The sequence below is a fragment of the Azospirillum brasilense genome, from assembly GCF_007827815.1.
Taxonomy (GTDB): Bacteria; Pseudomonadota; Alphaproteobacteria; order Azospirillales; family Azospirillaceae; genus Azospirillum; species Azospirillum brasilense_C.
On record NZ_VITH01000012.1, the window covers coordinates 1 to 191762 of the forward strand.

Consider the following 191762-nt stretch of genomic DNA (forward strand, 5'->3'; position numbering starts at 1 on the left):
CCCGCAGGCGGATTCGCAACGGCGCGTCGTCCATACGCCGGGAGCGGTAGCGGACCGATGAGCGGTCCACGCCGAGAATGGCGCACGCCCGCCGCGGGCTGATCCCATGCACCGCCTGCGCATGGGCCACAGCCGCTCGTCGAGCCGCGGGCGTCACCATTTTTTTGCGGCCAGATCCTTGAGCACCGCGTTGTCGAGCATCGCTTCGGCGAGCAGACGCTTCAGGCGGACGTTCTCGTCCTCCTGCGTTTTCAGCCGCTTGGCTTCCGACACCTCCAACCCGCCGTACTTCGCTTTCCACCGGAAGAACGTCGCCTCGCTGACGCCGTGCTAGCGACAGACCTCCGCCGTCGGCCTGCCGGCCTCCTGCTCGCGCAGGATCCCGATGATCTGTTCCTCGCTGAACCGGCTCTTCTGCATGTCCGTCTCCTTGCTCGACGGACTCTAACTCAGCGTGGAGGAGTTTCTGGGGAGCAGGTCACCGGGTCAGTCTTATTGTGGTTTCAGGGTCAATTCGTGTGTGGTTCAGGGTCAGTCTATCTGTGGTCCGACAATTCACCGGCGGCCGAACAGCCGTTCGATGTCAGACAGCTTCAGCTCCACATAGGTTGGGCGTCCGTGGTTGCACTGACCGCTGTGGGGGGTGGCCTCCATCTGGCGGAGCAGGGCGTTCATCTCCTCCACGCTCAGGCTCCGCCCGGCGCGGACGGAGCCGTGGCAGGCCATGGTGCCGCACACATGCTCCAGCCGCTCCTTCAGCGACAGCGCGTCGCCCAGCTCCGCCAGCTCCTCGGCAAGGTCGCGGACGAGGCTCTTGACGTCGCTCTGTCCCAGCAGCGCCGGCACCTCGCGCACCAGAACGCAGCCGGGGCCGAAGCCCTCCACCGCCAGACCCAGCTCCGCCAGCTCGGCGGCGCGGCCCAACAGGCGGTTGGCCGACGGCTCGTCCAGTTCCACCAGCTCCGGGATCAGCAGGGCCTGCCGCTTCACGCCGCCCTCCAGAAGCGCGGTCTTCATCCGTTCATAGACCAGCCGCTCATGGGCGGCGTGCTGGTCGACGATGACGATGCCCTCGGTGGTCTGGGCGACGATGTAGGTGTTGTGGACCTGGGCGCGGGCCGCCCCCAGCGGGTGGCTGTCCAGCGGCGGAGCGGCGGCGGCCTGCGCCGCGTAATCCGGCGGGCGGGCGGCGGGCGCGGCCTGCCAGCCGGCGAGGCGGCCCTGCAAGGGCGGAAGCGGCGCCTGATGGGGCGCCTGGAAGGCGGTCGCCCGGTCGGCCAGCCCGCGCGGCACGACGGAGCCGTAGCTGCCGCCCCAGGACTGCGCCGGCTGCGGTCCCGGGCTGCGGTAGGGCAGGGGGGAGGGCGACAGGATGGTTCCGTCCGCGTCCACCCCGCTCTCCGGGCGCAGCGCGCCCAGCGTCGCCAGCCCCACGGTGGTCGAGGCGCGGTGCCCGGCCTCGGCCAGCGCGTGCTTCAGGGCGCCGACGATCAGCCCGCGCACCAGGCCCTGGTCACGGAAGCGCACCTCCGCCTTGGCGGGGTGGACGTTCACGTCCACCTCCTGCGGGTCGAGGTCGAGGAACAGCGCCAGCATGGGGTGGCGGTCGCGCGGCAGGAAATCGGCGTAGGCCGCCCGCACCGCGCCGACCATCAGCTTGTCCCGCACCGGACGGCCGTTGACGAACAGGTGCTGGTGGCGGGCGGTGGGGCGGTGCAGGGTGGGCAGGCCGATCCAGCCGGCGAGCGTCACTCCCTCGCGCGCCGCCTGCACCGGCACGGCGTTGTCCTGGAAATCGCGGCCCATCAGGGCGCCCAGCCGGGTCAGCCGGGCGTCGAGCAGGTCGCCCTGCGCCGCCGACAGGCGCAGCGGGGAGCGGTTGTCGCCATCCAGCGTGAAGGCCACGCCGGGATGGGCCATGGCCAGCCGTTCGATGCAGTCGCCGATGTGGTCAAACTCGGTCCGGGAGGCCTTCAGGAACTTCAGGCGGGCGGGCACGGCGGCGAACAGGTCGCGCACCTCCACGCGGGTGCCCTGGGCCAGCGCGGCGGGCTGCGGAGTCCCCTTCAGGCCGGCGTCCACGGTCAGCGCCCAGGCGCTGTCGGCGCCGCGCGGGCGGCTGGTCAGGGTCAAGCGGCTGACCGCCCCGATGGAGGGCAGTGCTTCCCCCCGGAAGCCCAGTGAGCGGATGTCCAGCAGGTCGTCGGACGGCAGCTTGGAGGTGGCGTGCCGCTCGACGGCAAGGGCCAGCTCGTCCGGCGCCATGCCGCAGCCGTCGTCGGTGATGGTGATGAGCGATTTGCCGCCGTCGCGCACCACCACGTCGATGCGGGTGGCCCCGGCGTCGATGGCGTTCTCCACCAGTTCCTTGACGGCGGCGGCGGGCCGCTCGATCACCTCGCCGGCGGCGATTCGGTTGACGAGCGTGTCGGGCAGCATACGGATCGGCATGCGCCAAATATAGTAGGGCCACGCATGGAATGCCACCATGAGCGGGGGCTTGTGCGGGGAGGGACGGTGGCGGCCCTCAGGCCCCGGCGAACAGCCCCTTCAGCCCTTTCAGCAGGCCGGTGGCCATGCCGGTGGCGACGTCGTCCATGCCGACCGAACGGACCGAGGCGAGGACGCGGGCATTCGGACCCTGGGCCCCGTCGGTGACCGCCCACAGGCTGGCGCCCTGGCCGGGCCGGGTGTCGGTGAGGCGTCCCAGCGCTCCCCCCTTGATGGCGCCGAGCAGCGGGCCGCTGCGGTCGTCCCCGTCCTTCAGCGGGATCATGCGCACCGGGGTGTCCTTCCTGCCGGACAAGGCGTCGAGGCCGAGCCGGTCGAAGGCGACCTGCATTTCCTTGCCGCTGTTGGGCATGCCGATGCCGATCACGCCGGCTTCCTCCTTGGCGCTTTCCTCGAATGGGTCTTTCACCCCGGCGGCGCGCAGCGCGTCCGGCATCTCGGGTCTGCTGAGGCCGTTCTTCGCCGCCAGCCTGTCCAGCAGGCCATGCGCGGCGCCGCCCAGGACGATCGGCTGGTCCTCGGGCAGGTTGAGCGTCTGGCGCAGCATGCCCATCGCCTCCCGCATGTAGTCGGCCTGCTTGAGGTCATAGTCGCGGCGGGCGAGCATGGTCTCCATGCGCGCCGCCACCGGGTCCTTGGCCGCCGAGTCGTCGGCCTTCGGGACGGTGAAGGCGATGACTCCGGTCGTCATGGCCCGGAGCGCGTCGGGCGACAGGCTGACCGTGTCCACCGTGCCGTTGCGGCCGGTCGTTGGGGCGGCGGTTCCCGAAGCGGGGGCGTCGGGGCCCTTGGCCGGGGCCGGCTTGGCGGCCATGCCGAAGCTGGCGGGCGTTCCGCCGGTGACGTCGGTGACGGACATGCGCGCTTTCCCCCGCTTTTCGATGGAAGGGGCTTCGAACTGCATCCCCAGGTGGTTGTCGATAATGCCGTGTGCGGTCGAGGTTGTCCATGCGGCGGAACGGTCCGGCCGGGCTGCGGGCGCCCGGCCCGCTTCGTTCCCTCGGGCAATGAGTCGAGGGACGGCGCGTCGCCGTGTTCAGTGAAAAAATAAAGACGGAAATTTCGCTGTCATCTCCAGGAGAGTTTCATAAACATGCCAATGCATGTGGATGAATGAGACGTTTGAATATTGTTTCTTGCTGAGTAAATCTGCCGCTTCATCCAATTTATTTTGGGAGAAGTCCATGTCTGATACCTCCGTCACCTACGCCGCGCCGGTCGATGTTCCAGTGGCCCGGCAGCCCTTCGGCTTGGAGGGCTACAGCAACTCCCTCAACGTCACCATCGGCACGCCGAGCGGTCTGCTGCATGAGGTGCAGGTGGACACCGGATCGACCGGCGTCGTCATTCCCGCAACGCTGCTGATGGTCGACGGCGACACGTCGAAGGGGCTGGTCGCGGGCGTGGTGTCGCTCGGGCCGGCGCAGATCACCTATCACCCGTCGGGGAACACCCTGGCCGGTTGCCTCTATCTGGTGCCCAGCCTGTCGATCGGCGCGTCGCAGGACGATGCGAAGCAGGTCGCCTCGGTCTGCGAGGCCGGGCCGCTGGTGGTCTTCGGCGCGCAGTATGCCGGCAACACCGCCACACCCGATGTCCAGAACCCGGTCGATCCGGGCATGGGCATGATGGGCGTCGGCTTCGGCCGTCCGGCGTTGAGCTACACCGCGAACGCCGGCCAGTCCGATCAGGTCGTCTACACGCTGAGCAATCCGTTCCTGTCGGCGTCGGTGAACGGCCAGCCGCTCTACCCGTCCTATCTGCTGTCCTCGGCGGGGAGCGGGGCGAGCGGCTACATCACGCTGGGCGTGACGACCGCGGCGTTCACGGCCAGCCCCTTCAACGGCCAGACCGTCGCGCTGACCTCGGCCAAACCGCCGGTCACCGCCAACGTCACCAACGGCTGCAACTGCGCCCCGGCGTCGGGCACGCCCTGGCCGGCGGCGCCGACCCAGCCCTATTGGCTGACCGGCCCGGCGACCATCACCATCAGCACGGTCAACGACGCGCGGCCGCTCAAGGCCACCCTGCTGCTCGACAGCGGGGTCACCGGGGCGATGATGAGCGTTCCACAGGCGAAGGCCTGGACGGCCAATCTCGGCGGGGCGGAGATCACCGTCGCCGTGCCGAACGGGTCCAGCCCCGACGCGGAGCCGGTGATGACCTACAGCTTCGCCATGTCCAGCGCGGCCCCGGTCAAGGGCATCTTCGCCATCGACACCACGCTGTCCACCGCGGCGGCCCCGGCGTCGCTGGAGCCGGTCCTGCCGGACGCCGACATCGCCTTCGTCAACACGGGAATCAACCCGCTGCTGGCCTACAATTACTTCTTCGACGCGCAGCTGGGCCAAGTTGGCTTCGCCACCACAGCGGCGGTCACGCTGCCGTAAGCGGCAGCCGGTTCTGTCCGTGGAGCGCCCCGCCATCCCGTCTCGCCGTTGCGGGCCGGGACGGGCGGGGCGGTTCCAGGCACGGGGCGGTCACGCCGGGCCGGTCTTGTCGGCGGGGTGGCCGTCCTCCGGCGTTTCCGGTTCGCTGGGGGTGGCGGGGCAGCTGGCGCGGGACGGGCCGGTGACGACGTCGAAATCGAAATCAGACATGTTGGGACCTCCGGTTTGTCAGGGAGGCCGCCGTGACCGTCAGGGGGATTTTGCGTGCACCGCGTGCTGAAAACACAAAAGCCGCCTCGGGTCGGGCGGCTTTGGGTGCATCGTGGGTGTGCGATACCTATGCCGCCGGAATGTACCAGCGGTACCAAAATCGCCCCAGGAGGGCGGGAGAGGTGAGGCGCACGGGGTTCATGGCCTGCACCCTACGCCGGATCGCCGTGCCGCACAAGAGCTTCCTGCGGCCGGCGCCCGGCGCCTCGGTCATGCCGACGTGCGGCGCTCAGCGGTGCTTGCGGTACCAGCCGATCAGCCCGTTGGTCGAACTGTCGTGCCCCAGCGCGGCGGTCGGGCCGGTCTGGAGTTCGGGCAGGATCTTGCCGGCCAACTGCTTGCCCAGCTCCACGCCCCACTGGTCGAAGCTGTTGATGCTCCACACGATGCCCTGGACGAACACCTTGTGCTCGTACAGCGCGATCAGGGCGCCCAGCGTGCGCGGGTCCAGCTTTTTGAACAGGATGCTGTTGGACGGCTTGTTGCCCTCGAACACGCGGTGAGGGACCAGCGGCTCCACGGCCTCGGCCGGCTTGCCGGACTTGGCCATCTCGGCGCGCACCTCGTCGGCGGTCTTGCCGCGCATCAGGGCTTCCGGCTGGGCGAAGAAGTTCGACAGCAGGATGCGGTGATGGTCGCCGATCGGGTTGTGGGTTTCCGCCGGGGCCAGGAAGTCGGCGGGGACCAGCTCCGTCCCCTGGTGGATCAGCTGGTAGAAGGCGTGCTGGCCGTTGGTGCCCGGCTCGCCGAAGACCACCGGGCCGGTGGCGTAATCCACCCGCGCGCCCTGGCGGTCCACCGTCTTGCCGTTGCTCTCCATGTCCAACTGCTGGAGATAGGCGGGGAAGCGGTGCATGTACTGGTCATAGGGCAGCACGGCGTGGGACTTGGCGCCCCAGAAATTGACGTACCAGACGCCGAGCATCGCCATCAGCACCGGCATGTTGCGCTCCAGCGGCGCGGTGCGGAAATGCTCGTCCATGGCGTGGGCGCCGTCCAGCAACTCATAGAAGCGGTCCATGCCGATGCCGAGCGCGATGGACAGCCCGATCGCCGACCACAGCGAATAGCGCCCGCCGACCCAGTCCCAGAAGCCGAACATGTTGGCCGGGTCGATGCCGAACTTGCGCACCTCCGCCTCGTTGGTGGAGACGGCGACGAAATGCTTGGCGACATGGGCGGGGTCGCCGGCGCTCTCCAGGAACCAGCGCCGCGCGGTGTGGGCGTTGGTCAGCGTCTCCTGGGTGGTGAAGGTCTTGGACGCGATGACGAACAGCGTCGTCTCCGGGTCCAGCCATTCCAGCGTCTCGCTGATGTGGGTGCCGTCCACGTTGGAGACGAAATGCACGCCGATCTGCGGGTGCAGGTAGGGGGTCAGCGCCTCCGTCACCATCACCGGGCCGAGGTCGGACCCGCCGATGCCGATGTTGACGATGTCGGTGATCGGGTGGCCGGTGTAGCCGGTCCAGGCGCCGTCGCGGACCTGCCGGACGAAGCGCTCCATGCGGTGCAGGACGGCGTTCACCTCCGGCATCACGTCCTGGCCGTCCACCATGACCGGGCGGTTGGAGCGGTTGCGCAGCGCGGTGTGCAGGACGGCGCGGTCCTCGGTGATGTTGATCCGCTCCCCGGCGAACATGCGGTCGCGCCAGCCCTCCACGTCCTGCTGGCGGGCGAGGTCGAGCAGAAGGGTGCGAGTCTCCTCGGTGATCCGATTCTTCGAATAATCGAACAGCAGGCCGCAGGCTTCCAGGGAGAAGCGGTTGAAGCGGTCGGCGTCGGCGGCGAACAGGTCGCGCATATGGAGGGTCGAAACGTCCTGGCGGTGACGGGCCAGGGCTTCCCAGGCGGGCGAACGGGTGAGCGCTGACATTGGGATTTTGCCTCCTTCTCGCGTGCGCGGAGCCTAGCACCGATCCGTGCGCGCCGGGTACGCGCCAAAGCGGCGCATCCAACGTGCACAAAGGTCTAGGTGAAGCGGACTATGCGGGGCGGTGGATGAAACCGGCAACCGCTGCCCTGTGTTCTTTTCGGGACAGGAGGTGACCATGACCGATCCCAGCAAACCCGAACAGAATCCGCCGGTTCCGGTGGCCCCGGTTCCAGAGGATGAGGAACGCCGTGAGGACGGGCGGCCCGATCAGGTGGGCATCATCCCCGGCAAGGTGCCGGGCCGCCCCATTGACCCCGGTGATCCGCGCTTTCCGGGGAGCCAGCCGGATCTGGCGTGAGGGGGGTGGTCGCGTTGGGCCCCCACCCAACCCTCCCCCGCTTCGCAGGGGAGGGCTTTTCTCCTCCCCCTGCCAAGCGGGGGGAGGTCGGGAGGGGGCTCGTCGAAACACCGTTCCTCAACTTCCCCCGTCGATCGTCCGCGTCGCGGTCACCCCTTCCGGACGGCCGACCAGCACGGTCAGCAGCCGGTTGGGGTCGAGCAGCCGCTTGGCGACGCGCTGCACGTCCGCCTGGGTGACGCCGTTGATGAAGGCGTCGCGGCGGTCAAGATAGTCGATGCCCAAGTTGTCGCGCTTGACCTGGAGCAGGATGCGCGCGATGGCCTGGGTGCTGCCGAGCTGCAGCGGGAAACTGCCGGTGAGGTAGGTCTTGGCGTCGGCCAGCTCCTCCTCCGTCACGCCCTCGTCGGCCATGCGCTTCCATTCCTGGCGCATGATGTCCAGCGCCTGCCCGGCCTTGGCGTTCACCGTGTTGCCGCCGGCCATCACCAGCGCGGAATGGTCCATCGGGATCAGGTAGCTGTAAACGCCGTAGCTGAGGCCGCGCTTCTCCCGCACCTCCTCCATCAGGCGGGAGCCGAAGCCGCCGCCGCCCAGCACGTAGTTCATCACGGTCGCCGCGTACCAGTCGGGATCGGCGCGCTTCAGCCCGGTCTGGCCCATCAGCATGACCGTCTGCGCGGTCGGCCGGGTGGCGACCAGCGTCTCGCCCAGCCCCTTCGGCTCGACGTCGGGGATGGCGGCATTCGCGGAGGTGGCCGGCAGGCCGCCGAACACGTGGTCGAGCGCGCGGCCCAGATCCTCCGGGCTGATGTCGCCCGCCGCGGCGACGACCAGCCGGTCGCGCCCGAAGCCGGTCTTCACGAAGCCGCGCAGGTCGTCCGGGGTGATCGTCGGCAGCGACTCCAGCGTGCCGCGGATCTCGTCGCCGTAGGGATGGCCGGGGTAGGCCGTGGAGTAGAACAGCCGCCGTCCGACGTAGTTGGGGTCGGCCTGATCGCGGCGCAGGCTGGACAGCACGGCGGCGCGCATGCGCTCCACCGCCTCCGCGTCGAAGCGCGGCTCGGCCAGCGACAGGCGGGTCAGCTCGAACGCCTCGTCGCGGCGGTCGCTCAGCGTGCGTAGGCTGCCGCCGAAGCCGTCGCGCCCGGCGTCGTAGCCCAGCGCGATGGCGTTGTCCTGAAGCCGCGCGGCGAAGGCCTGGCTGTCGTAGGGGCCGGCGCCCTCGTCCAGCGTGCGCGCGGCGAGGTTGGCGAGGCCCTCCTTGCCCTTGGGGTCGGACGCCCCGGCCCCCTCGAAGGCCCATTCCAGGGCGATGATGGGGACCTTGTGGTCCTCGACCAGCCACGCCTCGATCCCGCCGGGGCTGACCACCCGCTTGATCTCGATGGCGGCGGCGGGGGTGGCGAAGGCGAAGGCGGTCAGGAGCAGGGTGAGGACCGTGACGATGACCCCCTCCCTAACCCTCCCCCTCTTCGAGGTGGAGGGGATCGGTTCGGCGCTCAGGCCCTCCACCGCGGAGCGGGGGAGGGAGGGACCCGCGGAGCGGGAGGGAGGGGGCACGATGCGTGCAATCATCTCAGCTTCCCTTGTCCTGGAGCGGCAGCAGAAGGCCGGTGACGTGGTTGGTCTGGCCGAGAACGGCGCGGGCGGCGGCGTTGACCTGATCGGCGGTCACCGCGTCGATGCGCACCGGCCAGTTCTCCACGTCGTCGATGCTCTGGCCGGTGGCGATGGCCGCACCCAGCGTCTGGGCCGGGCCGGTCAGGCTGTCGCGGGCGTAGGCGGCCTCGGCCAGCATGCGCTTCTTGGCGGTGGCCACCTCCTCCTCGGTCACGCCCTTCTCCACGACCTTCTGGATCTCGGCTTCCAGGGCCGCCTCCAGCTTGTCCATCGCGACGCCGGCCGCCGGCGAGGCGCCGGCCGCCAGCGAGGTCATGTCCCAGGACGACGGGCTGTAGCCCAGCCAGGCCGAGGTGGCGATGCGCTGGTCGACGACGAGGCTGCGGTAGAGACGGGAGGTCGGGCCGCCGCTCATGATCTCCGACAGAACCTGGAGCGGGTAGGCGTAGCCCTCCTTGTCGGTGCGGTAGGAGGGTGCGAGCCAGTTCCGCCGGATCGAGGGCTGGCGCACCTCGTCGTCGCGCAGGATGACCCGGCGGGCGGCGCTGATCGGCGGCTCCTGCACGCGGACGCGCTCCGGCACCGTGCGGGCGGGAATGCTGCCGTAGTATTTCTCGGCGAGCGGCTTCAGCTCCTCGGCCGTCACGTCGCCGGACACCACCAGCACGGCGTTGTTGGGCGCGTACCAGCTCTTGTAGAAGGACTCCGCCTCCTCCCGCGTCAGGGTGGCCATTTCCTGCGGCCAGCCGATGATCGGCGTGCCGTAGGGGTGGTGGACGTAGAGGGTGGCGTTGACCTGCTCGCCGATGCGGTCCGCGGGCTCGTTCTCGATGCGCTGGCGGCGCTCCTCGATGATGACGTCGCGCTCCGGATAGACCACCTGATCGGTGAGGCGGAGGTTCGACATGCGGTCGGCCTCCATCTTCATCACCAGCTCCAGCCGGTCGCGCGCCACGTTCTGGAAGTAGGCCGTGTAGTCCCAGGAGGTGAAGGCGTTGTCACGCCCGCCGTTCTTGGCGACGATTCGGGAGAAGGCGCCGGGCGGCACCTCCTCCGTCCCCTTGAACATCAGGTGCTCCAGGAAATGGGCGATTCCCGACACGCCGCGCGGCTCGTCCGCCGCGCCCACCTTGTACCAGACCATGTGGGTGACCACCGGCACGCGCTGGTTGGTCACCAGCACGACCTGCATGCCGTTGGACAGGGTGAAGGTCTCCGGGAAGAAGACGCCCTTTTCGGCGGCGAAGGCCGGCGTGGCGGCGGGGGCGCCGCCGGCCAGGGCGAAGGCCAGCAAGCCGGCGGCGGCGAGCCGGCGCCAGGGCCGTTTCCAGGGAGGGGGAGCGGTGGGGCCGTTGGGGAGCATGGGCCTCTCGTTGGCAGCGGAGGGAACGGGGCGGAGGGAACGGGAATGCAAAGGGGGCGTCCCCGTCCGGGAACGCCCCCTAGATACTGGTGCGGCGAGCCGCCCGGAACAATGCCCTGGAATCGGGCCCCTGAACGGAGCCCCGGAAGCGGCTTAGAACAGCCCTTCCAGCGGCGCCCGGCGCTTGCGCTCGATGGTCGGGACGGTGCCGTCGTTCAGCGCCTTGCCGGTGGCCTGGGCCTCGCGCAGGCGCTGGTTTTCCTTCTTCGGATCGACGATCTCGTAGGGCTGCTCCTGCGTCTGCCAGAACAGCAGGGAGTCGATCCAGCTCTTGTCGGCGACGACGAGCTGGGTCGTCTCCTGGTCGACCTTGTTGCGGATGCCCGGCTCGATGCCGCCCTTGGCGCCGGCCTGGGCGATCAGGGCCGACTCGCCGGCGGTGCCGGCGGTCGCCGTCCGGCCGCCCGCGGCGGTGGCACGCGACGAACCGCCGAAGACCGAGGCGGCGGCCACCGCGGACGACGTGGCGTCCTGCGGCCGCGCCGCGCCGGGGCGCGGCTCCGGCAGGCGGGTCAGGCTGGGCGGCATGGTCAGCGGCGCGCGGGACACGACGGTGAACTCGTCCGGGCTCGTGCGGTCGAGGCCGATGGAACGGCGGACGTCGGTGCATCCGGTGAGCGCCAGCGCGACGAGCGCCAAGCCCAGCAGCGGACCCCGCCCCAGGGCCCGCCCGAGGGAGCGAGTGGAGCGCCGCGCGATGGAGGAGGCGAAGGAAAGCATGGTCACGTTCGAGTCCCGTCGTCTAGTCGTCAGGCCGCTTGTCGTCGGGCCGCGTCCCTTATAGCGGCTCCGTCGCGTGAACTATTACGACTTTTCGCGGCCGGCGAACAGCCCATCCAGCACGAGAAGCGCCACGCCGACGCTGATTCCGCTGTCCGCCACGTTGAAGGCCCAGAAATGCCACCCTCCGATGTGGAAATCGAGGAAATCGGCGACGGCCCCGTAGAGGAAGCGGTCGATCACGTTGCCGATGGCTCCGCCGATGACCATGCCCAGGGCGAGCGCGAGGTAGCGCCGGTCGGCCTGCCGCAGCCAGAGCAGCAGCGCCACCACGATGGCGAAGGCCACCGCGGCCAGCACGTAGGGCATCCAGGCGTGGGAGCTGCCGAAGGTGCCGAAGCTGACCCCGGTGTTCCAGGCCAGCACGAGGTTGAAGAAGGGCGTGACCTCGATGACCCGTGGATAGGGCTGCATGACCACGTCGAGGATCCACCATTTGGTGAGCTGGTCGAGGACCACCACCAGCGCGGCAACGGACAGGCCGAAGACCGTGTAGCCGCGGCTGCCGGACGTGGAGAGGCTGCTCATGGAGTGCTCCGAAGAGTGAAAGGCGTCCAGGCCCCCTCCCTAACCCTCCCCCGCCTTCGGCGAGGGAGGGGATCAAACTCCCTCTCCCGCGAAGCGGGGGAGGGATGGGGAGGGGGCCCGCTGCGAATCAGAACGCCGGTTCCGCGTCCACGGCTTCGGCGCAACGGAGGCACAGCGTCGGGTGTGCGGCGTTCGTGCCGACCTCCGGAAGGATCTTCCAGCAGCGCTCGCACTTGCCCCCTTCGGCGAGGCCGGGCACCACCGCGATGCCGGCCACGTCGGGCAGGACGAACGCCCCCTCAGGGGCCGTGCCCTCCGCCACGGTGATCTGCGAGGTGATGCAGATCTCGGCGAAGTCCACGCCGTCGAGCAGCGCCTTGGTCGCCGCGTCCACGAAGACGGTCGGGTTGGCCTGCAGGGACGAGCCGATCCTCTTGTTGGCCCGCTCCAGCTCCAGCGCGCCGGTGACGGTGCGGCGGACGGTGCGGATGGACTCCCACTTGGCGGCGAGATCGTCGTTGCGCCACTCCGCCGGGATGGCCGGGAAGACGCGCAGATGGACGCTCTCCTCGCTCCAGCCCTCGACGCCGGTCAGGCCCTCGGGACGGGCGAGCCACGCCTCCTCCGCGGTGAAGCAGAGGATCGGGGCCAGCCACGCGGTCAGGGTGGAGAGCAGATGCTCCATCACCGTGCGGACCGAGCGGCGGCGGACCGAGCCCGGCGCGTCGCAGTACAGGCTGTCCTTGCGGACGTCGAAGTAGAAGGCCGACAGCTCCACCGCGCAGAAATTGTGGATCGCCACCGACAGATCGTGGAAGTCGTAGGCCTCGATCTTGGCGCGGACCAGCGCGTCCAGCTCCGACAGGCGGTGCAGGACCCAGCGCTCCAGCTCCGGCATCTCGGCGACGGCGATGCGCTCCGCCGGGGTGTAGTCGGCCAGCGCGCCGAGGATGTAGCGCAGCGTGTTGCGCAGGCGGCGGTAATGGTCGGCCTGGTACTTGATGATCTCCGGGCCGATGCGCTGGTCCTCGGTGTAGTCGGTGCTGACCACCCAGAGGCGCAGGATGTCGGCGCCGTACTTGTCGCAGACCTCCTGCGGGGCGACCACGTTGCCCAGCGACTTGGACATCTTGCGGCCCTGCTCGTCGAGCGTGAAGCCGTGCGTCAGCACCGCGTCGTAGGGGGCCCGGCCGCGCGTGCCGCAGCTTTCCAGCAGCGAGGAATGGAACCAGCCGCGGTGCTGGTCGGAACCTTCGAGGTACAGCGAGGCCGGCCACTTCAACTCCGGCCGCTGCTCCAGCACGAAGGCGTGGGTCGAGCCGGACTCGAACCACACATCCACGATGTCCCTGACCTGCTCGTAATCGTCGGCGCGGTAGGCGTTGCCGAGGAAGTCCTGCGCCGGGCGGGCGAACCACGCGTCGGAGCCTTCCTTCTCGAAGATGTCGGCGATGCGGTTGAACACCTCGGCGTCGCGCAGGATCGCGCCGTTGTCCTTGCGGACGAACAGGGCGATCGGCACACCCCAGGCGCGCTGGCGGCTGATGCACCAGTCCGGGCGCTGCTCGATCATCGCGCGGATGCGGTTCTCGCCCTGGGCCGGGAACCACGTCGTGTCGGAGATCGCTTGCAACGCCGTCTTGCGCAGGTCGTTCGTCTCCATGGAGATGAACCACTGCGGCGTGGTGCGGAAGATCAGCGGGGCCTTCGACCGCCAGGAATGCGGGTAGCTGTGCTTGATCTTGCCCTTGGCGAGCAGCGCCCCGACCTCCTGGAAGGCCTTCAGCACGGCGCCGTTGGCCTCGCCCGGCTTGCCTTCGGCGGTGTAGACGCGCAGGCCGGCGAACAGCGGGACGTGGTCGTAGTAGCGCCCGTCCTCGCCGACCGTCTGCGGCACCTCGATGCCGTTGGCCTGACCGAGATGGAAGTCGTCCTCGCCGTGGCCGGGGGCGATGTGGACGAAGCCGGTGCCGGCGTCGGTGGTGACGAAGTCGCCGGCCAGCAGCGGCACCTTGAAGTCGTAGCCGCTGCGGGTCAGCGGGTGGTGGCAGTAGCCGCCGGCCAGACGCGAGCCGGGGAAGCGGTGCAGCAGCCGCGCGTCGGTGATCTTGGTTTCCTTGAAGACGCTCTCGGCCAGCGCGGTGGCGACGACCAGCCGCTCGCCGACCTCGGCGAGGCTGCCCTCCTCGACCGCCAGCACCTTGTAGGTCGCGTATTCGATCTCGTCGCCGAAGGCGATGGCGCGGTTGCCCGGCAGGGTCCAGGGGGTGGTCGTCCAGATGACGATGTTGGCGTCGTCGACCTCCGGCGCCGGCGAGCCCCAGATGGCGAAGCGCGCGAAGACGGTGGTCGAGGTGTGGTCGTGGTACTCGATCTCCGCCTCGGCCAGCGCGGTCTTCTCCACCACCGACCACATGACCGGCTTGGCGCCCTTGTAGAGGCCGCCGTTCATGGCGAACTTGTGGATCTCGCGGACGATCTGCGCCTCGGCGGGCAGCGTCATGGTCAGGTACGGGTCGGCCCAGTTGCCCTCGACGCCCAGGCGGCGGAACTCACCGGCCTGGATGTCCACCCATTTCTGGGCGAACTGGCGGCACTCGGCGCGGAACTGGTTGAGCGGAACCTCGTCCTTGTCCTTGCCCTCGGCGCGGTACTTCTCCTCGATCTTCCACTCGATGGGCAGGCCGTGGCAGTCCCAGCCGGGGACGTAGTTGGAGTCGAAGCCCTGCATCTGGCGCGAGCGGACGATGACGTCCTTCAGCACCTTGTTGACGGCGTGGCCGATGTGGATGTTGCCGTTGGCGTAGGGCGGGCCGTCGTGCAGGACGAACTTCTCGCGGCCCTTCGCCGTCTCGCGCAGCCGCTGGAAGAGGCCCATGTCCTCCCAGCGCTTCAGCAGCTCCGGCTCCTTGGTGGGCAGGCCGCCGCGCATGGGGAAGTCGGTGCGGGGCAGGAAGACGGTGGACTTGTAGTCGCGGGTCATGTCGGGGATATCCTGAACCTGAAGCAGAACCGTCGGGCGGCAGCGGTCAGGCCCCCGACGCACGCACAAACGAGGCGGTCCCGGCCCCCCTCAGGAGGCCGGGTTGGTAATTCGCGCCATACGCGCCATGACCCACGCCGGATGCAGCATCGCGCGGGATATTAGCGGTGTGGGCGGTGCGGTCAAGGCGCGGCGCCTCCGGGTGCGTCAGTCGAAGCTGGCCTTGCCGCCGTGGGCGGCGGACCAGCCGACCGGGTCGTTCAGGAACTTCTCGACCTCCGACAGGGTGTTCTCGTCGAAGTACTGGTTCTCGCGGGCGACCTTCAGCACGTCCCACCAGGTGCACAGCTCGTGCAGGCGGACGCCGATGCGGTCCATGTTGGTCTTCGACTGCGGGAAAATGCCGTAGTGGAAGATCACGAAGCTGTCGGTCACGGTGGCCCCGCCGTTGCGCAGCGCCGTGACGAAGTTCTCCTTGCTCTTGCCGTCGGTGGCGAGGTCCTCGACCAGGATGACCCGCTGCCCCTCGGTCAGCACGCCCTCGATCTGGGCGTTGCGGCCGAAGCCCTTGGGCTTCTTGCGGACATACTGCATGGGCAGCTCCAGCCGCTCGGCGATCCAGGCGGCGAAGGGGATGCCCGCCGTCTCGCCGCCGGCCACCGCGTCGATGCTCTCGTAGCCGATTTCGCGCTCGATGGTCTGGACGGCGAAGTCCATCAGAGCCTTGCGGGCGCGCGGGAAGGACACGATGCGCCGGCAGTCGGTGTAGACCGGGCTCGCCCAGCCGGAGGTGAAGATGAAGGGCGTCTCGGCGTTGAAATGCAGCGCCTTGATTTCCAGCAGGATCTTCGCGGCGGTGGCGGCGATGGTAGCCCGGTCACCATTGGCAGGGGCGGGCAAAGCGGCGGTGGTCATGGCCTAACGGCTCCCAGGGAGGCTCAAACTGCCCCGTGTGTAGCCCCCCGGCGTGCGAATCGCAATGGGGCGGGCTTGCCCTGCGCCGTCACTTTCCCGGCAGCGCCAGCGTGATGCAGCGGGTCAGCACCGGGTTGCCGGTCATCTCGCGGTAGGCTTGGACGATGGCGGGCTCGGCGGTCTTGCACTGCTCCATCGTCTGGAACTCGATGGTGGTCGGGCCGCCCTGATTCAGGATGAACAGCAGAAGGATCACGCGGTCCATCGCTCAACCCTCCGTCCGCGGTTCCTTGGCCAGCACGGCGCGGGCGGCGTCGGCGTCCTGGACGATCTGGTCCTTCAGCTCGTTGAAGCTGCCGAACTTGCGCTCCGGCCGCAGGAACTCGATGAGCTGCACGCGCAGATGCTGGCCGTAGAGGTCGCCGTCGAAGTCGAGGATGTGGGTCTCCAGCCGTTCCACCGTTCCGCCCACGGTCGGGCGGCGGCCCAGGTTGGCGACGCCGTTGCGCCAGACCGTGCCGGCCCCCTGGTCCACTCCGGTGCGCACCGCGTAGACGCCGAAAGCGGGGCGCAGATAGTCGGCCAGCTCGACGTTGGCGGTCGGGAAGCCGATGGTGCGACCCTTGTGGTCGCCATGCTCCACGCGCCCCTCGATCTCCCAGGGGGCGCCGAGCAGCCGGGCGGCCTCGCGCGGGTCGCCGGCGATCAGGGCGTCGCGCACGCGGGTGGAGGAGTAGACGCCGTCCGCATCGTCGGCCACCGGCCCGACCTCGGTCACGCCGAAGCCGTGGGCCGCGCCGGCCTGCCGCAGCAGGGCGGGGTCGCCGCCGCGGCCGTGGCCGAACAGGAAGTCGTAGCCGCAGACGACGTGCCGGACGCCGAGCCCGGCCACCAGATCCTCCTGGATGAAGGCGTCGGCGGTCTTGTGCAGGAAGCTCTCGTCGAAATGGCAGACGAACAGCAGGTCGACCCCCAGCGCCTCGATGTGGCGGGCCTTGACGCGGAAGGGCGACAGGCGGAAGGGGGCGTCGTCCGGGCGGAAGACGGAGCGGGGGTGCGGCTCGAAGGTCATCACCGCCGACGGTGCGCCGAGATCGCGGGCGATCCGCTGGGCGGTGGCGATCACCGCCTGATGGCCGCGGTGCACCCCGTCGAAGTTGCCAAGGGCGACGACGGCCCCGCGGGCGTCCTCCGGCAGGTCGGCGGTGTGTCGGAACAATCGCATGCGTCACGCCCTGATGGTCTGCGGGCCGCGGACGGCCCCCGGAAACGATGGCGGCCCGCCGGGGCGGGCCATGCCATGGGCGTCTTATATAGACCGGTGCCGGCGCGTGGTCTACGCACCGGCGACCGGCACATCGTTTCGATCTGTACAGGCTTGCCCGCCTTGAGGGTTTGGCGGGGTCAGCCGCGCGACGGAACCATCAGCAGGGCCTCGCCCTCGATCACCACCGTCTCGCCGACGGTACAGACCGTGCGGACGACGACGCGGCGCTTCTCCGGGATCACCTCGGTGACGGTGGCGCGGGCGGTCACCGTGTCGCCGGCGCGGACCGGCGCCTTGAAGCGGACGGTCTGGCTCATGTAGATGGCGCCCGGACCCGGCAGCTTGGTGCCGAGAACGGCGGAGATGAAGCTGACGCTCAGCATGCCGTGGGCGATGCGGCCCTGGAACATGGTGCCGCTGGCGTATTCCTGGTTCAGGTGGACCGGGTTGGTGTCGCCGGAGATGCCGGCGAACAGCACGATGTCCGCCTCGGTAACCGTCTTCGCGAAGGACGCCGTCATGCCGACGGTCAAATCCTCGATGCAGTGGCCCTCGTTGTCCTTCAGGACTTGGCGAACATCATCCATACCGCGGTTCCTTTTCATCAAGCACCGGCCGGAAGCGCCGGCCGTGCGGTGCGACAACACGTATGGTGCAATGCGATATATGCACTGCAACCACGTGATGGCAACACGACTCGCCTGAAAAAGTGAAAAAACCGCTAACCTCTTTCGAAAGAGGAGGCAGTCGACGCGCTCCGCCTATTTCCCACCTATTTCCTGGGTCTCGGCGATTTCAGTTCCGTGACAGTAAAAGTACGGGGCGGGCAGTTAATATGTGTACTGACAATTCGTCTTGCTGCGCCGCGGAATGCGCGGCGGCTCGGGGGCTGACGGCTTGACTTCGCGCCGCGGCGGCCAACCGTCACCTTTCATCCCCCCGAACCGCGATGGAACCCGACCCATGCCCCACCGCTTCGCGCTGGTCACCGGCGGCACCTCCGGCATCGGCGCCGGCTTCGCCCGCGCCTTGCCCACCGACACCGGCCTTCTGCTGGCCGCCCGAAACGCCGAGGCCCTCAACACCGCGAAGACGGAGCTGGAGTCCGCCGGGCGCCGGGTCGAGGTGCTGGCCACCGACCTGACCACCGACGCGGGGCGGGACGCGCTGATCCAGAAGGCCGAGACGCTGGAGATCGACCTGCTCATCAACAACGCCGGGTCCGGCGCCTTCGGACCGGTGCTCGACAACAGCCCGGAGGCGGAGCGGACGACGGTGGAGCTGAATGTGGTGGCGACCACGGTGCTGACCCGTGCGCTGCTGCCCGGCATGATCGAACGGGCGGCCCGCGACGGGCGGCGGGCCGGTCTGATCCTGCTGTCGAGCACGGCGGCCTTCCAGCCGATCCCGTTCCTTGGGACCTACTGCGCCAGCAAGAGCTTCGTCCTGGCCTATGGCGAGGCGTTGGCGACGGAGCTGAAGCGCAAGCCGGTGGATGTGCTGGTGCTGTGCCCCGGCGCCACCCGCACCGCCTTCGGCAAGCGGGCGGGCTTCGCCCTGAACGCGCTGCCGGGGGCCGCCGATCCGCTGGACGTGGCGCGGGAAGGGTTGCAGGCGCTGGGGCGCCGCACGGTGCATGTGCATGGCTTCGGCACCCGCAACATGCTGCGCCCCTTCCTGTGGTCGCGCCACGCGGCGTCGGACGGGCTGGGCGCGCTGCTGGCCGCCTTCGACCGGGGGCAGCGCGCCAGTCGGTCCGTCCGCACACCGCGAGAGGGGGCTTAGCGGTCGGAGCCCGAACCGCTCTGCCGGTCGGCGGCGGACGAACCCGAGAGGGCGGCGCCGCTGCCCTTCTTCTGCGAGCCGGGCTGTTCCGCCACCTGCGTCTGGTCGGCCTTCTCGGCCTTGGCCTCGACCTTCTCCTTCACGGCCTCGGTCGGCTGTTCGGACGGCTTGGCCTCGACACGGACCGGGGCCACGCCGTCCTCGATCATGTCGAGCTGCTTGGCGGCCTTCTTCGACAGGTCGATGACCCGACCGTCCACATAGGGGCCGCGGTCGTTGATGATGACGTCGATGCTCTTGCCGTTGTCCTGGTTGGTCACGGTGACCTTGCTGCCCAGCGGCAGCTCGCGCGAGGCGGCGGTCGGCTTGTTCTGGTCGAAGCGCTCGCCGCTGGCCGTCTTCTTGCCATGGAACGAGCCGCCGTAGAAGGACGCCTCGCCCTCGTGGACGAGCACCGGCTCGCCTTCGTCCGTGCGCTCCACGGCGATCGGCGGCACCGACGCGTCCTTGGGGCTTTGCGCTTTTGAGGAAGGCTGGGCCTGGGCGGCGGCCATGGGGGACAGGGTCAGGGACAGGGCGCAAAGCGCCATGGACAGTGTACGCACCATGTGCATTCGAATGTACCTCCCAATGGACCTCGACAACACCTGGGGGAGGACGGGGGTTCCACTGGATGGCCGGCGGATGGCCGCCGGACGCTGGACCCGCGCCGTGCGTTGATGCTTCAATCGTCCCGTCAGCGAGGGAGAGCGCAGGAATGGCCGTGAGCGTGGCGGATCTGGGTGTGGAGCCACGGTTCGGCTGGGTGACAATGGCGGACGGGACGCGGCTGCGCACCGCCCATTGGACGGCCACAAAAGTCCCGCCGCGCGGCGCCGCGCTGCTGCTGACCGGCCGGGCGGAGTTCATCGAGAAATACGCCGAGACGGCGGGGGAGATGCTGGCGCGTGGCTTCGAGGTCTTCGCCTTCGACTGGCGCAACCAGGGCCTGTCCGACCGGCCTCTGCCCAACCGGCAGATCCATCACCTGGACAGCTTCGACACGCTGGCCGGCGATCTCCACGAGGTGGTGGAGCAGCTGGTGAGGCCGCGGCAGCGCGGGCCGCTGCTGCTGGTCGCCCACAGCATGGGCGGGCTGGTCGCCCTGATGGCCCTGCTGCGCGACCCGGCCCTGTGCGACGCGGCGGTGCTGACCGCGCCGATGTTCGACATCTTCACCGGCCCGGTGCCGCGCCGCATGGCGGTCTGGCTGGCCGAGCGCCTCTGCGCCCGCGGGCGGGCCGCCGAATACGCCTTCGGCCAGCACGACTACGATCCGGTGGAGGGGCTGTTCACCCCGGTCAACCCGATCACCTCTGACCCCCGCCGCTACGCCACCTACCACGACGCCTTCCGTGACCGGCCCGAGCTGCGGGTGGGCGGGGTCAGCTTCGGCTGGGTGCGGGCGGCCCTGCGCGCCTCCGACCACATCCGCTTCACCGCCCCGCTGGAGCGGGTGACGACTCCCATCCTGCTGCTCAGCGCCCCCGCCGACGCCGTGGTCCGCTCGGAGGCGCACCGGCTGGCCGCCGCCCGGCTGGGCAACGCCGTGCTCAAGGAGCATCCCGACGCCAAGCACGAGCTGCTGATGGAGCGCGACGACGTCCGAGACCGGGTGTGGGCGGATATCGACGCCTTCCTGGCGGCCCTCCATCTGTAAGTCGGGCATCCGTAAGCCGGGCTGTGCTAGGTCCTTGGTATGGGCGCCTGGGTATGGGCGTCCGCGCGCCCACATGAGGGACGCTTTGCGACCGCTTTTCTGTTCAAGGGTCTGCCTTCCATGTCCGATTTCTGGAAAGAGTCCGGTTTCCATCTGCTGACGCGCGACGCCGACGGTTGGCTGACGGTCACGCCGGACTTCCTGCGCGCCTATCTGATGCGGCCGGAGATGCGCCCGCCCGAGGACGCCTGCGAGACCGAGCACACGCTGTTCGCCGGCCTGCTCGACGATCCCGCCCGCCCCGTCCCGCCGGGCATGGTCGAGGCGCTGGCCGACGCGGACGCGCGGGAGAACTGGGCGGTCTGGCTGGGCTTCCGCGACCGGCTGCTCGCCGCCGGCACGGTCGAGGGCTGCTACCTCCGCCTGTTCCGCGAGGGCGCGCGGGGCGTGCCGGGGCTGTTCATCGACCAGATGGCCCACGTGATCCTGCGCAACCTGCTGGACGGCACGCCGTCGGGCCTGCGCGCGCGGGCGGGGGAACTGTTCTTCCGGCCCCAGACGGTGTCGGTGGACGATGGGCGCGTCCGGCTGGCCGACAGCGAGACGGTGGAGATGCTGGCCGCGACCGGCGGCTTCGGCAGCCTGGGGCGGCTGGTGGTGGAGGCCGGGACCGCCCCGCGCTCCGTCGATCTCGACATCCTCGACGAGACCAACCACCCCCACTATTGGGCGCGCGACTCGCGGCACGACACCGTGCTCGATGTGACCTTCGCCGCGGCCGGGCTGGACGCGCTGTGCCGCGTCCTGGAGGGCTGGGTGGCGCATTTCCTGGGGGTGGCGGTGTCGATCCATCCCGTGCAGCGGATCAGCGACGAGCGCTGGGTTTGGCATGTCGGGCTGGACGGGGAGGCCACGGCGATCCTCAACGACCTCTACAACGGAGCGGAGGTGGGGGAGGACCGGCTCGCCCGCATCCTGTCGCTGTTCCGGCTGGAGTTCGCCGATCCCGCGGCCATGCGCGCCGACATCGCCGGACGGCCCGTCTATCTGGCCCTGGCGATGACCGCCGACCGCAAGCTGCGCCTGAAGCCGCAGAACCTGCTGGTCAATCTGCCTCTGGCGCAGATGAACTGACCGATAATCCTATAACCGTACTTTCGGTGTGACTATCTGCCGCCCCGGCTGCGGGTGGGCGACGGCTTATAAGGATGTTTCCTGAAGGGGGAAACGTCATGCAATTAAACACAACGCAGCCGAAGACGATGAAGCCGAACCTTGCCGACCCGCGCTGGCAGACGATGGAGTGGCAGAACGGCTTCGGCGTCGGGAACGCCGTGATCGACGCCGACCACAAGCGTCTGTTCGAATTGTTCAACGAATTCGTCACCGCGGTGAACGAGTTCCGCGCCGACAGCGAAATCCAGGATGTGCTGGGGGACCTGCTCGACTACACCGACACGCATTTCGACCGGGAAGAGACGCTGATGCGCGAGCACGGCTATCCCGATTACGCCGTCCACAAGGCGCTGCACGACAGCTTCGTCCGCCAGCTGCACGACGTGAACAGCGCTCTGGACGCGGGTGGGGAGAAGGGCGCCTTCGTGCTGGGCTTCCTCGCCAAGTGGCTGTCGGGCCACATCCTGGGCGTCGACATGAAGCTGGGCGCCTACCTGCGCGAGCGCGGCGTGGAGGCGTAAAAGGCAAAGCCCCTCCCCCGGGGTGGGAGAGGGGCTTTGCAGCCTGATGGTTACTGCTTGTTCGACTCGCCGCTGTGCTTCGGGCCGCGGTTCAGCGAAGTCATGCTGTCGTTGTACTGGAACTCCGGCATGTCGCGCACGCTCGCCTGGGTGACGTCGCGCAGCGTGATCGGGCCGTTGCCCGGCAGCACGTCGGCCAGCGCGATGTCGGCCGCGATCTCCTTGCCGCCGATGCCGAGGAAGCCGCCGCTCTGGATCACCAGGAGCTGCGCGTTGCCGTCCGGGCCGAGAATGACGTCGGTCACCTTGCCGACCTTCTCGCCGTCCGCCCCGATCACCGTGCGGCTCATCAGATGCTCGACGCTGGCGCCGCCCGTGGCGTTGCCTGTGGGGCCGGCCGGCCGGGCGCTCTGGCCCTGGTCCATGATGACCGAGTTGGGGGCCTGGGAGCTCGGGGCCTGGGTGGAGCCGCCGGTGCCGGTCTGGGCCGCGGCGGCGCCGGTCATCAGCGCCAGGGCGGACAGGGTCGCGATCACCGTCTTGTGCATGGAAGCTCTCCTCGTTGCACGAAACCGACCCTTCCAACCGGGGAAGGCGGGAAAGGTCACGCGGGGAGCCCTGTGACATCCTGCGGCTGATATCGTGCGGCGACTCGGGACGCGCTTTGAGAGGCCTCGCCACGGGGCCGGTCCAGCGGGCAAAAGTGGGTCTGCGGGTGTGGGAGCCGGAGAAGGGCGTACCGCCGATTCGCCCCCCGTGGCTCCTGCGGTCGGAGGGGGCCGGCGACCCCGCGAAAGTGACGGATTCCTTACAGAAATCGGGCGCCGGAGGCGTTCGGCGCGGGACTAGATGTGGGGGTGGGGTGATTTTTCCCGGGAACCGCCGGCGGCTTGGTCCGTTGACCTGACGCGCCATATCTAGGAGGTGGCTCCGCGTCAAGCACACAATATCTTGGGCCGGGCCTTGCTTGGTCCAAAGCTTGAGGCTAGGATGCGCACCAACATACAGGGTGTTGCGTTCGTCAGCCAGCGCGAGCTGCGCCGCACGGAGCGCGACACCTTTGTTCGCCAGCCAGAGGGAGCACGAGTCACATGCGGGTCCAGCGTCGTTTCACGAAAGAGGGTCAGGATGCTTACGCCGCTCTCGGCTTCCGCCGCACGACGAGCGAGATCCGCAACCCTGACGGCTCTGTGGTCTTCCAGCAGACGGACATCGAGGTTCCCGAGAATTACAGCCAAGTCGCCAGCGACATCCTGGCCCAGAAGTACTTCCGCAAGGCCGGCGTTCCGGTCGCCCTGAAGGCGGTCGAGGAGAACACCGTCCCGTCCTGGCTGTGGCGCAAGACCGCCGATGAATCGGCTCTGGCGGCGCTGCCGAAGGAGAAGCGCTATTCCGGCGAGAAGTCGGCCAAGCAGGTCTTCGACCGTCTGGCCGGCACCTGGACCTACTGGGGCTGGAAGGGCGGCTATTTCGACACCGAGGCCGACGCCCGCGCCTTCTTCGACGAGATGCGCTTCATGCTGGCCGCCCAGATGGCGGCCCCGAACAGCCCGCAGTGGTTCAACACCGGCCTGCACTGGGCCTACGGCATCGACGGCCCGAGCCAGGGCCACTTCTACGTCGATTTCAAGACCGGCCTGCTGACCTCGTCTGCCTCGGCCTACGAGCACCCGCAACCGCACGCCTGCTTCATCCAGTCCGTCGCCGACGATCTGGTGAACGAGGGCGGCATCATGGACCTGTGGGTCCGCGAGGCGCGCCTGTTCAAGTATGGCTCGGGCACCGGCTCCAACTTCTCCCGCCTGCGCGGCGAGGGTGAGAAGCTGGCTGGCGGCGGCAAGTCGTCGGGCCTGATGAGCTTCCTGAAGATCGGCGACCGCGCGGCGGGCGCCATCAAGTCGGGCGGCACCACCCGTCGTGCCGCCAAGATGGTCACGGTGGACATGGACCACCCGGACATCGAGGCCTACATCGACTGGAAGGTGACCGAGGAGCAGAAGGTCGCCGCGCTCGTCACCGGCTCGAAGATCTGCCAGCAGCACCTGACCGCCATCATGGCCGCCGCCCAGGACGGCCAGGACCCGAAGGTCAACAAGGAGCTGAAGAAGGCCATCGTCGCCGCCCGCAAGGCGCAGGTGCCGGAGAACTACGTCCAGCGCGTGATCCAGTTCGCCGGCCAGGGCTTCACCAGCCTCGAGTTCAAGACCTACAACACCGATTGGGATTCGGACGCCTACCTGACGGTGGCCGGCCAGAACTCCAACAACTCGGTGCGCATCTCCGACGACTTCATCCAGGCCGTCCTGAACGACGACGAGTGGAAGCTGATCCGCCGCACCGACGGCACGGTCCACCGCACGCTGCGCGCCCGCGACCTGTGGGACAAGGTCGGCTACGCCGCCTGGGCCTGCGCCGATCCGGGCGTGCAGTTCGACACCACGATCAACGACTGGCACACCTGCCCGGCCTCGGGGCGCATCAACGCCTCGAATCCGTGCTCGGAGTACATGTTCCTCGACGACACGGCCTGCAACCTCGCCTCGCTGAACCTGATGTCGTTCCGTCTGAAGGACGGTTCCTTCGACGTCGAGGCGTTCGAGCACGCCTGCCGCCTGTGGACCATGGTGCTGGAAATCTCCGTGCTGATGGCGCAGTTCCCGTCCAAGGAGATCGCCCAACTGTCCTACGAGTTCCGCACGCTGGGCCTGGGCTTCGCCAACCTCGGCGGCCTGCTGATGTCCTCCGGCCTGCCCTACGACTCGGCGGAAGGCCGCGCCTACTGCGCCGCCATCTCCGCGGTGATGACCGGCGTCGCCTACGCCACCTCCGCCGAGATGGCGCAGGAGCTGGGCGCCTTCCCGGCCTATGAGCAGAACCGCGACCACATGCTGCGGGTCATCCGCAACCACCGCCGCGCCGCCTGCGGCGAGATGGAGGGCTACGAGGGCCTGTCGGTCAAGCCGGTGCCCTTCGTCGCCGACGAGTGCCCGGAGCAGGAACTGGCGATGGCCGCCGTCCGCGCCTGGGACATGGCGCTGGAACTGGGCGAGCAGCACGGCTTCCGCAACGCCCAGGCCACGGTGGTCGCCCCGACCGGCACCATCGGTCTGGTCATGGATTGCGACACCACGGGCATCGAGCCGGACTTCGCGCTGGTGAAGTTCAAGAAGCTGGCCGGCGGCGGTTATTTCAAGATCGTCAACCGTCTGGTGCCGGAGGCCCTGCGCACGCTGGGCTACACCGCCGACGAGATCGCCGCGATCGAGCGCTACGCGGTCGGCCACGGCACGCTGAAGGGCGCCCCCGGCGTCAACCACGAGACCCTGGCCGCCAAGGGCTTCCCGGCCGAGGTGCTGGAGAAGCTGGAGGGCAACCTCGCCACCGCCTTCGACATCAAGTTCGCCTTCAACCGCTGGACGGTCGGCGCCGACGTCATCGTCGACACGCTGGGCATCCCCGCCGAGCAGATGGACGCCCCGGGCTTCGACCTGCTGACCGCTCTCGGCTTCACCAAGGCCGAGCTCGAGGCGGCGAACACCTTCTGCTGCGGCGCCATGACGCTGGAAGGCGCGCCCTTCCTGAAGGACGAGCATCTGCCGGTGTTCGACTGCGCCAACCCTTGCGGCCGCATCGGCAAGCGCTTCCTGTCCTGGGAATCGCACATCACCATGATGGCCGCCTCGCAGCCCTTCATCTCCGGCGCCATCTCCAAGACCATCAACATGCCGAACACGGCGACGGTCGAGGAGTGCAAGGACGCCTACCTTCTGTCCTGGCGCCTGGGCATCAAGGCCAACGCGCTGTACCGCGACGGCTCCAAGCTGAGCCAGCCGCTCTCCGCCGCCCTGCTGGACGACGAGGAGGACGCGGTCGAGGAGATCGTCGAGGCGGCGAACGCCACCCGCACCCAGATGGTCTCCGAGCGTATCGTCGAGAAGGTCGTGGAGCGGATCATCGAGCGCAAGCGCACCGAGCGCGAGCGCCTGCCGCACCGCCGCAAGGGCTACACCCAGAAGGCGACCGTCGGCGGCCACAAGATCTACCTGCGCACCGGCGAGTATGAGGACGGCCGCATCGGCGAGATCTTCATCGACATGCACAAGGAGGGCGCCGCCTTCCGCTCGCTGATGAACAACTTCGCCATCGCGGTGTCGATCGGCCTGCAGTACGGCGTGCCGCTGGAAGAGTTCGTGGAGGCCTTCACCTTCACCCGCTTCGAGCCGTCGGGCATGGTGACCGGCAACGACACCATCAAGATGGCGACCTCGGTCATCGACTACATCTTCCGCGAGATCGCCATCTCCTACCTGGGCCGCACCGATCTGGCGCACGCCACGCCGGAGGATCTGGTGCCCTTCACGGTCGGCAGCGGCGACAAGCAGGGCGACCTGCCGGAGACCGGCGCGGTCCAGCCGTCGGACATCGTCCGCAAGGTCGCGTCCACCGGCTATGTCCGCAACAACCTGCGCGTCCTGAACGGCGGGCAGACCCAGCGGGTCTCGGCCGCGGCGGCCCTGGCCGCCACCGGCACCGCGGCCCAGGCCACGGCGTCCGCCGCCCACGCGGCGGTGGCCTCCAGCCCGGCGGTCGGCGCCGCGGTGGTCCATGCCGGCGGCACGGCCCCGGTCGGCGGCACCACCGGCACGGCCTACGGCGGCAGCAACAGCGACCAGCGCTACGACCGCATCCGCGAGGCCCGCGCCCGCGGCTACGAGGGGGATCAGTGCGGGGAGTGCGGCAACATGACGCTTGTCCGCAACGGCACCTGCCTGAAGTGCGACACCTGCGGCTCCACCACGGGCTGCAGCTGAGGCCAGCCGGTTCCATCCCCGGCATGGCGTGGAAAAGGGGAGGTCCTCGGACCTCCCCTTTTTTCATGCGCACTTCTATGCGGCCTTCTATGCGGGCTCCGGTGAGAGCGCGCTCCGGCGGGGTCAGACCGGGATGTTGGGGAAGACGCGGCCGGACAGTTGGGCGTCGGCCAGTTCCGCCGGGACGGCGTCGCGCTCCTTCAGCCAGCGGGCGAACTGGCGGTCGGCGGAGTTGATGTGCAGCATCAGCCATTGCGGCAGGAAGCTCGCCAGATACTCGGCGATGTTCTCCTCCGGCACGTTGCCGGTGGTGAAGGCGTGCAGCTGCTCCCAGGCCAGGGAATGCTGGACGAGATGGTCGGCCAGGAAGGGATAGCCGGCCTCCTCCATCACCTTCTGCTCGCTGGCGAAGTGAATCTCCGTATAGACCACCGCGTCGGCCAGTGTCCGATAGACTTCCTTGCGGGAGCGGCCCTCGGCGACGGCGGTGTGGAAGGCCTGGACCAGTTCGATCCACTGCTTGTGCTGCTCGTCGATGTCCTCGATGCCCAGCGCAAGATCCTCGCTCCAGACGAGATCCTGAAAATTCTCGGTGGGCATGTCCATGATCGAAATGACTCGGCTTAAGGTGGTGGGAGTTTGGGCATCATAGTCCGGGTCGTATGTGCATCAATGGATTGAATTGAGATAAATTGTCGCGGTTTCGGCGGTGACCCGCGACGCGCGCCGAGGTTCCGCGTCCTTGCCGGAGGCCCGTTGCGGGTCAATATGCGGGCCAGTGACGACACAGCCGACGGGATGCGCCATGCGCCGTGCCATGAACCGCCGCCTCCGCCTTTTGCCGCTGCTCGCCGCGCTGGCGCTGCCGCCGCTCCACGCCGCGACGGCCCAGGACGCGGGGTCCCAGACCGCGCCCGCCCAGAATACGCCCGCCCAGAATGCCCCAGCCCAGAATGCCCCAGCCCAGAATGCCCCAGCCCAGAATGCGCCAGTCCAGAATGCGCCGAAGCCGGCGGAGCGGCCCGGCGGGTTCGACGCCCAGCGCAGCGAGACCAGGCACCAGCTGCCCCTGCCGTCCGGTCCGCTCGCCTACACGGCGGTGGCGGAGTTCCTGCCCCTGCGCGACGGCCAGCGCGACGAGGCGGCGGCCCGTGTCTTCACGGTCACCTACACACTGGACGGGGACGCACGGGAGGATGCGCCCCGCGGCCGGCGGCCGGTCGCCTTCGTGTTCAACGGCGGGCCGGGGGCGTCCTCGGCCTATCTGCATCTGGGCGCCCTGGGGCCGAAGGTGGTCGGCTTCAACGAGGACGGGTCGCTGACCCGCCCGCCGGCCCCGCTGCTCGACAACCCGGACAGCTGGCTGGCCTTCACCGATCTGGTCTTCGTCGATCCGGTCGGCACCGGCTACAGCCGGGGCATCCGGCGTGACGGTGGCAAGGAGGAGGGCGCGCGGCGGGAGGAGGATCCCGGCAAGCGTTTCTGGTCGGTCGACGCCGACAGCCGGGCCATGGCCGAGATTGTCCGCCTCTGGCTGACCCGCAACGGCCGTTGGGAGTCGCCGAAGTTCCTGGTGGGGGAAAGCTACGGCGGCTTCCGCATCGCCAAGATGGCCAACCGCCTGATCGGCGACACCGGCATTGCGGTCAACGGGCTCATCATGGTGTCGCCGGTGGTCGATTTCGCCACCATCCGCGGCGGCGGCGGGCTTCTGGTGCCGGCGCTGCGGCTGCCCTCCTACGCCGCCTCGGCTGCCGCCAACGGTCTGGTGTCCGGCACCCCGGAGCAGGCGGCGGCGGCGGCGGAGCGCTACGCGCTCGGCGGTTATCTCACCGGGCTGGCCGGGCTTGACTACCGCCGGGCCGGCGCGGCGCAGGGCTTCTTCGCCGAGGTGGCGCGGACCACCGGCCTGCCGGAGGAACTGGTGACCCGCTTCCGCGGCGAGATCCCCACCGATGTCTTCGCCCGCGAGCTGCTGCGCGGGAAGGGGCAGGTGACCAGCGTCTATGACGGCACCTTCACCGCCGCGGACCCCGACCCGTCGGCGGCGCGCCTTCCCTTCGATCCCTTCCTGAAGGGCACGGTGCCGACCTACACCACCGCCTTCGCAGCCTATGCCCACACGTGGCTGGGCGTGCGGACGGAGGTGCCGTTCGACCTGCTCAGCGACCGGGTGAACCGGGGCTGGGAGTGGCCACGCTCCGGCCAGCCCAGCGCGGTGGACGACCTCCAATCCGCCCTGACTCTGCAGCCGGCGCTGCGGGTGCTGATCGCCCATGGGCGCACCGACCTCATCACCCCCTACATGGCGTCGCGCTGGGTGGCGTCTCGCCTGGAGCTGCCGGAGGAGCAGGCCGACCGGGTCGCCGTGACGGTCTATGAGGGCGGGCACATGATGTACACCCGCGCGCCCGAGCGCGCGAAGCTGGCCGCCGACGCGCGGGCCCTGGTCGAGGCGGCGCTGCGGTAAGGTCGGCGGGCAGCCAATGGAATGTGACCAAAAGAAACAGGCGCCCCGGTCGGGGCGCCTGCTGCGCAATGCCTTTGCCTTGGCCTGTGGTCGCCGGCTGGACCTTGCCGGTTAGAACAGACGCAGGATCGACTGCTGCGACTGGTTGGCCAGCGAGAGGGCGATGGTGCCGAGCTGCTGACGGGTCTGCAGCATCAGCAGGCTCGCGCCTTCCTCGTTCTGGTCGGCCAGCGTCAGCTTGTTGGCGCCTTCGACCAGCACGTCGCTGAACTCCTTGGTGAAGGTCTCGCGGGTCGTGATGATGTTCAGGTTGGTCGACAGCGTCTGCGAGGCCGACCGCAGGGTCTGCTTCGCGTAGTCGATGCTGGAGACCGCCTTGTCGATGTCGGCGCGGTCGGTCCAATCGTTCTGCGCGTAGTCCAGACGCAGGCCCTGGCCGCTGGTGGTCAGGTTCTGGGACTGCACCGTGATCGCGTTGGTGTTGCGCTCGTTGAGCTGCACCGTCAGATCGTTCGAGGTGTTGGCGTCGGTCACCTGCACCGAGACCAGGTTGGCCGCGGAGTTGGCCGCCGCCGCCTGCTTGATGCTCTTCTGATCGACGTTGAAGCGCACCGTGCCGGTGTCGAACGCAAAGGAGTTCTCGCCTTCCGACAGCTTGCCCTCGCCGCGCTTGGACATGCCGTCGCGGGTCACCGTGGCGCCGTTCAGGTTGCTGACCTGGATCTGGATGTCGACCTTCTTCTCGATGACCGAGATGCCGTTGCCGTTGTTGGCGGCCTGCTCCAGAAGGTTGCGGTCCACCGTGAAGGACACGATGGTGCCCGACGCGAAGCTCTCGGAGATGCGCTTGGTCAGGGCGTTCTCGGCCGTCGCCTTGACGGTCATCTCGCGAGCGGCGTTGGTCGTCGTCGCGCCCGACAGCGTGATCGTGCCGGTCGAGCTGGTCGTGACGGTCTGGACGTCCTTGCCGCTGAGGCGGCCGTTGGCGCCCAGCGCGTTGTTGATCGACGCCTTCAGCTGGTTGGCGATGTTGATGCGGGCGGTCTGCCCGATCGACACGTCGCCGGCGGTGGCGGTGTAGGTGAAGGTCTGGTCTTCGACGGTGATGGTGAAGCTGTCGCCGGCCTCGATCGTCCCACCCATCGACACCTGGGTGATCTGCGCGGTGCCCGACTTGGCCGCGGTCGTCGTGTTGGCAGCCATGGTCTGGCTGTTGTCGAAGTAGGTGATCGTGCGCGACTCGTTGCCGTCCGTGATGATGAACGACCGCTCGCGGCCCTTGGCGCCGCGGACCTCGATCTGCACGTCGGAGAAGCTGCCGAGCGAGGTCGCCATCGTGCCGGAGAGCTTCAGGCCGACCAGGCCGTGGGCCATCTCAGCGCTGTTGATCTCGCCGGCCGCGCCCTCGATCGAGCCGTCGCCCTTGACGCGCACCGTGTAGGTGTCGGTCGACACGACGTTGGTGACGCGGGCGTTCTCGATGCCCTGGATGGTGTTGACGGCGCGGCGCGATTCGCTGGTGGAGTCCAGACGCAGGCCGTTGCCGGCCAGCAGGTTCTTGCCGGCATAGCCGCTGTCGCCGGCCAGCTTGTCGATCTGCTCCTTCAGCGCGTTGAACTGGGCGGACAGCGTCTTGCGGGTGGCGACGGAGCCGGCGTCGGTGCCGAGCGCGGAATAGGCGGCGGTGGTCAGGCCGCGCGCCTGCTCGATCATGCTTTCGATCGCGGTCACGCCCTTGTCGGCGGCCTTGATGGTGCTGATCGACTGACCCATGGCGTCCTTCAACGACGACAGGTCACCGGCGCGCTGGGTCAGGCTCTTCGCTGCGAAGAACGAAGTCGGGCCGTCGAGCGCCGAGTTGATCTTGTTGCCGGTCGAGAGGATGTTCTGCTTGACACCGATCTTGTCGTTCACGCTCTGCAGCTGCAGCAGATTCGTGCGCATTGACGCGGTGAGGGTGACGTCGTTGATGGCCATGGTTCCAAGTCTCCTTCTGAGGCTCGCCCCGCGGCTGGTGCTTGAAACCGAAGCGAGGCAACGTGCATTTGCGCGTTCCTCCCCTATCAAGACCCGTGCCAGTTCCTGAAAAACTCAATAAGCCATTGTTTTTGCGTCGGTTAATTGGGGGTTGCGCGATGCCTCGGCGATGATCGGCCGGACATCCCTTCCCATGCCGGTGGAAAGTTTTGCCGGGCAGAAAGGGTGTTGCGCCCCGGAGTCCGGGACAAAACTACCCAGTTGGGGGAGGTGCCGCGGGCGCCGGTAAGCTCTTGGTGCCGGCCGGGGAGGGGGCTATCGTCGGGGTATGGCGCCCAGCGGGCGCACCGATTGGGCCGCCAAGCACCGGAGTGTTCCCGGCGCCCGCAACAAAGACGGAGGGATGAAGCATGGCCGGACGCATCGAGGCGCGGCTTCAGGAGTTGGGGATCGAGCTGCCGCAGGCGGCGGCCCCGGTGGCGGCCTATGTGCCCTTCACCCTGTCGGGCAACACGCTCTACGTGTCGGGGCAGGTCACCGTGTGGAACGGCGAGCGCCGCTTCATCGGCAAGCTGGGCCAGGACTTCACGGTGGAGCAGGGCCAACAGGCGGCGCGGCTGTGCGCGCTGAACATCATCGCCCAGGCGAAGGCGGCCTGCGGCGGCGACCTCGACCGGGTGGCGCGCGTGCTGCGTCTGGGCGGCTTCGTGAACGGCACCCCGGACTTCCACGACCAGCCGCTGGTGATCAACGGCGCGTCGGAGCTGATGATGCAGGTCTTCGGCGACGCCGGGAAGCACGCCCGCGCCGCGGTCGGCGCCCCGTCGCTGCCCGGCAACGTGGCCGTCGAGGTGGACGCCATCCTCGAACTGGCCTGATCCAACCTTCGGATCGGGGGGAGGGGCGGGCCTCTTGCCGCGGCGCGGCGAAGCGCCCACCTCCCTCGGCGTATCCGCGAAGGAGAGAGCATGCCCGACGGCAAGGACACCGGCCCCGGCGCCGACCCGGAGGCCGGGGGGACGATCACCGTCAAGGTCCTGACCGGCATCGGCCAGGCCGATCCCCAGGAATGGGACGCCTGCGCCGGGCCGGACAACCCGTTCCTCAGCCACGCCTTCCTGCTGGCGCTGGAGGAATCGGGGTCGGCCATCGGCCGCACCGGCTGGCAGCCCAGCCACCTCGCCGCCCTCGACGGGGCGGGGCGGATCATCGGCGCGGTGCCGCTCTATCTGAAGAACCATTCCTACGGCGAGTATGTCTTCGACCACGCCTGGGCGCACGCCTATGAGCGGGCGGGCGGGCAGTATTACCCGAAGCTGCAATGCGCCGTGCCCTTCACCCCGGTTCCGGGGCCGCGCCTGCTCGTCCGGCAAGGGGCGGGGGAGGCGGTCGCCGGCGCCTTGATCCAGGGGATGGAGGAGGTGGCGCGGCGCTACGGCGTCTCCTCCGTCCATGTCACCTTTCCGGAGGAGGCCGACTGGCGCCGTCTCGGCGCGGCCGGCTGGCTGCTGCGGGAAGGCGTGCAGTATCATTGGGAGAACCGCGGCTACGCCAGCTTCGACGATTTCCTGGGAACGCTGAACAGCCGCAAGCGCAAGGCCATCCGCAAGGAGCGGCGCGAGGTGGCGGAGAGCAGCGTCCGGCTTCACAGCCTGACCGGCGCCGACCTGAAGCCGGAGCATTGGGACGCCTTCCACCGCTTCTATCTGGAGACCGCCGACCGGAAATGGGGCGGCGGCTATCTGAACCGTGCCTTCTTCCGGCTTCTGGGCGAGACCATGGCCGACCGGGTCATGCTGGTGATGTGCGAGGACAACGGGGAATGGGTGGCCGGCGCCCTGAACCTGATCGGGGCCGACGCCCTCTATGGCCGCAACTGGGGCTCCGACGGCAGCTACCGTTTCCTGCATTTCGAGGCGTGCTACTACCGCGCGCTGGACTTCGCCATCGAGCGCGGCCTCGGCCGGGTCGAGGCCGGCGCCCAGGGGGAGCACAAGATCCAGCGCGGCTATCTGCCGGTGCCGACCTACAGCGCCCACTGGGTGGCCGACCCCGGCTTCCACCGCGCCATCGCTGACTACCTGCGCCGCGAGCGGCCCGGCGTCGCGGCGGAGCGGGAGGCGCTGATGGAGCTGTCCCCCTACCGCCAGGATGGCGCATCGGAATGATTGCGGCGGATCAGTAGGGAACGCGGTCGGGCCGGGCGGCCCATTCGTCGAAGACCGCGCGCGCCTCGTCGGCCAGCAAACGCTGCATGGGGACCGCCCGCTGTTCCAGCGGCAGGGCGATTTCGGTGTAGAGGAAGGCGTCGTCGAAGCCGATGGCCGCCGCGTCGTCGCGTCCGTTGGCGTAGACGATGCGCCCGATCCGCGCCCAGTAGATGGCCGACAGGCACATCGGGCAGGGCTCGCAGCTCGTGTAGACGGTGGCGCCGGCGAGGCTGAAGCTGCCGAGGTCGCGGCAGGCGTTGCGGATGGCGACGACCTCGGCGTGCGCCGTCGGGTCGTTGCTGGAGGTCACGCAGTTCCAGCCCTCGCCGATGATCCGGCCGTCCCGCGCGATGACCGCGCCGAAGGGGCCGCCGGCGTTGCCCTGCATGTGTGTGCGGCTGAGCGCGATGGCGCGGCGCAGGCAATCGGTATCGAAACTCGTCATGATTTCCCTCTCCCAAGCCCCAACCGCGTTGTGGTTCAATCGTTTAGTGACTGTTCGACAGCCTCGGCCCGGCATGCGCACGGGGCATTGCAGGGGCGGCGGACGATTGGGGATTTCCCCTTTACTGCCCCTGCGCAAGGCGTAGTGTGGGCGGGACCAGCCGACCGACGGACCCGCCCGATGACCGACCGCACCATGGATTTCCTGAAGCAGGTGCGGGACCATCTATTCTATCTCAAACTGAAGCCGGGCGGGGTGCGCCTTCAGGCGAAGGGCGTCGATCTGTCGAGGCTGCGCCTGAAGGGCTTCAATCTGCAAACGGCCATCCTCACCCAGGGCAATTTCTCCGACGCCCAGCTCGAGGAGGTCAGCTTCGCCATGTCCGACCTGTTCGGGGCGAATTTCAGCCGGGCGAAGCTGGTGGGCTCCTCCTTCGCGCGGGCGGACCTGCGCGGGGCGAACTTTCTGAAGGCCGACCTGACCCGCACCGACTTCGAGGGGGCTGACCTGCGCCCCGGCCAGATCATGGTGCACCGCGCCGGGCGCGACGAGGATGAGGAGGAGCGGCGGCCGGCCAACCTGAAGGACGCGCGGCTGGACGGCGTCAGCTTCAAGGGCGCCGACCTCAGCCACGCCGAGTTGGCCAACGCCTCGACGGCCGGCGGTGACTTCAGCAACGCCAACCTGTTCGCCGCCAATCTGGCCGGTGCCGACCTGACCGAGGCGAATTTCAGCGGGGCCAAGATGAAGCGCGCCGTGCTGAACGGCGCCAACCTGACCCGCGCCGTCCTGCGCAACGCCGACCTGCGCGAGGCGACCCTGCGCAACGTCGATCTGACCGTGGCGGACACCCACGGCGCCAACCTGAGCGGCGCCGTCTACATGCGCAACGCCGACGCCCTGCCGACGCCGGTGCGCGGCGTGCTGGACGCCCACATCCTGTGGATCAACAGCGGCGGCGGGGCCGGGCTGCGGGCGGATTTCACCGGGATGGACCTGCGCGGGCTGGACCTGACCGCCTGCGACCTGTCGGGCGGGGTGTTCCGCGACGCCAACCTGGACGAGGCCCGGCTGTCCAACGCCTCGCTCTCGCTGGCCGATTTCGGCGGGGCCAGCCTGCGCCGGGCGCGGCTCGACCAGGCGGTCATGACCGGGGCGAACCTGAGCGGCGCCGACCTGACCGGGGCGGACCTCCACGGCGCCGACCTCGGCATGGTGGACCTGCGCAACCCGGACGGCACGCCGACCGGGCGGAGCTGGCCGGCCAACCTGACCGGCGCCACCCTGACCGCCGCCGACCTGCGCGGCGCCCGGCTGACCGGAGCGAAGCTGGCCGGCGCCAGTTTCGAGATGGCCAACCTCGCCTCCGCCGACCTGCGCGGCTGCGACGATGCGGCGGCGAACCTGTCGAAGGCCAGCCTGATGGGCGCCCGCAGGGGCCCGCTGGAGACGCGGCCGCCGCGCGACGGCGGCGGCCCCCTCATCGCCCTGTAACCGTTACTTCCAGGCGGCGAGCACCGCGGCGGCGGTGGAATCGCGCAAGGGCGCGCGTTCGGGCGGGGTGCCGCCGTCGACGCGCAGGCCCATCAGGGTCTCCACCAACGGCTCCGGCCCCGGCGTGACGCGGATCTGGCCGCGGGCGGCGATGTGCGGGTGGTCCGGCATCTCCGCCAGCGTCGGCAGCGCCTCGAAGCAGCAGTCCACGGGGTCGAGCAACCCCTTCCAATCGGCGAGACTGCGGCTGGCGAACAGGGCGTCTAGCTCCGCGATCAGGTCACTCTGGGGCAACGGGTCGCCCTGCCGGGCGGTCCAGTCGGGCCGTCCCACCGCCTCGCAGAAGCCTTGCCAGAACTTGGCCTCCAGCGCCGACAGGGTGGCGAAGCGGCCGTCGGCGGTGCGGTAGATGCGGTAGCAGGCGGCCCCGCCGGACAGCAGCGCCTCGCCGCGCCCCGGCACCTCGCCGCGGGCGTCGGCGGTCAGGTTGAAACCCTGCCAGCCCAGCACCGTCTCCATGATCGACAGGTCGAGGAAGCAGCCTTCGCCGCTGCGCTGGCGCCCGAACAGGGCGGCGACCACCGCCAGCGCCGCCTGCTGGGCCGAGGCGAAGTCGGCGACCGGCGGGTGGCTGATCGAGGGGCGGTCGGGCGTGCCCGAGGAGTCCAGGCCGCCGCCGACCGCCATGTAGTTCAGGTCATGGCCGGCCCGCCGGGCGTAAGGACCGCCGCTGCCCCAGCCGGACAGGCTGGCGTGGACCAGCCCTGGGTTCAGCGCGCGCAGCCGGGCGTGGCCCACCCCCAGCTTGTCCAGCACGCCGGGGCGGTAGCTTTCCACCAGGGCGTCGGCCCCGACGATCAAGGTCTCGAAGGCGGCGCGGTCGCCCTCGTCCTTCAGGTTCAGGCGGATGACCGTCTTGCCGGCGTTCAGCAGCTTGTAGGCGGCGGTCGTGCCGTCGGCGTCGGTGGGACCCATCCGGCGCAGCGGGTCGCCGCTCGGCGGCTCCACCTTCACCACTTCGGCGCCGAGGTCGGCCAGCATCTGGGCGGCGTAGGGCCCCGGCAGATACTGGCCGAGGTCGATGACGCGCAGTCCGCTCAGGAAGGGCAGGGGCATGGTGCGTTTCCTTGTTCTTCGTTTTTGGGGGTCTGTCTGGTGGCGCCGCCGGGACGAGTGTCCGCGATGGGGCGTCAGGAATGCAACCGTCCGCCCTTCACATTCGTGCCGCCTCCACCGTCGATATCAGACCGATGGTGAGGAGGAAAACATGTCCACGGCCAAGGCTTCCAAGTACAAGGTCTACAAGGATCACCGCAACGAATGGCGCTGGACCTTCCACGCCGCCAACGGCGAAGTCATCGCCGTCAGCAGCGAGGGCTACACGGCCGAGCGCGATTGCCTGCACGGCATCGTCCTGATGAAGGCGTCCAACGACGCGGTCGTCGTGGTCGAGGAATGATGGTCGAGGAATAACCGCCCGGCGGCCCGCCGACCGGACAAAAAGAAAGGGGGCCTTGCGGCCCCCTTTTTCGCGTTCCGTGCGAGCCGGCGTCATTCCGCCAGTTCGTGCACGACCTCGTCCTCGTCCTCGTCGCCGGAGCGCCGCTTGCGCGACCCCTCGGTGTACTCGAAGGCGGGCTTGTCGTCCTTCACGGTGACCTTGACCAGACCGCCCTTGGCGAGCTTGCCGAACAGCAGCTCCTCCGCCAGCGGCTTCTTCAGGTGCTCCTGGATCACGCGGCCCAGCGGACGCGCGCCGTAGAGCGGGTCGTAGCCCTTCTTGCCCAGCCACTCGCGGGCCTGATCGTCGAGTTCGATCGTGACGCCGCGGTCCTCGAGCTGCGCCTCCATCTGCATGATGAACTTGTCCACCACGCGGTTGATGACCTCCTGGGTCAGCGGCGCGAAGGGGATGATCGCATCCAGACGGTTGCGGAACTCCGGCGTGAACAGCTTCTCGACCGCTTCCATGTCCTCGCCGACCCGACGCTCGCGCTCGAAGCCGATGGCCGGCTTGGCCATGTCCGAGGCGCCCGCGTTGGAGGTCATGATGAGGATGACGTTGCGGAAGTCCACCGTCTTGCCGTTGTGGTCGGTCAGCTTGCCGTGATCCATGATCTGCAACAGGATGTTGAACAGATCCGGATGGGCTTTCTCGATCTCGTCGAGCAGCAGCACGCAATGCGGATGCTGGTCGATGGCGTCGGTCAGCAGGCCGCCCTGGTCGAACCCGACATAGCCCGGAGGGGCGCCGATCAGGCGGGAGACCGTGTGCCGCTCCATGTACTCCGACATGTCGAAGCGGGTCAGCTCGATGCCCAGCGTGAGGGAGAGCTGGCGGGCCACCTCGGTCTTGCCGACGCCGGTCGGGCCGGTGAACAGGTAGTTGCCGATCGGCTTCTCCGGTTCGCGCAGGCCGGCGCGGGCCAGCTTGATGGCGGAGACCAGCGCGTCGATGGCCTTGTTCTGGCCGAAGACCATGGTCTTCAGGTCGCGCTCCAGGTTGAGGAGCGTCTCCTTGTCGTCGCGGCTGACCGACTTCGGCGGGATGCGGGCGATCTTGGCGACCACCGCCTCCACGTCCTTGACGGAGATCTTCTTCTTCCGCTTGTTCTCCGGCAGCAGCATCTGCGCGGCGCCGACCTCGTCGATGATGTCGATGGCCTTGTCCGGCAGCTTGCGGTCGCCGATGTACTTCGCGGACAGCTCCACCGCCGAACGGATCGCGTCGTTGGTGTAGCTCACCCGGTGATGCTTTTCGTAGTAGGTCTTGATCCCCTGGAGGATCTTGATCGCATCCTCGACCGTCGGCTCGTTGACGTCGATCTTCTGGAAGCGCCGGACGAGCGCCCGGTCCTTCTCGAAATAGTTCCGGTATTCCTTGTAGGTCGTCGAACCGATGCAACGCAGCGAGCCGGAGGCGAGGGCCGGCTTCAGCAGGTTCGAGGCGTCCATCGCACCGCCCGAGGTCGCACCGGCGCCGATGACCGTGTGGATCTCGTCGATGAAGAGGACGGCACCTTCCGTGGCCTCCAGTTCGGAGACGACGGCCTTGAGGCGCTCTTCGAAGTCGCCGCGGTACCGCGTACCGGCGAGCAGGGAGCCCATGTCGAGCGCGAAGATGGTGGCGCCCTTCAGCACCTCCGGAACCTCGCCATGGACGATGCGGCGGGCCAGCCCCTCGGCGATGGCGGTCTTGCCGACACCGGGGTCACCGACATACAGCGGGTTGTTCTTCGACCGCCGGCACAGGATCTGGATGGTCCGTTCGACCTCCTGCTCCCGTCCGATCAGCGGATCGATCTTCCCGCTGGCCGCCTTCTTGTTCAGGTTGACGCAATAAGCCTCTAGGGCTTCGCTGCCTTTCTTCACGACCTTCTCCGCCGCCGCGTCCTCGTCGGCTCCGGTAACGCGCTTCGCTTCCGAGCGGCCCGGGGCCTTCGCGATTCCGTGAGAGATGTAGTTCACCGCGTCGAAACGGGTCATCTCCTGCTCCTGCAGGAAATAGACCGCGTGGCTTTCGCGTTCAGAGAACAGGGCGACGAGCACATTTGCTCCCGTCACCTCTTCACGCCCCGACGACTGGACGTGGATGGCCGCGCGTTGCAGCACCCGCTGGAAGCCAGCCGTCGGCTTGGCATCATCGGGCCTGTTCGTGATCAGGTTCGCAAGCTCGTTGTCGAGGTAATCCGAGAGTTCGGCGCGCAGTCGGTCCAGATCGACCCCACAAGCGCGCAAGACGGCCATGGCATCGGCATCCTCGGTCAATGCGAGCAGCAAGTGTTCGAGCGTCGCGTATTCGTGCCTGCGCTCGTTCGCATGGGCCAGGGCTCGGTGCAGCGTCTGTTCCAAGTTACGCGACAGCATCTGTGGCCTTAATCCTTTTCTAGCGTACATTGCAGCGGGTGCTGGTTCTGGCGCGCAAAGTCCATCACCTGCGTGACTTTCGTCTCCGCCACTTCGTAGGTGAACACGCCGCACAAGCCCACACCCCGCCGGTGCACATGCAGCATGATCCGCGTAGCCTCCTCGCGCGACTTGGCAAAGAAGCGCTCCAAGACATGAACGACGAATTCCATAGGTGTGTAGTCGTCGTTCAACATCAAGACCTTATACATCGAGGGCTTTTTAGTCTTAGGCTTGGTTTTGATAACCACGCCCGTGGTGGTGCCCTCGTCGCCGTGCTTGTCGTTTTCGGCCATGGTCTCAACAGGTCAACATCGCGATGTACGTCGCATGAATGATATGAGAACTCCGGGCGCGGTGGGAAGGGGCCGTTTTCGGTGAGTCCCCATTTGGGAGAGGCCCATTCGGAACAAGACCTGCCCGGCTACCCCGGAATTGGTGGATAAACCCGTGCGCTGCGGCGGAATGGCCGCACCGTCGTGCCATAAATGGCACGGCCGGCATCCTGTACATGTCCACCGCACCCAAAACAAACAAGCCCGGCGGTCGAAACCGCCGGGCTTACCCGGAACTTCACAATGCCGTGAGGCGGCAGGATTTAAAGCGGTACCGCCTTGCGCCGTCCGCACCCCCGGACGGTAGCGTCCCGGGGGCGACGGAGGTGGGAGCCGCCCCGGCCTCGCGGCCGGGTCTATGGAATTGCTGGCTCCGGGACATTTTGTCTCAGGCTGACGTCTGGGACCGGCCGGGATCAGGCGGCCTTCGCCGCGACCGGCTTGGACAGCGTCTCGACCGTGACCTGGAGGCGGTCGTTGATCGGCGCGAAGGCGTCCTTGGCGGTCTTCAGCGACAGCTCCTGCAGCTTGGCGCTCTCCTTGACGAAGGTCTCGAAGCTCGCCTTGGCGAAGCTGCTCTGCAGCTCGACCAGCTCCTGGACGGTCTTGACGGCCAGCAGGGCCTTGCCGGTGGCGGCGCTCTTTTCCAGCGAGGACTGGGTGAAGGAGGCGACCTGCTTGCCGGCTTCCTCGGCGCCCTTGGCGACGATGGTGCCCGACTTCACGACGGCGTCGACGTTGCCCTTGGTCAGGGCGGTCAGCTCGTCGAAGCCCTTGAGGAGCTGGGCGGAGGCCTTCTCGAACTGCTCCTGCTGGGCCTTGACCAGGCCGTCCACGTTCTGCTTGGCGGCGGAGACGGCGTCTTCGAAGGTCTTGGTGGCGGCGGCGAACTTGTCGGTCATGGAACGGCTCCTCGAATTTCATCGGGTTGACCCGCGCCGGACCCACCGATTGGCGACCGCGCGGATGATCCGACCAGCGACCCCGTGGTTTCGGGCGTCGGGTCGATGCTGCAATGCAACATGACTAAACTTAGGGCAGGCGCTTGCGCTTGTCAACGGGATTTTGTGCGGTGCACAAAAACTTTGACGCGTCCCGGAGGCCCCTTTGCGCGCGGAGCCCGGCCGTCGGGGGACGGCCGGGCTCCGTGGTGTCGCCGTGCCGGCGGATCAGGCCGCGATCGGCTTGGACAGCGTGCTGACGGTGACCGACACGCGGTCCTTCAGCGGGGTCAGGGCCGCCGTGGCGACGCGGGTGCCGATGCCCTGGAGGCGGGAGGACTCCGCGACGAAGGCGTCGAAGCTGGCCTTCACATACTCGCTCTGGAGATCGACGACCTCCTTCAGTGACTTGGCGGTCAACAGGGCCTTGCCGGTGGTGACCGACTTGTCGAAGGAGGCCTGGGCGTAGGCGGTCACCTCGCGGGTCAGCTCCTCCGCGCCCTGGGTGGCGATGCTGCCGCTCTGGATCAGCGCCTCGACGTTGGCCTTGTTCAGGGCCTGCAGCTCGGAGGAGATCTTCAGGAGCTGCGCGGACAGCTTCTCGACCTGCTCCTTGGTGGCGGAGGCGGTCTGCTCGAACGTCTTCGCGGCCTGCTCCTGGCCGGCCTTGACGAAGCCCTCGACCTGCTCCTTGGCCTGGGCGGCGGCGTTCTCGAACGCCTGGGTGGGGGCGGGGGCCGGCTTGGCCTTCGTCACGGTCGTCATGCCTTGCGTTCCTTCCTTCGTCGAAGCCCGGCGCGCAATACCCGGACCGGCGGACCGTCCGCCAGCGGGGCGCAGACCGGCTGCGTTGGGTGTGGTCCGGAGCGATGCCGGACCGGAAAAATGCTGCACTGCAGCAATGGCTAAACTATGGGCAGATGTCCGTGGAGTCAACAAAGAATCTTGTGCGTCGCACAATATATCAGTTGAGCCCGGTCCCTTTGCTTGGGCGGTACGGCGCAAGCCCACCGTTCCGCCCCATGGGAAATCCGATCCACTTCGGCTCGACTGGGCGGAGCCTTTACGAAAGCTTTACCGCCGATCCTGCCCAATCCTACCCTGCCCGCCGAAGGGACGCGCTTCGGCCAAAGGTCAGACCAACCGCGGCGGAACGTCGCAGCTTTCAGTTCGGGAACGTTCTTTCATGACCTATTGCCTCGGCATCAAGACCCGCGACGGCCTGATCGGCCTGTCCGACGGGCGCATCACCAGCGGCTCGCAGCTCTCGTCCGCGCGCAAGGTGACCATGGTGGGCAGCGGCGGCGACCGCTTCTTCATCCTGAATTCGGGCCTGCGCAGCGTGCGCGACAAGACGCTGGCCTACCTGCGTCGCGACATGTCCCGCCGCCGCGGCGAGACCTACCCGACCATGCTGGACGCGCTGTCGGCCTTCACCGCCTGCCTGCGCCAGGTGGCGGCGGAGGACAAGGAGGCGCTGGAGGCGTCCAAGCTGGCCTTCAACCTGCACGCCATCATCGGCGGACAGCTCGCCGAGGACCGCGAGCCCTACATGTTCCTGGTCTATCCGGAAGGCAACTGGATCGAGGTGGACGAGCGCACGCCCTACCTGTCGATCGGCGCCACCGCCTACGGCAAGCCGATCCTGGACCGCGCGCTGTCCTACAGCACGGACATGCAGACGGCGCTGAAGATCGCCTACCTGTCGTTCGACAGCACGCGCTTCTCGTCCAACGATGTCGGCTTCCCCATCGACATGGTGACCTTCAACGCCCAGGAGCGGCTGTGGCGCCAGTCGAACTTCGACTACGACGATCTGGTCGAGCAGCGCCTGTGGTGGAACCGCAACATCACCGAGTTGGCCCGGCGCATGCCGGACGGTCCGTGGGTGGACACGCTGCTGGCCGCCGGCGCGCGTGCGGATGTCGCTGAGGAAGAGGTGGTCTGAGGTGTGAAGCCTTGCCCCCTCCCTAACCCTCCCCCGCTATCGCAGGGGAGGGGACTGATCTCCCTCTCCCACGCAGCGGGGGAGGGCCGGGGAGGGGGCGATGTCAGCCCTGCCCGCTACTTCCCGGCGAACAGCCACGTCCCGAAGGGAGCGGTCGGCCCGATCAGCCCGTCGCGGCCCACCTGCACTTCGAACACCACGCCGGCGCTGTCCACCTGCCCGCCGGTCGGCAGGGTTCGCGGCGCGTCCTGCGGGCGCGGCAGGGCGGGGTAGGGCACGCCGGTCCCCTGCGCGCTGCCGTCCAGCTCCTTCAGCGGCCCGTCGAAGCGGATGTCGGAGAAGCGGTCGGACGGGTAAGGGTAGGCGTTGAAGAACCAGCTTCCCCGCCGGCAGCCGTTGATCAGCCAATAGACGCCGTTGGACGGCAGGCGCACCCCGCTCGGCGCCGGCTCGAAGGCGCCGCTCTCGTAGAGGCGCAGGACGAACAGGGCGAACTGGCGCGGCGAGAGCTGGGCCTTGGCGACCGGGCCGCGGGCGACCGCCGCCGGGTCGTCCAGGTCGATGCGGGCGAGGTCGGTGGCCTCCAGGACACGCGCCTCGACCAGCGCGCCGCCGGTGCCGCGGTCGCCGACGATGTCGTAGGTCCGCACATGCTTCTGGTAATCGGCGTTGAAGACCAGCCGGTAGCGGTCGGTCTCCCCCTTGGTGCAGGCGGCGCGCAGGTCGTCGCCGTTGAGGTAGCTGACCCAGGTGAGCTTGCGCGCCACCGGGTTGTCGGTCGGCCCGACCGAGGCGCAGCCGGCGAGAAGAACCGCAGCGGCCACCCCCAGCCCCATCACCGTCGCAATCCGTCCTCTACGTCCGTCCCGTGGGGCAGCGCGCGGAGTCGTCGGGCGTCGCTCGGGCGGGCGGGTCATGAGGTGCCTCGCGTCCAGTCGGGAGGGGGAAAAGGTCCTGCGCTTCCGGGAAGATGGATCGGCGGTCGCGCTCCTTCAACGCGGTTCGCCCCCGACGGGTCCACGCCTCATCCAATTTCGTCACAGCGCCACCGAAGAAATCAAAGCGGCAAATTAACGAATTGTCGCTAGACACTGATTTCCATGGAATTTACCATTGCGCCAAACAGCAAGTATTAGCCTTTGGCGGGGGCATCATGAACGTAACGGGCCAGACCGTTCGAAGCCTGCTTTTGGCGTTCGCTTGGAGCGGGCGCGAAACGGAGGGGGAACAGGCCACAGAACGTTTGGCGAATGGACGTTCGACTCTGAGAAGTGCCTTCAGCATTACCCCTTTCGTTCGGGGTCTGTGCGGCCGGGGGCTGTGCGGTGCCCTGGCGGTGCTGGCGGTGTCCGTCCTGGCGCCGCTGCCGGCGCTGGCCGCGAAATACGCGGCGATCGTCGTCGACGCGCGCACGGGTGAGGTGCTGCACGAGGAGAACGCCGACACCCTGACCTATCCGGCGTCGCTGACCAAGATGATGACGCTGTACCTGACCTTCGACGCGCTCGACGAGGGGCGGCTGCGGCTGGATCAGGCGCTGCCGGTCTCGGCCTGGGCGGAGGCGCAGTCGCCGACCAAGCTCGGGCTGCGCGCCGGCAAGACGCTGCGGGTGGAGCAGGCGATCCTCGGGCTGGTCACCAAATCGGCCAACGACGCCTCGGTCGTGCTGGCGGAGGCGCTGGGCGGCAGCGAGGCGAAGTTCGCCGAGATGATGACCCGCAAGGCCCGCGAACTGGGGATGCGCAACACCGTGTTCCGCAACTCCAACGGCCTGCCGAACATGCAGCAGGTGACCACCGCGCGCGACTTTTCGATCCTGTCGCGGGCCATGCTGTCCGACCACTCCCGCTACTATCCCTATTTCAGCCGGCGCGCTTTCGTCTATGGCGGGCGCAGCCTGAACAACCACAACCGGCTGATGTCGCGCTACGAGGGCATGGACGGCATCAAGACCGGCTACACGGTGGCCAGCGGCTTCAACCTCGCGGCGTCGGCGGTGCGCGACGGGCGCCGGCTGGTCGCCGTGGTGCTGGGCGGCAAGTCGGCGGCCTCGCGCGACGCCCGCATGGAGGCAATCCTCGACAAGGCGTTCGACAAGCCGAGTCGCGGCTCCGAGGCGCCGGTCGTCGCCCGCGCCGGGGACGAGGACGCGCCGCGCGCCACCGCCAAGGGCAGGCCGTCGGCCAAGCCGGAGACCATCGCGCAGCTCGCCTCCACCGTCTCGACCCCCGCCGCCGTCCGTCCGCCGGCCCGCGCCCGCGACGAGGACGCCGACACGAAGGTCGACGGGTCGAAGTGGGGCGTGCAGGTCGGCGCCTTCTCGACGCGGGAGGCCAGCAAGCGGGCGCTCTCCCAGGCGACCAAGCAGGCGCCCTTCCTGCTGCGCGCCGCCAAGCCGGCGGTGACCCCGGTGAAGGCGAACGGCGCCACCGTCTACCGCGCCCGCATGGTCGGGCTGGACGAGGGGACCGCCCGCAAGGTCTGCTCGGAACTGACCCGCAGCGGCCACCGCTGCGTCCCGGTGTCGCCGAACGAGAAGCTGTAAGCCGTCTCTTTTCCGCCACACGAAAAAAGGCGCAGCCGTGAGGCTGCGCCTTTTTTCGTGTCCGTGGAGTGGAGGCCGGTCAGGCGCCCGGCTCGTTGGCGTTCGGGAAGAACAGCGAATTGCCGTTGATCTTGTAGTCCGCGATGGCCTGCTGGCCCTCGGCGGAGACCAGCCAATCGACGAAGGCCTGCCCGTCGGCGGCCTTGACGTGGCTGAACTTGGCCGGGTTCACCAGCATCACGCCATACTGGTTGAACAGGCGCTTGTCGCCCTCCACCAGGATGTCGAGGTCGCCGCGATTCTTGAAGCTGAGCCAGGTGGCGCGGTCGGTCATGGCGTAGCCGCTCACCGCGGCGGCGGTGTTCAGCGTGGCGCCCATGCCCTGACCGATGGCGCGGTACCAGCCGTCACCCGTTGTGGGATCGACGCCGGCGGTCTTCCACAGCGCCTGCTCCGACTTGTGGGTGCCGCTGTCGTCGCCGCGCGACACGAAGGGGGCCTTGGCGGCGGCGATGCTCTTCAGCGCGGCGGACACGTCCTTGCTGCCGCCGACCTTGGCCGGGTCGGCCTTCGGCCCGACGATCACGAAGTCGTTGTACATGACCGGCTTGCGCTCGGTGCTGAAGCCCTCGGCGACGAACTTGTCCTCCGACGGCTTGTGATGGACGAACAGCACGTCGGCGTCGCCGCGCTTGGCGATGTCGATGGCCTGGCCGGTGCCCTTGGCGACCACGCGGACCTCGATCCCGGTCTTCTCAGTAAACTTCGGCAGGATCGACTTGAACAGCCCCGAATCCTCGGTTGAGGTGGTCGAGGCCACGGTGATGAAGCGGTCGGCGGCGGTGGTCGGCTGAACGGAGCCGAGCAGCAGAGCCGCCGCGGCGGCGCATCCCAGCACGAAAGAACGGCGCAGCATCGGACTATCCCTCTCCAGATTCTCGCCCGCCTTGGTTGCGGGCTGTGGCGGCGACTATGGGAAAGTTCGAAGGGCTTTGCAAATTTTCCAGAATCGTGGCGGTGGCTCAGGCCCGCCGCGTCTCCCGCACCATGGCGGCGGCGAAATTCACCGACAGCGACAGCGTCATCAGTATGACCCCGAGGCCGAGCGCCAGCGGCAGGTCGCCCTTGCTGGTCTCCAGCGCGATGGAGGTGGTCATGACGCGGGTCACCCGGTCGATGTTGCCGCCGACGATCATCACCGCTCCGACCTCGGCCGAGGCCCGGCCGAAGCCGGCCAGCACGATGGTCAGCAGGCTCCAGCGCGCCTCCGACAGCAGGGTGAACAGGGTGGTCACCGGCCCGGTCCCCATCACCCTCAGCAGGTCGCCATACTCCACCAGCAGATCCTCGACGATCTGGCGGGTCAGGGCGGCGACGATGGGGACGATCAGCAGGGTCTGGGCAACGATCATCGCGGTCGGGGTGAACAGCAGCCCCAGCACGCCCAGCGGGCCGGAGCGCGACAGGATCAGATAGACGATCAGCCCCACCACCACCGGCGGCAGCCCCATCGCCGTGTTCAGGAACAGGGTCACCGCGCGCCGTCCGGGAAAGCGGAAGGCGGCGACGGCGGCGCCCAGCGGCAGGCCGATCAGGGCCGACAGCAGAACGGCGGTCAGGCTGACGCGCAGCGACAGGCCGACGATCCCCACCAGACCGGGGTCGAAATCGGCGATCAGGTGGAAGGCGGTGACGAAGGCCAGACCGAACTCATGCATAAGGATACTCGTGCATACCAAGCGCTCGCGCGTCAAATCGGGGCCGCATCGCTTCCGTCTTGCGGGAGGCGATCATCCGCCGCTTGCCCCGGCGCGCAATCTTCCCCACTCTTCCGGTCATGGACCTCTCGGAATTCACCATAAGGCCGGACCCGGCGAATCCCAAGCTGACGGAGCGCGTTTCCGGGCTGGATCAGGACGGGCGCCCGGTGGAGGCGTCGGTCACCGTGGAACGGCCGCTGACGCTGTACCTGAACGGGCAGGAGATCGTCACCATGATGACGATCGCCGACTACCCTGATTATCTGGCGGTGGGCTATCTGCTCAACCAGAACATGCTGAAGCGCGACGACCGGATCACCGGCATCGACTACGACGAGGAGATTGACACCGTCGTCGTCCGCACCGAGCGCGCCACGAACTACGAGCAGAAGCTCAAGAAGAAGACGCTGACCTCCGGTTGCGCCCAGGGCACCGCCTTCGGCGACGTGATGGAGACCTTCGAGTCGGTGAAGCTGAACCCCGACGCGCGGCTGAAGACCTCTTGGATCTACGCCCTGTCGAAGAAGATCAACCTGACCCCCAGCCTGTATCTGGAGGCCGGCGCCATCCACGGCTGCGTGCTCTGCCAGGACGACCGCCCCCTCGTCTACATGGAGGACGTCGGGCGGCACAACGCGGTGGACAAGGTGGCGGGATACATGCACCTGCACGGCGTGCCGGCGCACGACAAGATCTTCTACACGACCGGGCGCCTGACTTCGGAGATGGTCATCAAGACGGTGCAGATGGGCATCCCGATCCTGATCTCCCGCTCCGGCTTCACCGCCTGGGGCGTGGAGCTTGGGCGGCAGGCCAACCTGACCATGGTCGGGCGGGCCAAGGGCAAGCGCTTCCTCGCCCTGGCCGGCACCGACCGGCTGGACTTCGACGCCGACCCGGCGTCGGTCGGCGACGAGGGCGGGCGCCACCAGCGCAAGGGGAGCCGCGATGACGAGTGAGGGCATTGCCGGCGTGCTGCTGGCCGGCGGCCTGTCGCGGCGCATGGGCGGCGGCGACAAGAGCCTGCGCACGCTCGGCGGGCGCAGCATCCTGGAGCGCATCGTCGCCACCGTACGCCCGCAGGTCGGGCCGCTGGTGCTGAACGCCAACGGCGACCCGGCGCGCTTCGCCGCCTTTGGCCTGCCGGTGGCGGCGGACGTGGTGGAGGGCTTCGCCGGGCCGCTGGCCGGTGTGCTGACCGGGATGGAATGGGCGCGGGCCAACGCGCCGGACTGCCGCTGGCTGGCCAGCTTCGCCACGGATGCGCCTTTCATCCCCAACGATTTGGTCGCGCGTCTGGCGGCGGCGGTGGAGCGCGAGGGCGCCGACCTCGCCTGCGCCCGCTCCGACGGGCGGGAGCATCCGGTCTTCGGGCTGTGGCGGGTGGACCTCGCCGACGACCTTCGCCGCGCCATGGTGGAGGAGGACATGCGCAAGGTGGACGCCTGGACCGCCCGATACCGTCTGGCGGTTGCCGACTTCGCCACCGATCCGGTAGACCCCTTCTTCAACACCAACCGTCCCGACGATCTGGCAGAGGCGGAACGGCTGATGGCGGCGGGACTGGTCCGATGAGTGAAGCGCTGAACAGAACCGAGACGATGGCCCTGGGCATCGTGCTGGAGCGCCGCAAGGGCACCAGCGCCTGGGCGGAGTGGGCGTGGCGCCCAGTCTCGGTGATCCCCGGCGCCCCGCCGGTCGACGGTCCCTGGCGGTTGCTGCGCGAGGGGGAGGGCTGGGCGCACTTCCACGCCGCGACCCTGCCGCTAGAGCTGTTCCGCAGCGACACCGAAGGCTACAAGCTGAACCTGTCGCAGGAGCCGCCGCGCCTGTGGGTCGTGCTGCGCCCGGACGAGACGGGCGAGCCGGGGGGCGTCGTGCCCTTCGTCGTCACCGCCTCCGCCCACGAATGCGAGGCCTATCAGGTCAGCGGCGTGGAGATGGTGGAAACGGTGCCGATGCCGCCGGAGGTCACGGCCCTGGTCCGCGACTTCACCGAGCAGCACCATGTGGATGTCCCCTTCGTGAAGCGCGAGCGCAAGCGGCACTTCCCGAAGCAGGGGTGATGAATTCTTGATGGGGCTCCGGCGCCGCGCCCCCCTCCCAACCTCCCCCCGCTGACGCAGGGGGAGGAGCTGATTCCCTCCCCTGCGGAGCGGGGGAGGGCTAGGGTGGGGGCAATGTCCGGCGATCCCCGAGACACACCGACATGACCGACGAATCCTTCCTCTCCCGCTGGTCCCGCCTGAAGCGGCAGCCCGCCGCCCCCGCCCTGGAGCCGGTAAAGCCTCTTCCTGAGGAACCGCCCGCGCAACTTCCGGTGGACGCAGAGGCCGAGCCGGCCGAGACCGCACCGGATTCCGATGACCCGCTGAAGGACCTCCCGCCCGTCGAAGAGCTGACGCTGGAGTCCGACTTCACCCCCTTCCTGCGGGCGGAGGTCCCGGACGACCTGCACCGGCAGGCGCTGCGAAAGCTGTGGACTTCCGACCCGGTTTTCGCCAACGACGACGGGCTGAAGGACTACGCCGACGACTACGCCAGCCTGTTCACCGGGTCCTCGCCGGTGAAGACGCTCTACCGCGTCGGCAAGGGTTTCCTCGACGCCGCCGAGGAAGCGGCGGAGAAGGCGGAGCAGGCGACCGGCGAGATGGGCGACGTCGATGAAGACGGGAAAGAAATCGTGGCGCTTCCCGAAGGTTCGGAGCCCGAGCAGACCCCCTCTGCTTCTCAGGAACCGGGTATCGATATGATAAAAAGAGCATAACGGTAGTCCAGCCCAAGTCGCGGTAAGCACACTTCTGAGTCAACCTTTGTTGACAAACACCGCGAATCTGCCCTTTAATATACCAATCCTGAATGTTAAGCCCCTGATATGGCGAGGCTTTTCGCGGGTGCAATATGAGGTTGTCGGTCCAGGGCGTCTCGGGCGCCGGCCCATGACGCCGTGAGACTGCAGCGGGCGAGCCAATGCGCCGCCGTTGTCGCGACGGGTGGGGCCGGGTGCCGGAGTTTTGCCGATCTGGTCCTTTCGTCGTGTCGGGAGGGATGAACGCCGTGTCCGTGGCCGGTGAACACGATCCGTCGGCCTTGCCGCCGGAGGAGATGCAGCGGGCGCAGCTCTACGCGCTGCTGGCGCGTCTGCTTGCCCGCCCGCCCGGCGGGGAGTTCCTGGCCGCCCTGTCGGCGCTGGACGGGTCGGCGCTGGACGGCGACGCGAGCCCCCTCGGGCAGGCGCTGCGCGGTCTGGCCGAGGCCGCCCGCGGCACGGACGCCGCCGCGGTGGAGGAGGAGTTCAACACCCTCTTCATCGGCGTCGGCGGCGGCATCCTGTCCCCCTACGGGTCCTACTATCTCACGGGTTTCCTTCACGAGAAGCCGCTGGCCGAGCTGCGCGGCGACATGGCGCTGCTGGGCATCGCCCGTGCCGACGACGTGAAGGAACCCGAAGACCACATCGCCGCCCTGGCCGAGATGATGGCGGGTCTGATCACCGGAGCCTTCGACGCCCCGGCCGATCTGGAGGCGCAGCGCCGCTTCTTCGACCGCCACATCGGCTCCTGGGCCGGCCGGTTCTTCACCGATCTGGAATCCACGCCGTCCGCCGCCTTCTACCGCGCGGTGGGCACGCTGGGTCACCGGTATCTGGAGGTCGAGGGCAAGGCCTTCGACATGGCGGCATGATCGGGCGGCGTGACGGGGCGGCCTGACCGCACACCGGCACCGCCGCCGAACAGACAGCCAAACAACGAGACCGGTCCACGACAAGGCCGGTCCGGAAACGCTCAAAACAAGGCCCGGAAACCGGGCGTCCCATCGGTCTTCAGTCTCGGGGAAGCCGCGAAGAATAGGGTGAAGCTATGACGGACAAGAAGGAAAAGACCACGCTGGCGCGGCGCGACCTGTTCCGCGCGGCTGGATTGGGCGTCGGCGCGCTGGGCGCCGCCGCCGTGGGCGCCGTGGCGGGTGCCGAGCCGGTGCAGGCCGCCGAGCCCGCCCCCGCCCAGGGCTACCGCGAGACCGACCATGTCCGGACGGTCTACGAACTGAGCCGCTTCTAAGAAGGACCGCCGCACATGCTGACAAAGAAGAAGGCGGCTGCTTCCGGCGGCCGTTCGCTGGCGAAGATGGTTTCCGGCTTGACCGGTAACACCGTCGACCGTCGTTCGTTCCTCCGCACCTCGGGCATCGCCGCCGGTGGCGCCGCCATCGCCGCCACCATGCCCTTCGGCATGGTGAAGAAGGCCGAGGCGGTGACCGCCACCCCCGCCGCGGGCGCGCCGGTCAAGCTGGTCAAGAACGTCTGCACCCACTGCTCGGTCGGCTGCACGGTCACCGCCGAGGTGCAGAACGGCGTGTGGATCGGCCAGGAGCCGAGCTTCGACAGCCCGATCAACCTGGGCGCCCATTGCGCCAAGGGTGCGGCTGTGCGCGAGCACGCCCACGGCGACCGCCGCCTGCGCTACCCGATGAAGATGGTGGACGGCAAGTGGACCCGGATCTCCTGGGACCAGGCCATCCAGGAGGTCGGCGACAAGCTGCTGGCGATCCGCGAGAAGTCCGGCCCGGATTCGGTCTTCTGGCTCGGCTCGGCCAAGCACAGCAACGAGCAGGCCTATCTGATCCGCAAGTTCGCCGCCTTCTGGGGCACGAACAACGTCGACCATCAGGCCCGCATCTGCCATTCCACCACCGTCGCCGGCGTGGCGAACGTGTGGGGCTATGGCGCCATGACGAACTCGTACAACGACATCCAGAAGTCGCGCGCGATGTTCTTCATCGGCTCCAACGCCGCGGAGGCCCACCCGGTCTCCATGCTCCACGTCCTGAAGGGCAAGGAGCAGAACAACGCCCCGCTGATCGTCGCCGATCCGCGCTTCACCCGCACCGCGGCCAAGGCCGACGAGTACATCCGCTTCCGCCCCGGCACCGACGTCGGCCTGATCTGGGGCATCCTCTGGCACATCTTCGAGAATGGCTGGGAGGACAAGGAGTACATCGCCAAGCGCGTCTACGGCATGGACGAGATCCGCGCCGAGGTCGCCAAGTGGACTCCGGAAGAGGTCGAGAAGGTCACCGGCGTTCCGGGCTCGCAGCTGAAGCGCGTCGCCCGCACGCTGGCCTCCAACCGTCCGGGCACGCTCGTCTGGTGCATGGGCGGCACGCAGCACCACATCGGCAACAACAACACCCGCGCCTACTGCGTGCTCCAGCTGGCGCTGGGCAACGTCGGCGTGACGGGCGGCGGCACCAACATCTTCCGCGGCCACGACAACGTGCAGGGCGCCACCGACTTCGGCGTCACCTCGGACTCGCTGCCCGGCTACTACGGTCTGGCGGAGGGCGCGTGGCGCCACTGGGCGCGCGTCTGGGACGTCTCCTATGACGAGGTCCTGGCCCGCTTCAAGGACAAGAAGCTGATGGAGGCCACCGGCATCCCGGTGTCCCGCTGGTTCGACGGCGTCCTGGAAGCCAAGGAGAACATGGACCAGCCCGAGAGCATCAAGGGCATGGTCTTCTGGGGTCACGCGCCGAACAGCCAGGTTCGCCTTCCGGACATGAAGAAGGCGATGGAGAAGCTGGAGCTGCTCGTCGTCGTCGATCCGTTCCCGACGATGACCGCCGTCCTGTCCGACCGCAAGGACAACTTCTACCTGCTGCCCGCCGCCACCCAGTTCGAGACCGTCGGGTCGCGCACCGCGTCCAACCGCTCGGTCCAGTGGTGCGACAAGATCATGGAGCCGCTCTTCGAGGCGAAGACGGACCATGAGATCATGTATCTGTTCGCCAAGAAGTTCGGCTTCGCCGAGCCGATGTTCAAGAACATCAAGCTCCACGGCAACGAGCCGGACATCGAGGACACCACGCGGGAGTGGAACCGCGGCATGTGGTCGGTCGGCTACACCGGCCAGTCGCCGGAGCGGCTGAAGCTGCACATGCAGCATCAGGCGACCTTCGACAAGACCACGCTGCGCGCCAACGGCGGCCCGTGCGACGGCGACTATTACGGCCTGCCGTGGCCCTGCTGGGGCACGCCGGAGATGAAGCATCCGGGCACGGCCAACCTCTACGACACCTCCCTGCCGGTCGCCGAGGGCGGCGGCGCCTTCCGCGCGCGCTTCGGCGTCGAGCGCAACGGCGTGACGCTGCTCGCCGAGGGCTCCTACCCGGTCGGGTCGGAGATCAAGGACGGCTACCCGGAAGTCACCTACGCCATGCTCGACAAGCTGGGCTGGACCGGGGAGCTGACCGAGGCCGAGATGGCCGTCATCAAGAAGATCGGCGGAGAGAAGATCGGCGCGGTGTCCTGGACCACCGACCTGTCGGGCGGCATCCAGCGCGTGGCGATCAAGCACGGCCTGAACCCGCCGGGCAACGCCAAGGCCCGCTGCGTCGCCTGGAACTTCCCGGACCCGGTGCCGGTGCACCGCGAGCCGCTCTACACGCCGCGCCGCGATCTGGTCGCCGAATACCCGACCTACAAGGACACCAAGTCCTGGCGTCTGCCGACGCTCTACAAGTCCATCCAGGACCGCGACGTGTCGAAGGAGTACCCGATCATCCTCACCTCCGGCCGTCTGGTCGAGTATGAGGGCGGCGGCGACGAGACCCGGTCGAACCCCTGGCTGGCCGAGCTTCAGCAGGACATGTTCGTCGAGATCAACCCGTTCGATGCCAACAACGCCGGCATCAAGGACGGCCAGATGGTCTGGGTCGAGGGTGCGGAGCAGGGCAAGGTGAAGGTCAAGGCCATGCTGACCGAGCGTGTCGGCCGCGGCGTCGCCTTCATGCCCTTCCACTTCGGCGGCCATTACCAGGGCCAGGATCTGCGCGCCAAGTACCCGCAGGGCGCCGACCCGATCGTGCTGGGCGAGGCGGCGAACACCGCCACGACCTACGGTTACGACTCGGTCACGCAGATGCAGGAAACCAAGACCACCCTCTGCCGGATCTCGGCGGCCTGAGACGCTAGGAGTTCATCACCATGGCCCGCATGAAATTCCTCTGCGACGCGGACCGCTGCATCGAATGCAACGCCTGCGTCACCGCCTGCAAGAACGAGCACGAGGTGCCCTGGGGCATCAACCGCCGCCGCGTCGTCACCATCAACGACGGCAAGCCGGGTGAGCGGTCGATCTCGGTCGCCTGCATGCATTGCTCCGACGCGCCCTGCAAGGCCGTCTGCCCGGTCGACTGCTTCTATCAGACCGAGCAGGGCGTGGTCCTGCACAACAAGGACCTGTGCATCGGCTGCGGCTACTGCTTCTACGCCTGCCCGTTCGGCGCCCCGCAGTACCCGCAGGCCGGCAACTTCGGCACCCGCGGCAAGATGGACAAGTGCACCTTCTGCGCCGGCGGCCCGGAGGCCGACAACACGGACGCGGAGTACAGGAAGTACGGCCGCAACCGTCTGGCCGAAGGCAAGCTGCCGCTCTGTGCCGAGATGTGCTCGACCAAGGCCCTGCTGGCCGGCGACGGCGACAAGGTGTCGGACATTTACCGCGAGCGCGTGGTCGCCCGCGGCTTCGGGTCCGGCGCCTGGGGCTGGGGCACCGCCTATCAGATGAAGGCGGGGTCGTGACCGTGATCCGCCGCACCGTTTGTGCGATGGCGCTTCTCCTCGTCACCCCGCTTCTGGCGGGGTGCAACGAGGAGGAGCAGGCGCGCCCGATCCATCTGGAGAAGGGCGTCTACCGCGGCGCCGCGGACAGTTCTCTGTCCGCGGATCAGGTCCAGGCGCTCCAGCAGCGCTCGGCCGGCCAGCGTTTCTGATTGGCGCGGTTCTCAAGGGAAGGGCTGACGCAATGACGTCGAATCATTCCAAGGGCGGGGTCGGCAGGACGCTGCACATCGTCCTGCTGGGCGTCGCCATGCTGGCGCTGACGCTGGTCATGGCCAACGTATCGGCCGCGTCGGCGGCGGAGGCGTTCCCGCCGGTCGCCAGCCAGCCGGCCGACGGCACCTCCAAGACCGACATGTGGCGGGGAATCCGCTCCGGCGAGCAGGGCTATGTCTCCATCCCCAACAAGAGCGCCGGCGTGCTGGTGCAGTCGGAAGGGGAACTGTGGCGCTCGGTCCGCAACGGCCCGCTGTCCACCTACGGCGGCTGGGCGCTGGGCGGCATGATCGGGCTGCTCGTCCTGTTCTTCCTGGTGCGCGGGCGCATCCGGATCGACGGCCAGAAGACCGGCCGGACCATCCAGCGCTTCAACGCCTTCGAGCGGGGTGTGCACTGGCTGACCGCCGGCAGCTTCGTCATCCTGGCCTTCACCGGGCTGAACGTGCTGTACGGGCGCTATACCGTGCTGCCGCTGCTGGGGCCGGAGGCGTTCGCCACGATGACCCAGTACGGCAAGTTCGCCCACAACTACCTGGGCTTCGCCTTCATGCTGGGCATCCTCCTCATCTTCGTGATGTGGGTGAAGCACAACATCCCGGAGCGCAACGACATCACCTGGGCGCTGAAGGCCGGCGGCCTGTTCAGCAAGGGCGTGCATCCGGCGGCGAAGAAGTTCAACGCCGGCCAGAAGGTGATCTTCTGGGCGACGGTGCTGGGCGGCGCGGCGCTGGGCTTCACGGGCGTGCAACTCCTGTGGCCCTTCTCCTTTGCCTCGCTGGCCGACCTGCAGCTCTATCAGCTGATCCACGCCGCGGTGGCGGTGGTGCTGACCGCGGTCATCATCGCGCACATCTACATCGGCTCGGTCGGCATGGAAGGCGCCTTCGACGCCATGGGCACGGGCGACGTCGAACTCCAGTGGGCGCGCGAGCACCACTCGCTGTGGGTTCAGGAGGTGACGGGAGAGACTCCGCGTTCGCACCACGGCCGCCACCGCGCGCCCGCCGAGTGAGGACACCAACCATGCGTTCCTTCCTGATCGGCCTGCTGCTGGCCGGGGCGCTCGCCGCTCCGGCCGCCGCCCAGACCTCCGACCAGACCTCTCCGGCGGCCAAGCCGGCGGACGAGGTGAAGCGGATCGTCGAGCAGACCTACAACGTGCAGGTCCTGCGCGTGACCGAGGCGGCGCTGGAGGACGGCACCGCCGTCTACAAGGTCGCCGCCATGATGCCGGGGACCGCCGGCAACGCGGCCTTCATGGTCAACACCCTGACCGTCGATGCGGCAACCGGTCTCGCGCTTCCGCCCTTCCGCCATCATGCGGCGGGTTACAGCCTGCCCCAGGGCGGCAGCTACGAGCCGAACCGGACCTCCAACAACCCCGCGGTCGCCCGCGGACACACCTGGCGCTGAGATTGCCGGGCGCCGAGAACGTCCCGCGTTGACACCTGTTACCCCCTGACCGGTGGCTGCGAGGCCGCCGGTCTTTTCCTTTTCGGGAGGCGGTTTGGGCATGGTGAGAGGGCGTCATCCGGGGAATCCACCGTGCCGCACCCGCCGCCGGCTGCTCGCGCTGGCCGCGGTCGCGCCCATCCTTGCCACCCCTCTGCTGTCCCGCGCCGCCGACCTGATCGGCCACGGCGCCATGGTCAACGCCGTCGCCGTGTCGCCCGACGGAACCCGCGTCCTGACGGGAAGCTGGGACTATTCGGCCATCCTCTGGGACCTCGCCTCCGGTACCCAGATCGCCTCCTTCCACGAGCACGCCGCTGGCGTCACCGCCGTGGCCTTCCTGCCGGACGGCACGCGCGCCCTGACCGGCAGCCGCGACGCCGCCATCATCCTTTGGGACCTGAAGAGCGAGCGGCCGCTGCGCCGCTTCGAGGGGCACACCGGCACCGTGGCCGGTCTGGCGGTAGCGCCGGACGGCCGCAGCTTCGCCTCCGCGGGCTGGGACTTCGCCATCCGCGTCTGGGATCCGGAGAGCGGTGCCGCGCTGCGGGTGCTGGAGGGGCATGGCGCCAATGTGAACGCCGTGGCCTACACCCCGGACGGCGGCCGGCTGGTCTCCGCCGGCTACGACTTCCAGATCCGCGTTTGGGACGCCGCGACCGGTCAGGAGAAAGCGGTTCTGGAAGGGCATGAGGGCAGCGTGAACGGTCTGGCCCTGTCCCCAGACGGACGGCTGGCGGTCACGGCGTCCAGCGACGAGACGGTGCGGCTGTGGGACCTTGAGGCCGGCATCCTCCTGCGCACGCTCTATGGGCACAGCGGCTTCGTCACCTCCGTCGCGGTCTCGCCCGATGGCAGGACCCTGCTGTCCGGCGGTGGAGGCGACCGGCGCGTCCGGTTGTGGGACACCGCCACCGGGCGGCAGCTCGCTTCCTTCCACGGCCATGAGAAACCGGTCCTGGCGGTCGCCTTCACCCCGGACGGGCAGGGCGCCCTGTCCGCCGGCTACGACGCGGTGGTCCGCCATTGGAGCCTGGTGAGCAAGGCCGACGCCGAGCGCCCATGATCCTCTTTCGGATGGCATGATTAGCCCTCTCCCCGGAGGGGAGAGGGGAATTGGAACATGCCTCAGTTCCCCCACCGAGCGTCCTTGACAGGCACCGTTCACCCATGGCCCGTTCGGCACTCCGTCGTTCCGGAATCGAGACCGCAGCCCATGACCAGCCTGTCCCACCCGGCGCAGCGCCGCGCCATCATCGACACCTGCCTCGCCATGAACGGGGCGGGCATCAACCAGGGCTCATCGGGCAACCTGTCGGTGCGGGTGGAGGGCGGCTTCCTCATCACGCCGAGCAGCCTGCCCTATGACGAGACGGCGCCAGAGGACATCGTGGAGATGGGCTTCGACGGCACCTATGTCGGCCGGCGGCGGCCCTCGTCGGAATGGCGCTTTCACCGCGACATCCTGAAGGCGCGGCCCGACGTGGATGTGGTGCTGCACGCCCATTCGACCTTCGCGACGGCGCTGGCCGTCCATGGCCGGGGCATCCCCAGCTTCCATTACATGGTGGCTCTGGCCGGCGGCGATTCGATCCGCTGCGCGCCCTACGCCACCTTCGGGACGCAGGAGCTGTCCGACCACGTCGTCGCGGCGCTGGAGGGGCGGCTGGCCTGCCTGCTGGCCAACCATGGCATGATCGTGCTGGGCAAGACGGTGAAAGGCGCGCTGGCGCTGGCGGTGGAGGTGGAGACTCTGGCCCGCCAGTATCTCCACGCCCACCTGCTGGGCGAGCCGGTCATACTACCGCCCGAGGAGATCGCGCGCGTCGCCGAGAAGATGCGCCGCATGAAGTATGGCCTGCCGCCCGACGAGGGTGCAGCGCTGGAGGACACCGCCCGCCCGCGCGAGGCCTGACGGCTGACGGCTGACGGCTCCCGGCGTCAGGAGGCCAGTTGGGCGACGGGGCGCAAGGGGCCGACGGTGACCAGCGGGCGCTTGGCCGCCCCGGCGGTGCCGACCTGGAGCGGGCGTTCCTCCGCCGGGGGCTGGTAGTAGGCGGGCAGGGCCACCGTGACGCGTGTGCCCTGACCGGGCTCGCTCGCCACCTCGATGTCGCCGCCGAGCATGGCGGCGTAATGGCCGACCAGCGTCAGGCCGAGCCCGGCGCCGCGCCGCCTGGGGCCGCTGCCGCCCTGGCCAGTTCCGCCCTGGACGAAGGGCTGGAACAGCCGGGCGGTCTGGCTGGTGGCGAAGCCGCTGCCGCTGTCGCTCACGGTGAAGCGCAGCCAGGGCTCGCCGTCGCGCTCGACCCGCTCGGCGGCCAGCCGGACGGCGCCGCCCTGGGTGAACTTGCAGGCGTTGTCCAGCAGGTTGAGAAGCGTTTGCCGGACCTTGCCGAAATCCGAATACATCTGGCCGAGCGCCGCAACCTCGGCCTGGAGCGTCACGTCGTTGCCGTTGAGGTCGGCGGCGGGCAGCGTGCGCTCCCGCGCCTCGATCAGCAGCCGGTGCACGTCGAAATCCTGAAGCACGACGTCCATGTTGCCGGCCTCGATGCGGGCGTAATCGAGAATCGCGTCGACCAGGGTGAGCATCTGCTCGCCGGTCCACTGGATCTGCTCGATGTCGGTCGCCAGTTCCCCGGCGCCCAGCCGGTGCAACTCGCCCATCAGCGACTGGCTGGAGGCGACGATCGCGTTGAGCGGGGCGTGAAGCTCCTGACCGATGTTGACCAGGAAATGGGTCTTCGCCTCGTTGGCGGCGTCGGCGCGCTCCTTGTCGCGCAGCAGCTGGCCGTGCCGGTCGGCGGCCTCCTGGCGCTGACGCTCCATCTCCGCCGTGTTGTCGCGCAGGATGCGGACGGCGCGGGCCATGACGGCCACCTCGTCCGCTCCGTCGTCCGGCGGCAGGGCGACGTCGGTCCGCCCGGCGGCGAGCGAGGTCACCGCGGCGGCCATGCCGGCGACCGGACGGGCGACCCGGCGGTTGACGAACCAAACCATCGCCAGCCCCGCCAGCGTCACCGCCAGCGCCGCCCACAGGGCGATGCGCAGCGTGCGCCAGGACTGGTCGGCCAGACCGCCGCGCAGTTCCGCCGCGACGGCGTCGTTGCGCTGGCGGATCTCCGCCGCGTGGGCGGCGACGGCGGCGGCGTTGGGCGTCAGCCGCTCGGCGCGCAGCCCGTCCTCGTCGGCCAGGGAGGCCTCGATGCTGTCCAGCACCCCGTCGATGCCGGCCAGCGCCGCCTCCACCTCGTCGATGGTCTGGCGGGTGCCGGGGACCCAGAGGTAACGGTTCATCTCCGCCAGCTTGGCGCGGGCGTTGCCCAGCTCGGCGCGCATGCGCAGCGAGTCGCGGTCGTCGCGCCGCGCGACGTAACGGCCGAGATGGTCCTGCATCATCAGGATGGCGACGGTCGCGTCGCCGGCCAGCGCCGCCGAATCGACGCCGCCCGCGTCCTTCAGCCGGCCCAGCCCGGCGCGGATCTGGGAAATCTGCGGCTCCAGCACCGACTCGGTCAGGCGGGCGCGCTCGCCGCGCAGGGCGACCAGCGCCTCGAAACCGCTCCAATAGGCGTCCAACGCCGCGCGCGCGCCCTCTACCGAACGGCGGTCGGCAGCGTCCTGCGCCATCCCGGCCAAGGCGCTCAGCCGTTCCAGAAGGCCGTCGCGGCGCAGCCCGGCGTCGAGCAGGCTCTGCTGCTCGCCCTCGGCCAGATGGTCGCGGACCGAGACCTCCAGGTCGCGCAGGCCGATGTCCAGGTCGGCGGCGGTCTGGGAGGCGTCGGCGTAGCCGGAGAAGGTGCCGACCTCGCGGCTGACTCCGTAGAGCGAGGCCACACCGATCAGCGCCAGCAGAAGGACCAGGGCCAGGACCACGCCGAAGCCCAGCCCGACGCGCGCGGCGAGCGTCAGCTCGTCCAGGCGGCGCAGGAGGCCGACCCCCGGAAGGGAGCGCGCGAGGCGGGCCGGGGCACCGGGGGAGGAGGGGGCGTCGCCGGACCGGGGCAGGGTTCCGTTCCGCGTCACGCCACGTCCCGTACGCGCTGTCGTTGGTAAGCCACGAGATCCGGCCGAAGGTTGCGGGCGGGAAAAGCCCGGCGTTGTCAGAAACCCCTCCGTGTGCACGGACGGGTGGCGCGGATTGTAGCTTGGCGCGGCAACGGCGCAAACAGACAAGTGCGTAAGGTTCAGCCCCCTTTAAACATCTCCCGCAGGGCTTCAGGCCGCGCCGTGGAAGGCGTAGGCTTGCATGCCGATGCTGCCATGCTCGAACCCGGCGTGAAGCCGCTCCGTTCGCACCGCGTCCCCGGCGGCCCCGAAGGCCACGGGCAGCGGCAGGAAATGCTCGTCGGTGGGATGCGCCGCCTTGGCCTGCGGGCAGAGCGTCTTCCAGCCGGCCAGCGACGCCTCGTCGCCCGCCGTCAGCACCCCGTCGAGCCAGCCGGCGAACTCCTCCGCCCAATCGGCCACGTCACTCTGGCCGAAGCGGAAGTCGCCGAGATTGTGGACGGCGCCGCCGCTGCCGAGAATCAGAACGCCCTCTTTCCGCAGGGGCGCCAGGGCGCGGCCGAGCGCGATGTGGTCGCCCGCGGTGGCGCCGGGCTGGACGGAGAGCTGGGCGACCGGGATGTCGGCCTCCGGGTACATCAGCATCATCGGGACCCAGGCGCCGTGGTCGAGCCCCTGGTCCGGGTCCACGGTGGCGCCGGTCAGCGCCCGCACGCGGTCGGCCAGCGCCGGGGCGCCGGGTGCCGCGTAGCGCATGGCGTAGAGGGCGCGGGGGAAGCCGTAGAAATCGTGGATGGTGTCCGGCTGCGTGGCGCCGCTGATTGCCGGGCTGCGGGTCGTCCAGTGCGCCGACACCGCGATCACCGCGCTCGGGCGGCCCAGCCGCTTGCCCAGACCGGCCAGGAAATGGCGGCCCGGCGAATCCTCAATGATCAGGGTGGGGGCACCGTGCGAGACGAAGACGCTGGGGAAGGCGGACGAGGGCAGGGCGGTGGCCGGCTGGGTCGTGGTCATGAAAGGGGCTCCGGGTTGCCGGACCATTCGACCAAAGAAAAACCCCGGCGCCTAGGCCGGGGTTTTTCGAAAGACTGTTGCCGGTGGGGCAACGATCTCAGTGCAGGTGCTTCGGCAGCTCGGCGATCGACTGTTCGATCAGCTTGTCCGCCTGGGCCGGCTGGATGCCGGTTTCCAGGATGCGGCGGCTGGCGTCCATGGCGATGTCGACGGTCAGGTTGCGGACCTCGGCCAGCGCCCCGGCTTCCGCCTGGGCGATGCGGTCCATGGCCTGGGCCTCGCGGCGCTTCAGCGACGCTTCGAGGTCGGCGCCGGCCTGCGAGCGGAGACGGTCGGCCTCCTCGCGGGCGTGGGCGATGATGGCCTCGGCCTCCTTCAGCGCGTCGCGCTGACGGCGCTGGTAGTTGGCGAGCAGCGCCTGGGCGTCTTCACGCAGGCGCTGGGCCTCGTCCAGCTCCGCACGGATCTTCTCGGCGCGGGCGTCGAGAAGGCCGGTGATCGCGCCGGACGCCTTCTTCCACACCAGGGCGGCGAAGATGATGAAGGCGATGGCGACCCACATTTCAGGCGTGTTCATGACCGGCGCTCCTCGATCACGGCGGCGACCGCCGCATCGGCCTGGGCCGCGTCGACGTTCAGCCCGGCCAGACGGCCGGCGACGTCGCGGGCGATGTCGGCGGAGATGGCGCGGACGTTGGCGACCGCCTGCTCCTTGGCAGTGGCGATGTTCGCCTCGGCGCTGCGCAGACGCTCGGCGTTCTCGGCGTTCAACTGGGCCTGGCGGGCGTGGTTGTTCGCGTCGATCTCGGCGGCCACCTGGGCGATCAGGGCCTGGGCTTCGGAACGGGCCCCGGCGAGGGACTGATCGACCTGGGCCATGGCGGCCTCGGCCTCTTCCTTGAGCGAAGCGGCCTTGCTCAGGTCGCGCGAAATGCGCTCCTGGCGCTCCTCCAGAACCTCGGCCACGCGCGGCAGCGCTTTCTTGGACAGGAGGTAGTAGAGGGTGATGAAGGTCAGCGCCAGCCAGAAGATCTGGGTGGGGAAGGTGGCGGGATTGAGCTGCGGCAGGCCGCCGGCGGCGTGCTCGCCGCCATGGGCGGCTTCCGGCGCGTGCTCCGCCGCCGCCGCCAGGACGTTACCGGCAAGCACGGTCAGAGTGGCGAGCGAGGCGCCCGCAGCACCCGACCAGCGGACCAGCCGTCGCTTGGCCAACAGGTTCGGCATGGATCGGTCCCCCTAGGCAAGAATGCGGCGCCGAAACTTCGAGAGCCCGGCGCCGCGTCAGAGCGAAATTAAAAGTTCGCTCCGGCCTTAGGCGAACAGGATCAGGAAGGCGATCAGCAGGGCGAACAGCGCGACGGCTTCCGTCAGCGCGAAGCCCAGAATGCCGATCGGGAAGACCTTCGGCTGGACGGCCGGGTTGCGGGCGATCGAACCGATCAGGGTCGAGAAGATGTTGCCGATACCCAGGCCGACGCCGGCGAGGGCGATAACGGCCAGACCGGCACCGACGTACTTGGCGGCTTCAGCTTCCATGGTACTCATTCCTCTAGGTAAGGGTGAACTGTGGTGGAAAAGGTAACGAGGTGATCCGGGTTGGCGCTGGTGCTCAGTGCAGTTCCAGCGCGTCGCGGATGTAGAGGCAGGTCAGGATCGAGAAGACGTAGGCTTGCAGGAACGCGACCAGGAACTCGAAGCCGGTCAGCGCGATGTTGATGGCCAGCGGGACGAGGCCGGCGAGGAAGCCGACGGCGCCCAGGCCGCTGATCATCATAACCGTGAAACCCGCGAACACCTTCAGCATGGTGTGACCGGCCATCATGTTGGCGAACAGTCGGATCGACAGGCTGACGGGGCGCATCAGGTAGGAGATCACCTCGATCGGGATCAGGATCGGGGCGAGCGCCAGCGGCGCGCCGTGCGGCATGAAGAAGCTGAAGAAATGCAGGCCGTGCTTCATCAGGGCCAGGACGGTCACGAACACGAACACCGTCGCCGCCAGCGTGAAGGTCACGATGATGTGGCTGGTGAAGGTGAAGGTGAACGGGATCATGCCGACGAGGTTGCCGAACAGCACGAACATGAAGATCGCGAAGACGAACGGGAAGTAGGGGCGGGCGTCATGCCCGGCGTTGTCCCGAACCATGTTCGCGACGAATTCGTAGAAGATCTCGGCCAGCGACTGCAGGCGGCCCGGAACCAGGGCGCGGCCAGACATGCCGAAGACGAGCAGCGCGTAGATCAGCGCGACCGCCACGACCATGAAGAAAGCCGAGTTCGTGAAGGACACGTCATACCCGGCGATCACGATCTGGAGGATCGGGTTGATCTGGAACTGGTGCAGCGGATCCAAGGTCGTCCTCACTCAGTGTGCGTCGCCGTTGGGGCGCTCGTTGTCATCCTCACGGGCCCGGCGGTAGCCGGGGGCTAATCCGAGCCCGGTGATGGCCCGGTAGACATTCAGAATTCCGGCCGCCGCGCCGAGGAAGAACATGACGATCAATCCCCAGGGCGCCGTTCCGAGCCAGCGGTCGAGCAGAAGCCCGCCACCGACGCCAACGATCATGGCTGCGACCAGCTCGGTTCCGATTCGAAAGGCGATGCCGAGAGGACTCTGCGGCAGCCGGTGATATTTCCCCGGACCGCTCTGCGATTCCTTCCCTTCACGCGCCTTCTTCAGTCGGGCGTCAAGCTCTGCCAGAGACGGCGGGGGCTTTTCGTCGCTCATGTCGCTTCGTTGTCCCCGTTGTCTCGCAGCCACGCGAAAGCGGCGAGACCATACGGACAGGGCACAACCCTGTCAAGTCGCAAAACCCTTAATACAAGTGCTTGAAAACCCAACAAAACCGCGCCGAAACCTTGGTATTACCGGGTCAAAGGGCGCGGCTCCGCTCATGTTTTCCGTCAGCCGGCAATGCGGGTGCCCAGATCCTGGGCCACGCGGTCGGCGGTGGTGCCGGCCGGATACACCCCGAGGAAGCGCCCGTCGGGGCCCATCAGGTAAAGAAAACTGGAGTGATCCATCAAGTAATCCTCCGGCTTTCCGCCTTCCTGAGGCGCCTTGGCGTAATAGACCCGGTAGGCCTTGGCCGCCGCCTTCACCTGCTCCGGCGTGCCGGTCAGCCCGACCAGATTGGGGTGGAACAGGCCGACATAGTCCTTCAGATGCGCCACCGTGTCGCGCTCCGGGTCGACCGAGATGAACATCGGCTGCACCTTGTCCGCCTGCACGCCCAGCAGGTCCATGGCGCGGGCCATCGTGCCCAGCTCCGTCGGGCAGACGTCGGGGCAGTAGGTGTAGCCGAAATAGATCAGCAGATATTTGCCGCGATAGTCGGCGTCGGTGACCGTCTTGCCGTCCTGGTCGGTCAGGGTGAAGGGGCCGCCGATGGGCACGCTGCTCTGCACCGTGCTGGAGGCGTTGTCGACCTGCCACCAGGCGATGCCGGCGGCGATCACGAGCCCCACGACGGAGGCGGCGGCGATGCGGATGAGTCGGGCTTTCATGACCGACTGGAATGGGGCGGCGCACGGTTCAGGTCAAGAGGACAATCTGCCCAAGGAGCGAGCGCCGCGCGCTCACCAGAGGCGCCGCGCGGCCCAGCGCAGCGCCAGCGCCGCGGGGGCCGCCGCCAGCGCGATCGGCGCTAGGGTGGTCACGGTCAAGGTGCCGGTGGCGGCATAGACCGCGGCGGCAGCGATGCCGCCCGGCAGCAAAGCGAGGAGCAGCCAGGCCAGGCGGGGTTTCCAGACGGCGAAGTCGACCGTGCCCTTGGCCATCAGCCAGGCGACTCCCTCGAGAAGAGCATCGATGATCATGTCCATCGGGACTGCGGCCTCGTGTCCGGTTGCTCACGCCGCCTTGCGCGCCGGTTCGCCCGGGTGGGCCAGATGATGTCCGATCCGCTTGTCGAAGCGCTGGATGTGGCCGGTCAGCCAGTCGCGGAAGAGGGCCAGCAGGTCGTCGCCGACCCGCGGCTCCCCGGCCTCGAAGCGCTGCTTCAGCTCGGCCACGCGCTTGCGCAGGGCGTCGTGCTGCGCCTTGTGCTGAACGAAGTCGGGATAGCCCGACCGCTGCATCACCCGCTCCTCCTCCTCGAAATGCAGGACGGTGTAGGCGACGAGCTGGTCGATGGCCGAGCCGATGGCCTGCGGCACTTCGCCACCCCGGATGCGCCGGGCCGCCCGGTTGATCAGCGCCACCAGGATCATGTGGTCGTTGTCGATGTCCTCCTGCCCGACGGCCAGCGTGTCGTTCCAGGGCATGAAGACCTCCTCGCCGGCGGGGGCGAAGAGGGTGGCCAACTCCGCGCTGTTGATCGCCTCCACATTGACCAGGAAGGCGTCCACCAGGGCGCGCAGGGCACCGGCCTGCTGCGCCAGGCTCTCGGCGGCGTCGAGCAGGCCGTTGGCCGCTTTCTCCGTTTCCAGCGCGGAGACCGAGACCTCGTCGATGCTGGTGGAGACCTGCCGCGTGCCCTGCGCCGCCTCTCCCGCGCTGCGGGCGATCTCGCCGGTCGCCGCGCCCTGCTGCTGGACCGCGGCGGCGATGGAGGTGCCGATCTCGTCGCTGCGGGCGATGATCCCGGCGATCTCGCGGATGGCGGTGACGGCGCCCTGCGAGGCGTGCTGGACCTCGCTGATCTGGGCGGCGATCTCCTCGGTCGCCTTGGCGGTCTGGCCGGCGAGGTTCTTCACCTCGCCCGCCACCACGGCGAAGCCCTTGCCCATCTCGCCGGCCCGCGCGGCTTCGATGGTGGCGTTCAGCGCCAGCAGGTTGGTCTGGCTGGCGATGCTGGTGATGAGGTCGGCGACCTCGTTGATCTTCTGCGCGGCGTGGCCCAGCCCGTCGATGCGCTCGCTCGCCTGGCGGGAGGCGGTCACCGCCTGCATGGAGATGTGCGATGAGGTGGCGACCTGGGTGCCGATCTCGGCGATGGCGCTGCTCAGCTCCTCGGCGGCGGCGGCGACGGTCTGCACGTTCACCGAGGCCTGCTGCGACGCCCCGGCGACCGACGCCGCCTCGCGCATGTTGCGGTCGGCGGTGTCGGACAGCGAGCGCGCCGTGTTCTCCAGCGCCTGCACCGCCAGTCCGACCGCCCCGACCATGGCGGAAACCGTGGCGTCGAACCGCTCGGTCAGCCGCTCCAGGGCGCGGGCGCGCTGCCCGGTCACCCGGTGCTCCACCTGCTGACGCTCCCAATGGCGCCGCAGGTCGATCTGGTTGTTGCGGAAGACCTCCAGGGTGCGGGCCATCACGCCGATCTCGTCGCCGCGCCGCGTGCCGGACACCGTCACCGCGGTGTCGCCGCCGGCCAGCGTCTGCATCACCCCGGTCATCGCGTGCAGCGGGCGGACGATGGCCCGGCTGACCAGCAGGGCGATGCCCGTCGCCGCCAGGGCGATCAGCAGCCCCAGCCCGCCGAGGAACAGGGCGGCCTCGCGGAAGGCGGCGGCCACGTCGTCCACATAGATGCCGGACCCGATCAGCCAGCCCCAGGGTTCGAACCCGCGCACGTAGGAGATCTTCGGCACCGGCTCCGCCTGACCGGGTTTCGGCCACAGATAGTCGACGAAGCCGCCCTCCGCCGCGACACCGACGCGGGTCATCTCGACGAACAGCAGCTTGCCGTTCGGGTCGGCGGTGCGCGACTGGTCCTGCCCGTCCATCTCCGGGCGGATCGGGTGCATGATCATGCGCTGCGCACGGTCGACGACGAAGAAATACTCCGAGCCGGCGTAGCGCAGCCGGCGCAGCGCGTCCTTGGCCGCCGCCTGGGCGGCGTCGCGGGTCAGCGCGCCCTTGCGCTCCATCGCCTCGTAATGGGCGACGAGGCTGTGGGCGACCTCCACCACGCTGCGCGTCTTGTCCTGGCGGTCCTTCATCATCTCGGCCCGCAGGCCGAACAGGCTGACGGCGGCGATCAGGGCGAGCCCGACGGCCGCGACGCCCAGGATGACGGAGATCTTACCCTTGATGCTGATGCGCTCGAACACCTGACGATCCTCCGGAATTTTCTTGTTTCGGCGCGCGCGCCGGGTCCGGACGGGGCGGAAACCGTCCGGTAATTCTGCTAAATTTTTTGTTACTTTTGCTCCGGGGTCCTGATCGTCGTCAAGACGCATCAACCCAGGGTGAGAAAAGGTCGCGGCCATCCCGTCAAACGTTCGAAAAGACAGGCATTCTGCGCCGCAAAAATGGAAAGGGAGGCCCGCAGGCCTCCCTCAGTTGTGCGCGGCACACCGATGGCGATGCATCGGGGGCCTTCGTTTGCCGGCGTCTTCAGAGCACGGTCAGCATGCTGGCGACCAGGGGATGGCGGACGATGTCGGTGTCGCTCAGCCGGACGACGGCGATGCCCTCCACCGCCTCCAGCCGGCGCGCGATGTCGGCCAGACCCGACAGGTTGTCCAGAAGGTCCGTCTGGTCGGGGTCGCCGGTCAGGACCATGGTGGAGTGCCAGCCCAGCCGGGTCAGCAGCATCTTGATCTGGGCGTAGGTGCAATTCTGCGCCTCGTCGATCACCACGAAGGCGTTGTTCAGGGTGCGTCCGCGCATGAAGCCGACCGGCGCGATCTCGATGGTGCCGTCGGCCATCAGCGCGCGCAGGCGCTTGGCGCCCAGCCGCTCGCTCAGCGCGTCGTAGAGCGGGCGCAGGAAGGGAGCCATCTTCTCGTGCATGTCGCCCGGCAGATAGCCGATGCTCTCGCCCGCCTCGATGGCCGGGCGGGAGAGCACGATGCGGTCGACCTTGCCCTCCTCCAGCGCCTCCACCGCGGAGGAGATCGCCAGATAGGTCTTGCCGGTGCCGGCGGGGCCGAGCGCCACAACGAGGTTATGGTCCTTGATCGCCTCCATCAGCCTCTTCTGGTTGGGGCTCTGGGGCTTGACCTTGCGGAGATAGCTCTGGTCGCGGCGGTCGTCGCCGCCCACGGGGTCCCAGCCGGCGGCGGGGAACAGTGGGTGGACCGTCGACTCGGACGCTGAAACGGCGCTGCCTTTGGTCTGGCGTTTGGCCATATCGCTCTCCTAACGTCACGTTGGTGGGCGGCGGCTCCGGGCACAAAAAAACCTCCCGCGAGCGGGAGGTCGTCGATGCTGCTGTGCAGCAGGGTGGCCGGAGTCTGGCTTGCCGGTGCGAGGCGTGCGTCCCGTCGGCTGCGCCCGTCATGGGGTGCCGGCGACAATCGGACGCTCGGGAACGAAGCAGGATGCAAGCGGACCTCTTCGTCTGAATAGGAACCTCACATCACAAACATAGGTCGCGCGGCGGCGAAGGTCAGTCGAAATTGCGGGCATCGCAAAAGATTCACACAAGATGTTGTGGATGAGCCTCAGAGAGCGGCGGGGCGGCGACGGGCTACCGCCAGAGGCCGAGGGAACCCGGAGCGGCCGCGACGAAGGGATGTGCTGGTCGATCGCAAACCATCTCTGCGGGTGTCGCGGCGAGGGAAAGATGCCGCAGCGCGAAAAGGGCATAGTTCCGCAAAACCCTTTGCCCGGCGAATCGAGTTCCATTACCATACTTTGTGGTGAGACCTTTCGCTGACGCAACACATGGACCTCCAGCCCGGACGGGGATGCCCTGTTCCGGCCCGTGGCGCGTGTGTCCGGCGGTTGTCACTCCATCGGCGCCGGGAAAGGCTTGAACGGATGGGGTCCGCGCCGCTAGAACCCGGGTGGTTGACCCTTCCGCCCTGGTGCCTGGCCGATGGCCCCAGACATGCGGACGACACGGATTCGGCAGGAACACAAGCAGGATGGCAGCGGTGAGCAGCGCCAGGCAGGGTGCCGATCGGGACGGTCCGTTCCAGTTGCGGGGCAATTCCTTCACCATGATGGTGCTGAAGGTGAATGATCCGGCGTCGCCGGACTTCTTCACCCAGCTCGCCGTCAAGGTCCGACAGGCGCCCAATTTCTTCCGCAACGCCCCCGTCGTCCTCGATTTCGAGGAGCTGACGGAGGACACCCCGCGCTTCGACATCGCCGCCCTGGTGACCAACCTGCGCGCGCTGTACCTGCTGCCGGTCGGCTTCCGGGGCGGCCCGCGCGCGGTCCACGAGGGGGCGCTCGCCGCCGGGCTGACCCCGATGCCCGCCGGGCGCGCCGCCAAGCTGGAGTCCGCCGCGCCCCCCGCCGCCGACCCGCAGGCCGGCGCCGCCGCGATCCCGGCCCCGCCGCCCGAACCGATCTACCGCCCGGCGCTGCTGGTGACCGAGCCGGTGCGCTCCGGCCAGCAGATCTATGCCGAGAAGACGGATCTGGTCATCACCGCCCCGGTCTCCCCCGGCGCGGAGGTGGTGGCCGACGGCAACATCCATGTCTACGGCGCGCTGCGCGGGCGGGCGCTGGCCGGCGTGTCCGGCGACACCAACGCACGCATCTTCTGTCACAGCCTGGAGGCCGAGGTCGTCTCGGTGGCCGGGCTGTACCGCGTCAGCGAGGATTTTGGGAACGACGTGCTGAAGAAGCCGGTGCAGATCTTCCTGCGCGACGGCTATCTTCACATGGAGCCCCAGTGATGACGCTTTTGAGCGCTTTCGGTCGAACGGCCCTCTGTGCGAGGACGGTGTCACGCAAAGCGTGCCCGGCACAGACCCCGATCTGCGTAACCCGGTAACCGGACCTTGGCGGCAACATTTAGGAACGTGGGAGAAGCTCCGTTGGGCAAGATCATCGTCATGACTTCCGGCAAGGGCGGCGTCGGCAAGACGACCTCCTCCGCCGCTTTCGCGACCGGACTCGCCTTGCGCGGCTTCAAGACGGTCGTCATCGATTTCGACGTCGGGCTGCGCAACCTCGACCTCATCATGGGCTGCGAGCGGCGCGTGGTGTTCGACTTCATCAACGTCATCAACGGCGAAGCGAAGCTGAGCCAGGCGCTGATCAAGGACAAGCGCATCGACAACCTGTCGATCCTGCCGACCTCGCAGACCCGCGACAAGGACGCCCTGACCCGCGAAGGCGTGGAAAAGGTCCTGAACGAACTGTCCAAGGACTTCGACTACATCGTCTGCGACAGCCCGGCGGGCATCGAGCGGGGCGCCTTGATGGCGCTGTACTTCGCCGACCACGCGGTGATCGTGACCAACCCGGAAGTCTCGTCGGTGCGCGACAGCGACCGCATCCTCGGCGTGCTGGCTTCGCGCTCGCGCCGGGCGGAGCAGGGGCTGGAGCCGGTGACCCAGCAGCTCCTCCTCACCCGCTACGACCCGGAGCGGGTGGAGCGCGGCGAGATGCTGAAGGTCGACGACGTTCTGGAGATCCTGGCGATCCAGCTGCTCGGCGTGATCCCGGAGAGCCAGGCCGTGCTGCGCGCCTCCAACGTCGGCATGCCGGTCATCCTCGACGAGGCGTCCAACGCCGGCCAGGCCTACCTGGACGCGGTTTCCCGCTTCCTGGGCGAGGATGTCGAGCACCGCTTCGTCACGCCGCAGAAGAAGGGCCTGTTCAGCCGCCTCCTCCGGAGGTCCGCATGAGCATCTTCAGCTTTTTCCGGTCAGCCCCGCGCGCGTCGGCCGTCCAGGCCAAGGAGCGTCTCCAGATCGTCATGGCGCACGAGCGCGCCGGGCGGACGGGGCCGGACTATCTGCCGATGCTCCAGCAGGAGCTGCTGGCGGTCATCGCCAAGTACATCGACATCGACCAGAACAAGGTCGAGGTGAAGCTGGACCGCGGCGGCGACTGCTCGACCCTGGAGCTGAACATCGAGCTGCCGGCCCGCGAGGCCGCCGCCAAGGCGCTGAAGGAAAGCGCCAAGCTGGCGGTGGCCGGCAACCGCCCGGCGGCCAAGGACGGCGACGAGTCCGACGCGGTCAAGCTGGCCGCCGGTGGCTCCCTGACCAACGGCGGCGTCAAGAAGCGCCGCTGAACGTCCCGTGTGTCCGGTGAATCGATCCCGCCGCAGCCGGCCCGCTGCGGCGGGATTTTTCATGCCCTCCGGGAGGGGCGCCGCGCGGTCATAGGCCGCAGCTCCCGGCCGGGCTGGACTTCCGTGCGGGTTTACCTCCGCCGTTCGAAGAGGTATCAACGGATGAGAGCCCGTCAGGGACCGGCCCTCACCGGCCAAACCCTCACCGGGCAGCGTTGCGGCAGTGAGGGAGTGGCGGCCGATGTTCTTCGAATGCTCGCGGCTGATCGACGGCAACCAGCCGCGCCTGTCCAACGGCATCACCGTGACCGACGTCGACGGTGACGGGGCATTCGAGCTGGTGGTCACGGGCTACGCCACCAACAACCTCATTCTCAAATGGGACGGCTCCCGGCTGGTCGACATTGCCGGGCCGCTGCTGGCCGACCCGTCGGGCTGCGCGGTGGCCATCGCCGCCGCCGACGTGGACGGCGACGGGCGGGAGGAGCTGTATGTCCTGAACTCCGACCGGGCGAGCGGCCCGAAGGAGATGGGCGACCGGCTGTTCGCCTGCTTCGGCAAGCACTGGCTCGACCTGCTGGCCCAGCCGGAGAACGCCGGCATGGCGAACCGCGTCGCCGGACGCTCGGTGATCGCCATGGACCGGCACGGCCATGGCCGCTACGGATTCGTCGTGGCGGCCGACGGCGGTCCCTTCCGCCTGTTCGAACTGAGCCGCCGCGGGCGGCTGGAGGATGCGGCGGAAGACGCGGGCATCGACCTGATCGGCGCCGGGCGCGGGCTGCTCGCCCTGCCGTTCCTGTCCGACCGCGTCGACCTGTTCGCCTGCAACGAGGGTGGGCCGAACTTCCTGTTCCGCAATCTCGGCGACGGCACCTACGAGGAGATCGCCGAGGAGCGCGGCGTCGCCGATTCGCGTTTTGCCGGGCGGGCGGTGACCGCGGTGGACGGTCCGGGCTATGGCGGGTTCGGGCTTCTGGTCGGCGCCTGGGAAGGGCCGCAGCGCCTGTTCGTCCAGCGCTCCGGCGGTGGCTTCGTCGACGAGGCCGATCCCGAGATGTCCTTCCCGGGCCGGGTGTCCAGCGTGATCGCCGCCGATTTCGACAACGACGGCTACGAGGAGCTGTTCTTCAACCTGCACGGCGAGCCCAACCGCCTGTTCGCGTGGCGCGACGACCGCTGGCAGTCCATCGACCTCGGCGACGCGGCGGAGCCCAAGGGGCTGGGCACCGGGGCGGCGGTGGCCGACATCGACGGCGACGGGCGGCTGGAACTGCTCGTGGCCCACGGCAACGGGATCGGCGCCGGGCACGGTGGGGGGCATGGCGGCGGGCATGGCGGCGGATCGCCGCAGCCCCTGTCGCTCTACCGCACGGCGGCGAACCACAACGGGTGGCTGCGCGTGCTGCCCCTGACCCCCTACGGCGCGCCGGCGCGCGGCGCCGTGGTCACCTGCACGGCCAACGGGCGGCGGCAGGTGCGCTCCGTCTGCGCCGGGTCGGGCTATCTCTGCCAGATGGAGCCGGTGGCCCATTTCGGGCTGGGCAGCGCCCGCGGGGTGGAGCGGCTGGAGGTGCGCTGGCCCGACGGCATGACGGCCATCGTCGAGAATCCGCCCATCGGCCGGCTGCTGACCGTTCCCTATCCGCCGGAGTGAGCGGGCGGCGCCGATGGTGCGTCCGGGAAGCGGTTGAGCTGAATCATATTTCCGTCCGGCAATAAATTTAATCTTTTGTATAACTCGTCGGGTCTTTACTTTGCGGCGTCCGCCAGGGCCCGACGGGAACGCGCGGACGGGGAGATGTACGCCCTGTAACCGACCGCGAACCAATAAGGGGGCGCCGGGCTCTCGGCCCGCGACCGCAGGCACATGGCACACAGCGACGTTCTCAGCCCCGGCCCCCGCGACCGGACGCTGACCGGGGTCGAGCGGTTCTTCGACGCCGACGAGGTCATCGTTTCCAAGACCGACCTGAAGGGCCGGATCACCTACGCCAACCGGGTGTTCCAGCGCGTCGCCGGCTACAGCGAGGCGGAGCTGATGGGGGCGCCGCATTCCATCGTCCGCCATCCGGACATGCCGCGCTGCGTGTTCAAGCTGCTGTGGGACACGCTGGGGGCGGGGCAGGAGATCTTCGCCTATGTCGTGAACCGGGCGCGCAACGGCGACCATTACTGGGTCTTCGCCCACGTCACCCCCAGCTGCGACGTCAACGGCCGGCTCGTCGGCTACCACTCGTCGCGCCGGGTGCCGGACCGCAGCGCCATCGACAAGGTGGTGCCGCTCTACCGCACGCTTCTGGACATCGAAAACCGCCACGAAGACCGCAAGCAGGGCATGAACGAGGCCTTCGCCACCGTTGTCGGGCTGCTGACGGAGAAGGGGATCGGGTATGACGAATTCGTCTTCTCTCTCTAAGGCGTTCGGTCTGGGGGCGGTCGCCGCGCTGTTCGTCGCAGCGCTGTTGGTGACCGATGCGCTGGACTTCGGCGGCGCGCCGCTGCGCCTCGCGATCGGGGCCGCGGCGCTGGCCGCGCTGGTCGGCGTCATGCTGTGCATGGTGCGCGCCCGCGCCGCGGTGGGGCAGGCGGTGGCCGTCTGCCAGGCGGTGTCGCGCGGCGACTTCGAGGCGCGGGTCGTCAATGTCCGGGAGAAGGGCGACCTCGGCGAGCTGATGCACGCCCTGAACGACTCGATCGACCGCACCGACGCCTTCATCCGCGAGGCCACCGCCTCGATGAGCTACGTGTCGGCCAACAAGTATTTCCGGCGGATCGTGCTGAAGGGCATGCAGGGCAACTTCCTGCACGCCTCGCGCACCATCAACACCGCCACCGACGCCATCGCCGCCAAGGTGAAGGGCTTCGCCGGGGTGACCGACCGCTTCGAGACGCAGATCCGCGCGGTGTGCGAGCAGGTGTCCGGCACCGCCCACCAGCTGGAGATGTCGGCCCGCACCATGGAGACCGACGCCCAGACCGCCACCGGCAAGGCGTCCTCGGTCGCCGCCGCCGCGTCGCAGACCGGTTCCTCGGTCGGCAGCGTTGCCGCCGCGACGGAGGAGCTGTCCGCCTCCATCCGCGAGATCGCCCGCCAGGTCGAGGAGGTCGCCAAGGTCGCCGCCAACGCGGCGGGCGAGGCCGAGCGTTCCAACGCCCTGATCGCCGATCTGTCGGGCGCCGCCAAGACGGTGGGCGAGGTGGTCACCCTGATCAACGACATCGCCAGCCAGACCAACCTCCTGGCGCTCAACGCGACCATCGAGGCGGCCCGCGCCGGCGAGGCGGGCAAGGGCTTCGCCGTGGTGGCGCAGGAGGTCAAGCGGTTGGCCGACCAGACCGCCAAGGCCACCGGCGACATCGCCGGCCAGATCGCCGGCATCCAGTCCTCCACCGACGTGGCGGTCGCCTCCATCGTCGGCATCGGCCACACCATCCAGGACATCAACCAGATCGCCGGCGGCATCGCCGCGGGCATCGGGCAGCAGGGCTCGGCGATCCAGTCGATCGTCAGCAACATGGATCAGGCCGCCGCCGGCACCCGCGCCGTCACCGAGGACATCCAGGACGTCACCACCGCCGCCGAACGGACCAGCGGCACCGCCCACGAGGTGTTCGCCGCGTCGGAGCGGATGACCGTCCAGGCCGACCGCTTGACCCGCGAGGTGCAGCTTTTCCTGGACGAGATGCACAAGGTCGCGTGACGCTTTTTTGTGCAATGTCCCATTGTTTGTCCGAAAAATTGCACTTGCTTATAAGGTAGGCATTGATTAGCGACCCGGCATTTGCTTGTATGCTAAGCAGTGTCGGGGCGGCGCAATGGGTCCATGCGACCTTTTGCCTCATTTTTTAGGAGAAACCGGTGTTTTTGTTGCGGCGCACGCGGTGCGCGGGGTGCGGTGCGGCAGGGCCGCTGCCGCATGTGATTGTTCGGACTCCATTATGACGCCGAATTCATCACAATTTCGAAACTGACATCTCGAAAACGTTGAGGCCAATCCCGGGAGTTTGCGTGAAAACGCAGGCTTTCCAGGGCTTTGCGCGTCCTGATGGTTTCAGAAGGGCGGTTGGCACAGCGTTTGATGGTTAGACGTCTAAAAAAGATATCCCACCCAAACTCACAGAGGTGCTCGGGATGAGTGTGGCCGGAAACGAACTGTTCGAGCTTTCCCGGGGCGTCCTGGATGTCGCCTCCCGGAAGGTGTCTTTGATCGAAGACATCACCCGCCGCACCAAGATGCTGGCGATGAACGCCCTGATCGAAGCGTCGCGGGCGGGCGACGCCGGGCGGGGCTTCGCGGTGGTGGCGAACGAAGTCTCCGAGATTTCCAAGCAGGTGAACACCATCACCAAGGAGCTGCGGTCGGAGATCGTCTCCCGCGTCGATCACCTGACCACCACGGGCAGCGCCATGGTGCAGGAGATGCACGGGCGGCGTCTGGCCGACCTGTCGCTGAACATGATCGAGATCATCGACCGGAATCTGTACGAGCGGTCCTGCGACGTGCGCTGGTGGGCGACCGACAGCGCCGTGGTGGACTGCGCCGCCGACCCGACGGAGGTGAACCGCCAGCACGCCTCCCACCGTCTGAGCGTCATCCTGGAGTCCTACACCGTCTATCTCGACCTGTGGATCGCCGACCTGAAGGGCGAGGTGATCGCCACCGGCCGCCCCGGCCGCTACCCCGGTGCCCAGGGCGCCCGCGTGGGGGATGAGGGGTGGTTCCGTCAGGCGCTGGCCACGCGCAACGGCGGCGAGTTCACGGTGGGCGACGTGTCGCGCAACGGCCGCCTGGAGGACCGTGTAGTCGCCACCTACGCCACCGCGATCCGGCGCGGCGGCGAGGCGGACGGCGATCCCATCGGCGTGCTGGGCATCTTCTTCGACTGGGAGCCGCAGGCCGCGGCCGTCGTCCAGGGCGTGCGGCTGGAGGATGAGGAGCGCTCCCGTTCGCGCTGCCTTCTGCTCGACGCCCGGCACCGGGTGATCGCCTCCTCCGACGGGCGCGGCATCCTCAGCGAGACCGTCCAGCTCCGCCGCAGCGGGGAGAGCATGGGTCATTACGCCGACGGAACTGGACGCACCTACGGCTATGCCCTGACGCCGGGCTACGAGACCTACAAGGGGCTGGGCTGGTACGGGGTGATCGTGCAGGACCCGGACCCGCGCCAGCAACAGACGCCCGGGCCGGCAACCGCAGGTATGAATGGACGGATGGGAATGAACGGGGCCGGGCTTCACGGGTAAGGCTGGCATTCCCACCCTGCTCTGGTCATCGCGGCGGGTTTGCTTACACTTCGGGTCCGCCGCGTTGCTGGAGAGTTTCATGTCGTCCACCGCCCGCCGTCTTTACGTCCGCCGCGATACCTTCCCCATCGCGGGGACCTTCCGCATATCGCGCGGCGCCAAGACCGAGGCCGAGGTCGTGGTCGCCGAGGTGGTCGAATCCTGCAAGCGGGGCCGTGGGGAGTGCGTGCCCTACGCCCGCTACGGGGAGTCGCTGGACGAGACGGTCAAGACGCTGGAGTCCCTGGCCGGGGCGGTGGCGGACGGGCTGGACCGCGAGCGGCTGCGCGCTCTCCTGCCGCCGGGGGCCGCGCGCAACGCGCTGGACTGCGCGCTGTGGGACCTGGAGGCCAAACAGGCGGGCAAACCGGCGTGGCGGCTCGCCGGCTTGCCCGACGCGCCGAAGAAGCTGACCACCTGCTACACGCTGAGCGTGGACGAGCCCGCGGCGATGGCCGCCTCCGCCAAGGCGCGGGCGGCGGACCATCCGCTGCTGAAGATGAAGCTGACCGGGGAGGGCGACCTCGACCGCGTGCGCGCGGTGCGCGAGGCCGCCCCGACCACCCGCCTGATCGTTGACGCCAACGAGGCCTGGACCCTGGACATGCTCCGCCGCTTCGCCCCGGTGCTGGCCGATCTGGGGGTGGAGTTGATCGAGCAGCCGCTGCCCGCCGGCGAGGACGAGGCGCTGCGCGGCATCGATTGCCCCGTGCCGCTGGGCGCCGACGAATCCTGCCACGGGCTGGACTCGCTCAGCCGGTTGAAGGGCATCTACCGGGTGGTGAACATCAAGCTGGACAAGACCGGCGGTCTGACCGAGGCGTTGCTGCTGAAGCAGGCGGCGCAGGAGTCCGGCTTCGACATCATGGTCGGCTGCATGGTCGCCACCTCGCTCGCCATAGCGCCCGCCGTGCTGCTGGCCCAGGGCGCGCGCTACGTCGATCTCGATGGCCCGCTGTTGCTGGCCGAGGACCGCACGCCGGCCCTGCATTATGACGGCGGCACGCTGTGCCCGCCAGCCCCCGAACTCTGGGGATGAGCGTCCCGGCCGGCAACCTGCTGGCGGGCTTGCCGGACACTTCGCTTCCGGACGAACTTTTCACGACCCTGGCGGAAACCGCCGCGTCCTCCGGGGCGGTGCGCATCGAGCGCATCCTGTCCACCGGTCAGGCGTCCCCCGACGGATTCTGGTACGATCAGGGCTGGGACGAGTTCGTGCTCGTCGTCCAGGGCGCCGCCCAGCTGCAGCTTGAGGGCGAGGCCGAACGGATGCTCGGACCCGGCGACTGGATGATGATCCCCGCCAAGCGGCGCCACCGGGTGGCCTGGACCGATCCCGCGGCCCCGACCGTCTGGCTGGCCGTCCACATCGGCGAACAAAAACAACCGCCGCAAGCGGCAGGGCAGGGGAAGAACCAATGACCATCGACATCGCGCGCGCCCGCGCGGAGACGCCGGGCACCCGGCACGTCGTCCACTTCAACAACGCCGGTGCCGCCCTGCCGCCGCAGCCGGTGCTGGACGCCGTGACCGCTCATCTGGCGCTGGAGGCCACCATCGGCGGCTACGAGGCGGGCGAGCGCGCCGCCGACCGGCTGGAGGGCGTCTACGACTCCGTGGCCCGCCTGCTCGCCTGCTCGCGGGAGGAGGTGGCCCTGGCGGAGAACGCGACGGCGGCCTGGGGCATGGCCTTCAACGCGCTGGCCGCCCTGCCGGGGGAGGGCTTCCGGCCCGGCGACCGTATCCTGACGGCCCGCGCCGAATACGCCGCCAATTTGATCCCGTTCCTTCAGGCCTCCCGCCGCACCGGCGTGACGGTCGAGGTGATCCCCAGCGACGAGACCGGCCAGACCTCCGTCGCGGCGCTGGAGGCGATGATCGGGGAGCCGGGGAAGGGGCCGGTCAAGCTGATCGCCATCACCCACATCCCGACCAACGGCGGGCTGGTCAATCCGGCGGCCGCCATCGGGCGGGTGGCGCGGCGGCACGGCATCCCCTATCTGCTCGACGCCTGCCAGACGGTGGGCCAGATGCCGGTGGACGTCGAGGAGCTGGGCTGCGACTTCCTGTCGGCGACCGGGCGCAAGTTCCTGCGCGCGCCGCGGGGCACCGGCTTTCTCTATGTCCGCAAGGACTGGCTCGACCGCATCGAGCCGTACACGCTCGACCACAGCGGCGGCGCGCTGGCCGGGCCGGACCGCTACACCATGCGCCCCGACGCCCGCCGCTTCGAGATGTGGGAGAGCAACACCGCAGCCCGGCTCGGTCTGGGGGCGGCGGTGGATTACGCGCTGTCCTGGGGGCTGGAGGCGATCCGCGACCGCGCCTTCGCGCTGGCGGACAGGCTGCGGCACGGTCTGGGCGCGCTTCCCAGCGTGACGGTGCGCGATCTCGGGGCGGAGCGCTGCGCCATCGTCACCTTCACGGTGGATGGCCATGAGCCGCGGGCGATCAAGGCCGCTCTGCGCGGGCAGGGGATCAACCTGTCGGTGTCCTCAGCGCCCTCGACCCCTTTCGACATGGAGGCCCGCGGCCTGAGCGAGGTCGTTCGCGCCTCTCCGCACTATTACAACGACGAGGCGGAGGTCGAGCGGCTGCTGGCGGCGGTGAAGGCGCTGTAGGCGCTACATCACCGACTTCACGACGTCGGCCACCCCGTCCGCGTAGCGGTCCCAGGTCAGTCCGGCCAGGAAGGCGGCGCCCGCCCGCCCGATGGCCGCGGCGCGGGCGCGGTCGGCCCACAGACCCTCCAGCGCCGCGACGATCTCGTCCACGTCGCTCTCGCCCCAGCCATCAGCGCCGAAATTGGTCCGGATGGTGCCTTGCCGGGTCAGCGGGACGCAGCGGTCCGCCCCGATCAGGTCGAGGTGCCCGGTGTTGGCCGACAGGATGGCGGGGATGCCGCAGGCCATGCATTCCATGGCGACGAGGTTGGTCCCACCCTCGCCGCGGTTGGGGAACAGGCCGACGTCGACCTCGCGCAGGATGCGGGCCATGTCGGCGTTGGGCACCGGGCCGAGGTCCATCACCTGATCGGGCGGCACGCCGTTGGCGACCGCCCAGCCCGCGCCGTCGAACTGCCCGTTGTCGTGGAAGGGCACCGGCGCCACGGCGGGGTTGGCCTCCAGCGAACGGGCGCTTTCCGGCCAGGGGTTGTGCCACGCCGTCAGCAGCAGCGCCTCGGGATGGCGCTTGGCGAAGGCGCGGAAGCCGAGCAGGGCGAGGTCCTGCCCCTTGCGGAACTCCGGCTTGCCGCCGGAGAAGACGACGAAGCGGTCCTTGAACCAGCCGATCTTGGGAGCCGGGTGGAAATGGGTGGGATCGACGCCCTGCAGCACCGTCCGCACCCGCCCGATCCCGGCGCCGGTCAGCACCCGCTCGACGAAGCTCGACCCGGCGACGATGGCCGCGCAGTGCTCCGCCCGCGCGCGGCCTTCCGCGTCGATGGCGCTGTCCTCCAGATAGCAGACGCCGACGGTGGGCTGGCCCTTCACCGTCACCCCCTCCACCGACCGGCTGCCGACGAGGTTGTTGCCGAGCCCGCGCAGCACCGGCACCGACACGCCGATCTCCTGCCCGGCGTGGGGCGCGATCTGCCGGCACAGCGCTTCGGATTCGCGGACGAAGCCGGCCATGCGCCGCCATTCCAGAGGGGACAGCGCGATGTCCTCCAGCCGCAACGGCAGCGAGCAGACCGGCACCAGCCGCCCGCTGCGCGTCCAGCTCAGCGCCAGTTGCAGCCCATTGACGCCCCAGCCGCTGTAGCTGGACAGGCCCCATTGGATGACGGTGGGCTGCGCGGTGGGCATGGGATGCGCTCCGGGTTGGTGTTCCCTCGCCCCTCCGGGGAGAGGGTGGCCCGGAGGGCCGGGTGAGGGGGATGCGCTTGTGCCGGACGTAACGACACGCGCAACCCCCTCACCCTAACCCTCTCCCCGGAGGGGAGAGGGGAAAAGTTGAGGGGAGAGAGGAAAATCACCCGTGCCGCGCGGTGGGGGAGACGTCGCCCATGGATTCCGACACCGGGGCGTAGGGCTCGTCCATCAGCCCCTCGACCTTGGCGGCCATGATGAAGTCGTTCTCGTGCAGGCCCTTGATCTTGTGCGTCCAGAAGGTGACGGTGCAGTGGCCCCAGCCATAGAGGATCTCGGCGTGGTGGCCCTCCGCCTCGCACAGGTCGCCGACGCGCATCGCGAAGTGCTGCGCCTCGCGGAAGTTGGCGAAGCGGTAGTCGCGCTCCAGCCGGTCGGGGTCCGGCCTGATCGACCAGCCGGGGACCTGCACCAGATAATTTTCCGCCATGGCGCGGTCCATCGGGGGAATGCCGCCGCGGCAGGGTTCGCAGCTCTTTCCCGCCAGCTCCTGGTGTGTCGCCATCTCGCGTCCTCCGGTGTTGTTGGTCTGGACTCCTCGTTTTGAACAATGCTGGGGCCAAAGCCTCCCAAGGACAAGCCTCCCGGCGGCAAGCCTCACGACCAGCAAGGGACGCGCGCATGACGGACCTGCCCTTCGCCGATTACCAGCAGCCCACCAAGACCAGCGCCGGGCCGCGCCTCGCCATCGTGGGGGAGGCGCCGGGGGCGGAGGAGGCGCGGCGGGGCGTGCCCTTCGTCGGGCGCAGCGGCCAGCTTCTCGACGAGACGCTGAAGGCGGCGGGGGTGGAGCGGGCGGAATGCCTCGTCGCCAACGTCTTCCGCCACCAGCCGCCGGGCAACAAGGTCGGGCATTTCTTCGCCTCGCGCACCCGTGCCAAGAAGGAGGGGCGGGCGCTGGACGAGCGCTGGGGGCCGTTCGGCACCTCCGACTGGGTGCTGGCGGAGTTCTCCGGCGAGATCGAGCATCTGCGGCGGACACTGGAGGGCTTCGCCCCCCGCGTCATCGTCGCGCTCGGCCGCACGCCGCTGTGGGCGCTGACCGGCCTGAACGGGATCATGCAGCTGCGCGGCACGGTGCAATCCTGCCGCCTCGTGCCGGGGGCGGAGGTGGTGGCGACCTTCCACCCCAGCTACATCCTGCGCGGCCAGCTCGCCGAGCAGCCGACCTTCCTGGCCGACCTGACACTGGCCGCCTCGCGGCTGACGGCCTGAGCGCCGTTACGCCCGCTCCGCGGCCTCGGCCAGACCGAGGAAGGCGGGAAGCTCGTGGGTGATGACGTAGGTCGGGATGGGGGCCAGGAAGTCGCGCATCCGGCCCTTCTCCATGAACCGCTTGCGGAAGCGGGAGTGGGTGAACAGGGTGCCCAGTTTCGGCACGATGCCGCCCGCGATGTAGATGCCGCCCCGTGCCCCCAGCGTCAAAGCGAGGTTGCCCGCCACGGTGCCGAGCATCGCGCAGAACATCTCCACCGCCTCCACGCAATGCGGGTTGGTGTTGGCGGTCGCCGCGTCCGACACCTGGGCCGGGGTGAAGGGCTCCGGCTCCTGGTGGTCGAGGACGCACAGCGCCTGATAGAGGTTGACCAGCCCCGGCCCGGACAGCACCCGCTCCGCCGATACATGGTCGAAGCTCTTGCGGAGCTGGGCCAGAACGGCGCTCTCGCGGTCGCTGACCGGCGCCATGGTGACGTGGCCACCCTCCGCGGCGAGCGCGGTCCAGCCTTCGGGACCGGGAACCAGCCCCGACACGCCCAGCCCGCTGCCCGGCCCGACCACGCCGACGACGCGGCCCGGCACCGGCGCTCCCTCGCCCACCTGACGGACGTCGGCGGCGGTGAGGCGGGGCACCGACAGGGCGACGGCGGTGAAGTCGTTGATGACGGCCAGCCGCTCCAACCCCAGCCTGCCGCGCACCTCGGCCGTGGAGAAGGACCAGCCGCGGTTGGTCATCAGCACCTCGTCGCCGGTCACCGGGCCGGCGATGGCGAAGGCGCCGCGGCTGGGCCGGGCGTCCGGCGGCATGCCGCCCAGATAGGCCAGCGCCGCCGCCTCCAGCGAGGGGAAGTCGGCGCAGCGCAGCACGCGCGAACCGTGGATGCCCGTGCCGTCGATCAGGCCGAAGCGGGCGTTGGTGGCGCCGATGTCGGCGACCAGGGTGACGGGGCCGGAAACGGCATTGCTGTCTGTGGTCATAGAATCAGTTTCACCCGTACGGCGCGCGCGTCAAGGCATCGACGTAGCTTTCCCGCCACCAGCCGATGTCGTGGCTGCGCAGGATGCGCATCATCGCGGCGTGGCGCTCCTTGCGCTCGGGCAGCGACATGGTCAGGGCGCGCTGCAGGGCGTCAGCCACCGCCTCGATGTCGAAGGGATTGACGATCAGCGCCGAATCGAGCTCCCGCGCCGCCCCGGCGAAGCTGGACAGCACCAGCACGCCGGGGTCGTCGGCGTCCTGGCAGGCGACATACTCCTTGGCGACGAGGTTCATGCCGTCGCGCAGCGGGGTGACCAGCCCGACATGGGCGGTGCGGTAGAAGCCGGCCAGCACGCGCCGCCCGAAGCTCTTGTTCAGGTAGCGGATCGGCACCCAGTCGAACTCGGCGAAGCGCCCGTTGATGCGGCCCGACAGCTCCGACAGCTCGCGCTTGATGGCGATGTATTCCGGCACGTCCTCGCGGCTCGGCGGGGCCACCTGGAGGAAGGAGACGCGGTTGCAATGCTCCGGATAGGTCGCCAGGAGCTGTTCGAAGGCCTGGAAGCGCTGCGGCAGGCCCTTCGAATAGTCCAGCCGGTCGACCCCGATGATCAGACGCCGCCCGACGAGGCTTTCCTTCAGCCGCTGGGTGTGACGGGAACGCACGGCGGTCTCGGCGATGCCCACCAGATTCTCGGTGTCGATGCTGATGGGGAAGGCGCGGGCCAGCAGCGTGCGGCCGAAGGCGTGGATCAGCATGCCGCCCTCGGGGCCGCGGTCCTCGACCTCGCCGTCCAGCTCCTGCCGGATGTAGTCGGCGAAACCGCGCAGATCCACATGGGTGTGGAAGCCGACGAGGTCGTAGGCGCACAGCTCGCGGATCAGCTCCCTGTGATTCGGCAGGGCCACCAGGATTTCCGGGGCGGGGAAAGGCGTATGCAGGAAGAAGCCCATGCGCTGGGTGCAGCCGCGCTGGCGCAATTCCTCGCCGAAGGGGATCAGGTGATAGTCGTGGACCCACACCATGTCGTCGGGGCTGAGCAACGGGACCAGCTTTTCCGCGAAATAGCCGTTGACCCGCTTGTAGCCCTCGCGGGTGCGGCGGCTGACCTCGATCAGGCCGACACGGTAGTGGAACAGCGGCCACAAGGTCTGGTTGGCAAAGCCGTTGTAATATTCCTCGAAGTCGCGGCGGCTGAGGTCCAGCGTCGCATAGGTCAGGCGCCCGACGTCGGTGCGCCGGGGCTCGCTCTGCGATTCCTCCTCGACCACCGTGCCGCTCCAGCCGAACCAGATGCCTCCGGTCTTCTTCAGCGCGGCCAGCACGGCCACGGCGAGGCCCCCGGCGGCTTGCTTGCCTTCATCAATGGGGGCGACGCGGTTGGATACGACGACCAGTCTGCTCACGTGGGTGGTTCTCCGGTGCCGGACGGCCGCGTGGTTGGGCGGCCGAATGGCGCGTGTCGGGGCGCACCCCGGGACGCGCAGGGACAAAACGACCGTGTGGGGGGTTGGTTCCCTATCGGTCGAATGGGTTATGCCGAAGGACCGGGGTGGGTTGGCGGACGCGCCGCCAGCCCCAGATTGTGCGGGAGCAGGACCGGGATTCTGTGTGCAATGCAGCATAAGCGGCTGTTTGCGCCACGACGAAGCTTTGTCTTAACTTTGGTTAAACCATTGAATGACATGCAAAAACATTTTCCCTCTTGATCCCTGAGCGGGACGTCATCATATTGTGCAGTGCGGCATTGATCGTGTCTGCGACACGGGCGGTGCCGTAACGCACTTCTTGGGCGTTTCCTCCCTAGACTCGGGCCGGGGCCTTTGCCCCGGCCTTTTTTTGTGCGCCGTCCAGGGCGGGGAAGGTTGGTCAGCGCGGCGCAAGGGGGCCGGGCGGCAGATGGGCGATGTTGTCGACCAGCTCGTGCATGTGGCGGGTCAGCACGGTCAGGAAGGGCAGGCGCGACAGCGTCGCCTCGTCCATGTAGAGGTCGCGGCTGATCTCGATCTGGAGCGCGTGGATGCCCTGGCGCGGGCGCCCGTAATGGCGGGTGGTGTAGCCGCCGGCGTAGGGCGCGTTGCGGCTGACCGTATAGCCCAGGCCGCGCAGGAAGCGCTCCGCCGTCTCGGTGACCGCGGGTGCGCAGGAATTGCCGAAACAATCCCCCAGCACGATGTCGCTGCGCCGGTTGTCGCGGTCGCCCAACCCGGGGGAGGGCATGGAATGGCAGTCGACCAGCACCGCGTGGCCAAAGCGGGCGCGGGTGTCCTCGACCAGCCGGCGCAGCGCGGTGTGGTAGGGGGTGTAGCATTGCTCCACCCGGCGCACCGCTTCGGAAAAGCGCAGCTTGCCGCGGTAGATGTCCTCGCCGTTGGCGACCACCCGCGCGATGGTGCCCAGCCCGGCGGCGACGCGCGGCGAGCGCGTGTTGACGTAGGGCGGCAGGGCGTCCGCGAACATCTCCGGGTCCAGCTCGTAGGCCTCGCGGTTGACGTCCAGGAAGGCGCGGGGGAACAGCGCGCGGATCAGCGGAATGCCCAGCGCCGGGGCGCCCGCGAAGATCTCGTCGACGAAGCAGTCTTCCGACTTGCGCAACGCGCGCGGGTCGAGCCGCGCCGCCGCCAGGAACTCGGCCGGGTAGCGGTTGCCGCTGTGCGGCGAGGCCAGCACCAGCGGCTTGGTCTGTTCGTCCGGGGCCAGAAGCTCGAAGGCCGGCTCCGGTGTGGCGGCGTCGACGGATGCATCCATGGCATGTGATGTAGTGGACCCGGACGGCTCTGTCACGCACCGTCCCGCTCACGCCCCAACAGAGGGAGGGGCGGAGCGTCCCGTTGGCGGAAAAATACGACGGGTCCGTCGCCGGGCGGCAAAAAAGTGAAAACGAGGCTTGCCAGACCCCCGGGATGATGGTACACCCCACGCCCACGCCGGACGGGACGCAAGACGGATGCCGAACCCCGAACCGACCGGCGGCACGGATGGGCGCGTAGCTCAGCGGGAGAGCACTACGTTGACATCGTAGGGGTCACAGGTTCAATCCCTGTCGCGCCCACCATCCTCGAAGGCCGGAACCCAGACGGGTTTCCGGCCTTCGCCATATCCGGGCCTTGCCATTCCGCCGGGCCTCGCCATTCTTCTGGGCAGGCGGCCCCCGCCCCGCCGGGCGAGGGCCTTGCCCGTCACGCCGCGTTGCGGTGCGGCGCCAAGCCGTGCGCCAGGGCCGCCAGATCACGCTCCAGCATCGACTGGTCGGCCTCCGGCAGGCTGAACTTCACGTGCAGCTGTCCCGGCTCGCAGGACTTCACCAGGAAGGGCACGGGGCGGGACAGGCCGGAGGCCCGCAGGGTGCCGGGCGTGCCAACCGTCATCATGGGCGCGTCCAGGATCATCGCACCGCCGGACGACAGGTTGACGATCCGCGCCGCCTTTCCCGTGCCGGCGCCGGCGCCGTCAATGGTGCAGGGCAGGTCGACCCGCAGGCGCGGCTTGTGGCGGCGGTCGACGTCGCTGGTCGCGGTGCGCACCACGCGAACCAGGACGCTTTGCAGGTCGTCGATGCTCCGCGCCACGTCGTCGGCGACGGCGCGCATGCCGCCGGCCCGCTCGCCGGTCTGGTTGGCCTCCTCCGACACCAGAGCGATCCGGCTGGACACCTCCTGGGCGGCGTGGCTGGTCTCGTTGACGGTGCGGGCGATTTCCCGGGTGGCGGCGTCCTGCTCCTCGACCGCCGCGGCGATGGAAGAGGAGATGTCCGACACCTGATCGATGCTCGCGGCGACCTCGCTCACCCGATCCACCGCCTGCCGGGTGACCGACTGCACGTCGGTGATCAGCGCCGCGATCTCCTCGGTGGAACGCGCGGTCTGGCTGGCCAGGTTCTTTACCTCCCCGGCGACGACGGCGAAGCCCTTGCCGGCCTCGCCGGCGCGCGCCGCCTCGATGGTGGCGTTCAGCGCCAGCAGGTTGGTCTGGCTGGCGATGTCGCCGATCAGCCGGGCCACGGCGCCGATGCGCTCCACCGCCGTCGACAGATGCGCGATGATCGCGCTGGCGGAGCTGGCCTTCTCCACGGCGCTCCCGGTCACCGCCACCGAGGCGGTCACCTGCCGGCCGATTTCCTGGATCGAGGCGGACAGCTCGTTGGCGGCGGCGGCGACCGTCTGGGCGTTGGCCAGGGCCTGGCTCGCCGCGGCGGCGACGGTCTGGGAGTTGTCGCTGACCATCCCGGCGGAGGCGGCCATCGCCTCGGCGTTGCCGGCCATCTGTCCGGCGTGCCGGGCGACCTGCTCAACGGCGGCGCGGGTCTCGCGCTCCACCGTGTCGGCCATGGCGGCCAGCGCCCGGCGCCGCTCCTCCTCGCCGGCCTCGCGGGCGCGCTCCTGTTCGGCGCGCAGGCGCTCGTTCTCCAGGCCGGCTTCGCGGAAGACGCGCACGGCATCGGCCATCTGGCCGATCTCGTCGCGGCGCCCGTCGAATCCGACCTCCATCCGCAGATTGCCGGCGGCCATGCCGGCCATGGTCAGCCGCACCCGGTCGATCGGGCCGATCACCGCCCGGCGCAGGAAGACGATGGAGGCGACGATCAGGAGCAGCGCCGCGGCGGCGGCGGCGATCAGCAGGGTTTCCAGCGTGGCCGTGGCGGACTCGATGTCGGTCACCGCCGCATCGAGGCCGCCCAGACGCTCCTCGCGGACCTGCTCCATGGTGGAGAGGAGCCGCTCCATCTCCTTGTCCATGCTCTCGGCGACCGCGTCGAACTGTCCCATCATGGCGTTGCCCGCTGACGGGCCGCCCTCCACGTAGGTTTGGGACATGCGCCGGCCCAGCTCGTAGAAGGGCGGAAAGGCGTCGCGGGTGGCGGCGATGCTCCGCACCATGTCCGTCAAATCCAGTTCCTGGGCGATGGCGTGGGCGTTCTCGGCGTGCTGGGTGAAAGCCTTTGCGAACTCCTCGGCCTTGGCGGGCCCGTCATCCAGACCGTCCAGCCCGCGGGTCGCCGACACGTCCGTCAACCACTGCTGAACCTGCGCCACATCGTAACGGATGTTGGCGATCGACTCGCTCAGCGGCACGATCTTGCGGCTCACCGCGTCGACGGTCTGGCGGACGTGGGAGAGATGGCGCTCCTGCAGCGATGTTTCTTTCCCGACAAAGAACGTTGCGATCGCCATGACGGAAAAAACGAACACAGAGGTCAGCGTTGCCTTTCGTCTGATGGTCATGGCGTGCAAGACATTCATAACAATGCTCCATTCCATATATTGCCGAGTTCTGCCTGCGGGCGACGGCTGTTTCGACGGGACAATTCATTCAATCATGCATGAAATCAAGTTTACCGTTGTTCCTATTACGAACACCAGGGATGCGCTTTCCATATGATCGAGTCTTAAAACTGGCATGAGGTGTTGATTCTTGGCAATTGGACGCTCGACGGATGATGTTCGTTCAGGAAAATGTTGTTTGGTGTCATTGTTTTTTGTTTGTCGTTCAATGATCGGTATTTCCCGTCTGTGAGAACTCATTTCATGTCTCGCCCCCGGTCATTCCGTTGCTGGCGCGCAAAGAAAAAGGCCCTCCCCCGCGAACGGGGAAGGGCCTCCGGAAAAGGGCCTGCGATGCGCGCCGGTTGACGCGCCGGCTTAGCCGGTGGTCTTCGCCTTGGCCTCGATGCGGCGGCGGTGCAGCACCGGTTCGGTGTAGCCGTTCGGCTGCTCGCGGCCCTTGAAGACGAGGTCGCAGGCGGCCTGGAAGGCGACGCTGCCGTCGAAGTCGGCGGCCATCGGGCGGTAGAGCGGATCGCCGGCGTTCTGCTTGTCCACCACGGCGGCCATGCGCTTCATCGTCTCCATGACCTGCGCCTCGCTGGTGATGCCGTGGAGCAGCCAGTTGGCGATGTGCTGGCTGGAGATGCGCAGCGTGGCGCGGTCCTCCATCAGCCCGACGTTGTTGATGTCCGGCACCTTGGAGCAGCCCACACCCTGGTCGATCCAGCGCACCACGTAGCCGAGGATGCCCTGGGCGTTGTTGTCCAGCTCCTGCTGGATCTCCTCTTCCGACCAGTTGGGGCGGTCGGCCAGCGGGATGGTCAGGATGGCGTCCAGGCTGGCGCGCTCGCGGCGGGCCAGCTCCTCCTGGCGGGCGGCGACGTTGACCTGATGGTAGTGCAGGGCGTGCAGCGTGGCCGCGGTGGGCGAGGGCACCCAGGCGGTGTTGGCGCCGGCCTGCGGGTGGACGATCTTGGCGGCCAGCATGTCGGCCATGCGGTCGGGCATCGCCCACATGCCCTTGCCGATCTGGGCGTGGCCCTTCAGCCCGCAGAGCAGGCCGGTGTCCACGTTCCAGTCCTCATAGGCCTTGATCCAGGCGGACGACTTCATGTCGTTCTTGCGGATCATCGGGCCGGCTTCCATGGCGGTGTGCATCTCGTCGCCGGTGCGGTCGAGGAAGCCGGTGTTGATGAACACCACGCGCGCCGCCGCGGCCCGGATGCACTCCTTGAGGTTCACCGTGGTGCGGCGCTCCTCGTCCATGATGCCCATCTTCAGCGTGTTGCGCGCGATGCCCAGCGCGTCCTCGACGCGGGCGAACAGCTCGTCCGCGAAGGCGACCTCCTCCGGCCCGTGCATCTTCGGCTTCACGATGTAGACGGAGCCGGCGCGGCTGTTGAGGCGGGGGCCCTTGACGTCGTGCAGCGCGATCAGCGAGGTGATCATGCCGTCGAGGATGCCTTCCGGCGCCTCGCTGCCGTCGTTGAGCAGGACCGCGCTGTTGGTCATCAGGTGACCGACGTTGCGGATCAGCATCAGACTGCGGCCGGGCAGGGTGATCGTCTCGCCGTTGCGGCTGGTGTAGCTGCGGTCGGGGTTCAGCCGGCGCTCCACCGTGCCGCTGCCCTTGGGGAAGCTGGCGGTCAGGCCGCCGGTCATCAGGCCCAGCCAGTTGCGGTAGGCCAGCACCTTGTCCTCGGCATCCACGGCGGCGACGGAGTCCTCGCAGTCCTGGATGGTGGTCAGAGCGGATTCGAGCACGAGGTCGGCGACGCCCGCCGCGTCGGTCTTGCCGATCGGGTGGCTGCGGTCGATGCGGATTTCCATGTGCAGGCCGTTGTCGGCCAGCAGGATGGCGGTCGGGGCGGACGGCGCGCCGTTGTAGCCGACCAGACGCTCCGGCTCGGCCAGGCCCGTGCTGCGGCCGTCCTTCAGCGCGACGACGAGGCGGCCGTTGTCCACCGTGTAGCCGGCGGCGTCGGCGTGCGACCCGTCGGACAGCGGGGCGGCGCGGTCCAGCACGTCGCGGGCGAAGGCGATGACCTTCTCGCCGCGCTTCGGGTTGTAGCCGGCGGTGCGCTCCGCCCCGTCCGTGTCGGGGATGGCGTCGGTGCCGTAGAGCGCGTCGTACAGGCTGCCCCAGCGGGCGTTGGCGGCGTTCAGCGCGTAGCGGGCGTTCATCACCGGCACGACGAGCTGCGGGCCGGCGGTCGTGGAGATCTCCGGGTCGACATTCTCGGTCGTCACGGCGAAGTTCGGGCCTTCCGGCAGGAGATAGCCGATCTCCTTGAGGAATTCGGTGTGGGCGGCGCGGTCCAGCGGCTGGCCGCGGCGGCTGCGGTACCACTCGTCGATCTGGGCCTGCAGCGCGTCCCGCTTGGCCAGCAGCGCGCGGTTGCGCGGGGCCAGATCGTGGAGGATCGCGTCAAGGCCCGACCAGAATTGCTCCGGCGTCACGCCGGTGCCCGGCAGGGCTTCGTTCTCGATGAAGCGGTGAAGCTCCGTGGCAACTTGCAAGCCGCCAACCTGAATGCGTTCCGTCACCATTGCTGCTCTTTCCTTCCGAAGTCGTAGACACCGCGGTTTTTCGGTTTGTCGTTCTTTGGCTGACGTTTTTTTCACCGCAATCCCGCTCCGGCGCGGTCCGTTCGGTCCGGTGTCCGGCGCGGGATTCGCGCGACAAGGTACACATTCGCGGCGTCGCGGTCTTCCCCGGAATTGTCTTGGCGAATTGCCGCGCTGCGGCGGTTGCGCGGGGAACTCCCCCAAAGGCCTGCCAGCACCTATGTTGGGTGGCATGAGCATATCCGGCCATGCACCCCCGGCGGCGGGCACGCCCGCGCGGGAGCCGCTGTCGGGGCTGGTGGAGCGGGTGACCTTCCACAGCCCGGAGACGGGATTCTGCGTGCTGCGGCTGAAGGTGCGCGGGCAGCGCGACCTCGTCACGCTGGTCGGCCACGCCGCCACCATCGGCGCGGGGGAGTTCGTGCAGGCCAGCGGCGTCTGGGTGAACGACCGCAACCACGGACTCCAGTTCAAGGCCGACTTCCTGCGCGCCACCCCGCCGACCACGGTGGAGGGCATCGAGAAGTATCTCGGCTCCGGCCTGATCCGCGGCATCGGGCCGGTCTACGCGAAGAAGATGGTCAAGGCCTTCGGCGAGGCGGTGTTCGACGTGATCGAGCAGGAGCCGGACCGGCTGCGGCAGGTCACCGGCATCGGGCCGAAGCGGGCGCAGCGCATCATCGCCGGCTGGGCCGACCAGAAGGTGATCCGCGAGATCATGATCTTCCTGCACAGCCACGGGGTCGGCACCTCGCGCGCGGTGCGCATCTTCAAGACCTACGGGCCGGACGCCATCCGGCTGATCACCGAGAACCCGTACCGGCTCGCCCGCGACATCCGCGGCATCGGCTTCAAGACGGCGGACGCGGTGGCCGCAAGGCTGGGCATCGAGAAGACCGCGATGATCCGGGCGCGGGCCGGCATCGGCTACGCCCTGGCCGAGGCGACCGACCAGGGCCATTGCGGCGTGCCGGTGGCCGAGCTGATCCCCATGGCGGTGAAGCTGCTGGAGATCGACGCCTCGATTCTGGAAACGGCGGCGGAACTGGAGCGGCAGGACGGCGCGGTGGTCGCCGACAGCCTGGGCGGCGAGCCCTGCCTGTTCCTGGCGAGCCTGCACCGGGCGGAACAGGCCATCGCCGACCGGCTGCGCCGTCTGGCCGGCGGTCCGCTGCCCTGGCCGGAGATCGACGCGGAGAAGGCCATTCCCTGGGTCGAGGCGAAGGCCGGGATCACGCTGGCCGAAGGGCAGCGCGAGGCGCTGCGCCAGGCGGCGACGTCGAAGCTGCTGGTCATCACCGGCGGTCCGGGGGTCGGCAAGACGACGCTGGTGAACAGCATCCTGACCATGCTGAAGGCCAAGAACGTGTCGATCGCGCTGGCCGCCCCGACGGGGCGTGCCGCCAAGCGGCTGAGCGAGAGCACCGGCATGGAGGCGCGGACCATCCACCGCCTGCTGGAGACCGACCCGCAGGCCGGCGGCTTCAAGCGCGACGAGACCAACCCGCTGGACTGCGACCTGCTGGTGGTGGACGAGACCAGCATGGTCGACGTGCCGCTGATGAACGCCCTGCTGCGCGCCGTGCCGGGGCGGGCCGCCCTTCTGCTGGTCGGCGACGTGGACCAGCTGCCCTCGGTCGGGCCGGGGCAGGTGCTGGGAGACGTGATCGGCTCCGGCGCGGTGCCGGTGGTCCGGCTGACCGAGATCTTCCGGCAGGCGGCGACCAGCCGCATCATCGTCAACGCCCACCGCATCAACGCCGGCCAGATGCCGGAGATGCCGAAGGCCGGGGAGGACAGCGACTTCTACTTCGTCGAGGCGGCGACTCCGGAGACCGGGGTGGCGAAGCTGATCGAGATGGTCCGCGACCGCATTCCCCGCCGCTTCGGCGCCGACCCGGTGCGCGACGTGCAGATCCTCTGCCCGATGAACCGTGGCGGCCTCGGCGCGCGGTCGCTGAACATCGAACTGCAGAGGGTGCTGAACCCGCCGGGCGAGTCCCGAGTCGAGCGATTCGGCTGGACCTTCGGCCCCGGCGACAAGGTCATGCAGGTCGAGAACAACTACGACAAGGAGGTCTACAACGGCGACCTCGGCATCGTATCCGCCGTCGATACCGAAGAAGGAACGTTAACTGCCACCTTCGACGGGCGCCCGGTGACCTATGATTTTGGAGAATTGGACGAGATCGTCCTCGCCTACGCGACGACGATCCACAAGAGCCAGGGGTCCGAATACCCGGTGGTCGTAATCCCGGTGGTGACCCAGCATTACACGATGCTCCACCGCAACCTGATCTATACCGGCGTGACGCGCGGCAAACGGTTGGTGATCATGCTCGGCCAGCGCCGCGCGCTTGCCATGGCGGTGCGTGGGACGCTGGGGCGGCGGCGCTGGACGAAGCTGGGGGAATGGCTGTCGCCTCTATGACTCTTGGCGGAAGACAACCATGTCGGGATTTTGTCACAGGCGTATGCGCGCGGGGTTTGCGGCGCCTGCCCCGGTGTGCGGAGCATCCGTCGTCGCGCGCTGTGGAAAATTTCCTAAGCTGTTCAATTGACGAAAGAAACCGCCGTCTTTCCGAGGGCGGGGCAGGGGCGCGCGTCCAGGGTCCGCCGGGCGTGGCACCGGGCGCCTTCGGGACCGGTACCCCTTCCGAACGGACGGAGTTCCCCCTGGCCGAATGTCGCAGGAAAGGGCGTCTGGCCTTTGGCGTGCTTGACGGACGGCTCGTACCCTGTGACAAAGATAATTCGGCATCCTCTATGAGCTTGAAGACACATGTTCGACCGCCCGCCCCGCCAGGGCTACCGCGCTCCCGAGATCACCAAGGCCAACGTCACCGCCACTGTGAAGTGGTTCAACCCCACCAAGGGGTTCGGCTTCGTGTCACCCGAGGACGGTTCGCCCGACGCCTTCCTGCACGTCTCCGCGGTTCAGGCCGCCGGCTATGACGCGCTCGACGAAGGCGCGACCATCGTTTGCGACCTCGCCCGCGGCCCGAAGGGTCCGCAGGTTGCTTCCATCCAATCCGTGGACACCTCCACCGCGTCCCGTTCGGCCCGTCCGGCCCGTCCGGGCGGCGCCGGTGGCTTTGGCGGCGGCGGTTATGACCGTGGCGGCTACGGCGGCGGCGGCGGTTACGACCGCGGCGGCTGGGGCAACGACGCCGGCGGCGGCGAAGAGGTCGACGGCACCGTCAAGTGGTTCAACGCCGACAAGGGTTTCGGCTTCATCACGCCGAGCACCGGTGGCAAGGACGTCTTCGTCCATGTGAACGTTCTGCGTCGCTCCGGCATGCAGACGCTCCAGGAAGGCGATCAGGTGCGCGTGACCGTCCGCCAGGGCCAGAAGGGTCCTGAGGCCGGCAAGGTCGAGTACCGCTAAGCCCGTCTTCAGCCTCTGAAGAACGGACTTTGAAGACCGGCCGGGGCGCTTCCGCAGGGAGGCGCCCCGGTTCGTTTCCAGGGTCCTCTATGCGGCCAGACCCATGGCCTTCAGGTCATCCTCCACCGTGCCGATCGGCATGATGTTGTAGGCGTCGACCAGAACCTTCAGCACCGCCGGCGTGACGAAGGCCGGCAGCTTGGGGCCGAGGCGGATGTTCTTCACCCCGAGGTGCAGCAGCGCCAGCAGGACGGCCACCGCCTTCTGCTCGTACCAGGAAATCACCAGCGACAGCGGCAGCTCGTTGACGCCAACGCCGAAGGCGTCGGCCAGCGCCTGGGCGACCTTCACCGCGGAATAGGCGTCGTTGCACTGGCCCATGTCGAGCAGGCGCGGCAGACCGGCGACGGTGCCGAGGTCCTGATCGATCACCCGGAATTTGCCGCAGCCCAGCGTCAGCACGACCGAGTCCCGGGGGAGGGCGGCAGCCATGTCGGTGTAGTAGCTGCGGGCGCTCTCCGCGCCGTCGCAGCCGCCGATCAGGGTGAAGTGGCGGATGGCGCCGCTCTTCACCGCCTCGACCACCGGACCGGCGACTCCCAGCACGGCGTCGTGATGGAAGCCGACGGTGTGGTGGCGCTCCGGCGACTCGTCGCCGAAGCCCTCGGCCGCCAGCGCCGCCGCGATGACGGGCGCGTAGTCGTGCCCCGCGACGTGGGGGACGCCCGGCCAGGCGACGAGGCCGGAGGTGAAGATGCGGTCGGCGTAGCCCGGCGCCGGCTGCTGGATGCAGTTGGTGGTCATCAGGATGGCGCCGGGGAAGGCGTCGAACTCGCCGCGCTGGCGCTGCCACGCGCCGCCGTAATGGCCGGCCAGATGCGGGTGCGCCTTGAGCGCCGGATAGCCGTGGGCGGGCAGCATCTCGCCGTGGGTGTAGACGTTGATGCCGGTGCCGGCGGTCTGCTTCAGCAGCTCCTCCAGGTCCTTCAGGTCGTGGCCCGACACCAGGATGGCCTTGCCCCTGACGTGGCCCATCCGCACGGGGGTCGGCACCGGGTGCCCGTAGGTCCCGGTGTTGGCGCCGTCCAGCAGGGCCAGAACCGACACGCTCATCGCCCCGGTGCGCAGCGATAGCTCCAGCAGCCCCTCGACGGTCGGCGCGTCCTCGGCCAGGGCGGTCAGCGCCTCCGCCATGAAGGCGTAAACGCCTGGGTCCTCGCGGCCGAGCAGGCGGGCGTGGCAGGCGTAGGCGGCGGCCCCCTTCAGCCCGTACAGCACCAGCTCCTGCAGGCCGGCGAGGTCGGGGCCGTGCGCCGCGATCCGGCGGTCGATGGAAACCTCCCGGCCCTGGGCGATCAGTCCCTCCAGATCGGCGGCGGGCGCCCAGGCGGCGGGGCCGTCCAGCGTCCCGGGACAGCGCTCGGCGTGCAGAGCGCGCAGCTCGTCGCGCAGGGCCGCGGCGCTGCGCAGCAGCGTCTCCAGCCGGGCCGGGTCGAAGTTGACGTTGGTCACCGTGGTGAACAGGGCGTCCAGAACGAAGGCATCCGCGTCGTTCCGGTGAATCCCCATCTTGCCCAAACGGTGCGCATACTGCGAGATTGCCTGGGCGGCGTGGACCAGCAGGTCCTGTAAAGCGGCGGTGTCGGGGGTCTTGCCGCAGGCCCCCTGGACGGTGCAGGCGGTGCCCCGCGTGGTCTGTTCGCACTGGTAGCAAAACATTCGGATGTCTCCCGCTGGGTGCGTGTCTCTGTTCGTTGAGCATCCTTGGGGGCGTCGGTGCGGGAGGGCTTGACCACGGTCAAGCCGGACGGCGCGGAACGGCAACCGCTGGTGCGGCGGAATGTCCCGTCCATCGGGAGACGGCACCGAGGGGAGGTTTGACGAGGTGAGGGAAGGCATGAGGAACGATCCGCCGGGCTTCCGGCCCCAGGACGCCGCGACGCTGCGGTCCAACGCGCTGTTCGGGCGGCTGCCCGACCGGTCGCTGGAGCTTCTCGTCAGCACCGCCCAGGTGCGCACGGTGCCGCGCGGCACCACCCTGTTCGTCCAGGACGAGGAGGCCGACCGTTTCTTCGCGCTGCTCGACGGCTGGGTGAAGCTCTACCGCCTGACCCGCGACGGGGCGGAGGCGGTGGTGACCATCGTCGCCCCCGGCGAGACCTTCGCCGAGGCCGCCATGTTCGCCAGCGGCAAGTTCCCGGTCTGCGCGGAGGCGGTCGCCGACTCGCGCGTCATGACCCTGACGGCGGAGGGCTTCGCCCGCTGCCTGCGCGAGGACGACCAGATCGCCTTCGCCATGCTGGGGTCGCTGTCGGTGCGGCTGCGCCACCTCGTCCAGCAGATCGAGCAGCTGCAGGTCCAGCCGACCGCCCAGCGGGTCGGCAGCTTCCTGCTGCGCTTCTGTCCGGAGGGTGGCGGCGCCACCAGCTTCGCTCTGCCCTTCGACAAGGCGCTGGTCGCGCGGCGCCTCGGCATGCAGCCGGAAACCTTCTCCCGCGCTCTGGCGAAGCTGCGCGGCGTCGGGGTTGAGACGCAAGGGGGAACGGTGTCCGTCGCCGATCTGGACGCGCTGCGCCGCTTCTGCAACGCCGAATCCGGCGGTGGCGACCACTGCGGCTGACGGCCAGGGCGCAGTCCTGGGTTGTCGGTGACGGCGGCGTCCCGCCGATGAAGGGTTGTGGCGGGCCGCAGGAGCATGTTCACGCGCGGCGGCGCTGTGATATCCTCCCGCGACCGAAGGCTGTCGGCGGTGCGGAGTGAGTTCGATGAGCGACGAGTTTCTTTTCGCCGACGACGAGCCGGGTATCGAGGCCGAGACGGCGAAGGAAACGGCGCCGGAGCCCGCCGACCCCTGGATCATCCTGATCGTCGACGACGATCCGGCCATCCACGCCACCACCAAGATGGTCCTGCGCGGCTTCACTTTCGAAGGCCGCCCGGCGCAGTTCCTCTCCGCCGGTACCGCGGCCGAGGCGCGCAGCCTGCTGGAGCAGAACCCGGCCATCGCCGTGGTGCTGCTGGACGTGGTGATGGAATCGGACGACGCCGGCCTGCGGCTGGTGCGCATGATCCGCAGCGAGCTGAACAACCGGCGCGTGCGCATCATCCTGCGCACCGGCCAGCCGGGGCAGGCGCCGGAACGCGACGTCATCCTGAACTACGACATCAACGACTACAAATCGAAGACGGAGCTGACGGCGCAGAAGCTGTTCACCTCGGTCGTCGCCGCCCTGCGCGGCTATCAGGACATCACCGCCATCGAGGACCACCGCCGGGGGCTGGAGCGAATCCTGGACGCCTCCTCCGCCCTGCTGGACAAGCGGACCATGGCGGAGTTCGTCCGCGGCGCGGTGTCGAAGATCGCCGAGATCTGCCCGCCCTGCGACGGCATCGCCCTGTGCAGCCGCTGGACGGAGGAGGAAACCGGCGGCGCCGCGCGCGATCCGCTGGTGCTGGGGGCCGGCGGCATCCACGCGGCGGCGGAGGGCAAGCCGGTGCGCGCCGCCCTGCCGGCGGAGGCGGCGGAGGCGGTGACCCAGGCGCTGGCCGACGGACGCAACCGCTACGAACGGGAGCGCAGCCTGCTGGTCTTCCGTTCCACCTCGCGGCACCACGACACGGTGTTCCACATCAGCCACCGGCGTCCCCTGACCGAGGACGAGCGGCGGCTGCTGGAGGTCTTCTGCTCCAAGATCGCGGTCGGCTTCGACAACGTGCATCTCTACGAGGAGCTGAGCGCGCTCAACCGCAACCTGGAAAGCCAGGTGGCCGACCGCACCCGCGAACTGGTCGCCGCGACCGAGGCGGCCGAGGCGGCGAGGGCGGAGGCGGAGGCGGCCAACCAGGCCAAGTCGCTGTTCCTGGCGACGATGAGCCACGAGATCCGCACCCCGATGAACGGCGTCCAGGGCATGCTGGAGCTGCTGGAATACACGCCGCTGACCCCCGAGCAGCAGGAGCTGGTCGCCGTCGTGCGCGATTCGGCGGGGGCGCTGCTGACCATCATCAACGACATCCTGGACTTCTCGAAGATTGAGGCCGGGCGGCTCGACCTGGAACGGGCCCCGGTGTCGCTGTCCGCGGTGGTGGAGGGCGTGGCCGAGACGCTGGCCCCGGCGGCGCGGCAGAAGGACCTGACCCTGCTCACCTACGTCGATCCCGACCTGCCGCCGCTGGTCATGGGCGATTCGGTGCGCATCCGGCAGGTGCTGTTCAACATCGCCGGCAACGCCGTGAAGTTCACCCCTTCCGGCTCGGTGCGCATCCGGGCCGAGCTGGCGCGTTTCGAGGAGGGGCGGGCGACCATCCGCATCACCGTGACCGACACCGGCATCGGCATCGCCAGGGAGGCGCAGGCGCAGCTCTTCCGCCCCTTCACCCAGGCGGAGGCCTCGACCACCCGGCGCTTCGGCGGGACCGGACTGGGGCTGTCGATCTGCCGCCGTCTGGCCGAGCTGATGGGCGGCGCGGTGGGGGTGGCGAGCGAGCCGGGCCGCGGCTCCGCCTTCTGGTTCACCTTCACCGCCGATCTCGCCCCGGACAGCGACGCCGTGGGTGTCGCCGCTCCGCCGCTGGCCGGGCTGTCGGTGCTGCTCCTGGCCGCCGACGCGGAGGAGCGGCAGTGCCTTGCCCGCTACCTGAGCACCGATGGCGCGGTGCTGCTGGACGCGCCGGACGCGGCGGCGGGGGGGCGGGCCCTGCCGCCCGGCACGCCTTGCGACGTCGTGCTCACCACCGCCGAGACCGATCTGCCGGTGCTGGACACCGCGGCGCCGGGGCTGGGGCGCGGGCGGGTGCTGCTGGGCGGGCGCGGCGCCTTGATCGACGCGGTCGCTCTGGCGCGCCCGGTGCGCCGCGGCCATCTGGTGCGCGCCGTGCTGGCCGCCGCGGGCCGTGGTCCGGCGGTCGAGGCCGAGGCGGGGCATCCCGGACCGGTCACGGCGTCCCTGATCGCGGAGGGTGACGCGCGGTCCCCCCGCATCCTGGTGGCCGAGGACCACCCGACCAACCGGCAGGTCATCCAGCGGCAGCTCGCCCTGCTCGGCCAGACGGCGGATTTGGCCGAGGACGGCGTCCAGGCGCTGGGACTGTGGCGCGACGGCGATTACGCGCTGCTGCTGACCGACTGCCAGATGCCGGAGATGGACGGCTTCGAGCTGACCCGCCTGATCCGCGCCGAGGAGGCGGCGAGCGGGCGTGCCCGCCTGCCCATCATCGCGGTCACCGCCAACGCCATGGCCGGCGAGGCGCAGCGCTGCCTGTCCGCGGGGATGGACGACGCCCTGTCGAAGCCGGTGGAGATCGGCCAGCTGCGCCGCCTGCTGGACCGCCATCTGCCGTCCCGCCCCGCCGCCGCACCAGCGCCGGTTGCGCCCCCGCCCGCCGTGGTGGGGAGCTCCGATTCCGACGCCCTGACCATCAATGCACCGCCCATCGATGTGGGAGTCCTGGCGACTCTGTTCGACGGCGACATGGAGTTCGTCGGGCAGTTGCTTCAGGAGTTCATCGTTTCCAACAGCGCCAGCCGCGACCGTCTGGTTGCCGCCCACGCGGTGGAGGATTGGGACGGCGTGCGGCAGGCCGCCCACAAGCTGGCCGGATCGTCCCGCACGGTGGGCGCGCGCGAGCTTGCGGCGGCGAGCGACGCCATCGAGCTGGCCTGCGTGGACCGCCGGCTGGACGGCATTGGCGCGCTGGTGACCCGCGTCGACCATGAGCTTGGCCGCGCCGCCGCTTTCATTCATGGCATGGCGCCGGCTTAGCGAGCCGTCGCCATGCCCTTCGGTCGATCAGGCGGTTCCCGAACGGTTCCTCAAGCGGCCATCGGCCGCAGGGCTCGGTCGCGGACCAGCGCATTGAACCGCTGTTCGAACCTGGCCTTCGCCTCGTCCGGCAACTCGAAACGGACGTGGCAGCTCTCGGCCCCGACCGTCACAACGGTGAAGGGCAGGGGCATGCCGAAGCCGTCGATGTGCAGCGTGCCGCGCGAACCGCTCATGGCGCCGTCCCAGACCTGCAGCGCAGCGCCGCTGGAGGACAGGTTGTGCAGGCGGCAGATCCGGTTGCCGGCGGGGGTGTCGGCGTGGGCGGGCAGATCCACCGAGTAGCGGGCCTCGCGGCGGCGGTCCACCTCGCTCATCGAGGTGCGGACGACACGGACCAGGGTGCCGCGCAGTTCCTCGATGCTTCCCGAGACGTCGTCGGCGATGACGCGCACGTCGGCGGCGTGGTCACCGGTGGCCTTCGCCTCGCTCGACACCTCGGCAATGCGGCGGGAAACCTCGCGCGCGGCTTCGGCGGTCTGGTTGACGCTGCGGCTGATCTCCTGGGTCGCGGCGGCCTGCTCCTCCATCGCGGCCGCGATCGCTCCGGCCACCTGATCCACTTCGCCGATGCTGCCGGTGATGGTGGAGACGGCGGCCACGGCGCCGCTGGTCGCCGCCTGGATCTCGCCGATCTGCTGGGCGATGTCCTCGGTCGCCTGTGCGGTCTGGCTTGCCAGATTCTTCACCTCGCTGGCCACCACGGCGAATCCCTTGCCGGCCTCGCCGGCCCTTGCGGCCTCGATGGTGGCGTTCAGCGCCAACAGATTGGTCTGGCTTGCGATGTTCTGGATAAGCTGGGCGACATCGCCGATCCTCTGCACCGCGTTGGACAGCGACTGGATGGTGCCGCGCGCCAGATCGCCGTTCTCCACGGCAATTCGGGTGATGCTGCTGGCCTGCGCCACCTGGGTGCCGATCTCGCGGATCGAGGCGGCCAACTCCTCCGAGGCGGCGGCGACGGTCTGGGCGTTGCGCAGGGCCTGCTCCGCCGCGGTGGCCACGGACTGGCTGTTCGCCCCGACCGCGCTCGCCGACTGGGCCATGGCAGCGGCGTTGCGTTCCATCCGCTCGGTGCGTTCGGACACTTGATCCACGGCGTTGCGGGTTTCGCGCTCCACCGTTTGCGCCATGTTCTCCAGCGCGTCGCGCTTGGCGATCTCGGCCTGCTCGCGTTGGCGCTCCTGCTCCCGGCGCATGCGCTGGTTCTCCAGCCCGTTGGCCTTGAACACCTCCACCGCCTGGGCCATCGCGCCGATCTCGTCGCGCCCGCCGGTCGCCGGCACGATGGTGTCATAGTCACCGCCGACGATGCGCCGCATCGTCTCGGTGAGCCGCGCCACCGGCCGTACGACGCGGAGCACCACCACCGCCATGCCCAGGATCACCATCACAGCGCCGATCCCCAGGAGCACCAGGGAGGTTACATTGGCGGTGGCGTGGGTGGCTTGAGCCTCCGCATAGCGCTCCCCGGCGACGCGCACCTGAAGGTCGATGAGTTGGCTGATGCCGTCGGTGACGGGGTCAATCGTCTGGTACAGTTCGTTCTTCACGTAAACGTCGAGGGCAGCGGCGTCCCGACCCGACAGGACGCCGATCAGCCGTTCCACCGCCGCGTCGGCTTTGGCCATTTCCGGCTTGATCCCATTCACCAGCGCCGTCTCTTCCTGGTCGAGGTTGGTGCCGAGATAGGCGTTCCAGCGCTCGCGAATGTCATCCTTGGCCTTGCGGATGGAAGACAGGCTTTCGTTCCAGGTGAAGTTGCCATTGCGCGCCTTGTGCGAGGCATCGACGATGAAGACGGCATAGGCGTCGGAGATGATCTTGAGGTCTCGCAAGGGCAGAACGCGCTCATCGTGGACCGTGCGGAGATTCCCGTTCGCCACGTTGAGCGCGCGCAACCCTGCCAGATCGCTCAGCGCCAGCAGGGCGCCCAGCAGGCTGAGAACCGAGAGCAAAATGAATTTGATGGTGAATCTCATGAAGCGCTCCCTTTGTGCAGCGGATTCGGATCCGCCTGCGTCCGTTTCTTTTCGAGCGCCAATGTGAGCTTCAATAAGTAAATAAATTCAAAAGGCCGCCGCCATTCCTTCGTTGTAAGCGGTCATATGTTGGACATCAAGCGGCGGCCTTTTTGATATCTATCCTGCGTTATGCTTTGTATTGGTCTTTGTCATAGGGAGGGTTTGGAAAATTTCAGTGAACCTTTATTTCGTTGCCGTGATCCCGGCGATAAATGTGCACATGGTAGGCGGCCATCGGATTGCCCCGGACATACTCCAGCAGACGGCGTTCCATGTCCGGTGTGGCGTTGCGGATCAGCATCTGCCAAGCCGGCTCCATGGTGGCGCGCTGCGTCTCGTTGTGCGGCAGCATGATGAAGCCTGCCCATTCCGGCCGGAAGTCAGCGAGGTAGCTTTCGGCATAATGCCGCATCATGGATGCGTCATTGACGTTGACCGACTTCATGTTCTCGAAGCAGACACGAAGCTGCATGTTCCGTCTCCCTCGTTTCGCGAGTCTCGATACAACGGATATGTGCAGTGTTCGTCCCTTCCGCACCCATCCGACGGCTGAAAATTCGGGTGGGACCTGCCGCGCTCCCGCCATGAAGAAAACCCCTCCCCGCGGAGCGGGAAGGGGTTTCAGTCATGGCGGATAGGAGAGGGAGACGACCGGCGGAGCAGCGGCGAAAGCCGTAGGACCGCCGGTGCGTTCCTCAACCAAACTTATAACTGATGCCGTAGCCGCCCCGTGGGTAGTCCCACTGAATATTTTCCTTGTCCTGGCAGACCACGCGGCAGGTGCCGCATTCCAGGCAGCCATCGGTGGCCAGCGTCACGCTGCCCGTCTCGTTCTTGCTGTAGCAGGCGGCCGGGCAGCAGACGGTGCAGGCCTGGGACTCGCAGGACTTGCAGACCGCGTCGTTGCGGATCTGGATGTGCGGCCGGCTTTCGTCGACGATGTAGCGGTTCTGGTACAGCTTCTCTTCGATCTTGACCACGATGCTCATCGCACGGCCCTCACCAGCTTGATTGCGTCGCCGACCAGACCCATGATCGAGCGCTTCTTGACGAAGGACTTCATGATCTCCTTCTCCTTCGTCCTCTTGTCGACGCTGTCCACGGTGAACCAGCTGTGGGCCGCGGCGGTCAGCGTGTCGGGATAGGCGCCGAAGAACTGCTTGTTCTCGTGCATGATGCCCGGCAGGTTCCGGTACTTCTTCAGGTCCTTCATGATGAAGCTGTCGTCCAGCTTCTTCTTGTAGGCGGCGAGGTTGGCGGCGTTGAAGGGCTTGCCGGCCTGCTTCAGCTCGATCACCGTCTCTGCCGCCATGCGGCCCGACGCCATGGCGAGGTTGGAGCCCTCGCGGTGGGCGGCGTTGTTGAAGTGGGCGGCGTCGCCGACCACCATCCAGCCGTCGCCGTAGAGCTGCGGAACCGCCTTGTAGCCGCCCTCCGGGATCATGTGGGCGGCGTATTCCTTCATCTCCGCCCCTTCGATCAGCGGCTTGATGACGGGGTGGTTCTTCAGGTCCTCCAGCATCTTGTAGGGCGGGATGGCGCCCTCCTTGAAGTCGGAGATCAGGCAGCCGATGCCGATCGTCAGCGATTCCTTGTTGGTGTAGAGGAACGCCGTGCCGACCATGCCCTTGGTCACCTTGCCCATGATCTCGATGACCACGCCCTCTTCGTCCTTCAGGCCGAAGCGCTGCTGGATCAGTTCGGGATCGATGAACAGGATTTCCTTGACGGCCAGCGCGACGTTCTGCGGTGCCAGCTCCTGCTGGAAGCCGGTGCGGCGGGCGAGCAGGGCGTTCACGCCGTCGGCCATGATGACCACGTCGGCGTGGATCTCGCCGCCCTCGCGGTCGGTGCGCACGCCGATGACCTTGCCCGAGGCGTCGCGGATCAGCTCCGTCACCGTGGTCTCGCAGATCTGCAGGCCGCCGGCCTCGCGGATCTTTTCGGAGAACCACTTGTCGATGTTGGCGCGGATGATCGTGTAGCGGTTCGGCTTGTCGCTGTTGAAAGCCTCCGACCGGTAGTTGGTGCCGATGTAGTTGTCGTCGCCGAGCAGCCAGACGCGCTGTTCGATGATGTGGCGCTCGGTCGGGCAATCCTCGCGGAAGTCCGGGATGATCTTCTCCAGCTCGGCGGCGTACATGATGCCGCCCTGGACGTTCTTGGCGCCGGGATACTCCCCGCGCTCGAGCTGAAGAACGTTGAGGCCCTGCTTGGCCAGCGTGTAGGCCGCCGCGTTGCCGGACGGGCCGGCACCGATGACGATGGCGTCGAACTTTTCGACCATGTCCTGTTGGCTCCTTATCGTCCGGTTGCTTAGCCGGCCAGCCGGTTGACCGACAGGCGCTTGCCGAAGGCGTCGGTCAGGGCCGGCAGGATGGTCAGCGCGTCGCCGACCAGCCCGAGATGGGCGAAGTCGAAGATCGGCGCGTTGGGATCGGTGTTGATGGCCAGGATCAGGTCGGACTTCTCCATGCCGACCCGGTGCTGGATGGCGCCGGAGATGCCGGCGGCGATGTAGAGCTTCGGGCGCACCGTCTTGCCGGTCTGCCCGACCTGACGGTCGAAGCCGGTCCAGCCGGCCTGGACCAGCGGACGGGTCACCCCGACCTCGCCGCCCAGAACCTTGGCGAGGTCGAAGACCAGCTTCAGGTTCTCCGGCTTGCCGAGACCCTTGCCCGCCGCGACGATGATGTCGGCGAAGGCGAGCTGCGCCTCGTTCTGCTCGCGGTCGGCGATGAAGCTCAGCACCTTGGTGATGACGTCGTCCTCGCGCAGCGCCGGGAACACCTCGACCACGCGGCCGGTGCGGTTGTCGTCGCGGTCGGGCATCGACATCACGCGCGGCCGCACCGTGGCCATCTGCGGCCGGTAGGCCAGCGTCTGGATGGTGCAGAGCAGCGTGCCGCCGAAGGTCGGGCGGGTGGCCGCCAGCGACCGGTTGTCCATGTAGATGTCCAGCTCGGTGCAGTCGGCGGTCAGGCCGGTGGCGAGCGTGGTGGCGATGGCGCCGGCGAGGTCGCGGCCCAGCGTGGTGGCGCCCAGCAGCACGATCTCCGGCTTGTAGGTGTTGACCACGTCGGTCATCACCCGGGTGTAGGGATCGGTGCGGTAGTCGGCCAGGACCGGGTCGGTCACCTTGTAGACGACGTCGGCGCCGTAGGTGAAGGCGTCGCCGCAGATGGCGTTCAGCTCCGGGCTGTCGGCGCCCAGCACCACGGCCCCCACCTCGACCCCCAGCTTGTCGGCGAGCTTGCGGGCCTCGCCCACCAGCTCCCACGACACGGAATGGACGGAGCCGCGCTCCTGCTCCACGATCACCCAGATGCCCTTGTATTCCTTCAGGTGCTCGGGCAGTTGGAACTTGCGTCCCTGCGGCTTGCTTGGTTCGCTCATCGGGATGTCTCCGGCGGAGGATTCGTCAGGAACGGCGCGTCACAGCCCAGCGGCGGCGCGGGCGAGCAGCTCGTCGGCGAGTTTCGGCTGGGCGCCGAGAATGGCCTCGACCGCGGCGGCGGCCATAGCTTCGGCGCTGGGGGCTTCCGCGGTGGGGGCCTCGGCCTCGACCATCGTCGCCTTCTGGGCGCGCGGCTTGGGCACGAAGACCTTCGACACGACGGTGGGCGAGCCCTTCAGCCCGACCTTCGTCTCTTCGGCGCCGGTGGTGTCCTTGCTCCAGGTCTTCAGGCCGTAGCGGGCGGCGCGGAACATGTCGTCCATCTTGCCGAAGCGGATGGTGTTCGTGCCTTCCAGCATCGTGATCATGCAGGGCAGGGCGGTCTTCAGCACCTGCACGCCGCCTTCGGAGCGGCGGTGCACGACGATCTCCCGGGCGCCCTGGTCGATCGATTCAATCTTCGTGATGTAGGTGAGCTGCTGGAAGCCCAGCCGCGTGGCGATGCCCGGACCGACCTGCGCGGTGTCGCCGTCGACCGTCTGCTTGCCGCAGAAGACCAGATCGACCTGTTCCTCTTCCGACAGCTTCTTGATGGCGGAGGTCAGCGCGTAGGAGGTCGCCAGCGTGTCCGACCCGGCGAACTTGCGGTCGGTCAGCAGCACCGCGTCGTCGGCGCCCAGCGACAGCGCCTTGCGCAGCGAGGTTTCGGCCATCGGCGGCCCCATGGTCAGGACGGTCACGCGGGCGCCGACCTTGTCCTTGATCCGCAGCGCCTCCTCCAGCGAGAAGAGGTCGAAGGGGTTGATGATGGCCGGGACGCCCTGACGCATGATCGTGTTCGTCACGGGGTGGATGCGGATCTGGGCGCTGTCGGGCACCTGTTTGATACAGACAACGATGTGCATCCCGGTCTCCTTGACATTCCGCCGCCTGTCGCGCGGCGTGGCTACGGCCCTATCAGCAAGCGGCGTGCCAGTTCCGATGATCTTGATTAAGTTACTGGTTTTCATAGATTTTATGGCTGTTGAGAGATTGTCGCAAAAACGACAAAGGGCCGACGTGTCGGCTTCTCAACAGGGGTGTACGCCGCGGCCCGACGCGATCCCGGAGCCCCGTCCGCCCTCTGTCGCCTACCGGACAAACCCGACAACGGCTGCCCGTGGCGGGGACGGCCGGAAAACAGAACGGCCTGCGGACGCTCGCCGGTGGGCGGGTCCGCGGGCCGTTCCGGACACGAAGGACGAAAGGGGGTCAGGTCGGCAGCAGGGAGTCCAGCGGCACGAAACGGTCGGCCATCCGCTTGGCCTCGTCCTGGTGGACCTTGAAGGTCTTCTCGGCGATGGCGTTGGACACCACGAAGTCCTGGTAGGCGCGCTGCAGATGGGCGCTGTAACGGGCGGCCATGCCCTCGTCGTCCAGACCCTCCATGCCGGTGTCGGCGGACAGATAGTCGTGGAAGCGCTGCAGGATGTGCAGACGGTTCACGTTGACCACGCGCTGTTCGTAGCTGACGCCGAGGAAGCGCAGGAAGTCCTCCGCGGTCTCCAGATCCTCCAGATCGTCCTTGAAGCTCATGGCGGGGTCCTTTCCGTTCAGATGACGTAGTGATCGGCGCGCGCGCCGGTGTCGGAAGAATGAGGGTCGGGGTGTTCGTGATGGCGGTCGCCGCAGGCGTCCTGGTCGCACAGGTTGCCGCAACTCCGGCAGACGATGCCGTCGAGCGGCAGATCGTCCAGCCGGATCGCGCTCAGCGGCGGGGCGGGGTGGAGCGGGGCGGGGCGCGTGGCCTCCTCCGCCGCGTGGGCCTCCAGCCGGGCCTCGATGCGGTTGATGTGGTCGATCAGGCAGGCGATGGCCTTGCCGACCGGGTCGGGCATCAGGTGGTGGTCGAGGTCGATGCCGTGGGCGGCCAGCCGGCGCTGGGTGTCGGGGCGGACGACGCGGCCGGGGATGCCGACCACCGTCATGCCCTCCGGCACGTCCTTGGTCACTACGGAGTTGGCGCCGACGCGGCACTGGGCGCCGACGGTGATCGGCCCCAGGATCTTGGCCCCGGACCCGACCAGCACGCCGTCGCCCAGCGTCGGGTGCCGCTTGCCCTTGGACCAGGAGGTGCCGCCGAGAGTCACGCCGTGGTAGAGCGTCACATCGTCGCCGACCTCCGCCGTTTCGCCGATGACGACGCCGGCCCCGTGGTCGATGAAGAAGCGGCGGCCGATGGTGGCGCCGGGGTGGATGTCGATGTTGGTCAGGGCGCGGGCCAGATAGGACAGGAAACGCGCCGGCCAGCGCAGCCCCCGCCGCCACGCCGCGTTGGACAGCCGGTGGCACACCAGCGCGTGGATGCCAGGGTAGCAGGTCAGCACGTCGAGGACGTTGCGCGCCGCCGGGTCGCGGTCGAAGACGCAAGCGACGTCCTCGCGCAGCAGCCGCCACAGGCTGGTGTCCGTCATGGCGAGGTCCGGGTGGGCGTCGATCGCGGCCATGGAGTCCTCCGCATCACGAGGAGACGACGCTCCAGCGGGTGGCGTCGTCGTGGAAGGCGCGCAGCTCCTCCGCCGTCGGGGCGCGCTTGGCGCGGGTGGCGAGCGCGCGGACCCGCGGCAGCACCGCCTGGGCGGTGGCGTCGTCGCAGGCGATGCCGAGCTGGCCGTAGGCCATCTTCACCCCGGCCGTGCCGGAATGCTTGCCCAGCACGATGCGGTGCTCGCGCCCCACCTCGGCGGGGTCGAAATTCTGATAGGTCGCGCGGTCGCGCAGCAGCCCGTCGACGTGGATGCCGGCCTCGTGCGTGAAGACGGCGTCGCCGACGATCGACTTGTTGACCGCCACCGGCCGGTTGGAGGCGCGCTCGACGAGGTCGGAGATCGCCCCCAGCGCGCGGGTGTCCACCCCGCAGTCCTGCCCGTAGAGAACCTTCAGCGACACCACCACCTCCTCCAGCGGGGCGTTGCCGGCGCGCTCGCCCAGCCCGTTGACGGTGGTGTTGACGTGGGTCGCCCCGCCCAGCACGGCGGCCAGCGAGTTGGCGTTGGCGAGGCCGAGGTCGTCGTGGGCGTGGATCTCGATCTCCAGGTCGGTGGCCCGGCGCAGCCGTTCGATGCAGGCGCGCGTCTGGAAGGGGTCGAGCACGCCCAGCGTGTCGGCGAAGCGGAAGCGGCGGGCGCCGGCCTCCTGCGCCACCGTTGCCGCGGCGATCAGGAAATCCATGTCGGCGCGCGAGGAGTCCTCGCCGCCCAGGCTGACCTCCAGCCCGTGGTCGCGGGCCGTCTTGACCTTGCGTTCGATTTCCGACAAGGCCCAGGCCCGGCTGCGCTTCAGCTTCTTGGTGATGTGGATGTCGGAGACGGGCATCGACAGGTTGACGGTGCCGACGTTGCAGTCCAGCGCCGCCTTCAGGTCGGTGTCGTGCATGCGGCACCAGACCATCAGCCGGGCCTTCAGCCCCAGCGCGGCGACGGCGCGGATGCCTTCGCGCTCCTCCGGACCCATGGCGGGGATGCCGATCTCCAGTTCCGGAACGCCGGCCTCGTCAAGCGCGCGGGCGATGGCGATCTTCTCGTCGAGCGTGAAGGCGACCCCCGCCGTCTGCTCCCCGTCGCGCAGCGTCGTGTCGTTGATGATGGTGGAACCGGCCATCGGCATTCGGTCACATCCTCAATCTGCTGAGCTTAAACAGCGGTGGGTCTTGCCCCCTCCCTAACCCTCCCCCGCTTCGCGGGAGAGGGGACTGGCGCCGCTCTGCCCCCTCCACCGCGACAGCGGGGGAGGGATGGGGAGGGGGCCGGGAGGTGTGTTGTGTCGCAGACCGGGCCGGGGAACCGCGTCCCGGCGGGTGTCGTCGGGCGGGTTGCCGGGGCGCGGGTCCGGCCCGGCCTGCGATCTCGGTGTTACGAATAGATACTTCTACGAATAGACTGGGGCGAACTCCTTCGGCGCGCCCGCCTGCGACCAGTAGGGCGACAGCGAGCGCAGCTTCGCGATGATGCCGGGGACCACCGCGATCACCCGGTCGATCTCCTCCTCGGTCGTTTCGCGCGACAGGGAGAAGCGGGTGGCGCCGTGGGCGGCGGTGTAGGGCACGCCCATCGCCCGCATCACGTGGCTCGGCTCCAGCGACCCGGAGGTGCAGGCCGACCCCGACGAGGCGGCGATGCCGGCCTCGTTCAGCAGCAGGAGGATCGCCTCGCCCTCGATGTACTCGAAGGCGACGTTGCAGGTGTTGGGCAGGCGGTTGGCCGGGTTGCCGGTGACGAAGCAGTTGGGAACGGCGGCCAGGATGGCCTGCTCCAGCTTGTCGCGCAGCGCCTTCACCCGCGTGTTCTCGTCGGTCATGTGCATGAGCGCGAGCTGTGCCGCCGCCCCCAGTCCGACGATGCCCGGCGCGTTCTCCGTGCCGGCGCGGCGCGAGCGCTCCTGGTGGCCGCCGCGCAGCATCGGGCGGAAGCGCAGGCCGCGCTTGACGTAGAGCGCGCCGATGCCCTTGGGCGCGTGCAGCTTGTGGCCGGACAGCGACAGCATGTCCACGGCGCTGGTGGCGAGCGTCATCGGGATCTTGCCGACCGCCTGCACCGCGTCGGTGTGGAACACCGCACCGGCGGCCTTGGCGAGCTGGGCCAGCTCCTCGATCGGGAAGATCGTCCCGGTCTCGTTGTTCGCCCACATGATCGAGACGATGGCGACGTCCGGCCCCAGCGCCGCCTTGTAGGCGTCGAGGTCGAGGTTGCCCCGGTTGTCCACGCCGATGCGGTGGACGGTGTAGCCGCGCTTCTTCTCCAGATAGTCGCACAGCGCCAGGACGGCGGGGTGCTCGACCACGCTGGTGACGATGCTCTTCTTCTTCGGATAGGCCTCCAGCACCGACAGGATGGCGGTGTTGTCGCTCTCCGTGCCGCCGGAGGTGAAGACGATCTCGCTGTCATGGGCGGCGCCGAGCAGCGCCTGCACCTGCTTGCGCGCCCATTCGATCTTGCCGCCCACCGCGGCGCCGAAGCCGTGCATGGAGGAGGGGTTGCCGAACTGCTCGGTGAACAGCGGCAGCATCTCCGCCAGCACTTCCGGGTCGACGCGGGTGGTGGCGTTGTTGTCGAGGTAAATACCCTGTGCGGTCATGGCTCAGGCCCCCACCGGCAGGAGGGAGGCGGGCTTGACGCGGACGAACTCGCCCAGCGCCTCGACCAGCTTGGCCTGCACGCCCATCATGGTGCCGGCGGACTGCGAACAGCCGGAGCAGGCGCCGGTCAGCCGGACGTAGATGTCCTTGCCGTCGATGTCCACCAGCTCCACGTCGCCGCCGTCGCGCTGGATCTGCGGGCGCAGCTCCTCGATGGCAAACATGATCTTCTGCATGCGCTGCACGTTCGTGAGCTTCGCCGGGGCGGCCTCGGCCTTCGGGGCCAACGGCTTGATGGCGTCCAGCCCGACCGTGCCGGGAGCGTGGGACTTGGGCGGGGCCAGCGCGCCGGTCTTGGCGAGCACGGCCTCCAGCACCTCCTCGATCTTCTCGTGGCAGGTCTGGCAGGAGCCGCCGGCCTTGGTGTAGTGGGTGACCTCCTCCAGCGTGGTCAGGCTGTTGACGGTCACCGCGCGCTCGATCATCGCCGCGTCGATGCCGAAGCACTTGCAGACCAGCTCGCCTTCCTCGTGGTCGTCGACCCACTCCTCGCCCTTGAAGTTGGCGATGGCGGCGCGGAGCGCCTCGGCGCCCATGACCGAACAGTGCATCTTCTCCGGCGGCAGGCCGCCCAGATACTCGGCGATGTCGCGGTTGGTGACGGCCAGCGCCTCGTCCACCGTCTTGCCGATGATCATCTCCGTCAGCGCCGACGAGGACGCGATGGCCGAGCCGCAGCCGAAGGTCTGGAACTTCGCGTCCTCGATGACCTGGCTGTCGGGGTTGACCTTCATCATCAGCTTCAGGGCGTCGCCGCAGGTGATCGACCCGACCTCGCCCACGGCGTTCGCCTCATCCAGCGCGCCGGCGTTCTTCGGGTTGAAGAAGTGTTCCTTGACCTTGTCGGTGTAGTTCCACATGACGCCTTGCCTTTCCCGACGTTATCGGGTGGGGGGAGAGTGTTCGGGGTTAGTGGGCGGTGCCGCAGCCGCCGGCCGTCGGCGCGGAGGAACAGCTGCCCCCCGGACCCGCCGAGAAGGACTTGCCGCAGCCGCAGCTGCCCGTGGCGTTGGGGTTGTCGAACTTGAAGCCCGCGCCCTCGACCCCTTCGACGAAATCGACCACCACGCCGGTCAGGAAGGGCTGGCTGGTCGGGTCGACGAAGATCGTCACCGGGCCGAAGGTCAGCACGGCGTCTTCGTCGCCCGCCGTGGCCTCCAGCCCCATCTGGTACTTCATGCCGGCGCAGCCGCCGTCGGCCACCGCGATGCGCAGGCCGGCCGCGGCGCCGCCGGACTTCGCCAGCACGCGCTCCAGGGTGTTCACCGCCGCATCCGTCAGGGTCACCATGTCTGCCGCCTCCAAATGCTTCGTCGGGCATGCCGACCGTTCCTGGTCATAGGATCAGCAAGCGGCGTGCCAAAATTTAAGTCATTGATTTTGATGGATTGTCAGGTCGGGCGGCTGGTGTCTTCCCGACAATTGTCGGGTCGAGGCCATGTCGGCTTTGCGACATCTTGCGACGAAAGGACGCACAATTTGATTGTGGGCTTTTGCGAAACCGGCTTGCGGCCCATACAGGATTGTCGGACGGGCGCACGGTTTTGCGAAACAACGGAAGGGGACGGGTGATGGAGCGGCCGGTCGAATTGCGGATGTCCAACGGGCGGATGGCCTTCGGCGAGGTGCCCGAGCACATCGACGAGAAACTGCAGGAGGCGGTGAAGGCCCGCCCCGACGCCGCGGCCTGCGAGGCCCTGCTGTGGGAGGCCCACCGGATGGGGCCGCGCGTCCTGCCGGTCTTCTACGCGCTCTACAAATTCTACTTCAACCGCAAGCGCTTCGCGGACGCGGAGCGGGTGGCGATGATCGGGCTGGACGCGGCGGCGCGCGAGGGCGGCTATGCCGGCGACTGGCGGAGCCTGCGCGTGGACAGCGTGGATTGGACGAGGGAAGGGCCACCGCGCTTCACCCTGTTCACCCTGAAGGCGCTGGCCTTCATCAGCTTGCGCAGCGAGCGGGTGGAGGAGGCGAAGGCGATCCTCGCCAAGCTGACGGACATCGATCCGCAGGACCGGGTCGGCTACGGCGTCATCGCCGCACTGGCGAAGGGCCTGGGGGAGGAATGACTTGGGAAGAGGGGTGATTGACGGATCGGTTCCGTCAGTCACCCGACCCGAAGCACACGGCCTCCGCGCCGCAATCGCGGCAGACCGGGGCGCCGCAGGGGATCAGACCGTCCCGCGCGCAGAGGAAACGGTAGAGAAAAGCCTTCCAGCGGGTGCCGGCGGCGTTCAGCAGGGCCAGCGAGTCGAAATGACGCTCCATCAGCGCCGCGAGATGGCTCGGTCCGGCCAGACCGAGATCCCGCCACAGCTCACCCTCGTCGAGCATGGCCCGCGCCAGGATCGCGGCGAGCCAGTCCTCCTCCTCGATGCCCAGCGAGCGGTGGGCGAGCAGAAGGGCGGCGATGTCGTCCGCCTCGCTCCGGAGAAGCGGCGGCAGGGGGGTGGGCGAGCTGTCGGGAACCGGCAAGCCGGCCGCGAAGGCGCCGGGGAAATAGCGGTCGAGCAGCTGGGCGAGCGCCCGCTCGTCGAGACCCAGGGCGCCCGGGCCCGCCGGCCAACGGCGGGACAGGATGCAGGCGAACAGATGCGCGTCGAAGACGTTGCAGCGTCCCTGGCGGTCGGTCAGCCAGCGGTACAGCCGCGTGGTGTCGCCCACCCCCGGCGGGGCGGCGTGCAGGATGCCCATGGCTCCGTTCTCCGGGGGCGGGCGGCCGTCAGGCCGCTTCAGACAGGTTCAGGTGAGGTGGGCGACCCTCAGGCCGCCTGGGGCAAGTGGGTGATGCAGCTCTTGGAGCAGACCTTGCCGCAGCTCTCGCAGCCGATGCAGTTGCCGGCGTTCTTGACGCTCATGACTTTCTTCTCGGCCTCGTCGTCGAAGGCGTCGACGATGTCGCCGTCCTCGGTGATGCCGATCAGCTCCAGCACGTCGCGGCCGCAGACCTTGAAGCAGCGGCCACAGCCGATGCACATCTTCTGGTCAACGCTTTCCACGAATTTCGGCGTCCAGGCGGCGCCGCCGCGGGTGGTGCCGGTCACGAACTCAGCCATCGTCTGCTCCTCAATCGGGCTTGTTGTTGGGGTTTTTGGTGGGAATGGGCGTTGCCGTTGCCCCCTCCCTAACCCTCCCCCGCCTTTGGCGGTGGAGGGGACTGCCGCCGCTTCGCAAACGGCACCCTCTCCCGCGAGAGCGGGGGAGGGTCGGGGAGGGGGCAAGGTGTGTTCAGGCGGACGCCGTCTCCAGCGCCTTCAGCGCGGCGCGCTTCTCGGTCAGGGTCTTGTAGGCATCGTAGGTCTCCTGGGCGACCTGGAGGATGGACTGCCAGTTCTGCGGCAACTCCTCCGACAGGTCGTGCAGGTCCATCTTCTTTTGGGTCGCGCGGGCGTTGAGCTTCTTGACCTCGTCCTTCAGGGCGTCGATGTCGGACATGGCGGAACCCTCACAGATCGGCGACGTCGGGATATTTGCGGATCAGCGTCACAGCCTCTTCCACGACCTTGGCGCCGTCGGCGGCCAGCTTCTCCAGCGACGGGAAGCCGAAGCGGTGGACGTCGCGCAGATGCTTCGACACCACGACCAGCCGGCCGGTGGTCAGCACCATGCGGCCGAAGCCCTCGTGGCTCATCTTCATGATGGGGGAGGCGATGTGGCCGGTCTGCTTCTCGACCGTGATGCCGACGGCCTTGTAGAACAGCTCCAGCCGCCACAGCGTGTCGGGGTCCGGGTCGCCCATGATCGGAATGGCGGCGCGGGCCTCCTTGTCGAGGATGAAGGGCGCGAGGATCGTCTCGTCGCTCTTGCCTTCCCAGGCGCCGTAGCTGTCTTCGGCGCGGAACAGCATGACCAGGGTCTTCAGAAAGGCCTCGGCGAGATCGCTCCCGGCGGCCACGGTGGTGTCGGTCATGCTCTCAATCCTCCTCGTCGAAAGCCAGCTCCTGCGGCTGGCCGGCGTTCAGGGCCTTGCGCAGCCAGGGCGGCGGGTTGCCGTTGATGGTTTCGACCAGGCGGTCGAGCAGGGCGGTGATGGTCTCCGTGGCCTCCACCTTCACGGGGTGGATCTTCTTCGCCACCACGCGGGCGGCGGCGGAGGCGCCGATGGCCGACAGGTAGACGATGGCGCAGTCGGCCAGCGCGTCGAGCTTCGGGATCAGCTTGTCCTCGTTGCCGTCCTCGAACATCGAGCCACCGAACTGGCAGGTCTCGACCATCGTGTAGCCGGCCTTGTCCACCTCGTAGACCACGATGTTCTTGGCCCACCCGAAATGCGCGTCGACGTGCTGCATGTCCTGGGTGCAGAAAGCGACCTTCATGGAACCTCCTTTGCGGGGCCGGCCCTCCTCGGCCTGGCCCACCACACTCAGCCGGCGCTGCATCCGCATGATCCGCTCCCGCAGTGCTGGCCGTGTTCATGCCCGTCCCTGTGAGGATGACCGTGAGCGTGGCTGTGCTCGTCGTGGTCCATCTCGCGGGACAGGAACAGGTTGCCGATTTCGAACAGAAGCTCGCGGGTGCCGCGGTAGCCGACATGGACCTTCAGCCCGGCGCCCAGCCGGTCGAACATCGGGAGGCCCATGCGGTGCAGCGGCACGCCGATGCGCGCCGCCCCCTGCCGCCCGTGCGAGTTCGACACGATCAGGTCGGCGTCGCGGGCCAGCGTCTCCACGTCGGAATGGTCGCCGACCATGACGGTCGCGGCCTTCAGCTTCTCCAGGACGGCGGTCTGGGTGGGGGAGACGGCGGCGATCACCTCCGCCCCCATGTCCGCCAGGAAGCTGGTGACGGCGTAGAGCAGGTCCGGCTCCAGCGCCACGGCGATCCGCTTGCGGCTGTAGAAGAAGTGCCCGTCCAGCATCCCGTCCACCAGCGTCTCGCGCTGGCGCCGCAGCTTCGCCGACACCGGACGGCCCGACAGCTCCGACAGGGTGCGGACGAGGCGGTCCGACGCCTCCAGCCCGGTCAGCCGGTCGAAGAAGACGCTGCGCACGTCGGTCTTCAGTTCCAGCGCGGCGGCGGCGACGCGCATGTGCTCGCCCACCACCAGCGTGAGTTCCGACGCGCCCATGGACGCGATCCGCTCCACCGTCACGCCGCCCAGCGAGGTCGCCGTGAAGTCGTCGGGCTGGCGGCCCGACATGGACAGCGACAGGTCGGGCAGGAAGATCGGCGACAGGCCGAAGCTCTCGATGATGTCGCGCAGTTCTTCGACGTCGCCCGGCGACAGGTGGCAGCCGGCCAGCACATTGATCTGGCCCTTCACCGTGGTTTCCGACGGCTGGACCACCTCCTCGACGATGCCGGTCACCGCGGCGGAGAAGCCGTCCTCGAAGCCGCCGGAAAAGTCCGGGGTGTTGGCAAAGACCAGCTTCAGGCCGGCCAGGGCGGGGTTGCGCTGGCGGAACAGCGAATACTGGCCGGCCATGTCTTCGCCCTTGGTCTCGGTCACGCCGGTGGTGGCGACGCCGATCAGGGCGGGCGCGTTGCGCTCGTGGATGGTGCGGACGGCCTGCTCCAGATTCTCGTAGCCGCCGAGGATGGTCGAGACCTGATCCATCGCCGTGGTCTGGAGCGGAATGGCCTCGCGGAAATGGCGGACCAGCAGGACCAGCCCGAAGGCGGTGCAGCCCTGGCTGCCGTGGAACAGCGGCATGCAGCGGTCCACGCCGAGGAAGGCGAGCGCCGCGCCCAGCGGCTGGCTCATCTTCAGCGGGTTGGTGGAGGCCGCCTTGGCGGAATGGGGGAAGCGCTGGATGTTGCCCATGGCGGTTACGCTCCCACCGGCCGGGAGTCCGGCTTGGCGTCCGGTTTCAAGTCCCAGGGGGCGGCCAGACGCACCTGCCGCCAGATCGGGTTGGACAGGGTCTTGTCGATTTCCTCACACAGGTTGACGATGCCGTCATAGCCCGCGTAGGGGGTGTGGCGCTCCTGGTTCAGGTCGAGCCACGGCACCTTGGCCTTCAGCGCGATGAACTGCGACCGGCCGCCCGACATCATGATGTCGACCTCGCTGTCGCGCAGCATCTTGTAGATGTCGCGGGGCTTCAGGTCGTCCCACTGGTGGAACTCCTCCCCCTTCATCTTCTTGATGCGCTCCTTGTCCTCCTTGGTCGACTTCTTGGTGGAGGTGCCGACGATGGTCAGCCCGGCGCCCTCCAGCGCGGTGACCATCGACCAGCTCTTCACGCCGCCGGTGAACAGCAGGACGCGCTTGCCGTCGAAGCGCGGCTTGTAGGGTTCCAGGCGCCGCCAGACGCGGCTTTCCTCGCGGGCGATGACGCCCTCGGTGCGGTCGATGATCGCCTTGTCGGCGCCGCGCTCCACCAGCATGCGGGCCATGGTGCGCAGCGTGTCCGACATGTCCGACACGCCGTAGAAGGAGCCTTCGAAATAGGGGATGCCCCAGCGCTCCTGCATCTTGCGCCCAACATTCACCAGCGCCTGCGAGCAGACCACCATGGTCAGCCGCGCCCGGTGGGCCTGCGCCACCTCGTTGTAGCGCCCGTCGCCGGAGATGCAGGACAGGATGCGGATGCCGATCTCGTCGAGCAGCGGCTTCACCAGCCACAGCTCGCCGGCCAGATTGTATTCGCCGACGATGCAGATGTCGGTCGGGGTCGTGACCTCCGGCTCCACCGTGCCGATGACGTGGTCGAGCAGAGTTTCGCCGGCCAGCTTGTTGCCCAGGTTCTTCGAGCCCACGAAGCCCGGCGCCATCACCGGGATCACCGGCTTGCCCAGCTTCTTCGCGGCGAATTTGCAGACCGCCTCGATGTCGTCGCCGATCATGGCGGGGACGCAGGTCTGATAGACGAAGACGGCCGGCGGATCGTACTGCTGCACGATCTCCTTGATCGCCCGGTAGAGCTTCTTCTCGCCGCCATGGATGATGTCGAGTTCCGACATGTCCGTGGTGAAGCCGGTGCGGTAGAGCTGCGAGCCCGACGACTTGGTGCCGCGGTTGTCCCAGGAGTTGCCGAGGCAGGCGATCGGCCCGTGCACGAGGTGGGCGGCGTCGGCGATCGGCTGGAGCGCGATCATCGCGCCGTCATAGGCGCAGCCGCCGGCGGCCGCTCCGGGCTTCAGCGCCTTCGAGCAACCCTTCTTCCGCTCCTTCTCCGACTTGGCTTGGTTGGTGGAGCAACCGGGCTCGTTGAAGACGTCCTGGAGCTTTTCCTGGAGCATGACCTTCTCCCGCCATTGGCCGACATCGGCGCCTGTGAGCCGGTCATATGCAGGAGGTGTGCCAGACAGTGAATTGTTTATATTCAATAAGTTGTGGCAAGTGGCCCCGTGTGCGATACCCGACAATGGCGGACTTTGTCGGGTATCGCACAGCTTGGAGCGAGGAGGGCGCCGCGTAAGGCGGACGCCCTCAACGGGCCAGGACCTTGGCGGCTTCCTTGGTTTCCGAGACGGCCGCGGCGATCTGGGTGATCGCGGCGTTGATGGCGCCGATGTTGTGGTCGACGGCGTTGACCGAGGCCGAGGCGTTCTGCATGTTGGTCGACATGTCGCCGGTGACCGCGCTCTGCTCCTCCACCGCCCCGGCGGAGACGGTGACGAACTCCATCAGGTTGCCGGTCGCCTGACGGATGTTGCCCAGCGACGCGACCACGTCGGACGAGACGGCCTGCATCCCCTCGATCTCCTTGGTGATCTGGGCGGTCGCGCTGGCCGACTGGTTGGCGAGATTCTTGACCTCGTTGGCGACCACCGCGAAGCCGCGCCCGGCCTCGCCGGCCCGCGCCGCCTCGATGGTGGCGTTGAGCGCCAGCAGGTTGATCTGGCTGGCGATCGAGCTGATCAGGTCGACAATGCCGCCCATCGCCTTGGCGACCTCGGCCAGCCGCGCCGCCGCGCGGTCAGCGTTCTCCGTCTCATCCATCGCCGTGCTCGCCGCCTGGCGGGAGCGGATCATGCTGTCGGCGATCTCGCGGGCCGACGCGGCCAGCTCCTCCGCGCTCGCGGCGACGGTCTGGACGGTGCCCTGGGTCGCGCCCGACCGCTGGGCGGCGTCCTCGGCCTGCCGGCCGGCGGCGGAGAGCGCGGTGTCGATCTCGGTAAAGTTGTTGTCGATCAAGGACTTGAGCTGGTCCAGCAACTGCACCTGCTGGGTGATGTCGGTGGCGAACTTGACGATCTTGCTCAGCCGGTTGCTGCTGTCGAACACCGGGTTGTAGGAGGCCTGGATCCACACGACCCGCCCGCCCTTGCCGATCCGCTTGTACTGGGCGGCCTGGAAGCGGCCCTGCCGCAGGCTTTCCCAGAAGGCACGGTAGTCCGCGCCGCCGTGCTCGGCCGGATCGACGAAGGTGCTGTGGTGGCGCCCGGCGATCTCCGGCAACGTGTAGCCGAGCAGGGACAGGAAATTCTCGTTGGCGGTGATGACCGTGCCGTCCGGGGTGAACTCGATCACCGCCTGCGACTTCGAGATGGCCTCCGCCTTGCCGCGCAGATCGAGGTGCTCCCGGTGGCGCTCGGTGACGTCGGTGCAGACCTTCACCACCTTGTGGGTGACGCCCTGGCGGTTCTTGATCGGGTTGTAGGAGGCCTCGATCCAGACTTCCCGCCCGCCCTTGCCGATGCGCTTGTAGAGGGAGGACTGGAACTCGCCGCGACGCAGCCGCTCCCAGAAATCCTTGTATTCCGGGCCGTCCTGGAGGCTCGTCTCGACGAAGATGCGATGATGCTTCCCTTTGATCTCCTCGAAGCTGTATCCCATGCATCGGAGAAATTGGTCATTTGCCGACAATATGTTGCCAGATGTGTCAAAGGTAATGATGCCATTAGATTTGTCTAATGCGTCCGTGATCTCGGACGCCTCAGTATTTTTCGACTTTAGAAAGGCTTTAAAGGGCATGCCGATTATCCTTGACGCTTAAGACGGGAAAGATTTTTTGAGGCTATGGGGAGCTTGGATAAAAAATAATTAATTACTCTTGGTGTTGCGCTGCATCGCCCTGGTGGTGAAAGTAATCGCGAGCGCATATATTTTAAAAGATGTCGAACGATTGCAATTTTTTGTTGATGTTGTGGATGTTCAGTGGGTGGTGATCGCTGGGAGTTCGTGGCTTTCATGCGCCCCGGCCATTCAACCCATGGGAAATCGGCGCAGGAAACGGAGAGCGGTCGGGTATCGCCGCGCCGGACGCCCTTCGTCATGAAGCTGTGTGGAGGGGCGGGGTGCAGCGATCGCTGGGGGTGGGGCCGCACCCTTTCCACCAGGGGTGATGGCTCCGCCGGCCCGCTGTCAGGCCCCGCAAGACCACGGATCGGAAAAAGGAAAAGCCGGAGCCCACCTCGCGGCGGGCTCCGGCTCTCCGGGGAAGCGGCCGGGCAGGGGGATGGAGACCCCGCGCCGGCCGGGGGAGGTCAGCGCACCAGGTCGAACGAGTAGTCGGTCTCGCCGACGATGTTCGTGTTGGCGTCCATATCCTCGAAGATCCGATCCAGGATGCGCACCAGCACGTTCAGAGCGCCCTGGTAGCCCCAGGTCGGGTAACGGTGATGGTGGTGGCGGTCGAAGATCGGGTAGGTCAGGCGGATGAGCGGGATCTTGGTGTCGCGCTCCAGATACTTGCCGTAGCTGTTGCCGATGATGTAGTCGACCTTGTCGGTGAACAGCAGCGAGCGCAGGTGCCAGAGGTCCTTGCCGCCGTAGGCCTTGCCGGACTTGCCGAACGGCGAGGCGTCGAGCACCTTCTGAACCTGCTTCTCCCACTTCTTCGAGCCGGAGGTGGACAGGATGTGCACCGGCTCGGCGCCCAGCTCCATCAGGAACTTCGACATGCCCAGGCAGAAGTCCGGGTCGCCGTACACGGCGAAGCGCTTGCCGTGCAGGTGGGTGTGGCTGTCGGCGATGGCGTCGACGAGGCGGCCGCGCTCCAGCTTCAGCTCCGCCGGGACCGGCTTGCCGGACAGCTCGGCCAGCTTCATCAGAAGCTCGTCGGTGCCGGTGACGCCCATCGGGTAGTTGTACTTGGCGACCTGCTGGCCCTTCTCCTTGATGAACTGCAGGGACTGCGGGGTGCAGTATTCCTGCATGGAGATGGTGGCCTTGGCGTGGACGGCCTCCTTCGTGGCCTCCAGCGGGGTGCCGCCGTCATACATGCGGTACTCGCCGTCGGCCGGGGTGTCGAAGTTGTCCGACACGTCCGACAGGATCGTCAGGTCGATGCCGAACAGGCCGGCGATGCGCTTCAGCTCGCGGTTGTTGCCGACCGCGAAACCGTCGAAGCCCGGGATCAGGTTGATCTTCTCGTTCTTCGGGGTGTCGAAGTTCTCCGACGTGCCCCAGAAGTGGGTCAGAACGCCCTTGATCATGTTGTCGTAGCCGACGATGTGGCTGCCGACGAAGGCCGGGGTGTGGGCGAAGGGAACCGGGAAATCCGCCGGGACGCTTTCCTTGTTCTTCGCGTTGTTGATGAAGCCGGACAGATCGTCGCCGATGACTTCCGCCATGCAGGTGGTCAGCACGGCGATCATCTTCGGCTTGTACAGCGCGTAGGCGTTGGCCAGGCCGTCGATCATGTTGTTCAGACCGCCGAACACCGCCGCGTCTTCCGTCATCGACGAGGAGACCGCGGAGTTCGGCTCCTTGAAGTGGCGGGTGAGGTGCGTGCGGTAGTAGGCGACGCAGCCCTGCGAACCATGGACGAAGGGCAGGGTGCCCTCGAAGCCCTGGGCCGCGAACATCGCGCCGATCGGCTGGCAGGCCTTCGTCGGGTTGATGACGACCGCCTCACGGGCGAAGTTCTTTTCCTTGTACTCTTCCGTCTTGGTCCACGCGGAAACCCGGGCGACCTCTTCGTCGGAGTGGCCGTACTCGAACTCCGTCTTCTTGCGCTCGAGCAGCTCCTTGTATTCGGGCTGACGGAAGAGCGTGAAGTGGTCGATGACCTTGTCGGCGCTCTGGGAAACGGGGTGGGACATGCTCATTACTCCTATCTTCCAGAGGCCGCTTTAGAACGGAGCCTTCATGATGCCCCAGACGGGGTTGTTGATGGCCAGATCCATGTCGCGGGCGAAGATCGCGAAGCCGTCGTAGCCGTGATACGGACCCGAGTAATCCCAGGAATGCATCTGGCGGAAGGGCAGGCCCATCTTCTGGAAGACGTACTTTTCCTTGATGCCCGAGGCGACGAGGTCCGGACGCATCACCTCGACGAACTTCTCCAGTTCGAAGGCGGTGACGTCGTCGTAGATCAGCGTGCCTTCCTTCACGTAGTGCTGGGTGCGCTGATAGTCGTCGTTGTGGGCGAACTCGTAACCCGTGCCGACGATCTCCATGCCCAGGTCATGGTAGGCGTCGACCACGTGGCGCGGACGCAGGCCGCCGACGTAGATCATCACCTTCTTGCCTTCGAGCCGCGGCTTGAACTTGGCGATGACGGCGTCGACCATCGGCTGGTACTTGGCGATGACCTTCTCCGCGTTCTCCTTGATGGTGTCATCGAAGAGAGCGGCGATCTTGCGCAGGGACTCGGCGATCTGCGACGGGCCGAAGAAGTTGTACTCCATCCACGGAATACCGAACTTCTCTTCCATGTGGCGCGCGATGTAGTTCATCGAGCGGTAGCAGTGGATGAGGTTCACCTTCGCCTTCGGCGTGTTCTCCAGCTCGGCGAGCGTGCCGTCGCCCGACCACTGGGCGATCACGCGCAGGCCGATCTCCTCCAGCAGGATGCGGCTGGCCCAGGCGTCGCCACCGATGTTGTAGTCACCGATGATGGTGACGTCGTACGGGGTGGAGACGAAGCCTTCCTTCGGCTCGGTCTTCTCGAAGATCCAGTCGCGGATGACGTCGTTGGCGATGTGGTGGCCCAGCGACTGGGAAACGCCGCGGAAGCCTTCGCAACGGACCGGAACGACCGGCTTGCCCAGCTCCTCGGACTTGGCGCGGGCGACCGCCTCGATGTCGTCGCCGATCAGGCCGATCGGGCACTCGGACTGGATGGAGATGCCGTTGACGAGCGGGAACAGCTCGTTGATCTCCTCGATCACCTTGTGCAGCTTCTTGTCGCCGCCGAAGACGATGTCCTTCTCCTGGAAGTCGGAGGTGAAGTGCATCGTGCCCCAGCTGTCCACGCCGGTGTCGCCGACATAGTAGTTGCGGCGGCCGGACCAGGAGTAGTAGCCGCAGCCGACCGGGCCGTGGGAGATGTGGATCATGTCCTTGATCGGACCCCACACCACGCCCTTGGAACCGGCGTAGGCGCAACCACGGATGGTCATCACACCGGGGATCGACTTGATGTTCGACTTGACGCCGCAGTCCTTCGCCTCGGCTTCCAGCACGTTCAGGTGCTTGGCGCGGCGCTTGCGCGACTTCTCGGGATACGCTTCGAGAACCTTGTCGACGAGACCCTTGACGTCGACGCCTTCGTTCACGGACAGGCTCATGGTGCCAGTCTCCTGCATGCTCTCATTGTCCGCGCCACTTCAGCGCGGGACCGAGCCCCCTCTCTCCCACCCCGCGCACGAAGGCGGGGTGGGCTGGGGAGGGGGCCAGTTCAGACCTGTGCCCCGTCAGGGATCCAGGTGTCAGGCCTTGGCGGCTTCCTTGGCCTGGAGCTCGGCGAGCTGCTGCTCCTCCGACTTCATGATGCCGAAGTCCATCAGCATCTCTTCCAGCTCTTCCATCGTGATCGGGGTCGGGATGGTGCCCTTGCCCTTGTTCGCGTGGACCTTGTTGGCGAGCTGGCGGTATTCCTGGGCCTGCTGGCTGTCCGGCGCGTACTCGATCACGGTCATGCGGCGCAGCTCGGCGTGCTGCACGATGTTGTCGCGCGGCACGAAGTGGATGAGCTGGGTGCCGAGGCGGGCGGCCAGGGCCGAGGCGAGGTCGATTTCCTTGTCGGTCTGGCGCTCGTTGCAGATCAGGCCGCCGAGGCGCACGCCGCCGCTGTGGGCGTACTTCAGAATGCCCTTGGCGATGTTGTTGGCGGCGTAGAGCGCCATCATCTCACCGGACATGACGATGTAGATTTCCTGGGCCTTGTTCTCGCGGATGGGCATGGCGAAACCGCCGCACACCACGTCGCCCAGCACGTCGTAGGAGACGTAGTCGACGTCGTCGTAGGCGCCGTTCTCTTCCAGGAAGTTGATCGAGGTGATCACGCCGCGGCCGGCGCAGCCGACCCCCGGCTCCGGACCGCCGGACTCGACGCACTTGATGCCCTTGTAGCCGATCTTGAGAACGTCCTCGAGCTCCAGATCCTCGACCGAGCCGGCTTCGGCGGCGAGGTGCAGCACGGTGTCCTGCGCCTTGGCGTGCAGGATCAGGCGGGTCGAGTCGGCCTTCGGATCGCAGCCGACGATCAGGATCTTCTGATCCAGCTCGACCAGCGCGGCCAGGGTGTTCTGGGAGGTGGTGGACTTGCCGATACCGCCCTTACCGTAGAACGCAATCTGGCGCAAAGACATGGGAGGTTACTCCTTTGCTTGGGTCTACAGGGTGTCTTCAATTCCGGGGCGGCCTGCCCAGCGGCCGCTTCGACCCCTTCTCTGCATCCCCCGTGCCAGTTCGCGGAAAATTTTTAAGTCTTTGAAAGAAAACGAGAAAATAGATTGCGGACGAACGCGGTCCGCTTTGTCGGGCCTGTGACATACCCGACAAAGCCCGACATTTTGTCGGGTCTCTCGCAAAGAAAAGAAAGGGAGGGGCAGGTTGCGCTTTGACGGCCCAGGCGGCGGCGTCAGGCGGCGGCGTGGTTCAGCGCGTCGCGGGCGACGACGAGGCGCAGCGCCAGCGCCTCCAACTCTTCGCCGTCCTGGCCCATGTCATAGAGAAGCTGGGCCAGCGACTGGCCGCGGGCGAGCAGACGGCGCGCCTTGGCCGGGTCGGCGGGGCGGGCCAGCAGGATGCCGACGAGACGCTCCCCGGCGATGCCGGCCAGCGCGCGGCTGCGTTCGGCCAGACGGCGCTCCAGCGTGTCGAGCACCGGTGGGCGCCCGGCATGGTCGAGGTCGGTGCAGAACTGGTGCAGGGAGCGGAGCTGGCGCAGCAGCGCCTCGAACAGCAGCTCGTCCAGGTCCCCGCCGTTGGCGGCCTTTCCGACGAGATCGAACAGCGTGTCGGAAAGCCGCCACGCCGCCGACAGGCAATCGTTCATCGCCTTGCGGTCGGCGGGCTCGACGAAGGCGTTGGCCTCCTCGCGGTGCTCCTCCTGGTCGTCCAGGTTCCGCATCGCGACGACGAGCAGTCCGTCCACCGAGGCCAGCGTGGCGAGGCTGGCGTGCAGCGCCTTGATGCCGCGGTCGGCGCCGAAGCCGTCCATGGCCTCCGCCGCCCGGCGCAGGGCGTGGCGGGTCAAGCGGCGCGACTGGTAGACGACGTCGCGCAGCGCCACGGTGGCGCCCAGTGTCTCCAGCATCAGCCGCCGCGCCTCGAAGCGCAGCAGGGCGTGGGCGAGGCTGTCCATGGCGCCGGCGGTGACGCTTGCCGGATCGTCTTCCGCGGCCGCGACGGGCGCTTCGCCGCGGACCAGCCGGTCGGCGTCGGCGCGGGCGTCCGCCTCGATGGCCGACACCACCGACAGCACGGCGCCGCGCCCGGCGCCGCGCAGCAGGGCGACCAGGGCGCGCAGGGCGGTGGCCACCTCCAGCGCGCCGGGCAGGCCGTCCTCGGCGGTGCCCTTGTTGTGGACGACGCGGTCGATGAGATGATCACGCAGACGAGGCAGCAGAACATCCAGGATGATCGGCGCGGTGGGGCGCAGCAGCGCCTCCAGCAGACGGCCCTGCGGCTGGCCGAGCATGGCGGCCAGCGGGTTGACCGGCTTGGGCACCAGACGCGGGCGGTGGGGCTCCAGCAGGGTCAGCACCTCGTCGCCGCGCAGCGGGGTGATGGTGCCGCGCAGCAGCCGGGTGAGCGTCACGGCGTCGCGGGCTTCCCTGGCGCCACGCAGCGGAACCGGCGCCCGTCCCGAGCGCATCGGCATCTTTTCCGAGACGGCGGAAGGAAGAAGAACGCGCGGGGGCTGTGCCGCCCGGTTGCGCGTCTCCTGCTCCTTTCGCTTCATCGGCCACATGGCCTTGCCTCGTCTTGCGGTGCACTGAATCCCGGTCGAAGAACTATGGTGTCGTCTCATCATCCGTTCAAACGGATATTTTTAAGATATTTGGAGTAAGCCAAAAGTTGCTATGGATGTTTAATCGAATTGTTTTTGAATTCGAAATTTATTGTGAAGAGACGGCTTCACCCCATCATGACGCGGGCCCTTGGCGGATGCGCCGGTTCGCGGTATCCATGAAAGAATTGTGGATTTCGGGAATGTCATGGCGGACGGTTCGGCGAGCGGTGGGGTGCGGGATGCGCGGGGGCGGCTGATCGATCCGGATTCGCCGCTGGCGCTGAAGGCGCATCGCACCAACCTGCTGAACGTGACGGCGGAAGCGCTGTGTGCGGAATCGTTCAACGACGAACCGCGGCGCCTGCGCATCGGCGGCACGCGCAGCGAGCACGCCGTGCTGTTCGAGGCGCTCGACGAGAGCCCGAACAGCCTGATCGCCGCCGACATCTTCCAGCACTACATGGCCTTCACCTTCGGGCTGAACCCGGACTTCTCCGGCGCCGAGGGCACGGACGGGCGGCGGCGCTACCGCGCCAGCTACCTGCGCCTGCTGAAGGGCTGGCTGTTCGACAGCAACAACGCCGAAGGCGCCGTGCTGAAAGGCTGGGTGGAGAGCCGGTTCGGCCTGCTGCCCACCTATCACAAGGAGCCGATCCTCCGCTTCGCCTCCGACGCGTGGCGGACCTACGGCGAGGAGAAGGTCGCCACCCGCTTCCACAACAACAACATCAACCTGCAGCTCGACCTGCTGTACGAATATTGCCAGTGGTGGATGCGCCGCGGCTGGCCGGACGCGCCGATGCCGTCCCGCGCCAGCCACATCCGGCTCTACCGCGGCGTCAACGACTTCGAGGAGCACCACATCGTCGCGCGCCCCGACAAGCGCACGGCGGTCCTGCGCCTCAACAACCTCAGCTCCTTTTCCATCGAGCGCGACATCGCCGGCCAGTTCGGGGACTACATCCTCGAAACCTGGGTGCCGCTCACCAAGGTGGTCTTCTTCCGCGACATTTTGCCCCGCTATCCCTTCAAGGGGGAGGGCGAGTATCTGGTGGTCGGCGGGGACTACAGGGTGGGGGTGTCGCTTCTCTGACAACCGATCACGGGACAGATCCGGCCCATGACTGACCATTCCATACGCTCACGCGCGCTGGGCGCCTATCTCGGGCTGGCCTGCGGCGACGCGCTGGGCGCCACCGTCGAGTTTCTGACAAAGGGCGAGATCGCCCACCAATACGGCGTGCACAAGCACATCAAGGGCGGCGGCTGGCTCAAGCTGCCCGCCGGGCAGGTGACCGACGACACCGAGATGTCGATCCATCTCGGCCGCGCCATCCTGGCCGCCCCGGATTGGGACGCCCGCAGGGCGGCGGAGGAATTCGCCGTCTGGCTGAGGGGCATCCCCGTCGATGTCGGGGACACGACACGGCGCGGCATCCGCCGCTTCATCATGCACGGCACCCTGTCGGAGCCGGAGAGCGAGTACCACGCCGGCAACGGGGCGGCGATGCGCAACCTGCCGGTCGCCCTGGCGACGCTGGGCGACGACGCGGCCTTCGAGCGCTGGACGGTGGAGCAGGCGCACATCACCCATTGCAACGCCATGTCCGACGCGGCGACCCTGACGCTGGGCCACATGGTGCGCCGTCTGGTGCTGGGCGGCGGCGTGCGCGACGTGCGTGACGAATCGAACAAGCTCATCGCGAAGCACCGGCAGTTCAAGTTCCAGCCCTACCGGGGCCTGTCCACCGCCTACATCGTCGATACGATGCAGACGGTGATGCACTATTATTTCCAGACCGACTCCGTCGAATCCTGCGTCGTCGAGACCGTCAACCAGGGCGGCGACGCCGACACCACCGGCGCCCTCGCCGGCATGCTGGCCGGCGCCACCTACGGGGTGGAAACCATCCCGCCGCGCTGGCTGCGCAAGCTCGACCGCGACGTCTACAACGAGATCTGCGTCCAGGTGGACGGGCTGCTCGCCCGCTCCCCGGCGCTCAAGCAGGGGTGACCGCGACCATGGCCGACGTGATCTTCTTCGAAAAGCCCGGCTGCGCCGGCAACAACCGCCAGAAGGCGTTGCTGGCGGAGGCCGGGCACACCGTCCACGCCCGCGACCTGCTGTCCGAACCCTGGACGGCGGACAGCCTGCGTCCCTTCTTCGGCGACCGCCCGGTGGCCGACTGGTTCAACCGCGCCGCCCCGGCGGTGAAGAGCGGAGAGGTCGATCCGGACGCGCTGGACGAGGCCGCCGCCCTGGCGCTGATGCTCAAGACGCCGCTGCTGATCCGCCGCCCGCTGATGCAGGTGGGCGACCGCCGCAACTGCGGCTTCGAGGCGGAACGGGTGGACGCCTGGATCGGGCTGGCCGCCGGAGCGCCGGAGGGGAGGCTGGAGGGCTGCGCCCGTGCCGGGATGCCGCCCTGCCCACCACCCGCAAAGGGGTGACGGGACAACCCGGACTGTCGTAGGTTTGCCCCCGTCCTGTTTGAAACCCGACATTTCAGCGATGGGGGCTGATCCATGTGCGAACTCCTGGGCATGAGCGCCAACGTGCCCACGGACATCTGCTTCAGCTTTCGCGGCCTGATGCGCCGCGGCGGGCAGACCGGTCCGCACCGCGACGGCTGGGGAATTGCCTTCTACGAGGGGAAGGGCTGCCGCACCTTCCACGACCCGGCGCCGAGCTGCGAGTCGGAGATCGCGCGCCTGGTCAGCAGCTATTCGATCAAGTCCTGCGTGGTGATCTCCCACATCCGCCGCGCCAACCGCGGCCGGGTGTCGCTGGAGAACACCCACCCCTTCACACGGGAGCTGTGGGGCCGCGTCTGGACCTTCGCCCACAACGGCCAGCTCAAGGGCATCAAGGAGCGGACGCTGACCTTCTACGAGCCGGTCGGGACGACGGACAGCGAGCACGCCTTCTGCTGGCTGCTCGACCAGATCCGCATGCAGTATCCGGAGCCGCCCAAGAGCAGCGGCGCGCTGATGCGGCTGATCCGCGACCTCGCCACCGACCTCGGCACGCTGGGCGTCTTCAACATGCTGCTCAGCGACGGGCGGTACCTGTGGTGCCATTGCGCGACCAACCTCGCCTGGCTGACGCGGAAGGCCCCCTTCGGCCCGGCGACGCTGATCGACGAGGACATGAGCGTCGATTTTGCCAAGGAGACGACGCCCGACGACGTGGTGACGGTGGTCGCCACCCGTCCCCTGACCCGCGACGAGGATTGGACCGTCATGAAGGGCGGCGAGATGGTCGTGTTCAAGGGCGGCAATCGGGTGCGCTGACCGGGGATTGTTCTGATCCATGCAACGAAGATTGGCAAAATCGAGGCTCAATCGATTGGCGTAAGCGGGCTTATGGTCACTTCCGAGACAAACCGAAGCGGTGACGGTGCCGGACCGGCGCCCCGCTTCCCGGACAGGAAGACGTGACCATGAAGATCCTTCGCATCGACTCCAGCCCGCTGGGCGACGCCTCCGTTTCGCGCCAGCTCACCGCCTCCATCGTCGCGGCGCTGCGCCAGGCGACGCCGGACGCCGAGGTGTCCGTCCGCGACCTGACCGTCGCCCCGCCGGACCACCTGACCGGCGAGCTGATGCAGGTGGTGAAGTTCCGCAACCTGGAGGGCCTGACCGCCCGCCAGCAGGAGGAGCTGGCCCTGACCGACGCGCTGGTCGATGAGTTCCTGGCCGCCGATGTCGTGGTGATCGGCGCCCCGATGTACAACTTCACGGTCCCGACCCAGCTCAAGGCCTGGATCGACCGCATCGCCCAGGCGGGCCGCACCTTCCGCTACACCGAGACGGGCCCGGTCGGTCTGGCCGGCGGCAAGAAGGTCTACATCGCCTCGACCCGCGGCGGCGTCTATTCGACCAACGCCGCGATGAGCGCGCTGGACCACCAGGAGGCCTTCCTGCGCACGGTGCTGGGCTTCCTGGGCGTCACCGACGTGACGGTGATCCGCGCCGAGGGCGTCGGCATGGGTCCGGACGCCCGCGCCAAGGCGCTGGCCGCCGCCCAGCAGGAGATCGACGCCCTGGCGATCCCGGTCGCGGCGTAAGGGGTGACTGTCCCCTCTCCCCAGAGGGGAGAGGGGAGCTTCGCGATGCGCTCGCTTTAATTGGCTCCCATCGCCTCGCGGATCCGCCGGATGGCCTCGCCCAGAGGCAGATCGAGGCGGGTGATGTTCTGCAGCTCCAGGAAGCGCGCCTCGTTCTTCGACAACTCGCCCTCGATCACCGCCCAGTGCTTGTCCGACGAGCGCTTGGCGATCTGGCGGGCGAAGGTGCGCTGGATTTCCTGATCGAAGCGGCAGCCGAGATAGAGGAAACTCCGGCCCGCCCGGCGCTCCCGAACGACGGCGGGAATCGGCGTCTGGATATCGATCTCCGTCAGGATCTCGACGAAGTCGCTGTCGGAAATCAGGTAGTTTCCCGCCGGGGCGGCGCTGCCCGACGGCTTGTAGAGCAGGGTCTCCCAGCCCGACGCGGCGGCGGCCTCGACCTCCGCGCCGCCGGGCGCGTAGTATTTCACCCATTCGCCGACGCCCTGCGGGTGGGACAGGCCCTGGATCTGGCCCCAGCTCCGCCCCGCATCAGCGGTCAGCAGGCTTTCCAGCGTGTTGTCGTACCAGACATCGACGATCATCGGCGGGGCGGGCAGGGCGGCCAGCCACGCGTGAACCGGCGTGGCCGGGACCTCGCGCTTGAAGATCTCGTTCAGGATGCCGTCCAGCGTCTTGCGGTGGCGCCGCGATTCGATGAACTGGGCGACGGCGGTCAGCTGGCTGCGGATGCGGCCCGGTGCGGCGACCTTGGCGTTCAGCCGCTGCGCCAGCTCCAGCGAGGTGCGCGGGATCGGGCAGTCGGCCTCCGGCAGCAGCGCGAAGGCGCCCGGCCCGAGATAGGGCACCACGCCCCGCGCCTTCAGCGCCGCGGCGATGTCCGCGATGATGGTGTCGGTGTCCGTGCTGTCGATGACGGCGGTGTCGGTCATGCTAACCCCGTTCGGCTGGCGTTTGCCCCCTCCCGACCCTCCCCCGCTTCGCAGGGGAGGGGGTTTGCGCTGGGAAAGGGCCGCGTTTCACAAATAGATCGCCGCGCCCGCCCCCGTGTTGACGGTGGCGTCCTTCAGCGTGTCCACGATGAACTGCACCTCGTCGGCGGTGACCTTGTGGTGCAGCGGCAGGGCCAGCACGCGGTCGACCGTCTTCTGGCAGACCGGGCAGTCGGCCCGGCTGGCGCCGCGCTCTTGGTAATATTGCTGGGTGTAGAGCGCCTGTCCGTAGTCCGACGCCTCGACGTCGTGGGTGGACAGGTCTTCCAGCACCGCCTTGCGCCCCGACGCGGTGAAGCGTGTGCCGAGATGGACGGCGTAGACCATCGGGTGCACATCGTCCGCCCCCGGCCCCTTGTAGGGCGGCTTGATGCCCTCGAAACTGGCCATGGCCGCCTCGTAGTGGGCGACCACCTCCCGGCGCTTCGCCAGGATCTCCGGCAGGCGCTTCAACTGGACGAGGCCCAGCGCGGCGGTCAGGTTGCTCATGCCCGCCTGGAAGGGGATGGTGCGGGTGATGACCACCGTGTTGCGGTGTTCCATCTCGCGGCGGCGCAGGTAGCGGAGCTGGTGGGCGAGGTTGCGGTCGTCGGTGACGATCATCCCGCCCTCGCCGGTCACCAGCACGCCGGGTTCGGAAAAGTCGAAGACCGCGCAGTCGCCGAAGCTGCCGACCAGCTTCCCCTTGTAGGAGGAGCCGATGGCCTCGGTCGAATCCTCGATCAGGATCAGCCCCTTGTCGGTGGCGAGCGCGCGCAGCTCGTCCCAATGGGCCGGGTGGCCGTTGACGTTGCCGGCGAGGATGGCCTTGGTGCGCGGCGTGATCTTGGCCTCGGCCTTCGCCGGGTTGATGGTGTGCTGCCAGTAGTCGATGTCGACGAAGACCGGCTCCGCGCCGGCCAGCGCGATGGCGTGCTGCACCTGATGCCAGCCGAAGGGGGAGCAGAGCACCTCGTCCCCCGGCCCGATGCCGTAGGCCTTGAGCACCATCAGCGTGGCGATGGTGCCACTGGACACCGCCACCGCGTGGGCGCGGCCGAGCCAGGCGGCGAAGGCCTGCTCGAACCCCTCCGTCATCCGCCCGTCGCCGAGGCTGCCGGAGGTGAGGATGCGGCTGACGACCGCGACCTCCGCCTCGGATATATCCGGGTCGATCAGCGGGATGTAGTCGCCAAGCTCCGCGTCGTCTTCGACTGAGTCGTCCGGGGGCATCGTCATTCCGCGATCCTCATTCAGTCGTCCTCGTCCCGTTGCGCGATCACCACGCCGGTCGCCGTCTCCGGCTTGTTGGTGATGAGCCAGCAATGGTTGGTGCCGTCCACGAGGTAGAGGTTGAAGCCGGGCTCCTCCCGGAAGGCGTCCTCCGCCATCACCGCGGCGTGCGCCCCGGTGACGTTGGACAGGTCCGGGTGCGCCTCGCGCACGGCGCGGACCACGGCGTCGAGCCGGGTGCCCTCCGCGAAGAGGGTGCCGGCCAGGGCGGCGATGGCGTCGATCCGTTCCGGGGACAGGGCCATGGCCGTCACTCCGCGCCGCGCTTCTTGGCTTCGACGGTGATGGGCAGGCGGGTGTCCGCCGGCATCTCCGGCAGGTCGAGCGTCCAGCCGTTGGCGACCTTGACCCAGCCGCCCCACAGGCCCGGCTTCTCCATCTCGGTGATGGGCTCCTCCAGGTCCTTCTTGGCGACGTAGATCGTGTATTGCTCACCGGCCTTGCGCACCATCACCTTCATGTCACTCTCCAGTTGTTCGTTTTGGGCACTCGCGGGTGTCAGGCCGCCATCCGCGCGTAGAGCGCGGGGAACTCGTTGAGGACCGATTCCACCTCCTCCACCGTGGTGCAGCGGCTGAGGGAGAAGCGCAGGCTGGCCGCGGCCTCCGCCGGGGATAGACCCATGGCGGTCAGGACGTGGCTCGGCTCGTTGCCGCCGCTGGCGCAGGCCGCCCCCATGGAGACGGCGATGCCGGCGCGGTCGAGGCACATCAGCAGCTCCTCGGCGTCCAGCGGGCGGCCCTGCGGGTCGGCGAAGCGGATGTTGCTGGTGTTGGACAGGCGGGCCGCCCCCTCGCCGTTGACCCGGCTGCCCGGCCAGGCGGCGAGTACGCCGCGCTCCAGCCGGTCGCGCAGGATCGCCATGCCGCCGGCCTCCGCCACCGTGGCGGCGGCGCGGCCGGCGGCGGCGCCGAAGCCGACGATGGCCGGCACATTCTCGGTCCCGCCGCGGCGGTGGCGCTCCTGATGGCCGTGGATCAGCGGGGCGAAGGGCACGCCCTTGCGGATGAAGAGGGCGCCGACGCCCTTCGGCCCGTGCATCTTGTGGGCGGACAGGGTCAGCAGGTCGGCGTTCACCGCGTCCACCTTGATGGGCAGCCGCCCAGCGGCCTGCACCGCGTCGGTGTGGAACAGGGCGCCGCGCGCCTGGGCGATGTCGGCGGCGGCGCCGACCGGCTGGATCGCCCCGGTCTCGTTGTTCGCCCATAGGACGGAGACCAGCGCCGTGTCGGGCGTCACCGCGTCGCGCAGGTCGGCGAGCGCGATGGTGCCGGTGCCGTCCACCGGCAGGACGGTGACCCGCCAGCCCTGCCGTTCCAGATCCTTCGCCAGCATCAGCGTTGAGGGATGCTCGATCGCCGTGGTGACGAGGTGGCGGCGCTCCGGACGCTCCGCGGCGACGGCCCGCAGCGTGCCGAGCAGGGCGGTGTGGTTGGCCTCCGTCGCGCTGGCGGTGAAGAGGATGTCCGCCGCCTTCGCGCCGACCAGCGCCGCCACCCGGGCGCGCGCCTCGCCCACCGCCCGCTTGGCGGCCATGCCGGCGGCGTGCGGGCTGGAGGGGTTGCCGAACTCCCCGGACAGGTGCGGCAGCATCGCCTCCCGCACCTCGGGCGCCAGCGGGGTCGTCGCGTTGTTGTCGAGATAGATCATGGGTCCATCGCAGGCCGTGGCACGGAGGGGGCGGTCAGTCCATCACGCCGGGGACGCCGCGGCGGCGGCCGTCGGCGGGCGTGATCTCCTCCTCCAGGCAGCCGACGACGACGCCGGCCGGGAACTCCACCAGATAGACGGGGATCTGGGTGCCCTCGGCGTGGCCGATGCGCACGATGGTGCCGGGCGTGCCCTTGGGAGCCAGCAGCGCGCCATCCTCGGCGTTGGGGTGGCTGCCGTCGTTGTGCAGGTCCACCGCGGCGGTGACCATCAGGCCCCAGTCGTAGAGCGGCTCGCGGGGCGGGATGAAGCCGGGTTTCTTCGCTTCGGTGACGGCGTCGCTCATCGCGTGCTCCTCAGGCGGGAAGGTCATTGCGGGTCGTTGCAGCGGGCGTCGACCAGTTCGAGTTCCTTGGCGCGCATGCCGACGATGATGCGCTTCTCGTAAAAATCGACGCCGTAGATGTAATACATCTGCAAGTAGGTGCCGATCGACTTCACATAGCCGATGTCCCCGGTGCGGATCAGGAAGTCGCCCATCGGGCGTCCGGGGTAGGTGCCGTCGTTGCGCACGTCGCGAAGGGCGCGGACCTTCTGGCCCTCCTCGAAGGCGGGGCGGTCTTCCAGCTCGATCGTCTCGTTCGGATCGCGGGCGCGCTCGCGCATTCGGTGCTCCTTGGTGCGGGTGCGTCAGTCGGGGATCAGGTCTCCGGTGGCGGGCAGTCCGGCGCGGCGCTTCTGCGCCACGGTGCGGACGTCGTCCACCGGGTCTTCGGTCAGCGGGGCGAGGTCTTCGGGCGGCAGCCGGCTGGCGACGACGAAGCGCACGCACCAGTCGGCGTCGCGGATCAGGGCGGCCAGCTTTTCCGGAGGCAGGCGGCGGGCGACGACCATGCGCACGCGGGCGCTGTCGTCCCAGGCCATGCTCATCAGCCATTCCAGCCCGATGCGGTTGGCGACCTCCAGCCGGATTTCCGGGTCCTCGTCGTGCATCATCGCCGGCAGCATGCCCTCCGGCACGCGGCGGGCGACGCGCAGGCGCACGGAATAGTCGGGGTCGCGCATCAGCGGCGAGAGGTCGGCGTCTTCCAGCCGGGAGGCGACGGCGATGCGCACCTCGCGGTCGGGATCGCCGCGCATCTTCAGCAGCAGACGGCGGGGCAGGCGGCGGGCGACGGCGGCGCGCACCGTCTCGTCGGGGTCGTCCATCAGCCGCGGCACGATGAAGATCGGCGCGAAGCGGGCGGCGTTGGCGCGGACCTCGAAATAGGGATGGTCGAGATGCTCGCCGGCCAGATCGTCGTTCCATTGGAAGAAGCGCTGGATGCGCTTGGCGTAGCGGTCCTGCACGCAGGCGCGCAACGGTTCGCAGCGGCCCTCGGCCAGACGGTCGCGATAGGCGCAGCCGTCGCAATCGACGGGGTTGCCCAGCCAGTCCAGCGCCTTGTCGATGTCGTCGCTCATGCGTCGTCCTCCGGACCGGCTTCGTCTTGGCCGGTTTCATGACGGTCCGCGGCGGCGAGCAGGCGGGTGGTTCCGAAGCGGTCCTTCGGGTCCAGTTCCCGGACCTTGTTCAGGGCTTCGCGCCCTTCGGCCAGACGGCCCAGGCGCAGATGCAGGTAGCCGACCGCGGTCAGGGCGAACAGGAACAGGCGCGGGGCCGGCTCCAGGCCCGCGAACTCACCGTGATCCGGGCCGACCGTGCGCCAGTCGGTGTGGTTCAGGCCGATGGCCGCCATGGCGTGGCCGAGCATCCGCTCGCCGTAGAGCAGGGCGGTATCCAGGTTCGCCTTGTAGAAGTGGAACTTGTAATGGCCGAGATCGACCAGCCGGTGCCCCGGCGCCAGGTCGGCGGCGCGGGCAAGGTAGCGCTCCGCCGCCTCGGCGTCGGCGTGGCTGGCGGCGGCGAGATGCAGGAACCGCTCCGCCTCGGGCGGCAGGTCGCCGCCGTAGTAACGGCGGTTGAGCCAGCCTTCATCCACCTCGTCCAGCATGGCGGTGCGCTCCATGGACACCCTCTCCCGTGATGGGACGGGAGAGGGGTTTCGGGCGGTCAGGCCGGGACGCAGCAGTCGGCCGGGCAGACCGAGGCGCATTGCGGGCTGGAGAACTGGCCCTTGCACTCGGTGCACAGGTCCGCGTTGATGGCGTAGGCGCCCTTCTTGAAGCTGATGGCGTTGTTCGGGCACTCGGCCTCGCAGGCGCCGCAGGCGGTGCAGTCGGAAGCCTTGATCTTGTAAGCCATGACACTCTCCTTGCAGGTGGGGCGGCTGTTGCGGTGGGCCGCCGGGTAAATCCGTGGGTTCTGGTCGGTCTCTTGGGTATCAGGCGCGCCGGGCGGTGAAGGCGCCGGTGCGGATGACCGCGTCCTGCCCCTCGCGCGCGTTGATCGCACCTTGGCCGAGGCGCTCGGCGTAGTCCTTGAAGTAGGTCAATGCCGACTCCTCGATGTATTCGAAGGCGAAGCGGTCAACCGGCTCGATGCCCGCGTCCTTGAGGCTCGTCGAGGGGCAGCCGCCGATCTTGGCGACGAAGACCGCGGTGCAGTCGTTGATCGCCGACAGCACGCCGCCGAGCGCGTCCTCGTCGCCCGAGCCGCCTTCGCAATACTGGTCGACGCGGCGGTGGCCGACGAACTTGGCGCCCTTCGGACCGACCTCGTAGATCTGGAATTCCTTGGCGTGGCCGAAATGCTCGTTGATGCGCTCGCCGCCCTTGGTGGCGACGGCGATCAGGATCGGCTGAACCGCGGTGCCGACCGTCTCGGCGACGTCGGCCTGGGCGGCGGCCTTGGCGGCGTGGCGCCCGGCGCGCTCGCCCTCGACATGCTCGCGGTAGGTGCGGGCGGCCTCCTGGTCGTACTCGACCTCGCCCATTGCCTCGATGCGGTCGATGGTGAATTCGGAACCGCGGTCCTCGCCCAGCAGGCCGACCGCGTCGGCGCGGCACTGGCGGCAGTGGCGCATCAGCTTGGCCCCGCCCTCGCACTGGTCCTGCAGGACCTTCAGCTCCTGCGCGGTCGGGCCGCGCTGGCCGGTCAGGCCGAAATGCGTGCCGTGCGCCGGGTCGGAGATCAGCGGCATGATGTTGTGCAGGAAGGCGCCGCGCGACTTCACGGCCTTGTTCACGTCCATCAGGTGCTCGTCGTTGATCCCCGGGATCATGACGGAGTTCACCTTCACCAGGATGCCGCGCGACGTCAGCATCTCCAGCCCGAGCATCTGGCGCTCGTGCAGGATCTTGGCGGCGTCCAGGCCGGTCCAGCGCTTGTGGTCGTGGAAGATCCAGGGGTAGATGTGCTGCCCGACCTCGGGATCGACCATGTTGATGGTGATCGTGACGTGGTCGATGTTGTAGTTCGCGATGGTGTCCACATGGTCGGGCAGGGCCAGACCGTTGGTGGACAGGCACAGCTTGAGGTCCGGCGCCTTCTTCGCCAGCATTTCGAAGGTCTTGAAGGTGTTCTTGCCGCCCGCCGCCAAGCTGTCGCCGGGGCCGGCGATGCCGATGACGGAGAGCTGTGGGATTTCCTGCGCGACGGCCAGAATCTTGCGGAGCGCCTGATCGGGGGTCAGCTTCTCGGAGACCACGCCCGGCCGGCTCTCGTTCGAGCAGTCGTATTTGCGGTTGCAGTAGTTGCACTGGATGTTGCAGGCCGGCGCGACCGCGACGTGCATGCGGGCGAAATAGTGATGCGCCTCCTCGGAGTAGCAGGGGTGGTTCTTCACCTTCTCCCACACCTCCGGCGCCATGTCGGCGGGGCCGTCCGACGACCCGCAGGAGGAGGACGCGCAGCCGGAGGCGGCGGCGGGCGGCGCCTCGGCGGCGGCTTTCAGCTCACCCACGCCCAGGATGCTGTCGAGCGAAATAACGTTGGCCATCGTCCACTCCCTTCCCAGCCGCGCCGTCGGCGCCCTTGGTCGGGTCGTTAAAAGCAAGTTCGGGGCCAATCGGGTGATTTGTGGAGTTTCAATGGGTTATGGTGATGTGTCGGGCTTGTGGGCCATGTCGGCAATCCGACAAAGGCGGACAAAGCCAAACAATGGCCGACAAACACGCCGCCTGTCGGGGACCCGACACGGGGGGTAGGGGTTGTGTCTAAAATCCCCTCTCCCCCTGGGGAGAGGGTTAGGGTGAGGGGGTTGCGCTTTTGCCGGACGTATCGCCACGCGCACCCCCCTCACCGGCCCTCTGGGCCACCCGCTCCCCAGAGGGGAGAGGGTTAAGAGGCCGACTGCACTGCCCTATGATGAGGGGGGTGATCACGCGCTCCCGACCTGGAAGGTCAGGACATGGTCCTCGTCCGGCCGCAGCGGCTCTCCGCCGAAGCCGATGAGCCCGCCGCCGGTCAGCTTGGTCGAATCGCGGCGCAACAGCAGGGATGGGGAGTCGCCGGTGCGGATGAAGGTGCCGTTGGTCGAATGGTCGGTCAGCAGGAAGCCGCCGCGGCTGAAGTCGATCACCGCGTGCTGGCGCGAGGTCCGGCGGGAGTGGATGCGCAGGCCGCAGTTCTCGTCGCGCCCCACCGTGATCCGCGCCAGCAGCGGAGTCAGAGTCGCCTCGGCGCCGCGTCCGGACAGGCGCAGGGACGGCAGGCCGCGCCCGCTGCCGGGGATCGATGTGGTGAAGGCGACGGTGGCGTTGTCCTCGGCCTCCGGCGCGGCATCGCCGTCGCGGATCTGGTGGACGCGCACCGGGGCAGCCTTTCCCTTCACCGCGACGCTGTTCAGAAGGCGGGCCCGCGTCCGCAGGGGCGGGGAGAGGCGGTCGACCAGATCGTCGGTCGCCAGGATTTCGCCGGGGCGGGCGATGGATTCCAGCCGGGCGGTGACGTTGCAGGCGTCGCCGTAGAGGTCGCCGGGGCCGGCGATCACCGGGCCGAAATGCAGCCCGGCGCGCAGGCGAAGCCCGAAATCGGCCTGCCGCTCCATCATGGCGAGCGCGGCGCGGGTGGCGCCGTCGCTCAGGGGGAAGCAGGCCAACAGCCCGTCGCCAAGGCTTTTCACCACCGTGCCGTCGTTCTCCCCGACGATCCGGCGCAGGCCCTCCAGCACGCGCTGGGTCAGCGCCGCCGCCTTGCGATCGCCCGCCAACTCATAGAGCAGCGTGCTGTCGGCGATGTCCACGAAGAGGAGCGCGAGGGGCTTTTCCATAAATCCGCAGCAACCGGGGAGAGTGCGAGGAGGTTAGCATACCCTCGAACACCTGTCCCGGTTGCACAGCCTCAGCCCCTGAGCCCTGCGGGGAGAAGGGCGCCGGGTGATGAGGCCATCGTCAGAAGCGCTTGATCTCGATGTTGTACTTGCGCAGGGCGTAGCTCACCTGACGGGTCGTCATGCCGAGCAGGCGGGCGGCCTTGGCCTGCACCCAGCCGGTGCGCTCCATCGCCCAGAGCAGGCGGTCGCGCAGCGATCCCGACTCCGGCTCGTCCAGCGGCACCTCGGCGGCAGTCGGCGGAGCGGCGTTGGCAGCCGATGCGGGTGCGGGAGCCGTGGCGGCGGGCGCGCTCGGCTCGGGCAGGGGCAGGGGAATCAGGGGAACCGGAACCACCGGCTGGGCGGCGCCGCAGACCGGCGATGGGCCGGCGGAACAGCCCGACGCGCAGGCCGGCCACGCGCCGCCGCCGGCACCCGCCGGTTCCGGCACCGGGGCCGGCATGGCCGGGGCCTTCGGCGCGTTGGCCGGCGCCGGTCCGCCGGGGCGCCCGGGAGGAACGCGGTTGACGGCCCCCGGCCCCATGGACGGGGCGAGCCCGCCGACCGACGCGCCCAGCGTGCGGTACTGGAACAGCACCGAGGAGTTGCAGAGGTTGAGGCTGCAGGACAGGGACTCGGTGCGGATGATGCCGTCGCGCGACTGGGTGGCCGCGCGCTCGATACAGTTCTCCAACTCGCGCACGTTGCCGGGCCAGGTGCAGCGGTTCAGGATTTCCAGCGCCTCGTCCTCCATGACGAGGGCCATACCGTTGTCCTTGGCGAACTTCGCCACGAAATGGCGGGCCAGCGGGCCGATGTCCTGGCGGCGCTCGCGCAGCGGCGGCAGGTGGATGGTGACCACGTTGATGCGGAAATACAGGTCGGCGCGGAACTTGCCGTGGCCGACCGCTTCCTCCAGGTTCAGGTTGGTGGCGCAGATCAGGCGGACGTCGGTCTTGATGGTCTTGGACCCGCCGACCCGCTCGAACTCCTGCTCCTGCAGCACGCGCAGCAGCTTGGCCTGGAAGTTGGGCGAGATGTCGCCGATCTCGTCGAGGAACAGCGTGCCGCCCGACGCCAGTTCGAACCGGCCCTTGTGGTCCTTCTGCGCGCCGGTGAAGGCGCCCTTCTCATGGCCGAACAGCTCCGATTCCAGGAGCGATTCCGGCAGGGCGGCGCAGTTCACGCGGATGAAGGGGGCGTCCTTGCGCGGCGACATGTTGTGGATGGCCCGCGCGATCAGCTCCTTGCCGGTGCCGCTCTCGCCGCGGATCAGCACGGTGGACTTGAAGGGCGCCACCCGGTGGACCTGGGCCATCACCTCCAGCATGTTGGGGCTGGTGCAGACCACGTCGTTGATCGGGGCGGCGATGGGGCGCAGCTCCTTCTGCATGCGGAAGGTCTCCCGCATCATGAAGCGGCGTTCCTCGGCCACGGTGCGGTGCAGCCGCACGGTCTGGCCGATCAGGTTGGCGACCATGGTCAGGAAGCGCACGTCGCTGCCGAAATGGCCCTGCGGCCCCTCGTCGGAAATGCGGTCGATGGTCAGCACGCCGACGACCACCCCCGCCGCCTTGATCGGCACGCCGACCAGCGAGGCCACCTGCTCGTCCAGGTCCTCGCGCCCGCCGGTGCGGTTCAGGAACAGCGGTTCCTCCGCCAGATTGGGGACGACGGCGGGCATGCCGGTCTTGAGGATGCGGCCGGTGATGCCTTCCCCGTCGCGGAATTCGATCTGCGCCGCGGCCTCGTTCGACAGGCCGTTCGCGGCCACGAGACGCAGCACATTGTCCTCGCCGACCAGATAGACGCGCCCGCGGTGCATCTGCAGCTGGTAGGCCAGCGCGCGAAGCACCTCGCGCAGGGTCTGCTGGAGGTCGAGAGAGGAACCGAGGATCTTGCTGACCTCATAGATGGTCAGCAGTTCCAGGTTCGACGTGGACTGGCGCATTGCACCCGGCATGATCGACACCCCCTGCTCAACCGGGACTCCGGACGTCGCGCATTGGCGCGCTCGTCGATGCGATCCCGGCACGGCGCCTTGAACCGTTCCTCCCGGGGTGGGGTGTGCGCTCGTTGCGGATCGGCGCCTTTGACCACCGGTGCGCCCGCCGCGCGTGCTTCCGTGACAAGCCGTTCGCGCTGCGGACTGTCGAAAGTTTCGGAAACTCTCGGTCGAAAGGCAAGCCCTTTTGCATATCAGTTGCTGCGGCGCACAATGACTTATGGCTGCGGCAGAACGGCGCAACCCTTGAGAAAACTGGAATTTCTACCGGAAAGCATCTAATAACTGACTGGTCAGTAATATTTTCTCCACCCTGGAGAGTCGCATGCCGGAGGATGATCCCGCCGCTCCGCGCTGGCGCCGCCGCAAGGAGGCGCGCCCCCGGGAGATCGTCGACGCGGCCCTGACCGTCTTCGGCGAGCGCGGTTTCGCGGCAACCCGGCTGGACGATGTCGCGGCGCAGGCGGGGGTCAGCAAGGGCACGCTCTACCTCTACTTCCCGAACAAGGAGGAGCTGTTCAAGGCGGTGGTCCGCGAGGCCATCCTGCCCAACCTGGACATGGCCGAACGCCTGCTGGCCGGGGCGCAGGGGCCGAGCTTCGCCCTGCTGGAAACGCTGCTGACGCTTTTCGCGACGCGCATCCTGAAGTCCCGTGCCGGGTCCATCCCCAAGCTGATCATCGCCGAGGCCGGCAATTTCCCCGACCTCGCCCGCTTCTATTACGACGAGGTGATCCGCCGCGCCTTCGCCCTGCTGGCGGCGGTGCTGGAACGCGGCATCGCGCGCGGGGAGTTCCGTCCGGTGGACGTCGACTCGACGGTCCGGCTGATCGTCGCGCCGATGCTGATGAGCGCGCTGTGGCGCTCCTCCTTCGAAGCGCTGGAGGGCCGCCCGCCGGACGTGGCGGCGCTGCTGGCGGCCCATCTCGACGCGCTGCGCCGGACGCTCGCGCCGGAGGGAGGGCCATCACCATGAGCTGGATCGCCGAAACGCTGGCGGCGGCCCTGGCCGTCCTCGGTCTGGGCGGCGGGGACGCCGTGCCGCTGGCCCACGGTTACGCCGAAGGCGAGTATCTGCGCATCGCCGCCCCGGTGGCCGGGACGCTCGACACGCTGGCGGTGACGCGCGGCGGGCGGGTGGAGGCGGGCGCTCCGCTCTTCGCGCTCGACCGCACCAGCGCGCGGGCGGAGCGCGACCGGCTGACCGCCGCGCTCGCCCAGGCGCGGGCGCAGCTTGCCGATCTGCGGACCGGCCGGCGCCCCGACGAGCTGGCGGTGGTCGCCGCCCAGCGCGCGCAGGCCGAGGCCGCGCTGCGCTACTCCGAAGCGGAACTGGCACGGCAGCAAACGCTGGTGGCGCGCAAGGTCAGTTCCGACGACCGGCTGGACGCCGCCCGCGCCACCCGCGACCGCGACCGCGCGCGGTTGGAGGAGCTGACCGCGCAACTGGCCGTCTCCAACCTGCCGGCCCGGCCCGAGCAGATCCGCGCGGCCGAGGACGCCGTCGCCCAGGCCGAGGCGGCGCTGGCCCAGGCGGACAAACGCCTCGCCGAACTGGCCCCGCCCGCGCCCGAGGCGGCGCTGGTCGAGGACACGCTGTTCAATCCCGGGGAATGGGTGCCGGCGGGGGCCCCGGTGGTGTCGCTGCTGCCGCCGGGGAAGCGGAAGCTGGTGGTCTTCGTCCCGGAGCCGCTGATGGCCCGCGTCCGTCCGGGTGACCGCGTGACGGTGCGCTGCGACGGTTGCCCGCCCGGCTTGGCGGCGCGCGTGACCTATGTGGCGCCGCGGGTGGAATACACCCCGCCGGTGATCTACAGCGTCGGCAGCCGCGAGAAGCTGGTCTTCCGCGTCGAGGCGCGGCTGGAGGACGGGGCGGCGCTCAACCCCGGTTTGCCGGTGGACGTGGAACTGCCGCCATGACCGGAGACGCCGTCATCGACGTGCGCGGTCTGGTCAAGCGCTTCGGCGCCAAGACGGTGGTGGACGGCTTCTCCATCCGGGTGTCGCGCGGGCAGATCTACGGCTTCCTCGGGCCGAACGGGTCGGGCAAGACGACGACCATCCGCATGCTCTGCGGGCTGCTGACCCCCGACGCGGGGGAGGGGACCTGCCTCGGGCTCGACATCCGCCGCGAGAGCGCCGCCATCAAGCGCCAGGTCGGCTACATGACCCAGAAGTTCAGCTTCTGGGAGGATCTGAGCATCGCCGAGAATCTGGATTTCGTCGCCCGCATGTACGGGCTGCCCGACCGGCGGGCCAAGGTCGCGGCGGCGCTGGACCGGCTGGGGCTGGGCAACCGGCGGGCGCAACTGGCGGGGGAGCTGTCCGGCGGCTGGAAGCAGCGTCTGGCGCTGGCCGCCTGCATCCTGCACGAGCCGAAGCTGCTGCTGCTCGACGAGCCCACCGCCGGGGTGGACCCCAAGGCGCGGCGGGAGTTCTGGGACGAAATCCATCGGCTGGCTGCCGAGGGTCTGACCGTGCTGGTCAGCACCCATTACATGGACGAGGCGGAACGCTGCCACGCCATCGCCTACCTCGCCTATGGCCGGCTGATGACCCAGGGCAGCGTGGAGGAGGTGATCGCCAACTCGGGGCTGGTGACCTACGAGGTCGGCGCGCGGGGCGCGGGCGAGGCGGATATCGGAGGCGTCGCGGCGGCGTTGCGCGACCGTCCGGGGGTCGAGATGGTCGCCGCCTTCGGCGCCCGGCTGCATGTCAGCGGCGGCGACGGCGCGGCGCTGGAGGCGGCGCTGCGCCCCTGGTCCGGCGACTCGGGTCTGCTGGTGCGTCGGACGGAACCGACGCTGGAGGACGTCTTCATCCACCTGATGAACCGCAGCACGGACAACTTCGCATGACCGCGCCGGGGATTGAGGAAAACGGGCCGTCCCCGCGCCGTCGCAAAGGCCGGGGCGGGGACGGCGCGCGGTCATTCGACCGAGGCGGAGGTCACGCCGGTGTTCTTGTTCCAGCGCAGCGTCAGCTTGGCGATCTTGCAAAGATTCAGGTTCTGCCAGACCGCCGATTCGCCGTCGTCGTAGATCACCTTCATGTCCCACTTGCACGTCTTCTCGGCCGTGTCGAAGCTCAGTTCGAACTCTTCGCCATCGTCGAGAACGTCACGACCGAGAACGTCTTCATCCCATTTCTGGTTGTCGGACTCGCTGACATAAATGTGCTTCAGCGCATAGCCCGTTTTATTGAGGATGGTGAAATCCTGCTGCCCGGCCAGGGCGGCGCCATGAAACAGGAACAGGGCGGCCGCGGCGACGGCTCCCTTGGCAAGAATAGAGGTCATGGTATGTGTCCCGCATACGAGTTAATCCGTTTGGACATTGCTTGAGGCAATTTCAATATGTCAACGGGCCTCAAATCGCTCGCTACGGCACTGAAGTAAAAGGTTGTGTTTCATTTTTGAAATGCACGGTTCGGGAGGGTGTCGTGATGCGTTTGTCCTTCGCACGCTTCGTCGCGGTGATGGTGAAGGAGTTCATCCAGATGCGGCGCGACCGGCTGACCTTCGCCATGATGGTGGGGGTGCCGGTGCTGCAACTCGTGCTGTTCGGCTTCGCCATCAACTCCGATCCCAAGAGCCTGCCGACCGCCGTTCACGCCGCCGACTCCAGCCCCTTCGCGCGGACGCTGGTGTCGGCCATGGCGAATTCCGGCTATTTCGACGTGACGCGCGGCGCCGACAGCCCGGCGGAGCTGGACCGCCTGCTGGCGGAAGGGCGGGTGCAGTTCGCCGTCACCATCCCCGCCGGCTTCGCCCGCGACCTGCAGCGGGGCGAGCGGCCCGTGCTGCTGGTCGAGGCCGATGCGACCGACCCGGCGGCGACCAGCAACGCGCTGGCCGCCCTGACCACCATCGCGCGGCAGGCCCTGGACCCCGATCTGACCGGGCCGCTGGCCCCTCTGCGTTCCACCCCCGATCCGGTCGAGCTGCGGGTCCACCGCCGCTACAACCCGGAGGGCATCACTCAATACAATGTGGTGCCCGGCCTGATGGGCGTGGTCCTGACCATGACCATGGTGATGATGACCGCGCTGGCCGTCACCCGCGAGCGGGAGCGCGGGACGATGGAGAACCTGCTGGCCATGCCGGTCCGCCCGTTCGAGGTGATGCTGGGCAAGATCGTGCCCTTCATCCTGGTCGGCTACATCCAGGTCGTCATCATCGTGCTGGCCGCCCGGCTGCTGTTCGGCGTGCCCATCGTCGGCAGCCTGGCCCTGCTGTCCGCGGTGCTGGTGCTGTTCATCGCCGCCAATCTGGCGGTGGGATTCACCTTCTCCACCGTGGCGCGGAACCAGCTCCAGGCGATGCAGATGTCCTTCTTCTTCTTTCTGCCGTCGATGCTGCTCTCCGGCTTCATGTTCCCCTTCCGCGGCATGCCCGGCTGGGCGCAGGCGGTGGGGGAGATCCTGCCGCTGACCCATTTCCTGCGCATCGTCCGCGGCATCCTCCTGAAGGGCAACGGCCCGGCGGAAATCGCGGGGGAGGTGGCGGCGCTGCTGATTTTCCTGGTCGCGGTGACGGCCATCGCGCTGAAACGCTACCGGCAGACCTTGGACTGAGCAGTAAACGAGGACCGGACGGAGCCCGTCGTCATCGGCGCCCGGCGTCGCCGGCAAGTCGAAATCGGTTGTGACATGGGCGTGAGCCTCACCTTTCGTTAAGAAACATTGGCTCTAATCTTTCCCGATTGGCGGTCCGTGGGGGAAGATGATGCGGCGCTTGGCGATTGGCCCGATGGCCGGGATGTTCGCGGCGGTCCTGATCGCCGCCGCTTTGGCCGGCCCCGCCGAGGCCGGATCGCACAAGAAGAAGAAGCCCGCGCCGCCGGCCCCCAACTCCATCGCCTGGAGTCAGGTGAGCGGCCCCGCCCTGGGGCCGGCCCAGTCGATCGGCGGTTACGCCGCGGGCTGCATCACCGGCGCGCAGGCCCTGCCGGGGGAAGGCACCGGCTATCAGGTGATCCGGATGTCCCGCCAACGCTATTACGGCCATCCGGAGCTGATCGATTATCTGAAGGGCTTTGGGCGCAAGGTGGCGGCGGCCGGGCTGGGGACCGCGCTGATCGGTGACATGGGGCAGGCACGCGGCGGTCCGATGAGCTTCGGCCACGCCAGCCACCAGATCGGGCTCGACGCCGACGTCTGGCTGCGGCTCGACCACCCGCCGATGGGCCGCAACGCACGGGAAAGCCTGTCCGAGATCAAGTACGTCGATTACGGGCGCGTCCGCGTCACCGAGGACTGGTCGGAGCGGCAGGCCCAGCTCGTCCGCATCGCTGCCAGCGACCCGCGGGTGACCCGCATCTTCGTCAACCCGGCGATCAAGCTCGCCATGTGCCGCCATTCCTGGCCGGACCGCGCCTTCCTGCGCAAGCTGCGGCCCTGGCATGGCCACGACGGGCACATGCACATCCGGCTGGGCTGCCCGGCGGGAAGCCCGCAGTGCGAGGACCAGCGCGACATTCCCGACGGCGACGGCTGCGGCGACGAGGTCGCCTCCTGGCTCGGCTCCGTCTACCCGGTGGTGGAGAGGCACAACGGCAAGCCGCAGCCGCGCTACGTCAGCATGCCGCCCGCCTGCGCCCCGGTGCTGCGCGCCGCCGGGACCCGGATCGCCGCCATGGACGATTCGCACGCGGAGAAGGCGTTACGGTAATGTGACGCAGGATTTTGCGCTTGCACGAACGGAAGGCCCGGATACTGTGAAAGCCGGAATGAATCCGTTCGCATCGCGGAAAAACCATGCCCGCCCTGCGAAGGAACCGGTCGTCCGGCGGTCCAGGCAACGGGGCAGGCGCGAAGGCGATGAGCGACAAGAGCGGACACGATCACGCGGGGGCTCCCCGCCTCACGCTCAAGACCCGCCTTTACGCATGGTGGGAGGGGTACGACCTCTCCGGCCTGAAGGGCCGGGGCGGCGAGGAGGACGGCAAGCCGCAGGCCGGCACCGCTCCGGCCCAGCCCGCCGCCCGCGGCCATGGCCCCGGCGTGAACCGCTGGGGCAAGCCGCTGTGGAGCGCCAACCGGATCGAGGTGGCGGAGAAGCTGTGGGGCGAGGGTTTCAACACGCCCGGCGGCCATGACCACATCCCCTATCTGGTGAAGCCGCTCGGCCTGAACCCGGCGATGAGCGTTCTGGACCTGTCCGCCGGGCTGGGCGGCACCAGCCGCACCATGGCGAGCAAGTACGGCTGCTGGGTCACCGGCCTGGAGGCGTCGGAGCTTCTGGCGAAGGAGGGAATGATCCGCTCCTTCAAGGGGGGGCTGGAGAAAAAGGCCCCGATCGAAACCTACGATCCGGAGAACTTCAGCTATTCCAAGCGGGTGGACGCCATTGTCTACAAGGAGGGGATGTTCTCCGTCCAGGGCAAGGACCAGCTGTTCGACGGGATGGAGTTGGCCCTGAAGCCGCGCGGCCATCTCTTGATGACCGACTATGTGATCGACCCGTCGCTGGCCGGGGCCAAGGCCGTTCAGGTCTGGTGCGACAAGGAGCCGATGCAGCCGCATCTGTGGTCCAAGGACCAGATGGCCGCCGCCTTCGCCCAGCGGAACCTGGACCTGCGAATCGCCGAGGACATCACCGACACCCATCGCGGCCTGATCGTCAGCGCCATCCAGGGGCTGGTCGAGCATCTGGAGCGCCATCATCTGGACCATGAGACCAAGCTTGCGGTGATGGACGAGGTCGAGCTGTGGGTCCGCCGCGTGTCCGCCATCGAGGCGGGGATGCGGGTGTGCCGTTTCTACGCGCTGAAACCGGCGGAGTAGCGTCGAAACGGCCGTATTCTTCGGGAAACGCAACCGCCACGGGGGCCGTTGACAGCGGGGGTGCGCCGCACTATGGTGCGCGCCTTCGATCGAGCCGCCGACCGACCAGGATGAAGAACTATGAAGATCGTTAACTCTCTCAAGTCGATGAAGACGCGCCACAAGGCCTGCCGCGTGATCCGCCGCAAGGGCCGCGTCTACGTCATCAACAAGCAGAACCCGCGCTTCAAGGCCCGCCAGGGCTGAGATCGGCGGCCGGGTCCGCCCGGCCGACGAGTGCTGTGTTGTTGAACGCGACGCCGCGCCGTTCCCCTGGGACGGCGCGGCGTCGCGTTTTGCGTTTCCGCCATTTGTTTTGATTGAAAGACGCATCGATTCCGGACAGTTTCAAAACGCCTCTGCGACCCGGAGTTGATGGATGACCAGAAGTTTGGACCTGGGCTGCGGTCCCAATCCGAAGAACCCCTTCTCGGCGAGCGAACTGTTCGGACTCGACGTCGAGGAGCACTCCGCACCCAACATCCGGACCGCGGATCTGGCCGTGGATTCGCTCCCCTTCGAGGACGGCCACTTCGACTACGTCACCGCCTTCGACGTGATCGAGCATGTCCCGCGAATCGTCTACGCGCCGCACCGTCGCTACAGCTTCATCGCGCTGATGGACGAGATCCACCGCGTTCTGAAGCCGGACGGGCTCTTCTATGCGCAGACCCCCGCCTACCCGCACGCCGAGGCGTTCCAGGACCCCACCCACGTCAACATCATCACCGAGAACACCTTCGCCCTCTACTTCGACGACCAGCACCGTTGGGCGGCCAACTACGGCTTCCGCGGGGCCTTCCGTGTCCTGTCGCAGGAGTGGCGCGGCTTCCACCTGCTGTCGACGCTTCAGAAGGTGCCCGCTCCGGCCTGACCGGGGGCGGGCGTCAAAAGGGGGGCTGGTGCCGGCGCGGCTTCGATGCTACCTCTGAAACAGGAACGCCGCAGGAACAATCCGGGCGACCGACACGAGGGGAGGAAGGCCGGCCATGCGGATGCCCGCGCCCGACGACGGCGTCATCGCGCGCCGACGCGAAATCATCGCAGCGCTGCGGGCCATCGTGCCCGGCGAGGGGGTGATCGCCGACGAAAGCGAACTGCGCGCCTATGAATGCGACGGGCTGACCGCCTACCGCCAACTTCCCATGGTCGTGGTGCTCCCCAGCACGACGGAGCAGGTGAGCCAAGTGCTCAGAACCTGCAAGGCGATGGGGGTGAAGGTGGTGCCGCGCGGCGCCGGCACGTCCTTGTCGGGCGGGGCCCTGCCGCTGGCCGACGGCGTGCTCCTGGGGATGGGCAAGTTCAACCGCATCCTCGACATCGACGTCGCCAACCGCTGCGTGGTGACGCAGCCGGGGGTGACCAACCTCGGCATCTCCACCGCGGTGGCGCACGAGGGCTTCTATTACGCGCCCGACCCCTCCAGCCAGATCGCCTGCACCATCGGCGGCAACATCGCCGAGAATTCCGGCGGGGTGCATTGTCTGAAATACGGGCTGACCACCAACAACGTGCTGGGTCTGGAGATGGTGCTGATGGACGGCACCATCCTGCGGCTGGGCGGCAAGCATCTCGACGCCGGCGGCTACGACCTGATGGGCGTCGTCACCGGCTCCGAAGGGCTTCTGGGTGTGGTGACCGAGGTCACGGTGCGCATCCTGAAGAAGCCGGCCACCGCCCGCGCCGTGCTGATCGGCTTTCCGACCAGCGAGCAGGGCGGCGACTGCGTGGCCGCCATCATCGCCGCGGGCATCATTCCCGGCGGCATGGAGATGATGGACCGGCCGGCCATCCACGCCGCGGAGGATTTCGTCCACGCCGGCTACCCGCTGGACGTCGAGGCCCTGCTGATCGTCGAACTGGACGGCCCGGCGGCGGAGGTCGACCACCTGATCGACGAGGTGGCGGAGATCGCACGGTCCAAGGGCTGCTGCTACTCCCGGGTCTCGACCTCGGAGGAGGAGCGGCTGTCCTTCTGGGCCGGGCGCAAGGCGGCCTTTCCGGCGGTGGGGCGCATCAGCCCCGATTACTACTGCATGGACGGCACCATCCCGCGCAAGGCGCTGCCCCTGGTGCTGCACCGCATGCAGGAGATGTCCGACCGCTACGCCCTGCGGGTCGCCAACGTCTTCCACGCCGGGGACGGCAACCTGCATCCGCTGATCCTCTACGACGCCAACAAGCCGGGCGAGCTGGAGCGGGCGGAGGCCTTCGGCAATGACATCCTGCGCCTGTGCGTCGAGGTCGGCGGCGTGCTGACCGGCGAGCATGGCGTGGGGGTGGAGAAGCGCGACCTGATGACCGACCAGTTCGACGAGGTCGACCTCGACCAGCAGCAGCGCATCAAATGCGCCTTCGACCCCGACGGGCTGCTCAATCCCGGAAAGGTCTTCCCCAAGCTGCACCGCTGCGCCGAGCTTGGCCGCGTGCACATCCACAAGGGGGAGCTGCGCTTCCCCGACATCCCCCGCTTCTGAGGCCATCCGCATGACCGTGACCACCGTCAAGCCCGACTCGGCGGTCCAGGCCGCCGACGCGGTGCGCTGGGCCTTATCGGAAGGGACGCCGCTGGACGTCGCCGGTTCGGGGTCCAAGCGCGGCCTCGGGCGCCCGATCCAGACCGCCTATACCCTCGACCTCTCCGGCCTGTCCGGAGTCGTCGCCTACGAGGCGGAGGAACTGGTGCTGACCGCCAGGGCCGGCACGCCGATGGCCGAAATCCTGCCGATGCTGGCGGAGCGGCGACAGCAGCTCGCCTTCGAGCCGCAGGACCTCGGGCCGCTGTTCGGCCGACCGGAGGGGCAGGGGACGCTGGGCGGGGTGATATCCTGCGGGTTGGCCGGGCCGCGGCGCATCAGCGCCGGCTCCGCCCGTGACCACACGCTGGGCATCGAGGGGGTGAACGGGCGCGGCGACCTCTACAAGGGTGGCGGCAAGGTGGTGAAGAACGTCACCGGCTACGACGTGCCCAAGCTGATGGCGGGGTCCTTCGGCACGCTGACCGTCCTGACCGAACTGACGGTGAAGGTCCTGCCGGCGCCGGAGGACGTGAGGACGCTTCTGCTGGCCGGTCGCGAGGATGCCGCAGCCGTCGCGGCGCTGACCGCGGCGCTGCAGAGCCCCTACGACGTGTCCGGCGCCGCCCATCTGCCGGCCGCGGTGGCGGCGCGGTCCCATGTGCGGGCGGTCGCCGCGGCGGGCAGGGCGGTCACGCTGGTGCGGGTGGAGGGTTTCGGGCCGTCCGTCACCGCCCGCGTCGCCGCGCTGAAGGAGGAGTTGGGCGCCGACGCCGTGCTGGACCAGGACGAGTCGCGGGCGGTGTGGAAGGAGGTTCGGGACGTGGCGTACTTTTGCCCTTCCCCTGCGTCAGCGGGGGAGGGCCGGGGTGGGGGCGATGCCTCCCGCCACGTCTGGAAAATCTCCGTCCAGCCTTCCGAAGGGCCGCGCGTGGCGGAGTCGATCCGCTGGGCGCTGGACGCGGAGCTGTATTTCGACTGGGGCGGCGGGCTGATCTGGGCGGCGGTGGCGCCGACCCCGGACTCCGCGACGGCCATTCGTGGCGCCTTGGGCACCGCCGGCCACGCGACGCTGGTGCGCGCCCCCGAGGACGTGCGGACCACGACTGAGGTCTTCCATCCGCTGCCCGACCCGGTGATGGCGCTGAGCCGCCGGGTGAAGGAGAGCTTCGACCCCTGCGGCATCCTGAACCCCGGCCGCATGTACGCGGGAGTGTAGGCATCCATGCAGACGAACTTCACGCTGACCCAGCTCGCCAACGCCGATTACCGGGACTCGGAAGCGATCCTGCGCAAGTGCGTCCATTGCGGCTTCTGCACGGCGACCTGCCCGACCTACGTCCTGCTGGGCGACGAGCTGGACAGCCCGCGCGGCCGCATCTACCAGATCAAGGACATGCTGGAGAAGGGCGGGCCGCCCACCGAGCACCAGGTCAAGCACATCGACCGCTGCCTCTCCTGCCTGTCCTGCATGACGACCTGCCCATCGGGCGTCAATTACATGCATCTGGTCGATCACGCCCGCGCCCATGTCGAGGCGACCCACGCCCGTCCGCCCGCTGACCGGGCCGTCCGCGATCTGCTGGCCCGCGTGCTGCCCAACCCGCGGCTGTTCCGTCTGGCCCTGATTGCCGCCTGGTTCGGCAAGCCCTTCGCCGGGCTGCTGCCGGGACGGCTGGGCGCGCTGCTGGCGCTGGCCCCGAAATCGGTGCCGGGGCCGAGCCACAGCGACCGTCCGGGCACCCACCCGGCGGTCGGGCCGCGCCGCAAGCGCGCCGCGCTGTTGGTCGGCTGCGCCCAGCAGGTGCTGGCCCCGCAGATCAACGAGGCGACCATCCGCCTGCTGAACCGCCACGGGGTCGAGGTGGTGGTGGCCAAGGGGGCCGACTGTTGCGGCGCCCTGACCCATCACATGGGCAAGACCGACCTCAGCGACGCCGCGGCGCGGAAGACCATCGACGCCTGGATCGCCGAGATGGACGGGGAGGGGCTGGACGCCATCATCGTCAACACCTCGGGCTGCGGCACCACGGTGAAGGACTACGCCTTCCAGTTCAGCGAGGACGCGGAATACGCGCCCAAGGCGCTGCGCGTGGCGGCCATCGCCCGCGACGTGACGGAGTTCCTGGCGGAGATCGGCCTGTCCGCCCCGGTGATCGAGACCGGGCAGACCATCGCCTACCACTCCGCCTGCTCCATGCAGCACGGTCAGCGCATCAAGGACCCGCCGCGCCATCTGCTACGCGGTGCCGGCTTCGAGGTGAAGGAGATCCCGGAGGCGCATCTCTGCTGCGGCTCCGCCGGCACCTACAACATGCTCCAGCCGGAGATCGCCGTTCAGTTGCGCGACCGCAAGGTCCGCAACATCGAAAACACCAAGGCCGCCGCCATCGCCGCCGGCAACCTCGGCTGCATCACCCAGATCGCCACCGGGACCGGGCTGCCCATCGTCCACACGGTGGAACTGCTCGACTGGGCGACCGGCGGCCCGAAACCCGACGCGCTGAGGGACAACCCGGCCTTCGCCGGTCCTGCCCAGGCGCCGGGTGCTGCGGTGCGCGCCGCGGAGTAGGTCGGCCATATCCCCTCTCCCCTCCGGGGAGAGGGTTAGGGTGAGGGGGTTGTGCTTGTGCCGGATGTACCGCCATGCGCAACCCCCTCACCGGCCCTTCGGGCCACCCTCTCCCCAGAGGGGAGAGGGCTATTTTGGCTCATCCGGCCTCCTTGCGAGGGGGCCCACCGACCCACTTGGACTTTTCGCGGCGTATGGCTAGGTTGGCGCCAACGGGACGATGAGGCGCTCAGTGGACAGCGGGTTTAAGGACGACAGCGACGGCGGTTACGGGATCGGGCGGCGGCTGTCGGCCTGGGGTGTGCACGCCTTCACCGGCAGCGGCGTCGTGCTGGGGCTGTTGGCGCTGCTCGCAGCGGTCAACGGCGAGGCCAAGGCGTGCCTCGGCTGGCTGGGGCTGGCGCTGGTCGTCGACGGGGTGGACGGCACGCTGGCCCGCCGCGCCTCGGTGAAGGAGGTGCTGCCGGGCATCGACGGGTCGGCGCTCGACCTCGTGATCGACTATCTGACCTACGTCGTCGTCCCGGCGGTCTTCCTCTACCGCTTCGGCCTGCTGCCCGACGGATTCGGCGTGGCGCTGGCCGCCTTCATCATGATGACGTCGCTCTACTGCTTCTCGAACACCGGGATGAAGAGCGGCGACAACTACTTCGTCGGCTTCCCGGCGATCTGGAACGTGGTCGCCCTTTATCTGTGGCTCCTGGCGCTCGACCCGTGGATCAACACCGCCGTGGTGCTGGTCCTCGGCCTGCTGACCTTCACGACGGTCAAGTTCCTGCATCCCTTCCGGGTGCGCCGATGGATGCGCCTGAACCTGCTGGTCAGCGGCGCGTGGCTGGCCTCCAGCGCGGCGCTGGTGGTCCTCTATCCGGACCGTCCCGACGCCGTCTGGTACGTCTGGCTGGCCAGCAGCGCCTATTACGCGGCGGTCTGCCTGTGGCGGACGCTGCGCGGCCCGGCTGCGGCGTAAAACGCCTCAGGGCTTCTCGGGAGCGGTCTCCCGGTTGATGTCGTCCTTGGTGTCGCGGGCCTTCTGCTGAATGGCCGCGCCGGCGTCCTGCATCATCCGGCCGGCCTCGGCGCCGATGCCCTTGGCGGCTTCGCCCACGCGCTCGGCGGTCTGGTCCACCGCGCGCCCGATCTCCTGGCCGGTCTTCTCCGCCGACTGCTGGTCGTCGCAGGCGGCCAGCAGCGGCAGGGCCAGGAGGGGAAGGGCAAGGACGGCGGTGCGAATCCCGTTACGATGAGCCATGGGATGGTCTCCACAGTTGATCCATGGAGGCGTAACGGCTCACGGGGGTGTTTGGTGCCCGCCTTCCCTCAAAAGCGGGCCCTCCATCAAAAGCGGGCCCTCCATCAAAAGCGGTAGGAGGCGGTGATCGCGACAACCGGCCAGAAGCGGGCGGCACGGATCGAATCCTCGACCTCGCGGCGCTGGTCCTCCAGAACGGCGGCGATGGCCGGCGTGGTCGCCACGCCCGGGGCGCTCAGGCTAACCCGCGGCTTGCCCTGGAACAGCACGCCCAGATCCAGCCCGACGCTGAAGTTGGGGCTGAACACCGTGCCGTTGTAGCCGATGCCGGCATAGGGGGCGACGCGGTCGAAGGTCGCCTTGCCGGTCAGTTCCCCGGCCTGCTGGGGCGTGACCACCACCCCGCCGAAGCTGCGCGGGCCGGACAGCGTGCCGGTCAGGTCGGCCTTGTTGTAGTTGAGGCGGGCGCCGCCGCTGATGCGGAAGCCGATGCCGGCCACCGGATAGACGTCGAGCACCGCGCCGAAGCTGCGCAGCTTGACGTCCAGGTCGTAATCGACGCCGGAAATGCCGCGGTCGGTGCTGAAGGTGAACATGTTGCCGCCCAGGCGCAGGCCGAACAGCGGATTCACCCGGTAGCCGGCTTCCAGCCCCAGACCCAGCGTGCTGGCCTGCGCGCCGACATGGAAGGGGGACTCGACCGGACCATCCATGGTCTGGGCGGTCGCGGCGGAGGCTCCGGCAACAGCGAGGGCGAAGGCGAGAAGGGCGGTGGTGCGCATGCGGCGTTTCCCCTGGGACGTCTCGATCGAACGGGGAACGCGGACCAACCGCAAAAGTTGCGGCCGGCGTGGGGCGCCGGCCGCGTTTCAGCTGGCTGTGGCCAAACCGCCACAGCGATGGGTCCTGAGCGTGTTCAGAACTGATCCTCGCTCAGCGCCATGACCGTGCGGTGGGCGGTCAGGATCGGCAGCAGCAGGCCCGGCCCCTGGGCCAGGATCTGCTCGGCGTAGAAGCGCGCGGTGACCAGCTTGGCCTCCAGGAAGGGGGCGTTGGCTCCGGGCTGGCGCAGCCCTTCCAGCGCCTTGGCGGCGGAGCGGGCGAGCATCCAGCCGCCGGCCACCGTGCCCCACAGCTTCAGATAGTTCACGGCCCCCGCCGCCGCGGCGCGCAGGTCGCCGTCGGCCTGGGTCTTGACCACCCAGGCCACCGCCTGCTCCAGCGCGTCCAGACCGGCGGACAGGTTGGTGCGGATCGCCTCCATGTCGTCGCCGGGGATGCTCTCCAACTCCGCCACCGTGGCGCGCATCTCCGCGATGAAGGTCCGGGCCGAATCGCCGCCGTCGCGCCCGGTCTTGCGGAAGGTCAGGTCGTTGGCGTGGATGCCGTTGGTGCCCTCGTAGATCGGGGTGATTCGGGCGTCGCGGTAATGCTGGGCGGCGCCGGTCTCCTCGATGAAGCCCATGCCGCCGTGGATCTGCACGCCGGTCGAGGCGACGTCGCAGCCGATGTCGGTGCTCCACGCCTTCACGATGGGGGTCAGGATGTCCACGCGGGCGGTGGCGGCGGCGCGCACCGCGGCGTCCTCGTGGTGGCGGGACACGTCGAGCTGGGTGCCGGCGTAGAGCGCCAGCGCACGGGCGGCCTCGGTCTTGGCGCGCATGTCCAGAAGCATCCGGCGCACGTCCGGATGGCGGATGATGGCGACGCCGGACCCCTTCGGGTCGGCCAGATCCTTGCTCTGCACGCGGCCCTTGGCGTAGTCGCGGGCCTGCTGGTAGGCGCGCTCGGCGATCGCCACTCCCTGGATGCCGACGCCGAGGCGGGCGTTGTTCATCATGGTGAACATGTATTCGATGCCGCGGTTCTCCTGGCCGACCAGGAAGCCGGTGGCGCCGCCGTCGTCGCCAAAGGCCATCACGGCGGTGGGGCTGGCCATGATGCCCAGCTTGTGCTCCAGGCTGGCGCAGCGCAGGTCGTTGCGCGCGCCCGGCGTGCCGTCCGCGTTGGGCAGGAACTTCGGCACGATGAACAGGCTGATGCCCTTGATGCCCGGAGGCGCGTCGGGCAGGCGGGCCAGCACGAGATGGACGATGTTGTCCGTCAGGTCGTGCTCGCCGTAGGTGATGAAGATCTTCTGGCCGGTGATGCGGTAGGTCCCGTCCTCGGCCCGCACCGCGCGGGTGCGCACGGCGGCGAGGTCGGAGCCGGCCTGCGGCTCCGTCAGGTTCATGGTGCCGTTCCACTCGCCGGCGATCATCTTCGGCAGGTAGAGCGCCTTCTGCTCGGCGCTGGCGTGCTCGGTCAGCAGATCGACGGCGCCCTGGGTCAGCAGCGGGCACAGGCCGAAGGACAGGTTGGCCGCCTGCCACATCTCGTTCACCGCGAAGGCCACGGTCCAGGGCAGGCCCTGCCCGCCATATTCCGGCTCGAAGGGCAGGCTGTTCCAGCCGCTCTCGGTGAACTGGCTGTAGGCGTCCTTCCAGCCGGTCGGCGTGCGGACCACGCCGTTCTCCAGCACCGAGCCCTCCTTGTCGCCGACCCGGTTCAGCGGGGCGAGAACGCCGGAGGCGAACTTGCCGGCTTCCTCCAGAACGGCGTCGACCAGATCGGGAGCCGCCGAATCGCAGTTCGGAAGCGCGGCGACTGCTTCGAGGCCAACCACCTCGTTGAGGACAAAGCGGAGGTCATCGACCGGAGCGGTGTAGGGAATCATGGATGGAGCGGCCTCCCGTGACCCGATTGTGCGTGCGTTTCTGCGTGCCCGATTGCGCGTGAACACGCCTTGGGCGGTTTACGTGCGCGTCACCATACCGTACCGAATGGTGCATGGCGAGCCTCGCCGTCGGGCATGAATATTGGCATCTGGGTTGCGGTGCGAACAGCGCGGCTGCGACGCAGGAGGGGAGGCTGGACTTGGCATCCCGGTTGCAAGAGTGGGGCAGCACCGCTCACAGGGGTTCCTCCCATGACCATCGCCGCCGCCCTTGCCCGTCAGGCCGAATCCGCCGTCCAGGCCGCGAAGACCAGCCGCGGGCCGGAGACTGTCGAGGCGGCGGTCCGCAACGCCAGCGCCAAGACCGGGGTCGATTTTTCCTACCTCATGGAAAAAGCTGCCGTGGAGAGCGGGTACCGGACGGACGTGAAGTCCTCCTCCTCCTCGGCGACCGGGCTCTACCAGTTCATCGACAGCACATGGCTGGCGACGATGCGCGACCATGGGGCGGACCACGGCTACGCCAAATACGCCAACGCGATCCAGACGCGCGGCGACGGGCGCCCCTATGTCACCGATCCCGACCTGAAGCGCGAGATCCTCGACCTGCGCAAGGACCCCAACGCGTCGGCCCTGATGGCCGCTGAATACACCCGCGACAACAAGGAGTATCTGGAGGACACGGTCAAAGGGAAGGTCGGCTCCACCGAACTCTACATGGCGCATTTCCTCGGGGCGGGCGGGGCCTCGAAGTTCCTGAACGCCATGCAGGACAACCCGAACCGCGCCGCCAAGGAGCTGTTTCCCGACGCCGCCTCGGCCAACAAGGCGGTGTTCTTCGACAAGGACACCGGCCGGGCCAAGTCGCTGAAGGACATCTACGACCGCTTCGCGACGAAGTTCGCAGAGTCGCCCAACGCCGACTTCGCCCCGGCCCAGACCGCCATCGACCGGGTGCGTCGGCAGGACATGCCGGACGGCTTCACCACCCAGGTGCCCAGCATGCCACAGAAGGCGCTGAACGGCACGCCGCTGTCGATCTACCATGTGCTGGCCCTGAACGCGCTGGAGACGCCGGACGAGGTGGACAGCATCTCCGGCCGGCCCGCCCGCGGCCGCCGCCCGGACGGCGAGGACAAGGACAACCGCCGCATGCGCGACCAGCCGGTCCGCACAGATCAGAACGAGCACACGGGGTTGGGACTCGGGCTGGGTCTGTCGAAGGTGGTTGGGCAGGGAACCGGGATGGCGGACACGACGACGAAGGCGGCCTGACCGGCTAACCGCGGGGCTATGCGCCCTTGAGGCGGTCGCGGGCGTCCGCCGCGATGGCCGCGAAGACCCGGCGGTCGCCGGGCAGCAGCGCGTCGGCGGTCAGCCGGCTGTGCGGCTCGAACCGCAACCCCGCCCGGCGCGCCGCCGCGGCGCTTCCCCAGAAGACCGGCGGCCTATGGCGCAGGGCCGGGTCATGGCGCGGTTCGCGCAGCCTTACCTCCCGCAGCACGTTGGTCAGGTCGAAGTCGATCAGGAACCGCCGCCCGCCGGGGCCGGTCAGGCGAATCCAGGCGTGGAACGGGAAGGCTTCCGCCTCCTGCCGCCGTTGCGCCGGATCGGGAGGACGAACGTCCGCGGGCGCCGCGGGGTAACCGAGCCAGCGTGCCCGGCCATGGGCCTCGGACTTGCGGAACGCCACGCGGCCCAGCGCGACCTCGGCCCGCCCCTGGCCCAGGGACTCCAGCAGCATCGCCCCGGCGAAGGCGTAATACTGGCAGCCGCCCAGCCGGTGGGTGTGGACCAGGTCGCGGTGCAGCGGATGGGCGGTCACCGCGTCATGCACCGCCCGCCGGATGCGCTCCCGGTCCGGCGGCAGGGCGCATGTGGCGGACGTGCCGGGCACCGGCGCCGTTTCGGCCTCGCCCAGCATCAGGCGCATCCACGCCGACATCGCGAGAAGCATCGCTTGCCCCCTGTCCATGGTCGATGAGCCGGCGTTGCCGGTTTCCGTTCCGATGTGAACAGCGCGGGTGGGGCAGGGGTTTCCTGGAGGGCAGAGTGGGTGTCAGGCGGCGCGGACTTCGCCACGCAGAGCGCGTAATGTGGCAAGCGCCTCTGCGATCACGTCGGGATGCCGGGATGCGTATTGGATGTCGTAGCCGACCGGTTCACCGTCCTCGCCAAGATCGATGACCAGATCGCGGGCGTCATCGACCCGGCTGTCCACCCCAGGCCCGGGGCGGACCTTGACATACATGCTGTCCGTATCCGGGTCGTAGAGAACGGGGCCGTGGGGGTCGGTCATGGTTCGAAATCCCGGTCCAGAAAGGCATTGTGGACGGTCTCGCCATCCTCCAGCGTCACGACGCTAACATAAGACCGCAGATGTGTGACCCAACCCCAGTACCGCACACGGCCACTCGGCTCCCGTTGCCGCTTTACCGGGTTGGACAAAACGGCGAGCACATCCAGCGGATCGATGCCGCGCCGTTCCAGCTTTGCCATGACCACCAGGGCGAAATAGCGGGTCCGCCAGAAGGGCGGCGGAAGACGTGTTGGTTCCTCCGCCACCGCGGGCGCCCCCTACGGCAGCATCTTGCCGGGGTTCAGCAGGCCCTTGGGGTCGAGCGCGGTCTTCATCGCGCGCAGCAGGTCGAACTCGACCGGGCTCTTGATGACCGGCATCTCGTCCTTCTTGAAGCGGCCCACGCCATGCTCGGCGGAGATCGAGCCATCCAGGTCGAAGATGACCTCGTTCACGACGTGGCAGATCTCGTCCCAGCGGGCGAGATAGGCGGCGGTGTCGGCGCCCTCCGGCTGGCTGAGGTTGAAGTGGATGTTGCCGTCGCCGACATGGCCGAAGGGGGTGGGGCGGATGCCGGGGCAGGCCGTGGCCACGGCGGCCTCGGCGCGCTCGATGAACTCGGCGACGCGCGACACCGGGACCGACACGTCGTTTTTGATCGAGCCGCCCTCGAACTTCTGCGCCTCGACGATGGCCTCGCGGATGAACCAGAGCTGGTTGGCCTGGGTCTCCGACTGGGCGATGGTGGCGTCGGTGGCCAGTTCCGCCTCGAAGGCCTCGCCCAGCGCCGCCTCGACCGTCTCGCGGAAGGCGTCGGACTGGGTGCCGGCGGTCAGTTCGGTCAGCACATACCAGGGCGACGGCTCCGCCAGCGGGTCGATGGTACCGGCGACGTGCTTCAGCGCGAACTCCAGGCAGCGGCGCGACATCAGCTCGAAGGCGGCCACGGCGTCGCCCGACGCCGCGCGCAGGCGGGCCAGCAGCTCGATGGCGGCGGCGGGGCTGGGCACGGCGATGAAGGCCGTCTCCGCCTGGCGCGGGCGCGGGTAGAGCTTCAGCACCGCGGCGGTGACGATGCCCAGCGTGCCTTCCGCCCCGATGAACAGGTGCTTCAGGTCGTAGCCGGTGTTGTTCTTGCGAAGGCTGCGCAGGCCGTTCCAGACGCGCCCGTCGGCCAGCACGACCTCAAGACCCAGCACGAGGTCGCGCATGTTGCCGTAGCGCAGCACGTTGATGCCGCCGGCGTTGGTGGAGATCAGCCCGCCGATCTGGCAGGTGCCCTCGGCCCCCAGGCTCATCGGCAGCAGGCGGTCCTTGTCCTTCGCGGCCTCCTGCGCGGTTTTCAGCACGACGCCGGCCTCCACCGTCATGGTGTAGTTCAGCGTGTCGATGCCGCGGATCTTGTTCATCCGCGACAGGCTGATGACGATCTCGCGCCCTTCCTCGTAGGGGATGGAGCCGCCGACGAGGCTGGTGTTGCCGCCCTGCGGGACGACCGGGATGCCGGCCTCCGCGCAGATCGTCACCACCGCCGCGACCTCCTCGGTGCTGGCCGGGCGGACCACCGCCGGGCTGTTGCCCTTGAAGCGCCCGCGCCATTCCGACAGGTAGGGGGCCATGTCCTCCGGCGCGGTGAGAAGGCCGTTCGGGCCGACGATGGCGCGGATCCGGTCGAGGGCGTCGGCAAGGCCGGCGGAGGCGGGGCTGGCGGAGGTCATGGGCGGACGGTCCGGGGATGGTGGCGACGGTGCTGCGAACTGATAGCGCCGAACGCGACGATTTTCCAGCCGGTCTGGCTGTGCGGGTCACCCGCATGGGGCGGAGGTTCTTCCGCTCAACACGGGTCGATGATTGATTGCGCTCGCGCGTCATGGCAATCATTGCGGGAAGATCATCGGTGGTGATCTGGTTGTGCGGGAAGAGTGATGATCTCAAATCGTCTTATGGACATCGACGAGACGGTGCTCGCGCTTGCCGCATGCGACGCGACGGGAAGCCGGCGGGCGGCATGATGGGATTGCGCACACGGCGGTTCGTCGCGGCGGGGCGGCGCCCCTGGCGTCACGCCATGCTCGTCATGGTCCTTCTGGTGGGGGCCTGCAACGCCACCGCCGGGGCCGGGGTCGGCCGGAACGACTCCGAGGCGGCCCACTGGTACCGGCAGGCCGCCGAGGACGGCGTTCCCGAAGCGATGGTGGACTATGCGGGCATGCTGGCAGCCGGGCGCGGCGTCGCCAAGGACGAGGCTGAGGCGGTTCGCTGGCTGCGCAAGGCCTCGGCGCTCGACTCCGTGCGCGCCATGGTGGAGTTGGGGGTGATGCTCGCCGATGGGCGGGGGGCCGCCAGGGACGACGTGGAAGCCGTCCGGCTGTTCCGGACGGCGGCCGATCAGGGCAACCCCCTGGCCATGAGAAACGTCGGCATCGCCTACGGCTTCGGGCGCGGCGTCATCAAGGACGAGGCCGAGGCCGCCCGCTGGTACCGGCGGGCCGCCGACCTGGGCGATACGGGGTCCCTGTTCAATCTCGGGGTGTTGTACGAACGGGGTCGCGGGGTGGCCGAGGACAAGGCGATGGCGGCGGAGCTTTACCGGAAGGCCGCCGATGCCGGGCATGCCCAGGCGGCCAACAATCTGGGCGTTTTGTACGCGGAGGGGAAGGGTATACCCCAAAGCTGGCCCGAAGCGGCGAAGTGGGTCCGGCGCGGAGCGGAGCGGGGGGCGCTGACCGCGCAGGTGAACCTGGCGACCTACCTGATCGACGGCAGGGGCGTCGAAAAGGACGAGGTCCAGGCCGTGCAATGGCTGCGCATGGCGGCCGACCGCGACGACCCGCGGGCGCAACGCCTGTTGGGGCGCCTGATGATGGACGGGCGGGGAACCGAACGGAATCCGGCGGAGGCCCGCGCGCTGCTGCTCAAGGCGGCGGCACAGGGCGATGCCGCGGCCAAGCGGTATCTCGGGCAACTCTATGACACCAACCTCCGATAGGATGCACGCCGTGCCATGTGCTCATTCGTTTCGGGAGACCGGTGTGCGCCGTCTCCGCGTGCTTCTGGCCGGGGGCGCGCTGTGTCTCGCCGCCTGCGCCGCGACCGGGGAAAGGGCCGGCGGGGGAGCGGCGGGTTCCGGAGGCATCGCAATCGGAAGCACCGGCGCCGCGATTGCCAAAAACGACGCGGAGGCCGCCGATTGGTACCGGCAAGCCGCCGAGGACGGCGTCCCAGGGGCCATGGTCGATTACGCGTACATGCTCCTCTATGGCCGGGGCGTCGAGGAAAACGAAGCTGTCGCTGCAGCCTGGCTGCGCGAAGCGGTCGATCGCGGGTCGGCGCGGGCCATGGCGGTTCTGGGAGTCCTGTATCTGGAAGGGCGCGGCGTTCCGGAAGACAAGGCCGAGGGGGTTCGGCTGATCCGGCTGGCCGCCGAAAAAGGCGACCCGTTGGGGATGAGGAACCTGGGCGCTCTCCATGAGCACGGCCTGACCGTGGGTGGGAAGGCTCTTCAGGCCAGAGATGGCGCGGAGGCCGTGCGCCTGTATCGGCGCGTTGCCGAAATGGGGGATTCGGCAGCGCAAGCCTTTCTGGCGAGCATGCTGCTGCGTGGAGACGGCGGCGTCAAAGACGATGCGGAAGGCTTGGTCTGGTTGCGGAAATCCGCTGACCAGGGATATGGCCCGGCCCAGAGCCACCTTGGCCACCTGCACGAGAAAGGGGAGATCGTCCCACGGAGTTCCGAAGAGGCGGCCCGATGGTACCGGCGCTCGGCGGAGAGCGGGTATGCTCAGGGGCAGGTCCGGTGGGCCCTGGCCCTGGCCGCCGGCAAGGGGGTCGGGAGGAACGACGGGGAAGCCGTCCGCTGGCTCCGTTTGGCCGCCGGGCAGAACAACGCCTGGGGGCAGACGGAACTGGCGTCGATGATCATGGAAGGGCGGGGAGCGGCCTGCGACCTCGCGGAAGCCGACGCGCTGGCCGAGAAGGCGGCGCGGCAGGCTTACGGCGAAGCGAAGCTGCTGCTGGGCCGCCTGCGCGACCGGAAACATCCCCCGGCGTGCCCAGCCTCCTGACGATCGCCGCCGTCAGCCCGTCTCCATCATCCCCGTGGCGCTGCCGCCCGCCGCAGCCGGTCGTTGATGGCAACGCCCAGCCCCTCGTCCGGGATCGGCATCACCGCGATGGCGCGGGCACCCTCCTGGTCGAGCGCGCGGAGATGGGCGAACAGGTTCGCCGCCGCCTCGTTCAGGTCGCCCTGGAGGCTCAGGTTCAGGCGGGCCTTGCCGCCGCGGATGAAGCGGTCGGGGCCGAAGGTCAGGAATGCCTCGTCCTCCTCGGCGCTGGTGGCGTTCAGCCGCACCGGGGCGTTGGGGGCGTAGTGGCTTTCCAGCTGGCCGGGGGATTTCGGGGCGTCCGGGTTGCCGGCGGAAAGCTGGATGGGGCCGATCAGCCGCTCGATCTCCTCGCGCAGCACCGCGCCGGGGCGCAGCAGCACGGGCGTGTCGCCGGTCAGGTCGAGGACGGTGGACTCCACCCCGACCTGGCACTTGCCGCCGGCCACCACCATGCTCACCCGGTCGCCCAGGCTCTCGATGACATGGTGCGGGGCGGTCGGGCTGACCGCGCCGGAGCGGTTGGCGCTGGGTGCCGCGATCGGCTTGCCGGCGGCCTTCAGCAGGGCCTGCGCCACCGGATGGCTGGGCACGCGCACCGCCACGCTGTCCAGCCCGGCCGACACCAGCAGCGACAGCCCGGCCTCGGCCCGGCGGGGCAGGACCAGGGTCAACGGGCCGGGCCAGAATTGGTGGGCCAGTTCCACCGCGCGCTCGTCGAGCACGGCGATGGTCTCGGCCGATTCCAGGTCCGGCACATGGGCGATCAGCGGGTTGAACTGGGGGCGGCCCTTGGCGGCGAAGATCGCGGCCACGGCCCGGTCGTCGGTGGCGTCGCCGCCGAGGCCGTAGACGGTCTCGGTCGGGAAGGCGACCAGTGCGCCGCTGCGCAAAGCCTCGCCGGCGCGGGCGAGGCCGGCGGGCGTGGCGGGGATGATGTCGGGATGCTTGTCGGTCACGGGACGATTTGTAAAGCGTGGGAGGATGAAGTCAATTCGCGCGGTTGCGCCGGCTCTGTCCAAGCCTTATGACGGGTGTGCGCGATAAACAACCAAATGATGGGTGTGGGCATGGCGGGCAAGGTCTTCACCGTGGCTCAGCAGAAGGGCGGGGCCGGAAAGACCACGCTGGTGGCGCACCTCGCCATTGCCTGGATGCAGCTTGGGCGGTCGGTCGCCACGGTGGACATCGACCCGCAGGGCAGCCTGACCCGTTGGCAGGCGGTGCGGGCGGAGGCCACGGGCGGGGAGCCCGGCTTCACCCATGTCCAGATCACCGGCTGGCGCACCCAGACCGAGGTCGAGAAGCTGGCCCGCGACCACGACATCGTGCTGATCGACAGCCCGCCCCACGCCCAGACGGAGGCGCGCATCGCCGTGCGCGCTGCCAGCCTTGTCATCGCGCCGGTGCAGCCCAGTCCGATGGACCTGTGGGCGGTGCAGCCCACCCTGGATCTCGCCGCGCAGGAGAAGCGCCGCCTGCTGCTGGTGCTGAACCGGGTGCCGCCGCGCGCCCGCATCGCCGACGAGCTGATCGCGCGGGTGCGCGAGTTGGTCAACCCGCCGGCGGTGGACATCGCGGAGTCGCAGATCGGGAACCGCACCGCTTACGCCGGCACTCTGCTGTCCGGCCTGTCGGTGACCGAGGCCGCCCGCAAGACTCAGGCGGCGGCGGAGATGCAGGCGCTGGCGGAAGAGATCCTGACCCGCGCCGGCTGAGTCCGGGACGCTGGCACCGAAACCGGCATGGGGGGTTGCATGGACGGCACGATACAGAGCGTTGATCTGGTCGAGCATTTGGCGGCCAACCCGCATCTCGGCCACCTCCTGCGGGGCGGCGACGGCAACCCGGTCGCGGCCGTCTTCGACCGCTGTGTTCTGAACAACCACCTGATGTTCCCGGTGACGCCGGATCTGCGCTGCTTCCGGCCGCATTTCGGCATGTTCCAGGAGATTGCCTATGGGATGGTGGGGCAGCCCCCCTCGCCGGTCTTCCTGAAGGCGCTCACCGAGCCCGAGCCGCCCGGCAAGTATCTGGCGATGGGCGGCAACGACAATTATTTCCACTGGTGCCTGGACTACCTGCCGCGTTTGGTCTTCGGCGCGATCGCCCCGGACGGCGCGGAGCGGCGGGTCATCATGGACGGCCCGCCCAACGCGTGGCAGGCGGCCTCGCTGCGCCTCTTCATGGCCGGGCTGAAGCTCGACACGCTGGATCTGCATGTCAGCCGCAGCGATTGGAGCGGTTATTCCGATTGCCTCGTGCCGCTGCCGTTGCGGTCGCAGGCGGTGGCGATCTGGAATGTGGTGCTGAACCACGCCCGCGACGTCCTGCCGGCGCCGAGCGGGGCGAAGCGGCTGTTCGTCCTGCGCAGGAACACCACCAAGCGCTTTGCCGTGAACCAGGACGAGGTGGCCGACGCGCTGGAGCCGCTGGGCTTTCTGGCCGTCGATCCGGGAAGCCTCACGTTCGAGGAACAGATCGCCCTGTTCAGTGGTGCGGAGCTGATCGTCGGCTGCCACGGCGCGGCCTTGACCAACATCCTGTTCGCTCCGGCGGGCGCCACCCTGATCGAGCTTCGCGGCCGCGTTCTCCAGCCCTTCTTTGGAAATCTCGCCGCCCAGCGGGGGATGCGCTATCTCGATCTGGCCTGCATCGAACGGCCTGAAAGCCATCATGACATCATCGAGCGGGACTACGTCGTTCCGCTCGACGCGTTGCGCGAATGCCTTGCCGGGGTCGGCGTCGGCTGAAGCGGCGAGGGATGGTGTCCCCCACCGCATCGCGAAACGACTACAGCGCCTGAAGTGCCTTCAGCACCGCGGCGACATGGCCGGTGACCTTCACCTTGCGCCAGACGTTGCGGACGATGCCGTCCTTGTCGATCAGGAAGGTCGCGCGCTCCAGCCCCATGTACTTGCGGCCGTACATGCTCTTCTCGACCCAGACGCCGTAGGCCTCGGCGACGCCGGTCTCCTTGTCGGAGGCCAGCGTGAAGGGCAGATCGTACTTCGCCTTGAACTTGTCGTGGCTGGCCACGCTGTCCTTGGACACGCCGATGATGACGGCGTCCAGCCCGCTGAAGTCCGGAAGCTGGTCGCGGAAGCCGCAAGCCTCCGACGTGCAGCCGGAGGTGTCGTCCTTCGGGTAGAAGTACAGGATCACCGGCTTGCCCCGCAGGGCGGACAGCGTGACGCTGCCGCCGCCGTCGGTCGGCATGGTGAAGTCCGGGGCCGGGGTGCCGGCCTCGATGACGGGCGTCTGGGTATCGCTCATGGGAGTTTGGCTTCTTCGTTGGTCTCTGGGGGAGGCAGCCTTGACGCCGGCTCCTCGACCAGCGCCACGAAATGGCGGTGGGCGCGGGCGGCGATGTCCCGGATTCTGCTGTCGAGCGCGGCGAAGTCAACCGCCGGCTCCTCGTCCGGGAAGGCGGCGCGGGACAGACCCTCGCGCAGGGTGGGCGACACCTGCCGGGGATCGAGCACGCCGTCGGTGGTCAGGCGCAGGAAGCCCTGCACGCGGCGCCACAGCTTCAGCGTTGCCGCCAGCTCCATCGCCACCTCCGGCGCCAGCAGCCCGGCCGCGGCGGCGTTGAGCAGGGCGCGGCTGGTGGCGATGGACAGGATGTCCGGATGCGCATGGCCGTGGCGGAGCTGGAGATACTGGGCCGTGAACTCGATGTCGATCAGGCCGCCGCGGGCGTATTTGACGTTCCACGGGTTGGTGGTGCCGAACTCCTTGTCGATGCGGCGGCGCATGTCGGCGACGTCCCGCAGCACCTTGACCGGGTCGCGCGGGCCGGTCAGCACGCCGCGGATCGCCGACTCGACCTTGCCGCCCAGCGCCGGATCGCCGCCGATGACGCGGGCGCGGGTCAGGGCCATGTGCTCCCACGTCCAGGCGTCCTTGGCCTGATAGGCGGTGAAGGCGTCCAGCGCGGTGGCGAGCGGCCCGGCGTTGCCCGACGGGCGCAGCCGCATGTCCACCTCGTACAGCCGCCCGTCGGCCATCGGGGCGGTGATGGCGTTGGTCAGGCGCTGCGTCAGCTTGATGTAATACTCGTTGGGAGCCAGCGGCTTGGCTCCGTCCGACTGGCGGGTGCCCGGCGGCACCTCGTAGACGACGATCAGGTCGATGTCGGAGGTGATGGTGAGCTGACGGCTGCCCAGCTTGCCCATCGCCACCACCACCCAGGCGCCGCCGGGGATGCGGCCGTGGCGGGCGGCGAACTCCTCCTCCACGCGGGCGGCCAGCTCCGGCACCACCACGTCGGCCAGATCGGCGAGGAAGGGGCCGCAGCGGTCGCCGTCGGTGATGCCGCGCAGGATGTGCGTCCCGGCGCGGAAGCGCTGGTCGTTGGTCCAGCGCCGCGACAGGGTCAGCACGTCCTCGAAGTTGTGCGCCCCGGCGATGAAGCGCTGGTATTCCGGCGTCAGCCCCGCCGCGTCGGGCAGCGGGTCGAAGAAGTCGGGCGACAGCACGGCGTCGAGCAGCGACGGGTTGCGCGACAGCGTCTCGGCCAGCTGCGGCGCCGTGCCCATGATCTCCGCGACCAGGGCGAGCAGCCAGGGGTTGGCGATGAACAGCGAGAACAGCCCGACCCCCGCCGGCAGCCGCTCCAGGAAGCTGTCGAACTTGACCAGCGCGTCGTCCGGGGCGGGGGTCTTGGCCAGCTCGTTCAGCATGGCCGGCACCAGCTCGGTCAGCAGCTCCCGCGCGCGGCCCGAGCGGGTGGAGCGGTAGCGCCCGCGGTGCCAGGTGGAGACCACGGCGATGACCCGGCTGGGGTCGCGGTAGCCCATGCCGGCCAGCGTCTTCACCGTGCCGGGGTCGTCGTCGGTTCCGGTGAAGACGAGGTTGCCGGGGCCGGACAGCGACGGCGCCTCCTCGAACAGCTCGGCGTAGCGGTCCTCCACCCGGCCGAGCTGGGCCAGCAGGTCGGCGCGGAAATCCTCCACCCGCTCGTAGCCGAGGAAGGTCGCGAGATGCGCCACCCCCTCGTCGTCCGCCGGGATCTGGTGGGTCTGGCGGTCGTCGGTCATCTGGATGCGGTGCTCGACCCGGCGCAGGAAGCGGTAAGCCTCTTCCAACTCCTCCACCGCCGCCTCCGGCACGCGGCCGACCGCGCACAGCGCCTTGTTGGCCAGCAGGGTGGGGGCGATGCGCACGCGGATGTCGCGCCCGCCGAAGATCAGCTGCTGGGTCTGGGCGAAAAACTCGATCTCGCGGATTCCGCCACGGCCGACCTTGATGTCGTGGCCGTTCACCGTCACTTCACGATGGCCCTTGTGGGCGTTGATCTGACGCTTGATGGAATGGATGTCCTGGATGGCCGCGAAGTCGAGGTGGCGCCGCCACACGAACGGTTCGAGGAAACGCAGGAAATGCGCCCCCGCTTCCGGATCGCCGGCGATCGGGCGGGCCTTGATCATGGCCGCGCGTTCCCAGTTCTGCCCGACGCTGCCGTAGTAAATTTCGGCCGCCGAGACGGACACCGCCAGCGGCGTGGCCCCGGGATCGGGGCGCAGCCGCAGATCTGTACGGAAGACGTAGCCGTCCTTGGTCCGTTCATCCATAATGCGGACAAGATCGCGCGCGATACGAATGAACGTGCGGGCGAGGTTGTCCGGCTGGGGCGTTTGAACGACGGCGTCGTCGTACAGGACGATCAGGTCGATATCGCTGGAATAGTTGAGCTCGCGCGCACCAAGTTTGCCCATGCCAAGCACGATCAGGCCCGACCCGACCCATGGCCGCTGCGGTTCCGGCAGCGTCAGCGTGCCCGCCTCCGCGGCGCGGCGCAGCAGGTGGTTTGCCGCCATCCGAACCGACGTCTCGGCGATGTCGGACAGCGCGCCGGTGACGGCCTCCAGCTCCCACGCGCCGGTGATGTCCGCCATGGCGATCAGCAGCGCCGCCCGCCGCTTGGCGATGCGCAGGGCGGTCATCAGCCGGTCGATGTTGCGCTCCTCCGCGCAGTCCGCCTCCAGCCGGCGCAGCAGCGTCGCGAAGGTGGCGTCGTACCCCTGCGTCACCGTCTCGCGGACGAAGGGCAGCTCGCGCGTCAGGATCTGGCCAAGATACGGGCTGTTGCCGCACACCGCATCGATCAGCGCCCGGCCCTCGGCCGAATCGGCGTACGCCTTGGCCCAGGCGCGCAAGGCGTCGCCGGTGCTGTCGCCGTCGTTGTCGGCGGCATTCGCCGCCTCGGCGCGCCAGCGCTCCAGGCCGCGTTCGGCGAGGGCGGTGTCGAAGGGTTTCGGCAGCGTGGTGGTCATGGTCGCGGCTATCCCTGCACAAGAACTGAGCAGGAAGGTGCGCGGTCGCGCGGGTCCGGTCAACCGTGACAACGCGCGGGCATCGTCGCCGGGACACCGACCGTGATCCGGCGCACCGCGAAGATTCTCGCCTGGACCACCGCGGGCGCGGTCGTCGTCGTCGGCGCGGCCGGCGGGCTGTTCGCGTGGCGGCTGGCCCAGGGGCCGATCGCGCTGGACCCGCTGACCCCCTATGTGGAGCGGGCGCTGAGCGACCCGCAGGGCCGCTACCGCGTCGATGTCGGCCAGCTCGTCCTGTCCTGGGTGGACGAGGAGGAGAGCGACGGGCTGACCCGCCTCGACCTGCGGGCCATCGACGTGCACGCGGTCAACGCCGAGGGGGACGAGCTTGCGGCGGTGCCGGAGCTGGGCGTCGGCTTCTCCGTGCGCGCGCTGTTCCAGGGCAAGCTGTCGCCGACCCGGCTCGACCTCGTGCGGCCGCGCCTCCAGGTGGTGCGCCGGGCCGACGGCAGCCTGGACTTCGACGTGCGCTCGCTCCCGTCCCCCGGCGCGCCGGAGAGGGAGGAGCCGGACGGCGGTCCCGACTTCGCGGGGGAGATCGTCGCCACCCTGATGCAGCCGCCGGACATCGCCCGCCCGCTGGGCCTGCTGCGGCGGCTGACCATCGTCGGCGCCGATCTGACGGTGACGAACCGGATGCTGGGCCTGTCCTGGCACGCCAACCGCGCCGACATCGTGCTGACCCGCGACGGAACGGAAATCGTCGGCGGGGCGCAGCTTCTGCTCGACCTCGACGGGCGGACGGCGGCGGTGGAAGCGTCGGGTGTCCATCGCATGGCCGACGCCGAGACCGCGCTGTCCACCCGATTCGACGGGCTGCAACCGGCGGCGCTGGCCAAGATCGGCCCGCTGCTGGCGCCGCTGTCGGCGGTGACCGTTCCTCTTGGCGGGCGCATCGACGCCACCCTGGATTCGCGGTTCGAGCCGGTGCGCTTCAGCTTCGACCTGCAGGGCGGCGCGGGGGAGGTCAGCCTGCCCGCGCTGCGGCCCGACCCCTACCATGTCGAGCGTGTGCGGCTGCGCGGCGGGCTGGACGTGCCGGGCCGGCGGGCGGAGCTGGAGCGGCTGGACCTCGCGTTCGACGGGATGGCGATGGCCGGGCGGGGCGACCTGCGGGAGCAGGGCGGGCAGCGCAGCGGCAGCCTGCGGCTCGACCTGACGGCGGGTGGCGAGCGGGCTTCGCTCGCCCTCGACGGCACGCAGGTTCCCGACAAGGGCGCGTCGGTCGCCGCAACGCTCGGCGGGCTGGTGCCCGCCACGCTGGCCGGCCTCGCCCCGGCGCTGGCGCCGCTCGCCGCGGCGCAGCTTCCCCTGTCCGGCACGGCCAGCCTGGAGCTGGACCCCGACGGGCAGCCGCGCAGCGGTCGGGCGGAGCTGACGGCCGGTGCCGGGCGCGTCGTTCGGCCGGACCTGTTCCCGGAACCGCTGCCCGTCGCCTCCGCGGCCCTGACGGTGACCGGGGACCGCGCTTCCGGCCAGCTTGAGGTGGAGCGGCTGGCGGTCGATCTCGGCGGCCCGACCATCGAGGGGACCGCGCGGGCCACCATCGACCCGCCCGGCACGCCGAACGCCCGCCTGTCGGTGGAGGCCGCCGTGACGGCCCGCCGGGTGCCGGCCGACGAGCTGCCCCGGTTGTGGCCGCTGGGGGTGGGGAAGAACCCGCGGGAGTGGGTGACCGAGAACCTGTCGCACGGCGTCGTGCCGGAGGCGACGGCGACCGTCCGGGCCAGCGGGCCGCTGTCCGACCTCGCGGCGATCGACGTGACGCATTTCCAGGCCGGCATCAAGGCCGAGGACATGACGGTGGATTATTTCCGCCCGCTGCCCAAGGTCTCCGGCGTGGGGGCGGAGGTGACCACCGACGGCAAGACCTTCACCATCCACACCAAGGGCGGGCGGATCGACGACGTTCAGCTCGGCGAGGGCACGATCGTCATCGGCGGCCTGGACACCGGCAAGGAGACCATGGACATCCGCGTCCCGGTCCGCGGGCCGGTGCGCACCATCCTGACCGTTCTGGACAGCCCGCCGCTGGGCTATCCCAGCCGCCTCGACCTCGACCCCAAGCGCACGCAAGGGCAGGCCGACGCGCAGCTCCATTTCCAGTTCCCGCTGCTGGTCGATCTGAAGGTGGAGCAGTTGAACCTGGACGTCGCGGCCAAGCTGCGCGGCGTCGGGGTGGAGAAGGTGGCCGCCGGGCTGACCGCGACCGAGGGTGACCTGACGCTGGCGCTCGACATGAACGCCATGTCGGTGAAGGGCAACACCAAGCTGGACGGCATCCCCGTCACCATCGACTGGAAGGAGCAGTTCACCTCCACCGCCAAGGGGCCGCGCACCCGCATCGCCGTGAAGGGCGACGTGGACGCCCAGGACCTGCGCAGCCACGGCATCGACCTCGGCGAGCACGTCGCGGGGCCGCTGGGGGCGGACGTGCTGTTCACCGTGGACCAGCGCCGCCGCTTCGGCCTGACCGCCGGGCTGAACCTGGAGAAGACCCACCTGCGCATCGACGAGCTGGGCTGGGAAAAGCGGCCCGGCGTCCCCGGCATCGGCAAGCTGGCGCTGGAGTTCCAGAAGGACCGGGTGACCCGCATCACCGGCCTGTCGGTCGATGCAGGGGGCTTGCGCGCCCAGGCGGTCGTCGATCTCGCGCCGCAGACCATGGCGGTCACCAAGGTGGCGGTCAGCCAGATGTCGGTGGGCCAGACCGACCTGAAGGCCGACGTGACGGTGCATGACGGTGGCAAGAGCGGCTATTCCGGGACCATCACCGGCCAGAGCCTGGATGCCCGCGTCCTGGCCGGCAAGGCCGACCCGCCCGGCGGCAAGAAGCAGGGACCGCCCGACGAGAAGCCGCTGCCGCTCGACTTCGACCTGAAGCTGAACCGCGTCGTCTTCGGGGATGGCCGCCATCTGTCCGACGTGGCCGGGCGGATCAAGCGCGACAGCCTGTCCTGGACGGCGCTCGACGTGACGGCGAAGGCGGGGCGCGACGGGACGGTGTCCCTGCGCTATCTGCCGGGCGCCCAGGGCTTCTACGACGTCGCTATCTCGGCCAGCGACGCCGGCGCGACCTTCCGCGCGCTCGACATCAACGACCGGGTGCAGGGCGGCGCCTTGGCGATCACCGGCCGCACGGTTGAGCCGCGGGCCGACGCCGCCATCGAAGGGCGGTTGGAGCTGACCGACTACGCGCTGGTCGACCCGCCGGTGCTGGCGCGCATCCTGAACTCCATTTCCCCGTCCGGCTTCGCCGAGCTGATGGGCGGCGGCAAGGGCATCCGCTTCGGGCGGGCGGTCAGCGACTATCGCAAGGAGGGGCGCCTGCTGACCGTGAAGGACCTGCGCACCTCCGGCTCCGCGCTCGGCCTGACCCTCTCGGGGGAGGTGGACATCGAGACCGACACCGCCAACCTTCGCGGCACCATCGTTCCCATCTACGGGCTGAACCGGCTGATCGGCCAGATTCCGCTGCTCGGCGACGCGCTGAGCGGCGGCGAGGGGCAGGGCATCTTCAGCGCCACCTGGCACGTCCGCGGCCCGCTGGGCGACCCGGACGTGACGGTGAACCCGCTCGCCATGCTGGCGCCGGGTTTCCTGCGCAACCTGTTCTTCCTGGGCGAGGGCGGCGACGGCAAGGAAGCGCCCTCGCCGGGGACGTTCGTGAAGTAGGGGGCGGATTGTTCATCCCTCGCCCCTCTGGGGAGAGGGTGACCGCGAAGCGGGCGGGTGAGGGGGTTGCGCTTGTGCCGGACGTTCCGCCACGCGCAACCCCCTCACCCTAACCCTCTCCCCGGAGGGGAGAGGGGACATCAGGGAGATTCAGCGGTGCCTCACACCGCCTTGACCAGCGCGTGACGCTTCTTGCCGGCGCTCAGCTTGATGACGCCGTCGGCGTTCAGGTCGGCGGCGGTGGCCTTGGCGGCCTCGTCGGGGATGGCGGCGTCGTTCATCTTCGCGCCGGCGCCCTTGATGAGGCGGCGCGCCTCGCCCTTCGACGCGGCCAGCCCGGCGGACACCAGCAGGTCCACCAGCGCGACCCCGGCCTCGAGCGCGGCGCGGGGCACGTCGATGCTCGGCAACCCCTCGGCCGCGGCGCCCTGCTCGAAAGTGCGGCGGGCGGTCTCGGCGGCCTCCAGGGCGGCCGCCTCGCCGTGGGCGAGCTTGGTCACCTCGTGGGCGAGGATCTTCTTGGCCTCGTTGATGCCGGCGCCCTCCAGGGACTCCAGCCGGGCCACTTCGTCCAGTGGCAGCTCGGTGTAGAGGCGCAGGAAGCGGCCGACGTCGGCGTCCTCGGTGTTGCGCCAGTACTGCCAGAAATCATAGGCGCTGAGCTTGTCGGCGGTCAGCCACACCGCGCCCGCCGCCGTCTTGCCCATCTTGGCGCCCGACGAGGTGGTCAGCAGCGGGGTGGTCAGGCCGAACAGCTCCGCCCCGTCGGTGCGCCGGCCCAACTCCACACCGTTGATGATGTTGCCCCACTGGTCCGACCCGCCCATCTGGAGCAGGCACTTCTCGCGCCGGAACAGCTCCACGAAGTCGTAGGCCTGGAGAATCATGTAGTTGAATTCCAGGAAGGTCAGCGGCTGCTCGCGATCCAGCCGCAGCTTGACCGATTCGAAGGTCATCATGCGGTTGATCGTGAAGTGCCGCCCGATGTCGCGCAGCAGCGGGATGTATTTCAGCTCGTCCAGCCAGTCGGCGTTGTTGACCATCACCGCGTCCGTGGCGCCGTCGCCAAAGGACAGGTAGCGCCCGAAGATGCGCTTGATGCCCGCCATGTTGGCGTTGATGATCTCGTCGGTGAGGAGCTGGCGCGCCTCGTCCTTGCCGGAGGGGTCGCCGATCTTGGTCGTGCCGCCGCCCATCAGGACGATCGGCTTGTGGCCGGTCTTCTGCAGCCAGCGCAGCATCATGATCGGCAGCAGGCTGCCGACATGCAGGCTGTCCGCCGTGCAGTCGAAGCCGATGTAGGCGATGATCGGCCCCTTCGCCGCGCGCTCGTCGAGCCCGGCGAGGTCGGTGCACTGGTGGATGAAGCCGCGTTCCTGCAGCGTGCGGAGGAAATCCGATGTCAGCGTCGTCATGGCCGCGATCCGGCTGTCGTGGTAGGGTCCAGGGTCGCGTCTGTTAGCATGGAACGCGCGGCCCCACAATTCTCGGGGCTGATTCGCTGTGGGATTGGGCCCCGATGGAATGAGGCAGGACATGCAGACGGTCGTCGGGCTGATGAGCGGCACCTCCATGGACGGGATCGACGCGGCGCTGGTCCGCACCGACGGCGAGCGCCGGGTGGAGCCGCTGGCCTTCGTCACCATCCCCTACGCGGACGGCTTCCGCGCCGACCTGCGCTCCTGCCTCGGTGGCAAGGGGCCGGTGGACGCTGTGGAGCGCGCCCTGACCGACGCCCACGCCGACGCGGTGCGCCGCCTGCTGGTGGAGGCCGGGACGGAGGCCGCCGCGGTGGACCTGATCGGCTTCCACGGCCACACGATCTTCCACGACCCGGCGCAGCGCCGGACCTGGCAGATCGGCGACGGCGCGCGGCTGGCGCAGGCGACCGGCATCGCCGTGGTCGACGACTTCCGCACGGCGGACGTGGCGGCGGGCGGGCAGGGCGCCCCGCTGGTGCCGCTGTTCCACCGCGCGCTGGCCGACGCCCTGCCGCGCCCGCTGGCCGTGCTGAACATCGGCGGCGTCGCCAACATCACCTGGATCGGCGATGGGACGGACGACGTGATCGCCTGCGACACCGGGCCGGGCAACGCGCTGGTGGACGACTGGGTGCTGTCCGGCCAGGGCGCCCGCTACGATTCCGGCGGGGCGCTGGCGGCGGGGGGGCTGGTGGACGAGGGCGCCTTGGCGGCTCTGCTCGCCCATCCCTATTTCGACCTGCCGGCGCCGAAGTCGCTGGACCGCGACGCCTTCGATCCGGCGCCCGTGCGCGGGTTGTCGGTGAAGGACGGGGCGGCGACCCTGACCGCCTTCACCGCCGCATCGGTCGCCCGCATCGTCCCGCATCTGCCGGAGGCGCCGCTGCGCTGGCTGGTCTGCGGCGGCGGGCGGCACAACGCGACGCTGATGGGCATGCTGGCCGACCGGCTGGGCGTGCCGGTCGATCCGGTGGAGGCGGTCGGCTGGAACGGCGACGCGCTGGAGGCCGAGGCCTTCGCCTATCTTGCGGTGCGCAGCCGCAAGGGTCTGCCGCTCAGTCTGCCGTCCACCACCGGCGCGCCCCGGCCGATGATCGGCGGGCGCTTCCACCCGCTGTGACGCCTCAGGGGAGCGCGGCCTTCATGGCACCCAGTCGAATGGCGTCCAGGCGACGGCGGCTTTGCGCCAGCGCCACGCTGTCCAGCCGCCCGTCGCGTCCGGCGTCGATCAGGCAGTCCAGGGCTGGGAACGTCTGCTCCCAGTCGTAGGACACCAGAAGGATGTCCACCCCGGCGTTCAGCGCCGCGACGGCTCCCCGGCACAGCCCGCCGTTGAAGACCGCGCCCATGGTCATGTCGTCGGTGACAATGATTCCCTGATACCCCCAGTCTGCCCGCAGCAGACCCCCGACCACACGCCGGGACAGCGAGGCGGGCGCCAGCGGGTCCACTGTGGCAAGAGTGGCGTGCCCGACCATCAGCCAGGCGTCGAGCCGTCCGAGAATTTCCCTGAAGGGGCGCCAATCCCTCCGCTCCAGCGCGTCGGTGGGGGTATGCAGGGTGGCGCTGATGATGTGCGTGTCCTCGACCACCCCACCCAGGCCGGGGAAATGCTTCAATGTCGGGGTGACGCCAGACTGCCGCAGCGCCTCGCCATAGGCCAGAGCGACCTCCGTAACGGTGGTCGGGTTATCGGAAATCGCGCGGCGGGCGATCTGGCTGCCGAAATCAAGCGAATGGGTCGGGTTGTCTGTTCGCAGGTCAACCACGGGGGCGAAGTTGACGGTGACGCCCAAAGCGGCCAACTCCTCGCCATGGATGGCGCCATAGGCCAGCGCCGCGGCCCGGCGCTGGTCAGCGGGGTGATCCGCCAGCGTTCCGATGGGCGGCAATGCGGTCAGCGGCGGCGAAAGGCGGGAGACGATCCCGCCCTCTTGGTCGGCGGCGATGGCCAGCGGAGGCAGTCCCGCCTCACGGCGCAGCGTCTGCAAGCGTGCGATGTCGGCGCGCAACCCCTCCGCCGAACGGGTGGCGATGTTGGAGCGGGTGACGAAAATCCCGCCGATCAGACCGTTGGCCGCCAGCGGCTCGACATCGGCCAAGGTGCCGTAGCCGATCATCAGATGACGACCGATATCGCGGGCCATGGCTTCGCGGTTGGCCAGTACCCGCTGTTTCTGCAGCAGGAAACGGCCTTCCATCGTCAACGCAACCACAGGACCCGCCGCGCAGAGTGCAATCAGGAGCCAGCCCAGCGGACGGCGGTTTTTCCGCAGCCACCAGGAGGCCAGCGCCACGCCGAGCGCTCCCGCGCACAGCACGGTCGCCAGAGCCCAGCAGCGGATGGAGAACAGGTAAGGAGTCCGGATCGCCAGGGCAGCGCAGAGCGCCAGCGCGCCGCTGAGCCATAACGCCGTCGGCACCGCCATCCTTATGGTGGACCGCGCCACGGTGTCTATGCGGCTCATGGCGTCGTGTCAGGGACGCGGGCGGCTGTTGTCGGTGCAATTGTCGGCGTGCTTGCACCAGTTGCCGAAGGTGCTGGCGAGCTGGGCGTCGCTGCAACCGGACAGCAGCAGTGCCGCGAGGCCGGCGAGGACGGTGAGCCGAAGGGTCTTCACAACGGTCGCTCCGCTCGTCGTTTCAACGCTCATTCCGCCACGGCGGCGACGGGGTTGCCCATCGCGCGGTCCAGATAGTCGTCCACCTGCACCGCCAGATCGTCGCTGCGGTTGGCGAAGAAATGGTTGGCGCCCGGCACCACGCGGTGGTCGATCCGGATGTCCTTCTGGTGCGACAGCTTGGTCACCAGCTTGTTCACCGCCGCTCCCGGAACCAGCTCGTCCTTGTCGCCGTGGATGATCAGGCCGGAGGACGGGCAGGGCGCCAGGAAGGAGAAGTCGAAGAGGTTGGCCGGCGGCGAGACGGACACGAAGCCGTCGATCTCCGGACGGCGCATCAGAAGCTGCATGCCGATCCACGCCCCGAAGGACACGCCGGCGATCCAGCAGACCGGGGCGTTGGGGTTGTGGGTCTGCAGCCAGTCCAGCGCAGCCGCCGCGTCGGCCAGCTCGCCCTCGCCCTTGTCGTAGGTGCCCTGGCTGCGGCCGACCCCGCGGAAATTGAAGCGCAGGGCCGAGTAGCCGCGCTTCGTGAAGGACTGGAACAGGGTGAAGACCACCTTGTTGTTCATGGTCCCGTTGTGATGCGGGTGCGGATGCAGCAGCAAGGCCATCGGCGCGTTGGGGATCGTGCCGTGTGTGTAGCGCCCTTCCAAACGTCCGGCCGGACCGTTGATCATCACTTCAGGCATGGGAACGGCGATCCTGACGCGAATATAAGGTGATCCGGACCACCGGCGGAGCGGCGGGCGGACGCCACGGCAAGCGGACGTGGTTGCCCATGGACAAGCATGGATTTTTCGCACACAATTCTTGACCGTTTTGCTTGGTCATCATATATGCGTCGATGCGTCCTTCCAGGGCAACCCGCGCGACCGGCGAGGCACGGGTCGAGGGCTCTTGCGAAAGATCACCTCTTCCGGCAAGAGGGCGGACTATACCACGGCGGGTGTTCCGGTGTTCAAGCATCTTCGCGAAGAGATCGACGGTATCATGGCCCGCGACCCGGCCGCGCGGTCACGGGCCGAGGTCGCGCTGTGCTATCCGGGCTTCCACGCTATCGTCCTGCACCGCGTCGCGCGCTATTGCTGGGATCGCCGCTGGCACCTGATGGCGCGCGCCGTCTCGCAGATCGCCCGCGCCCTGACCGGCATCGAGATCCATCCCGGAGCCACCATCGGGCGCCGCTTCTTCATCGACCACGGCATGGGCGTCGTCATCGGCGAGACCGCCGAGATCGGCGACGACGTGATGCTCTATCATGGGGTGACGCTGGGCGGCACCTCGCTGAACCAGGGCAAGCGCCATCCCACGCTGGAAAGCGGCGTGATCGTCGGCGCCGGGGCCAAGGTGCTGGGGGCCATCACCATCGGGCGCGGCGCCCGCGTCGGCGCCAACGCCGTCGTGGTGGCGGATGTGGCGCCGGGCATCGCGGTGGTCGGCATCCCGGCCAAGGCGGTGGTGACGCGCGACCGTGTTGAGACGCAGAAGTTCATGCCCTACGGCACGCCCTGCGGCGACATCCCCGATCCGGTGGCGCGCGCGCTGAACGGCCTGCTCGATCAGGTGTCGACCCTGCGCCGGCGCGTCGAGGAACTGGAATCGGAGCGCGGCGACGCGCATAGTTCATCCGTATACGAAACATCGGGCGGTCCCAACGGGATCGTCCGGCCCGACAATGGGGTGCGCGAGCCGGTGTCCGCCGACGGCGGTCCGGCGGCGTCCTGTTGAACCAAACACAAACACGAGGCTTGGCGCCGATCCGCTGAACGGTCGGGCTGGGGTGAAGGAAGGGTAAGGAGGGTAAAATGAGACTCAGCACCAAGGGACGCTATGCCGTCATGGCCATGGTCGATCTTGCTGCCACCAGCCAGGGGAGCCCCGTCGCCCTTGCCGACATCGCCGACCGGCAGGAGATTTCGCTCTCCTATCTGGAGCAGCTGTTCGCCAAGCTGCGCAAGGGCGGTCTGGTCAAGAGCGTGCGCGGCCCCGGCGGCGGCTACCTGCTGGCCCATCCGGCGGACGCGACCCGGGTGTCCGACATCATCCTGGCGGTGGACGAGCCGATCCGCACGACCCGCTGCGCCAACGGCACGCCGCAGGGTTGCCGCACCAACCGCTCGCGCTGCCTGACCCACGACCTGTGGGAGGAACTGGGCAACCAGATCCACATGTATCTCAGCTCGGTCACCGTGGCGGACGTGGTGGAGCGGCGGATCATCGGCACCAGCAGCCTGACCATCCGCGGCCCGCAGCCGGCGGACGAGGGCGCGGCGGTCGCGGCGGAGTAAGGGGCGGAGTAAGGGAGAATCCTCCGGCGCCTCGATCCGATGACCCGCGTCTATCTCGACCACAACGCCTCGGCGCCTCTGAAGCCGGTGGTGAAGGCGGCGATGATCCAGGCCATGGATCTCGCCGGCAACCCGTCGTCGGTGCACGGCTTCGGCCGCACGGTCCGCCGCGCGGTGGAAGAGGCGCGCGCCCAGGTCGCCGCCCTGGCCGGGGTGCGGCCGGCCCAGGTCTTCTTCACCGGCAGCGGCACGGAAGCCAACAATCTGGCGCTGCGCGGCTTTCCCGGCCGGGCGGTGCTCACCTCCGCCATTGAGCATGATTCGGTGCTGGAGGCGGTGCCCGGCGCCGCCCGCGTCCCGGTGGACCGCGACGGCGTCGCCGACCTCGCCGCGCTCGACCGCCTGCTCGCCGACGCAGACGGTCCCATGCTCGTTTCCCTGATGCTCGCCAACAACGAGACCGGCGTGATCCAGCCGCTGGCCGAGGCGGCGCGGACTGCCCATGCGCGCGGCGCGCTGCTCCACTGCGACGCTGTCCAGGCCGCCGGACGCCTGCCGCTCGACCTCGCGGCGCTCGGCGCCGATTTGCTGACCCTGTCGGCCCACAAGATCGGCGGCCCCGCCGGGGTGGGCGCCCTGATCCTCGCCGACGGGCTGGAGCCGGAGGCGCTGATCCGCGGCGGCGGGCAGGAGAAGCGCCGCCGCGCCGGGACCGAGAACGTCGTCGGCATCGCCGGCTTCGGCGCCGCCGCGCGCCTCGCGCGGGAGGAGCTTCCCGACAGCGCCCGCCTGACCGCCCTGCGCGACGCGCTGGAGGCGTCGGCGCTCGCCGCCGTTCCGGCCGCGCGGGTGATGGGGGCCGGCGCGGCGCGGGTCGGCAACACCAGCAACCTGCTGCTGCCCGGCGTGGCGGGGGAGACGCAGGTGATGGCGCTGGACCTCGCCGGGGTGGCGGTCAGCGCCGGGTCGGCCTGCTCCAGCGGCAAGGTAAAGCCGTCCCACGTCCTGGCCGCCATGGGCGAGGACGCCGGGGACGCCGCCTGCGCCATCCGGATCAGCCTGGGCTGGGACAGCGACGAGGCGGCGGTGGAGCGTTTCGCCGCGGCCTACGCCGCGATGGCGGCAAGGCTGGCGCGTGCCCCTGCGGCGTAATCGCCTCTCCATGAGCTCCACCTCCCGCCGCGGGCCGTGTAAGGTTGCGCGGCGCCCCGCATCTCGGTATCACCCGGCCGAAGGAACGGCGACCCGCCGGCCTCGCGGTCGACCTGTGCAGCGTTTCAACGGACGGCAAGCATGACGACATCCGATTCCGGCCCGCCGCAGTCTGCCAAGGGCGGGACTCCCAAAGGGATCGCCGGGACCATCGACGGCGATCTGGAGCCGTGCTGGCTGTGCGGCCGTTCGGTCGCCGCGCGCGCGATGTTCTGCCATTCCTGCGGGGCGGTGCAGGCGCCGCGCCCGCTCGACCATTTCACCCGGCTGGGTCTGGAGCGCCGCTTCGACATCGAGCCGGAAGCGTTGGCCCGCCAGCACGCGGGCTTCTCCCGCGCCATGGACCCGGAGCGCTTCGCGGCGCGCGGCGCGCGGCAGCAGGCCAACGCCCGCGCCCAGGCCGACGCGCTGGCCGAGGCCCACGAGACGCTGCGCGACCCGGTGCGCCGCGCCCGCTACCTGCTGGAGCTGCTGGACGCTCCCGCCGCCGCGTTGACCGCGGAGGAGGACGAGGAGGTGACGGCGCTGGCGGACCGGCTGGACGGCGCCCCGGACGTCGCCACGGTGGACCGGCTGGCCCAGGACATCGGGCAGCGCGTGGAAAGTTGCATCAAGTATCTTGCCATTGCCTTCCGCAACGGGCAGACCGACAACGCCGCGCGGATCCTCGCGCGGCTGGAGCGGTTGGAGGCGCTGGCGGCCGAATCCCGGACGCGGCGCTCCGGCCTTGCCCCGAAGACACCCTAACCACCGCCACTCGCACACCGACGCCTTTGTTCAGGAGAGCACCCCAATGCCCAAGATGACCTTCATCGAGCCGAACGGCACCCGCCACGAGGTGGACGCCCCGCTCGGCCTGTCCGTGCTCGAGGTTGCGCACAAGCACGGCCTGGACCTGGAAGGCGCCTGCGAGGGCTCGCTCGCCTGCTCGACCTGCCACGTCATCGTGGAGCCGGAGTGGTTCGACGTGCTGAACGAGGCCTCGGAGGACGAGGAGGACATGCTCGACCTCGCCTTCGGCCTGACCAAGACCTCGCGCCTGGGCTGCCAGATCATCGTCAGCGAGGAGCTGGACGGCCTGACCGTGCGCCTGCCCGGCGGCACCAACAACGCCATGCGCTGACCCACCGCCGCGGCGCCTTGCAGGGCTGCCACGGCTTGAACCCGCCACCGGGAAGCCGGCGCGCCGCCCCCTTCGCGGGGCTGCGGCGCCCCGGTTCTCCGGTGGTGAATTTTTTGGGAACCGGCCCATATAGGGCGCCATGACCTCCTACGCCAATTCCCTCGGCATCGCCAAGCGTCCCCAGGACACCCGCGTGGTCGTCGCCATGTCCGGCGGCGTCGATTCCTCCGTCACCGCCGCCGTCCTGCGGGAGGAGGGCTACGACGTGGTCGGCATCACGCTGCAGCTCTACGACCACGGCATCGCCCTGCAGAAGCCGGGCGCCTGCTGCGCCGGGCAGGACATCTACGACGCCCGTCAGGTCGCCGACCGCATCGGCATCCCGCACTATGTGCTGGATTACGAGGGCAAGTTCTCCCAGGACGTGATCGACGACTTCGCCGACACCTATCTGCGTGGCGAGACGCCGATCCCCTGCGTGCGCTGCAACCAGCGGGTCAAGTTCCGCGACCTGCTGAACACCGCCCGCGACCTCGGCGCCGACGCGCTGGCGACCGGCCATTACGTGCGCCGCGTCCAGGGGGCAGCGGGGGCGGAGCTGCACCGTGCCATCGATCCCGGCCGCGACCAGAGCTACTTCCTGTTCGCCACGACGCGCGAGCAGCTGGAGTTCCTGCGCTTCCCGCTGGGCGGCCTGACCAAGCCGGAGACCCGCGCCCTGGCCGAGCGCCACGGGCTGGAGGTGGCGGCCAAGCCGGACAGCCAGGACATCTGCTTCGTCCCCAACGGTTCCTACGCCGACGTGGTGGCCAAGCTGCGCCCCGGCTCGGTCGAGCCCGGTGACATCGTCCATGTCGACGGGCGCGTGCTCGGGCGTCACCGCGGCGTGGTCCATTACACGGTGGGCCAGCGCAAGGGGCTGGGCATCGGCGGCATCCGGGGCGAGGAGGAGCCGCTGTTCGTCGTGCGGCTGGAGCCCGGCCAGCGCCGCGTCGTCGTCGGCCCGCGCCGCGATCTGGCGCGCCGTGTGGTGACGATCCGCGAGGTCAACTGGCTCGGCCCCGCCCTGGCCCCCGGCGAGGGGCTGGAGGTCGAGGTGAAGCTCCGCTCCGCCCAGCCGCCGGCCGCGGCGGTGTGGCGCCTGGGTTCGGACGGCACCGCACAGGCCGAACTGCACGAGCCGCAATACGGCGTCGCCCCCGGCCAAGCCTGCGTCGTTTACCAGGGCGATCGGGTGCTGGGCGGTGGCTGGATTGCCGGAACAGGGGCCTGACGAAAACTTCGCAAAAAGTGAAATTTCAGCGTTGACACCCCGGCCCCCCTGGAATACATAAGCGGCCCCGGCACGAACCGCGGCGGCCAACACCGAAACGGACCGCGCTGGGAGATGATGGTAAGCACGATGGCAGCGTAGCTCAGTGGTAGAGCAGGGGAATCATAATCCCTTGGTCGGGGGTTCAAATCCCTCCGCTGCTACCATCATAAAGGCCAGTCAATCCGATGGGTTGGCTGGCTTTTTCATTTCCGGTTCATGCCCCATGAGTGCCGTTAGACTCCCGGTTAGACACGTCAGGAACCGCGGCTGTTCGGCACGGATTGTCACCGACGGTAGGGCCCTTGGAACCGCGTGGTTGTATGGACGTGCGCGAACATGTCGCGCCGGTCGGCAGGTGGCGTTCGGGTAGGGTCGGCAGGCGTGCGTATGCCTGCCACCGCCTTCCGAAAATCGAGACCCTTCATTCCGTCATGGGCGCCAAGACGAACCTGCAAGCCGCGTTGGCGAAGCATATGGCCGGGGATCTGCGTGCCGCCGAGGCGCTGTACCGGGACATGATCCGCCGCTCTCCCCGTGCTCCCGAGACGCGGCATGCCCATGGCAACCTCGGCGCCATCCATTTGGTCGAGGGGCGTTTGGAGCAAGCGGAGCTGAGCCTGCGCGCGGCCTTGCGGCTTGCGCCCAACGACCCAGGCGTGCTCGGCAACCTCGGGCTCGCGCTTCGTGGGCGTGGCCGTCTCGACGAGGCGGTGTCGTGTCATCGCAAAGCGCTCAACGGCGCCCCGACCTCCACCAACGCGCTCAACAATCTGGGCGTGTCGTTGACGGAGCGTGGCGATACGGAGGAAGCGATCGCTTGCTTCGAGCGGCTTCTCGGGCTGACGCCGGGCGCCCCGGATGCATTGTTCAACCTCGGCGTCGCGCTCGAGCGGGCGAACCGGCTCGAGGAGGCCGCCCGTCATTACAGAAAGGTTCTGGACCGGGCGCCGGGGCACATGGGCGCGCTGAACAACCTAGGCAACACCCTGGGCGAACTGGGTGCCGTGGACGAGGCGCTGGATTGTTACGGTCGCGCGCTGTCCCTCGATCCCGAGAACGCCGACGCCCATTGGAACCGCGCGCTGACGCGGTTGCTGCTCGGCGATTTCGCGAACGGATGGCGTGAATTCGAATGGCGCTGGAAAGCACCGGTCATGCAAGGCCAGCGTCGCCGGTTCAACCAGCCGGCGTGGAATGGCGGGCCGCTGACCAGCCGGACCATCCTTCTGCACGCCGAACAGGGGCTGGGCGACACGCTCCAGTTCCTGCGCTTCGTGCCCTTGCTGCTGGACGCAGGAGCGACGCGCGTCCTGCTGGAGGTCCAGCCGCCTCTTCTGTCCCTGTTGCGGGCGTCCCCGGCCGTCGAGGGCGTGGAGGTGATCCCGCGTTCCTCCGACTTCCCAGGTGGGAGCTATCTGCCACCCTTCGACCTGCACGCGCCGTTGATGAGCCTGCCGTTGCTGCTGAACCGCAGCCATCCCGCAGCGCCGGACACCCCGTTGCTGCGCGCTTCGGAGGCCGCCGCCGGCATCTGGACGGACCGTCTGACCGCCGCAGCGCCGAGCGCCCGGATCCGTTGCGGCCTCGTGTGGGCCGGGCGGCGCGAGCACGCGAACGACCGCCGCCGCTCCCTTCCGCTTGCCGCCCTTGCGCCGCTCCGGGAGGTGCCCGGAGTTCAATGGGTATCCCTGCAGGTCGGCCCGGCGGTGGCTGATCTGGCCTGCTGGCCCGACGCTCCCTTCGACGCGTCGCCCTTCCTGACCGATTTCGCGGCGACGGCGGCGGCATTGGCGTCGCTTGACCTTGTCGTCACCGTCGACACCGCCGTGGCGCATCTGGCCGGCAGTCTGGGCCGGCCGACCTGGGTGCTGCTGCCTTTTGCTCCGGACTGGCGTTGGATGCTCGGACGCGCGGACAGCCCGTGGTACCCGACGGCCCGCCTGTTCCGGCAAAGCCGCGTCGGCGATTGGTCGGGCCCGGTGTCCGAAGTCGTCGAGGAGCTGCAACGACTGGCCGATGGGCGGGGCGCTCCTCAATCCTCGGTCAGTGCGTGCGCCATGGCGTCCTGCAACGGCGCCAGCACATAGTCGATGGCCCGGCGCTGGCCGGTGGCGATCAGCACGTCGGCGGGCATGCCCGGATGCAGGGCCGCCGGACCCAGCCGCTCCAGCGCGCCGGGCAGGGGGCGGACGCGGGCCACGAAGTAGGGGGCGTGGGTCGTCGGGTCGGTCAGGCGGTCGGCGGAGACGTCCAGGACGGTGGCGTCGATCGACGGCGTGCGGCGGGGCTTGAAGGCGCTGAGGCGCACCTGCGCGGTCTGGCCGGCCTTCACCACGTCGATGTCCAGCGGGTCGATGCGGGCTTCGATGGTCGGCGGGCCGCTGTCCGGAACGATGTCCATCAGCGGCTCGCCCGGCTTCACCACCCCGCCCACGGTGAAGACGGTCAGACCGACCACGCGGCCCGGAACCGGGGCGCGGATCTCCGTGCGCTCCACCGCGTCGCGGGCGGCCCGCAGGCGGGCGGCGGTCTGGTCCAGGGCGTTCTGCGCCTCCTCCATCTCCCCGGCGATCTCGGACCGGCGGGCCGTCTCCTTGGCGTGGAGCTGGGTGTCGGCGACCGTCACCGCCTGCTCGGCCAGCCGGGCGCGGGCGTTGGACTGGTCACGGGTGCCGGCGAGATCGGCCATGGCGCGCTTCAGCGACAGGACCCGCAGCTTGCGCTCCAACCCCTTGTTGAAGAGGTCGAGCACGCCGGCCAGCTCCTCCTCGATGAAGACGATCTGCTCGGCCGCCGCGCGCTCCTGGGCGCGGTGGGCGGTCACCTCGCGTTCGGCCTGAAGGCGCTGCTCGCGCAGCACGGCCATGTCGCCGTCGTGGCGGGTCCAACGGGCGGCGAACAGCTGCTGCTGCACGGCCAGGGCGCGCCGGGCGGCGGGCGCCCCGTCCACCAGCTCCGCGGGGACGGAGAAGGCGCGCTGGCCGGCGTATTCGGCGCGCAGGCGGGCCATGCGGACCAGGGCGGCGGCCTGTTCGGTGGACAGCTCCTCCAGGGTGGCGCGGCTCTGCGTCCCTTCCAGGCGGAGCAGGGTCTGGCCGGCGGCCACCGTGTCGCCGTCGCGCACCGCCAGTTCGGCGACGATGCCGCCCTCCAGATGCTGGATGGTCTTGCGATTGCCGTCCACCACCACCGTGCCCGGCGCGTGGGCGGCGCTGTCCAGCGGGGCCAGAAAGCCCCAGCCGAGCCCGGCGCCCAGCGCCAGGGCGATCACCGCGCAACCCGCCCGCACCGCCCCGCCGATGGAGGGTTCGGCGCGGCGCGGCTCCACCGGGATGGCGCTTCGGCCCAGCAGCGTGTCGGTCGTCGTCATCTCGATGTCTCCAATCAGGGGGTGGTGGCAGCGGCGACCGGCTGCGGAGTGGCGGGAGTCCCCAGGCGCCGGACCATCTCGGCCCGCGTCGCGGTCTGGTCGATCATGCCGTCGCGCAGCACGACGATGCGGTCCACCGCGTCCAGGACGCAGCGGCGGTGGGCGATCACCACCACCGCGGCCCCGCCGGCCTTGGCCTCGGCGATGGCGCGCAGCAGCGCCGCCTCGCCGGCCTGATCCAGGTTCGCGTTGGGCTCGTCGAGGACGAGCAGGCGGGGATCGCCGTAGAGGGCGCGGGCGAGCGCGATGCGCTGCCTCTGCCCGCCGGAGAGCAGGGCGCCGCCCTCGCCGATCGCCGTCCGGTAGCCGTCGGGGAGGCGGCCGATCATCTCGTGCACGCCGGCCCGCCGCGCCGCCGCGGTGACCAGCGCCGGGTCGGGCTCGCCCAACCGGGCGATGGCGTCCTCCACGGTGTCGCCGAGCAGGCCGACGCCTTGCGGCAGGTAGCCGACATGCCGGCCGCAGTCGTCGCGGTGCCAGCGCCACACATTGTGGCCGTCGAGATAGACGCCGCCCTGGGTCGGCTCCAGCACGCCGACCAGCAGCCGGGCCAGCGTGGACTTGCCCGCTGCCGAGGGGCCGACGATGCCCACCGCCTCGCCCGGCTCCACCGAGAAGGAGAGGCCGCGCAGAGTCGGGCGGTCCGACCCCGGCGGGATGTAGGTCACGCGGTCCAGCAGCAGGGGGCCGCTGGGGCGGGGCAGGGGGACGCCCGGCGCGGGGACCGCGTCCGCCGTGAACAGGCCGCGCAGGCGGCGCAGGCTCTCGCGGGCCGAGGACCAGTTGCGCCAGGAGTCGATCAACTGCTCGAAGGGCGCCAGCGCGCGGCCCATCAGGATCGAGGCGGCCAGCATGCTGCCCGGCGACACCTGCCGGTCCAGAACCAGCATCGTGCCGGCGGCGAGGATCGCCACCTGAGCGGTCATCCGGCAGACCTTGGCGAGCGAGGCGACGGCCTGCGCCCGTCCGGCGGTCCGGTTGACCAGTTGCAGATGGTCGTCCTGAACCGCCTGCCAGCGGCGGCGCAGATTGCCCATCATGCCCATGGCGGCGACGGCCTCCACGCCGTGCGACGCCGCCTCGACCTCGGCGCCATGGCGGCACAGGGCGCGGTTGGCTTCCGCGGCGCCCGGCATGGTCAGCAGGCGGCCGAGCAGACTCACCCCGACCAGACAGAGGATGCTGCCGCCGCAGACGAGGCCGTAGAGCGGGTGGATCAGCGTCAGGAACAGCAGGAAGACGAGGCTGAGCGCGGCGTCGAGCGGCGCGGTGAGGCTCGGCCCGGACAGGAACTGGCGCAGCTCGTTGAGATCGCGCAGAACCTGGGCCGGGCGGCTGGGCCCACCGCGCAGCAGGCCGCCCATCGACGCCTCCAGCGCGTCCATGGTCAGGCTGCGCGCCGCGAGATGGCCCATGGCCTGGGTCAGCCGCCCGCGGATCGCCTCGACCAGCCCGAACACGGCGAAGCAGCCCAGCGCCAGCAGCGACAGGGCCACCAGGGTCTCCACGCTGCGGCTGCCCAGCACGCGGTCGTAGACCTGCATCGTGTAGAGCGGCATCGCCAGTTGGATGAGGGCGAGAAAGACGCTGAACCCGCCCGCGGCGGCGAGGCCGGTGGCGATGCGCCGGCGGATCGCGCGCAGGGCCGGCGTGCTGGCGGTTGGGCTGCGGCGGGATTCCCGTGCGGCCATGGGAAGGGCGCTCCTGTCGTCCGGAGAAGGGAAAGGGGCGCGCCGGGAAGGACGGCGCGCCCGGGACCTCGGTCAGGCGGATCAGTAGAAGGAGATGTCGCCCATCGGGTTGTCGCCCTTCACGATCAGGTCGTGGAAGCCGGTGTCGTTGGCCGCGTTCCACGTGACGACGTAATTGCCGTCCTTCTGCCAGATGCTGTATTGGCCGTCGGCGGGCGCGCTGGTCGAGCCGGCGTAGCTGTAGCTGCCCTTCAGCCAGATCTGGTCCTCGTCCTTGAAGTCGGTGATGGTGTCGGCGTTGCCGGCGTAGATGTCGCCGCTGTCCTTCGTCTCGAAGAAGAACCAGTCGGCCCCGGCCCCGCCGGTCATCTGGTCCTTGCCCATGCCGCCGTAGAGGTCGTCGTAGGTGTCGCCGCCGCTCAGCGTGTCGTTGCCGTCGCCGCCGTAGAGCTTGTCGTACCCGCTCTCCCCGTAGAGCTGGTCGTTGCCGGTGCCGCCGTAGAGCGTGTCGGCGCCGTTGTAGCCCATCAGCAGGTCGTTGCCCGACTCGCCGTAGAGAACGTCGTTGCCGTTCCAGCCGTCCAGCGTGTCGTTGCCGGACCAGCCGAGGATGGTGTCGTTCCCGTCATAACCCTGCACGTAGTCATTGCTGACGCCGTACTTGATCATGTCGAGATAGTCGGCGTTGTTGGTGCCATAGACGTTTGCCATTGATGCGTTTCCTTCGGATCAGGGGATTGTGCCGTGCAAGGGGGAGGGGTGTTCTTCGCCGGCTTTCGTCTTGCCGGTTCGTTCCGAAGACCTCGCCCTTGCACAGTCATTCTCCCCGGATCGGGCATCCGGCACTGTTGCCCACCTCACAGTTTTTGACCGGAGGGGAAAAGGCCCGGCGGTCAGCGCCGCCGATGCAGAATCATCCCGCCATGGTGCAGCACCCCGTCGATGAAGTCGCCGTCGGCGGTGAAGCCGGTGTCGTCCCAATAGTCGATGTGGTCGCCGGTGACCCTATAGCGGCCCTGGTACGCCTTCTCCCGGCTGCCCCGCGCCTCGACGTAGCGGTTGTTGGGGAGAAGCTCGTGGCGGACTCGGCCGTCCTCGGTCACCCACAGGCCGGCATAGGGATGATCCGCTTGCGCCACCCCGGGCCGGTCGGCGGTCTGGGCCAGCGCCTTGCGGTCGGGCAGGGCCTCGGCGCCGGAGGCGAGCAGGGCGGCGGTCAGGGTGGCGGTTCGGGCGAACGCGCGTTTCACGGCGTGCCTCCTTCCGCCGACGGGCGGCGCTCGGCGAACAGCTCCGACAGCGTGCGCGCGGCGGTGATCGCGCGGGGGAAGCCGGCGGGGACGGTCACCATGTAGATGATCTCCTTCAACTCGTCCTCCGAGACGCCGGCGTTGAGCGCGTAGCCGGCGTGGACCTTCATGAAGGCCGTCTCGCCGATGGCGGCGAAGGCGGCGACCGCGGCCAACTGGCGGGTCCGCGCGTCCAGCCCCGGCCGCGCCCAGACGTCACCCAGCGCGTAGGCCTCGGTGGCCTCCGCCAGGAAGGGGAACTCCTCGCGCATCCGTTCCAGATTGGGCTGGGTCTGGCCGTTGTTCAGGCTGCGGATCACCTCGCCGCCGCGCTTAGCGCGCTCCTCCGTGGTCAGGGCGCTGGCCAGGGCGGGGGCGGGCGTCGCCGGAACCGCGGCGAGCAACCCCGCCGCGACGAGGGCGCGCAGGCGCACAGGGGGGCGGCTGAGGGTGTCGGTGCCGTGGGTCATGCTCACATCCTCCTCGATGACGGGGTCAATGACTGGCCGTGGGGCGGACCACGATCTCGTTGGTGTCGACGTCGTCCGGCTGCTCGATGGCGTGCAGGATCGCCCGCCCGATGGCGTCCGGCTTGATGGAGACGGCGCGGTAGCTCCGCATCAGCTCCTCGGCCTCCGGGTCGGTGATGGTGTGGGCCAGCTCCGATTCCACGACGCCGGGGCAGACGCAGGTGACGCGCAGCCGCTCGTTCTCCTGGCGCAGCCCGTCGGAGATGGCCCGCACCGCGTATTTCGTCGCGCAGTAGACGGCGGCGGTCGGTGACACGGCGAGCGCCCCGATGGAGGCGATGTTGATGATCTGGCCAAAGCCCTGGCCGTTCATGACCGGCAGCACCGCGGCGATTCCGTAGAGGACGCCGCGGATGTTCACGTCGATCATGCGGTCCCATTCCTCGACCTTCAGCGAGGCCATGGGGGACAACGGCATGACCCCGGCGTTGTTGACCAGCACGTCGATGCGTCCGAACCGCTCCTGCGCGAAGGCGGCGAAGGCGGCCATGTCCTCGCGGCTCGTCACGTCCAGCGCGCGGACCTCCGCGGTGCCGCCGCCGGCGCGGATGTCGGCGGCCAGCGCCTCCAGCCGGTCGGTCCGCCGGGCGCCGAGCACCAGCTTCGCCCCGGCGGCGCCGAGGACGCGGGCGGTGCCCTCGCCGATGCCGCTGGAGGCGCCGGTGATGAGGATCGTCTTGTCGGTGATCGGGGTCATGGTCTGCTCCTCTCCATCGATCGTTGCAGTGATGGGGAAAAGCTAGAACCACCCGGTGGAATGTTCGAGTTGCCAATCATGAACGGGCTGGTTAGCATTGCTAACCAATGAACGATCCCTTCGAAGGCATGGCGGCGTTCCTGGCGGTGGCCGAGACGCTCAATTTCCGTCGGGCGTCCGAGCGCCTGGGCGTCACCCGCTCCGCCGTCAGCCAGGCGGTCCGCCGGCTGGAGGACCGCATCGGCGTGCCGCTGCTCCAGAGGACGACGCGCAGCGTCCGGCTGACCGACGCTGGCGCGCATCTGCTCGCCGCGACGCGCCCGGCGCTGGCGGAGGTCGGCACGGCGCTGGAGACCATCGCCTCGACGCACGGCGCGCCGGCCGGCACGCTGCGGCTGGCCGTCTCGTCCATCGCGGAAAGCATCCTGGAGGGGGAGGCGCTGGCCGGCTTCCTCGACGCCTATCCTTCGATCGGCGTCGACATCCTGGTGACGGACGAGGAGTTCGACATCGTCGCTGCGGGCTTCGACGCGGGCGTCCGGCTGGGCGAGGCCATTGAGCAGGACATGATCGCGGTCCCGGTCTCCGCCCCGCAGCGGCAACTGGTCGTCGCCTCACCGGCCTATCTGGCCGGGGCCGGCCAACCGGTCCATCCGCGCGATCTTCTCGCCCACCGCTGCATCGGCTGGCGTCCGGCGCCGGATGTGGCGCCCTACCGCTGGGAGTTCACCGAGGACGGCCGCGACTTCGATATTGCGGTGAATCCGCGGGTTGCCACCAACGACATGGGGATGATGGTCCGGCTGGCCCTGGCCGGCGCCGGACTCACCTGCGGCATGGAGGAGACTTTCCGGCCCCATCTGGAGCGCGGCGCGCTGGTCGCCGTCCTGGAGGCGTTCTGCCCGCCCTTCGCCGGCTTCCACCTCTACTACCCGAGCCGCCGGACTGTGCCGCCCCGGCTGCGCGCCCTCATCGACCATTTGCGGGCGCGCAACGGCGGGCGACCGGCCCCCTGACCGCGTCCTCCCCCGGACAAAAAAAGGCGGGTGCCGGAGCCCGCAAGGCCCCGGCACCCGCCGGTCACGGCTGGCGCGTCGCTCCTGTTGTCAGGCGAACCAGGCGGCGACGTTGCCGGTCTGTCCGACGATGGTGATGCGGTTGCCCCCGCCGACGTCGAGGGTGGTGTTGCCGCCCTCGACCCGGGCCGAACGGATCACCGCGCCGAGGTCCATGCCGGCCTCGTAGAGGGCCAGCCGGTCGACCCCGACCTGGAAGTCCATCACCACCGAGCCGCCCGAGGCCCGCCCGAAGGCGAACAGGTCGGCGCCCGCCCCGCCCCACAGCGTGTCCGCCCCGCCGTCGGCGAACAGCACGTCGTTGCCCGCCCCGCCGTGCA

177 protein-coding genes, 2 tRNA genes and 2 pseudogenes are annotated in these 191762 nt (G+C 68.8%); 77 read left to right on the top strand and 104 right to left on the bottom strand.

The features are described 5' to 3' along the window. The 3 genes and pseudogenes from FBZ83_RS22555 to FBZ83_RS22565 all read right to left on the bottom strand — a co-directional run. Positions 1-420 (bottom strand): annotated as a pseudogene (locus FBZ83_RS22555) (transposase); the annotation flags it as partial. Between the two features lie 135 nt (positions 421-555). Further along, entirely contained in the window at positions 556-2451 is a 1896-nt protein-coding gene (gene mutL / locus FBZ83_RS22560) for a DNA mismatch repair endonuclease MutL (protein WP_145689004.1), read from the bottom strand. A gap of 76 nt (positions 2452-2527) precedes the next feature. After that, positions 2528-3370 (bottom strand): hypothetical protein, encoded by an 843-nt coding sequence (locus tag FBZ83_RS22565; protein ID WP_145689005.1) that lies wholly within the window; start codon positions 3368-3370, stop codon positions 2528-2530. A 325-nt stretch (positions 3371-3695) separates the two neighbouring features. Here FBZ83_RS22565 and FBZ83_RS22570 point away from each other — a divergent pair, with 325 nt between their 5' ends. Beyond that, complete coding sequence (locus FBZ83_RS22570; protein WP_145689006.1) at positions 3696-4901, top strand: hypothetical protein; 1206 nt, start codon at positions 3696-3698, stop codon at positions 4899-4901. Positions 4902-5400: 499 nt separating this feature from the next. On the opposite strand, the gene pgi is transcribed toward FBZ83_RS22570, so the two are convergent. Beyond that, positions 5401-7044: a glucose-6-phosphate isomerase gene (gene pgi / locus FBZ83_RS22575; protein WP_145689007.1), complete on the bottom strand. Its 1644-nt coding sequence runs from the start codon at positions 7042-7044 to the stop codon at positions 5401-5403. 175 nt (positions 7045-7219) lie between these two features. Here pgi and FBZ83_RS22580 point away from each other — a divergent pair, with 175 nt between their 5' ends. Further along, positions 7220-7402, top strand: a complete 183-nt coding sequence (locus FBZ83_RS22580) for a hypothetical protein (RefSeq protein ID WP_145689008.1) — start codon at positions 7220-7222, stop codon at positions 7400-7402. A 117-nt stretch (positions 7403-7519) separates the two neighbouring features. On the opposite strand, the gene FBZ83_RS22585 is transcribed toward FBZ83_RS22580, so the two are convergent. The 9 genes from FBZ83_RS22585 to FBZ83_RS22620 all read right to left on the bottom strand — a co-directional run bounded on the left by FBZ83_RS22585 (position 7520) and on the right by FBZ83_RS22620 (position 17508). After that, positions 7520-8980, bottom strand: a complete 1461-nt coding sequence (locus FBZ83_RS22585; protein ID WP_247888434.1) for a M16 family metallopeptidase — start codon at positions 8978-8980, stop codon at positions 7520-7522. Position 8981: 1 nt separating this feature from the next. After that, the gene (locus FBZ83_RS22590; protein WP_145689009.1) at positions 8982-10388 is read right to left on the bottom strand and encodes a M16 family metallopeptidase; all 1407 of its coding nucleotides are present in this window, start codon (positions 10386-10388) and stop codon (positions 8982-8984) included. A gap of 153 nt (positions 10389-10541) precedes the next feature. Then, positions 10542-11168 carry a DUF3035 domain-containing protein gene (locus tag FBZ83_RS22595; RefSeq protein ID WP_211111723.1) on the bottom strand — a complete coding sequence of 209 codons (627 nt, stop codon included), beginning with the start codon at positions 11166-11168 and terminating at the stop codon, positions 10542-10544. Between the two features lie 84 nt (positions 11169-11252). Then, positions 11253-11756, bottom strand: a complete 504-nt coding sequence (gene lspA / locus FBZ83_RS22600; protein WP_014239673.1) for a signal peptidase II — start codon at positions 11754-11756, stop codon at positions 11253-11255. A 127-nt stretch (positions 11757-11883) separates the two neighbouring features. Then, on the bottom strand, positions 11884-14739 hold the full coding sequence (gene ileS, locus FBZ83_RS22605; protein WP_145689011.1) for an isoleucine--tRNA ligase: 2856 nt from the start codon (positions 14737-14739) through the stop codon (positions 11884-11886). A gap of 207 nt (positions 14740-14946) precedes the next feature. Beyond that, positions 14947-15654 carry an orotate phosphoribosyltransferase gene (locus tag FBZ83_RS22610; protein WP_145689012.1) on the bottom strand — a complete coding sequence of 236 codons (708 nt, stop codon included), beginning with the start codon at positions 15652-15654 and terminating at the stop codon, positions 14947-14949. An 88-nt stretch (positions 15655-15742) separates the two neighbouring features. Beyond that, a complete protein-coding gene (locus FBZ83_RS31520) occupies positions 15743-15919 on the bottom strand; it encodes a hypothetical protein (protein WP_186466164.1) in 177 nt (58 codons plus the stop codon). Positions 15920-15922: 3 nt separating this feature from the next. Continuing rightward, positions 15923-16879, bottom strand: coding sequence for a bifunctional riboflavin kinase/FAD synthetase (locus FBZ83_RS22615; RefSeq protein WP_145689013.1), 957 nt, complete (start codon positions 16877-16879; stop codon positions 15923-15925). A gap of 179 nt (positions 16880-17058) precedes the next feature. Further along, positions 17059-17508 carry a MaoC family dehydratase gene (locus FBZ83_RS22620; RefSeq protein ID WP_119509160.1) on the bottom strand — a complete coding sequence of 150 codons (450 nt, stop codon included), beginning with the start codon at positions 17506-17508 and terminating at the stop codon, positions 17059-17061. Positions 17509-17884: 376 nt separating this feature from the next. Here FBZ83_RS22620 and FBZ83_RS22625 point away from each other — a divergent pair, with 376 nt between their 5' ends. Continuing rightward, positions 17885-18706: an SDR family NAD(P)-dependent oxidoreductase gene (locus tag FBZ83_RS22625; RefSeq protein ID WP_186466165.1), complete on the top strand. Its 822-nt coding sequence runs from the start codon at positions 17885-17887 to the stop codon at positions 18704-18706. Here FBZ83_RS22625 and FBZ83_RS22630 read toward each other — a convergent pair. After that, entirely contained in the window at positions 18703-19320 is a 618-nt protein-coding gene (locus FBZ83_RS22630) for a septal ring lytic transglycosylase RlpA family protein (protein WP_145689015.1), read from the bottom strand. The two genes, FBZ83_RS22625 and FBZ83_RS22630, sit on opposite strands and share 4 nt — an antisense overlap. A 143-nt stretch (positions 19321-19463) precedes the next feature. Between FBZ83_RS22630 and FBZ83_RS22635 the strand changes: the two genes are divergently transcribed. The 3 genes from FBZ83_RS22635 (at position 19464) to FBZ83_RS22645 (ending at position 22102) form a co-directional block, all read left to right on the top strand. After that, the gene (locus FBZ83_RS22635) at positions 19464-20405 is read left to right on the top strand and encodes an alpha/beta fold hydrolase (protein WP_145689016.1); all 942 of its coding nucleotides are present in this window, start codon (positions 19464-19466) and stop codon (positions 20403-20405) included. A 120-nt stretch (positions 20406-20525) separates the two neighbouring features. Then, positions 20526-21539 (top strand): DUF6352 family protein, encoded by a 1014-nt coding sequence (locus FBZ83_RS22640; protein WP_145689017.1) that lies wholly within the window; start codon positions 20526-20528, stop codon positions 21537-21539. A gap of 98 nt (positions 21540-21637) precedes the next feature. After that, entirely contained in the window at positions 21638-22102 is a 465-nt protein-coding gene (locus FBZ83_RS22645; protein WP_186466166.1) for a bacteriohemerythrin, read from the top strand. Between the two features lie 50 nt (positions 22103-22152). Here the strand turns inward: FBZ83_RS22645 and FBZ83_RS22650 are convergent, their stop codons facing one another. Then, a complete protein-coding gene (locus FBZ83_RS22650) occupies positions 22153-22650 on the bottom strand; it encodes a PRC-barrel domain-containing protein (RefSeq protein ID WP_145689019.1) in 498 nt (165 codons plus the stop codon). Positions 22651-23193: 543 nt separating this feature from the next. Here FBZ83_RS22650 and FBZ83_RS22655 point away from each other — a divergent pair. Next, on the top strand, positions 23194-26913 hold the full coding sequence (locus FBZ83_RS22655) for a vitamin B12-dependent ribonucleotide reductase (protein WP_145689020.1): 3720 nt from the start codon (positions 23194-23196) through the stop codon (positions 26911-26913). Between the two features lie 123 nt (positions 26914-27036). On the opposite strand, the gene FBZ83_RS22660 is transcribed toward FBZ83_RS22655, so the two are convergent. Further along, a complete protein-coding gene (locus FBZ83_RS22660) occupies positions 27037-27519 on the bottom strand; it encodes a bacteriohemerythrin (RefSeq protein ID WP_145689021.1) in 483 nt (160 codons plus the stop codon). A 199-nt stretch (positions 27520-27718) separates the two neighbouring features. On the opposite strand from FBZ83_RS22660, the gene FBZ83_RS22665 reads away from it, so the two are divergent. After that, positions 27719-29383 (top strand): S10 family peptidase, encoded by a 1665-nt coding sequence (locus FBZ83_RS22665; protein ID WP_145689022.1) that lies wholly within the window; start codon positions 27719-27721, stop codon positions 29381-29383. Positions 29384-29494: 111 nt separating this feature from the next. On the opposite strand, the gene FBZ83_RS22670 is transcribed toward FBZ83_RS22665, so the two are convergent. Beyond that, the gene (locus tag FBZ83_RS22670) at positions 29495-31360 is read right to left on the bottom strand and encodes a flagellin (protein WP_145689023.1); all 1866 of its coding nucleotides are present in this window, start codon (positions 31358-31360) and stop codon (positions 29495-29497) included. A 410-nt stretch (positions 31361-31770) separates the two neighbouring features. Here FBZ83_RS22670 and FBZ83_RS22675 point away from each other — a divergent pair, with 410 nt between their 5' ends. Further along, positions 31771-32238, top strand: coding sequence for a RidA family protein (locus FBZ83_RS22675; protein WP_145689024.1), 468 nt, complete (start codon positions 31771-31773; stop codon positions 32236-32238). Positions 32239-32328: 90 nt separating this feature from the next. Beyond that, entirely contained in the window at positions 32329-33528 is a 1200-nt protein-coding gene (locus tag FBZ83_RS22680) for a GNAT family N-acetyltransferase (RefSeq protein ID WP_145689025.1), read from the top strand. 10 nt (positions 33529-33538) lie between these two features. On the opposite strand, the gene FBZ83_RS22685 is transcribed toward FBZ83_RS22680, so the two are convergent. Beyond that, positions 33539-34015, bottom strand: coding sequence for a nucleoside deaminase (locus FBZ83_RS22685; protein WP_145689026.1), 477 nt, complete (start codon positions 34013-34015; stop codon positions 33539-33541). Positions 34016-34195: 180 nt separating this feature from the next. On the opposite strand from FBZ83_RS22685, the gene FBZ83_RS22690 reads away from it, so the two are divergent. After that, on the top strand, positions 34196-35509 hold the full coding sequence (locus FBZ83_RS22690; RefSeq protein ID WP_145689027.1) for a pentapeptide repeat-containing protein: 1314 nt from the start codon (positions 34196-34198) through the stop codon (positions 35507-35509). A gap of 3 nt (positions 35510-35512) precedes the next feature. Here the strand turns inward: FBZ83_RS22690 and FBZ83_RS22695 are convergent, their stop codons facing one another. Then, a complete protein-coding gene (locus tag FBZ83_RS22695) occupies positions 35513-36625 on the bottom strand; it encodes a CaiB/BaiF CoA transferase family protein (RefSeq protein WP_145689028.1) in 1113 nt (370 codons plus the stop codon). A gap of 151 nt (positions 36626-36776) precedes the next feature. Between FBZ83_RS22695 and FBZ83_RS22700 the strand changes: the two genes are divergently transcribed. Next, complete coding sequence (locus FBZ83_RS22700; protein ID WP_145689029.1) at positions 36777-36968, top strand: YegP family protein; 192 nt, start codon at positions 36777-36779, stop codon at positions 36966-36968. A gap of 92 nt (positions 36969-37060) precedes the next feature. Here the strand turns inward: FBZ83_RS22700 and clpA are convergent, their stop codons facing one another. The 4 genes from clpA to FBZ83_RS22720 all read right to left on the bottom strand — a co-directional run bounded on the left by clpA (position 37061) and on the right by FBZ83_RS22720 (position 41456). After that, positions 37061-39376, bottom strand: coding sequence for an ATP-dependent Clp protease ATP-binding subunit ClpA (gene clpA, locus FBZ83_RS22705; RefSeq protein ID WP_137140099.1), 2316 nt, complete (start codon positions 39374-39376; stop codon positions 37061-37063). A gap of 8 nt (positions 39377-39384) precedes the next feature. Further along, a complete protein-coding gene (clpS, locus tag FBZ83_RS22710) occupies positions 39385-39711 on the bottom strand; it encodes an ATP-dependent Clp protease adapter ClpS (RefSeq protein ID WP_035672033.1) in 327 nt (108 codons plus the stop codon). A gap of 455 nt (positions 39712-40166) precedes the next feature. After that, a complete protein-coding gene (locus FBZ83_RS22715) occupies positions 40167-40652 on the bottom strand; it encodes a phasin family protein (RefSeq protein ID WP_145689030.1) in 486 nt (161 codons plus the stop codon). Between the two features lie 267 nt (positions 40653-40919). Next, positions 40920-41456: a phasin family protein gene (locus FBZ83_RS22720; protein WP_114859191.1), complete on the bottom strand. Its 537-nt coding sequence runs from the start codon at positions 41454-41456 to the stop codon at positions 40920-40922. A gap of 421 nt (positions 41457-41877) precedes the next feature. Between FBZ83_RS22720 and FBZ83_RS22725 the strand changes: the two genes are divergently transcribed. Continuing rightward, positions 41878-42639, top strand: coding sequence for a peptidase (locus FBZ83_RS22725; protein ID WP_145689031.1), 762 nt, complete (start codon positions 41878-41880; stop codon positions 42637-42639). A 116-nt stretch (positions 42640-42755) separates the two neighbouring features. Here the strand turns inward: FBZ83_RS22725 and FBZ83_RS22730 are convergent, their stop codons facing one another. Continuing rightward, positions 42756-43556 (bottom strand): hypothetical protein, encoded by an 801-nt coding sequence (locus FBZ83_RS22730; protein ID WP_145689032.1) that lies wholly within the window; start codon positions 43554-43556, stop codon positions 42756-42758. 419 nt (positions 43557-43975) lie between these two features. On the opposite strand from FBZ83_RS22730, the gene FBZ83_RS22735 reads away from it, so the two are divergent. Beyond that, the gene (locus FBZ83_RS22735; protein WP_247888435.1) at positions 43976-45184 is read left to right on the top strand and encodes a D-alanyl-D-alanine carboxypeptidase family protein; all 1209 of its coding nucleotides are present in this window, start codon (positions 43976-43978) and stop codon (positions 45182-45184) included. 79 nt (positions 45185-45263) lie between these two features. On the opposite strand, the gene FBZ83_RS22740 is transcribed toward FBZ83_RS22735, so the two are convergent. Together FBZ83_RS22740 and FBZ83_RS22745 are read right to left on the bottom strand one after the other, a co-directional pair. After that, a complete protein-coding gene (locus FBZ83_RS22740) occupies positions 45264-46100 on the bottom strand; it encodes a substrate-binding domain-containing protein (RefSeq protein ID WP_145689034.1) in 837 nt (278 codons plus the stop codon). 106 nt (positions 46101-46206) lie between these two features. Beyond that, positions 46207-46902, bottom strand: coding sequence for an ABC transporter permease (locus FBZ83_RS22745; protein ID WP_145689035.1), 696 nt, complete (start codon positions 46900-46902; stop codon positions 46207-46209). Between the two features lie 119 nt (positions 46903-47021). Between FBZ83_RS22745 and fdhD the strand changes: the two genes are divergently transcribed. The 13 genes from fdhD to FBZ83_RS22810 all read left to right on the top strand — a co-directional run bounded on the left by fdhD (position 47022) and on the right by FBZ83_RS22810 (position 58151). After that, positions 47022-47903, top strand: coding sequence for a formate dehydrogenase accessory sulfurtransferase FdhD (fdhD, locus tag FBZ83_RS22750; RefSeq protein WP_145689036.1), 882 nt, complete (start codon positions 47022-47024; stop codon positions 47901-47903). After that, positions 47893-48519, top strand: coding sequence for a molybdenum cofactor guanylyltransferase MobA (gene mobA, locus FBZ83_RS22755; RefSeq protein ID WP_145689037.1), 627 nt, complete (start codon positions 47893-47895; stop codon positions 48517-48519). Before fdhD ends, mobA begins: the two co-directional genes overlap by 11 nt. Continuing rightward, positions 48516-49010 (top strand): DUF3305 domain-containing protein, encoded by a 495-nt coding sequence (locus FBZ83_RS22760; protein WP_145689038.1) that lies wholly within the window; start codon positions 48516-48518, stop codon positions 49008-49010. Before mobA ends, FBZ83_RS22760 begins: the two co-directional genes overlap by 4 nt. A 143-nt stretch (positions 49011-49153) precedes the next feature. Continuing rightward, positions 49154-49711, top strand: coding sequence for a DUF3306 domain-containing protein (locus tag FBZ83_RS22765; RefSeq protein WP_145689039.1), 558 nt, complete (start codon positions 49154-49156; stop codon positions 49709-49711). Between the two features lie 290 nt (positions 49712-50001). Beyond that, positions 50002-50628 (top strand): TorD/DmsD family molecular chaperone, encoded by a 627-nt coding sequence (locus FBZ83_RS22770; protein ID WP_145689133.1) that lies wholly within the window; start codon positions 50002-50004, stop codon positions 50626-50628. 176 nt (positions 50629-50804) lie between these two features. Continuing rightward, the gene (locus tag FBZ83_RS22775) at positions 50805-51005 is read left to right on the top strand and encodes a hypothetical protein (RefSeq protein ID WP_038529100.1); all 201 of its coding nucleotides are present in this window, start codon (positions 50805-50807) and stop codon (positions 51003-51005) included. A gap of 15 nt (positions 51006-51020) precedes the next feature. After that, a complete protein-coding gene (locus FBZ83_RS22780; RefSeq protein WP_145689040.1) occupies positions 51021-53909 on the top strand; it encodes a formate dehydrogenase subunit alpha in 2889 nt (962 codons plus the stop codon). 20 nt (positions 53910-53929) lie between these two features. Further along, the gene (gene fdh3B, locus FBZ83_RS22785; protein ID WP_038529096.1) at positions 53930-54526 is read left to right on the top strand and encodes a formate dehydrogenase FDH3 subunit beta; all 597 of its coding nucleotides are present in this window, start codon (positions 53930-53932) and stop codon (positions 54524-54526) included. After that, positions 54523-54717 (top strand): hypothetical protein, encoded by a 195-nt coding sequence (locus FBZ83_RS22790; RefSeq protein WP_114859180.1) that lies wholly within the window; start codon positions 54523-54525, stop codon positions 54715-54717. The genes fdh3B and FBZ83_RS22790 overlap by 4 nt, the downstream gene beginning before the upstream one ends. A 32-nt stretch (positions 54718-54749) precedes the next feature. Continuing rightward, a complete protein-coding gene (locus tag FBZ83_RS22795) occupies positions 54750-55796 on the top strand; it encodes a formate dehydrogenase subunit gamma (RefSeq protein WP_145689041.1) in 1047 nt (348 codons plus the stop codon). Between the two features lie 11 nt (positions 55797-55807). Beyond that, complete coding sequence (locus FBZ83_RS22800; RefSeq protein WP_145689042.1) at positions 55808-56197, top strand: hypothetical protein; 390 nt, start codon at positions 55808-55810, stop codon at positions 56195-56197. Between the two features lie 100 nt (positions 56198-56297). After that, positions 56298-57302: a WD40 repeat domain-containing protein gene (locus tag FBZ83_RS22805; protein WP_145689043.1), complete on the top strand. Its 1005-nt coding sequence runs from the start codon at positions 56298-56300 to the stop codon at positions 57300-57302. A gap of 150 nt (positions 57303-57452) precedes the next feature. After that, entirely contained in the window at positions 57453-58151 is a 699-nt protein-coding gene (locus tag FBZ83_RS22810) for a class II aldolase/adducin family protein (RefSeq protein ID WP_145689044.1), read from the top strand. A gap of 26 nt (positions 58152-58177) precedes the next feature. Here the strand turns inward: FBZ83_RS22810 and FBZ83_RS22815 are convergent, their stop codons facing one another. The 11 genes from FBZ83_RS22815 to FBZ83_RS22865 all read right to left on the bottom strand — a co-directional run bounded on the left by FBZ83_RS22815 (position 58178) and on the right by FBZ83_RS22865 (position 68282). Then, positions 58178-60265, bottom strand: coding sequence for a sensor histidine kinase (locus FBZ83_RS22815; protein WP_145689045.1), 2088 nt, complete (start codon positions 60263-60265; stop codon positions 58178-58180). Between the two features lie 192 nt (positions 60266-60457). Beyond that, a complete protein-coding gene (locus tag FBZ83_RS22820) occupies positions 60458-61261 on the bottom strand; it encodes a DODA-type extradiol aromatic ring-opening family dioxygenase (RefSeq protein ID WP_145689046.1) in 804 nt (267 codons plus the stop codon). Between the two features lie 97 nt (positions 61262-61358). Next, positions 61359-61838: an ATP synthase subunit B gene (locus FBZ83_RS22825; protein ID WP_038529084.1), complete on the bottom strand. Its 480-nt coding sequence runs from the start codon at positions 61836-61838 to the stop codon at positions 61359-61361. Beyond that, positions 61835-62485 carry an ATPase gene (locus FBZ83_RS22830; RefSeq protein WP_145689047.1) on the bottom strand — a complete coding sequence of 217 codons (651 nt, stop codon included), beginning with the start codon at positions 62483-62485 and terminating at the stop codon, positions 61835-61837. The genes FBZ83_RS22825 and FBZ83_RS22830 overlap by 4 nt, the downstream gene beginning before the upstream one ends. 87 nt (positions 62486-62572) lie before the next feature. Then, complete coding sequence (locus FBZ83_RS22835) at positions 62573-62797, bottom strand: ATP synthase subunit C family protein (protein ID WP_014239727.1); 225 nt, start codon at positions 62795-62797, stop codon at positions 62573-62575. 73 nt (positions 62798-62870) lie between these two features. Then, complete coding sequence (locus tag FBZ83_RS22840; protein ID WP_035672105.1) at positions 62871-63614, bottom strand: F0F1 ATP synthase subunit A; 744 nt, start codon at positions 63612-63614, stop codon at positions 62871-62873. 12 nt (positions 63615-63626) lie between these two features. After that, positions 63627-63989 (bottom strand): AtpZ/AtpI family protein, encoded by a 363-nt coding sequence (locus FBZ83_RS22845; protein ID WP_014239729.1) that lies wholly within the window; start codon positions 63987-63989, stop codon positions 63627-63629. A 176-nt stretch (positions 63990-64165) separates the two neighbouring features. Next, positions 64166-64768, bottom strand: coding sequence for an SCO family protein (locus FBZ83_RS22850; RefSeq protein WP_119507426.1), 603 nt, complete (start codon positions 64766-64768; stop codon positions 64166-64168). Between the two features lie 72 nt (positions 64769-64840). Beyond that, entirely contained in the window at positions 64841-65086 is a 246-nt protein-coding gene (locus FBZ83_RS22855) for a hypothetical protein (protein WP_145689048.1), read from the bottom strand. 27 nt (positions 65087-65113) lie between these two features. Further along, entirely contained in the window at positions 65114-67258 is a 2145-nt protein-coding gene (locus FBZ83_RS22860; RefSeq protein ID WP_145689049.1) for a bacteriohemerythrin, read from the bottom strand. Positions 67259-67544: 286 nt separating this feature from the next. Next, positions 67545-68282: a PhoH family protein gene (locus FBZ83_RS22865; RefSeq protein ID WP_145679661.1), complete on the bottom strand. Its 738-nt coding sequence runs from the start codon at positions 68280-68282 to the stop codon at positions 67545-67547. Between the two features lie 740 nt (positions 68283-69022). Between FBZ83_RS22865 and minC the strand changes: the two genes are divergently transcribed. The 10 genes from minC to FBZ83_RS22915 all read left to right on the top strand — a co-directional run bounded on the left by minC (position 69023) and on the right by FBZ83_RS22915 (position 79041). Continuing rightward, positions 69023-69784 carry a septum site-determining protein MinC gene (gene minC / locus FBZ83_RS22870; RefSeq protein ID WP_247888436.1) on the top strand — a complete coding sequence of 254 codons (762 nt, stop codon included), beginning with the start codon at positions 69023-69025 and terminating at the stop codon, positions 69782-69784. A gap of 141 nt (positions 69785-69925) precedes the next feature. After that, positions 69926-70741, top strand: coding sequence for a septum site-determining protein MinD (gene minD / locus FBZ83_RS22875; protein ID WP_035672130.1), 816 nt, complete (start codon positions 69926-69928; stop codon positions 70739-70741). After that, positions 70738-71133 carry a cell division topological specificity factor MinE gene (gene minE, locus FBZ83_RS32560; RefSeq protein ID WP_035672133.1) on the top strand — a complete coding sequence of 132 codons (396 nt, stop codon included), beginning with the start codon at positions 70738-70740 and terminating at the stop codon, positions 71131-71133. The genes minD and minE overlap by 4 nt, the downstream gene beginning before the upstream one ends. Before the next feature lie 241 nt (positions 71134-71374). Next, entirely contained in the window at positions 71375-72790 is a 1416-nt protein-coding gene (locus FBZ83_RS22885) for a CRTAC1 family protein (RefSeq protein ID WP_145689050.1), read from the top strand. A gap of 213 nt (positions 72791-73003) precedes the next feature. Next, positions 73004-73552: a PAS domain-containing protein gene (locus tag FBZ83_RS22890; RefSeq protein ID WP_145689051.1), complete on the top strand. Its 549-nt coding sequence runs from the start codon at positions 73004-73006 to the stop codon at positions 73550-73552. Next, a complete protein-coding gene (locus FBZ83_RS22895; RefSeq protein ID WP_145689052.1) occupies positions 73527-74837 on the top strand; it encodes a methyl-accepting chemotaxis protein in 1311 nt (436 codons plus the stop codon). The genes FBZ83_RS22890 and FBZ83_RS22895 overlap by 26 nt, the downstream gene beginning before the upstream one ends. A gap of 431 nt (positions 74838-75268) precedes the next feature. Continuing rightward, the gene (locus FBZ83_RS22900; protein WP_145689053.1) at positions 75269-76381 is read left to right on the top strand and encodes a methyl-accepting chemotaxis protein; all 1113 of its coding nucleotides are present in this window, start codon (positions 75269-75271) and stop codon (positions 76379-76381) included. Positions 76382-76460: 79 nt separating this feature from the next. After that, entirely contained in the window at positions 76461-77459 is a 999-nt protein-coding gene (gene dgcA, locus FBZ83_RS22905) for an N-acetyl-D-Glu racemase DgcA (protein WP_145689054.1), read from the top strand. Further along, positions 77456-77842 (top strand): cupin domain-containing protein, encoded by a 387-nt coding sequence (locus FBZ83_RS22910; RefSeq protein WP_145689055.1) that lies wholly within the window; start codon positions 77456-77458, stop codon positions 77840-77842. The genes dgcA and FBZ83_RS22910 overlap by 4 nt, the downstream gene beginning before the upstream one ends. Next, positions 77839-79041 (top strand): aminotransferase class V-fold PLP-dependent enzyme, encoded by a 1203-nt coding sequence (locus tag FBZ83_RS22915; protein WP_145689056.1) that lies wholly within the window; start codon positions 77839-77841, stop codon positions 79039-79041. The genes FBZ83_RS22910 and FBZ83_RS22915 overlap by 4 nt, the downstream gene beginning before the upstream one ends. 3 nt (positions 79042-79044) lie before the next feature. On the opposite strand, the gene FBZ83_RS22920 is transcribed toward FBZ83_RS22915, so the two are convergent. Both FBZ83_RS22920 and FBZ83_RS22925 read right to left on the bottom strand, forming a co-directional pair. Further along, positions 79045-80229 (bottom strand): glycosyltransferase, encoded by a 1185-nt coding sequence (locus tag FBZ83_RS22920; protein ID WP_145689057.1) that lies wholly within the window; start codon positions 80227-80229, stop codon positions 79045-79047. A 166-nt stretch (positions 80230-80395) separates the two neighbouring features. Beyond that, a complete protein-coding gene (locus FBZ83_RS22925; RefSeq protein WP_137115825.1) occupies positions 80396-80797 on the bottom strand; it encodes a 4a-hydroxytetrahydrobiopterin dehydratase in 402 nt (133 codons plus the stop codon). 116 nt (positions 80798-80913) lie between these two features. On the opposite strand from FBZ83_RS22925, the gene FBZ83_RS22930 reads away from it, so the two are divergent. Beyond that, positions 80914-81507, top strand: coding sequence for a uracil-DNA glycosylase (locus FBZ83_RS22930; RefSeq protein WP_145689058.1), 594 nt, complete (start codon positions 80914-80916; stop codon positions 81505-81507). 6 nt (positions 81508-81513) lie between these two features. Here the strand turns inward: FBZ83_RS22930 and glk are convergent, their stop codons facing one another. The 3 genes from glk to FBZ83_RS22945 form a co-directional block, all read right to left on the bottom strand. After that, positions 81514-82488, bottom strand: a complete 975-nt coding sequence (glk, locus tag FBZ83_RS22935) for a glucokinase (protein WP_145689059.1) — start codon at positions 82486-82488, stop codon at positions 81514-81516. Between the two features lie 10 nt (positions 82489-82498). Beyond that, positions 82499-83896, bottom strand: coding sequence for an alpha,alpha-trehalose-phosphate synthase (UDP-forming) (otsA, locus tag FBZ83_RS22940; protein WP_145689060.1), 1398 nt, complete (start codon positions 83894-83896; stop codon positions 82499-82501). A 463-nt stretch (positions 83897-84359) separates the two neighbouring features. Further along, the gene (locus FBZ83_RS22945; protein ID WP_145689061.1) at positions 84360-85238 is read right to left on the bottom strand and encodes an N-formylglutamate amidohydrolase; all 879 of its coding nucleotides are present in this window, start codon (positions 85236-85238) and stop codon (positions 84360-84362) included. A 232-nt stretch (positions 85239-85470) separates the two neighbouring features. On the opposite strand from FBZ83_RS22945, the gene FBZ83_RS22950 reads away from it, so the two are divergent. After that, positions 85471-85545, top strand: a tRNA-Val gene (locus FBZ83_RS22950). Positions 85546-85669: 124 nt separating this feature from the next. Here the strand turns inward: FBZ83_RS22950 and FBZ83_RS22955 are convergent. Both FBZ83_RS22955 and FBZ83_RS22960 read right to left on the bottom strand, forming a co-directional pair. Continuing rightward, positions 85670-87661 (bottom strand): methyl-accepting chemotaxis protein, encoded by a 1992-nt coding sequence (locus tag FBZ83_RS22955; RefSeq protein ID WP_247888437.1) that lies wholly within the window; start codon positions 87659-87661, stop codon positions 85670-85672. A gap of 468 nt (positions 87662-88129) precedes the next feature. Then, entirely contained in the window at positions 88130-90301 is a 2172-nt protein-coding gene (locus tag FBZ83_RS22960; protein WP_145689135.1) for a malate synthase G, read from the bottom strand. Positions 90302-90554: 253 nt separating this feature from the next. Here FBZ83_RS22960 and recD2 point away from each other — a divergent pair, with 253 nt between their 5' ends. Together recD2 and FBZ83_RS32395 are read left to right on the top strand one after the other, a co-directional pair. Continuing rightward, the gene (gene recD2 / locus FBZ83_RS22965) at positions 90555-92753 is read left to right on the top strand and encodes an SF1B family DNA helicase RecD2 (RefSeq protein ID WP_247888438.1); all 2199 of its coding nucleotides are present in this window, start codon (positions 90555-90557) and stop codon (positions 92751-92753) included. A gap of 351 nt (positions 92754-93104) precedes the next feature. Then, entirely contained in the window at positions 93105-93710 is a 606-nt protein-coding gene (locus tag FBZ83_RS32395; RefSeq protein WP_145689062.1) for a cold-shock protein, read from the top strand. 87 nt (positions 93711-93797) lie between these two features. Here the strand turns inward: FBZ83_RS32395 and hcp are convergent, their stop codons facing one another. Beyond that, complete coding sequence (hcp, locus tag FBZ83_RS22975; RefSeq protein ID WP_145689063.1) at positions 93798-95429, bottom strand: hydroxylamine reductase; 1632 nt, start codon at positions 95427-95429, stop codon at positions 93798-93800. Between the two features lie 178 nt (positions 95430-95607). On the opposite strand from hcp, the gene FBZ83_RS22980 reads away from it, so the two are divergent. Beyond that, positions 95608-96330, top strand: a complete 723-nt coding sequence (locus FBZ83_RS22980) for a Crp/Fnr family transcriptional regulator (RefSeq protein WP_145689064.1) — start codon at positions 95608-95610, stop codon at positions 96328-96330. A gap of 145 nt (positions 96331-96475) precedes the next feature. Then, positions 96476-99472, top strand: coding sequence for a DUF3369 domain-containing protein (locus FBZ83_RS22985; RefSeq protein WP_145689065.1), 2997 nt, complete (start codon positions 96476-96478; stop codon positions 99470-99472). A 50-nt stretch (positions 99473-99522) separates the two neighbouring features. Here FBZ83_RS22985 and FBZ83_RS22990 read toward each other — a convergent pair whose 3' ends face one another. The 12 genes from FBZ83_RS22990 to FBZ83_RS23045 all read right to left on the bottom strand — a co-directional run bounded on the left by FBZ83_RS22990 (position 99523) and on the right by FBZ83_RS23045 (position 111416). Next, entirely contained in the window at positions 99523-101514 is a 1992-nt protein-coding gene (locus FBZ83_RS22990; RefSeq protein WP_145689066.1) for a methyl-accepting chemotaxis protein, read from the bottom strand. A 214-nt stretch (positions 101515-101728) separates the two neighbouring features. Beyond that, the gene (locus FBZ83_RS22995; protein WP_035672200.1) at positions 101729-102028 is read right to left on the bottom strand and encodes a hypothetical protein; all 300 of its coding nucleotides are present in this window, start codon (positions 102026-102028) and stop codon (positions 101729-101731) included. A gap of 223 nt (positions 102029-102251) precedes the next feature. After that, positions 102252-102545 (bottom strand): ferredoxin family protein, encoded by a 294-nt coding sequence (locus FBZ83_RS23000; protein WP_014239763.1) that lies wholly within the window; start codon positions 102543-102545, stop codon positions 102252-102254. Beyond that, complete coding sequence (locus tag FBZ83_RS23005; protein WP_014239764.1) at positions 102542-103843, bottom strand: FAD-dependent oxidoreductase; 1302 nt, start codon at positions 103841-103843, stop codon at positions 102542-102544. Before FBZ83_RS23005 ends, FBZ83_RS23000 begins: the two co-directional genes overlap by 4 nt. A 29-nt stretch (positions 103844-103872) precedes the next feature. After that, on the bottom strand, positions 103873-104952 hold the full coding sequence (locus FBZ83_RS23010) for an electron transfer flavoprotein subunit alpha/FixB family protein (RefSeq protein ID WP_145689067.1): 1080 nt from the start codon (positions 104950-104952) through the stop codon (positions 103873-103875). Positions 104953-104991: 39 nt separating this feature from the next. Further along, positions 104992-105858, bottom strand: coding sequence for an electron transfer flavoprotein subunit beta/FixA family protein (locus FBZ83_RS23015; RefSeq protein WP_145689068.1), 867 nt, complete (start codon positions 105856-105858; stop codon positions 104992-104994). 346 nt (positions 105859-106204) lie between these two features. Next, complete coding sequence (gene nifW, locus FBZ83_RS23020) at positions 106205-106528, bottom strand: nitrogenase-stabilizing/protective protein NifW (RefSeq protein WP_145689069.1); 324 nt, start codon at positions 106526-106528, stop codon at positions 106205-106207. 17 nt (positions 106529-106545) lie between these two features. After that, positions 106546-107439, bottom strand: a complete 894-nt coding sequence (gene cysE, locus FBZ83_RS23025; protein ID WP_145689070.1) for a serine O-acetyltransferase — start codon at positions 107437-107439, stop codon at positions 106546-106548. Between the two features lie 13 nt (positions 107440-107452). Further along, positions 107453-108598, bottom strand: a complete 1146-nt coding sequence (gene nifV / locus FBZ83_RS23030) for a homocitrate synthase (protein WP_145689071.1) — start codon at positions 108596-108598, stop codon at positions 107453-107455. A 261-nt stretch (positions 108599-108859) separates the two neighbouring features. Next, a complete protein-coding gene (gene nifS / locus FBZ83_RS23035; protein ID WP_145679125.1) occupies positions 108860-110065 on the bottom strand; it encodes a cysteine desulfurase NifS in 1206 nt (401 codons plus the stop codon). Between the two features lie 3 nt (positions 110066-110068). Continuing rightward, positions 110069-110986 carry a Fe-S cluster assembly protein NifU gene (gene nifU, locus FBZ83_RS23040; protein WP_137115835.1) on the bottom strand — a complete coding sequence of 306 codons (918 nt, stop codon included), beginning with the start codon at positions 110984-110986 and terminating at the stop codon, positions 110069-110071. Positions 110987-111035: 49 nt separating this feature from the next. Beyond that, positions 111036-111416: a HesB/IscA family protein gene (locus FBZ83_RS23045; RefSeq protein ID WP_145689072.1), complete on the bottom strand. Its 381-nt coding sequence runs from the start codon at positions 111414-111416 to the stop codon at positions 111036-111038. Positions 111417-111697: 281 nt separating this feature from the next. On the opposite strand from FBZ83_RS23045, the gene FBZ83_RS23050 reads away from it, so the two are divergent. After that, positions 111698-112195 (top strand): hypothetical protein, encoded by a 498-nt coding sequence (locus FBZ83_RS23050; RefSeq protein ID WP_145689073.1) that lies wholly within the window; start codon positions 111698-111700, stop codon positions 112193-112195. Between the two features lie 34 nt (positions 112196-112229). On the opposite strand, the gene FBZ83_RS23055 is transcribed toward FBZ83_RS23050, so the two are convergent. The 12 genes from FBZ83_RS23055 to FBZ83_RS23110 form a co-directional block, all read right to left on the bottom strand. Continuing rightward, positions 112230-112820: a nitrogen fixation protein NifQ gene (locus FBZ83_RS23055; protein WP_145689074.1), complete on the bottom strand. Its 591-nt coding sequence runs from the start codon at positions 112818-112820 to the stop codon at positions 112230-112232. 68 nt (positions 112821-112888) lie between these two features. Further along, entirely contained in the window at positions 112889-113182 is a 294-nt protein-coding gene (gene fdxB, locus FBZ83_RS23060; RefSeq protein ID WP_114860860.1) for a ferredoxin III, nif-specific, read from the bottom strand. A 172-nt stretch (positions 113183-113354) separates the two neighbouring features. Next, the gene (locus FBZ83_RS23065) at positions 113355-113561 is read right to left on the bottom strand and encodes a CCE_0567 family metalloprotein (RefSeq protein ID WP_035672275.1); all 207 of its coding nucleotides are present in this window, start codon (positions 113559-113561) and stop codon (positions 113355-113357) included. A gap of 10 nt (positions 113562-113571) precedes the next feature. Then, on the bottom strand, positions 113572-114036 hold the full coding sequence (locus FBZ83_RS23070; RefSeq protein ID WP_137102565.1) for a NifX-associated nitrogen fixation protein: 465 nt from the start codon (positions 114034-114036) through the stop codon (positions 113572-113574). A gap of 4 nt (positions 114037-114040) precedes the next feature. Beyond that, entirely contained in the window at positions 114041-114442 is a 402-nt protein-coding gene (gene nifX, locus FBZ83_RS23075; protein ID WP_035672311.1) for a nitrogen fixation protein NifX, read from the bottom strand. 47 nt (positions 114443-114489) lie between these two features. Continuing rightward, positions 114490-115890 carry a nitrogenase iron-molybdenum cofactor biosynthesis protein NifN gene (gene nifN / locus FBZ83_RS23080; RefSeq protein ID WP_145689075.1) on the bottom strand — a complete coding sequence of 467 codons (1401 nt, stop codon included), beginning with the start codon at positions 115888-115890 and terminating at the stop codon, positions 114490-114492. A 5-nt stretch (positions 115891-115895) separates the two neighbouring features. Next, entirely contained in the window at positions 115896-117311 is a 1416-nt protein-coding gene (gene nifE / locus FBZ83_RS23085) for a nitrogenase iron-molybdenum cofactor biosynthesis protein NifE (RefSeq protein WP_145689076.1), read from the bottom strand. Between the two features lie 190 nt (positions 117312-117501). After that, positions 117502-118989 carry a methyl-accepting chemotaxis protein gene (locus FBZ83_RS23090; protein ID WP_145689077.1) on the bottom strand — a complete coding sequence of 496 codons (1488 nt, stop codon included), beginning with the start codon at positions 118987-118989 and terminating at the stop codon, positions 117502-117504. Between the two features lie 512 nt (positions 118990-119501). Next, positions 119502-121061 carry a nitrogenase molybdenum-iron protein subunit beta gene (nifK, locus tag FBZ83_RS23095; RefSeq protein ID WP_145689078.1) on the bottom strand — a complete coding sequence of 520 codons (1560 nt, stop codon included), beginning with the start codon at positions 121059-121061 and terminating at the stop codon, positions 119502-119504. 30 nt (positions 121062-121091) lie between these two features. Continuing rightward, positions 121092-122531, bottom strand: coding sequence for a nitrogenase molybdenum-iron protein alpha chain (gene nifD, locus FBZ83_RS23100; protein ID WP_014239785.1), 1440 nt, complete (start codon positions 122529-122531; stop codon positions 121092-121094). A 141-nt stretch (positions 122532-122672) separates the two neighbouring features. Then, on the bottom strand, positions 122673-123554 hold the full coding sequence (gene nifH / locus FBZ83_RS23105; RefSeq protein WP_014239786.1) for a nitrogenase iron protein: 882 nt from the start codon (positions 123552-123554) through the stop codon (positions 122673-122675). 272 nt (positions 123555-123826) lie between these two features. Further along, positions 123827-125071 (bottom strand): hypothetical protein, encoded by a 1245-nt coding sequence (locus tag FBZ83_RS23110; RefSeq protein WP_247888439.1) that lies wholly within the window; start codon positions 125069-125071, stop codon positions 123827-123829. Between the two features lie 337 nt (positions 125072-125408). On the opposite strand from FBZ83_RS23110, the gene FBZ83_RS23115 reads away from it, so the two are divergent. The 5 genes from FBZ83_RS23115 to FBZ83_RS23135 all read left to right on the top strand — a co-directional run bounded on the left by FBZ83_RS23115 (position 125409) and on the right by FBZ83_RS23135 (position 129273). Further along, positions 125409-126296, top strand: a complete 888-nt coding sequence (locus FBZ83_RS23115; RefSeq protein WP_145689080.1) for an NAD(+)--dinitrogen-reductase ADP-D-ribosyltransferase — start codon at positions 125409-125411, stop codon at positions 126294-126296. Between the two features lie 27 nt (positions 126297-126323). Then, positions 126324-127217 (top strand): ADP-ribosyl-[dinitrogen reductase] hydrolase, encoded by an 894-nt coding sequence (draG, locus tag FBZ83_RS23120; RefSeq protein WP_145689081.1) that lies wholly within the window; start codon positions 126324-126326, stop codon positions 127215-127217. An 8-nt stretch (positions 127218-127225) separates the two neighbouring features. Next, entirely contained in the window at positions 127226-127654 is a 429-nt protein-coding gene (locus FBZ83_RS23125) for an ArsC/Spx/MgsR family protein (protein WP_145689082.1), read from the top strand. A 75-nt stretch (positions 127655-127729) separates the two neighbouring features. Beyond that, the gene (locus tag FBZ83_RS23130; RefSeq protein WP_038528966.1) at positions 127730-128497 is read left to right on the top strand and encodes a class II glutamine amidotransferase; all 768 of its coding nucleotides are present in this window, start codon (positions 127730-127732) and stop codon (positions 128495-128497) included. A 149-nt stretch (positions 128498-128646) separates the two neighbouring features. Then, a complete protein-coding gene (locus tag FBZ83_RS23135) occupies positions 128647-129273 on the top strand; it encodes an FMN-dependent NADH-azoreductase (protein WP_145689083.1) in 627 nt (208 codons plus the stop codon). A 56-nt stretch (positions 129274-129329) separates the two neighbouring features. Here FBZ83_RS23135 and FBZ83_RS23140 read toward each other — a convergent pair whose 3' ends face one another. The 13 genes from FBZ83_RS23140 to nifA all read right to left on the bottom strand — a co-directional run bounded on the left by FBZ83_RS23140 (position 129330) and on the right by nifA (position 140348). Further along, on the bottom strand, positions 129330-130208 hold the full coding sequence (locus FBZ83_RS23140) for an SIR2 family protein (RefSeq protein ID WP_145689084.1): 879 nt from the start codon (positions 130206-130208) through the stop codon (positions 129330-129332). A gap of 87 nt (positions 130209-130295) precedes the next feature. Beyond that, a complete protein-coding gene (locus tag FBZ83_RS23145; protein ID WP_186466167.1) occupies positions 130296-131486 on the bottom strand; it encodes a DegT/DnrJ/EryC1/StrS family aminotransferase in 1191 nt (396 codons plus the stop codon). A 14-nt stretch (positions 131487-131500) separates the two neighbouring features. After that, positions 131501-131785 carry a hypothetical protein gene (locus FBZ83_RS23150; protein ID WP_145689085.1) on the bottom strand — a complete coding sequence of 95 codons (285 nt, stop codon included), beginning with the start codon at positions 131783-131785 and terminating at the stop codon, positions 131501-131503. A gap of 5 nt (positions 131786-131790) precedes the next feature. After that, the gene (nifT, locus tag FBZ83_RS23155; RefSeq protein ID WP_035672252.1) at positions 131791-132000 is read right to left on the bottom strand and encodes a putative nitrogen fixation protein NifT; all 210 of its coding nucleotides are present in this window, start codon (positions 131998-132000) and stop codon (positions 131791-131793) included. 38 nt (positions 132001-132038) lie between these two features. Next, complete coding sequence (locus FBZ83_RS23160; RefSeq protein WP_145689086.1) at positions 132039-133190, bottom strand: cysteine desulfurase family protein; 1152 nt, start codon at positions 133188-133190, stop codon at positions 132039-132041. 34 nt (positions 133191-133224) lie between these two features. After that, complete coding sequence (locus FBZ83_RS23165) at positions 133225-133536, bottom strand: nitrogen fixation protein NifZ (protein WP_014239798.1); 312 nt, start codon at positions 133534-133536, stop codon at positions 133225-133227. A gap of 23 nt (positions 133537-133559) precedes the next feature. Further along, positions 133560-133856 carry a nitrogen fixation protein NifZ gene (locus tag FBZ83_RS23170; protein ID WP_114860847.1) on the bottom strand — a complete coding sequence of 99 codons (297 nt, stop codon included), beginning with the start codon at positions 133854-133856 and terminating at the stop codon, positions 133560-133562. 24 nt (positions 133857-133880) lie between these two features. Next, entirely contained in the window at positions 133881-134654 is a 774-nt protein-coding gene (locus FBZ83_RS23175) for a 4Fe4S-binding leucine-rich repeat protein (RefSeq protein ID WP_145689087.1), read from the bottom strand. Beyond that, on the bottom strand, positions 134651-135199 hold the full coding sequence (locus FBZ83_RS23180) for a hypothetical protein (RefSeq protein WP_145689088.1): 549 nt from the start codon (positions 135197-135199) through the stop codon (positions 134651-134653). The genes FBZ83_RS23175 and FBZ83_RS23180 overlap by 4 nt, the downstream gene beginning before the upstream one ends. Before the next feature lie 44 nt (positions 135200-135243). Continuing rightward, positions 135244-135435, bottom strand: a complete 192-nt coding sequence (locus tag FBZ83_RS23185; RefSeq protein ID WP_014239802.1) for a 4Fe-4S binding protein — start codon at positions 135433-135435, stop codon at positions 135244-135246. 79 nt (positions 135436-135514) lie between these two features. Further along, the gene (nifB, locus tag FBZ83_RS23190; protein WP_186466168.1) at positions 135515-137071 is read right to left on the bottom strand and encodes a nitrogenase cofactor biosynthesis protein NifB; all 1557 of its coding nucleotides are present in this window, start codon (positions 137069-137071) and stop codon (positions 135515-135517) included. A 381-nt stretch (positions 137072-137452) separates the two neighbouring features. Then, on the bottom strand, positions 137453-138343 hold the full coding sequence (locus tag FBZ83_RS23195; protein ID WP_145689089.1) for an adenylate/guanylate cyclase domain-containing protein: 891 nt from the start codon (positions 138341-138343) through the stop codon (positions 137453-137455). A gap of 121 nt (positions 138344-138464) precedes the next feature. Next, the gene (gene nifA / locus FBZ83_RS23200; RefSeq protein ID WP_145689090.1) at positions 138465-140348 is read right to left on the bottom strand and encodes a nif-specific transcriptional activator NifA; all 1884 of its coding nucleotides are present in this window, start codon (positions 140346-140348) and stop codon (positions 138465-138467) included. 367 nt (positions 140349-140715) lie between these two features. On the opposite strand from nifA, the gene FBZ83_RS23205 reads away from it, so the two are divergent. From FBZ83_RS23205 to FBZ83_RS23215, 3 genes are read left to right on the top strand one after another with little or no spacing between them, the layout of a single operon-like run. After that, complete coding sequence (locus tag FBZ83_RS23205; protein ID WP_145689091.1) at positions 140716-141366, top strand: TetR/AcrR family transcriptional regulator; 651 nt, start codon at positions 140716-140718, stop codon at positions 141364-141366. Further along, a complete protein-coding gene (locus FBZ83_RS23210; RefSeq protein ID WP_145689092.1) occupies positions 141363-142310 on the top strand; it encodes an HlyD family secretion protein in 948 nt (315 codons plus the stop codon). The genes FBZ83_RS23205 and FBZ83_RS23210 overlap by 4 nt, the downstream gene beginning before the upstream one ends. After that, positions 142307-143248, top strand: coding sequence for an ABC transporter ATP-binding protein (locus FBZ83_RS23215; protein ID WP_145689093.1), 942 nt, complete (start codon positions 142307-142309; stop codon positions 143246-143248). The genes FBZ83_RS23210 and FBZ83_RS23215 overlap by 4 nt, the downstream gene beginning before the upstream one ends. 71 nt (positions 143249-143319) lie before the next feature. On the opposite strand, the gene FBZ83_RS23220 is transcribed toward FBZ83_RS23215, so the two are convergent. Then, entirely contained in the window at positions 143320-143688 is a 369-nt protein-coding gene (locus FBZ83_RS23220) for a hypothetical protein (RefSeq protein WP_145679097.1), read from the bottom strand. Between the two features lie 146 nt (positions 143689-143834). Here FBZ83_RS23220 and FBZ83_RS23225 point away from each other — a divergent pair, with 146 nt between their 5' ends. The 9 genes from FBZ83_RS23225 to pcsA all read left to right on the top strand — a co-directional run bounded on the left by FBZ83_RS23225 (position 143835) and on the right by pcsA (position 153273). Next, positions 143835-144965 (top strand): ABC transporter permease, encoded by a 1131-nt coding sequence (locus tag FBZ83_RS23225; RefSeq protein WP_211111456.1) that lies wholly within the window; start codon positions 143835-143837, stop codon positions 144963-144965. Positions 144966-145140: 175 nt separating this feature from the next. Beyond that, positions 145141-146061: a penicillin-insensitive murein endopeptidase gene (gene mepA / locus FBZ83_RS23230; protein WP_247888440.1), complete on the top strand. Its 921-nt coding sequence runs from the start codon at positions 145141-145143 to the stop codon at positions 146059-146061. A 149-nt stretch (positions 146062-146210) separates the two neighbouring features. Continuing rightward, the gene (locus tag FBZ83_RS23235) at positions 146211-147176 is read left to right on the top strand and encodes an SAM-dependent methyltransferase (RefSeq protein WP_145689096.1); all 966 of its coding nucleotides are present in this window, start codon (positions 146211-146213) and stop codon (positions 147174-147176) included. A gap of 120 nt (positions 147177-147296) precedes the next feature. Continuing rightward, on the top strand, positions 147297-147422 hold the full coding sequence (gene ykgO / locus FBZ83_RS23240; protein WP_012973122.1) for a type B 50S ribosomal protein L36: 126 nt from the start codon (positions 147297-147299) through the stop codon (positions 147420-147422). A 172-nt stretch (positions 147423-147594) separates the two neighbouring features. Then, the gene (locus FBZ83_RS23245) at positions 147595-148089 is read left to right on the top strand and encodes a methyltransferase domain-containing protein (RefSeq protein WP_145689097.1); all 495 of its coding nucleotides are present in this window, start codon (positions 147595-147597) and stop codon (positions 148087-148089) included. Between the two features lie 115 nt (positions 148090-148204). Further along, positions 148205-149692, top strand: a complete 1488-nt coding sequence (locus tag FBZ83_RS23250) for an FAD-linked oxidase C-terminal domain-containing protein (protein WP_145689098.1) — start codon at positions 148205-148207, stop codon at positions 149690-149692. A gap of 10 nt (positions 149693-149702) precedes the next feature. Further along, positions 149703-150950, top strand: coding sequence for a glycolate oxidase subunit GlcE (gene glcE, locus FBZ83_RS23255; RefSeq protein WP_145689099.1), 1248 nt, complete (start codon positions 149703-149705; stop codon positions 150948-150950). Positions 150951-150956: 6 nt separating this feature from the next. Beyond that, positions 150957-152303: a glycolate oxidase subunit GlcF gene (glcF, locus tag FBZ83_RS23260; RefSeq protein ID WP_145689100.1), complete on the top strand. Its 1347-nt coding sequence runs from the start codon at positions 150957-150959 to the stop codon at positions 152301-152303. Between the two features lie 232 nt (positions 152304-152535). Beyond that, positions 152536-153273 carry a phosphatidylcholine synthase gene (gene pcsA, locus FBZ83_RS23265; protein WP_145689101.1) on the top strand — a complete coding sequence of 246 codons (738 nt, stop codon included), beginning with the start codon at positions 152536-152538 and terminating at the stop codon, positions 153271-153273. A 6-nt stretch (positions 153274-153279) separates the two neighbouring features. Here pcsA and FBZ83_RS23270 read toward each other — a convergent pair whose 3' ends face one another. The 3 genes from FBZ83_RS23270 to FBZ83_RS23280 all read right to left on the bottom strand — a co-directional run bounded on the left by FBZ83_RS23270 (position 153280) and on the right by FBZ83_RS23280 (position 156271). Continuing rightward, positions 153280-153555: a hypothetical protein gene (locus FBZ83_RS23270; RefSeq protein WP_145689102.1), complete on the bottom strand. Its 276-nt coding sequence runs from the start codon at positions 153553-153555 to the stop codon at positions 153280-153282. 104 nt (positions 153556-153659) lie between these two features. Further along, positions 153660-154337, bottom strand: coding sequence for a hypothetical protein (locus FBZ83_RS23275; protein WP_145689103.1), 678 nt, complete (start codon positions 154335-154337; stop codon positions 153660-153662). 134 nt (positions 154338-154471) lie between these two features. Beyond that, the gene (locus tag FBZ83_RS23280) at positions 154472-156271 is read right to left on the bottom strand and encodes an acyl-CoA dehydrogenase (protein WP_145689104.1); all 1800 of its coding nucleotides are present in this window, start codon (positions 156269-156271) and stop codon (positions 154472-154474) included. Between the two features lie 252 nt (positions 156272-156523). On the opposite strand from FBZ83_RS23280, the gene FBZ83_RS23285 reads away from it, so the two are divergent. Continuing rightward, positions 156524-157546 carry a lytic transglycosylase domain-containing protein gene (locus FBZ83_RS23285; RefSeq protein ID WP_145689105.1) on the top strand — a complete coding sequence of 341 codons (1023 nt, stop codon included), beginning with the start codon at positions 156524-156526 and terminating at the stop codon, positions 157544-157546. A gap of 16 nt (positions 157547-157562) precedes the next feature. Here the strand turns inward: FBZ83_RS23285 and FBZ83_RS23290 are convergent, their stop codons facing one another. The 4 genes from FBZ83_RS23290 to FBZ83_RS23305 all read right to left on the bottom strand — a co-directional run bounded on the left by FBZ83_RS23290 (position 157563) and on the right by FBZ83_RS23305 (position 160288). Next, positions 157563-158228 (bottom strand): hypothetical protein, encoded by a 666-nt coding sequence (locus FBZ83_RS23290; RefSeq protein WP_145689106.1) that lies wholly within the window; start codon positions 158226-158228, stop codon positions 157563-157565. A 102-nt stretch (positions 158229-158330) separates the two neighbouring features. After that, positions 158331-158570, bottom strand: a complete 240-nt coding sequence (locus FBZ83_RS23295) for a DUF2283 domain-containing protein (protein ID WP_145689107.1) — start codon at positions 158568-158570, stop codon at positions 158331-158333. Next, positions 158567-158836, bottom strand: coding sequence for a hypothetical protein (locus FBZ83_RS23300; RefSeq protein ID WP_145689108.1), 270 nt, complete (start codon positions 158834-158836; stop codon positions 158567-158569). Before FBZ83_RS23300 ends, FBZ83_RS23295 begins: the two co-directional genes overlap by 4 nt. Positions 158837-158848: 12 nt before the next feature. Further along, positions 158849-160288 (bottom strand): FAD-binding oxidoreductase, encoded by a 1440-nt coding sequence (locus tag FBZ83_RS23305; RefSeq protein WP_145689109.1) that lies wholly within the window; start codon positions 160286-160288, stop codon positions 158849-158851. A gap of 290 nt (positions 160289-160578) precedes the next feature. On the opposite strand from FBZ83_RS23305, the gene FBZ83_RS23310 reads away from it, so the two are divergent. After that, positions 160579-161559 carry a tetratricopeptide repeat protein gene (locus FBZ83_RS23310; protein WP_211101688.1) on the top strand — a complete coding sequence of 327 codons (981 nt, stop codon included), beginning with the start codon at positions 160579-160581 and terminating at the stop codon, positions 161557-161559. A gap of 43 nt (positions 161560-161602) precedes the next feature. Next, on the top strand, positions 161603-162634 hold the full coding sequence (locus FBZ83_RS23315) for a tetratricopeptide repeat protein (RefSeq protein ID WP_186466170.1): 1032 nt from the start codon (positions 161603-161605) through the stop codon (positions 162632-162634). Between the two features lie 26 nt (positions 162635-162660). Here FBZ83_RS23315 and FBZ83_RS23320 read toward each other — a convergent pair whose 3' ends face one another. Then, on the bottom strand, positions 162661-163632 hold the full coding sequence (locus tag FBZ83_RS23320; protein WP_145689112.1) for an L-threonylcarbamoyladenylate synthase: 972 nt from the start codon (positions 163630-163632) through the stop codon (positions 162661-162663). A gap of 111 nt (positions 163633-163743) precedes the next feature. Here FBZ83_RS23320 and parA point away from each other — a divergent pair, with 111 nt between their 5' ends. Both parA and FBZ83_RS23330 read left to right on the top strand, forming a co-directional pair. Continuing rightward, positions 163744-164391 (top strand): ParA family partition ATPase, encoded by a 648-nt coding sequence (gene parA / locus FBZ83_RS23325; protein ID WP_145689113.1) that lies wholly within the window; start codon positions 163744-163746, stop codon positions 164389-164391. Positions 164392-164430: 39 nt separating this feature from the next. Then, positions 164431-165426, top strand: coding sequence for a glycosyltransferase family 61 protein (locus FBZ83_RS23330; RefSeq protein ID WP_186466171.1), 996 nt, complete (start codon positions 164431-164433; stop codon positions 165424-165426). Between the two features lie 40 nt (positions 165427-165466). Here FBZ83_RS23330 and bcp read toward each other — a convergent pair whose 3' ends face one another. Together bcp and FBZ83_RS23340 are read right to left on the bottom strand one after the other, a co-directional pair. Beyond that, a complete protein-coding gene (gene bcp / locus FBZ83_RS23335; protein ID WP_145689115.1) occupies positions 165467-165949 on the bottom strand; it encodes a thioredoxin-dependent thiol peroxidase in 483 nt (160 codons plus the stop codon). Continuing rightward, a complete protein-coding gene (locus FBZ83_RS23340) occupies positions 165946-168951 on the bottom strand; it encodes a bifunctional [glutamine synthetase] adenylyltransferase/[glutamine synthetase]-adenylyl-L-tyrosine phosphorylase (protein ID WP_145689116.1) in 3006 nt (1001 codons plus the stop codon). Before FBZ83_RS23340 ends, bcp begins: the two co-directional genes overlap by 4 nt. Positions 168952-169053: 102 nt before the next feature. Here FBZ83_RS23340 and FBZ83_RS23345 point away from each other — a divergent pair, with 102 nt between their 5' ends. Further along, positions 169054-172686 (top strand): DUF3971 domain-containing protein, encoded by a 3633-nt coding sequence (locus FBZ83_RS23345; RefSeq protein ID WP_145689117.1) that lies wholly within the window; start codon positions 169054-169056, stop codon positions 172684-172686. A gap of 161 nt (positions 172687-172847) precedes the next feature. On the opposite strand, the gene tyrS is transcribed toward FBZ83_RS23345, so the two are convergent. Further along, positions 172848-174101, bottom strand: a complete 1254-nt coding sequence (tyrS, locus tag FBZ83_RS23350) for a tyrosine--tRNA ligase (RefSeq protein ID WP_145689118.1) — start codon at positions 174099-174101, stop codon at positions 172848-172850. Between the two features lie 121 nt (positions 174102-174222). Between tyrS and FBZ83_RS23355 the strand changes: the two genes are divergently transcribed. Then, positions 174223-175287 carry an anhydro-N-acetylmuramic acid kinase gene (locus FBZ83_RS23355; RefSeq protein WP_145689119.1) on the top strand — a complete coding sequence of 355 codons (1065 nt, stop codon included), beginning with the start codon at positions 174223-174225 and terminating at the stop codon, positions 175285-175287. 4 nt (positions 175288-175291) lie between these two features. On the opposite strand, the gene FBZ83_RS23360 is transcribed toward FBZ83_RS23355, so the two are convergent. From FBZ83_RS23360 to FBZ83_RS23365, 3 genes are read right to left on the bottom strand one after another with little or no spacing between them, the layout of a single operon-like run. Beyond that, entirely contained in the window at positions 175292-176635 is a 1344-nt protein-coding gene (locus FBZ83_RS23360) for a glycoside hydrolase family 3 N-terminal domain-containing protein (RefSeq protein ID WP_145689120.1), read from the bottom strand. Between the two features lie 9 nt (positions 176636-176644). Then, positions 176645-176788 carry a hypothetical protein gene (locus FBZ83_RS31525; protein WP_186466172.1) on the bottom strand — a complete coding sequence of 48 codons (144 nt, stop codon included), beginning with the start codon at positions 176786-176788 and terminating at the stop codon, positions 176645-176647. 29 nt (positions 176789-176817) lie between these two features. Continuing rightward, entirely contained in the window at positions 176818-177480 is a 663-nt protein-coding gene (locus FBZ83_RS23365; RefSeq protein WP_014239834.1) for an alpha/beta hydrolase, read from the bottom strand. Between the two features lie 265 nt (positions 177481-177745). On the opposite strand from FBZ83_RS23365, the gene epsC reads away from it, so the two are divergent. From epsC to FBZ83_RS23405, 8 genes are all read left to right on the top strand, one after another. Beyond that, the gene (gene epsC / locus FBZ83_RS23370) at positions 177746-178519 is read left to right on the top strand and encodes a serine O-acetyltransferase EpsC (protein WP_247883374.1); all 774 of its coding nucleotides are present in this window, start codon (positions 177746-177748) and stop codon (positions 178517-178519) included. Positions 178520-178596: 77 nt separating this feature from the next. Further along, positions 178597-179079 (top strand): Rrf2 family transcriptional regulator, encoded by a 483-nt coding sequence (locus FBZ83_RS23375; RefSeq protein ID WP_014239836.1) that lies wholly within the window; start codon positions 178597-178599, stop codon positions 179077-179079. A 39-nt stretch (positions 179080-179118) separates the two neighbouring features. Beyond that, positions 179119-180231: a cysteine desulfurase family protein gene (locus FBZ83_RS23380; RefSeq protein ID WP_145689121.1), complete on the top strand. Its 1113-nt coding sequence runs from the start codon at positions 179119-179121 to the stop codon at positions 180229-180231. 141 nt (positions 180232-180372) lie between these two features. Then, positions 180373-181038 (top strand): molecular chaperone DnaJ, encoded by a 666-nt coding sequence (locus FBZ83_RS23385; RefSeq protein WP_145689122.1) that lies wholly within the window; start codon positions 180373-180375, stop codon positions 181036-181038. A 46-nt stretch (positions 181039-181084) separates the two neighbouring features. Beyond that, a complete protein-coding gene (locus tag FBZ83_RS23390; RefSeq protein ID WP_145679071.1) occupies positions 181085-181414 on the top strand; it encodes a ferredoxin family 2Fe-2S iron-sulfur cluster binding protein in 330 nt (109 codons plus the stop codon). A gap of 139 nt (positions 181415-181553) precedes the next feature. Beyond that, complete coding sequence (gene mnmA / locus FBZ83_RS23395) at positions 181554-182687, top strand: tRNA 2-thiouridine(34) synthase MnmA (RefSeq protein WP_145689123.1); 1134 nt, start codon at positions 181554-181556, stop codon at positions 182685-182687. 131 nt (positions 182688-182818) lie between these two features. Then, positions 182819-182893 (top strand) — tRNA-Met (locus tag FBZ83_RS23400). A 156-nt stretch (positions 182894-183049) separates the two neighbouring features. Continuing rightward, on the top strand, positions 183050-184816 hold the full coding sequence (locus FBZ83_RS23405) for a tetratricopeptide repeat protein (protein ID WP_145689124.1): 1767 nt from the start codon (positions 183050-183052) through the stop codon (positions 184814-184816). On the opposite strand, the gene FBZ83_RS23410 is transcribed toward FBZ83_RS23405, so the two are convergent. The 6 genes from FBZ83_RS23410 to FBZ83_RS23435 form a co-directional block, all read right to left on the bottom strand. Further along, complete coding sequence (locus tag FBZ83_RS23410; protein WP_145689125.1) at positions 184762-186099, bottom strand: HlyD family type I secretion periplasmic adaptor subunit; 1338 nt, start codon at positions 186097-186099, stop codon at positions 184762-184764. The two genes, FBZ83_RS23405 and FBZ83_RS23410, sit on opposite strands and share 55 nt — an antisense overlap. Before the next feature lie 14 nt (positions 186100-186113). Continuing rightward, the gene (locus tag FBZ83_RS23415) at positions 186114-187850 is read right to left on the bottom strand and encodes a type I secretion system permease/ATPase (RefSeq protein WP_145689126.1); all 1737 of its coding nucleotides are present in this window, start codon (positions 187848-187850) and stop codon (positions 186114-186116) included. Positions 187851-187931: 81 nt separating this feature from the next. Beyond that, positions 187932-188561: a calcium-binding protein gene (locus tag FBZ83_RS23420; protein WP_145689127.1), complete on the bottom strand. Its 630-nt coding sequence runs from the start codon at positions 188559-188561 to the stop codon at positions 187932-187934. Positions 188562-188743: 182 nt separating this feature from the next. After that, positions 188744-189100 carry an Atu4866 domain-containing protein gene (locus FBZ83_RS23425; protein WP_145689128.1) on the bottom strand — a complete coding sequence of 119 codons (357 nt, stop codon included), beginning with the start codon at positions 189098-189100 and terminating at the stop codon, positions 188744-188746. Continuing rightward, complete coding sequence (locus FBZ83_RS23430) at positions 189097-189609, bottom strand: carboxymuconolactone decarboxylase family protein (protein ID WP_145689129.1); 513 nt, start codon at positions 189607-189609, stop codon at positions 189097-189099. The genes FBZ83_RS23425 and FBZ83_RS23430 overlap by 4 nt, the downstream gene beginning before the upstream one ends. Positions 189610-189634: 25 nt before the next feature. Further along, positions 189635-190366 (bottom strand): SDR family oxidoreductase, encoded by a 732-nt coding sequence (locus tag FBZ83_RS23435; RefSeq protein ID WP_145689130.1) that lies wholly within the window; start codon positions 190364-190366, stop codon positions 189635-189637. Between the two features lie 107 nt (positions 190367-190473). Here FBZ83_RS23435 and FBZ83_RS23440 point away from each other — a divergent pair, with 107 nt between their 5' ends. Next, positions 190474-191382, top strand: a complete 909-nt coding sequence (locus FBZ83_RS23440; RefSeq protein WP_145689131.1) for a LysR family transcriptional regulator — start codon at positions 190474-190476, stop codon at positions 191380-191382. Between the two features lie 90 nt (positions 191383-191472). Here the strand turns inward: FBZ83_RS23440 and FBZ83_RS23445 are convergent. After that, positions 191473-191762, bottom strand: a pseudogene (locus FBZ83_RS23445) (hypothetical protein); the annotation flags it as partial.

What these genes read in the sequence shown, in the direction of transcription:
- FBZ83_RS22825 (WP_038529084.1), bottom strand. Translation starts at nt 61,838, where the DNA reads ATGAACACGCCTGAAATGTGGGTCGCCATCGCCTTCATCATCTTCGCC.
- FBZ83_RS22990 (WP_145689066.1), bottom strand. Translation starts at nt 101,514, where the DNA reads ATGAGATTCACCATCAAATTCATTTTGCTCTCGGTTCTCAGCCTGCTG.
- FBZ83_RS23135 (WP_145689083.1), top strand. Translation starts at nt 128,647, where the DNA reads ATGAAGATCCTTCGCATCGACTCCAGCCCGCTGGGCGACGCCTCCGTT.
- FBZ83_RS23070 (WP_137102565.1), bottom strand. Translation starts at nt 114,036, where the DNA reads ATGACCGACACCACCGTGGCCGCCGGGAGCGATCTCGCCGAGGCCTTT.
- FBZ83_RS22720 (WP_114859191.1), bottom strand. Translation starts at nt 41,456, where the DNA reads ATGACGACCGTGACGAAGGCCAAGCCGGCCCCCGCCCCCACCCAGGCG.
- FBZ83_RS23440 (WP_145689131.1), top strand. Translation starts at nt 190,474, where the DNA reads ATGAACGATCCCTTCGAAGGCATGGCGGCGTTCCTGGCGGTGGCCGAG.
- FBZ83_RS22725 (WP_145689031.1), top strand. Translation starts at nt 41,878, where the DNA reads ATGACCTATTGCCTCGGCATCAAGACCCGCGACGGCCTGATCGGCCTG.
- FBZ83_RS23295 (WP_145689107.1), bottom strand. Translation starts at nt 158,570, where the DNA reads ATGACCGACCCCCACGGCCCCGTTCTCTACGACCCGGATACGGACAGC.
- glk (WP_145689059.1), bottom strand. Translation starts at nt 82,488, where the DNA reads ATGACCACAGACAGCAATGCCGTTTCCGGCCCCGTCACCCTGGTCGCC.
- FBZ83_RS22890 (WP_145689051.1), top strand. Translation starts at nt 73,004, where the DNA reads ATGGCACACAGCGACGTTCTCAGCCCCGGCCCCCGCGACCGGACGCTG.
- FBZ83_RS23205 (WP_145689091.1), top strand. Translation starts at nt 140,716, where the DNA reads ATGCCGGAGGATGATCCCGCCGCTCCGCGCTGGCGCCGCCGCAAGGAG.
- FBZ83_RS23365 (WP_014239834.1), bottom strand. Translation starts at nt 177,480, where the DNA reads ATGCCTGAAGTGATGATCAACGGTCCGGCCGGACGTTTGGAAGGGCGC.
- ykgO (WP_012973122.1), top strand. Translation starts at nt 147,297, where the DNA reads ATGAAGATCGTTAACTCTCTCAAGTCGATGAAGACGCGCCACAAGGCC.
- FBZ83_RS23010 (WP_145689067.1), bottom strand. Translation starts at nt 104,952, where the DNA reads ATGAGCGAACCAAGCAAGCCGCAGGGACGCAAGTTCCAACTGCCCGAG.
- FBZ83_RS22845 (WP_014239729.1), bottom strand. Translation starts at nt 63,989, where the DNA reads ATGAGCGACGAAAAGCCCCCGCCGTCTCTGGCAGAGCTTGACGCCCGA.
- FBZ83_RS23340 (WP_145689116.1), bottom strand. Translation starts at nt 168,951, where the DNA reads ATGACCACCACGCTGCCGAAACCCTTCGACACCGCCCTCGCCGAACGC.
- fdxB (WP_114860860.1), bottom strand. Translation starts at nt 113,182, where the DNA reads ATGGCTGAGTTCGTGACCGGCACCACCCGCGGCGGCGCCGCCTGGACG.
- FBZ83_RS22665 (WP_145689022.1), top strand. Translation starts at nt 27,719, where the DNA reads ATGCGCCGTGCCATGAACCGCCGCCTCCGCCTTTTGCCGCTGCTCGCC.
- FBZ83_RS23290 (WP_145689106.1), bottom strand. Translation starts at nt 158,228, where the DNA reads ATGCTTCTCGCGATGTCGGCGTGGATGCGCCTGATGCTGGGCGAGGCC.
- FBZ83_RS22800 (WP_145689042.1), top strand. Translation starts at nt 55,808, where the DNA reads ATGCGTTCCTTCCTGATCGGCCTGCTGCTGGCCGGGGCGCTCGCCGCT.
- nifH (WP_014239786.1), bottom strand. Translation starts at nt 123,554, where the DNA reads ATGTCTTTGCGCCAGATTGCGTTCTACGGTAAGGGCGGTATCGGCAAG.
- FBZ83_RS22955 (WP_247888437.1), bottom strand. Translation starts at nt 87,661, where the DNA reads ATGGCGATCGCAACGTTCTTTGTCGGGAAAGAAACATCGCTGCAGGAG.
- FBZ83_RS22630 (WP_145689015.1), bottom strand. Translation starts at nt 19,320, where the DNA reads ATGCACATGGTGCGTACACTGTCCATGGCGCTTTGCGCCCTGTCCCTG.
- FBZ83_RS22650 (WP_145689019.1), bottom strand. Translation starts at nt 22,650, where the DNA reads ATGCACAAGACGGTGATCGCGACCCTGTCCGCCCTGGCGCTGATGACC.
- FBZ83_RS22985 (WP_145689065.1), top strand. Translation starts at nt 96,476, where the DNA reads ATGAGCGACGAGTTTCTTTTCGCCGACGACGAGCCGGGTATCGAGGCC.
- ileS (WP_145689011.1), bottom strand. Translation starts at nt 14,739, where the DNA reads ATGACCCGCGACTACAAGTCCACCGTCTTCCTGCCCCGCACCGACTTC.
- mepA (WP_247888440.1), top strand. Translation starts at nt 145,141, where the DNA reads ATGGCCGGGATGTTCGCGGCGGTCCTGATCGCCGCCGCTTTGGCCGGC.
- FBZ83_RS22925 (WP_137115825.1), bottom strand. Translation starts at nt 80,797, where the DNA reads ATGGCGACACACCAGGAGCTGGCGGGAAAGAGCTGCGAACCCTGCCGC.
- draG (WP_145689081.1), top strand. Translation starts at nt 126,324, where the DNA reads ATGACTGACCATTCCATACGCTCACGCGCGCTGGGCGCCTATCTCGGG.
- clpA (WP_137140099.1), bottom strand. Translation starts at nt 39,376, where the DNA reads ATGCTGTCGCGTAACTTGGAACAGACGCTGCACCGAGCCCTGGCCCAT.
- FBZ83_RS22810 (WP_145689044.1), top strand. Translation starts at nt 57,453, where the DNA reads ATGACCAGCCTGTCCCACCCGGCGCAGCGCCGCGCCATCATCGACACC.
- FBZ83_RS32395 (WP_145689062.1), top strand. Translation starts at nt 93,105, where the DNA reads ATGTTCGACCGCCCGCCCCGCCAGGGCTACCGCGCTCCCGAGATCACC.
- FBZ83_RS23280 (WP_145689104.1), bottom strand. Translation starts at nt 156,271, where the DNA reads ATGATTCCCTACACCGCTCCGGTCGATGACCTCCGCTTTGTCCTCAAC.
- FBZ83_RS23165 (WP_014239798.1), bottom strand. Translation starts at nt 133,536, where the DNA reads ATGAGCGACGCCGTCACCGAAGCGAAGAAACCCGGCTTCATCCCGCCC.
- FBZ83_RS23245 (WP_145689097.1), top strand. Translation starts at nt 147,595, where the DNA reads ATGACCAGAAGTTTGGACCTGGGCTGCGGTCCCAATCCGAAGAACCCC.
- nifB (WP_186466168.1), bottom strand. Translation starts at nt 137,071, where the DNA reads ATGGCCAACGTTATTTCGCTCGACAGCATCCTGGGCGTGGGTGAGCTG.
- nifU (WP_137115835.1), bottom strand. Translation starts at nt 110,986, where the DNA reads ATGTGGAACTACACCGACAAGGTCAAGGAACACTTCTTCAACCCGAAG.
- FBZ83_RS23185 (WP_014239802.1), bottom strand. Translation starts at nt 135,435, where the DNA reads ATGGCTTACAAGATCAAGGCTTCCGACTGCACCGCCTGCGGCGCCTGC.
- FBZ83_RS22585 (WP_247888434.1), bottom strand. Translation starts at nt 8,980, where the DNA reads ATGATTGCACGCATCGTGCCCCCTCCCTCCCGCTCCGCGGGTCCCTCC.
- FBZ83_RS23065 (WP_035672275.1), bottom strand. Translation starts at nt 113,561, where the DNA reads ATGTCCGACATCGACGCCCTGAAGGACGAGGTCAAGAAGCTCAACGCC.
- FBZ83_RS23225 (WP_211111456.1), top strand. Translation starts at nt 143,835, where the DNA reads ATGCGTTTGTCCTTCGCACGCTTCGTCGCGGTGATGGTGAAGGAGTTC.
- mobA (WP_145689037.1), top strand. Translation starts at nt 47,893, where the DNA reads ATGACGAGTGAGGGCATTGCCGGCGTGCTGCTGGCCGGCGGCCTGTCG.
- FBZ83_RS23045 (WP_145689072.1), bottom strand. Translation starts at nt 111,416, where the DNA reads ATGGTGACCCTGACGGATGCGGCGGTGAACACCCTGGAGCGCGTGCTG.
- glcF (WP_145689100.1), top strand. Translation starts at nt 150,957, where the DNA reads ATGCAGACGAACTTCACGCTGACCCAGCTCGCCAACGCCGATTACCGG.
- glcE (WP_145689099.1), top strand. Translation starts at nt 149,703, where the DNA reads ATGACCGTGACCACCGTCAAGCCCGACTCGGCGGTCCAGGCCGCCGAC.
- FBZ83_RS22805 (WP_145689043.1), top strand. Translation starts at nt 56,298, where the DNA reads ATGGTGAGAGGGCGTCATCCGGGGAATCCACCGTGCCGCACCCGCCGC.
- FBZ83_RS23305 (WP_145689109.1), bottom strand. Translation starts at nt 160,288, where the DNA reads ATGACCTCCGCCAGCCCCGCCTCCGCCGGCCTTGCCGACGCCCTCGAC.
- FBZ83_RS23275 (WP_145689103.1), bottom strand. Translation starts at nt 154,337, where the DNA reads ATGCGCACCACCGCCCTTCTCGCCTTCGCCCTCGCTGTTGCCGGAGCC.
- FBZ83_RS22640 (WP_145689017.1), top strand. Translation starts at nt 20,526, where the DNA reads ATGTCCGATTTCTGGAAAGAGTCCGGTTTCCATCTGCTGACGCGCGAC.
- FBZ83_RS23330 (WP_186466171.1), top strand. Translation starts at nt 164,431, where the DNA reads ATGGACGGCACGATACAGAGCGTTGATCTGGTCGAGCATTTGGCGGCC.
- FBZ83_RS23090 (WP_145689077.1), bottom strand. Translation starts at nt 118,989, where the DNA reads ATGCCCTTTAAAGCCTTTCTAAAGTCGAAAAATACTGAGGCGTCCGAG.
- FBZ83_RS22895 (WP_145689052.1), top strand. Translation starts at nt 73,527, where the DNA reads ATGACGAATTCGTCTTCTCTCTCTAAGGCGTTCGGTCTGGGGGCGGTC.
- FBZ83_RS22740 (WP_145689034.1), bottom strand. Translation starts at nt 46,100, where the DNA reads ATGCTGCGCCGTTCTTTCGTGCTGGGATGCGCCGCCGCGGCGGCTCTG.
- mnmA (WP_145689123.1), top strand. Translation starts at nt 181,554, where the DNA reads ATGACCTCCTACGCCAATTCCCTCGGCATCGCCAAGCGTCCCCAGGAC.
- FBZ83_RS22680 (WP_145689025.1), top strand. Translation starts at nt 32,329, where the DNA reads ATGCCCGACGGCAAGGACACCGGCCCCGGCGCCGACCCGGAGGCCGGG.
- FBZ83_RS23270 (WP_145689102.1), bottom strand. Translation starts at nt 153,555, where the DNA reads ATGGCTCATCGTAACGGGATTCGCACCGCCGTCCTTGCCCTTCCCCTC.
- nifX (WP_035672311.1), bottom strand. Translation starts at nt 114,442, where the DNA reads ATGAAGGTCGCTTTCTGCACCCAGGACATGCAGCACGTCGACGCGCAT.
- FBZ83_RS22690 (WP_145689027.1), top strand. Translation starts at nt 34,196, where the DNA reads ATGACCGACCGCACCATGGATTTCCTGAAGCAGGTGCGGGACCATCTA.
- FBZ83_RS22920 (WP_145689057.1), bottom strand. Translation starts at nt 80,229, where the DNA reads ATGCCCACCGCGCAGCCCACCGTCATCCAATGGGGCCTGTCCAGCTAC.
- FBZ83_RS23005 (WP_014239764.1), bottom strand. Translation starts at nt 103,843, where the DNA reads ATGGTCGAAAAGTTCGACGCCATCGTCATCGGTGCCGGCCCGTCCGGC.
- lspA (WP_014239673.1), bottom strand. Translation starts at nt 11,756, where the DNA reads ATGAGCAGCCTCTCCACGTCCGGCAGCCGCGGCTACACGGTCTTCGGC.
- FBZ83_RS22610 (WP_145689012.1), bottom strand. Translation starts at nt 15,654, where the DNA reads ATGACCACCGCCGCTTTGCCCGCCCCTGCCAATGGTGACCGGGCTACC.
- FBZ83_RS23250 (WP_145689098.1), top strand. Translation starts at nt 148,205, where the DNA reads ATGCGGATGCCCGCGCCCGACGACGGCGTCATCGCGCGCCGACGCGAA.
- FBZ83_RS22885 (WP_145689050.1), top strand. Translation starts at nt 71,375, where the DNA reads ATGTTCTTCGAATGCTCGCGGCTGATCGACGGCAACCAGCCGCGCCTG.
- FBZ83_RS22625 (WP_186466165.1), top strand. Translation starts at nt 17,885, where the DNA reads ATGCCCCACCGCTTCGCGCTGGTCACCGGCGGCACCTCCGGCATCGGC.
- FBZ83_RS22775 (WP_038529100.1), top strand. Translation starts at nt 50,805, where the DNA reads ATGACGGACAAGAAGGAAAAGACCACGCTGGCGCGGCGCGACCTGTTC.
- nifA (WP_145689090.1), bottom strand. Translation starts at nt 140,348, where the DNA reads ATGCCGGGTGCAATGCGCCAGTCCACGTCGAACCTGGAACTGCTGACC.
- FBZ83_RS23180 (WP_145689088.1), bottom strand. Translation starts at nt 135,199, where the DNA reads ATGGAGCGCACCGCCATGCTGGACGAGGTGGATGAAGGCTGGCTCAAC.
- FBZ83_RS23380 (WP_145689121.1), top strand. Translation starts at nt 179,119, where the DNA reads ATGACCCGCGTCTATCTCGACCACAACGCCTCGGCGCCTCTGAAGCCG.
- FBZ83_RS23435 (WP_145689130.1), bottom strand. Translation starts at nt 190,366, where the DNA reads ATGACCCCGATCACCGACAAGACGATCCTCATCACCGGCGCCTCCAGC.
- FBZ83_RS22695 (WP_145689028.1), bottom strand. Translation starts at nt 36,625, where the DNA reads ATGCCCCTGCCCTTCCTGAGCGGACTGCGCGTCATCGACCTCGGCCAG.
- FBZ83_RS23430 (WP_145689129.1), bottom strand. Translation starts at nt 189,609, where the DNA reads ATGACCCACGGCACCGACACCCTCAGCCGCCCCCCTGTGCGCCTGCGC.
- nifE (WP_145689076.1), bottom strand. Translation starts at nt 117,311, where the DNA reads ATGCTCCAGGAAAAGCTCCAGGACGTCTTCAACGAGCCCGGTTGCTCC.
- FBZ83_RS22995 (WP_035672200.1), bottom strand. Translation starts at nt 102,028, where the DNA reads ATGCAGCTTCGTGTCTGCTTCGAGAACATGAAGTCGGTCAACGTCAAT.
- parA (WP_145689113.1), top strand. Translation starts at nt 163,744, where the DNA reads ATGGCGGGCAAGGTCTTCACCGTGGCTCAGCAGAAGGGCGGGGCCGGA.
- FBZ83_RS23175 (WP_145689087.1), bottom strand. Translation starts at nt 134,654, where the DNA reads ATGAGCGACGACATCGACAAGGCGCTGGACTGGCTGGGCAACCCCGTC.
- bcp (WP_145689115.1), bottom strand. Translation starts at nt 165,949, where the DNA reads ATGAGCGATACCCAGACGCCCGTCATCGAGGCCGGCACCCCGGCCCCG.
- cysE (WP_145689070.1), bottom strand. Translation starts at nt 107,439, where the DNA reads ATGGCCGCGATCGACGCCCACCCGGACCTCGCCATGACGGACACCAGC.
- nifV (WP_145689071.1), bottom strand. Translation starts at nt 108,598, where the DNA reads ATGCCGATGGCCGGTTCCACCATCATCAACGACACGACGCTGCGCGAC.
- FBZ83_RS23015 (WP_145689068.1), bottom strand. Translation starts at nt 105,858, where the DNA reads ATGCACATCGTTGTCTGTATCAAACAGGTGCCCGACAGCGCCCAGATC.
- nifS (WP_145679125.1), bottom strand. Translation starts at nt 110,065, where the DNA reads ATGACCGCACAGGGTATTTACCTCGACAACAACGCCACCACCCGCGTC.
- FBZ83_RS22765 (WP_145689039.1), top strand. Translation starts at nt 49,154, where the DNA reads ATGACCGACGAATCCTTCCTCTCCCGCTGGTCCCGCCTGAAGCGGCAG.
- FBZ83_RS23000 (WP_014239763.1), bottom strand. Translation starts at nt 102,545, where the DNA reads ATGAGCATCGTGGTCAAGATCGAAGAGAAGCTGTACCAGAACCGCTAC.
- nifD (WP_014239785.1), bottom strand. Translation starts at nt 122,531, where the DNA reads ATGAGCCTGTCCGTGAACGAAGGCGTCGACGTCAAGGGTCTCGTCGAC.
- FBZ83_RS22675 (WP_145689024.1), top strand. Translation starts at nt 31,771, where the DNA reads ATGGCCGGACGCATCGAGGCGCGGCTTCAGGAGTTGGGGATCGAGCTG.
- FBZ83_RS22615 (WP_145689013.1), bottom strand. Translation starts at nt 16,879, where the DNA reads ATGCGATTGTTCCGACACACCGCCGACCTGCCGGAGGACGCCCGCGGG.
- FBZ83_RS22780 (WP_145689040.1), top strand. Translation starts at nt 51,021, where the DNA reads ATGCTGACAAAGAAGAAGGCGGCTGCTTCCGGCGGCCGTTCGCTGGCG.
- minE (WP_035672133.1), top strand. Translation starts at nt 70,738, where the DNA reads ATGAGCATCTTCAGCTTTTTCCGGTCAGCCCCGCGCGCGTCGGCCGTC.
- FBZ83_RS23285 (WP_145689105.1), top strand. Translation starts at nt 156,524, where the DNA reads ATGACCATCGCCGCCGCCCTTGCCCGTCAGGCCGAATCCGCCGTCCAG.
- FBZ83_RS22900 (WP_145689053.1), top strand. Translation starts at nt 75,269, where the DNA reads ATGAGTGTGGCCGGAAACGAACTGTTCGAGCTTTCCCGGGGCGTCCTG.
- FBZ83_RS22760 (WP_145689038.1), top strand. Translation starts at nt 48,516, where the DNA reads ATGAGTGAAGCGCTGAACAGAACCGAGACGATGGCCCTGGGCATCGTG.
- nifK (WP_145689078.1), bottom strand. Translation starts at nt 121,061, where the DNA reads ATGTCCCACCCCGTTTCCCAGAGCGCCGACAAGGTCATCGACCACTTC.
- FBZ83_RS22795 (WP_145689041.1), top strand. Translation starts at nt 54,750, where the DNA reads ATGACGTCGAATCATTCCAAGGGCGGGGTCGGCAGGACGCTGCACATC.
- FBZ83_RS23055 (WP_145689074.1), bottom strand. Translation starts at nt 112,820, where the DNA reads ATGGGCATCCTGCACGCCGCCCCGCCGGGGGTGGGCGACACCACGCGG.
- FBZ83_RS23405 (WP_145689124.1), top strand. Translation starts at nt 183,050, where the DNA reads ATGGACGTGCGCGAACATGTCGCGCCGGTCGGCAGGTGGCGTTCGGGT.
- FBZ83_RS23160 (WP_145689086.1), bottom strand. Translation starts at nt 133,190, where the DNA reads ATGATCTATCTCGACAACAACGCGACGACCCCGCTGGCGCCCGAGGTG.
- FBZ83_RS23355 (WP_145689119.1), top strand. Translation starts at nt 174,223, where the DNA reads ATGCAGACGGTCGTCGGGCTGATGAGCGGCACCTCCATGGACGGGATC.
- FBZ83_RS22980 (WP_145689064.1), top strand. Translation starts at nt 95,608, where the DNA reads ATGAGGAACGATCCGCCGGGCTTCCGGCCCCAGGACGCCGCGACGCTG.
- FBZ83_RS23420 (WP_145689127.1), bottom strand. Translation starts at nt 188,561, where the DNA reads ATGGCAAACGTCTATGGCACCAACAACGCCGACTATCTCGACATGATC.
- FBZ83_RS22670 (WP_145689023.1), bottom strand. Translation starts at nt 31,360, where the DNA reads ATGGCCATCAACGACGTCACCCTCACCGCGTCAATGCGCACGAATCTG.
- FBZ83_RS23130 (WP_038528966.1), top strand. Translation starts at nt 127,730, where the DNA reads ATGTGCGAACTCCTGGGCATGAGCGCCAACGTGCCCACGGACATCTGC.
- FBZ83_RS22830 (WP_145689047.1), bottom strand. Translation starts at nt 62,485, where the DNA reads ATGCCGAACCTGTTGGCCAAGCGACGGCTGGTCCGCTGGTCGGGTGCT.
- FBZ83_RS22715 (WP_145689030.1), bottom strand. Translation starts at nt 40,652, where the DNA reads ATGACCGACAAGTTCGCCGCCGCCACCAAGACCTTCGAAGACGCCGTC.
- FBZ83_RS23310 (WP_211101688.1), top strand. Translation starts at nt 160,579, where the DNA reads ATGATGGGATTGCGCACACGGCGGTTCGTCGCGGCGGGGCGGCGCCCC.
- FBZ83_RS22820 (WP_145689046.1), bottom strand. Translation starts at nt 61,261, where the DNA reads ATGACCACGACCCAGCCGGCCACCGCCCTGCCCTCGTCCGCCTTCCCC.
- FBZ83_RS22730 (WP_145689032.1), bottom strand. Translation starts at nt 43,556, where the DNA reads ATGACCCGCCCGCCCGAGCGACGCCCGACGACTCCGCGCGCTGCCCCA.
- minC (WP_247888436.1), top strand. Translation starts at nt 69,023, where the DNA reads ATGGCAGCGGTGAGCAGCGCCAGGCAGGGTGCCGATCGGGACGGTCCG.
- FBZ83_RS23410 (WP_145689125.1), bottom strand. Translation starts at nt 186,099, where the DNA reads ATGACGACGACCGACACGCTGCTGGGCCGAAGCGCCATCCCGGTGGAG.
- FBZ83_RS23385 (WP_145689122.1), top strand. Translation starts at nt 180,373, where the DNA reads ATGACGACATCCGATTCCGGCCCGCCGCAGTCTGCCAAGGGCGGGACT.
- nifT (WP_035672252.1), bottom strand. Translation starts at nt 132,000, where the DNA reads ATGAAGGTGATGGTGCGCAAGGCCGGTGAGCAATACACGATCTACGTC.
- FBZ83_RS23215 (WP_145689093.1), top strand. Translation starts at nt 142,307, where the DNA reads ATGACCGGAGACGCCGTCATCGACGTGCGCGGTCTGGTCAAGCGCTTC.
- mutL (WP_145689004.1), bottom strand. Translation starts at nt 2,451, where the DNA reads ATGCCGATCCGTATGCTGCCCGACACGCTCGTCAACCGAATCGCCGCC.
- clpS (WP_035672033.1), bottom strand. Translation starts at nt 39,711, where the DNA reads ATGGCCGAAAACGACAAGCACGGCGACGAGGGCACCACCACGGGCGTG.
- FBZ83_RS22945 (WP_145689061.1), bottom strand. Translation starts at nt 85,238, where the DNA reads ATGGATGCATCCGTCGACGCCGCCACACCGGAGCCGGCCTTCGAGCTT.
- FBZ83_RS22915 (WP_145689056.1), top strand. Translation starts at nt 77,839, where the DNA reads ATGACCATCGACATCGCGCGCGCCCGCGCGGAGACGCCGGGCACCCGG.
- FBZ83_RS23375 (WP_014239836.1), top strand. Translation starts at nt 178,597, where the DNA reads ATGAGACTCAGCACCAAGGGACGCTATGCCGTCATGGCCATGGTCGAT.
- FBZ83_RS23125 (WP_145689082.1), top strand. Translation starts at nt 127,226, where the DNA reads ATGGCCGACGTGATCTTCTTCGAAAAGCCCGGCTGCGCCGGCAACAAC.
- FBZ83_RS22580 (WP_145689008.1), top strand. Translation starts at nt 7,220, where the DNA reads ATGACCGATCCCAGCAAACCCGAACAGAATCCGCCGGTTCCGGTGGCC.
- FBZ83_RS23220 (WP_145679097.1), bottom strand. Translation starts at nt 143,688, where the DNA reads ATGACCTCTATTCTTGCCAAGGGAGCCGTCGCCGCGGCCGCCCTGTTC.
- FBZ83_RS23150 (WP_145689085.1), bottom strand. Translation starts at nt 131,785, where the DNA reads ATGGCCCTGTCCCCGGAACGGATCGACGCCATCGCCGCCCTGGCCGGC.
- FBZ83_RS22655 (WP_145689020.1), top strand. Translation starts at nt 23,194, where the DNA reads ATGCGGGTCCAGCGTCGTTTCACGAAAGAGGGTCAGGATGCTTACGCC.
- FBZ83_RS23235 (WP_145689096.1), top strand. Translation starts at nt 146,211, where the DNA reads ATGAGCGACAAGAGCGGACACGATCACGCGGGGGCTCCCCGCCTCACG.
- FBZ83_RS23415 (WP_145689126.1), bottom strand. Translation starts at nt 187,850, where the DNA reads ATGGCCGCACGGGAATCCCGCCGCAGCCCAACCGCCAGCACGCCGGCC.
- FBZ83_RS23195 (WP_145689089.1), bottom strand. Translation starts at nt 138,343, where the DNA reads ATGGAAAAGCCCCTCGCGCTCCTCTTCGTGGACATCGCCGACAGCACG.
- FBZ83_RS22660 (WP_145689021.1), bottom strand. Translation starts at nt 27,519, where the DNA reads ATGGACATGCCCACCGAGAATTTTCAGGATCTCGTCTGGAGCGAGGAT.
- pgi (WP_145689007.1), bottom strand. Translation starts at nt 7,044, where the DNA reads ATGTCAGCGCTCACCCGTTCGCCCGCCTGGGAAGCCCTGGCCCGTCAC.
- FBZ83_RS22910 (WP_145689055.1), top strand. Translation starts at nt 77,456, where the DNA reads ATGAGCGTCCCGGCCGGCAACCTGCTGGCGGGCTTGCCGGACACTTCG.
- FBZ83_RS22835 (WP_014239727.1), bottom strand. Translation starts at nt 62,797, where the DNA reads ATGGAAGCTGAAGCCGCCAAGTACGTCGGTGCCGGTCTGGCCGTTATC.
- FBZ83_RS22850 (WP_119507426.1), bottom strand. Translation starts at nt 64,768, where the DNA reads ATGAAAGCCCGACTCATCCGCATCGCCGCCGCCTCCGTCGTGGGGCTC.
- FBZ83_RS23360 (WP_145689120.1), bottom strand. Translation starts at nt 176,635, where the DNA reads ATGAGCCGCATAGACACCGTGGCGCGGTCCACCATAAGGATGGCGGTG.
- hcp (WP_145689063.1), bottom strand. Translation starts at nt 95,429, where the DNA reads ATGTTTTGCTACCAGTGCGAACAGACCACGCGGGGCACCGCCTGCACC.
- FBZ83_RS22620 (WP_119509160.1), bottom strand. Translation starts at nt 17,508, where the DNA reads ATGGATGATGTTCGCCAAGTCCTGAAGGACAACGAGGGCCACTGCATC.
- FBZ83_RS23170 (WP_114860847.1), bottom strand. Translation starts at nt 133,856, where the DNA reads ATGCGCGAGCGCGCCCGCGATCCGAACGAGACGATCGAGCTGGAAGAC.
- FBZ83_RS23145 (WP_186466167.1), bottom strand. Translation starts at nt 131,486, where the DNA reads ATGACGATGCCCCCGGACGACTCAGTCGAAGACGACGCGGAGCTTGGC.
- FBZ83_RS22645 (WP_186466166.1), top strand. Translation starts at nt 21,638, where the DNA reads ATGCAATTAAACACAACGCAGCCGAAGACGATGAAGCCGAACCTTGCC.
- FBZ83_RS22590 (WP_145689009.1), bottom strand. Translation starts at nt 10,388, where the DNA reads ATGCTCCCCAACGGCCCCACCGCTCCCCCTCCCTGGAAACGGCCCTGG.
- nifN (WP_145689075.1), bottom strand. Translation starts at nt 115,890, where the DNA reads ATGGGCAACATCCAGCGCTTCCCCCATTCCGCCAAGGCGGCCTCCACC.
- FBZ83_RS22930 (WP_145689058.1), top strand. Translation starts at nt 80,914, where the DNA reads ATGACGGACCTGCCCTTCGCCGATTACCAGCAGCCCACCAAGACCAGC.
- FBZ83_RS23390 (WP_145679071.1), top strand. Translation starts at nt 181,085, where the DNA reads ATGCCCAAGATGACCTTCATCGAGCCGAACGGCACCCGCCACGAGGTG.
- FBZ83_RS22570 (WP_145689006.1), top strand. Translation starts at nt 3,696, where the DNA reads ATGTCTGATACCTCCGTCACCTACGCCGCGCCGGTCGATGTTCCAGTG.
- FBZ83_RS22685 (WP_145689026.1), bottom strand. Translation starts at nt 34,015, where the DNA reads ATGACGAGTTTCGATACCGATTGCCTGCGCCGCGCCATCGCGCTCAGC.
- FBZ83_RS22635 (WP_145689016.1), top strand. Translation starts at nt 19,464, where the DNA reads ATGGCCGTGAGCGTGGCGGATCTGGGTGTGGAGCCACGGTTCGGCTGG.
- FBZ83_RS22745 (WP_145689035.1), bottom strand. Translation starts at nt 46,902, where the DNA reads ATGCATGAGTTCGGTCTGGCCTTCGTCACCGCCTTCCACCTGATCGCC.
- FBZ83_RS23210 (WP_145689092.1), top strand. Translation starts at nt 141,363, where the DNA reads ATGAGCTGGATCGCCGAAACGCTGGCGGCGGCCCTGGCCGTCCTCGGT.
- FBZ83_RS22700 (WP_145689029.1), top strand. Translation starts at nt 36,777, where the DNA reads ATGTCCACGGCCAAGGCTTCCAAGTACAAGGTCTACAAGGATCACCGC.
- FBZ83_RS31520 (WP_186466164.1), bottom strand. Translation starts at nt 15,919, where the DNA reads ATGGACCGCGTGATCCTTCTGCTGTTCATCCTGAATCAGGGCGGCCCG.
- FBZ83_RS22595 (WP_211111723.1), bottom strand. Translation starts at nt 11,168, where the DNA reads ATGCTTTCCTTCGCCTCCTCCATCGCGCGGCGCTCCACTCGCTCCCTC.
- FBZ83_RS23140 (WP_145689084.1), bottom strand. Translation starts at nt 130,208, where the DNA reads ATGACCGACACCGCCGTCATCGACAGCACGGACACCGACACCATCATC.
- recD2 (WP_247888438.1), top strand. Translation starts at nt 90,555, where the DNA reads ATGAGCATATCCGGCCATGCACCCCCGGCGGCGGGCACGCCCGCGCGG.
- FBZ83_RS22855 (WP_145689048.1), bottom strand. Translation starts at nt 65,086, where the DNA reads ATGGACATGATCATCGATGCTCTTCTCGAGGGAGTCGCCTGGCTGATG.
- fdh3B (WP_038529096.1), top strand. Translation starts at nt 53,930, where the DNA reads ATGGCCCGCATGAAATTCCTCTGCGACGCGGACCGCTGCATCGAATGC.
- FBZ83_RS23115 (WP_145689080.1), top strand. Translation starts at nt 125,409, where the DNA reads ATGGCGGACGGTTCGGCGAGCGGTGGGGTGCGGGATGCGCGGGGGCGG.
- nifW (WP_145689069.1), bottom strand. Translation starts at nt 106,528, where the DNA reads ATGAGCTTCAAGGACGATCTGGAGGATCTGGAGACCGCGGAGGACTTC.
- tyrS (WP_145689118.1), bottom strand. Translation starts at nt 174,101, where the DNA reads ATGACGACGCTGACATCGGATTTCCTCCGCACGCTGCAGGAACGCGGC.
- fdhD (WP_145689036.1), top strand. Translation starts at nt 47,022, where the DNA reads ATGGACCTCTCGGAATTCACCATAAGGCCGGACCCGGCGAATCCCAAG.
- FBZ83_RS23050 (WP_145689073.1), top strand. Translation starts at nt 111,698, where the DNA reads ATGGAGCGGCCGGTCGAATTGCGGATGTCCAACGGGCGGATGGCCTTC.
- FBZ83_RS22865 (WP_145679661.1), bottom strand. Translation starts at nt 68,282, where the DNA reads ATGGCCAAACGCCAGACCAAAGGCAGCGCCGTTTCAGCGTCCGAGTCG.
- dgcA (WP_145689054.1), top strand. Translation starts at nt 76,461, where the DNA reads ATGTCGTCCACCGCCCGCCGTCTTTACGTCCGCCGCGATACCTTCCCC.
- FBZ83_RS22565 (WP_145689005.1), bottom strand. Translation starts at nt 3,370, where the DNA reads ATGTCCGTCACCGACGTCACCGGCGGAACGCCCGCCAGCTTCGGCATG.
- FBZ83_RS23110 (WP_247888439.1), bottom strand. Translation starts at nt 125,071, where the DNA reads ATGCCGATGCGCTCGGGACGGGCGCCGGTTCCGCTGCGTGGCGCCAGG.